At 67.5% G+C, this 224,137-nt stretch carries 233 protein-coding genes and 3 pseudogenes (2 of these 236 cut by a window edge); 124 read left to right on the top strand and 112 right to left on the bottom strand.

All coding sequences use genetic code 11. The annotated features are described in order from the left end of the window. The 3 genes and pseudogenes from AB4879_RS25910 to AB4879_RS25900 all read left to right on the top strand — a co-directional run. On the top strand, positions 1-682 hold the 3' portion of the coding sequence (locus tag AB4879_RS25910) for an SDR family oxidoreductase (protein ID WP_370509856.1). 212 nt of this gene lie to the left of the window's left edge; only the last 682 of its 894 coding nucleotides appear in the window; its start codon lies beyond the left edge, outside the window; its stop codon occupies positions 680-682. Positions 683-804: 122 nt separating this feature from the next. Beyond that, on the top strand, positions 805-1,659 hold the full coding sequence (locus AB4879_RS25905; RefSeq protein ID WP_370509855.1) for an enoyl-CoA hydratase: 855 nt from the start codon (positions 805-807) through the stop codon (positions 1,657-1,659). 86 nt (positions 1,660-1,745) lie between these two features. Continuing rightward, positions 1,746-3,029 (top strand): annotated as a pseudogene (locus AB4879_RS25900) (HNH endonuclease signature motif containing protein). Here AB4879_RS25900 and AB4879_RS25895 read toward each other — a convergent pair. The 3 genes from AB4879_RS25895 to AB4879_RS25885 are packed head-to-tail and all read right to left on the bottom strand — an operon-like array spanning position 3,026 to position 6,588. Beyond that, positions 3,026-4,483, bottom strand: coding sequence for an FAD-dependent oxidoreductase (locus AB4879_RS25895; RefSeq protein WP_370509854.1), 1,458 nt, complete (start codon positions 4,481-4,483; stop codon positions 3,026-3,028). The pseudogene AB4879_RS25900 and the gene AB4879_RS25895 overlap by 4 nt on opposite strands. 1 nt (position 4,484) lies before the next feature. Next, complete coding sequence (bphC, locus tag AB4879_RS25890; protein ID WP_370509853.1) at positions 4,485-5,393, bottom strand: biphenyl-2,3-diol 1,2-dioxygenase; 909 nt, start codon at positions 5,391-5,393, stop codon at positions 4,485-4,487. Between the two features lie 13 nt (positions 5,394-5,406). After that, complete coding sequence (locus AB4879_RS25885) at positions 5,407-6,588, bottom strand: acyl-CoA dehydrogenase family protein (RefSeq protein ID WP_102809219.1); 1,182 nt, start codon at positions 6,586-6,588, stop codon at positions 5,407-5,409. A gap of 119 nt (positions 6,589-6,707) precedes the next feature. On the opposite strand from AB4879_RS25885, the gene AB4879_RS25880 reads away from it, so the two are divergent. Beyond that, positions 6,708-8,312 carry a flavin-containing monooxygenase gene (locus AB4879_RS25880; protein WP_370509852.1) on the top strand — a complete coding sequence of 535 codons (1,605 nt, stop codon included), beginning with the start codon at positions 6,708-6,710 and terminating at the stop codon, positions 8,310-8,312. Here AB4879_RS25880 and AB4879_RS25875 read toward each other — a convergent pair. Beyond that, a complete protein-coding gene (locus AB4879_RS25875) occupies positions 8,309-9,184 on the bottom strand; it encodes an alpha/beta fold hydrolase (RefSeq protein ID WP_370509851.1) in 876 nt (291 codons plus the stop codon). The genes AB4879_RS25880 and AB4879_RS25875 overlap by 4 nt on opposite strands. A 144-nt stretch (positions 9,185-9,328) precedes the next feature. On the opposite strand from AB4879_RS25875, the gene AB4879_RS25870 reads away from it, so the two are divergent. The 3 genes from AB4879_RS25870 to lhgO are packed head-to-tail and all read left to right on the top strand — an operon-like array spanning position 9,329 to position 14,131. Next, positions 9,329-11,533 carry an adenylate/guanylate cyclase domain-containing protein gene (locus tag AB4879_RS25870; protein WP_370509850.1) on the top strand — a complete coding sequence of 735 codons (2,205 nt, stop codon included), beginning with the start codon at positions 9,329-9,331 and terminating at the stop codon, positions 11,531-11,533. Next, positions 11,530-12,945, top strand: a complete 1,416-nt coding sequence (locus AB4879_RS25865) for a mechanosensitive ion channel domain-containing protein (RefSeq protein ID WP_102809174.1) — start codon at positions 11,530-11,532, stop codon at positions 12,943-12,945. Before AB4879_RS25870 ends, AB4879_RS25865 begins: the two co-directional genes overlap by 4 nt. Further along, positions 12,932-14,131 (top strand): L-2-hydroxyglutarate oxidase, encoded by a 1,200-nt coding sequence (gene lhgO / locus AB4879_RS25860; RefSeq protein WP_370509849.1) that lies wholly within the window; start codon positions 12,932-12,934, stop codon positions 14,129-14,131. Before AB4879_RS25865 ends, lhgO begins: the two co-directional genes overlap by 14 nt. 15 nt (positions 14,132-14,146) lie before the next feature. Here lhgO and AB4879_RS25855 read toward each other — a convergent pair whose 3' ends face one another. Next, positions 14,147-14,614, bottom strand: coding sequence for a MarR family winged helix-turn-helix transcriptional regulator (locus AB4879_RS25855; protein ID WP_370509848.1), 468 nt, complete (start codon positions 14,612-14,614; stop codon positions 14,147-14,149). A gap of 100 nt (positions 14,615-14,714) precedes the next feature. On the opposite strand from AB4879_RS25855, the gene AB4879_RS25850 reads away from it, so the two are divergent. After that, a complete protein-coding gene (locus AB4879_RS25850; RefSeq protein ID WP_102809169.1) occupies positions 14,715-15,581 on the top strand; it encodes a DMT family transporter in 867 nt (288 codons plus the stop codon). 1 nt (position 15,582) lies between these two features. Here AB4879_RS25850 and AB4879_RS25845 read toward each other — a convergent pair whose 3' ends face one another. Continuing rightward, on the bottom strand, positions 15,583-17,037 hold the full coding sequence (locus AB4879_RS25845) for an MFS transporter (protein ID WP_370509847.1): 1,455 nt from the start codon (positions 17,035-17,037) through the stop codon (positions 15,583-15,585). 65 nt (positions 17,038-17,102) lie between these two features. Here AB4879_RS25845 and AB4879_RS25840 point away from each other — a divergent pair, with 65 nt between their 5' ends. Further along, positions 17,103-17,915: an acyl-CoA thioesterase domain-containing protein gene (locus AB4879_RS25840; protein ID WP_102809167.1), complete on the top strand. Its 813-nt coding sequence runs from the start codon at positions 17,103-17,105 to the stop codon at positions 17,913-17,915. A gap of 1 nt (position 17,916) precedes the next feature. Here the strand turns inward: AB4879_RS25840 and AB4879_RS25835 are convergent, their stop codons facing one another. Next, a complete protein-coding gene (locus AB4879_RS25835) occupies positions 17,917-19,068 on the bottom strand; it encodes a P1 family peptidase (protein ID WP_370509846.1) in 1,152 nt (383 codons plus the stop codon). Positions 19,069-19,399: 331 nt separating this feature from the next. On the opposite strand from AB4879_RS25835, the gene AB4879_RS25830 reads away from it, so the two are divergent. From AB4879_RS25830 to AB4879_RS25810, 5 genes are read left to right on the top strand one after another with little or no spacing between them, the layout of a single operon-like run. Beyond that, positions 19,400-20,248, top strand: a complete 849-nt coding sequence (locus AB4879_RS25830) for a sulfurtransferase (protein ID WP_370509845.1) — start codon at positions 19,400-19,402, stop codon at positions 20,246-20,248. 2 nt (positions 20,249-20,250) lie between these two features. Next, complete coding sequence (locus AB4879_RS25825) at positions 20,251-20,496, top strand: hypothetical protein (protein WP_370509844.1); 246 nt, start codon at positions 20,251-20,253, stop codon at positions 20,494-20,496. Then, positions 20,493-21,263, top strand: coding sequence for a potassium channel family protein (locus tag AB4879_RS25820; protein WP_370509843.1), 771 nt, complete (start codon positions 20,493-20,495; stop codon positions 21,261-21,263). The genes AB4879_RS25825 and AB4879_RS25820 overlap by 4 nt, the downstream gene beginning before the upstream one ends. Continuing rightward, entirely contained in the window at positions 21,260-22,456 is a 1,197-nt protein-coding gene (locus AB4879_RS25815; RefSeq protein ID WP_370509842.1) for a thiolase family protein, read from the top strand. The genes AB4879_RS25820 and AB4879_RS25815 overlap by 4 nt, the downstream gene beginning before the upstream one ends. Beyond that, positions 22,453-22,896 carry a Zn-ribbon domain-containing OB-fold protein gene (locus AB4879_RS25810; protein ID WP_370509841.1) on the top strand — a complete coding sequence of 148 codons (444 nt, stop codon included), beginning with the start codon at positions 22,453-22,455 and terminating at the stop codon, positions 22,894-22,896. Before AB4879_RS25815 ends, AB4879_RS25810 begins: the two co-directional genes overlap by 4 nt. A 48-nt stretch (positions 22,897-22,944) precedes the next feature. On the opposite strand, the gene AB4879_RS25805 is transcribed toward AB4879_RS25810, so the two are convergent. Then, on the bottom strand, positions 22,945-23,130 hold the full coding sequence (locus AB4879_RS25805; RefSeq protein ID WP_102809162.1) for a long chain fatty acid-CoA synthetase Faa4p: 186 nt from the start codon (positions 23,128-23,130) through the stop codon (positions 22,945-22,947). 173 nt (positions 23,131-23,303) lie between these two features. Between AB4879_RS25805 and AB4879_RS25800 the strand changes: the two genes are divergently transcribed. Both AB4879_RS25800 and AB4879_RS25795 read left to right on the top strand, forming a co-directional pair. Beyond that, a complete protein-coding gene (locus tag AB4879_RS25800) occupies positions 23,304-23,705 on the top strand; it encodes a DUF1801 domain-containing protein (protein WP_370509840.1) in 402 nt (133 codons plus the stop codon). Positions 23,706-23,786: 81 nt separating this feature from the next. Beyond that, positions 23,787-24,575, top strand: coding sequence for a hypothetical protein (locus tag AB4879_RS25795; protein WP_370509839.1), 789 nt, complete (start codon positions 23,787-23,789; stop codon positions 24,573-24,575). Positions 24,576-24,588: 13 nt separating this feature from the next. On the opposite strand, the gene AB4879_RS25790 is transcribed toward AB4879_RS25795, so the two are convergent. From AB4879_RS25790 to AB4879_RS25775, 4 genes are read right to left on the bottom strand one after another with little or no spacing between them, the layout of a single operon-like run. After that, a complete protein-coding gene (locus AB4879_RS25790; RefSeq protein WP_370509838.1) occupies positions 24,589-24,867 on the bottom strand; it encodes a cytochrome C oxidase subunit IV family protein in 279 nt (92 codons plus the stop codon). Between the two features lie 2 nt (positions 24,868-24,869). Then, positions 24,870-25,481, bottom strand: a complete 612-nt coding sequence (locus AB4879_RS25785) for a cytochrome c oxidase subunit 3 family protein (protein WP_370509837.1) — start codon at positions 25,479-25,481, stop codon at positions 24,870-24,872. Beyond that, the gene (locus AB4879_RS25780; protein ID WP_102809157.1) at positions 25,478-26,233 is read right to left on the bottom strand and encodes a hypothetical protein; all 756 of its coding nucleotides are present in this window, start codon (positions 26,231-26,233) and stop codon (positions 25,478-25,480) included. The genes AB4879_RS25785 and AB4879_RS25780 overlap by 4 nt, the downstream gene beginning before the upstream one ends. Further along, positions 26,230-26,934, bottom strand: a complete 705-nt coding sequence (locus AB4879_RS25775) for a hypothetical protein (protein ID WP_370509836.1) — start codon at positions 26,932-26,934, stop codon at positions 26,230-26,232. The genes AB4879_RS25780 and AB4879_RS25775 overlap by 4 nt, the downstream gene beginning before the upstream one ends. Positions 26,935-27,064: 130 nt before the next feature. Here AB4879_RS25775 and AB4879_RS25770 point away from each other — a divergent pair, with 130 nt between their 5' ends. Then, entirely contained in the window at positions 27,065-27,661 is a 597-nt protein-coding gene (locus AB4879_RS25770) for a TetR/AcrR family transcriptional regulator (RefSeq protein WP_370509835.1), read from the top strand. Positions 27,662-27,827: 166 nt separating this feature from the next. Beyond that, the gene (locus AB4879_RS25765; protein ID WP_370509834.1) at positions 27,828-28,049 is read left to right on the top strand and encodes a hypothetical protein; all 222 of its coding nucleotides are present in this window, start codon (positions 27,828-27,830) and stop codon (positions 28,047-28,049) included. Positions 28,050-29,108: 1,059 nt separating this feature from the next. On the opposite strand, the gene AB4879_RS25760 is transcribed toward AB4879_RS25765, so the two are convergent. The 3 genes from AB4879_RS25760 to AB4879_RS25750 all read right to left on the bottom strand — a co-directional run bounded on the left by AB4879_RS25760 (position 29,109) and on the right by AB4879_RS25750 (position 31,902). Then, positions 29,109-29,504 (bottom strand): MerR family transcriptional regulator, encoded by a 396-nt coding sequence (locus AB4879_RS25760; protein WP_370509910.1) that lies wholly within the window; start codon positions 29,502-29,504, stop codon positions 29,109-29,111. A gap of 11 nt (positions 29,505-29,515) precedes the next feature. Continuing rightward, a complete protein-coding gene (locus tag AB4879_RS25755; protein ID WP_370509833.1) occupies positions 29,516-31,048 on the bottom strand; it encodes a SulP family inorganic anion transporter in 1,533 nt (510 codons plus the stop codon). A gap of 227 nt (positions 31,049-31,275) precedes the next feature. Beyond that, complete coding sequence (locus AB4879_RS25750) at positions 31,276-31,902, bottom strand: stage II sporulation protein M (protein ID WP_370509832.1); 627 nt, start codon at positions 31,900-31,902, stop codon at positions 31,276-31,278. Between the two features lie 100 nt (positions 31,903-32,002). On the opposite strand from AB4879_RS25750, the gene AB4879_RS25745 reads away from it, so the two are divergent. After that, positions 32,003-32,584 (top strand): TetR/AcrR family transcriptional regulator, encoded by a 582-nt coding sequence (locus AB4879_RS25745; RefSeq protein WP_370509831.1) that lies wholly within the window; start codon positions 32,003-32,005, stop codon positions 32,582-32,584. Here the strand turns inward: AB4879_RS25745 and AB4879_RS25740 are convergent. Further along, complete coding sequence (locus tag AB4879_RS25740) at positions 32,577-33,164, bottom strand: TetR/AcrR family transcriptional regulator (RefSeq protein ID WP_370509830.1); 588 nt, start codon at positions 33,162-33,164, stop codon at positions 32,577-32,579. The genes AB4879_RS25745 and AB4879_RS25740 overlap by 8 nt on opposite strands. A gap of 144 nt (positions 33,165-33,308) precedes the next feature. On the opposite strand from AB4879_RS25740, the gene AB4879_RS25735 reads away from it, so the two are divergent. Together AB4879_RS25735 and AB4879_RS25730 are read left to right on the top strand one after the other, a co-directional pair. Further along, the gene (locus AB4879_RS25735; protein ID WP_370509829.1) at positions 33,309-33,797 is read left to right on the top strand and encodes a DUF1348 family protein; all 489 of its coding nucleotides are present in this window, start codon (positions 33,309-33,311) and stop codon (positions 33,795-33,797) included. Between the two features lie 21 nt (positions 33,798-33,818). Further along, entirely contained in the window at positions 33,819-34,028 is a 210-nt protein-coding gene (locus AB4879_RS25730) for a hypothetical protein (protein WP_370509828.1), read from the top strand. A gap of 37 nt (positions 34,029-34,065) precedes the next feature. On the opposite strand, the gene AB4879_RS25725 is transcribed toward AB4879_RS25730, so the two are convergent. Next, positions 34,066-35,607, bottom strand: a complete 1,542-nt coding sequence (locus AB4879_RS25725) for a phospholipase D family protein (protein ID WP_370509827.1) — start codon at positions 35,605-35,607, stop codon at positions 34,066-34,068. 78 nt (positions 35,608-35,685) lie between these two features. Here AB4879_RS25725 and AB4879_RS25720 point away from each other — a divergent pair, with 78 nt between their 5' ends. The 5 genes from AB4879_RS25720 to AB4879_RS25700 all read left to right on the top strand — a co-directional run bounded on the left by AB4879_RS25720 (position 35,686) and on the right by AB4879_RS25700 (position 38,940). Next, positions 35,686-36,159 (top strand): polyketide cyclase, encoded by a 474-nt coding sequence (locus AB4879_RS25720; RefSeq protein ID WP_370509826.1) that lies wholly within the window; start codon positions 35,686-35,688, stop codon positions 36,157-36,159. Between the two features lie 68 nt (positions 36,160-36,227). Next, positions 36,228-36,962 carry a DUF5666 domain-containing protein gene (locus tag AB4879_RS25715; protein ID WP_370509825.1) on the top strand — a complete coding sequence of 245 codons (735 nt, stop codon included), beginning with the start codon at positions 36,228-36,230 and terminating at the stop codon, positions 36,960-36,962. 42 nt (positions 36,963-37,004) lie between these two features. After that, positions 37,005-37,406: a type II toxin-antitoxin system VapC family toxin gene (locus AB4879_RS25710; RefSeq protein ID WP_370509824.1), complete on the top strand. Its 402-nt coding sequence runs from the start codon at positions 37,005-37,007 to the stop codon at positions 37,404-37,406. Positions 37,407-37,495: 89 nt separating this feature from the next. Continuing rightward, positions 37,496-38,284: a DUF1906 domain-containing protein gene (locus AB4879_RS25705; RefSeq protein ID WP_370509823.1), complete on the top strand. Its 789-nt coding sequence runs from the start codon at positions 37,496-37,498 to the stop codon at positions 38,282-38,284. Between the two features lie 86 nt (positions 38,285-38,370). Further along, on the top strand, positions 38,371-38,940 hold the full coding sequence (locus tag AB4879_RS25700) for an HD domain-containing protein (RefSeq protein WP_102806163.1): 570 nt from the start codon (positions 38,371-38,373) through the stop codon (positions 38,938-38,940). Positions 38,941-39,124: 184 nt separating this feature from the next. Here the strand turns inward: AB4879_RS25700 and AB4879_RS25695 are convergent, their stop codons facing one another. Beyond that, complete coding sequence (locus tag AB4879_RS25695) at positions 39,125-39,916, bottom strand: SDR family oxidoreductase (protein ID WP_370509822.1); 792 nt, start codon at positions 39,914-39,916, stop codon at positions 39,125-39,127. A gap of 212 nt (positions 39,917-40,128) precedes the next feature. Here AB4879_RS25695 and AB4879_RS25690 point away from each other — a divergent pair, with 212 nt between their 5' ends. The 5 genes from AB4879_RS25690 to AB4879_RS25670 all read left to right on the top strand — a co-directional run bounded on the left by AB4879_RS25690 (position 40,129) and on the right by AB4879_RS25670 (position 46,038). Then, complete coding sequence (locus tag AB4879_RS25690) at positions 40,129-42,504, top strand: putative bifunctional diguanylate cyclase/phosphodiesterase (protein WP_370509821.1); 2,376 nt, start codon at positions 40,129-40,131, stop codon at positions 42,502-42,504. Positions 42,505-42,541: 37 nt separating this feature from the next. After that, positions 42,542-42,985, top strand: coding sequence for a thiol-disulfide oxidoreductase DCC family protein (locus AB4879_RS25685; protein WP_370509820.1), 444 nt, complete (start codon positions 42,542-42,544; stop codon positions 42,983-42,985). A 75-nt stretch (positions 42,986-43,060) separates the two neighbouring features. Next, entirely contained in the window at positions 43,061-43,459 is a 399-nt protein-coding gene (locus tag AB4879_RS25680) for a Zn-ribbon domain-containing OB-fold protein (protein WP_370509819.1), read from the top strand. A 32-nt stretch (positions 43,460-43,491) separates the two neighbouring features. After that, a complete protein-coding gene (locus AB4879_RS25675; RefSeq protein WP_370509818.1) occupies positions 43,492-44,703 on the top strand; it encodes a thiolase family protein in 1,212 nt (403 codons plus the stop codon). Between the two features lie 204 nt (positions 44,704-44,907). Then, positions 44,908-46,038: an FkbM family methyltransferase gene (locus AB4879_RS25670; RefSeq protein ID WP_370509817.1), complete on the top strand. Its 1,131-nt coding sequence runs from the start codon at positions 44,908-44,910 to the stop codon at positions 46,036-46,038. 25 nt (positions 46,039-46,063) lie between these two features. On the opposite strand, the gene AB4879_RS25665 is transcribed toward AB4879_RS25670, so the two are convergent. Beyond that, a complete protein-coding gene (locus AB4879_RS25665; RefSeq protein ID WP_370509816.1) occupies positions 46,064-48,325 on the bottom strand; it encodes a putative bifunctional diguanylate cyclase/phosphodiesterase in 2,262 nt (753 codons plus the stop codon). 184 nt (positions 48,326-48,509) lie between these two features. Between AB4879_RS25665 and AB4879_RS25660 the strand changes: the two genes are divergently transcribed. Then, positions 48,510-49,883 (top strand): NAD(P)/FAD-dependent oxidoreductase, encoded by a 1,374-nt coding sequence (locus AB4879_RS25660; protein ID WP_370509815.1) that lies wholly within the window; start codon positions 48,510-48,512, stop codon positions 49,881-49,883. Positions 49,884-49,950: 67 nt separating this feature from the next. Here AB4879_RS25660 and AB4879_RS25655 read toward each other — a convergent pair whose 3' ends face one another. Then, positions 49,951-50,724, bottom strand: coding sequence for a cutinase family protein (locus AB4879_RS25655; protein WP_370509814.1), 774 nt, complete (start codon positions 50,722-50,724; stop codon positions 49,951-49,953). 212 nt (positions 50,725-50,936) lie between these two features. Next, positions 50,937-51,860, bottom strand: coding sequence for a TIGR03564 family F420-dependent LLM class oxidoreductase (locus tag AB4879_RS25650; RefSeq protein ID WP_370509909.1), 924 nt, complete (start codon positions 51,858-51,860; stop codon positions 50,937-50,939). A gap of 232 nt (positions 51,861-52,092) precedes the next feature. Here AB4879_RS25650 and AB4879_RS25645 point away from each other — a divergent pair, with 232 nt between their 5' ends. The 4 genes from AB4879_RS25645 to AB4879_RS25630 are packed head-to-tail and all read left to right on the top strand — an operon-like array spanning position 52,093 to position 57,792. Next, complete coding sequence (locus AB4879_RS25645; protein ID WP_370509813.1) at positions 52,093-54,339, top strand: MMPL family transporter; 2,247 nt, start codon at positions 52,093-52,095, stop codon at positions 54,337-54,339. 37 nt (positions 54,340-54,376) lie between these two features. After that, positions 54,377-55,525, top strand: coding sequence for a polyprenyl synthetase family protein (locus AB4879_RS25640; RefSeq protein ID WP_370509812.1), 1,149 nt, complete (start codon positions 54,377-54,379; stop codon positions 55,523-55,525). A 36-nt stretch (positions 55,526-55,561) separates the two neighbouring features. Continuing rightward, entirely contained in the window at positions 55,562-56,509 is a 948-nt protein-coding gene (locus AB4879_RS25635; RefSeq protein ID WP_370509811.1) for a phytoene/squalene synthase family protein, read from the top strand. Between the two features lie 38 nt (positions 56,510-56,547). Continuing rightward, on the top strand, positions 56,548-57,792 hold the full coding sequence (locus AB4879_RS25630) for a glycosyltransferase (protein ID WP_370509810.1): 1,245 nt from the start codon (positions 56,548-56,550) through the stop codon (positions 57,790-57,792). 2 nt (positions 57,793-57,794) lie between these two features. On the opposite strand, the gene AB4879_RS25625 is transcribed toward AB4879_RS25630, so the two are convergent. From AB4879_RS25625 to AB4879_RS25600, 6 genes are all read right to left on the bottom strand, one after another. After that, positions 57,795-58,835: an alpha/beta fold hydrolase gene (locus AB4879_RS25625; RefSeq protein ID WP_370509809.1), complete on the bottom strand. Its 1,041-nt coding sequence runs from the start codon at positions 58,833-58,835 to the stop codon at positions 57,795-57,797. Positions 58,836-58,856: 21 nt separating this feature from the next. Then, the gene (locus AB4879_RS25620) at positions 58,857-59,597 is read right to left on the bottom strand and encodes a hypothetical protein (protein ID WP_199189800.1); all 741 of its coding nucleotides are present in this window, start codon (positions 59,595-59,597) and stop codon (positions 58,857-58,859) included. Next, the gene (locus AB4879_RS25615; protein ID WP_370509808.1) at positions 59,594-60,775 is read right to left on the bottom strand and encodes a zinc ribbon domain-containing protein; all 1,182 of its coding nucleotides are present in this window, start codon (positions 60,773-60,775) and stop codon (positions 59,594-59,596) included. Before AB4879_RS25615 ends, AB4879_RS25620 begins: the two co-directional genes overlap by 4 nt. After that, positions 60,772-62,385, bottom strand: coding sequence for a protease pro-enzyme activation domain-containing protein (locus AB4879_RS25610; protein WP_370509807.1), 1,614 nt, complete (start codon positions 62,383-62,385; stop codon positions 60,772-60,774). Before AB4879_RS25610 ends, AB4879_RS25615 begins: the two co-directional genes overlap by 4 nt. Positions 62,386-62,422: 37 nt before the next feature. Beyond that, on the bottom strand, positions 62,423-62,863 hold the full coding sequence (locus AB4879_RS25605; RefSeq protein WP_370509806.1) for a hypothetical protein: 441 nt from the start codon (positions 62,861-62,863) through the stop codon (positions 62,423-62,425). Positions 62,864-62,968: 105 nt separating this feature from the next. After that, positions 62,969-64,156: a S1C family serine protease gene (locus AB4879_RS25600; protein ID WP_370509908.1), complete on the bottom strand. Its 1,188-nt coding sequence runs from the start codon at positions 64,154-64,156 to the stop codon at positions 62,969-62,971. A 371-nt stretch (positions 64,157-64,527) separates the two neighbouring features. On the opposite strand from AB4879_RS25600, the gene AB4879_RS25595 reads away from it, so the two are divergent. Continuing rightward, positions 64,528-65,157, top strand: a complete 630-nt coding sequence (locus tag AB4879_RS25595) for an FKBP-type peptidyl-prolyl cis-trans isomerase (protein WP_370509805.1) — start codon at positions 64,528-64,530, stop codon at positions 65,155-65,157. A gap of 5 nt (positions 65,158-65,162) precedes the next feature. Here AB4879_RS25595 and AB4879_RS25590 read toward each other — a convergent pair whose 3' ends face one another. The 6 genes from AB4879_RS25590 to AB4879_RS25565 form a co-directional block, all read right to left on the bottom strand. Next, a complete protein-coding gene (locus AB4879_RS25590) occupies positions 65,163-65,690 on the bottom strand; it encodes a hypothetical protein (RefSeq protein WP_370509804.1) in 528 nt (175 codons plus the stop codon). Between the two features lie 90 nt (positions 65,691-65,780). Then, on the bottom strand, positions 65,781-66,251 hold the full coding sequence (locus AB4879_RS25585; RefSeq protein WP_102806181.1) for a DUF5078 domain-containing protein: 471 nt from the start codon (positions 66,249-66,251) through the stop codon (positions 65,781-65,783). 126 nt (positions 66,252-66,377) lie between these two features. Further along, the gene (locus tag AB4879_RS25580; protein WP_102806182.1) at positions 66,378-66,644 is read right to left on the bottom strand and encodes a hypothetical protein; all 267 of its coding nucleotides are present in this window, start codon (positions 66,642-66,644) and stop codon (positions 66,378-66,380) included. 99 nt (positions 66,645-66,743) lie between these two features. After that, the gene (locus tag AB4879_RS25575; RefSeq protein WP_370509803.1) at positions 66,744-67,349 is read right to left on the bottom strand and encodes a hypothetical protein; all 606 of its coding nucleotides are present in this window, start codon (positions 67,347-67,349) and stop codon (positions 66,744-66,746) included. A 159-nt stretch (positions 67,350-67,508) separates the two neighbouring features. Next, positions 67,509-67,793 (bottom strand): hypothetical protein, encoded by a 285-nt coding sequence (locus AB4879_RS25570; RefSeq protein WP_370509802.1) that lies wholly within the window; start codon positions 67,791-67,793, stop codon positions 67,509-67,511. Between the two features lie 103 nt (positions 67,794-67,896). Next, on the bottom strand, positions 67,897-68,328 hold the full coding sequence (locus tag AB4879_RS25565; RefSeq protein ID WP_370509801.1) for a pyridoxamine 5'-phosphate oxidase family protein: 432 nt from the start codon (positions 68,326-68,328) through the stop codon (positions 67,897-67,899). A 97-nt stretch (positions 68,329-68,425) separates the two neighbouring features. Here AB4879_RS25565 and AB4879_RS25560 point away from each other — a divergent pair, with 97 nt between their 5' ends. The 8 genes and pseudogenes from AB4879_RS25560 to AB4879_RS25525 all read left to right on the top strand — a co-directional run bounded on the left by AB4879_RS25560 (position 68,426) and on the right by AB4879_RS25525 (position 76,505). Then, entirely contained in the window at positions 68,426-70,768 is a 2,343-nt protein-coding gene (locus tag AB4879_RS25560; RefSeq protein WP_370509800.1) for a Tex-like N-terminal domain-containing protein, read from the top strand. Positions 70,769-71,047: 279 nt separating this feature from the next. After that, positions 71,048-72,154: a type III polyketide synthase gene (locus tag AB4879_RS25555; RefSeq protein WP_370509799.1), complete on the top strand. Its 1,107-nt coding sequence runs from the start codon at positions 71,048-71,050 to the stop codon at positions 72,152-72,154. A 5-nt stretch (positions 72,155-72,159) separates the two neighbouring features. Beyond that, positions 72,160-72,666, top strand: coding sequence for an isoprenylcysteine carboxyl methyltransferase family protein (locus AB4879_RS25550; RefSeq protein ID WP_102806463.1), 507 nt, complete (start codon positions 72,160-72,162; stop codon positions 72,664-72,666). Positions 72,667-72,811: 145 nt separating this feature from the next. Further along, on the top strand, positions 72,812-73,648 hold the full coding sequence (locus AB4879_RS25545) for an SH3-like domain-containing protein (RefSeq protein ID WP_102806188.1): 837 nt from the start codon (positions 72,812-72,814) through the stop codon (positions 73,646-73,648). Positions 73,649-73,660: 12 nt separating this feature from the next. Next, the gene (gene scnC, locus AB4879_RS25540; protein WP_102806189.1) at positions 73,661-74,371 is read left to right on the top strand and encodes a thiocyanate hydrolase subunit gamma; all 711 of its coding nucleotides are present in this window, start codon (positions 73,661-73,663) and stop codon (positions 74,369-74,371) included. Beyond that, positions 74,368-74,703, top strand: a complete 336-nt coding sequence (locus AB4879_RS25535) for a thiocyanate hydrolase (RefSeq protein ID WP_370509798.1) — start codon at positions 74,368-74,370, stop codon at positions 74,701-74,703. Before scnC ends, AB4879_RS25535 begins: the two co-directional genes overlap by 4 nt. Before the next feature lie 101 nt (positions 74,704-74,804). Next, a complete protein-coding gene (locus AB4879_RS25530) occupies positions 74,805-75,695 on the top strand; it encodes an acyl-CoA thioesterase domain-containing protein (protein WP_370509797.1) in 891 nt (296 codons plus the stop codon). A gap of 36 nt (positions 75,696-75,731) precedes the next feature. Beyond that, positions 75,732-76,505: pseudogene (locus tag AB4879_RS25525) on the top strand (enoyl-CoA hydratase/isomerase family protein). Positions 76,506-76,520: 15 nt separating this feature from the next. On the opposite strand, the gene AB4879_RS25520 reads toward AB4879_RS25525, so the two are convergent. Next, the gene (locus AB4879_RS25520; protein ID WP_370509796.1) at positions 76,521-77,309 is read right to left on the bottom strand and encodes a transporter substrate-binding domain-containing protein; all 789 of its coding nucleotides are present in this window, start codon (positions 77,307-77,309) and stop codon (positions 76,521-76,523) included. Positions 77,310-77,313: 4 nt separating this feature from the next. Next, positions 77,314-79,167 carry a fatty acyl-AMP ligase gene (locus AB4879_RS25515; protein ID WP_370509795.1) on the bottom strand — a complete coding sequence of 618 codons (1,854 nt, stop codon included), beginning with the start codon at positions 79,165-79,167 and terminating at the stop codon, positions 77,314-77,316. A 57-nt stretch (positions 79,168-79,224) separates the two neighbouring features. Between AB4879_RS25515 and AB4879_RS25510 the strand changes: the two genes are divergently transcribed. Next, on the top strand, positions 79,225-80,010 hold the full coding sequence (locus AB4879_RS25510; protein WP_370509794.1) for an acyl-CoA thioesterase: 786 nt from the start codon (positions 79,225-79,227) through the stop codon (positions 80,008-80,010). A 170-nt stretch (positions 80,011-80,180) separates the two neighbouring features. Next, positions 80,181-80,471: a DUF4193 domain-containing protein gene (locus AB4879_RS25505; protein ID WP_102806465.1), complete on the top strand. Its 291-nt coding sequence runs from the start codon at positions 80,181-80,183 to the stop codon at positions 80,469-80,471. Between the two features lie 100 nt (positions 80,472-80,571). On the opposite strand, the pseudogene ripD reads toward AB4879_RS25505, so the two are convergent. Both ripD and AB4879_RS25495 read right to left on the bottom strand, forming a co-directional pair. Further along, positions 80,572-81,057: pseudogene (ripD, locus tag AB4879_RS25500) on the bottom strand (NlpC/P60 family peptidoglycan-binding protein RipD); the annotation flags it as partial. Between the two features lie 232 nt (positions 81,058-81,289). Continuing rightward, positions 81,290-82,069, bottom strand: a complete 780-nt coding sequence (locus AB4879_RS25495; RefSeq protein ID WP_370509793.1) for a hypothetical protein — start codon at positions 82,067-82,069, stop codon at positions 81,290-81,292. A gap of 83 nt (positions 82,070-82,152) precedes the next feature. Here AB4879_RS25495 and AB4879_RS25490 point away from each other — a divergent pair, with 83 nt between their 5' ends. After that, a complete protein-coding gene (locus AB4879_RS25490; RefSeq protein ID WP_370509792.1) occupies positions 82,153-82,980 on the top strand; it encodes a formate/nitrite transporter family protein in 828 nt (275 codons plus the stop codon). Positions 82,981-82,999: 19 nt separating this feature from the next. Here the strand turns inward: AB4879_RS25490 and AB4879_RS25485 are convergent, their stop codons facing one another. After that, a complete protein-coding gene (locus AB4879_RS25485; RefSeq protein ID WP_370509791.1) occupies positions 83,000-84,595 on the bottom strand; it encodes a PucR family transcriptional regulator in 1,596 nt (531 codons plus the stop codon). 81 nt (positions 84,596-84,676) lie between these two features. Between AB4879_RS25485 and AB4879_RS25480 the strand changes: the two genes are divergently transcribed. Together AB4879_RS25480 and AB4879_RS25475 are read left to right on the top strand one after the other, a co-directional pair. Then, the gene (locus AB4879_RS25480; protein WP_370509790.1) at positions 84,677-86,194 is read left to right on the top strand and encodes a CoA-acylating methylmalonate-semialdehyde dehydrogenase; all 1,518 of its coding nucleotides are present in this window, start codon (positions 84,677-84,679) and stop codon (positions 86,192-86,194) included. A 27-nt stretch (positions 86,195-86,221) separates the two neighbouring features. Next, positions 86,222-87,607, top strand: a complete 1,386-nt coding sequence (locus AB4879_RS25475) for an aspartate aminotransferase family protein (RefSeq protein WP_370509789.1) — start codon at positions 86,222-86,224, stop codon at positions 87,605-87,607. Between the two features lie 11 nt (positions 87,608-87,618). Here the strand turns inward: AB4879_RS25475 and AB4879_RS25470 are convergent, their stop codons facing one another. The 3 genes from AB4879_RS25470 to AB4879_RS25460 all read right to left on the bottom strand — a co-directional run bounded on the left by AB4879_RS25470 (position 87,619) and on the right by AB4879_RS25460 (position 89,850). Next, on the bottom strand, positions 87,619-87,963 hold the full coding sequence (locus AB4879_RS25470) for a hypothetical protein (RefSeq protein ID WP_370509788.1): 345 nt from the start codon (positions 87,961-87,963) through the stop codon (positions 87,619-87,621). Between the two features lie 54 nt (positions 87,964-88,017). Next, on the bottom strand, positions 88,018-89,208 hold the full coding sequence (locus AB4879_RS25465; protein ID WP_370509787.1) for an acyl-CoA dehydrogenase family protein: 1,191 nt from the start codon (positions 89,206-89,208) through the stop codon (positions 88,018-88,020). A 93-nt stretch (positions 89,209-89,301) separates the two neighbouring features. After that, the gene (locus AB4879_RS25460) at positions 89,302-89,850 is read right to left on the bottom strand and encodes a cysteine hydrolase family protein (RefSeq protein ID WP_370509786.1); all 549 of its coding nucleotides are present in this window, start codon (positions 89,848-89,850) and stop codon (positions 89,302-89,304) included. 132 nt (positions 89,851-89,982) lie between these two features. Here AB4879_RS25460 and AB4879_RS25455 point away from each other — a divergent pair, with 132 nt between their 5' ends. After that, complete coding sequence (locus AB4879_RS25455; RefSeq protein ID WP_370509785.1) at positions 89,983-92,511, top strand: glycogen/starch/alpha-glucan phosphorylase; 2,529 nt, start codon at positions 89,983-89,985, stop codon at positions 92,509-92,511. On the opposite strand, the gene AB4879_RS25450 is transcribed toward AB4879_RS25455, so the two are convergent. Together AB4879_RS25450 and AB4879_RS25445 are read right to left on the bottom strand one after the other, a co-directional pair. Beyond that, positions 92,508-93,440: a zinc-binding dehydrogenase gene (locus AB4879_RS25450; protein WP_370509784.1), complete on the bottom strand. Its 933-nt coding sequence runs from the start codon at positions 93,438-93,440 to the stop codon at positions 92,508-92,510. The two genes, AB4879_RS25455 and AB4879_RS25450, sit on opposite strands and share 4 nt — an antisense overlap. Positions 93,441-93,494: 54 nt before the next feature. Further along, the gene (locus AB4879_RS25445) at positions 93,495-95,120 is read right to left on the bottom strand and encodes a cytochrome bc complex cytochrome b subunit (RefSeq protein ID WP_370509783.1); all 1,626 of its coding nucleotides are present in this window, start codon (positions 95,118-95,120) and stop codon (positions 93,495-93,497) included. Positions 95,121-95,300: 180 nt separating this feature from the next. On the opposite strand from AB4879_RS25445, the gene AB4879_RS25440 reads away from it, so the two are divergent. From AB4879_RS25440 to AB4879_RS25430, 3 genes are read left to right on the top strand one after another with little or no spacing between them, the layout of a single operon-like run. Continuing rightward, positions 95,301-96,308 (top strand): DUF3533 domain-containing protein, encoded by a 1,008-nt coding sequence (locus AB4879_RS25440; RefSeq protein ID WP_233209199.1) that lies wholly within the window; start codon positions 95,301-95,303, stop codon positions 96,306-96,308. Between the two features lie 17 nt (positions 96,309-96,325). Further along, entirely contained in the window at positions 96,326-97,306 is a 981-nt protein-coding gene (locus tag AB4879_RS25435; RefSeq protein WP_370509782.1) for an MOSC domain-containing protein, read from the top strand. A 2-nt stretch (positions 97,307-97,308) separates the two neighbouring features. Next, the gene (locus tag AB4879_RS25430; RefSeq protein WP_096311505.1) at positions 97,309-97,494 is read left to right on the top strand and encodes a hypothetical protein; all 186 of its coding nucleotides are present in this window, start codon (positions 97,309-97,311) and stop codon (positions 97,492-97,494) included. An 8-nt stretch (positions 97,495-97,502) separates the two neighbouring features. Here the strand turns inward: AB4879_RS25430 and AB4879_RS25425 are convergent, their stop codons facing one another. Both AB4879_RS25425 and AB4879_RS25420 read right to left on the bottom strand, forming a co-directional pair. Beyond that, entirely contained in the window at positions 97,503-98,459 is a 957-nt protein-coding gene (locus AB4879_RS25425) for an enolase C-terminal domain-like protein (protein ID WP_370509781.1), read from the bottom strand. Between the two features lie 12 nt (positions 98,460-98,471). Beyond that, a complete protein-coding gene (locus AB4879_RS25420) occupies positions 98,472-99,368 on the bottom strand; it encodes a mycobacterial-type methylenetetrahydrofolate reductase (protein WP_370509780.1) in 897 nt (298 codons plus the stop codon). A 131-nt stretch (positions 99,369-99,499) separates the two neighbouring features. Between AB4879_RS25420 and AB4879_RS25415 the strand changes: the two genes are divergently transcribed. From AB4879_RS25415 to katG, 3 genes are all read left to right on the top strand, one after another. After that, complete coding sequence (locus tag AB4879_RS25415) at positions 99,500-99,730, top strand: hypothetical protein (RefSeq protein WP_370509779.1); 231 nt, start codon at positions 99,500-99,502, stop codon at positions 99,728-99,730. 67 nt (positions 99,731-99,797) lie between these two features. Then, complete coding sequence (locus AB4879_RS25410) at positions 99,798-100,238, top strand: Fur family transcriptional regulator (RefSeq protein ID WP_370509778.1); 441 nt, start codon at positions 99,798-99,800, stop codon at positions 100,236-100,238. A 23-nt stretch (positions 100,239-100,261) separates the two neighbouring features. Next, positions 100,262-102,460 (top strand): catalase/peroxidase HPI, encoded by a 2,199-nt coding sequence (gene katG / locus AB4879_RS25405; protein ID WP_370509777.1) that lies wholly within the window; start codon positions 100,262-100,264, stop codon positions 102,458-102,460. A gap of 69 nt (positions 102,461-102,529) precedes the next feature. Here katG and AB4879_RS25400 read toward each other — a convergent pair whose 3' ends face one another. The 3 genes from AB4879_RS25400 to AB4879_RS25390 all read right to left on the bottom strand — a co-directional run bounded on the left by AB4879_RS25400 (position 102,530) and on the right by AB4879_RS25390 (position 104,259). Beyond that, positions 102,530-102,841: a hypothetical protein gene (locus AB4879_RS25400; protein WP_370509776.1), complete on the bottom strand. Its 312-nt coding sequence runs from the start codon at positions 102,839-102,841 to the stop codon at positions 102,530-102,532. Between the two features lie 68 nt (positions 102,842-102,909). Then, positions 102,910-103,767: a cytochrome c biogenesis CcdA family protein gene (locus AB4879_RS25395; protein WP_370509775.1), complete on the bottom strand. Its 858-nt coding sequence runs from the start codon at positions 103,765-103,767 to the stop codon at positions 102,910-102,912. A 12-nt stretch (positions 103,768-103,779) separates the two neighbouring features. Beyond that, the gene (locus AB4879_RS25390) at positions 103,780-104,259 is read right to left on the bottom strand and encodes a protein disulfide oxidoreductase (RefSeq protein WP_370509907.1); all 480 of its coding nucleotides are present in this window, start codon (positions 104,257-104,259) and stop codon (positions 103,780-103,782) included. A gap of 134 nt (positions 104,260-104,393) precedes the next feature. On the opposite strand from AB4879_RS25390, the gene AB4879_RS25385 reads away from it, so the two are divergent. Genes AB4879_RS25385 through AB4879_RS25375 form a run of 3 tightly spaced genes read left to right on the top strand, consistent with a single transcriptional unit; the run spans position 104,394 to position 107,340 of the window. Beyond that, positions 104,394-105,017 carry a TetR/AcrR family transcriptional regulator gene (locus AB4879_RS25385; RefSeq protein ID WP_370509774.1) on the top strand — a complete coding sequence of 208 codons (624 nt, stop codon included), beginning with the start codon at positions 104,394-104,396 and terminating at the stop codon, positions 105,015-105,017. Positions 105,018-105,019: 2 nt separating this feature from the next. Then, the gene (locus tag AB4879_RS25380) at positions 105,020-106,099 is read left to right on the top strand and encodes a DUF1214 domain-containing protein (RefSeq protein ID WP_370509773.1); all 1,080 of its coding nucleotides are present in this window, start codon (positions 105,020-105,022) and stop codon (positions 106,097-106,099) included. Next, a complete protein-coding gene (locus AB4879_RS25375) occupies positions 106,096-107,340 on the top strand; it encodes a sulfotransferase (RefSeq protein WP_370509772.1) in 1,245 nt (414 codons plus the stop codon). The genes AB4879_RS25380 and AB4879_RS25375 overlap by 4 nt, the downstream gene beginning before the upstream one ends. Positions 107,341-107,343: 3 nt before the next feature. On the opposite strand, the gene mug is transcribed toward AB4879_RS25375, so the two are convergent. Further along, the gene (mug, locus tag AB4879_RS25370) at positions 107,344-107,865 is read right to left on the bottom strand and encodes a G/U mismatch-specific DNA glycosylase (RefSeq protein WP_370509771.1); all 522 of its coding nucleotides are present in this window, start codon (positions 107,863-107,865) and stop codon (positions 107,344-107,346) included. A 104-nt stretch (positions 107,866-107,969) separates the two neighbouring features. Here mug and AB4879_RS25365 point away from each other — a divergent pair, with 104 nt between their 5' ends. Continuing rightward, positions 107,970-108,830, top strand: a complete 861-nt coding sequence (locus tag AB4879_RS25365; protein WP_370509770.1) for an aldo/keto reductase — start codon at positions 107,970-107,972, stop codon at positions 108,828-108,830. 11 nt (positions 108,831-108,841) lie between these two features. Here the strand turns inward: AB4879_RS25365 and AB4879_RS25360 are convergent, their stop codons facing one another. Further along, the gene (locus tag AB4879_RS25360) at positions 108,842-109,417 is read right to left on the bottom strand and encodes a restriction endonuclease (protein ID WP_370509769.1); all 576 of its coding nucleotides are present in this window, start codon (positions 109,415-109,417) and stop codon (positions 108,842-108,844) included. A 112-nt stretch (positions 109,418-109,529) separates the two neighbouring features. Here AB4879_RS25360 and AB4879_RS25355 point away from each other — a divergent pair, with 112 nt between their 5' ends. Both AB4879_RS25355 and AB4879_RS25350 read left to right on the top strand, forming a co-directional pair. Continuing rightward, positions 109,530-110,492, top strand: a complete 963-nt coding sequence (locus tag AB4879_RS25355) for an LLM class flavin-dependent oxidoreductase (protein WP_370509768.1) — start codon at positions 109,530-109,532, stop codon at positions 110,490-110,492. Positions 110,493-110,740: 248 nt separating this feature from the next. Further along, the gene (locus tag AB4879_RS25350; protein WP_353616973.1) at positions 110,741-111,094 is read left to right on the top strand and encodes an STAS domain-containing protein; all 354 of its coding nucleotides are present in this window, start codon (positions 110,741-110,743) and stop codon (positions 111,092-111,094) included. Positions 111,095-111,101: 7 nt separating this feature from the next. On the opposite strand, the gene AB4879_RS25345 is transcribed toward AB4879_RS25350, so the two are convergent. Then, complete coding sequence (locus AB4879_RS25345) at positions 111,102-112,028, bottom strand: homocysteine S-methyltransferase family protein (RefSeq protein WP_370509767.1); 927 nt, start codon at positions 112,026-112,028, stop codon at positions 111,102-111,104. A gap of 127 nt (positions 112,029-112,155) precedes the next feature. On the opposite strand from AB4879_RS25345, the gene AB4879_RS25340 reads away from it, so the two are divergent. Further along, complete coding sequence (locus AB4879_RS25340) at positions 112,156-112,653, top strand: hypothetical protein (protein WP_370509906.1); 498 nt, start codon at positions 112,156-112,158, stop codon at positions 112,651-112,653. An 8-nt stretch (positions 112,654-112,661) separates the two neighbouring features. Here the strand turns inward: AB4879_RS25340 and AB4879_RS25335 are convergent, their stop codons facing one another. Then, positions 112,662-113,441, bottom strand: coding sequence for a CDP-diacylglycerol diphosphatase (locus AB4879_RS25335; protein WP_370509905.1), 780 nt, complete (start codon positions 113,439-113,441; stop codon positions 112,662-112,664). Between the two features lie 126 nt (positions 113,442-113,567). Here AB4879_RS25335 and AB4879_RS25330 point away from each other — a divergent pair, with 126 nt between their 5' ends. Genes AB4879_RS25330 through AB4879_RS25320 form a run of 3 tightly spaced genes read left to right on the top strand, consistent with a single transcriptional unit; the run spans position 113,568 to position 115,900 of the window. Continuing rightward, the gene (locus AB4879_RS25330) at positions 113,568-113,972 is read left to right on the top strand and encodes a molybdopterin-binding protein (RefSeq protein ID WP_370509766.1); all 405 of its coding nucleotides are present in this window, start codon (positions 113,568-113,570) and stop codon (positions 113,970-113,972) included. Between the two features lie 11 nt (positions 113,973-113,983). Next, the gene (gene modA, locus AB4879_RS25325; protein WP_370509765.1) at positions 113,984-114,742 is read left to right on the top strand and encodes a molybdate ABC transporter substrate-binding protein; all 759 of its coding nucleotides are present in this window, start codon (positions 113,984-113,986) and stop codon (positions 114,740-114,742) included. Positions 114,743-114,763: 21 nt separating this feature from the next. Beyond that, the gene (locus tag AB4879_RS25320) at positions 114,764-115,900 is read left to right on the top strand and encodes an alkaline phosphatase family protein (protein WP_370509764.1); all 1,137 of its coding nucleotides are present in this window, start codon (positions 114,764-114,766) and stop codon (positions 115,898-115,900) included. On the opposite strand, the gene AB4879_RS25315 is transcribed toward AB4879_RS25320, so the two are convergent. Further along, complete coding sequence (locus tag AB4879_RS25315; protein WP_370509904.1) at positions 115,891-116,520, bottom strand: nitroreductase family protein; 630 nt, start codon at positions 116,518-116,520, stop codon at positions 115,891-115,893. The genes AB4879_RS25320 and AB4879_RS25315 overlap by 10 nt on opposite strands. 47 nt (positions 116,521-116,567) lie before the next feature. After that, a complete protein-coding gene (locus AB4879_RS25310; protein WP_370509763.1) occupies positions 116,568-117,848 on the bottom strand; it encodes a diguanylate cyclase domain-containing protein in 1,281 nt (426 codons plus the stop codon). 127 nt (positions 117,849-117,975) lie between these two features. On the opposite strand from AB4879_RS25310, the gene yaaA reads away from it, so the two are divergent. Next, entirely contained in the window at positions 117,976-118,722 is a 747-nt protein-coding gene (gene yaaA, locus AB4879_RS25305; protein ID WP_370509762.1) for a peroxide stress protein YaaA, read from the top strand. Positions 118,723-118,898: 176 nt separating this feature from the next. After that, on the top strand, positions 118,899-120,023 hold the full coding sequence (locus tag AB4879_RS25300; RefSeq protein WP_370509761.1) for a GGDEF domain-containing protein: 1,125 nt from the start codon (positions 118,899-118,901) through the stop codon (positions 120,021-120,023). Positions 120,024-120,027: 4 nt separating this feature from the next. Here the strand turns inward: AB4879_RS25300 and AB4879_RS25295 are convergent, their stop codons facing one another. Then, entirely contained in the window at positions 120,028-120,423 is a 396-nt protein-coding gene (locus AB4879_RS25295; RefSeq protein WP_102806226.1) for a nuclear transport factor 2 family protein, read from the bottom strand. Between the two features lie 131 nt (positions 120,424-120,554). On the opposite strand from AB4879_RS25295, the gene speB reads away from it, so the two are divergent. Then, positions 120,555-121,550 (top strand): agmatinase, encoded by a 996-nt coding sequence (gene speB, locus AB4879_RS25290; protein WP_102806227.1) that lies wholly within the window; start codon positions 120,555-120,557, stop codon positions 121,548-121,550. Here the strand turns inward: speB and AB4879_RS25285 are convergent. Together AB4879_RS25285 and AB4879_RS25280 are read right to left on the bottom strand one after the other, a co-directional pair. Next, complete coding sequence (locus tag AB4879_RS25285) at positions 121,547-122,677, bottom strand: hypothetical protein (RefSeq protein WP_370509760.1); 1,131 nt, start codon at positions 122,675-122,677, stop codon at positions 121,547-121,549. The two genes, speB and AB4879_RS25285, sit on opposite strands and share 4 nt — an antisense overlap. Beyond that, complete coding sequence (locus AB4879_RS25280) at positions 122,674-123,993, bottom strand: hypothetical protein (RefSeq protein ID WP_370509759.1); 1,320 nt, start codon at positions 123,991-123,993, stop codon at positions 122,674-122,676. The genes AB4879_RS25285 and AB4879_RS25280 overlap by 4 nt, the downstream gene beginning before the upstream one ends. Positions 123,994-124,059: 66 nt before the next feature. Between AB4879_RS25280 and AB4879_RS25275 the strand changes: the two genes are divergently transcribed. Continuing rightward, positions 124,060-124,719: a hypothetical protein gene (locus AB4879_RS25275; RefSeq protein ID WP_370509758.1), complete on the top strand. Its 660-nt coding sequence runs from the start codon at positions 124,060-124,062 to the stop codon at positions 124,717-124,719. 62 nt (positions 124,720-124,781) lie between these two features. Here AB4879_RS25275 and AB4879_RS25270 read toward each other — a convergent pair whose 3' ends face one another. The 4 genes from AB4879_RS25270 to AB4879_RS25255 all read right to left on the bottom strand — a co-directional run bounded on the left by AB4879_RS25270 (position 124,782) and on the right by AB4879_RS25255 (position 129,841). After that, positions 124,782-126,140 (bottom strand): CHAT domain-containing protein, encoded by a 1,359-nt coding sequence (locus tag AB4879_RS25270; protein ID WP_370509757.1) that lies wholly within the window; start codon positions 126,138-126,140, stop codon positions 124,782-124,784. After that, complete coding sequence (locus AB4879_RS25265) at positions 126,137-127,819, bottom strand: hypothetical protein (protein ID WP_370509756.1); 1,683 nt, start codon at positions 127,817-127,819, stop codon at positions 126,137-126,139. The genes AB4879_RS25270 and AB4879_RS25265 overlap by 4 nt, the downstream gene beginning before the upstream one ends. A gap of 100 nt (positions 127,820-127,919) precedes the next feature. Continuing rightward, the gene (locus AB4879_RS25260; RefSeq protein WP_102806232.1) at positions 127,920-128,417 is read right to left on the bottom strand and encodes a lipoprotein LpqH; all 498 of its coding nucleotides are present in this window, start codon (positions 128,415-128,417) and stop codon (positions 127,920-127,922) included. A 161-nt stretch (positions 128,418-128,578) separates the two neighbouring features. Beyond that, positions 128,579-129,841, bottom strand: a complete 1,263-nt coding sequence (locus AB4879_RS25255) for an amidohydrolase family protein (RefSeq protein WP_370509755.1) — start codon at positions 129,839-129,841, stop codon at positions 128,579-128,581. Between the two features lie 25 nt (positions 129,842-129,866). Between AB4879_RS25255 and AB4879_RS25250 the strand changes: the two genes are divergently transcribed. Beyond that, entirely contained in the window at positions 129,867-130,739 is an 873-nt protein-coding gene (locus tag AB4879_RS25250; protein ID WP_370509754.1) for a helix-turn-helix transcriptional regulator, read from the top strand. Between the two features lie 203 nt (positions 130,740-130,942). Here AB4879_RS25250 and AB4879_RS25245 read toward each other — a convergent pair whose 3' ends face one another. After that, positions 130,943-131,569, bottom strand: a complete 627-nt coding sequence (locus AB4879_RS25245) for a hypothetical protein (protein WP_370509753.1) — start codon at positions 131,567-131,569, stop codon at positions 130,943-130,945. Between the two features lie 217 nt (positions 131,570-131,786). Between AB4879_RS25245 and AB4879_RS25240 the strand changes: the two genes are divergently transcribed. From AB4879_RS25240 to AB4879_RS25230, 3 genes are all read left to right on the top strand, one after another. After that, positions 131,787-132,221 carry a hypothetical protein gene (locus tag AB4879_RS25240; RefSeq protein ID WP_102806236.1) on the top strand — a complete coding sequence of 145 codons (435 nt, stop codon included), beginning with the start codon at positions 131,787-131,789 and terminating at the stop codon, positions 132,219-132,221. Positions 132,222-132,275: 54 nt separating this feature from the next. After that, complete coding sequence (locus AB4879_RS25235; RefSeq protein WP_370509752.1) at positions 132,276-133,745, top strand: amidase; 1,470 nt, start codon at positions 132,276-132,278, stop codon at positions 133,743-133,745. A gap of 74 nt (positions 133,746-133,819) precedes the next feature. Continuing rightward, entirely contained in the window at positions 133,820-134,734 is a 915-nt protein-coding gene (locus tag AB4879_RS25230) for an alpha/beta fold hydrolase (RefSeq protein ID WP_370509751.1), read from the top strand. 65 nt (positions 134,735-134,799) lie between these two features. Here AB4879_RS25230 and AB4879_RS25225 read toward each other — a convergent pair whose 3' ends face one another. After that, positions 134,800-135,327, bottom strand: coding sequence for a hypothetical protein (locus AB4879_RS25225; RefSeq protein ID WP_102806239.1), 528 nt, complete (start codon positions 135,325-135,327; stop codon positions 134,800-134,802). 55 nt (positions 135,328-135,382) lie between these two features. Further along, a complete protein-coding gene (locus AB4879_RS25220) occupies positions 135,383-135,610 on the bottom strand; it encodes a hypothetical protein (protein ID WP_036347763.1) in 228 nt (75 codons plus the stop codon). A 256-nt stretch (positions 135,611-135,866) separates the two neighbouring features. Between AB4879_RS25220 and AB4879_RS25215 the strand changes: the two genes are divergently transcribed. Beyond that, positions 135,867-136,124, top strand: a complete 258-nt coding sequence (locus tag AB4879_RS25215) for a hypothetical protein (protein ID WP_102806240.1) — start codon at positions 135,867-135,869, stop codon at positions 136,122-136,124. Here the strand turns inward: AB4879_RS25215 and AB4879_RS25210 are convergent. Beyond that, positions 136,121-137,386 carry a competence/damage-inducible protein A gene (locus tag AB4879_RS25210; RefSeq protein ID WP_370509750.1) on the bottom strand — a complete coding sequence of 422 codons (1,266 nt, stop codon included), beginning with the start codon at positions 137,384-137,386 and terminating at the stop codon, positions 136,121-136,123. The two genes, AB4879_RS25215 and AB4879_RS25210, sit on opposite strands and share 4 nt — an antisense overlap. 116 nt (positions 137,387-137,502) lie before the next feature. Next, a complete protein-coding gene (locus AB4879_RS25205; RefSeq protein WP_102806242.1) occupies positions 137,503-138,168 on the bottom strand; it encodes a GNAT family N-acetyltransferase in 666 nt (221 codons plus the stop codon). 206 nt (positions 138,169-138,374) lie between these two features. Between AB4879_RS25205 and AB4879_RS25200 the strand changes: the two genes are divergently transcribed. Next, positions 138,375-141,131, top strand: a complete 2,757-nt coding sequence (locus AB4879_RS25200) for a sugar-binding domain-containing protein (RefSeq protein ID WP_370509749.1) — start codon at positions 138,375-138,377, stop codon at positions 141,129-141,131. A gap of 86 nt (positions 141,132-141,217) precedes the next feature. After that, on the top strand, positions 141,218-142,114 hold the full coding sequence (locus AB4879_RS25195) for a DMT family transporter (protein WP_102806479.1): 897 nt from the start codon (positions 141,218-141,220) through the stop codon (positions 142,112-142,114). Here AB4879_RS25195 and AB4879_RS25190 read toward each other — a convergent pair. Then, positions 142,111-142,536 (bottom strand): TIGR03618 family F420-dependent PPOX class oxidoreductase, encoded by a 426-nt coding sequence (locus tag AB4879_RS25190; protein ID WP_370509748.1) that lies wholly within the window; start codon positions 142,534-142,536, stop codon positions 142,111-142,113. The two genes, AB4879_RS25195 and AB4879_RS25190, sit on opposite strands and share 4 nt — an antisense overlap. A 51-nt stretch (positions 142,537-142,587) precedes the next feature. Between AB4879_RS25190 and AB4879_RS25185 the strand changes: the two genes are divergently transcribed. Beyond that, positions 142,588-143,418, top strand: coding sequence for an HAD family phosphatase (locus AB4879_RS25185; RefSeq protein WP_102806480.1), 831 nt, complete (start codon positions 142,588-142,590; stop codon positions 143,416-143,418). On the opposite strand, the gene AB4879_RS25180 is transcribed toward AB4879_RS25185, so the two are convergent. Next, positions 143,415-144,158, bottom strand: coding sequence for a glucose 1-dehydrogenase (locus AB4879_RS25180; protein WP_370509747.1), 744 nt, complete (start codon positions 144,156-144,158; stop codon positions 143,415-143,417). The two genes, AB4879_RS25185 and AB4879_RS25180, sit on opposite strands and share 4 nt — an antisense overlap. A 107-nt stretch (positions 144,159-144,265) precedes the next feature. On the opposite strand from AB4879_RS25180, the gene AB4879_RS25175 reads away from it, so the two are divergent. Together AB4879_RS25175 and AB4879_RS25170 are read left to right on the top strand one after the other, a co-directional pair. Continuing rightward, a complete protein-coding gene (locus AB4879_RS25175) occupies positions 144,266-145,339 on the top strand; it encodes a diacylglycerol kinase (protein WP_370509746.1) in 1,074 nt (357 codons plus the stop codon). Positions 145,340-145,422: 83 nt separating this feature from the next. Further along, positions 145,423-145,767 (top strand): aminopeptidase, encoded by a 345-nt coding sequence (locus AB4879_RS25170; RefSeq protein WP_102806246.1) that lies wholly within the window; start codon positions 145,423-145,425, stop codon positions 145,765-145,767. Between the two features lie 17 nt (positions 145,768-145,784). On the opposite strand, the gene AB4879_RS25165 is transcribed toward AB4879_RS25170, so the two are convergent. Then, complete coding sequence (locus tag AB4879_RS25165) at positions 145,785-146,081, bottom strand: hypothetical protein (RefSeq protein ID WP_199189808.1); 297 nt, start codon at positions 146,079-146,081, stop codon at positions 145,785-145,787. A 205-nt stretch (positions 146,082-146,286) separates the two neighbouring features. Between AB4879_RS25165 and AB4879_RS25160 the strand changes: the two genes are divergently transcribed. Then, positions 146,287-147,420, top strand: a complete 1,134-nt coding sequence (locus AB4879_RS25160; protein ID WP_102806247.1) for a nitronate monooxygenase — start codon at positions 146,287-146,289, stop codon at positions 147,418-147,420. A 66-nt stretch (positions 147,421-147,486) separates the two neighbouring features. On the opposite strand, the gene AB4879_RS25155 is transcribed toward AB4879_RS25160, so the two are convergent. Then, positions 147,487-147,930, bottom strand: coding sequence for a hypothetical protein (locus AB4879_RS25155; protein ID WP_102806248.1), 444 nt, complete (start codon positions 147,928-147,930; stop codon positions 147,487-147,489). Positions 147,931-148,386: 456 nt separating this feature from the next. Between AB4879_RS25155 and AB4879_RS25150 the strand changes: the two genes are divergently transcribed. Both AB4879_RS25150 and AB4879_RS25145 read left to right on the top strand, forming a co-directional pair. Continuing rightward, complete coding sequence (locus tag AB4879_RS25150) at positions 148,387-148,698, top strand: STAS domain-containing protein (RefSeq protein WP_370509745.1); 312 nt, start codon at positions 148,387-148,389, stop codon at positions 148,696-148,698. Between the two features lie 10 nt (positions 148,699-148,708). Beyond that, on the top strand, positions 148,709-149,521 hold the full coding sequence (locus tag AB4879_RS25145; protein ID WP_370509744.1) for an ANTAR domain-containing protein: 813 nt from the start codon (positions 148,709-148,711) through the stop codon (positions 149,519-149,521). Between the two features lie 105 nt (positions 149,522-149,626). Here the strand turns inward: AB4879_RS25145 and AB4879_RS25140 are convergent, their stop codons facing one another. Further along, a complete protein-coding gene (locus tag AB4879_RS25140) occupies positions 149,627-149,842 on the bottom strand; it encodes a hypothetical protein (protein WP_102806250.1) in 216 nt (71 codons plus the stop codon). 58 nt (positions 149,843-149,900) lie between these two features. Between AB4879_RS25140 and AB4879_RS25135 the strand changes: the two genes are divergently transcribed. Beyond that, the gene (locus tag AB4879_RS25135; protein ID WP_102806251.1) at positions 149,901-150,272 is read left to right on the top strand and encodes a hypothetical protein; all 372 of its coding nucleotides are present in this window, start codon (positions 149,901-149,903) and stop codon (positions 150,270-150,272) included. Positions 150,273-150,275: 3 nt separating this feature from the next. On the opposite strand, the gene AB4879_RS25130 is transcribed toward AB4879_RS25135, so the two are convergent. Both AB4879_RS25130 and AB4879_RS25125 read right to left on the bottom strand, forming a co-directional pair. Then, positions 150,276-150,986: an SDR family NAD(P)-dependent oxidoreductase gene (locus tag AB4879_RS25130; protein ID WP_102806252.1), complete on the bottom strand. Its 711-nt coding sequence runs from the start codon at positions 150,984-150,986 to the stop codon at positions 150,276-150,278. 54 nt (positions 150,987-151,040) lie between these two features. Beyond that, positions 151,041-151,631, bottom strand: a complete 591-nt coding sequence (locus AB4879_RS25125; protein ID WP_370509743.1) for a TetR/AcrR family transcriptional regulator — start codon at positions 151,629-151,631, stop codon at positions 151,041-151,043. A gap of 114 nt (positions 151,632-151,745) precedes the next feature. Here AB4879_RS25125 and AB4879_RS25120 point away from each other — a divergent pair, with 114 nt between their 5' ends. Then, complete coding sequence (locus tag AB4879_RS25120; protein ID WP_370509742.1) at positions 151,746-153,026, top strand: cytochrome P450; 1,281 nt, start codon at positions 151,746-151,748, stop codon at positions 153,024-153,026. Next, complete coding sequence (locus AB4879_RS25115; RefSeq protein ID WP_102806255.1) at positions 153,023-153,214, top strand: ferredoxin; 192 nt, start codon at positions 153,023-153,025, stop codon at positions 153,212-153,214. Before AB4879_RS25120 ends, AB4879_RS25115 begins: the two co-directional genes overlap by 4 nt. Here the strand turns inward: AB4879_RS25115 and AB4879_RS25110 are convergent. Continuing rightward, a complete protein-coding gene (locus AB4879_RS25110) occupies positions 153,208-153,495 on the bottom strand; it encodes a hypothetical protein (RefSeq protein ID WP_370509741.1) in 288 nt (95 codons plus the stop codon). The two genes, AB4879_RS25115 and AB4879_RS25110, sit on opposite strands and share 7 nt — an antisense overlap. Positions 153,496-153,581: 86 nt before the next feature. On the opposite strand from AB4879_RS25110, the gene AB4879_RS25105 reads away from it, so the two are divergent. The 5 genes from AB4879_RS25105 to AB4879_RS25085 all read left to right on the top strand — a co-directional run bounded on the left by AB4879_RS25105 (position 153,582) and on the right by AB4879_RS25085 (position 157,811). Beyond that, entirely contained in the window at positions 153,582-154,352 is a 771-nt protein-coding gene (locus tag AB4879_RS25105) for a helix-turn-helix domain-containing protein (protein ID WP_370509740.1), read from the top strand. Positions 154,353-154,459: 107 nt separating this feature from the next. After that, positions 154,460-155,707, top strand: a complete 1,248-nt coding sequence (locus tag AB4879_RS25100) for a cytochrome P450 (protein ID WP_370509739.1) — start codon at positions 154,460-154,462, stop codon at positions 155,705-155,707. Positions 155,708-155,736: 29 nt separating this feature from the next. Beyond that, positions 155,737-156,282, top strand: a complete 546-nt coding sequence (locus tag AB4879_RS25095; protein ID WP_370509738.1) for a YceI family protein — start codon at positions 155,737-155,739, stop codon at positions 156,280-156,282. Positions 156,283-156,405: 123 nt separating this feature from the next. Continuing rightward, positions 156,406-157,128 carry a FadR/GntR family transcriptional regulator gene (locus tag AB4879_RS25090; RefSeq protein ID WP_370509737.1) on the top strand — a complete coding sequence of 241 codons (723 nt, stop codon included), beginning with the start codon at positions 156,406-156,408 and terminating at the stop codon, positions 157,126-157,128. Continuing rightward, positions 157,125-157,811 carry a sterol desaturase family protein gene (locus tag AB4879_RS25085; protein ID WP_370509736.1) on the top strand — a complete coding sequence of 229 codons (687 nt, stop codon included), beginning with the start codon at positions 157,125-157,127 and terminating at the stop codon, positions 157,809-157,811. The genes AB4879_RS25090 and AB4879_RS25085 overlap by 4 nt, the downstream gene beginning before the upstream one ends. Here AB4879_RS25085 and AB4879_RS25080 read toward each other — a convergent pair. From AB4879_RS25080 to AB4879_RS25055, 6 genes are all read right to left on the bottom strand, one after another. Further along, the gene (locus AB4879_RS25080; RefSeq protein WP_370509735.1) at positions 157,801-158,556 is read right to left on the bottom strand and encodes a L,D-transpeptidase; all 756 of its coding nucleotides are present in this window, start codon (positions 158,554-158,556) and stop codon (positions 157,801-157,803) included. The genes AB4879_RS25085 and AB4879_RS25080 overlap by 11 nt on opposite strands. Before the next feature lie 149 nt (positions 158,557-158,705). After that, positions 158,706-159,926, bottom strand: a complete 1,221-nt coding sequence (locus AB4879_RS25075) for a hypothetical protein (RefSeq protein WP_370509734.1) — start codon at positions 159,924-159,926, stop codon at positions 158,706-158,708. Between the two features lie 240 nt (positions 159,927-160,166). After that, positions 160,167-160,511, bottom strand: coding sequence for a ferredoxin (fdxA, locus tag AB4879_RS25070; RefSeq protein WP_102806264.1), 345 nt, complete (start codon positions 160,509-160,511; stop codon positions 160,167-160,169). Positions 160,512-160,629: 118 nt separating this feature from the next. Further along, complete coding sequence (locus AB4879_RS25065) at positions 160,630-161,199, bottom strand: hypothetical protein (RefSeq protein ID WP_370509733.1); 570 nt, start codon at positions 161,197-161,199, stop codon at positions 160,630-160,632. Between the two features lie 186 nt (positions 161,200-161,385). Beyond that, a complete protein-coding gene (locus AB4879_RS25060; RefSeq protein WP_370509903.1) occupies positions 161,386-162,240 on the bottom strand; it encodes a cyclopropane mycolic acid synthase family methyltransferase in 855 nt (284 codons plus the stop codon). A gap of 173 nt (positions 162,241-162,413) precedes the next feature. Continuing rightward, positions 162,414-162,653, bottom strand: coding sequence for a hypothetical protein (locus tag AB4879_RS25055; RefSeq protein ID WP_102806267.1), 240 nt, complete (start codon positions 162,651-162,653; stop codon positions 162,414-162,416). A 159-nt stretch (positions 162,654-162,812) separates the two neighbouring features. On the opposite strand from AB4879_RS25055, the gene AB4879_RS25050 reads away from it, so the two are divergent. After that, on the top strand, positions 162,813-163,883 hold the full coding sequence (locus AB4879_RS25050; protein ID WP_102806268.1) for a S1C family serine protease: 1,071 nt from the start codon (positions 162,813-162,815) through the stop codon (positions 163,881-163,883). Positions 163,884-163,885: 2 nt separating this feature from the next. Here the strand turns inward: AB4879_RS25050 and AB4879_RS25045 are convergent, their stop codons facing one another. Then, positions 163,886-164,656, bottom strand: coding sequence for a trans-aconitate 2-methyltransferase (locus AB4879_RS25045; protein ID WP_370509732.1), 771 nt, complete (start codon positions 164,654-164,656; stop codon positions 163,886-163,888). Between the two features lie 56 nt (positions 164,657-164,712). Here AB4879_RS25045 and AB4879_RS25040 point away from each other — a divergent pair, with 56 nt between their 5' ends. Further along, positions 164,713-165,279, top strand: a complete 567-nt coding sequence (locus AB4879_RS25040; RefSeq protein WP_102806270.1) for a chorismate mutase — start codon at positions 164,713-164,715, stop codon at positions 165,277-165,279. Here the strand turns inward: AB4879_RS25040 and AB4879_RS25035 are convergent. Then, a complete protein-coding gene (locus AB4879_RS25035; RefSeq protein ID WP_102806271.1) occupies positions 165,276-166,286 on the bottom strand; it encodes a DUF4331 family protein in 1,011 nt (336 codons plus the stop codon). The genes AB4879_RS25040 and AB4879_RS25035 overlap by 4 nt on opposite strands. Positions 166,287-166,304: 18 nt before the next feature. Further along, the gene (locus AB4879_RS25030; RefSeq protein WP_370509902.1) at positions 166,305-167,180 is read right to left on the bottom strand and encodes a TIGR03854 family LLM class F420-dependent oxidoreductase; all 876 of its coding nucleotides are present in this window, start codon (positions 167,178-167,180) and stop codon (positions 166,305-166,307) included. A 135-nt stretch (positions 167,181-167,315) separates the two neighbouring features. Here AB4879_RS25030 and AB4879_RS25025 point away from each other — a divergent pair, with 135 nt between their 5' ends. After that, positions 167,316-168,140: a polysaccharide deacetylase family protein gene (locus AB4879_RS25025; protein WP_102806272.1), complete on the top strand. Its 825-nt coding sequence runs from the start codon at positions 167,316-167,318 to the stop codon at positions 168,138-168,140. Here AB4879_RS25025 and AB4879_RS25020 read toward each other — a convergent pair. Next, entirely contained in the window at positions 168,127-168,603 is a 477-nt protein-coding gene (locus AB4879_RS25020; protein WP_370509731.1) for an SRPBCC family protein, read from the bottom strand. The genes AB4879_RS25025 and AB4879_RS25020 overlap by 14 nt on opposite strands. Here AB4879_RS25020 and AB4879_RS25015 point away from each other — a divergent pair. Together AB4879_RS25015 and AB4879_RS25010 are read left to right on the top strand one after the other, a co-directional pair. After that, on the top strand, positions 168,602-169,057 hold the full coding sequence (locus tag AB4879_RS25015; protein WP_102806274.1) for an SRPBCC family protein: 456 nt from the start codon (positions 168,602-168,604) through the stop codon (positions 169,055-169,057). The genes AB4879_RS25020 and AB4879_RS25015 overlap by 2 nt on opposite strands. 41 nt (positions 169,058-169,098) lie before the next feature. Continuing rightward, the gene (locus AB4879_RS25010) at positions 169,099-169,602 is read left to right on the top strand and encodes a nuclear transport factor 2 family protein (protein WP_370509730.1); all 504 of its coding nucleotides are present in this window, start codon (positions 169,099-169,101) and stop codon (positions 169,600-169,602) included. A gap of 19 nt (positions 169,603-169,621) precedes the next feature. Here AB4879_RS25010 and AB4879_RS25005 read toward each other — a convergent pair whose 3' ends face one another. From AB4879_RS25005 to AB4879_RS24995, 3 genes are read right to left on the bottom strand one after another with little or no spacing between them, the layout of a single operon-like run. After that, positions 169,622-169,810, bottom strand: coding sequence for a hypothetical protein (locus tag AB4879_RS25005; RefSeq protein WP_083119178.1), 189 nt, complete (start codon positions 169,808-169,810; stop codon positions 169,622-169,624). Between the two features lie 28 nt (positions 169,811-169,838). Next, a complete protein-coding gene (locus tag AB4879_RS25000) occupies positions 169,839-170,921 on the bottom strand; it encodes a pyridoxal-phosphate dependent enzyme (protein WP_370509729.1) in 1,083 nt (360 codons plus the stop codon). Further along, a complete protein-coding gene (locus tag AB4879_RS24995) occupies positions 170,918-171,586 on the bottom strand; it encodes a YoaK family protein (protein WP_370509728.1) in 669 nt (222 codons plus the stop codon). The genes AB4879_RS25000 and AB4879_RS24995 overlap by 4 nt, the downstream gene beginning before the upstream one ends. 70 nt (positions 171,587-171,656) lie before the next feature. On the opposite strand from AB4879_RS24995, the gene AB4879_RS24990 reads away from it, so the two are divergent. Both AB4879_RS24990 and AB4879_RS24985 read left to right on the top strand, forming a co-directional pair. Beyond that, positions 171,657-172,937 carry a cytochrome P450 gene (locus AB4879_RS24990; protein WP_370509727.1) on the top strand — a complete coding sequence of 427 codons (1,281 nt, stop codon included), beginning with the start codon at positions 171,657-171,659 and terminating at the stop codon, positions 172,935-172,937. Between the two features lie 41 nt (positions 172,938-172,978). Further along, positions 172,979-174,289, top strand: coding sequence for a cytochrome P450 (locus AB4879_RS24985; RefSeq protein ID WP_370509726.1), 1,311 nt, complete (start codon positions 172,979-172,981; stop codon positions 174,287-174,289). On the opposite strand, the gene AB4879_RS24980 is transcribed toward AB4879_RS24985, so the two are convergent. Both AB4879_RS24980 and AB4879_RS24975 read right to left on the bottom strand, forming a co-directional pair. Further along, positions 174,242-174,658, bottom strand: coding sequence for a hypothetical protein (locus tag AB4879_RS24980; RefSeq protein WP_102806278.1), 417 nt, complete (start codon positions 174,656-174,658; stop codon positions 174,242-174,244). The genes AB4879_RS24985 and AB4879_RS24980 overlap by 48 nt on opposite strands. A gap of 40 nt (positions 174,659-174,698) precedes the next feature. Beyond that, positions 174,699-175,835, bottom strand: a complete 1,137-nt coding sequence (locus tag AB4879_RS24975) for a glycosyltransferase (protein WP_370509901.1) — start codon at positions 175,833-175,835, stop codon at positions 174,699-174,701. Between the two features lie 102 nt (positions 175,836-175,937). On the opposite strand from AB4879_RS24975, the gene AB4879_RS24970 reads away from it, so the two are divergent. Then, complete coding sequence (locus tag AB4879_RS24970; protein WP_370509725.1) at positions 175,938-176,288, top strand: hypothetical protein; 351 nt, start codon at positions 175,938-175,940, stop codon at positions 176,286-176,288. On the opposite strand, the gene AB4879_RS24965 is transcribed toward AB4879_RS24970, so the two are convergent. Beyond that, positions 176,285-177,196 carry a dienelactone hydrolase family protein gene (locus AB4879_RS24965; RefSeq protein WP_370509724.1) on the bottom strand — a complete coding sequence of 304 codons (912 nt, stop codon included), beginning with the start codon at positions 177,194-177,196 and terminating at the stop codon, positions 176,285-176,287. The two genes, AB4879_RS24970 and AB4879_RS24965, sit on opposite strands and share 4 nt — an antisense overlap. 67 nt (positions 177,197-177,263) lie before the next feature. Between AB4879_RS24965 and AB4879_RS24960 the strand changes: the two genes are divergently transcribed. The 4 genes from AB4879_RS24960 to AB4879_RS24945 all read left to right on the top strand — a co-directional run bounded on the left by AB4879_RS24960 (position 177,264) and on the right by AB4879_RS24945 (position 181,007). Then, positions 177,264-177,776 carry a flavin reductase family protein gene (locus tag AB4879_RS24960; RefSeq protein ID WP_370509723.1) on the top strand — a complete coding sequence of 171 codons (513 nt, stop codon included), beginning with the start codon at positions 177,264-177,266 and terminating at the stop codon, positions 177,774-177,776. Positions 177,777-177,790: 14 nt separating this feature from the next. Continuing rightward, positions 177,791-178,681 (top strand): SDR family oxidoreductase, encoded by an 891-nt coding sequence (locus AB4879_RS24955; protein ID WP_370509722.1) that lies wholly within the window; start codon positions 177,791-177,793, stop codon positions 178,679-178,681. A gap of 66 nt (positions 178,682-178,747) precedes the next feature. Beyond that, on the top strand, positions 178,748-180,547 hold the full coding sequence (locus tag AB4879_RS24950) for an amidohydrolase family protein (protein WP_370509721.1): 1,800 nt from the start codon (positions 178,748-178,750) through the stop codon (positions 180,545-180,547). Further along, positions 180,537-181,007, top strand: a complete 471-nt coding sequence (locus AB4879_RS24945) for a limonene-1,2-epoxide hydrolase family protein (RefSeq protein WP_370509720.1) — start codon at positions 180,537-180,539, stop codon at positions 181,005-181,007. The genes AB4879_RS24950 and AB4879_RS24945 overlap by 11 nt, the downstream gene beginning before the upstream one ends. Before the next feature lie 5 nt (positions 181,008-181,012). Here the strand turns inward: AB4879_RS24945 and AB4879_RS24940 are convergent, their stop codons facing one another. Further along, complete coding sequence (locus AB4879_RS24940; protein WP_370509719.1) at positions 181,013-181,543, bottom strand: hypothetical protein; 531 nt, start codon at positions 181,541-181,543, stop codon at positions 181,013-181,015. A gap of 178 nt (positions 181,544-181,721) precedes the next feature. Between AB4879_RS24940 and AB4879_RS24935 the strand changes: the two genes are divergently transcribed. Continuing rightward, the gene (locus tag AB4879_RS24935; RefSeq protein WP_370509718.1) at positions 181,722-182,120 is read left to right on the top strand and encodes a hypothetical protein; all 399 of its coding nucleotides are present in this window, start codon (positions 181,722-181,724) and stop codon (positions 182,118-182,120) included. Positions 182,121-182,133: 13 nt separating this feature from the next. Here AB4879_RS24935 and AB4879_RS24930 read toward each other — a convergent pair whose 3' ends face one another. From AB4879_RS24930 to AB4879_RS24920, 3 genes are read right to left on the bottom strand one after another with little or no spacing between them, the layout of a single operon-like run. Continuing rightward, positions 182,134-183,249: an amidohydrolase family protein gene (locus AB4879_RS24930; RefSeq protein ID WP_370509717.1), complete on the bottom strand. Its 1,116-nt coding sequence runs from the start codon at positions 183,247-183,249 to the stop codon at positions 182,134-182,136. After that, a complete protein-coding gene (locus AB4879_RS24925) occupies positions 183,250-184,608 on the bottom strand; it encodes a glutamine synthetase (protein ID WP_370509716.1) in 1,359 nt (452 codons plus the stop codon). Between the two features lie 37 nt (positions 184,609-184,645). After that, entirely contained in the window at positions 184,646-185,143 is a 498-nt protein-coding gene (locus AB4879_RS24920; protein WP_083119157.1) for a carboxymuconolactone decarboxylase family protein, read from the bottom strand. Positions 185,144-185,228: 85 nt separating this feature from the next. On the opposite strand from AB4879_RS24920, the gene AB4879_RS24915 reads away from it, so the two are divergent. Further along, positions 185,229-186,191, top strand: coding sequence for an FkbM family methyltransferase (locus AB4879_RS24915; RefSeq protein WP_370509715.1), 963 nt, complete (start codon positions 185,229-185,231; stop codon positions 186,189-186,191). A gap of 1 nt (position 186,192) precedes the next feature. Here AB4879_RS24915 and bfr read toward each other — a convergent pair whose 3' ends face one another. Beyond that, on the bottom strand, positions 186,193-186,672 hold the full coding sequence (gene bfr, locus AB4879_RS24910) for a bacterioferritin (RefSeq protein ID WP_083119154.1): 480 nt from the start codon (positions 186,670-186,672) through the stop codon (positions 186,193-186,195). A 173-nt stretch (positions 186,673-186,845) separates the two neighbouring features. On the opposite strand from bfr, the gene AB4879_RS24905 reads away from it, so the two are divergent. Then, entirely contained in the window at positions 186,846-187,037 is a 192-nt protein-coding gene (locus tag AB4879_RS24905) for a bacterioferritin-associated ferredoxin (protein WP_102806288.1), read from the top strand. Between the two features lies 1 nt (position 187,038). Here AB4879_RS24905 and AB4879_RS24900 read toward each other — a convergent pair whose 3' ends face one another. The 5 genes from AB4879_RS24900 to AB4879_RS24880 are packed head-to-tail and all read right to left on the bottom strand — an operon-like array spanning position 187,039 to position 190,994. After that, complete coding sequence (locus tag AB4879_RS24900) at positions 187,039-187,794, bottom strand: enoyl-CoA hydratase/isomerase family protein (RefSeq protein ID WP_370509714.1); 756 nt, start codon at positions 187,792-187,794, stop codon at positions 187,039-187,041. Between the two features lie 60 nt (positions 187,795-187,854). Next, the gene (locus AB4879_RS24895) at positions 187,855-189,174 is read right to left on the bottom strand and encodes an HNH endonuclease signature motif containing protein (protein ID WP_370509713.1); all 1,320 of its coding nucleotides are present in this window, start codon (positions 189,172-189,174) and stop codon (positions 187,855-187,857) included. Positions 189,175-189,210: 36 nt separating this feature from the next. After that, positions 189,211-189,654, bottom strand: a complete 444-nt coding sequence (locus AB4879_RS24890) for a TIGR03618 family F420-dependent PPOX class oxidoreductase (RefSeq protein WP_370509712.1) — start codon at positions 189,652-189,654, stop codon at positions 189,211-189,213. Beyond that, positions 189,651-190,352: a hypothetical protein gene (locus AB4879_RS24885; RefSeq protein ID WP_370509711.1), complete on the bottom strand. Its 702-nt coding sequence runs from the start codon at positions 190,350-190,352 to the stop codon at positions 189,651-189,653. Before AB4879_RS24885 ends, AB4879_RS24890 begins: the two co-directional genes overlap by 4 nt. Before the next feature lie 18 nt (positions 190,353-190,370). Next, positions 190,371-190,994 (bottom strand): PaaI family thioesterase, encoded by a 624-nt coding sequence (locus tag AB4879_RS24880; protein ID WP_370509710.1) that lies wholly within the window; start codon positions 190,992-190,994, stop codon positions 190,371-190,373. Positions 190,995-191,146: 152 nt separating this feature from the next. Here AB4879_RS24880 and AB4879_RS24875 point away from each other — a divergent pair, with 152 nt between their 5' ends. Next, complete coding sequence (locus AB4879_RS24875) at positions 191,147-192,730, top strand: regulator (protein ID WP_370509709.1); 1,584 nt, start codon at positions 191,147-191,149, stop codon at positions 192,728-192,730. Positions 192,731-192,744: 14 nt separating this feature from the next. On the opposite strand, the gene AB4879_RS24870 is transcribed toward AB4879_RS24875, so the two are convergent. After that, positions 192,745-193,128 (bottom strand): hypothetical protein, encoded by a 384-nt coding sequence (locus AB4879_RS24870; protein WP_370509708.1) that lies wholly within the window; start codon positions 193,126-193,128, stop codon positions 192,745-192,747. Positions 193,129-193,198: 70 nt separating this feature from the next. On the opposite strand from AB4879_RS24870, the gene AB4879_RS24865 reads away from it, so the two are divergent. Genes AB4879_RS24865 through AB4879_RS24850 form a run of 4 tightly spaced genes read left to right on the top strand, consistent with a single transcriptional unit; the run spans position 193,199 to position 197,414 of the window. Further along, on the top strand, positions 193,199-194,887 hold the full coding sequence (locus tag AB4879_RS24865; protein WP_370509707.1) for a tetratricopeptide repeat protein: 1,689 nt from the start codon (positions 193,199-193,201) through the stop codon (positions 194,885-194,887). 17 nt (positions 194,888-194,904) lie between these two features. Beyond that, a complete protein-coding gene (locus AB4879_RS24860) occupies positions 194,905-195,621 on the top strand; it encodes a rhomboid-like protein (RefSeq protein WP_370509706.1) in 717 nt (238 codons plus the stop codon). Between the two features lie 9 nt (positions 195,622-195,630). Beyond that, positions 195,631-196,110, top strand: a complete 480-nt coding sequence (locus AB4879_RS24855) for a nucleoside deaminase (protein WP_370509705.1) — start codon at positions 195,631-195,633, stop codon at positions 196,108-196,110. Next, positions 196,107-197,414 carry an alpha-amylase family glycosyl hydrolase gene (locus AB4879_RS24850; RefSeq protein WP_370509704.1) on the top strand — a complete coding sequence of 436 codons (1,308 nt, stop codon included), beginning with the start codon at positions 196,107-196,109 and terminating at the stop codon, positions 197,412-197,414. The genes AB4879_RS24855 and AB4879_RS24850 overlap by 4 nt, the downstream gene beginning before the upstream one ends. On the opposite strand, the gene AB4879_RS24845 is transcribed toward AB4879_RS24850, so the two are convergent. Further along, a complete protein-coding gene (locus AB4879_RS24845; protein ID WP_370509703.1) occupies positions 197,409-197,825 on the bottom strand; it encodes a DUF1810 domain-containing protein in 417 nt (138 codons plus the stop codon). The genes AB4879_RS24850 and AB4879_RS24845 overlap by 6 nt on opposite strands. A 225-nt stretch (positions 197,826-198,050) precedes the next feature. Here AB4879_RS24845 and AB4879_RS24840 point away from each other — a divergent pair, with 225 nt between their 5' ends. The 6 genes from AB4879_RS24840 to AB4879_RS24815 all read left to right on the top strand — a co-directional run bounded on the left by AB4879_RS24840 (position 198,051) and on the right by AB4879_RS24815 (position 204,210). Next, on the top strand, positions 198,051-199,049 hold the full coding sequence (locus tag AB4879_RS24840) for an esterase family protein (RefSeq protein ID WP_102806490.1): 999 nt from the start codon (positions 198,051-198,053) through the stop codon (positions 199,047-199,049). A 134-nt stretch (positions 199,050-199,183) separates the two neighbouring features. Next, the gene (lon, locus tag AB4879_RS24835) at positions 199,184-201,505 is read left to right on the top strand and encodes an endopeptidase La (RefSeq protein WP_370509702.1); all 2,322 of its coding nucleotides are present in this window, start codon (positions 199,184-199,186) and stop codon (positions 201,503-201,505) included. An 80-nt stretch (positions 201,506-201,585) separates the two neighbouring features. Then, positions 201,586-201,918, top strand: a complete 333-nt coding sequence (locus tag AB4879_RS24830; RefSeq protein WP_370509701.1) for a TfoX/Sxy family protein — start codon at positions 201,586-201,588, stop codon at positions 201,916-201,918. A 39-nt stretch (positions 201,919-201,957) separates the two neighbouring features. Beyond that, entirely contained in the window at positions 201,958-202,773 is an 816-nt protein-coding gene (locus AB4879_RS24825; RefSeq protein ID WP_370509700.1) for an LLM class F420-dependent oxidoreductase, read from the top strand. Between the two features lie 63 nt (positions 202,774-202,836). Beyond that, a complete protein-coding gene (locus AB4879_RS24820) occupies positions 202,837-203,478 on the top strand; it encodes an endonuclease (RefSeq protein WP_370509699.1) in 642 nt (213 codons plus the stop codon). Between the two features lie 3 nt (positions 203,479-203,481). Next, on the top strand, positions 203,482-204,210 hold the full coding sequence (locus tag AB4879_RS24815; RefSeq protein ID WP_370509698.1) for a DUF72 domain-containing protein: 729 nt from the start codon (positions 203,482-203,484) through the stop codon (positions 204,208-204,210). Here AB4879_RS24815 and AB4879_RS24810 read toward each other — a convergent pair. The 3 genes from AB4879_RS24810 to AB4879_RS24800 form a co-directional block, all read right to left on the bottom strand. Then, positions 204,196-204,939, bottom strand: a complete 744-nt coding sequence (locus AB4879_RS24810) for an SHOCT domain-containing protein (protein ID WP_370509900.1) — start codon at positions 204,937-204,939, stop codon at positions 204,196-204,198. The two genes, AB4879_RS24815 and AB4879_RS24810, sit on opposite strands and share 15 nt — an antisense overlap. A 22-nt stretch (positions 204,940-204,961) precedes the next feature. Beyond that, a complete protein-coding gene (locus AB4879_RS24805; RefSeq protein ID WP_370509697.1) occupies positions 204,962-207,298 on the bottom strand; it encodes a hypothetical protein in 2,337 nt (778 codons plus the stop codon). A gap of 88 nt (positions 207,299-207,386) precedes the next feature. After that, positions 207,387-208,853, bottom strand: a complete 1,467-nt coding sequence (locus tag AB4879_RS24800) for an acetyl-CoA acetyltransferase (RefSeq protein WP_102806306.1) — start codon at positions 208,851-208,853, stop codon at positions 207,387-207,389. Positions 208,854-208,969: 116 nt separating this feature from the next. Here AB4879_RS24800 and AB4879_RS24795 point away from each other — a divergent pair, with 116 nt between their 5' ends. The 3 genes from AB4879_RS24795 (at position 208,970) to AB4879_RS24785 (ending at position 212,732) form a co-directional block, all read left to right on the top strand. Then, positions 208,970-209,716, top strand: a complete 747-nt coding sequence (locus AB4879_RS24795) for an alpha/beta fold hydrolase (protein WP_370509696.1) — start codon at positions 208,970-208,972, stop codon at positions 209,714-209,716. 91 nt (positions 209,717-209,807) lie between these two features. After that, entirely contained in the window at positions 209,808-212,129 is a 2,322-nt protein-coding gene (locus tag AB4879_RS24790; protein ID WP_370509695.1) for an arylsulfatase, read from the top strand. Between the two features lie 153 nt (positions 212,130-212,282). Next, on the top strand, positions 212,283-212,732 hold the full coding sequence (locus tag AB4879_RS24785) for a hypothetical protein (protein WP_370509694.1): 450 nt from the start codon (positions 212,283-212,285) through the stop codon (positions 212,730-212,732). A 97-nt stretch (positions 212,733-212,829) separates the two neighbouring features. Here AB4879_RS24785 and AB4879_RS24780 read toward each other — a convergent pair whose 3' ends face one another. Together AB4879_RS24780 and AB4879_RS24775 are read right to left on the bottom strand one after the other, a co-directional pair. Next, complete coding sequence (locus AB4879_RS24780; RefSeq protein ID WP_370509693.1) at positions 212,830-214,266, bottom strand: aldehyde dehydrogenase; 1,437 nt, start codon at positions 214,264-214,266, stop codon at positions 212,830-212,832. Beyond that, a complete protein-coding gene (locus tag AB4879_RS24775; protein WP_370509692.1) occupies positions 214,263-216,605 on the bottom strand; it encodes a CaiB/BaiF CoA transferase family protein in 2,343 nt (780 codons plus the stop codon). Before AB4879_RS24775 ends, AB4879_RS24780 begins: the two co-directional genes overlap by 4 nt. A gap of 94 nt (positions 216,606-216,699) precedes the next feature. Between AB4879_RS24775 and AB4879_RS24770 the strand changes: the two genes are divergently transcribed. Together AB4879_RS24770 and AB4879_RS24765 are read left to right on the top strand one after the other, a co-directional pair. Beyond that, positions 216,700-219,126 carry a phosphoketolase gene (locus tag AB4879_RS24770; protein WP_370509691.1) on the top strand — a complete coding sequence of 809 codons (2,427 nt, stop codon included), beginning with the start codon at positions 216,700-216,702 and terminating at the stop codon, positions 219,124-219,126. A gap of 45 nt (positions 219,127-219,171) precedes the next feature. Continuing rightward, the gene (locus AB4879_RS24765; RefSeq protein WP_370509690.1) at positions 219,172-219,936 is read left to right on the top strand and encodes a lysostaphin resistance A-like protein; all 765 of its coding nucleotides are present in this window, start codon (positions 219,172-219,174) and stop codon (positions 219,934-219,936) included. Here the strand turns inward: AB4879_RS24765 and AB4879_RS24760 are convergent. Further along, positions 219,928-220,506: a CGNR zinc finger domain-containing protein gene (locus AB4879_RS24760; protein WP_370509689.1), complete on the bottom strand. Its 579-nt coding sequence runs from the start codon at positions 220,504-220,506 to the stop codon at positions 219,928-219,930. The two genes, AB4879_RS24765 and AB4879_RS24760, sit on opposite strands and share 9 nt — an antisense overlap. 122 nt (positions 220,507-220,628) lie before the next feature. On the opposite strand from AB4879_RS24760, the gene AB4879_RS24755 reads away from it, so the two are divergent. After that, complete coding sequence (locus tag AB4879_RS24755; RefSeq protein WP_370509688.1) at positions 220,629-221,132, top strand: hypothetical protein; 504 nt, start codon at positions 220,629-220,631, stop codon at positions 221,130-221,132. Position 221,133: 1 nt separating this feature from the next. Here the strand turns inward: AB4879_RS24755 and AB4879_RS24750 are convergent, their stop codons facing one another. The 4 genes from AB4879_RS24750 to AB4879_RS24735 form a co-directional block, all read right to left on the bottom strand. Beyond that, positions 221,134-222,138: a zinc-binding alcohol dehydrogenase family protein gene (locus tag AB4879_RS24750; protein WP_370509687.1), complete on the bottom strand. Its 1,005-nt coding sequence runs from the start codon at positions 222,136-222,138 to the stop codon at positions 221,134-221,136. Next, positions 222,138-222,437: a GlsB/YeaQ/YmgE family stress response membrane protein gene (locus AB4879_RS24745; protein ID WP_102806317.1), complete on the bottom strand. Its 300-nt coding sequence runs from the start codon at positions 222,435-222,437 to the stop codon at positions 222,138-222,140. The genes AB4879_RS24750 and AB4879_RS24745 overlap by 1 nt, the downstream gene beginning before the upstream one ends. A 102-nt stretch (positions 222,438-222,539) precedes the next feature. After that, positions 222,540-223,505, bottom strand: a complete 966-nt coding sequence (locus tag AB4879_RS24740; protein ID WP_370509686.1) for an APA family fibronectin-binding glycoprotein — start codon at positions 223,503-223,505, stop codon at positions 222,540-222,542. A 130-nt stretch (positions 223,506-223,635) separates the two neighbouring features. Then, on the bottom strand, positions 223,636-224,137 hold the final stretch of the coding sequence (locus AB4879_RS24735; protein ID WP_370509685.1) for a sulfate/molybdate ABC transporter ATP-binding protein. 578 nt of this gene lie beyond the right edge of the window; 502 of the gene's 1,080 nt are visible here — the last part of the coding sequence; its start codon lies beyond the right edge, outside the window; the stop codon is at positions 223,636-223,638.

The following is a 224,137-nucleotide window of genomic DNA, read 5'->3' as shown; positions in this document are numbered from 1 at the left end:
GCTCGACGGTGCAGTCTTGGCCGCGGGAGTCGGTCCTCGGCCCGGAGCGCAGAACGTGCCGACCATCATGTCGGTCAACTATCTGGGTGTCGTCGAGCTGCTCGAGGCGTGGCGGTCCGCACTGGCCGCTGCCGACTCCGCGAAGGTCGTTGTGGTGGGCAGCAATTCGGTGACCACCATGCCGATGGTTCCCGGCCGTGCGGTGCGCGCGTTGTTACGCGGTGACGTCGACGCCGCGGTGCGCGCTGTACGGATGTTTCGATCGGCGGCACCAGCGATGGCCTACGGCGCATCGAAGATCGCGCTGATGCGCTGGGTGCGCCTGACTGCGGTGCAGCAGGAATGGTCCGGCGCCGGGATACGGTTGAATGCCATCGCGCCGGGTGCTGTGGATACGCCGTTGCTCGGTGAGCAGCTCGCTACCCAGCGCGAGGCCAGGGCCGTCACATCGTTCCCAGTGCCCATCGGAGGTTTCGGCAAGCCCCACCACCTCGGTGAGTGGATGCGGTTCATGGTTTCCGACGCCGCTGACTTCCTCTGCGGCAGCGTTATCTTCGTTGACGGGGGATCGGACGCGTACTTCCGCGCCACACACTGGCCGCGGCGGGTTCCGAACGCCGGGATACCGAGGTATCTGTACCGAATGTTTGCGTTCAGGCGGGTGCGATCCCGACGGTCGTAGCGGCGACCCGCGTTCGCCCAGGTGTGACCTGGTCGATTCCCAGTCAATGGCACATGTTGTGTGACTGGCGTTCGATCGTGGCGCACATTGGTGACACACATGGAATGGGCGGAGGATCTGAGATGACTGCAGTCGACAGCGACGTGGTGACCTATGAAGTCGTCGGCGGGACGGCGCTGGTCACGATGAACCGACCGCGGTACCGCAACGCGCAGAATTCGGTCATGACCTATGCCCTCGACGCGGCGTTTCAGCGTGCGGTCTCCGACGACGATGTCCGCGTCATCGTCTTGGCGGGCAACGGTGACCATTTCAGCGCGGGCCACGACATCGGCACCCCGGACCGCGACCACCACGTGTCCTACGAGAACAAGGCCGCGCTCTGGTGGGATCACGTCGACAAAGAGGGCGGCGACATGCGCTATGCCCGTGAGATCGAGGTTTATCTGGGTATGTGCCGGCGGTGGCGCGAGATTCCGAAACCCACCATCGCGATGGTGCACGGCGCATGCATTGCCGGCGGGCTCATGTTGGCCTGGGTCTGCGACCTGATCGTCGCTTCCGAGGATGCCTTCTTCAGTGATCCTGTGGTGCGAATGGGCATTCCAGGGGTCGAATACTTCGCGCACCCCTGGATTCTGGGGTCCCGGTTCGCCAAAGAGATGCTGTTCACCGGAGACAAGTTCGGTGCGCAACGCGCCTACGAAGTCGGGATGGTCAGTCGAGTCGTGCCGAAAGCCGAACTTCGGGAAGCGACCTTCGAGATCGCCGGGCGCATCGCGACGATGCCGAGATTCGGTCTCGCGCTGGCCAAGCGAGCGGTCAATCAGTGCGAAGACCAGATGGGACTGCGTAACGGCATGGACGCCGTGTTCGGGCTGCACCACTTCGCGCATGCGCACAACGTGGAGGTGGGTCAGGACTCGCTCGGCGGGCTGGATGCCAAGACGATGTCCGCACCTCGTAAACGGCTGTAGCCCAGGGGATTTCCACAGATCTGTGTTCATCCACAGGGTCGGTCGGGCGCAGCGGATCTGTCGGTGATCCGACGTAGAATTCGAAGATGGTTTCGATCACGGCGGCGCTGGATGCGCTCGATGCCGCGGTCGAGATGCTCGGTGCCGCTGATATCGAGGAGCTGCCCGCACCCCAGCGGTTCGCGGCGATAGAACGTCTGGAACGTGCGGTGCGCCGCCAGCGGGCGGTATCCCATCAGCAGATCACCCACCTGGAGCGCTAAGAGGGTTGCCCGCCGATTCCGATCGTGTTGGCTGACGTGCTTCGGATCAGCCGGACGGCTGCCAAGCGCCGACTCCGTGACGCCGAACAGCTGACCTCGCGCACCACGCTGACCGGTGAGCCACTGGCGGCACTACTGCCGGAGACCGGCAGGGCCTGGGCGGCCGGCGAATTGGACGGCGAGCATGTGCGGGTCATCCAGAAGTTCTTCCGTGATCTGCCCGATCACGTCAGCCCGGTCGAGGTGGATGACGCCGAACGGGCCTTGGCGCAGCACGCCCGGACGATGCGCCCCGATCAGCTGGAGAAGGTCGCGGACCGGTTGGCCGTACACCTCAACCCCGACGGCAAGTACTCCGAGGAGGACCGGGCGCGCAAGCGCGGCTTCCAATGGTGCGGGGGCCAGCGACCGGACGGGATGAGCGTCGGGAAGCTGATCGCCGATCCACTGCTGCGGGCGCACCTGGACGCGTTGTTCGCGAAGACCGCCGCGCCGGAGCCCGATGATGTGCGCAGTCATGCCCAGCGCCAGCACGACGCGTTGGCCGATGTGGTCCGCAGCAGTCTCGGCGATCCGAAACTGGGCCGGCACAACGGACTTCCGGTCACCATGATCGTGACGACCACCCTGCAGGAGCTGCAAGCAGCCGCGGGGCACGCCGTCACCGCCGGCGGGACACTGATCCCCATCACGGACCTCATAAGAGCGGCTGCGCCGTCGTACAACTATCTGGCGGTGTTCGACGGAGTCACGGGCAAGTCGCTCTGGTTGGGGCGCAGCAAGAGGTTGGCATCGGCCGATCAGCGAATCATGTTGTTGGCCAAATATCGTGGCTGCACCGCGCCCGGCTGCACGGTCAACGGTTACAACAGCCAGGTCCACCATGCCGCCAAGGACTGGAAACACGGCGGCAACACCGACATCGACGACATGACCCTGGCGTGTAAATGCGACAACCTCGTTGTCGAGAACGAGGGCTGGACCACCCGGCAGCGTCCCGACGCCCACACCGAATGGATCCCACCGCCCGGTGTGCCGCTACGCGGCGGCACCAATGACTATCACCACCCGGAGCGATTGTTGCCGCGGGACGACGAGAAGGACTAAGCCCGCGCGGCGGAGCGTCCGGCCCGGCGGCCGTAGAAACTGCCGTCTCCCAACGAGATGCCGCTGGCGTAACCCCATGCCGCCAGGCCGGCGGTGCAGCGACCGGCCGCGTAGAGGCCGGGGATCGGCTCACCACTGACATGCAGCACCTGCGCATCGAGGTTGGTCCGCAGTCCGCCCAACGGGAACCCGCCGGTGGCGTGTCGCAGATCGAGAGCGCCGACCGGGCTGCCGATCGGACGCAGCCAGCGCGCCTTCTTGTGCAGCAGCGGATCCTCACCGCGGGCGGCGGCAGCGTTGTAACGCGCCACCGTGTCCTGCAGGCTGCCGAACGGCAACCCGATTTCGGCCTCGAGCTCGGCGACGGTTTCACACACCCACTTCGGCTTGCGCAGAATCAGTTTCGGCGTCTGTGATGCCACGGCCTCGTCGTGGGCGTCCCCGTCGAGGATGAGATACGCCGTGTCGTCCTGGTGATAGAGCGTGAGCTGACCGGCGCGGCCGGGATAGGTGTCTTCGGCGACGTAGCGCTGCCCGCGCGAATTGACCAGAATGCCGCGCACCAACTGCTGCGGATCGACCAGGAACGCAACTTCGGTGGCGTCGACATGTGCCAGGTCAGCGCCGAGCGCCTGCGCCATCCGGATGCCTTGACCGTCATGTTGTTCCACCGCTGACACCGGCCGACCGGCGATCCGGGGTGTGAAACGGTCCATCATGGACTCGTTGTAGGCGAAGCTGCCGGTGCCCAAAACCACGCCACGCCGGGCCCGGATGGTGACCTCGGTCCCGTACTGGCGTGCGGTGATCCCGGTGACGCGGCCGTCGGATTCGACCACAAGGGACTGCACGCGGACGTCGTAGAGTGCCCGGACGCCCAAGTCGGTCGCTTTCTGCACCAAGGGCTTCATCAACATGAAGCCGGCACTGGCCTGGCCCTGCTTCTTGTTCTGCATCTGCGGGACATGTCCGCGCGGCGCGGGATCGGCGACGGTGTTGAACGGATAGGCGTCCTCGCCACCGCTGTACATCAGCCCCTGGTCGCCCAGCGGTTCCCATCCGGGTTCACCGAAGAACTCCGGCTTGAACGGCACCCCGCACGCCACCAGCCAGTCGAAGTGGGCGACGCTGCCCTCGGCGTAATCGGCGATGCGCTCGCGGTCGGCGCCCGGGCCCATCGCGGCATCCAGGAACGCCGCCATGTTCTCGGCGGAATCATCGAAGCCGCAGGCTTTTTGGAGCCCGGTACCCCCGCCCAGGTAGATGAACCCGCCGGCCAACGCCGCAGCTCCACCCCAGGCGCCCGCTCGCTCGAGGACCAGCACATCGGCGCCTGCGCCGGCAGCCTCGACCGCCGCAGCCGCGCCGGCGACACCGTAACCGGCGACCACCACGTCGGCCTCGTGGTCCCAGGTGGTCACCGAAGTGGCCGGAACGGGGCGGACGTCGGTCATGTCAGGGCCGCATGGCGGCGGGCAGGTCGCCGACCCACTTGTGACCCCAATAGCTGTCCGCTGTGATTTCCTCAGCGGTGTAATGGTTTTCGTCAATCCGCAGGCCGCCGGTGCCGAACTCGATATCCCAGTCGCCGGGGGCGCGGACGTAGAACGACACCATCTTGTCGTTGGTGTGCCGACCGAGTGTGGACGACAGCTGGAACTCCTGCGCGGCGATGCGGTCCAACGCCTCGCCAACCGTGTCGAGGCTGTCCACCTCCACCATCATGTGGATCAGGCCTGGATCGCGCTGGTGCATCGCCGGGGCGATCGCCAAGCTGTGATGGCGTTCGTTGATCCCGAGGAAGCGGATCCGGATCGGGCCGAACTCTTTGGGCAGCGGAACCCGGTATGCACCGCGGGACACAAAACCCAGGACCTGGGTGTAGAAATCGAACAAGCCGGGCGCGTCGAGTGCCGGCAGCACGACGTGGCCCAATCCTTGGTCGCCGGTGACGAATCGCGCACCGAACGGGGTGACCACCGGGCTGTGATCCAGCACCGCGCCGTGGAAGACCTCCAGGTGGGTTCCCGCCGGGTCGTCGAACGCCACGACCTCCTCGACTCGGCGGTCGTCGGCCTCGGACTGCGACAGCTGGGTATAGGCGACCCCGGCGCGGTCGAGCACATCTTTCACCTGGTCCAGGGCAGCGTGGTCGCGGACCTCCCAGCCCACCGTCGCGATCCGATCTCCGTCGCCGGGCACCACGATGATCCGCGCCGCCCGTTCGTCCATGCGCAGGTACAGCGCGGACGGATCGGGTCCCTTTCCTTCGGCGAATCCCAGTACGCCGAAGGCGAATTGGCGCCACCGATCGATGTCAGCAGTATGGATCGTGACGTAGCCGAGGCTCTTCAGCAGGCTCACGGTTGCGTTCCGGTCAGATCATCGCCCGCAGCGGGCCCTGCGGATCGACACCGAAGGAGCTCAGGGCCGACGCGTGATACACGGTGCCCGGCACGTGGATGGCGTGGGCCATTCCGGTGTGGGCGTCGCGCCAGTACCGCTGCAGCGGCTTGTCCATCCGCATCGCGTTGCCGCCGGAGCGGGCGAAGATCTCATCGACGGCGCTGACCGCACGCCACACCGCGCGCACCTGGGTGCGCCGCCCGGCGGCGCGGTCCTCGAACGAGACCTCCTTGCCGGAGTCCACCATGTCGTAGATCCGGTCCACGTTGGCCAGGATCTCCTGGCGGGCGGCGTTGATGTCGGCGGCGGCCTCACCGATTGCGTACATCACGTAAGGGTCGTCCTTGATGGCGGTGCCTGCGGCGCTGACCCGCTCACGCTGGTAGTCCAGGTGAGCGGCGAGCGCGCCTTCGCAGATGCCGATGGTGGCCGAGGAGATGCCCAGCGGGAACATCGTCGACCACGGCATCAGGTACAGGGTGTCGGTCATCCCGGCTTCACGCTGGGCGGTGCCGTCCATCACCTTGAACGCGTCCATCACCCGGTACTCGGGCACGAAGGCATCCTTGACGATGACGTCCTTGGAACCGGTGCCGCGCAAACCCACCACGTCCCAGGAGTCCTCGACGATGGTGTAGTCCTTGCGCGGCAGGATCATGTGCAGCATCTGCGGCGGCATCTGCACCTTGCCGTCGGCGTCGCTCTTGATGGCGCCCAGGAAGATCCAGTCGCAGTGGTCGGTTCCGGAGCTGAACTGCCAGCGCCCGTTGAAGATGTAGCCGCCGTCGACCGGCCGGGCGATGCCCTGCGGGGCGTAGGGCGAGGCCACCCAGGTGTCGACGTCGTCGGCCCAGATCTCCTCGGCGACCCGCGGGTCGGCATAGGCCAGCTGATAGGGGTGCACGCCGACGACGCCGTTGATCCAACCGGCCGCCGGGTCGAGCGAGGCAATCGCCATCACGGTCTCGGCGAACTCCCGCGGGTGCACTTCCAATCCGCCGTACTTGGCCGGCTGAAGCAGCCGGATATGGCCGGCTTCTTTCATCGCCTTGACGGTCTGATCGGTGAGCTTGCCGATCTTCTCGGCTTCCACGGCCTGCTCGCGAAGCTGGTCAGCGAGCTCCATGGTCTTGTCGAGCACCGAAGCAGTCATCATGCATCCTTAGTCCAGGTCTGGGCTGTTGATCTCATCCTGAACCCGCGAGGCCGTCAGCACCGGCCAATGTCTCGATGAGCGGGGCTACGTCAGAATTTGGACCTACTCTGCTGGACATGAGCGCAGAGGAACTCGACGTCGTCGTGGTCGGCGCCGGATTCGCCGGGCTGTACGCGCTGCACAGGTTCCGCGGGCAAGGGCTGTCGGTCCGGGTGTTCGAGGCGGCACCCGAGGTGGGCGGCACCTGGTATTTCAACCGGTACCCGGGAGCCCGGTGTGACGTCGAAAGCGTCGACTACAGCTACTCGTTCTCCGACGAGCTGCAGCAGGAATGGACGTGGACCGAGAAGTACGCCACCCAGGCCGAGATCCTGACCTATCTGAACTGGGTCGCCGACAAGCTCGACTTGCGTCGCGATATCACCTTCGACACCCGGGTGACCTCAGCGGTACTCGACGAAAAGACGCTGCGCTGGTCGGTGACGACCGAGGACGGCCGGGTGACCATTGCCCGGTTCGTGGTGATGGCGACCGGGGCGCTGTCGGCCGCGATCACGCCGGCGTTCGACGGGCTGGACAGCTTCGGCGGGGAGATCTTCCACACCGCGCACTGGCCGCACGAGGGCGTCGATTTCACCGGCAAGCGGGTTGCGGTCATCGGCACGGGTTCCTCAGGTATCCAATCGATCCCGGTCCTGGCCGAACAGGCGCAGCATCTGTATGTCTTTCAGCGCACCCCCAACTACAGCATCCCGGCAGGCAACTCGGCGCTGACCGCCGAGCAGGTTGCCGAGGTGAAGGCGAATTACGCCGAGCGCAGGCGCCTCTCGATGCGCAGCGGTGGCGGTTCGCCCTATGTGGGCACGACTACACCCACGATGGAGGTCTCGGCCCGGGAGCGGCGCGAAGCCTTCGAGAAGCGGTGGCGCCTGGGCGGTGTGCTGTTCTCCAAGACGTTCCCCGATCAGCTCACCGACCAGGCCGCCAACGACGAGGCGCGAAAGTTCTGGGAGGAGAAGGTTCGTGCGGTCATCGACGACCCGGGAGTCGCCGAACTGCTGATACCCGACGATCATCCGATCGGGACCAAGCGAATCTGCACCGATTCCAACTACTTTCAGACCTTCAACCGGCCGAACGTGACGTTGATCAGTGTCCGCCGCACCCCGATCGTGTCGGTCGACCGCACCGGCATCACCACGTCCGCGGAGCACGTGGATCTCGACGCGATCGTGTTCGCCACCGGATTCGACGCGCTCACCGGAGCTTTGAGCAAGATCGACATCGTCGGCCGCGGGGGAGAGCGGCTGGCCGAGGACTGGGCCGACGGCCCACGCAGCTACCTGGGTCTGGGCGACGACGGCTTCCCGAACCTGTTCGTCGTGACCGGTCCGGGGGCGCCGGCCGTGCTGGCGAACATGGTCCTGCATGCCGAGGCGCACGTGGATTGGATCGCCGAGGCCATCGGTTATCTCGATGCGAACGGATACGCCGGCATCGAGGCGCGCCCCGACGCCGTCGAGAATTGGCTTGCCGAGCTCGACCGGCGCGCTGCCACCACACTGTTCCCGAAAGCCAACTCGTGGTACCTGGGTGCCAATGTGCCCGGAAAGCCAAGGGTTTTCATGCTCTTCATCGGCGGCTTCGGGGCCTACAACGACATCTGCGCCGAAGTCGCCGCCGACGGATACCGGGGCTTCGACCTGATCACGAAGAGCTAATCGCGCTGCAGGAAGCCCATCACGGTGTTTTCGAACGCCTGCTTGGCCTCGATCATCACCCAGTGTCCGCAGTTGGGGAACACGTGCAACTCGGCGTTGGCGATGGTGCGCATCGGGATCAGCGCCATATCGAGCGGGCTGACCCGATCATCACGGCCCCACGTCAACAGGGTGGGTGCCTTGACCTTGTGCATGATGGCCCACGGCAGCGGGAAGTCAGCGTTGCGCATCATCTTCGTCATCGCCGCGAACGCCGCCTTGCCGTACATCCGCCGCGCACTCTCGAGGGTCTCGGGATCGGTCGCCAGTGCGAAGCGCTCCTCGATGAGTTGTTCGGTGACCAATGCCGGGTCGTAGACCATCGAGTTGAGCCAGTCGACGAGCCGCTGACGGGTGGGATCCTCGGTGAACTCCTGGAGCAACCGGATGCCCTCACTGGGTCCCGAGCTGAAGATGTTGGTGCCGATGCCGCCGATGGTGACCAGCTTGCCGATCCGGTCACGATGATTGATCGCGAAGTTGATGCCGACGCCGCCGCCCATCGAATTGCCGATGATGTCGACCTTGTCCAGGCCGAGCGCATCGACGAATGCGGGCACCGCCGCCTGCGCATCCAGCATCGGGTGGCCGCCGAAGTCGTCGCTCACCCCGAATCCGGGGAACTCCAGCACCAGGCACCGATAGCGCTCGGCGAAGAACGCCAGGTTGCCGCGGAAGTTGCGCCAGCCGGTGACTCCCGGCCCGGATCCGTGCAGCATCAGCAGGGTGGGGCCCTCGCCGGCCTCGTGATAGCGCAGAACGCCCTTCTCGGTGGCGATCTCGCGCTTGGTGCCTTCGTAAGTCGTGTCCACGGGTGCTATCCGACCATGCATTGCGACGGTGCTCAACTGCCCGGTCCCGCCGACCGGACAGTAATTCGACCCGATATCAACAGCCTCGTACGCCTCATTTGCCACATCATCCTGCTAATCTGCACCGGGACCGGTTAGCTGCGGGGTGACCGCGAAAGGGTGCCGATGTCTCGAGTGGCTGAGCAGGGCGCGTCGCAACCCGCGCCGACGCCGGATCCGGCCCCTGACAAGCACAAGATGCTGTCGCGATTCCGCCGCGATCGGATCCTCGCGCGCGTCAGCATCCAGTCCAAGCTGATCTTGATGCTAGTGCTGTGCACCATGCTGGCCGCGGCGGTCGTCGGCGCGATCGCTTTCGAGGTCGGCCGGACGTCGCTGCGCACCGCGGTGTTCAGCCGTTTGATCGAGATCCGGGAGGCGCAGTCCCGGGCGCTGGAGGGCGAGTTCCAGGACCTCAAGAATTCGCTGGTCATCTACAGCCGTGGCACAAGCACCTCGGATGCGCTCGCGGCGTTCACCGCCGGCTTCGATCAGCTCGACAACGCATCGGTCAGCCCGGCACAGTGGCAGGGCGTGCTCGGGTACTACGACACCTTCATCAAGCAGACCGATCAGCAGAGCGGCACCCTGTTGGATGCGTCCGCGCTCCTGCCGACAGCCCCGGCCCAGCGATATCTGCAAGCCAACTACACCGCGCGGTTGCCCACCGACGACGCGGCCATCGCCATGGGCGACGCCGGTGACGGGAGCCAGTGGTCGGCGGCAAACGCGCGCTACCAGGATTTCTTCCGGCAGATCACCACTCGCTTCGGTTTCCAGGACGCCTTGCTCCTCGACGCCCGCGGCAATGTGGTCTACACCGCCTACAAGGGCGTCGACCTCGGCACCAACATCATCACCGGCCCCTACGCCGGCTCCAAACTGCATGCCGCCTACCTGAAGGCGATGTCGGCCAACACCGTCGACTACGTCGGCCTCACCGATTTCGAGTTCTATCAACCGGCCCAGATGCAGCCCACCGCGTGGATGGTCGCCCCGATCACGCCGAACGGCAGAACCGAAGGTGTACTGGCTCTGCAATTTCCGATCTCGAAGATCAACCAGCTCATGACCTTCGACCGAAAGTGGAAAGACGCCGGCCTCGGCGCCACCGGGGAGACATTCCTCGTCGGACCCGATGGACTGATGCGTTCGGACTCGCGAATGTTCGTCGAGGACCCGCAGCGGTACAAGAGTGAGGTGACCGCGGCCGGTACCCCCGCGGAAGTCGCCGACAAGGCGATTCGGCTCGGCGGCACCACATTGGTGCAGCCCGACATATCCCAAGCCACAACCAACGCGCGACGGGGCGAAACCGGCACGCTGGTGTCCAGCGACTATCTGGGCAATCGAGCTCTCCAGTCCTATGCCCCTCTGCCCGATCACAATTCGGGGCTGCAGTGGTCGATCATCGCCAAGGTGGATGTAGCCGAGGCTTTCGCCAAGGAATCCTCGTTCACCCGCACGATGGTCCTCAGCACTGTCGGGATGATCTTCATCGTCTGCGTACTCGCCGCCTACCTGGCGCAGGTGTTCGTGCGGCCGATCCGCAAACTGGAGGCCGGGGCCCAACGGATCGCTGCGGGTGACTATCTGGTTGCCATCCCGGTGGAGACGCGAGACGAACTGGGCGACTTGACGCAGGCGTTCAACGATATGAGTCGCAGTCTGACCGTCAAGGATGATCTGCTCAAGGAGCAGCGGCAGCAGAACGACGAACTGCTCCGATCGTTGATGCCGGAAGCCGTAGTGGAGCGTTTCCGGCAGGGCGAAGAGACGATCGCAAGCGAACACCACAATGTGACGGTCATTTTCGCCGATCTGCTGGGCATCGACCGACTGCAAGCGGACATGAGCCCCAGCGACTACCTGGCGCTGGGCAATGAGTTGATCCGCCAGATCGAAGCCGCCGCAGCCGACTTCGGCGTCGAGAGCGTTCACACCGTACGTAACGGTTATCTGGCCAGTTGTGGACTGACGGTGCCCCGACTCGACAACGTGCGCCGTACCGTGGATTTCGCGCTCGAGTGCCAGCGGATCGTCGAACGGTTCAACTCTGACGCGGGGATCGAGCTGGCTCTGCGCGCCGGAATCGACAGTGGTGGCGTGGGTAGCGGCCTGCTGGGCAGCCCGTCGCTCGTCTACGACATGTGGGGCGACGCGGTGAACCTGGCGCACCAGGTCAAGGATGGTTCACCGCGTCCGGGCATCTTCGTCACCGCCAAGGTCTATGAAGCCCTGCGCGACACGATGACGTTCGTCGAGGCGGGATCGGTCACCGTCGGTGAGGCGGCGCAACCGATCTGGCAGGTGTCGGAGGACCAGCGATGAGCGACGTGTTCACCTCGTCCTGGTTCTACTGGGCAATCGGGATCGCCATCGGACTTCCCCTCGGCTTGGTCGCCCTCACCGAGTGGCAGCATGCGCTGCGCCGCAGGAAGAGCTTTCTGCTCAAGCCGGTAACTCTGCTGCGTAACTACCTCTTGCCGCTCGGTGCGCTGCTGCTGTTGATGCTCGAAGCCAGCCGGGTGCCGGCGGGTTCGACCTCGGTGCGGATGGTGGGCACCCTGGTGGCGTTCGTCGTTCTGGTCCTGCTGCTGTCGGGGATCAACGCCGCTGTGTTCCAAAGCGCACCGGATGGAAGCTGGCGCAAGCGAATTCCGGGGATCTTCCTCGACGTTGCCCGCTTCCTCTTGATCGCCGTGGGTCTGGCGCTGATATTCGCCTACATCTGGGGCGCCAACGTCAAGGGCCTCTTCACCGCACTGGGAATCACCTCGATCGTCGTCGGCCTGACACTGCAGAACTCGGTCGGCCAGATCATCTCCGGGTTGTTGATGCTCTTCGAACAGCCCTTCAAGATCGGCGATTGGCTGGATACGCCGGCCGCCAAAGGACGGGTCGTGGAGGTGAATTGGCGAGCCGTCCATCTCGAAACCGGGACCGGCCTGCAGATCACACCGAACTCGGTACTGGCTGGGGCATCGTTCACAAACCTCAGCAGGCCGCCCGGAAAGCACACGATCATGGTCACGAGCGTGTTCGCGGTCGATGACGCTCCTGACGAAGTGTGCGCCATGCTGGTGCGGGTCGCCTCGGAGCTGCCGCAATGCCACCCTGATCTGCAGCCGTCGGCGGTTCCGTTGGGGGCCAATCAGTATCAGACCAAAATTCCGTTGACATCGCCGGCCGACGACGGGAAGGCCAAAGCCACGTTCCTGCGCTGGATCTGGTATTCGGCCCGGCGCGAAGGTCTGCACCTGGACGAAGCGGATGACCAATTTTCCTCTACCGAGCGAGTCACCGCGGCCATCCGTTCCATCGTCGCGCCGACATTGCGGCTGGACCGCGACGAGCAGCAGCGGCTGATCCCGTATGCGTCGATGGAGCGATACGGCGACGGCGAACTTGTCCAGCGCTCCGGTGAAGTCCCCGCCGGCATCAAATTCATAGTCTCCGGTGCGGTCCAGTTGACGGCTATCGCAGAGGACGGCACCGAAGTGGTGGTCGGCAGCCACGAGCGCGGTTCGTTCCTGGGGCAGAGCACGCTCACCCGTCAGCCCGTGATCGGCTGGTCGTACGCGGTGGGCGAGGTGACGATGGTGTATCTCGCGCGCGAGCAGGTTGAGACGATCGTCCACGAGAACCCCTTGCTCCTGCAGGAATTCGGGCGGACCATCGAGCAGCGCCGCGACTACATGCTGCGAGCGGTCGCGACGAGCGACGGTGATGACGCCTCCTAGACATGACCTCGTTGTCGTCGGCGCGGGCATCGTCGGCCTGGCGGTTGCCCGGGAGTGGATGTCGCGGCGCCCCCAGGACTCGGTGGCCGTCGTCGAGCGGGAGGATGCGCCTGCCCGCCACCAGACCGGCCACAACTCCGGTGTGGTCCATGGCGGGATCTACTACCAGCCGGGATCGCTGAAGGCCCGGCTCTGTGTCGACGGCGCCCGGATGATGTACGAATACTGCGAGCACAACGCCATCAAGCACGAGCGCTGCGGCAAGCTGATTGTCGCGGTATCAGCCGAGGAGCTCGGCCGTCTGGACGACTTGCAGGAGCGGGGCATCGCCAACGCCGTGCCGGGGTTGCGTCGCATCGGCGGTCAGGAGATAGCCGAGATCGAGCCCAATGCTGTTGGCCTGCAGGCACTTCATGCACCCAACACCGGAATCGTCGACTATCCCGCGGTGGCCCGCACTCTCGTCGCCGAGCTGACGGCCGCGGGCGTGTCGATCCGGTTCGGCACCGAGGTCACCGCGATCGATGGGGCGGACAACCCGATCGTCCACACCACCGCCGGGCCGCTACGCGCCCACACCGTCATCGCCTGCGCCGGACTGTGGGCCGACCGGCTCGCCCGGCGGGCGGGGGCGCCCCGCGACCCGCAGATCGTGCCGTTCCGCGGCGCGTACCTCGGTCTGACTCCGACGGATTCGCCGCGACTGAACGGGATGATCTATCCGGTGCCCAACCCCGATCTGCCGTTCCTCGGGGTGCACATCACCAAGCACATCACCGGCGATGTGACGCTGGGCCCGACCGCCATGATGGTCGGTGCCCGTGACGCGTACTCGTTGCGCCGGTTGAGCATTCGTGACTCCTGGGAGACGCTGGCCTGGCCCGGGACCTGGCGGGTGGCGCGCCGGTACTGGCGGGTGGGGCTCGACGAGATGCGGATGGCGGCGAGCCGGCGGGCCTTCGTCAATGCCGCGGCCCGATACATGCCCGGCCTCACCCTGGCCGATCTGGACGGCAGCTCCCACGCCGGTGTCCGGGCCCAGGCCGTCGGCCGGGACGGCTCTCTCGTCGACGATTTCGTGATCTCCCGAGACGGTCGCATCTCTCATGTCCGCAACGCGCCATCGCCGGCCGCGACGTCGGCGTTCGCGCTCGCCGGTGAACTGGTCGACCGCGTCACCGGCTGAGCCGCATCAGCCGCGTCAGTCGTCGATCGGGGTGCCGAGGGAGTCGGCGACAAACCGGATCAGGAAGCGGTCGAACTGGTCGAGTTCGGCTTCCGTCCACCCCGACAGAGCCCGTCGCAGATGACCGACTCGGACGTCCAGCAGCTTTCCGGCTTCGCGCCGACCCTGCGGGGTGACAGCCACCAGGGCGACCCGCAGGTCGGTCGGGTCCGGGTTGCGGGTCACGAGTCCCGCGTCGACCAGGGAGGTGACCTGACGCGTCGCCATCCCCAGGTCCATGTGAGCGCCCCGCGCCAGCGCACCCATGGGCAGCGGGCCGCTGTCGAGAAGAATCCGCAGCAACGCATACGACGGCTGGGTCAGGCCGACACCGGCTGCGCCGGCCTGCCTGGCGAACAGGGACCGGCTGCTGGTCAGGCGCACCACCTGGGCCAGGCTTCGGCTGATCGAGTCGAGAGACTCGTCCTTCGGCGAAGAAGTCACAGCGCGTCCGTTCCGCAGGGTCCGTTCTGTATGGGGTGTCCGAGACGTTGATACCAGCCCGGCACCGTGGTGCTGTGCCGGGTGTCGTTGAATGCGAACCATGACCGGACATCCGGCCCGCGTGGGTGCTGCCCTGGCAGTGGCCGCGATGGTGTGCGTCCAGCTCGGGCTTGCGGTGGCGATCGGCCTGATCGGGCGGATCGGGGCCGAAGGCGCCGCGTGGCTGCGGGTGGCCTGGGCCGGAGTGCTGCTGCTGGTGCTCGTGCGCCCGCGGCCCTCGGCGTTCACCCGGGCCACGTTCGGAATCTGCGTGCTGCTGGGGCTGGTGACCGCGTTGACCACGATGTTGTTCATGGCGGCGTTGGCGCGCATCCCGATGGGGACGGCCAGTGCCCTGGAGTTTCTCGGACCGTTGGCCGTGGCGGTCGTCAGCGGCCGCGGGCGGGGCCGCTGGGTGTGGCCGGCGCTGGCCGCTGTCGGCGTAGCGGCGCTGACCCAGCCGGCGCAAGGTGCGATCGACGTGGTGGGGGTGGCGTTCGCGCTGGGCGCCGCCGCCTGCTGGGCGGCCTACATCCTGCTGACCCAGCGCGTCGGCGACCGGGTGAGCGGGCTGCAGGGTCTCGGGGTGTCGATGCCGGTGGCCGCGGTCACCGTCACCGCCGCGGTCGGCTGGGCGGTGCTGCCGCGGATGACGCCGGACATGATCCTGATCGGCCTCGGCTTGGCCCTGCTGCTGCCGATCGCGCCCTTTGTCCTCGAGTTGATGGCATTGCGCCGCCTGAACACCGCGGCCTTCGGGACGCTGATGAGCCTGGAGCCGGCGCTGGCACTGTTGATCGGGTTCGTCGTCGTTCACCAGGTGCCCAACTCGTGGGCGATCGTCGGTGTCGGCTTCGTCGTCGCCGCCGGGATCGGGGCCGCCCGCGCCGGCACGCGTGATACACCGACGCCGGTTCAGCCCGGGTAGCTCAGCCCCATTCGTGGTTCATCGCGCGCGACTCGGTGACGTCCTCGGTCGAGGCGACCCGCAGCTTCGGGCGGGTGATCGCGATCAGCAGCATCGCGGCGGCAGCAGTGATCGCGCCGAGGGCGAAGATCACCGTGAAGCTGCTCTCCGGGATGTGGCCGTGGTCCGACCGGCCCAGCAAGACCGCGACGATCGCGGCGGCGATCGAACTGCCGACGGTGCGCGCGATGGCGTTCATGCTTGTGGCGACCCCGGTTTCGCCTGCGTCGACCTCGCGCACAACCAGGGCAGGCAATGCCCCGTAGGCCAGGCTGATGTAGGCGTTGGCCAGTACGCCGGCCATGATCACCTGCCACGGCTGGTGGTGCAGGACGGCAAGCAGGACGAACCCGAGGACGCCGGCCGCGGCGCCCACCATCAACACCGCGCGGGCACCGAAGCGGTCGATGTAGCGGCCGCTGGCCACCGCGGTCAAGAACCCGGCGAGAGCGCCGGGCAGCAAGAACACGACGCTGGCCCCGAGCACCGTCGCGCCGAAGCCGTAGCCGCTACCGGCGGGCGCCTGGACGAAGTCGGTGAGCCCGAGGAACGCGAAATACAGGCCCATTCCGACCAGGATCGTCGCGAAATTGGTCAACAGGATCGGGCGGCGCGACAGCATCGCCGTCGACACCAAGGGGTGCGGGCTGCGTCGTTCCCACCACCACCAGGCGCTCAGCACCGCCAGCCCGGCGGCCAGGCAGCCGACCGTGCGTGCCGATACCCAGCCCCAGCCGTGACCCTGGGTGATCGCCAGCAGCACCGCGGACAGACCCAACGCCAGCCCGGCCGCACCGCCCCAATCGACGGTCCCCGCCGAACGTCGCGGGCGGGTCGGCAGGACGGCCAGCACGGCGATGATCACCAGCACCGTGAACACCGTCGTCAACCAGAACACCCGGTGATAGCCGGCGTCACCGCGCATCAACAGCCCGGTGACGACCAGGCCCATGCCGCCGCCGAATCCGAGCGAGCCGGACAGCACCGCCATCGCCCGCATGAGGCGGTCGGGGGGCAGCTCCTCGCGCAGGATGGACACCCCGATCGGGTACAGCGAGTACGACGCGCCCTGCAACACCCGCGCGGTGATCAGCAGCGGAAGCGAGGACGTCAGCGCGGCCAGCAGCGAGCCGGCGAGCACGATCCCCAGCACCGCCAACAGCACCCCCTTTTTGCTGTACAGATCGGCAAGGCGACCGATGAGGGGAGTGGTCGCCGCCGCCGCGAGAAGGTTGGCCGTGACAGCCCAGCTGACGTCGACCGGGGACGCATGCAGCTGTCGGGCCATCACACCCAGGACCGGCACGACGCCGGTCTGCAACACCGCCACGGTCAGGGCGACGACGCTCAGTGTGGCCACGAGCAGCCCCGGCCGGTGATACCCAGCGCCGGCATGGGGGGCTTGGAGGTCGCGCACGAGTTGATTATGCGGGCTAACCACCGAGTGCCGGACGCCGGAGGGGGCTGTGCGAGGATGCCCGGATGGCCACCCGACCGGCGCATTTCATTTCCGATCCCGACGGCAACTTCCATCCGACGGAGAATGCCCGCAGCCGCTGGGGTGACGACATGCTCAACGGGCCCGCCGTGGTCAGCCTGGCCGCGTTCACCCTCGAGCAGCGGTTCGGCCTGCCCGAGTTCCTGCCGGCCCGGCTCACCGTCGACCTGTTCAAGGCGGCACGCCGGGTGCCGACGACGGTGCGCGTCCGGCTGATTCGTGACGGCAGGCGGATTCGAAACTCGGAATGCGACGTCCTTCAGGGCGAGGCGATCGTCGCGCGGGCGACGATGGTGCAGTACCGGCTGTCCGAACCGCCGCCCGGCGAAGAGTGGATGGCCCACGCCGAGTTCACCCCGCCGACCGGTGGCGACCGGCACGGCTACTTCATCGGCAGCGACGATGTCGGCTGGCTCGCCGACGGAGGCGCGCACCAGAACACCTCACGCAAGCGCGTCTACCACTGCCCGATCGATGTGGTCGCCGGTCACGACATCACGCCGTTCGTCCGCACCGTCGTCGTGGCCGAGGCCACCAGCCTGGTCAGTAACCTCGGCACCAAGGGCATCGGCTACATCAACGGTGATCTCACCGTCGCGCTCTCCCGACTGCCGCAGTCGGAACACATTGGGGTGCAGGGCGATTCGCACTGGACGTCGGACGGCATCTCGGTCGGTGCCGGGACGCTGTTCGACGACGCCGGCCCGTTTGCGACGGGTCTGGTCACCGCGATCGCCAACCCGGCGGCTCAGATCGACTTCAGCAAACCCGACACGATCCCGACGCTGAACGTCTGAGTCACAGCAGCGCGCGCAGTCGGTCGTGCGGGAGTGCGGGGGAGCGATGCCCGTCGCGACCGACCATGTCGGCGTTGACCACCAACGCGTTGAGGACGGCCTCCTCCACGCTGTGCACGACCGCGGCATAGAAGTCGTTCATCCGGCCCCACGGCAGGAACCGCAGGTGGCCGAATTCGTCGTCGCCGACCGGGCCGACGGGGAACCGGCTGGCCAGATCCGGTGCGTCGGCGGTCGAGAACGCCAGGAAGATGTCTCCGGAGAAGTGGCTGCCGGTGGTGCCGGTGCGGGCCAGCCCGAGCGGGACCCGTCGGGCCAGTGCCTTGCACTGCCCGGGTAGCAGCGGTGCGTCGGTGGCGATCACGACGATCACCGAACCGGCTCCGGGCGGCGGCCGGTTGAGGTCGCGCTCGAACCAGTCGCCGTCGAGCGGATTCTCGACATCCAAGTGCGGGCCGACGAGACGTCCGGACACGGTGAGTTCATGGCGCGCACCGAAATTCGCCTGAACGAAGGCGCCCACGGTAAAGGTGTGACTGCCGTACCGCACCAGCCGGGACGCAGTTCCGTTGCCGCCCTTGAACTCATAGCAATTCATCCCGGTGCCGCCACCGACCGACCCCTCCGCCACCGGACCGCCGGTGGCGTGGTCCAGTGCCGCTTCGGCGTGTTCGGGGCGCACATGGCCGCCGTTGATGTCATTGAGGTAGCCGTCCCACGTCTCGGCGCACACCGGCAGCAGCCACTGACGGGCCAGCACCGGATCGATCCGGTTGACCCAGGAGATCACACCCGCGTGACAGGCACCGACGGCATGCGTATTCGACAGCAGCACAGGAAGATTGAACGCGCCGGACTCCTCGATCCAGGTGGTGCCGGTCATCTCGCCGTTGCCGTTGAGGGAGAACCAGCCCGCGGCGCATGGCCTGCCGAGGCCGGCCCGTCCCCGGGGCAGGATCGCGGTGACGCCGGTGCGCACCGGTCCGCTTCCCACGATCAGCTCTCCGTCGCCGGCCAGCAGGGTGGTCACACCGACCTGGACGCCGGCCACATCGGTGATGGCGTTGAGTGGGCCTGGTTCGCCGGCGAGCGGGATGTCCAGTCCACGAGCGCGAGGCCGGCCGTCGGCGGTGAATGCCGCTGGAGACGTCATCCGGCCGACCCTACCGTCGGCTGACGGACGAGGACGTCCGAGAAAACCACGGACGCCGGGGAAGGCTCGATGACCTTCCCCAGCGCCGCCTGGCGTTCGCACCACACCCCCCATAGCCGCGGTGCGAACCATCAGGCGATTCCGGCGCCCCCCGTCGGAACCCGTGTGTCGTCTGATGCTGTAGCAAAGTTATCGGGCCGATATCGACGTGCGCACGCGTAGTGCACTACTCGATTTCAGCTTCTTCTCAGGTTGACCACCTGGTGCCTGCGTCGACACGCGCGCGAGGGCATGATCATCGGTGCCGACCGACGACGAACGGGGAGACTCGATGACTGCGCGCGCTGACGTGATGATGACCGCTGAAGCGCTGGTCAATCGATTGGCAGCGGGTGATCCGGTGACCGTTCTCGACGTGCGGTGGACCTTGAGCGAGCCGGACGGGCGACAGCACTACCTGCAGGGCCACATTCCCGGCGCGGTGTATGTATCGCTCGACGACGACCTGAGCGACCACACGGTGCCCGGCCGCGGACGACACCCGCTGCCGTCCGGGCCCGCGGTGCAGGCTGCCGCGCGTCGGTGGGGGATCCGCGCGGGGCAGACCGTGGTGGTCTACGACGACTGGAACCGGGCCGGCTCGGCACGGGCCTGGTGGGTGCTGACGGCGGCGGGCATCCCGGACGTCCGCATTCTCGACGGCGGCTGGGCGGCCTGGAAAGCGGCAGGTGGGCATGTCGACACCGGCCCGGTCGAACCACCTCCGGGCGACGTCACGGTGGCCCACGACGATCTGTACGCGGGTGCGCTGCCCACCTTGACCGCCGACGAGGTCGGCAGCGGGCCGTTGCTGGATGCCCGCGCGCCGGACCGCTTCCGCGGTGAGGTGGAACCGGTCGACGCGGTGGCCGGGCACATCCCCGGGGCGCGCAACCTGCCGAGTACGGGACTGCTGACCGGGGATCAGAGCTTCATCAGCGACAGCGCCCTGGACGAGCTACTGGCCGCCTGCGACGTCGGCCCCGAGGCAGCGATCGGTGTGTACTGCGGATCGGGCATCACCGCGGCGGTGGCCGTCGCCGCGTTGACCGCCGCGGGCCGTCAGGCCGCACTGTTCCCGGGATCGTGGTCGCAATGGAGTTCGGAGCCCGGCCGGCCGGTCGCCCGCGGCGAGCAGTGACGATGGAGACGTTCCTGGTGTACCTCAAAGTGCAGGCGATGTGCCTCGTGTTCGGCATCGTCGGCCCGATATTTTTGGTGGTGTACTTCGCCGCGCAACCCGACCCGACCGTCCGGTGGATGTACTACTGGGGACTGGTGATCACCGCCGTCGACGTGCTGATCGCGCTCGGCCTGACCGACCAGACCATGCGGGCCAAACAGGTGGTGCGCGATCAATGCGATCAAGAGGAGGCTCGCAGTTCGTGACCGTGGTCGAACGCGAAACACAGGACGAGACAACGGTTCCTGAGTCGAGGCTACAGCGGTGGGAGGCACTGGCCGAGTGGCCGCTCGCGGCGTGCGCGGCGGCGTTCCTCGCACTGTTCTCGGTCAAGGTGCTGGGCCGGCCGCAGGGCTTGAACATGCACATCATCCACGGGCTGCTCTTCCTGCTGTATCTGCCGTTCGTGGTCGACTACGTGGCGCGCCTGACTTTGGTCGAGCAGCGCGCGCGGTGGTTCTTCCGCCACGTGCTCGACCTGGTGGTCGTCGTGTTGCCGTTGATGGGCCCGCTGCTGTTGCTGCGCCTGGTCGCCCTGGTGGGGGCCTTGCAGCGGGCCGTCGGTGACGCCATCCGCGGTCGTGTGGTGGCCTACACCGCGTTCAGCGCCGTCCTGCTGGTCTATGCCGCGTCGCTGGCGGTGTTGCAGGTCGAACGGCCCGCTCCGGGAGCCAACATCACGAGTTTTGGCGACGCCGTGTGGTGGTCGGTCACCACGATCACCACGGTCGGCTACGGTGACCTCTACCCGGTGACCGTGCTGGGCAGAATTGTCGCGGCACTTCTGATGATCGGCGGGATCAGCATGGTCGGTGCGATCACCGCCACGATCGCGAGCTGGATCGTGCAGCGTGTCTCGGCGCAGGACAGTGCCCAGCAGGCGGCCACCGTGGCGCACATCGAAAGTCTGCAGGCCGAAGTCGCGCGTCTCGCGGATCTTGTTGCCGCCCAGATGGAGACGAGGACCCGGTGAACCGCGGCCCGTTCGACGGCAAGGCCGTGATCACCGGCGCGGGCAAGTCACAGGTCGGTCGCCGACTGGGCCGCACCGGGCTGGAGCTGACGATCGAAGCGGTCCTGCGCGCGATCACCGACGCCGGGCTCGATGTCGACGACGTCGACGGCATCGCCAGCTACCCGGGCGCGGTCGCCGCCAACCCGGGCTTCTCCGGCGCCAACGTCACCGAGGTGCGTACCGCGCTGGGCCTGCGAAGCAGGTGGTACATGTCCGGGTTGGAGACGGCGGGCCAGATCGGACCGGTGATCGAAGCCTGTATGGCCGTCACCCTCGGTCTGGCCAACCACGTTGTGGTGTTTCGCTCGGTGTGGGAGTCCACCGCCGCGCAGCAGGCAGGCGGCGGCCACGCGTCGGTGCTGCTCGGCGGGGGCGGCAAGCTGCCACCGCAGATGGAGTGGACCGCGCCGTTCGGGGCGCTGTCGGCGGCCAACTGGCTGGCGATGCCGGCGCAGCGATACATGCACGACTTCGGGCTCACCCGTCAACAACTCGGTGCGATCGCGCTCAATGCCCGGCGCAACGCCGGCCGCAATCCCGACGCCGTCTACCGGGACCCGCTCACAATGGAGGATTATCTGTCCGCGCGGATGATCTCGGAACCCTTGTGCCTCTACGACTGTGACGTGCCCTGCGATGGGGCGACCGCGGTCATCGTCTCCCGCAGGGACGCCTGCGGCGGTTTGCCCCGCCACCCGTTGACCGTCGAGTCGGTCGGGCCGGGAATGTTCGAACGGCCAACGTGGGAACAACGTTTCGACCTCACCACGATGGCGGCCCACGATTCGGCCGCCACTCTGTGGGAGCACACCGAGCTACGGCCGCGTGATGTCGACATGGCCCAGCTGTACGACGGCTTCAGCTTCCTGACGGTGATGTGGTTGGAGGCGTTGGGATTCTGCGAACACGGCCGGGTCGGTGAGTTCATCCAGGACGGTGACCGAATCGCCCTCGACGGGCAGCTGCCACTCAACACCAGCGGCGGGCAGTTGTCGGGCGGACGGCTGCACGGCATGGGCTTCCTGCACGAGGCCTGTGTGCAGTTGTGGGGCGAGGGCGGCGAACGACAAGCTCCACACACTCCTGAGGTCGTCGCGATCGGTGTCGGCGGCGGTCCCGTCGCGGGCTCGATGTTGGTGAGCAGCCGATGAGCTATCAACGACCAGATTTACGGCTCGCGCCCAGCCCAACGCCGGAGTCGGAGGCATTCTGGACCGGCGGCCGCGACGGCCACCTCCTGATCAGCCGCTGCCATGCGTGCGGCCATTTCTTTCATCCGCCCGGGCCGGCCTGCTGGCGTTGCCGCAGCACCGATGTCGCACCGGAGAAGGTCTCCGGGCGAGCCACCGTTGCGGCGTTCAGCGTCGACCGGCAACCCTGGATTCCGGGTTTCGAGCCGCCCTACATCGTGGCGATCGTCGAAATCGCCGAGGATCCAGGGGTTCGGCTGATCACCAATGTGGTGGACGTCGAGCCGGCGGACATGCGCATCGGGCTCGAGGTGGAGGTGTTCTTCGAAGATTGGACCGGGTTGTCCGGCGGCGAGGACACCCGAGTGTGGATCCCGTTGTTCCGACCCGTCACGATCTGACAGGCTGCACTCAACCGTTGCGAGGCAACGTGATTGCGGGGATTGCGGTCAGTCGCGGACCCAGACCGAGATGTAGCCGATGGGGATGCCGGTGCGGGCGGCGATGCATTCGCGCGCAGCCAGCTCGACCTTGTCGCGCGCCGTCGCCTCGGTGGAATCGTTGATTTCGGGGATCCGGACAAGCCACCGGTTGCTCTCGAACCGAATATCGATCTCGAAGCACTGACCGGCCATCGGCCGAAGTACCTGGTGGGTGCGAAGACCCCGTTGCGGACGAGTGGAAAAGCCGCGAGTTCTGTAATGAGTACGCATCTTCAAGCTTTCCGAAACGATTCTGGGCCGCGGGAAAAGATACTCTCTGTGACTGGCGAATACAAAATCGCGATCGGTGCGGCCATGATGACGATATGGCCGACGACGACATCACCGCTTCGCAGCGAATCGACGCACGAATTGCCGAATTCGACGATTGGCGAGGCGAGACACTCGCCCGGATCCGCGCCGTCATCAAGCAGGCCGATCCTGAGGTGGTCGAGGAGTGGAAGTGGCGGGGCGTTCCGGTGTGGTCGCATGCCGGAATCATCTGCACGGGCGAGACGTACAAGACCGCGGTCAAGATGACATTCGCCAAAGGTGCCGCACTGCCGGACCCCTCGGGTCTGTTCAATTCGAGCCTCGAGGGGAACACCCGGCGGGCGATCGATTTCCACGACGGCGATGTCATCGACGAGCGTGCGTTGGCGGCCCTCATCCGGTCTGCGGTTGAACTGAACATGTCCTCGAAGCCGCGGTCGGGTAAACGCGGATAACCGACCTTCGGATCACATTGCCGGGCACGAGATCTCAGCAAACAATGCCCGGTGCCCATCGCGCATGGCTACGCTTTGCCGATGCCGGGGGTGCGGTTGACGGGGATTCTGGGTGGCCTGGCGGTCGGATTCGGGATCTGGCTGGCCATGGGGATCGCGGGCGCGCAGCCCGCGTCGGCGGCGCCGGCCGGTTCCTCCGACAGGACAACCGCGCACAGTGCGACCAGCGCGCGTGACCACAAGACCACACCCGCTCGCGGGCCGGCGGCCCCTCGAGTGGCCCCCAGCAACGTGAAACGACAGGTCGCGACGGCTCGTCAACCGGCGGCCGCCGCGTCGTCGGCCCGACATCCGCTACGCAACCGGATCGTCATCGCCAAGAACACCCACCTGGCGCTGCCGCTGCAGATGGTGTTCTTCGCCAAACGCGTTACCGGGAATGCCACCTTCACCGAGAACTCCGTCTACGACTTGCAGACCGTCGACCAATACGACTGGAACAAGCTCACCGGCATCTCGTTCACGCTCCTGCGGCCGGACACCGACGCCATCATGGTGGCCTGGCGATACAACGTGACCACCCAGATGTTCGAGGTCGGGCCGTACTACAACGTCGATACCGCCAGGATCATGCCGACCGACTCCGAGATCATCTCGGTACCCGTCGGGCAGACGTTCACCTTCCACGCCGATTACCAGGGCATCACCGTGCAATACGGAGACACGGCGGTGTACAAGCTGATTCCCGAGGGTCTGCACCCGAATCAGCTGTCTGCGTTCCGGATCAACAGCTGGTTCGGCGGCACCAGCCGGGCACCGAAGACCATCTCGTTCACTCTTGATCTCAAGCCGTGGTGGACCGAGTTGTGACGGTCCGTCGGCACTATCCGCCGGTGAAGTAGACGCCGAGCATTGCCGCGAACACCGCAATCACCCAGCCGCTGGTAACGGCCTTGAGCCACACCGGTGCCCGGCGAACCTCCATGAAATGCCAGATCACCAGCTGGGCCTTCGCGGCCGCGATCAGGAGCACGACGGTGGTCACCGTCGCATTGAGCTGATGGGCGGCCCCGCCGTCGCGCGAGACCAGCCACGACACGACGGTGACCGCCGTCAGCAGCGCCCACACGAGGGTCAGCGGGTTGCGGATCAACGACGTCATCGTCACCTCATCAAGTAGAACGCGGCGAACAGGACCAGCCACAAGACATCAACCATGTGCCAGTAGGTGGCACCGGTCTCGACGAACGAGATCTTCGGTTGGGCAGCAGTTTTCAGGTTGCGCATGACGAAGCACAGGATGATGAGACCGAGCAGAACGTGGCACAGATGCAGTCCGGTCATCACGAAGTAGAACATGAAGAACAGATTGGTCCCCGGTGTGATGCCGGCGGTGATCTCCGGAATCCACTCGAACATCTTCAGGATCGGGAACACAGCACCCAAGCCCAGCGCGACGGCGAACCGGCGCAGCGCGTCCGCGGAGTTGCCGGCTCGTGCTGCGGTGGTCCCGAGAACCACGAACAACGAACTGGTCAGCAGCACAACGGTATTGATCGCGCCGATGTCCACGTTGAGCCGGGCCTGGCTCTGCAGGAAAAGATCCGGGTTCTGACCGCGGTAGTAGACGTAGCCGATGAAGTAGACACCGAAGATCAGCAGATCGCCGATGACGAAGAACCACATGCTCGGATCGCCAGGGATGTGCCGCCGCACGTCGTGGTCCGGGTTGGGGTCGCTGAGGTTATCGAAGCGTCCTTCGGCGACGTCGGTCATACGGTCGCCCCGGCGCGGGGATCACCTGTGGCGGTGTGCAGGTCGGCGTTGTCGAGTTCGGTGTCGGGTTGTCTCTTGATCGACCGGTAGATGCAGGTGTAGACGACCATCTGCCACGAGACGTACAGCACCACGGTGAACCAGAACGTCATCAGCCCGTTCCATGCGAAGGGGCCCGACTTGTTGATCCAGACCGGCGCGGCCATCAGCTCGGTCATGTACTGCCACACGGTGTAATAGCCCAGCCACTTCGGCAGCACATTGTTCTTGTCGAGAAGGATGGCCAGCCCGAACGCCATCCACATGACACAGAAGCAGCCAAGGGATCCGATGAACGCCAGATAGCCGAAGTCGTAGAGCATCGACAGCACGGCTGGGCTGTAGCCCGGGCGAAAGGCTCCCACGCCGAAGCAGAACATCGGGAACAGCATGCCGACGATGGCGCCGGTGATGGCGCCCATCATCAGCGTGTACCGGAACGCCGGGCTGACCGACATCCGCTTGATCTGCATGAGATACACCGCGTTGGATACCGGCGCGAGTCCGAACGTGAGTGTCAGCAGCACACAGGCGATCAGCAGATTGTGGGACTGCATGAATGCGACGATCTGTGACGCGGGGGCGCTCGGTGATCTCGGCGGCATCATCCAGCTCAACGGCACGAAGACCAGCCCGAACACGTTGAAGAAGAACGGCACACTCCAGAAGGTGATCCACTGGTCGAGCTTGCGGTTCCTGCGTCGTGGTGTCACGCGAGGACTTCTCGCTCGTCGCCCTGCCGATTCACCGCACGCAGGAGCACGACGAACATCACCACGATGTAGGCCGCAAAAGTCAGCAGCCGCAACGTGAATGACAGCGTGCCGTTCCAGGCCAGGGGACCGGTCTTGACCAGAATCGAAAACGCGCTCGGAGCCAGCAGCGCAACGGTGGCGACGTTGAAGTGCGCCGCCCAGCGGGGGAAGATCGGATCGGGGCGCTCGTCGAGGTACACGCTCAGCGCGAAGCACAGGTTCTGCACGATGATGGTGCCGACGGGCGCGATGAAGAAGAACCAGGCCATGTCGTTGAGCAGGCTGACCAGTTCGGGATCGCGGTCAGGTCTGAAAGCCGCCATGCCCCAGCAATAGTCGGCCAGGATGAACGCGGTTGTCCCGACGCCGACGCAGATGATGTAGGCGTAGGTCAGCACCACGCTGGAGGTCGCGACCCGCGAAATCTGGACCGCCGTCACCGCGAAGAGCGGGATCAGGGCACCGGCGATCAGATTGCACAGAATCGCGACGCCGAGCACACCCGTCGCGTTCTCCCGGAAGAACGCCGCAACCTCGTCGGGGGACAAGGTCGGGGACAGCGGCGGGGAGAACACCGGGAACAGTACGTAGGCCAGGGCGAGCAGAGCTGCCGCCGGCGGTGCGGTCCACAGCAGAATGCGCTGGCCTCGTGTGTTCATCGGATTTTTTGTAGCACGTTCGCTGACAGATAACAACGAAATAGGGCGGGTGTTATGGAGGGTTCCTGGTGTTTACCGAGTTTTGGGTGACATCTGTCGGTGAAGCGAACGTGTGCGGCACAATGGAGGCGTGCGAGAGACTGCGACGAGCCGCGAAGCCCAGCGTCGTCGGACGCGTGCGCGTGTGCTCGACGCGGCCATCGTCGAGTTTCAGCGGGCAGGCACCAGTTCGGCCGACATCAATGCCATCGTCGAAGCCGCGGGAGTGGCTCGAAGCACCTTCTATTTCCACTTCCCGACCAAAGAGCATGTCCTGCTCGAGTTGATCCGGCGCGACGAGGACTACCTCGGTGACGAACTCAGTCGATTCCTGGAGACCCGGCATGATTTGGAAGCCGTCCTCGAGGAGATCATCAGGCTCGCCGTCGAGCTCGAGAATCGCTGGGGCGCTGCATTGTTCCGCGATGTCATCAGTCTGTATTTCTCGCCGTCCCTTGCCCAGGACGAGCAGTGGAGCAGACACCCGACGTTCGTATTGCTGGCCGCCGAGATCGAGCGTGCCCGTATCCGCGGCGAACTCTACGACGACGTCGAAGCCTACGACGGCGCCGCGTTCTTCCTCATCGGGCTACATGCAGTGCTCATCAGTGCCCGGGAGAACGGCGCGGGTCGCGACGTGGTCCTCAAGAAATTCGTGAAGAGCACGCTGCGCAGCCTTCGACCCTAGGCGCCTTTGTCAGTCGCGTGCGCTGGGCGGACAGACCGCCGGCTGAAGACCGAGCGAATTCGCCATGGCGTTTTGGTTCTGACATGCATTCACGCCGGAATCGGGTGGGGTGTTGGGGCCTTGGCTGGCTCGGCAGGTGGTGGGCTGTAGGCCGATGGCGATGGGCATGGCGCCTTGGTTCTGGCAGGCGGTCACGCCGGAGTCCGGTGGGGTGTTGGGGCCTTGGCTGGCTCGGCAGGTGGTGGGCTGTAGGCCGATGGCGATGGGCATGGCGCCTTGGTTCTGGCAGGCTGTCACGCCGGAGTCCGGTGGGGTGTTCGGACCCTGGCTCGCGCGACAGGTGGCGGTTGGCAGTCCGAGCGAGGTCGTCATCGCGCCTTGGTTCTGACAGGCCGTCAGCCCGGAATCTGCGGGCGTGGTCCCGGTGGAACTGCTTTCCGACTGGTCCTTGTCCGGCGAGCCGGACCCGTTCTGATCGGCGTTCTGATTGTCCGGCGTGGACGGGCTGCTGGTCGACGATGTCTTCGACGCTCCGCCGCTTGTCGGAGCGGGGGTTGTGCAGGGGGCCGGGTTGTACCCGCCGCGTTGGAAGCAATCGGCGGTTGCCGTGCCAGTTGTCCCGAGGGCTCCGAGACCGGCCGCCGAGGCGGTGAACAACACTGCGGTCAGGCAACGGCCCCACACGTCTCGCATCAGCGCTGGCCCCGAGGCGCAGATCTCACAGTGACGAATTCTAACTGGACCCAGACATAATCGTCACAGTGACGAATTATATTGGGGGCGTGGCCCTTTCGAGGCTCGGGTGCGACCGCACGTTCGCGGATGTCCGGGGTCGGATTGGGGCGCGCGCCGGGGCTCCGTTCATTCATCTACTCGAAGGCGTTGCGGGGGAATGTGATTCGCGAATGCGGAGTCCGAGTCGGGTGGCGGTGTTCCGTCACTGTGACGTAATTGATCTACACGGCTGCGGGGCGGGGGTACCTGGACGGCCACGCCGGTGGACCCGTCATGGGCGATACTGCCGCGAGGGGCTGGGCGGCATCGGCCCGCCGGGCGGCGTTGGCCGGCGTGGGCCGTGCCGGACCGCCAGTCGGACTATGCCGCCCGCCGCAGCATAAACGTCACAGTGACGAATTGGACTTGCCGGGCTGGAGTGCGGGGCCGCACGGAAGCCGGTCCGCCTCAGAGCTTGTGACCGGATACCGCGGCATGGCGGGCGGGCATATGTCTGTCGCCGGGAACTCTGTCGCCGGGAACTCGGTATCACCGGCGATATCAGTTCTCGACGAGCAGTGCCTAGGACAGGGCCGAGTGTGCGACACACGCCGGCGAGCGGAACGTGGGTACGGGTGGGCCGAATTCAGAGTCCGCCCAGGTCCACGTTTTGCCGATAAGCCACATTATGTCAACTTGGATGGTGACCCGGTATGCCCCGGCCGGACGTCCGCTACCCGCGCTGTTCGTGGTCGATTCCGGCTGCTCGGGTGACGAGCAACTCGCTGAGTTCTTCGGCGTAGGCAAGCTGCTTGCGTAATTTTGCAGCGCTTTCCTGCGTCTTGACTTGGAAATCATGCAGTAAGCGCGCGGCGGCGGTGCGTCGATCGGCAGGTGCTCCCGCATCGCCCAGCACGTCGAGTGAGTCCAGGAGGTCTTTCATCTCGGTCAGAGTGAACCCGAGTGGTTTCATCCGGCGGATGACGAGCAGCCGGTCCACGTCGGTGTCGGTGTAGAGGCGGAATCCCCCGACGGAGCGTGCAGAGGGCGTGACCAGACCCACTTCGTCGTAATGACGCACCGTGCTGACGGAAAGCTCAGTGCGGCTGGCGACTTGCCCGATCTGCATGTGTGTGTCGGTCAATGGCTTGCTCCGAGCGTTCCCGAGAGTCGGTCGTGACGGTCGGCGGAATCGGTGTTCAAGCCAACGATATCGACGTGTTTGCCCTTCGCGCGGTATTTGCTTGTCACCGCGTCGAGGGCGGCGACGGTCGAGGCGTCCCAGATGTGGGAGCCGGACATGTCGATGACGATGTTGGTCGGATCGTCGGTGTAGTTGAACTGGTAGACAAGGTCGTTGCTCGAGGCGAAGAACAGTTCACCGGTCACGCGATAGACAGCGGTATCAGGCGCACCATTCGGCTCCTCCTCCTTCACCACGGTCACCAGGTGGGCGACGCGGCGGGCGAAGAGGACCATCGCGGTCAGCGCCCCGACGATCACGCCGTAGGCCAGGTTGTTGGTGGCCACCGTGACGGCCACGGTGGTGAGCATGACCAGAGTCTCGCTGCGCGGCATCCGCCGCAGGGTGGCCGGAGAGATGCTGTGCCAGTCCATGGTTCCGACCGACACCATGATCATGACGGCCACGAGGGCGGCCATCGGGATGGTGCCGACGACGTCGCGCAGGCCGACCACCAGTCCGAGCAAGAACAGGCCCGCGAGGAACGTCGAGATGCGGGTGCGGGCGCCGGCGACCTTGACGTTGATCATCGTCTGGCCGATCATCGCGCAACCACCCATGCCGCCGAACAAGCCGGTCACCACATTGGCGATGCCCTGCCCCCAGCTTTCCCGGGATTTGTCGCTGTGCGTGTCGGTGATGTCGTCGACCAGCTTGGCGGTGAGCAACGACTCCAGCAGCCCGACCAGCGCCACCGCCAGTGCGTAGGGCGCGACGATCGACAAGGTGTCGAGATTGAGCGGGACGTGTGGGATGAACACCGACGGCAGGCTGGTGGGCAGTTTTCCCTGGTCCCCGACGTTGGGGATGTGGATCTTGAACGCCAGCACAGTCGCGGTGAGGATCACGATGGCGATCAGAGGCGCCGGTATGGCGGTCGTCAGCCGCGGCAGGAACACCATGATGATCAGCCCGACCGCGACGAATGGATAGACCAGAACGGGGACGCCGATGAGGTACGGCAGCTGCGACAAGAAGATCAGGATCGCCAAGGCATTGACGAATCCCACCATGACGCTGCGCGGCACGAACCGCATCAATCGCGCCACCCCCAGCAGACCGAGCACGATCTGCAATGCGCCGCCAAGCAATACGGCGACGACGAGGTAGTCCAGGCCGTGCTCTCGGGTCAGCGGCGCGATCACCAAGGCGATACTGCCGGTGGCCGCGGAGATCATGGCAGGACGGCCGCCGGTGATCGCGATCGTCACGGCCATGGTGAACGACGCGAACAGCCCGACACGGGGGTCCACGCCGGCGATGATGGAGAACGAGATGGCCTCGGGAATCAGTGCCAGCGCGACGACCAGACCGGCAAGCACCTCCGTTTTGAGGCGTCTCGGCGATCGCAGCGCCGCCAGCACCGACGAAGAAGGGTCGGTGCTGGCTTCGCGCACGGTGGAGGCAGGCGAAATCGGCTGCGAATTCATGGATCTCATTCGATATCTAGGCACAGTGATGCCAGTCGGACGCGCCCGGTGGGCGGCGCTTCGGACAACTATCGGGACTGAACCCTACTCTCCAGTGAGGGAAGAGTTGGTATCGAGTGGGTGGAATCACAGCGCGGGGCCATCCGCCCGCGCGAGCTCACCCTTTGCAGCTCGCGCCACTCCCCTTGCGGGCGAACCGGTTTCGTGTGCGCACGTAGCGCCTTCCGCTACAGCAGCCAGTCAGCCAGCGGGTGTACGAAGTAGCGCAACGAGAACGCCTCGTACATTGCACCGACGACCAGCAGGGCCAGCGCCGGCAGCGCCAGCCAAGCGAGATCCTGCAGCCCACGAAGATAGCCCTGGCGGCGGCTGTCGGCGCCGACGGTGCGGGGGCTCACCCAGCCCCTGCCGAGCAGATAGACACCCAGCAGCATCAGCAGGTAGGCCTGAAGTTCGACGACCACTGTCAGCGTGTGCGGTATCAGGGCCACCCAACCGATATCGGTCACCGGGACGAGCGTCATCCCCGTCGTCACGGCCCAATAGGCGAACAGCGCGACACCGGCGAACGGCACGATCAATGACGGCGCAACGATGGTCAGCGCGCCCATCCGGAGTGTGTTGACCGCAAGGATCGTCAGTGCGAACAGCCAGGGGTTGGTGATCAGCGACTGGACGAGATCGGCTGTCCCGTCATCCTGTAACCGTCTGTGCTGCGCCTCGCTGAGATGCGGGAAAGCCAGCCCGAGCCCGAAGCCGACGAGAAGCACCCCGTAGACGCCCACATTCGCCACCAGGTAGGCCCTGGCATTGTCGGCGACGATGCGGAACGGGCGCCACTGTCGGATGGTCATACGGTCCTCTCGCCCTGCACTAATACACTGTATTAGTCAAAGGTAACACAGTGTGCTAGTACAGTGAGCTGCGCGGGATCCCCGCCGAAGGAGGACCCCCATGCACGCGAGAGAACGCATTCTCACAGCGGCGGCCGAGATGATCGCCGAAGACGTGACCACCACTCTCAGCGTTCGCGCGGTCGCGGCGCGCGCCGGCGTGAGCACAGGATCGCTGAGATTCCACTTCCCCACCCAGCGCGCGCTCCAGGATGAAGTGCTCACCAGAATTTATGAGCACTTCATCCCCGACGATCCGATCCGCGACTCGTCTCGGCCGGCACGGGACCGGTTGGTCGACTGCCTACGGCAGGTGCTGTCAGCGGCCGGGGTCGGTGACGAAGCCCGAAAGGCTTGGGGTGCTGCGTATCAGCACTTCATCGCACCCGAACCTGACGATAAAATCCGTTCGGCGTATCTCGCGCACGAACGTGCGTCGGCAGGTCGTGTCGAGTACTGGCTGGGCGTGTTGGCCGACGAAGGTGCGCTTCCCCGAGAGGGTTTCGCACAGAAGGTGCGGTTCCTACTCACCGTTCTCAACGGTCTATCTGTACAACGCGCGCTGCCGTCCGCAGAATCGGTTCTGCAGACAGAAACCGAGACGCTCTACACCGCTGTCGACGCGGTGCTGGGGGCTAACTAGCGCGGCCCAGCGTCGACGAGATCGTCGCCAGTGCTTTCACCGCCGCTGTGGCGTCACGCTGATACTGCGCATGCACGACGGCGCCATCAAGTGCCACGCCGAGCGCCTGCGCCGTCCGGGTTCGATTCGCCCCCGGCGGAAGCGTCTTCTTGATCGCCGCGACCACGTCTGCCTTGTGCCGTGCCGTGATGGCGTGAACCTCGGGCAATTCGGCGCCGAGCTCGCTGACGCTGTTCAGGAACGCGCACCCACGGAACGAGTCTGCCGTCAGCCATTCCTCGACCGCAGCTACCACCGGGGGTCGGCGACGATTGCCTGCGTGGCGATCGAGAGCATCGACAAACCAGTCCATCCAACGACGATGTCGCAGTTCCAAATACGCAACGATCAGTGCGTCTTTGCTCGGAAAGTGGCGATAGAAAGTCACTTTGGTGACGCCGGCTTCCGCTATCACCTTGTCGATACCGGTCGCCCGAATTCCCTCGCGGTAGAACAGTCGGTACGCGGTGGCCAGTATCCGATCCCGGGCCGGGAGGGCCGGCAGATCGACGTCCGGATCAAGAGTCTCGGCGATACTCACTCTGCGATTGTAGACAGATCTGTCCACATATGCACCATGCCCATGTAGACAGAGTTGTCTACATGGGTTACGGTTTCGGTCATGTAGACAGCTTCGTCTACATAGGCATCCCACTCGATCAACCCAAGAAAGTGAGAGACGACCATGACGACGGCCCCTGCCACGACGTCCAAGCCTCCAGTTCCACCGTTCACTGATGAACTCGCCGTTCAGAAGGCCCGGCTGGCTGAGAATGCCTGGAATACCTGCGATCCGCAGGTTGTGGCGCAGGGATATTCGGTGGACAGCGTCTGGCGTAACCGGTCCGTGTTCGTGACGGGCCGTGCACAGATCGTCGAGTTCTTGAGCGGAAAGTGGGACCGCGAACACGAATACCGACTCATCAAAGAGCTGTGGGCGCACAGTGACGACCGCATCGCGGTCCGCTTCGCCTACGAGTACCACGATGATTCTGGTCAATGGTTCCGGGCCTACGGCAACGAGAACTGGCTCTTCAATGAGTACGGCCTGATGACACATCGTCACGCCAGCATCAACGATCTACAGATCGACGACAGTGAGCGAAAGTTCTTCTGGGACCGGAACGCGCCCCGGCCGGCAGATCATCCCAGCCTGTCTGACCTCGGCCTCTGACCATTTCGTAGGCTTCACTGCGTGCACAACGTGATCCTGGCCAGTGCCGCGTCAACGGCGGCGCTGACGGTTGGACTGGCGGTCTATGCGGCATTGATCTTCGCCGGCATCGCGGTGGCCATCTACGACGTACGTCGACACCGGCGAGGCCGGGCGATCGCCGCCACGGTGATGGTCGGGATGCTGACCCTCGCCGGGCTGGTGATCGCGATCTTCAGCAGCGTCGCGTGAACGCCCCCAGTGAAATCCCGGCGCCCCCTACGCCGCTCTACAGCCGATCACGCAGCCGGTCGCGATACGAGCGCCCGTCCGGGTCGTAGATCGCGCGGTACAAGGGTTCTGCCCACACGCGGGTTCGCCAACTCAGGCGCTCCGGCCGGTGCGGCCGCAGGCGGCCCGGTGGCCTCTCCCCCTGGCATCCTGACTGGTACCACCCCTCCAGCGCCTCGGCCGCGGCGGTGATGTCACGTATCGCGGTGACCGGGTCGGTCAGATTTCCGTCCTGGCTACCGTCGGCCGGCCGGTCCAAATGCTCACGTAATAGCCGCAGCCTGAGGTCGCGTGCGAACGTTCCTTCGGAATCGATTACAGCACAGGATAATTCGCTGTCATGGGTCCATGACCGCCGATTGAGGTTGTCGCTGCCGACGCAAGCCCAGATGTCGTCGATCACGCAGACCTTCGCATGCACGTACACCGGTGTCCCGCGGTGATTCTCGACATCGAAGATGTGGACGCGCTCGGCACTCGCGGCCTGACATGTCGCAATCGCCTGCCAGCGGCCGACCAGATTCGGCGGCAGGTCCAATCGGCCGTCGACGTCAGGATGGCGCGGAATGACCGCCACCAGATGCAGATCCGGGTTCTCGCGCAGTGCCTGCGCGAACAATGTGGCCACTCGTGCCGACCACAGGTACTGGTCCTCGACGTAGATCAGGCGGCGGGCTCGGGGTACCACCTTGTTGTACGCACGCGCGATGCTTCTCTCTCCGCGGGGTGCGAAGTCGTACCGGAAATGTGCGTCCGGGTAGGTACGCAGAACCTGTACGGCATGGGGTCCGCATTCCGGCGGATCCGGCGGCTGATCCGGCAGCCGTCCCGGCGAAAGGTCGGCGCCGCGTAGCTTGTCCATCACCCATGCCACCGGCGACAACGCGTCGAGCGGCGTGCCGTCGTTCCAGCGCTCCCGAAATGTGGTGTCGAGGGCGCCGACGGCCGGACCGCGGATCTGCAGTTGTACGTCATGCCACGGCGGAGTGCTCCCATAGATATCGGCCATCTGCACCGCCTGGGGGTCGCCGTTGTGCGACTCGTCATCGCGGCGGGAATGGCACAGGTCGATGCCACCGGCGAACGCGATATCCCGTTGCGGCGCTTCAGGATGCCGAATCACGACCAATTTCTGGTGATGCGAGCCGCCGGCCCGCACGCGCTGGTCCAGCAGCACTTCGCCCCCTGCCGCTTCGATGGCCTCGCCCAGGTGCTCGTTCTCCTCCTCGCTGTACTGGAACTTGTCCAGATGCGACCGCCACACCAGCCCCTTGACCACCACCCCCCGTTGCGCGGCCTGACAGAACAATTCGCGGATCGTCGGTCCGCCGTCGCGCAGGAGTTCGTCGGGATCGCCACGCCAGTCGGTGAAGAAGACATAGTCACCCGCCTGCAGCGCCTCCACCTCGGCGGCGAGTCGCTCGAAATAGGTGGCACCGTGAATCAAAGGTTCGACGCGATTACGCTCCGACCACGCCGGTATCCGGGTGGCAGGGTTGCCCCGCTCATCGCGGGTCAGGAACCATTCGGCGGGCGTCACCACGCCCTTCAAGTGCCCGTTCGCAGTTCGGGCTACACCAGGGCCCTACTGTCGTCCCGCGCGTGACAGGATCGATCCGTGAGCGAACGCATCGAGGTTCAACGACTCATCCCCGCGCCTGCCGCAGACATCTTCGCGGTGCTCTGCGATCCGCAAGGGCACGTCGCGATCGACGCCACCGGCATGCTGCAGGACGCCGACGGGTCGTCCGTCCGCGCGGTCGGCGACAGCTTCGTCGTGCACATGGATCGTGAATCGCTCAACGACTATCCGTTGGGCAAGTACGACGTCACCGTGTCGATCACGCAGTTCGAACAGGACACGCTGATCGCCTGGACGATTTTCGGCCAGCTGAAGCCCGATATCGGGCACGTGTACGGCTACCGGCTGGAGCCCGCGGATGGCGGTACGGCGGTCACGTCGTTCTATGACTGGTCCGACATCGACCAGCACTGGCGCGACGCCAAGATCTTCCCGATCGTCGGCGAGCCGGCACTGCGCGCGACACTCGGCATCCTTGAGCGGGCCGTGCGGCGAGGCTATCCGCGGTAGCCGCAACGCACAGCTCACTCATGCGGGCTGTAAAGGGCAGTCCAAGTTCGGCGGCCGACTCTGAACGCATGACTCTCACCGTTCCGGTATCACTGACGCGTCGGCATGCGGTGCCGATCCTGATCGGCCTCACCGCACTGTCGCTGGCGGCATGCGGGTCCTCTCCCACCGCCGCGACCTCCTCCACACAAGCAGCGGGGTCGACGAGCGCGACGGCGCCGGCGACCTCGGGTTCCGCACCGTCGAAAGGCGGTGGCAAGGACCACGTGTCGGGTTTGATCACGTCGGTCAACGGCGGCACGGCCGTGGTCACCGACAAGAACGTCACGTCCAACGTGGGCTTCACCTCGGCGACGAAGGTCTCCGAACTGACCCCGGCCGCGGTCACCGACGTCACCGTCGGCAGCTGTGTTTCTGTGCGTCCGGCCCGCGGCAGCAACCCGGCGCCGGACGGTCCGGTGACGGCGGCGGCGATATCGGTCAGCGCACCGAGAGACGGCCAATGCTTCGCAGGCGCCCGTCAACAGGCCGGTTCCGCGGGTCACGGTGGCGTGCGCGGCACGGTGACCTCGGTCAGTGGCAGCACGCTGGTCGTGACGGCGGCGGGGAGCAACACACCCACCAACGTCACCCTGGCCGGCACCACCACCTACACCAAGCGCGCTGCCGCCGACGTCCAGGCGATCGCGCAAGGAATGTGCGTCACCGCGCGCGGCACCAAGGATGGCGGCGGCACGCTGCAGGCGACCATGATCGGCCTGCGGCCGGCCGACAACGGCAGTTGCCCGGCGATGAACCGATGAGCTGTTCCTGCGCATAGAGCAGGGCCGTGCGACGGTGTTCCGATGACAGTCTTCGTCGTCGACGCACAGGTGGCCATCGACCTCGCGACCGGCGGACAGGCCATTGCGCCGGAACACAGCCTCACCGCCCCAACCCTGCTCCGCTCACAGGCGCTCGCACTTGTCTACAGCTCGGTGCGCCGTGGCGACTACGACGAACGGACCGGGCGGAAGATTCTCGACGATATCCGGGGACTTCGAATCCGCCTTCTCGGTGATCGAGCGCTGCAGGATCGTGCGTGGCGGATCGCCGCCACGCTGAACTGGCCGGACACCTATCGCTCCGAGTACATCGCATTGACGCAGCTGCAAGCAGACGCACTGGCCACCGCCGATGAGGAACTCGAGGCAGCGGCAGGCGCATTCGTCGAAACCGTCTCCCCCGCCGCGATTCTGCGGCCCTAGCGTAACGATCGAAGCTCATCTTGACCTGAAACAGACAACAATCAGCGTGGGAACACCGTTCACGGCAGTCACATCGTTAACATCGCGCGATGCACGATTTGCCCCCGGCCGCAGGCCGTCCGGTCACCCGGCGTGACGCGTTGCGCTTCGCCGGCGCCGTGGCGGGCCTCGGTGCCGCATCGCTGGGCTGGGGCACGCCGGAGGCCGCCGCCGCGGCCCCCACCCTGATCGACTTCGCGGCCAAACAGATCCCCGCCCAGCACATCCGTGCCGCCGGCCACTCCGGGGTGGTCAACTATGTCTCGACCTCACGGCCGGGCTCGTCGTTCGGCGCCAAGCCGATCACCCTGCCCTACGCACAGTCGCTGACCGCCGCGGGTCTGGTGATCGTCAGCAACTACCAGTACGGAAAGCCAGGTGGGACAGCACCGTCGGACTTCCTGCGCGGTTACGCCGGCGGTGTCGCCGACGCACGCACCGCCTGGCAGCTGCACACCGCGGCCGGCGGCGGCCAGAGTGCCCCGGTATTCTTCACCATCGACGAGGACATCAATCGCGACACATGGAATCGCGTTGCACTCCAATGGTTTCGAGGGATCAACTCGGTGCTCGGTGTCCAGCGCACGGGGGTCTACGGCGGTATCGACGTGTGCCAGTGGGCGTTGGCAGACGGCGTCATCGGGCGGTCGAGCACGCCTGGCCGCGCGTGGGCCTGGCAGACCAAGGCGTGGTCCGGCAACCGGGTGCACCCCGCCGCCGTTCTCTACCAGCGCATCGTGAGCACCGCGTCGAACCCCGGCCCTTTGGTCGGCGGCCTGGAAGTCGACGTCAACGACGTCCTGGCCTCCGATGTCGGCCAGTGGAACCTGCATCCGTGACGGCATCTGCGCGCGATCGTCGCGTCACCTAGCCGAAACACGCCCCGGCTAGGTTGGGCCGGACGCCGTCCCGAGAGGAGCCGACGATGAGCGCGCCGACCCGGGCGACATACCGCACCATGGCCGAAGGCACCGCGCAGGACTATGCGCTGATCGAGCGGGCCGAAGCGGCCAACAACGCCGGACTGGTGGACCGGGTGCTGGCCCTGGTGGAAGCCCTGGCCGAGGGACAGCAGGCCTACCCGATCAGCCGCCTCGATCATTCCCTGCAATCGGCGACCCGCGCCTTCGAGGACGGTCGCCCGCCCGACTACGTCGTGGCGGCCCTGCTACACGACATCGGCGACACCTATGCGCCCCATGCGCACGGGGCGTTCGCGTCCGCCGTCATAGCGCCGTACGTCTCCGAACAGGTGGCCTGGATCGTCCGGGTGCACCCCGAATTTCAGCAGTACTACTACGCGCCGCACATGGGCGGCTTCCGGGACGCCCGGGAGCGGTATCGCGGGCACCCGTGGTTCGGCGACGCCGTGGAGTTCTGTGAAAGCTACGACCAGAACTGTTTCGACGCGCAGTTCGAGCACCGGCCGCTTGAGTTCTTCCGGCCCATGGTCGAGGACGTCTTCGCCCGCGAGCCGTGGCTCGCGGCACGCTGATTCAGGCGGCGTCCTGGGCGCTTGCGCAGGATGCGCAGTCGGGGCTGTCGATGTCGAGTTGCCCGCAAGCCGGGCAGATGAACGGAATCATCAGGTTTCCTTCGTCTCGCGGTCCGACGTCGGCTGTCGACGCTGGCGGATTCTTACCCCGCGCCGTCACGCTCGAAACGTCGTCGCCTTGCCGCTACCGCAGGGTGCGTTGGTAGCGGCGCATACCGGCGATCCAGCGCTCGTAGTCGGCGCCTTTCTGCCGGTACATGGTCAGCACCTCGGGGTGTGGCAGCACCAGGAACGTCCCGTCGACGATCGCCTGAACCACGAGGGCTGCCACGGTGTCCGGACTGATCACCTCGCCCGCACTGGTGACCGCAGAGCCGGCCACCCGGATCTCTTCGTCCGGCGAGTCGGACATACCCCGCAGCAGCGGGGTGTCCACCCCCATCGGGCATAGGCAGCTCACACCAATCCCGTTGTCGCCGTATCGAATCGCCAGCCATTCGGCGAACCCGACGGCAGCGTGCTTGGTCACGCTGTAGGGGGCGGCGCCGAGTTGGGTGAGCAGACCGGCGGCCGACGCGCTGACGACGAAGTGCCCACTGCCCCGCGCAACCCATTCCGGCATGACTGCCTTGGCCGCCCGGATGTGCGCACGCAGGTTGATGTCGATGATCCGGTCCCAGGCGGCTTCGTCGTCGCCGAGTCCGGCTTCACCGGTGATACCGGCGTTGGCGACGTAGATGTCGGTCCGCCCGAACGCCCCGCGCGCGGCGTCGAGCAGGGCGGCGATTCCGTCCCGGCTCGAGGCGTCCGCCGCCACCCCGACGCCACCGATCATCGCAGCGGTGTCAGCCGCCGAAGCCGCGTCGATGTCGCCGACCACCACCGAGGCGCCGCCCGCTGCCAGGGCCGCAGCGACAGACCTGCCGATGCCGGAGCCCGCTCCGGTGACCACCGCCACCGCATTGTCGATGTCCACGGGCACATGTCTAGCGCACGGGACGGAGGTTGCGCGTCCAGCCACCCACACGTTGAAAAGCTGAAACGTTGCTGCTGATGCAGCAGCGGGTGTTTAGACCAGCTTCTGACCGGTGGTTTGCCTTTGTACTCCTTTGCACGTCCGCTATTCTGGCTGCGGCTTCACGTTGTCCCGGAGAGTTGTGCCACCGGGCGGTGCAGGAAGGGGCCGCGATGCCCAAGACCGCCCGGGTCGCGATTGGTACCTCGGTGATCTTCGCGACCTTCGTGGTCTGGATTCTCAGCGGGCGATCACACGGTGATGCTGTCAAAGCCGTCGACGACATCGTGTTCGTGCTGCTGACGGTTCCCGCTTCGGTGTTCACGGCCCTGGCGGCGCGAGCAGTGCACGGGAGGCTGCGGGCCGCGTGGGTTGCGATCACGATCGGGATGGTCGGCTGGGCACTCGGCGAGATCCTGTGGACCTATTACGAGCTCGCTCTCGAGGAACCCCCGTTCCCCTCACTGGCCGACGCGGCCTATCTGATCATGCCGGTCGGCTTCGGCGTGGGTCTGCTGCTGTTCCCCGCCGACAGCGGCCAGTCACGGGCCAGGACACTGCTCGACGGGGTGATCGTGGCCGGGTCGCTCTTTCTGGTGAGCTGGGTGACGATCCTGAACCCGATCTACTCAGCCGGCTCGGACGGCGCACCGGCGGTGATCATCTCCCTGGCCTACCCGCTATCGGATGTGGTGGTCCTGACCATCGCGGCGATGGCGTGGCTGCGCGCTGCCGACGATCAGCGCGGGGTGTCGACGCTGTTGACCATCGCGATGGTTGTCATTGCTTTGTCCGACAGCGGCTTTGCCTACCTATCGGCGAAGAACGACTACTCCAGCGGAAACCTTATCGACATCGGATGGGTTGCCGGCCTGATGCTCATCATGGTGGCGGCGACCGCCAGCCGTGACGAGGTTCGCCGGCCCCGCGTACGCGCCAGCCTGGCCGGCTGGGCTCCGGTCTGGTTCCCCTACGCGCCACTTCTCCTGGCCGGCATCGTCGCCGCCGCCGAGCCGGCCACCGTCTTCCAAACCCCGTTGGTAGGGACGGTCGGAACGCTGCTGATGCTCGCGGTTCTGGGCCGCCAGTATCTGGCGGTTCGGGAAAATCGCCGACTGCTCGCCACCGTCGCCGAACAGGCGCTCCGTGATCCGTTGACGGGCCTGGCCAACCGCGCGATGTTCTCCGACCGACTCCAGGAGGCGATGCAGCGCCGCGAGCGGGACAGCGGGGCGGTGGCGCTGATCATCCTGGACCTGAACGATTTCAAGCTTGTCAACGACACACTCGGTCATCCAGCCGGCGATGAATTGCTGAACCGGGCCGGTGAACGAATCCTGGGTTGTGTCCGCAACAGCGACACCGTGGCCCGCCTGGGCGGCGACGAGTTCGTCGTCCTCGTCGACGACGACCAGCTGCACAAGCACGCCGACCTGATCGCCCAGCGGGTGGCCGAGTCCTTCGACAAGCCGTTCGCCATCGATGGCCAGGAATTGTTCATCCGACCCAGCGTCGGGCTGGCCGTCGCGGGCGCCGACGAACCCGAGGTATCCGCCGAAGAACTGGTCAAACGCGCAGACACCGCCATGTATGCGGCCAAGAAGACCCGCACCAACGGTGTGCACCGGTTCACCCCCGATCTGCAGGTGGCCACGTCCCCCGACGACGGCCTGGTCCACCGGTTGCGCAGCACACCGTCCACCGAGGATTCAGCCGCGGCCCAGCTGTTGGGTGAGCTGCGCCAAGCGATCGACTCCGTCGAGCTCACGCTGGCCTATCAGCCCAAGTTCGACCTCCTCACCGGCCACATGGTGGGTGTCGAGGCCCTGGTGCGCTGGCCGCACCATCGGCGCGGGCTGCTTAGTCCCGACGAATTCCTGCCACTCGTTCGCCATCACGGGCTGATGCGCCCGGTCACCGATCTGGTGATCAACACCGCACTCGACGCTGCGCGGGGGTGGCATCAGGCCGCGGTGCATCTGCCGATCGCCGTCAACATGTCGGCACCGCTGCTTGCCGATCCGCATCTGCCCGCCCGCATCCGTCGGGCGCTGGCGGACCGGAACCTGCCCGCCAGTGCGCTGACCGTCGAGATCACCGAAGATCTGGTGCTCGGCAACATCGACGGCACTCGGGAAGTTCTGAACCAGTTGCGCCGCAGTGGAATTCGTATCGCCATCGATGACTTCGGGACTGGCTACTCCACCCTGTCCTATCTGTGCGAGCTGCCGGTCGACGAGGTGAAGCTGGACCGGCGGCTCGTCGTCCAGATTCTGCACGATGCCAGGGTGGCGACCGTGGTCCATGCGGTGATCACGCTCGCTCACGAACTGGGCTTGATCGTCGTCGCCGAGGGTGTCGAAGACGCCGACGTCGCCGCGCGCCTCATCGAGTTCGGCTGCGATGTGGTGCAGGGCTTCTACTTCAGCGTGCCCTTGTCAGCCGACGACGTGTTGCGGATGGTCACCGATGCGCCGGAACCCCTCGGTGCCGGAACCCCTGTGACGTCAGGAACAGAACGGACCTGCGCCCGGCTCGATTTGGGATGATGAAGGCCGAATCGCGGCGTTGGCAAGGGAGGTCGTGATGACACCGGCAGACAACTCCCCCACCGCGCCGGTACTGCTCTACGACGGTGTGTGCGGGGTCTGCAACAGCGCGGTGCGCGCCATTCTTCGACACGACCGGCGCGGGACTCTGCGCTTCGCGGCGTTGGACAGCGACTTCGCTCGCGAGATCATCGCTCGGCACCCCGAGCTGGCCGGTGCGGACACCGCGGTCTTCGTCCGCGACGCCGGACGACCCAGCGAAACCGTATACCTGCGCTCGACGGCATTACTGCAGGTCGCGGCATATCTCGGCGGCTGGTGGCGGTTGACACTGACGGCGTACGCGATCCCGCGGGCCGCGCGCGACTGGCTCTACGAACGGTTCGCCGCCGTGCGTTACCGCATCGGCGGCCGGCATGACACCTGCCCGATCCCGACAGCAGAGGTGCGCAACCGCTTCCTGGACTCGGCCTACGGCTGAGCTGTCGGCACACCCGCTCAGTCGAGGCCGCCGCCCCTTCGCTAGCGTCACAGGGACCTACGAACGGAGGTTCACATGGCCGAGCGCATCCCGATGGTCGACTACCTCGTGCTCGACGACGGTGAACCCCATCTCGTGGCCCATGAATGCACGGCGTGCGGCGCCCGATTCTTCGACCGGCGCAACGCCTGCGCCAACTGTTTCGCCACGGATTTTCGGACCGTCCCCGTCGCAACCGAAGGCACGGTGCGCACGTTCACCATCGTCACCTTCGCCGCACCGGGCGTGCCCGTCCCCTTCGTCGCGTCGGTCATCGACTGCGACGGCACGCAAGTGCGCGCCAATCTCGTCAACGTCGAACCCGATCCCGAACACGTCCACGACGGCATGAAGGTGCGGCTGAGCACCTACTCACTCGGCGCCGACGCAGAAGGAACCGAGGCCATCGGCTTCGGCTTCGAGCCCGTGGCCTGAGTCCCGCCACCACACCGTTCCAAGGAGATGCCATGAGTGCCAGCGACGACATTTTCATCCTCGGTATCCGGATGACCAAATTCGGCAAGCATGCCGATAAGGACACCGTCGACCTGGCCGCGGAAGCCGCGATGGCCGCGCTCGCCGACGCCGGCGTGACCATGGCCGACATCGGCGTGCTGGCCGCCGGCAACCTGATGAACGCCAGCGCCGGCATCGGCCAGCAGCTGCAGAAGCAGATCGGCCAGACCGGGATCCCGGTGTACAACGTGGCCAACGCGTGCGCCACCGGGGCCACCGCGCTGCGCACCGCGATCATGGCGGTCAAGGCCGGCGAGGTTCGCTACGGCATGGCGGTCGGCGTGGAAAAGCTCTCGGGCGCTGGACTTCTCGGCGCAGGCGGTCGCAAAAAGGACGACTCCGACGTCTGGCAGCCGGCCGGGCGCTTCGGCGCCGTCGCACCGATCGACGGGCGCATCGGTACCGAGGCCATGCCCGGAGTGTTCGCCCAGATCGGCACCGAATACGGCCACAAGTACGGCGGCACCAGTTTCGAGCTGTTCGCGAAGATCAGCGAAAAGAACCACGCGCATTCGACATTGAATCCGCTTGCGGCCTACCAGAAGCGCTTCACGCTGGAGCAGATCATGAACGACGTCATGATCGCCTACCCCAACACCCGCCCGATGTGCTCGGCCAACTGTGACGGCGCTGCGGCAGCGATCGTGTGCAACGGGGAAACCCTCAAAACACTGTCGGCAGAACAACGTCGGCGCGCGGTGAAGGTGTCGGCGTCGGTGCTGACCTCCGACCCCTACGAAGAGGGCTGTCAGGTACTTCCGAACGTCAATACCCTGACGCGCAACGCCGCCGCCACCGCCTACGAACAGGCCGGCATCGGGCCCAGCGACCTCGACCTGGTCGAGCTGCACGACTGCTTCGCGACCGCTGAACTGGTCCACTACGACAACCTGATGCTGTGCGAGGAAGGCGGTGCCGCCGACTTCTTCAACTCCGGCGCCACCTGGCGCGACGGCTCGACGCCGGTCAATGTGTCCGGTGGGCTGCAGTCCAAGGGTCATCCGATCGCGGCGACCGGCATCGCCAACATCTGGGAGATCTGCCACCACCTGCGCGGCGAGGCCGGCGATCGTCAGATCGAGAACGCCAAGGTGGGGCTTGCCCACGTCATCGGGCTCGGGTCGGCGTGCGGTGTCCACATCCTGGAGAAGTCCGCGGCCTGAGCGCTGGGCGGAAGCGCGGCAATATAGGTCCAGAATTCTCCGGAAACAAGCCCTGCGACTACTGCATTTGGTGACCGTTCGCCCCGGCAGATTGCAGTAGCGCCACGCGCGCTCATAAGCTTACGTAGCTGTCAATTCTCTGATTAGATCCTGGTGATCTGCTTGTTGATTGACCGGGGGTTGTGAGCAGTGAAGCGTTCTCGGGTGCGTCGACATGCCGCCAAGACCGATGGTCAGCCGTACAAATGGTTTGGCGCCTGCTCCGACTCCGTGACGTTCGGAGTCGGAGCGGTGATAGTCAGCGGATCAGACGTCGCTCACCCCGGCAACACGGTGCCACACCCGACCGACCGACCGACGCGATACGCGCTTGCGCTGCGTTCGGTCGCGCAATTGCTGCAGACACCGAAGAAATCAGTTCCCTTGGCCGAGAAAGTGTTTCGCAGCGCACTTCTCATTCCGGTCTTCGCGGTGCTGTCCCTCATGCTGCGGGCCCGGACGTGGATGGGTCGCATGATTCCATTGCTGGGTCGAACGAGCTTTGGTGCGACGCTGCCATGTCGGGTTCCTGACATCATCGGTACCTACATCTGGGTGTTCCAGGAGTGGGAACCCGATCTGACGCGATTCATCGCGAGCCGACTCGGGCGCGGCGACGTCTTTGTCGACGTGGGAGCGAATATCGGCTACTACACACTGCTGGCGGCGCGCTCCATGGGTTCCGGTGGCGCCACCGTCGCCGTGGAGGCGTCACCGGCGATGTTCGATGACCTGCGGCGCAACGTCTCCGCCGATCAATGCGGTGATCGCGTTCGACTGGTGAACAAAGCGGCGGCGGCGGAACCAGGAACGCTGACGGTGTTTGCCGGTCCGGCCGGCAACGCCGGAATGACGACAACGCTGGCCACTCGTGGTCTGGACATCGAGTCGACTGTCGAGGCCATGCGCCTCGACCAGATGCTGACCAATGCCGAGATCGCGTCGATCCGGCTCATCAAGATCGACGTCGAGGGCGCCGAACCCGACGTTCTGGGCGGGATGGGCGATCTGATCGAATCGCTTCGACCCGACGCCGAGATCGTCGTCGAACTATCGCCGCAGTGGTGGCCCGACCCGGATCTGCGACCGATCGACGTGCTGCGCCCCTTCATCGACGCCGGATTCAACGTCTACGAGATGACGAACAGCTACAGCGCATGGCGTTATCTCTGGCCCAACGACGTGATCAATCCGCCACGGTTGCGCGATGATCTGACTTCGCGAGTGGCGCGGCTGGAAGTGGTGCTGTCCAGATATGACGGTGACTATCTGCCGATCATGCCCGAGGACCCCTAACACCCACGCGCCGCACAGCAATCGGCTACCACGCGGTCAACGGCACCCCGATATCGGACAGCTCTTTCGCCCGCCCGAACAGGTGGCCCTGGGCCAGGCCGCAGCCGGCCAGGAATATGGTCTCCGCCTGGTCGGCGGTTTCGATGCCTTCGGCGATGACGTTGAGACTCAACGCTTCACATAGTCCGATGACCGACCGGTACAGGGTGAGATTGCGCGCCGGGTCGACACCCAGAGCGAGGCCGCGATCCAACTTCACAATCTGTACCGGTAATTCGTGCAGATACGTCAGCGAGTTGTAACCGGCGCCGAAATCGTCCAGAGCGACCCTGATACCGAGATCGTTCAACCGCCTGATGGCCGCCGCTCCCTCGGCCAGGTCGACGATCGGAACGGTCTCGGTGATCTCCAGAACGAGCCGGGCGGGGGGCAGCCCGTGCCGAGCGAGCGTGCGGCTGATGATGCCTTCGAATTCCGCGCTGCCGAGGCGCGCCGCACCGATGTTCACGTGGACGTCCACGTCCAGGTCCGCCGCCGCGATCTGCGCGCAGGCCTGATCCAGGACCAACGAATCCAGTTGTGCCCCCATGCCGTTGGCTTCGGCCAGCGAGACGAACGTCTGCGGAGGGATCTGCATCCCGCTCGGCGTGGTCCACCGCGCCAGCGCCTCCACCGCGACCGGCGTGCCGTGCGGGAGTGCGACGATGGGCTGATATTTCAGTCGGAAGCCCTGCGGGACTCCGCCCTTCGCCTGGCGGAGTGCCGTCGGGAAATCCTCCGACACGCTGAACGGCGGCCGGTAGACCACCGCGGTGTCCTTGCCCATTCGTTTGCCGGTGTACATCGAGATGTCGGCCTGCCGGAGCAGATCGTCCGACGTCGGCGGCAGACCGTGATGCCCCGGGCTGACGAGGCCCATGCTTGCCCGTACCCGGATCGACGTCCCGTGCACCGAGAACGGAGTCCGAAGTGCGAGTCGCAGTTGGTCGGCGACGATCTCCGGTGCTCCGACCTCGCCGGCGATCAGGATGGCGAACTCGTCTCCCCCGATACGAGCGAGTGTGTCGTCGCGTCCCAGGCAGCTGCGCAGGCGGGCGCTGATCGCGCACAGCAACTCGTCACCGGCCGCGTGCCCGAACCGGTCGTTGACCTCCTTGAAGTCGTCGATGTCGACGAAGATCAACACGAACGGCCCATCCCGGATCGCGTCGTCCAGCCGCTGCGCCAGCAGCAATCGGTTGGGCAGATTCGTCAACGCGTCATGATGCGCTTGATGAGCGAGGCGGCGCTTGGCGTCGACGAGCTGCGTTGTCAGCACCCGCTGGATGCGCATCGCAACCAGATAGCGGGTCGCCACCAGCAACGCCAGGGCGAGATAGGTGGACGCGAAGAACATGTCGATGCCGCGGCCGACGAGGACCTGGAACGCAAGGAGGGCAGTACTGCCCATGAAGCCCACATAGGGCAAGGTCAGCTGCGCCCAGTTGGTCGGCAGTTCGTTCTCGGGGCGGGGGCGCGGCGGCAGTTCGAGCAGGCTCCACGCAATCAGCAGCGGCCCGAACACGAATCCGGTGCCGATCCATAGATCCAGGTTCGTCACCTCGACGCTGCGCAGGTAGGCCAACAGCCGATCAGCGGAGACGAGGGTGATCACCGCAGCCGCGATCAACATGTAGTTGGCCCGCCCCAGGCGGTACGGCGGGTACCACATCGCGAGCAGAACAGCGACCATCACCACGACGAGTTCCACGATGGCGATGCCGAAAATGACCGCGGTATTGGTCGATCGCGGTAATGCACTGCTGTCCACAGCCCCTGGCCGGGCCAGGTAGATGAACTGAGCGAACGACAGTGCGCTGATCAGTCCGTCGAGCAGGGTGGTGAAGATCCGTGGCCACGCCGGCGCTCGGCGGGGCAGGTCGTGGTCGCGGCCTGCGCGGATCAGCAGGACCATCGCCGCGCAGAAGAAGAACGCGCCGACGAAATAGCCGGCCACGGTCAACCACGGCGCGGGCGCATTCCGGTCGGCGTGCCCGGTCAGCTGCCACAGGAGTTCGGCCCCCAGGAAGATCGCGACCGCGGCGAGCAGGGTCGTCCGCCACCACCGCGACAGCCCGGTCACTCGCGGGATCACGGCGAGGCCGACCACCAAGGCGGCCACACCCACGATTGCCTCGAGGGTGAATTGGACCCGTAGCGCCGTCGCCACTCCCCACAGGCCGAGCGCATTGAACGCTGCCGCGGCGACGACCGCGGCAGACAGCCCGCAACGCAGGCGGCGACTCACAAGCGACAACGCGCTCCCCTCCAGCCCGCGGCGTCGACCCTCCACAGCGTGGCAGAATGGCGCGACGGCCGGAGCCGTTATCGCGCAACTGGCCACGGTCGGCGTTCGACCGGCAAATCGATCGGGTAGCCCGTATTCATCGCTTTCCGAACCGGCACTTCAACGACAATGAGGTTGATTCGACATGGGTAGTGGACGCCCCAAAGTGCTCATCATCGGAGGCGGTTTCGGTGGCCTGTTCTGCGCCCGTCGGCTCGGGCGCCTCGACGTCGACGTGACGTTGCTCGACCGGGCGGCCTGCCATGTCTTCCAGCCACTGCTCTACCAATGTGCGACAGGGACGCTCAGCATCGGGCAGATCAGCCGGTCCCTGCGCGAGGAGTTGGCCCACCACCGCAACGTCACGACGCTGCTGGGCGAGGCCATCCGGCTCGATGCCGACGCGCGCCGGGTCACGGCCCGCCGTCCTGACGAGACGATGTTCGACATCGACTACGACTACCTGGTGATCGCGGCCGGTATGCGGCAGTCCTACTTCGGCAAGGAGGAATTCGCGGCGTGGGCGCCGGGGATGAAGACCCTCGACGATGCGCTCAGCATCCGGCGCAGAGTTTTCGCGGCATTCGAGATCGCCGAGACGTTGCCGCCGGGCCCCGAGCGCGACGAGTGGCTCACCTTCGCGGTCGCCGGCGCCGGACCTACCGGTGTCGAATTGGCCGGGCAGATCAGAGAACTCGCGACGCGGGCACTGGCCAAAGAGTTTCACAGCATCGAGCCGGAGGAGGCCCGGGTGCTGTTGTTCGACGGCGGAGAGCGCGTACTCAAGAGCTTCGCTCCCGCCCTCACCGAGCGTGCAACGCGCGAACTCGAGAAGCTGGGCGTCGAAATGCACTTCGGTGTCCACGTCACCGATGTGCGCCGCGGCGGAGTGACCGTGAGTTCGAAAAGCGGCGGACCCGACAAGGATTACGCGACGCGCACGGTGCTGTGGACGGCCGGCGTCGAGGCGGTGCCCTTCGCCCGCCACGCGGCCGAGGTGCTGGGCGCCGGCACCGACAGATCGGGCCGCATCACAGTCGACGCCGACCTGTCGGTGGCGGGGCATTCCACCGTTTTCGTCATCGGCGACCTCGCCGGCCGCGACGGACTGCCCGGTGTCGCCGAGAACGCCATGCAGGGCGGTCTGCATGTCGCCGCGTGCATCAAGCGTGACCTCGATGCACGAAGCCGCAAGAGCTTTCGCTACCGCGACCTCGGGTCCGCGGCCTACATCAGCCGCGGCCACGCCCTGCTACAGGCGGGTCCGATCAAGCTCACCGGAATCGCAGGCTGGCTTGGGTGGGGCTTCATCCACATCGCATTCCTCACCGGCGTGCGCAACCGATTCAGCACCGTCGCAACGTGGATGGCGTCCATCGCACGGGCCAACCGCAGTGACCGCACCTTCATTCTGGGTGGGTCCGGCCACCCCGAGGAGCCGTATACGTGGCAGTCGCCGGTGCACCAGGGCCGCGGAGAGGCGACGGCGACCGACCGTCACGATCAGAGCGCCGGCTGAGCATGGCGACAAGCCGACGGCCGGACCCAGTCCTCTCGGACTGGCATCCGGCCGTCGGTGACGGGGGTCAGTTGGCTGCGTCGACCTGCGCGGCGGTCTGCACCAGCGTGGCCGCCGGGGCGGGGCCGCCGAGCTTGCTCACCACGAAGTCAGCAGCCTGATCGGCCATCCCGTTGCTCTTGTAGGAACTGTGGGCGCTGCGGTCCAGCCCGCCCGGGTAGCAGACCGGGTCGCCGGTGGCGCACAGCTGAACGGTCTTTCCCGCGTAGGCACCGCCGATCGCGATCGGGGGTGCGCTGCGGTCGGCCAAGCCCAGGAACCAGTCGTCGGGGGTGCCGAACAGCGCCACCGCGGCAACATGGGATGCGACGGATGCGGGCAGCGGCCCGGAGATGCTGGCGGGCAGCGTGACTCCGGCCGGAACAGTGCTCGACGTGGTGTAGCCGGCCACCGCCGCGCCCTGCGAGTAGCCGCCCAGCACGATCTTGGTCGACGGGCATTCCGTCGCGACCGACTGAATCTTGTTGGCCGCATCGGCGACACCGTCGACCGCCTGTCCGAAGTTCAGCGACGCCGGATAGTTCACGCCGTACGCCTCGACCGTCTTACCCGGCAGCCGCGCGCTCAGCGCGTCGACGAATGCCTGGCCGGTGGCGCCCACGCCGGGTGCCTCGAACGTGCCACGCGCGAAGACGACCTCGACTGCGGCGCACGAGTCCTCGGCGGCGTTGGCGGTGGCGGCGGGACCGGCGAACAGACCGGCGACGACGGCGAACGACGCGAACGCGGCGAGCGCGCCTGTCTTGGTGGCGTTCTTCATGCGGGCCAGTGGTGTGTTCATCAGATCGTCCCCATCCTCGAGCGGCTTCTGCCTGCTACAAGCGGGGATCCCCTACCTGCGATTCCGCCGGTGTCAAGTGATCTATCTCACCGGGACAAAACCGGGACGACCGGGATGGCCTGCGTCGTGCTCGGCGTTGGCAATAGCTCATCGCGGGCCTCATCGCTGGCTCATCGCCGTCCGCGGACTCCGGTGCGATGACCTCTGCGGACCTACGTGTCGTAAGCGCGCAACAGGGCGCGGGTGCGCGCCCGGCCCTCCGGCGACGCATCGAACGTCGCCGCGACGTACTCGTCGACACCGGCCGCCGCCAGTTCGTCGAGGCGCCCCCGCACCGTCTCCTCGTCACCGATGATGGCGGCGTCCTGGGGACCGGCGTAGCCCTCGCGATCGAGCATCGCACGGTACGACGGCAGATGACCGTAGACGGCGAACTGTTCGGCCGCCTGCGCGCGGGCCGCGTCGACGTCGTCGGTGACACTGATCGGCAGCGACGCGGCGACGCGAACCGAGTCGGGTCGACCGGCGCCCTCCGCGGCCTCACGCAGTGCCGGCCCGACATGCTCGGCCAATGTCTTCGGTCCGGTCATCCACGTGCAGGTTCCCGAGGTCCGTCGGCCGGCGATCTTCAACAGTTGGGGACCGAGCGCCGCGATGTAGACCTCGGGCCGGGGCGCCCCGGCGATCATCAGGGCGCCACGGGTGGTCACCGTCTCCCCTGCCGCGTCGGCGGGCTCACCGGCCAGCAGGGGCAGCAGCCCGTCGAGGTATTCGTTGAGCCGGCGTACCGGCTTGTCCCACGGGATTCCCCACATCCCTTCGGTGACCGCCTGATGGGTCATCCCCAGCCCCAGCGTGAATCGGCCGCCCGAGGCGAGACTGAGGGTGAGGGCGCGCTGCGCCATGAGCATCGGATGCACGTTCTGGATCGGCACCACCCCGCTGGCCACTTCGATGGTGTCGACCTCACGCAGGGCGATCGCAAGCACCTCGAAAAGGTCTGGCTCGTAGGGTAATTGGCTCATCCACACCCGCTTGAAGCCTTCGTCGCGCAGCATTGCCAGGTTGGCGATCGTCGCGTCGATCGGTGAGTCGGTTCCCGATCCGCTGAGTTGGGCGAACATGCTTACCTGCATCACCACCACGCTCCTGTCGCGTCACTGTCCGTCGTCGCGCCGGTCCGCTGAGCGACCCGATCCGCACCTCACTCTGCTGCACCCGGGCGCCCCACATCAAGCACACCCGATCCGGCTCGGCCAACCGTGACATCTCAGTGACGAACGCGTCAGTTCGGTACCCCGGGTTGTCGATCTTCCACAAGCTGGTCGGTACATGGTCACCGTCGGTCAGGAAGCGAGGTAAGCCGCTGTGCTGCACCGGATGACCTTGCTGGCTCTGGCAGCACCAGGTCGGATCGTGGCGTGCGCGGTGTTCGTGATGGTCGCGGCGGGCCTGTTCGGGGCCTCGGCGGCAGGCAATCTCAAGGCGGGCGGCTTCGTCGATCCTGATGCGGAATCCGCGCAGGCAACCCGCATTCTGACCGACACGTTCGGCCAGGGCGACATGCAGCTGGTCTTCACCGTCACCGACCCGCAGAACGCCCGAAGCGCGGCCGCTCGCGCCGTCGGGACGGCCATTGCCGATCGCGCGAGCAAGGACCCGTCGGTCACAGCGGTGGCCTCCCCGTGGACGGCGCCGTCCGCCGTGTCCGCGTCGCTGATCAGTACCGACGGCCGTTCCGGGCTGGTTGTGGTGGGTCTTCGTGGCGGCGAGGACGCCGCACCCGGGCACGCGCAGCGTCTGTCGGACGCCGTCGCGGCCAGCCTGGACGGCAAGTACCCGCAGGTCGACGTGCTGGCGGGCGGCTCGGCGATGGTGTTCTCGCAGATCAATTCTCAGACCCAGCGCGACGTGGTGGTCATGGAGTCGATTGCGATACCCCTGACGTTCCTGGTGCTGATCTGGGTGTTCCGCGGCGTGTGGGCCGCGCTGCTGCCGATCTCGGTCGGCACGTTCGCGATCGTGGGCTCGCTGGCGTTACTCCGCGTGATCGCCTCGATCACCGATGTGTCGGTTTTCGCTCTGAGCCTCAGCGCGGCGCTGGGGCTCGCGTTGGCGGTGGACTACACCCTGCTGATCCTCAGCCGCTACCGCGACGAGATCGCCGCCGGTGCGCAACCGGACGCTGCCCTGCTCGCCACGATGGCGACGGCGGGGCGGACTGTTCTGTTCTCCGCGCTCACCGTGGCGATGTCGATGGCCGCGCTTGCGGTGTTTCCGCTGTACTTCCTGAAGTCGTTCGCCTACGCCGGCGTCGCCACGGTGGCGCTGTGTTCCCTCGCCGCCATGGTGATCACGCCGGCGGCGATCGTCCTGTTGGGCAGCCGGCTGACCGCACGGGACGCCGGCGGCAAACACCGTCGCGCCGACGACCGATTCTGGTATCGCACAACGGTATTGATGACGCGACGGGCCGGGATCGTCGCGGTACTGGGCTCGACCGCGTTACTGACGCTGTGCCTGCCGTTCCTGGACGTCCGCTGGGGTCTGCCCGATGAACGAGTGCTGCCGACTTCGGCATCGGCTCATCGGGTGGGTGACATGCTGCGCTCCGACTTCACCGAGAACGCTGAAGGCGCGATCAAGATCGTCGTGCCCGACGCCGCCGGGCTGTCGAGTCAGGACATCGACACCTACGCCTTGGCCGTGTCACAGGTGCGCGGCGTCGCCGAGGTGAGCACCCCGACGGCCGTCTTCGCCGCCGGGGTGCGCGCGGGTCCGCCGGCGGGAATGGCAGCCGTGCGCGACGGCTCGGCCTTCCTGACGGTCAACACCACCGAGCCGGCGTTCTCCCCCGCCGCGGTCGACACACTCCGCGGCGTCGAGGCGGTACCGGGCCCCAGCGGCCGGGACATCTGGTTGACCGGTGCGACGCAGGTCGGCCAGGACAGTGTGGCCGCGATCACCTCGCGGCTGCCCGTGGTGCTGGGCATTATCGCCGCGGTCATGTTCGCGGTGATGTTCGTCTTGACCGGCAGTGTGGTGCTGCCGGTCAAGTCATTGATCCTGACGCTGCTGTCGCTGACAGCGTCGTTCGGGGCGCTGGTCTGGGTGTTTCAGGAAGGCCATCTCGGGGCGCTTGGCACGACGGTCACCGGGACACTGGTCGCCAATATGCCGATCCTGCTGTTCTGCATCGCGTTCGGGCTGTCGATGGACTATGAGGTGTTCATCGTTGCGCGCATCCGTGAGTTCTGGCTGGCCAGCGATCGAACTCGGCTCGCCAATGACGAAGCCGTGGCACAAGGTCTTGCTCACACCGGCCGGGTGGTCACTGCCGCCGCCGCGATCATGACGATCTCGTTCGGCGCGCTGTTCGCGGCCAAGGTGTCCTTCATGCGCATGTTCGGGGTGGGCCTGACCTTGGCGATCGTCCTCGATGCCACGGTGGTGCGGATGATGCTTCTGCCTGCCTTCATGCATCTGCTGGGCCGGCACAACTGGTGGGCACCGGCCCCGATAGCCCGCTGGCATGCCCGGCTCACCGGTCAGGAGACGCCGTTGACGCCCCCGCTGAAAAAAGAACCCATCCATGACGGCGTCGACTCCGAATGATGGATGCCATCGTTTGCCTCAGGAAGGAGTTGGGCCGTTGACCAGCGGTGACAGAGCCGGCACACCAGTGATGACGCACGTCATCGGGCCACCGGGTGCGCAGCACACGTCCGTCAGCCCGCTTTCGCCCGAGTCGACCCGCTTGCTCGATCACGTACGCGCCGCGGCACGCGCCCACGTGGGCGACTTCGTACGGACCGAATGTGTGCCCCGGCTGGCGCACTCGGGGGTCGACATCGCCGGTGAGGTGCTGGCCGACTTCGTGGACGGCGGCAAGTATCTGCGCTCGACGTTCATGTATTTGGGCTGGTTGTCGGGTGCCGGGGCCAGCGAGGCCGCAGTGCGGGCGTCGGCCAGCCTGGAGTTGCTCCACGCATTCGCGCTGATCCAGGATGACGTGATGGACGGTTCGGTGATGCGCCGGGCCAAGCCCTCGGTCCACGTCCGGTTGCGGCAATGGCATCGCGACCGTTCCCTCGCCGGGCCCGCCGACCGTTTCGGCGAATCGGCGGCGACCCTGCTGGCCGACCTGTGCCTGGTGTGGGCCGAGCAGATGCTGCGGCGCAGCGGCGTCGACGCCGACGCCCTGGCCCGGGTATGGCCGCGCTACGACGACATGCGGGTGGAGCTGGCCGTCGGTCAGTTCGCGGACCTGGTGGGCGGTTCCGGCGGCCTGCCGACCTTGGACGCCGTGCTCGACATGCTTCGCCGCAAATCAGGGAACTACACCGTGCGGCGACCCCTGGAACTCGGCGCGGCGATGGCCGGGTGCGAACCCACGGTCCTCGAAGCTCTCTCGGGATACGGCGCGGCGATCGGCGAAGCCTTTCAGCTGCGCGACGACGTGCTTGGCGTCTTCGGATCGCCTGAGGTGACCGGCAAATCGGCGTGCACCGACATGGAGTCCCGCAAAGCGACCAGTGTGCTGGTGGCGGCCCACGAACTGGCTGACCCACGGGTGCGATCGGAGCTCGACGAGCTTCGAGCTCTCCAGGAACTCGACGACGATGCCGTCGAGCGCTGGCGCGCATTGGTGCGAGCCAGCGGCGCCGTGGAGTGGGTCGAGGACCGGATTCTTCAGTTGCGCAGCCGCGCCCTGAATCTGCTTGACGGAGTTCAGATTCCAGGTCAGCCGCGCAGCGCGCTGACCGGCATGGCGCATGCGTGCACGGTGCGGGTGGCCTGATGTACGACGACCGACCGAAGCCGCGGTGAGACGCCCATGATCGGCTCCGAACTCGACGCCGCCGGTGTGCACCAGCCCGCTCTTCGTGAGGCCTACCGGCAGTGCCGCGTGCTCAACGCCCGGCACGGCAAGACCTTCTTCCTGGCCACCCGCCTGCTCGCCCCCTATCAGCGCCCGGCAGTGCACGCGCTGTACGCCTTCGCGCGTCGTGCCGACGACATCCTCGACGATCGCGACGCCGGCCTGAGTCCGGACCAGCGCACCTCGGAGCTCACCGCGCTGTCGAACAAGCTGTTCACCGGGTTGGTCGATCACGAGCCGTGCGACGACGACCCGATCCTGGCGGCCGTCGTCGACACGGCACGGCGATACGCCATCGGTTGGGAGCTGTTCGACGACTTCTTGGCGTCGATGCGGATGGACCTCACCGTCACCGACTATCCGGATCGCAGCGCCCTCGAGCGCTACATGTACGGCTCAGCCGAGGTCATCGGCTTCCAGACGTTGCCGGTTTTGGGCACCGTCGTGCCGCGCGAGGAGGCCGCACCGTACGCCGCCGCTCTGGGAAAAGCCTTCCAGCTGACCAACTTCCTGCGCGATGTCGACGAAGACCTTGCACGCGGCCGGGTGTACCTGCCCGCCGACGAACTGGCCGCGCACGGAGTCGACCGCGACCTGCTGTCCTGGTGTCAGGCGCACCGGCGAACCGATGCACGGGTACGTTCGGCGCTGATGGAACAACATGCGCTCACCCGCGCCGTGTACGCGCAGGCGCAGCCGGGAATCGCCATGCTGGCACCGATTTCGCGGCCCTGCGTCGAGACCGCATTGACCCTGTACGCCAAGATCCTGTCGCGCATCGAAGCGCTGGACTTCGAGATCTTCACCCAGCGGGCCACCGTGGGCACGCCCCAGCGTGTCGTCGTCGCCGCCGGCGGCCTCGGAAGGGCCTGGGCCGCCCGCATCCGCGACAGGAGCCGTTGAATGGGCTGTTGTGTCGCCGCGATCCGGCCTGAGCCGCGATGGCGGTAGTACTGGCCTACACCGCCCCCGCGCTGGGCCACCTCTTCCCGTTCTGCGCGCTGCTGACCGAACTCGCCTCGCGCGGTCACCGGGTGCACGTTCGCACGCTCGCCGCGGGAGTCGAGCTGTGCCGCCAGTTGGGTTTCGAGGCCGATGCCGTTGATCCGCGCATCGAAGCGCTGCAGAGCGCGGGCCCGGCCGCCCGCGGCGTGCTCCGGGCGGCCGGCAACACGGTGCGCGTGCTGGGGCAGTGCGCACAGTACGAAGTCGACGACTTCCGCGACGCGGTCGCCGACGTCGAACCCGATATCTGCCTGATCGACGCCAACAGCTGGGGAGCCCAGTCTGCTGCCGAGACGATGCCGGGCCCGTGGGTGGTGCTCAGTCCGTTCATCCCCTACCTGCGGTCCCCCGGCTCCGCGCCGTTCGGCGCCGGTGTCGCACCGCGTCCCGGCCCGGTCGGCTTCGTGCGCGACTGGGGTATCCAACTGGTCACCAGTGTGGTGTTCGATGTGCCCTTCAGGTCCGAATTATCGCCGGTGCGAAGACGTTTGGGGCTGCCAAAGGTCCGCAGCGCCGGCCAGCTGCTGCGACGGGCCCCGATGCTGCTGATCGCGACCGGGAAACCGTTCGAGTACCGGCACACCGACTGGGGCCCGAATGTGGAGCTCATCGGCCCGGCCGCGTTCGACCCACCACGTACCGGAGACGAATTGTGGCTCGACGACATCGACGCCCCCATCGTGCTGGTGACCACCTCGTCGCTGGCCCAGGCCGACAACGAATTGGTCGGCACCGCCATCGACGCACTGGAAGGACTGCCGGTGCACGTGGTGGCGACGCTGCCCGGCGGCGGGAACGTCGATGTGCGACAACGTCCCGGCGCGACCCTGTCGCGCTTCACCGCGCACTCGGCGATCCTGGACCGGACGGTGTGCGTCATCACCCACGGTGGAATGGGCATCACGCAAAAGGCTTTGGCCCGTGGAATTCCGGTCTGCGTGGTGCCGTTCGGGCGCGACCAGTTCGAGGTGGCGCGCCGGGTCGAGATCGCGCGGTGCGGGACGCGCTTACCCGCCCGCCGGCTCACCTCACGGCGCCTGCGCTCCGCGGTCGAAGAAGCGATGGCCATGGGCGAGGGTGCGGCCGCGGTGGCCGCCGGGTTCGAGGCGACCGGCGGGGTGCGCCGCGGCGCCGACCGGGTGGAGGGCCTGCTGCAGAAATGGCCGCTGCGAACGCCGTGACGCTAGACCAACCCGAGGCGAGTTGCCTGCGCGACCGCGGCCGTCCGGGACGTCGCACCCAGTTTGCGGCGGATGTTCGCGACGTGCCGGTGCACGGTATGCGGGCTCAGCTGGAGCTGCTCGGCGATCTCGCGATCACCGAGACCGTGTGCGACACAACCGAGAATCTCGCGTTCCCGCTCGGACAACAGCACTGATACGCGGTTGGTATCGGGCTCCGCCTGCCGCTCGGGACGCAACCCCTGGCGGCAGGCCCGGATGACGGAATCGACGTCACCGTGCCAGGGAAAGTGCGATTTCCCCTGTAGCGGAACGAATTTCGCGCCGGGGATCGCGGCTGCCACCTCACGTCCGAGCCGGTACGGCACCGCCCGATCATCGCGACGATGCACCACCGTCGCAGGCCGGCTCACGCGCGGAAGATATTCGCGGACGTCGAAACGATAGACCAGGCTCAACAGTTCGGCGGCGGTCTCCGCAGACGCCGACTCACGCTGCAGCCGCGCGAACCGCTCATGCTCCGCCGCCTCGGCACCGCCGAGGAAGATATCGCTGAGCATCCGCGAACCGAGACCCCAGTGCGCGCGCACCGCCGCCACGATCGCATCGCCAACCCCCGGGGCCGTCAGCTCCTCGCCGCGTGGATACGACCCGTACAGCACCAGTCGCTCCACGCGATCCGGGAACGCCGCGGCGAAGGCCGTTGCGGTACAGCTGCCCGACGATCCGCCGATCAGCGACACCCGATCAAGCCCGAGCTCATCGAGCAGGGCGCGCAACCTCGTGACCTCGGCATCGAGACTCAGATCGCCCGGCTGCACCGTGCGGTCCGACATTCCGACCCCGAGCCGGTCATAGCGAATCAGGGTGTACCCGCCCGCGACACCCTCCCAGAACCGGCGGACGCCGGGGTTCTGCCAGTCGAGTTCGAGGTGGCTCACCCACCACGCGGGCGTCACCAGCGGCGGACCGTCGCCGCGCACCTCGTACGCCAGACGTCGATCGCCGACCGGCAGGAAGCGAATCTCGGATTTCTCCAGCATCGCGGTTGAGCGTACGACGCCTTATCGGGGCGGATCGCCCTTCCACGAGAAGCTGTTGACGTACTTGCCGAGATCCTGCGCGAGTTCCAGATTCGCTCCCGACGGCACGCCGGGCCCATTGCCGGGTGCGAACTTGCGGTACGGACCGATCGCCGCACCCACCAACGCGAGATCGTTTTTCACCGCCGCCATCACGACGATCCGCGTGCGAGACACCGCGGCGCCGCCTTGCGGGTAGACGTCGAGCACCTCACCGAAACCGAGCTGGTAACCGACCGTGGTGTTGGGCAGCACGTAGGCCACCGTCGCGTCGGGCTGCTTCTCCTTGAGAAGATCGTCGATGATCTCCTCGGCGGAGCGGCCCTGCGCCGGCACCCCGAACAGCTCCATCACCCCGCCGTCGCCGCCGGTGTACGTCGCCGACACGCCGTCGTTCTGCATGGTGACCTTGTACGCCGTGCCCTCCGCCGGATACGACACCGAGAACGCGCCGTCCGCCGCGACGAAACGCGGGCTGGCTTGTACCGGCACGCCAGTCGGCGGCCGCCCGCAATCGGGTGGACACGCATAACGCACCGACGGGCCACCTGCCACCGCCCAGGCCGCCGTCGAGGCTCCGACCAGTACACCCAGTGTGACGACCAGTGGCACGAGCATCCGCCGCAACGGGGTAAACCGTTGGGGCCCAGCGGTATATGCACCGGGCTCGACGGCGTAACCGGGATACAGTTCCGGCACCTGCGGCACGGTCGGGGCGCTCATGACTCCGCCGTCGCACGCTGGAGTTGTGGGCGGTCTTGTCGGCGCGCGGCCCGGGAGGTCTGCGACGCCGCCTGTGCGGCGACACCGCAGGACGGGCAGAACCTGGTGTCGGGCACCACATGCTGACACCACACACACAGAATCGGAAGCGCCGGATAGGTATCGACGTCCTGATCCCGCAACATGGTCACCTGCAGCGCCAGTCGTAGGGCGATCACCGCCGCGACCGCGAACGCCATGTGCACGGAGAATTGCAGATATGGCGGCAGGCGGTAGGCCTCGGCCAGGCCGACGCAGGCATAGGCCGCGGCGCCGATGATCAATCCGAAGCCGCCGACGGCCACCGTGCGGAGACTACGGCGGCTGACATACCACAGCCACGCTCCGATGAGGGCGCTGAGCGAGAGCCCGGTCAACGGCTCGCCGATTCCCCGCACCCCGGCCTGGAGCAACAGATCCTCGATGGGCAGATCGCCGGTCACCGCGCTGTCCCCGACCTGCGGGATCATCCTGATCACGTTGGTGGCGAGCAGGAACATCACGCCACCCAGCAGACCGATCACGGCGCCGTGCAACGACTCTCGTACCGGAGGCCGCAGCAGCCGAACCACGATCACCGGTAGTTGCATGGCCAGCAGGCCGCCGAAGGGAATGATCACCGCGTCGCGCAGCAGGCGCGTCGTCGGGACCTGGGCGCCCAGTCCGAGGCTGTAGGACTCGGCCACGATGGCGCCGGTCAAGGTCGCCCACGCCACCCCGACCGCGGCACCCAGAACGGCGGTCAGCACCCACACCCAGGCGGGCAGGTCGGCCAGCACCCGCGACTCGATCAGGTAGATCGCGATGAGCGTGGGCGGCGCGAAGATGGCCAGTGCCAGCATCGGCACGTACCACTGCAGCACGCAGAACGCGACGAGTACGGCCAGCAGCAGCCCGAGTGCGAACCGGAATGCCACCCGGGAGCGGCTCGGCAGGTGCGGGAACATCGAGCTGACGATCGAGGGCTGGAGCACGTTCTCGCCCGGCGCGGCAGCGAAGTCGCTCACCCGCAGCGGGCTGGGGCGCTCACCCGCAGCCACCGAGAGGTGCGCGCCGCAGCGCACACAGAAGCGCCCCGCAGGCACGTCATGGGCGCAGCCCGGGCACGGCATCGTCGCGATGCCTGTCTGGCCGGTCATCGCGGAGACCGTTGGACGTCGAGGATGTCGCGCGCCATGTTGTCGACGTCGGGACTGCCCAACCCGGTCACCATGTCGTAGCCCGCCTGCGAGATCGCGACGGCGTTGGTGCCCAGCGTGATGTCGTGGAATGCCGGTCGGGCCGCACCGGCTTTCAGTCGGTAGAGCATCGGATTGAGTTCACCGAGCGGCCGCCCGCCGTTGGCGACCAGGAACTGATTCATCACCGCGGCGATGCCGGCCCAGATCGGTGCGGATTGCGACGTGCCGCCCCCGACCACCAGTTGCTGGTTCTGCACGATGACCGCACCGGTCGAATTGTCGGCCACCGCCGACACATCGGGCGTCAGCCGGCGAACGGTGTTGGTCGTCGTGGTCACACCGGCCTGCCATGGCGGCCGGTCGAAGAGATTGGACACCCCGCCGCCGCTCCCCTGCGTCAACGGACCGTCGCTCCAGGCTTGTTCACCGAGCCACCGATAGTTCTCGTCGGTGGACAGCGTGGTACCACCCACACTGGTCACCTCGGGTAGCGATGCGACGGCATCGAGCCCCACGTCGGCGGGGCCGGGCGGTGCCGACCAGTCATGGCCACGTTTGCATTCCAGGCCGGCCAGATCCCCGCTCGCGTCGAAGACCGTGGTGCCGTGGGCAAGTGCGGTGGAGATCGCACCCCGGATCGGAGCCAGGTCGGCCGCCGTGATCAGCCTGTCGCAGCCCCAACCGATCGACAAGCTCCACACCGCCCCGGGGAACTGCCGGTCCACCGACTGCATCAGTTCGGCGATCTTGACGTAGGTGCTGCCACCGGCGACTGTCGTCCTGGCGTTGACCAGCACCTTGCGTGCGTCAGGCGCAATCGCGTGGGCGACTTGCAAATCCATCGTGGATTCGCCGCTGCGTTGTTCGGGCACCCCGCCGACGACCTCGGGGACCAGCCGCGGCAGTCCATAAGTGGTGGTGAACATGTCCAGGTCGGCCTGATCGAACCCGTCGAATCCGAAGACCGCGATGGTGCCACCTTTGCCGGTGTAACCGGCCTCGGTCAGCGGGCGCACGTTGTAGGTCGTCCGCAACGACGCGGGTGGGAGGCTGTGGTCGGGCACGTCCAACGGCCGGAACGAGGGGCTGTTGGAGTGGTAGGGGGTATAGCTGAGGATGCGCCCCAGTCCAGTCACCTTGTCACGCAACGACGCCGGGACTCCTGGCTGTTGAGGCGAGGCGTAGAACACCTGGCCGGCCTTCCCACGGAAGTCCTGGACGGTCACCTGGAACGCGGCGGCGACACGAGCGGGTGGGCCGCCGATCACCGCCCAGCGCTGGCCGGGCTGCCAGCGCACCGACAGGCCGTTGGCCGCCGCCCACGCGTCGAGCCGGTCGGGGCGTTTCGCGTCAGGCAGCTCCGCGGTCAGCTCGACACTGCGCGCCTGCGAGTCGCCCAGGTTCGTGGCCGCGGCAAGCAACAACGCGAAGGGGCCCGAAATCACTTGCGGGAGCCGTGAGTCCGACTGCGCTTTGAGCACGATCGCCGTGATGGCCACTGCAGCCGCGACGATCAGGACGAGTGGCACCCGCAGTGCGCGCACAGCGACGTGTGCTCCCCTCGACACCCCGCCAAGTTAGCGCATGCGGCAAACGTATGGGGGCCTAACCGGTCAGGCAGCCGAGCTCGTACAGCGCGGCGGGGATCATCGCGTCCGCGGGAGCGGGGGTGGTCGAGGCGTTCGTGCCGCAGACCTTCTGCTTGTCCTGGCTGACCCACCGGCCGCCGAGCTGCTGGAACACCAGCGTGCTCGGGGCACCCATGTCCGGGTTGGCTGTGCTGGACCAGAGGCCGCTGGTCACCGCCCAGCCGCCGGCGCATGTCACCTCGTCGATCCGGTAGATGTTGTCCTTGCTCACGGCGTGGACGGCCGCGGTGGCCGCGTCGGCGAACTCGGCCTTGTCGCAGCCGGCCGCGGCGGCAGTGGTGGTACTCGACGTGCCCGCAGGCGTGGGCGGACGCGACGACGAGCAGCCGGGCAGACCGATCATCGTCACCGCCGCGAACGCGATCACGAGGCCAAGCCGGCGAATGGTGCGGTTCATCATCGGTCTCCCCCACTGCCGAAATGGACTGCCGAAATGGACTGCCGAAAATGGACGGTAGCCACTGAACAATAGCTACCGTCCACCTCGAGATGGGTTGTGCCGCTACGACTGAATCTGTCCGAGGGTGACCTGCACGGTGCGGGACGCGCCCGACGGGTCGTTGTAGGTCAGCGTGACATTGTCGCCGGGCGCCTTGGAATGGATGGCGGCGACGAGCGCCTCCGGGCCGTCGATCACCTTGTTGTCGACCTTGGTGATCACCGCGCCCTTCGACATGCCTGCCGCTGCCGCCGGGCTGCCGTCCGCGACACCGGCGACCAGTGCGCCCCGGGCGCTGTCGTCGGAACTGAGCTGAACGCCCAGCGAGGCACGCTGCACGGTCCCGGTCGAAACCAGTTCGTCGGCAATACGTTTCGCTTGGTCAACCGGAATCGCGAAGCCGAGGCCGATCGATCCGCTCTGGGCTGCCTGCGAATCCTGGCTGCCGCCAAGGGATGCGATCGCGGAGTTGACACCGATCAGCTCACCGTTCATGTCGACCAGCGCGCCACCGGAGTTGCCGGGGTTGATCGCCGCATCGGTCTGGATGGCGCTCATGACCGAGTGCTGGCCGGACTGCTCGTCACCGGTCGCGACAGGACGGTCCAGCGCGCTGATGATGCCCGTCGTCACGGTGCCCTGCAGACCCAGCGGGGAGCCGACCGCGACGACGTTCTGGCCGACCTTCAGATCCTTCGACGATCCGATCGTGATCGGGGTGAGCCCCGAAACGTTCTGAGCCCGAACCACCGCGATGTCGTCGGTCGGGTCGGCGCCGACGACCGTGAACGGCACGGTCCGGCCGTCGGAGAACGTCACGGTCGCGGCCATGCCGCCGCCGCTCTGGCCGAACGGCCGGCCGCCTCCTCCGCCGGGGAGTTGGCCGTCCGGCGCGTCCTCGGCCGGCATCGGCCCGCTACCCGCGGCCTGCGCAGCGGCAGCGACGACGTGATTGTTGGTCAAGATCAGCCCGTCGGAGCTCAGGATGATTCCCGAGCCCTCTTCACTGCCCTGACCAGTGGTGATCTGCAGTTTCACCACGCTGGGCAGTACCTTGTCCGAGACCTGCTCGACCGAACCGACGGGTGCCGAGCCGGTCGGCTGGCCGGCCACCGCGGTGTTCTTCGGCGCCGGGGCTCCGGCCACGAGCTGCCCCTGTTGGGTAGCCGCCGGGTGTCCGGAGTGATCGACCACCGCGACCGCGCCGGCAGCCCCGGCGATCATCGCGACCACGGCCGTTCCGCCGACCAAAACACCCACTCGCGACTTCATCCGTTGCCGAGGATTTTGCTGTGACGTAGATCTCCCACCCCTGGGCTGGGCCCCGTAAGGGGGCGGATACATCTGTGTCGTGTCGGTGTTGCCGTAACCGTATTGATATCCGGCGGAGTGCCACTGTCGTGAATTAGAATGTTCCACAGAATCTTTCGGCTGCCACTGGTAGTGGCCCTCCTGCGGCGAGTGTCCTGACCTGTAGTCCATTGCGTTCAGCTTCGCTTTCTCGTGACAAGGATCATCTGCGCCTCGAGGCGCCTGAAAGCAGTTTGCCTACACCATCTGAGGCTTTGCTGAGAATGAGTTCGGTGTGAGCCAAGACTTTCGGCGGGTCAATCCGCTGTAGCGTGACGAGCGTGAACTTCTCCCGCCTGCCCTCTGTTGTTGCCTTCGGCGCCTGCACTGCCGCGTTTGCCGTGACTCTTGCGGCCTGCGGCTCGGGCACCACCCCGTCGGCGAGCAAGTCCTCGACCGTCCCGGCGGTCTCGGCCACCGTCACCCAGGCGGCCGGCCCGGATGCCACCTGCCCGACCGCTCCGCCGGCCACGCCAGGAACTCCGGAGTGGACGTTGCCCGGCGCGACCGGCAGTGTCGCTGTCACCGGGTCGACGGATACCGCGGCCCCGGTCGTCACGGTGACTGCCCCCTTCAGCGTGAACGCGACCGAGGTGCACACGCTGCAGGCAGGTACCGGACCCGTCGTCGCACCGACGGCCACCGTCTCGGTCTGCTACGAGGGTGTCAACGGCCGCGACGGCAGCGTCTTCGACAGCAGCTACCAGCGTGGCGAACCAGCCCAGTTCTCGCTCGACGGCGTGGTTCCCGGTTTCCAGAAGGCCATCGCGGGCCAGAAGGTCGGATCGACCGTCGCGGTCGCCATGGTGTCCGCCGACGGCTACCCGCAGGGCCAGCCGCGGGCCGGCATCATGCCGGGTGACACGCTGGTCTTCGCCATCAAGATTCTCAGCGCCTCGTAGCCGGACTACGGCATGCAGGTGCTCTGCAGGCCGTTCACCAGCGCGTAGATGTCGTCCTTCTTCTGGTCCGCATAGTCGATCGCGGTCCAGGTGGAGGGCTGCGGCCAGGCGTTGGACACGGTCGGCCCGTAATTCCCATATCCAAGGCCGTAGCCGTACCCCGGGGACACGACGAACAGCGCGCCCACGGCGTCTCGCATGTCGTCGCTGGCCCGGCGCAGGTCCACCAAGGCCGGAGCCAGACCCGGGACGATGCCCGGCCCGTTGACGTCTTCCATGTAGTGCACGCCGTGGCTGATCATCGCGAGCTTCACGTTCGTGTCGCGCTGCTGGGCGGCTCCGCTGGCATAGGGCGAGCTGATCACGATCCGCACTCCGCCGATACCGGCGTTGATGTCGTTGTCGAGGCTCTCGCGGACCTGGTCGAGCACCCCGCAGGGCACCCGGCCGGGATCGGCGGCGACCGGGGGCGCCGCGACGGTCGAGGTGCAGCTAACGAGCGCCGCGATCGCAATGAGTTGGGTTTGCTTCATAGTCCACCTACGTACTGGGGCATCACAGTTGATGCCTGTACATAGCTGGAATTGACGGCGGTGTTACCGCCGTTCAGGAATTAGCCGTGGCTACCTGGCGACGGGCCAGTCCCAGACCGACATGTCGCCGGGCGGGTAATTCATGCAGACGTCGGTGGCCTTGGCGACGACGCCCTTGTTGTTGAAGAACAGCTTGGCCCAGTTGCCCCAGCGGGTCGCGACGAACTCGTAGTAGACGTTGGTCGCGGTGTCCTCGGAGTACTGCCGGCGCGCGACGGGGTCGAGCGAGAAGAACCAGTGGATGCGATCGAAGGCGATCTGCTGCACATCGGCGGGCCGGTTGCTGCGGTCGATCATGTAGCGCTCGAAGTACACCGGGCTGGTGTCGCGTGCCGCGGCCATGTACTGCTCGACATCGCACTGGGTGATGATGATGCGGTGCGGGATCGGGAAGTCGTCACTGGCATCGGCGGCAGCGGGGCCGGCGGTGATGACGCTTGCAGCCGCCGCCGCACTCAGCGCAAGACCTGCCAGCTTCGCGCGACTCATCAAACCAGCCATCGTTCTCCTGCCCTATCCCTAAAACCTTAAGCGCGCTAACTATATAGCGGTCCACATCGCAGTATCCACCCCTGTCCGCGATTGGACGGCGAATGTGACGAGTGAGACTCGCCGCCGGAAACGGACTCAGCCGCCGTTGGTGACCGGGTTGGACGACAACGTGATGAATTGGTCGTTGATCCACACACCCCAGCGGCCGCCCCACATGTGCGTCCACACCACCGGATGGTTGGCCCATACCTCGGCGGGCTTACGGGGCGCCCAGTCCGGAACCGGCTCCCCCACGTTCTGATCCGGCGGCGGCGGGTCCGCGAGCGCGATCGCCGGCGCGGCGCCCATCGTCAGTCCGATCGCGAGTGCCGCAATGCTCAGCGCAGTTTTGATCCCAGCCATGTGCCGACTCCAACGTTCAGACGATATGCGAATACTTAGCAAATATAACCAGCAGACGGCGCGAGTAATCCCCTACCCCGGACCTCCGCGGGTCGCGGGCTAGGGCGTCGGTGCGGGCGTCGGCGTGATCGGGGCCGGCTGACCGGGGGCGTTGAACTCATACCCCGGTGGCGGCGGACCGTTCAGCGAGTAATAGCCCGGCGGTAGCGCCGGAGTTCCGGGCGGCGGCGGCTTACCCGGGCCGTACTCACTCGGGGGCGCCTCCGAACCCGGTGCGGTATACGACTTGTATCCGGGCGGCAGCGGCGGCGGCGCTCCGGCGCCCGGCGGCGGCGCGACCGAGCCGCTGGCCGATGCGGACTCGTCGGGCCCGTAGTACGGGTCGCGGACGTTATGCCACATGTCTTTCAGTGAGCCGAGGACGCCGGGGGTGTTCTGCGAACCGTAGCTCGGGTTGGCGATCTCCGGCACCGAGGGCGGCGCCCCGGGCGGCGGAGGTGCGGGTGCGGGTGGAGCCGCCGGATCGACCGGCATCGCCACGGGCTGACCCGGCGGGACCGCGGCTGGATCCGACGGGACCGGAATGGGCGTCGGCGTCATCGGGTCGGCGGCGGCCGTCGCGGCTCCGGCCAGGGCAGCGCCGACAGTGACGCTCGCGATGGCGACTGCGTGGACAAGTGCCGCGGTGCGGTGCCGTTCAATCATGGATCCGGCGGTCCTCTCGATCTCCCTGCGAAGGGTTGCCCCTTGGCGTAGGGGCATCGTCGCACACATTGGCCGTCGGCGTGCCGGCGGCAAACCGGTGTACTTTCCGACCTATCGCACCGCCGGCACATCCCGTTTCAGCACGCCCCGGTGCCCGAGTCAGACCTGGTTGGTCTCGGTGGTGCCGGTGGCCGATCCCTTGAGGTAGCGGGCGGCAAAGCCGATCGACGCGATCGCCGCCACCACACCGATGACGCCCCACAGGACGATCGGGAACACCAGCGAGCCGAAGATGACGTCGTAGGTCACCGCCAGGTAGATCGACCAGAGCACCCGGTAGATCGACCAGAAGGCCAGCAGCCCCGTGCTGATGGCGATGTAGAGACTGTGCTGGCGCTCGACGCGGTCGATGTGCTGCGCGATGGGACTCGGCACGATCTTCATGGGGTTCTTCCTCTCGTTGTCCGCCGCCTCGGTGGCGTCGATGAGAGAAGTGAAGAACTACCGGACGGCTACCGATCCCAACTCACACCCGGTCGGCCGACGGCTACAGCTCGTCGGAGAAGTCAGCGGTCAGCCAACGGTCCGGCCGGATCGTGAACAACACGTTGGCGTGGCCCGCCATCGATTCGAGGAACTGACGCCCGCCTTGCTCACCGAGGTAGCGCACCGCGGTCTTTTCCAGGACCTCCGGCGGCGTCGGGTCGGTGGTGTCGACCAGGGTTCCCTCGACCACGACGTAGCGGTACGGCGGCTCCTCGTCCTGAACCACCAGCGTCGCCGCGCCGGCCTCGGCGATCAGCCGGGCCTTGCGCGTCGACGGCCCGGTCGAGATCTGGATGTCTCCACCGGGGGCGTACTGGTACCAGATCGGAATGCTGGCCGGCGGCCGGCCGTCGGTGGTGGCGACGGACAGCACCGCCACGTGTTTGGCGGCGAGGAAATCCTGCCGCTCGGACTCGGTCAGTTGTCTGGGCATATAGCGGCCAACTCCCCGATCTGCGGGGCTATTCCTGCGCGCGCAACACCCCTCGACGGGTCATCGGATTGTCGGCGAGGTTCGGTAGGGTCTGCGCGTGACTTCGAGCCCAACCCTCACATCTGTAAATGCCCGTCTTGCTGAAGAACTCGCTGTCGCGGAGGCCCGGGTGGCCGCCGCGGTCCGGCTGCTCGACGAGGGGGCGACCGTTCCGTTCATCGCCCGCTACCGCAAGGAAGTCACCGGCAGCCTCGACGACGGCCAACTCCGCGACCTCGAGGAGCGGCTGCGCTATCTGCGCGAGCTCGACGAACGGCGGGACGCGGTGCTCGCGTCGATCGACGAGCAGGGCAAGCTGACCGACGAGCTGAGGTCCGCGCTGCTGAGCGCCGACACGAAGTCGCGGATCGAGGACATCTACCTGCCGTACAAGCCGAAACGGCGCACCAAAGCCCAGATCGCCCGGGAAGCCGGCCTGGAGCCGCTCGCCGATCGGCTGCTCGCCGACCCGGCCATCGCTCCCGAAGCCGCGGCCGCCGAATTCCTCACCGCCGATGTCGCCGACGCCGCGGCGGCACTCGACGGTGCGCGGCACATCATCGTCGAACGGGCGGCCGAGGACGCCGAGCTGGTGGGTGCGATCCGGGCCAAGTTCTGGGCCGAGGGCGCGGTGCGGACCGCACCGTTTTCCGACGAGGCCGCGAAGACCCCAGCGGCACAGAAGTTTCGGGACTACTTCGACTTCACCGAGCGGCTGGAGGACATGCCGTCGCACCGGGTGCTGGCGGTGCTGCGCGGCGAGAAGGAACAAGCCCTCGCCGTGCGCTTCGACGGCGGCAGCGACGACGCCTACGAGGTGATGGTCGCCGACGCCCTCGGCGTCGATCTGACCGCCACAGCGGCGGCCACCCCATGGCTGGCCACCACGGTCCGGTTGGCCTGGCGCACCCGGCTGATGATCTCCGGTGCGGTCGATGCCCGGATGCGGCTGCGTCAGCGCGCCGAGGAGGACGCGGTCGCCGTCTTCGCCAAGAACCTCAAGGATCTGCTGCTGGCGGCACCTGCCGGTACCCGCACCACCCTCGGGCTCGATCCGGGGTTTCGCACCGGGGTCAAGGTCGCCGTCGTCGACGATACCGGCAAGGTCCTCGAAACCTGTGCGGTCTACCCGCATCAGCCTCAGCGCCAATGGGATTCGGCCAAGGCGACCCTGGCCGCCCTGGTTGCCCGGCACGGCGTCGAGCTGATCGCGATCGGTAACGGCACCGCGTCGCGGGAGACCGATGCACTGGCCACCGAACTCATCGCCGACATTCGCGCGGCGGGAGCCAGCGCACCGGCGAAGGCCATGGTCAGCGAGGCCGGCGCGTCGGTGTATTCGGCGTCGGCCTACGCCGCCCGTGAGCTACCGAGTCTGGACGTGACGGTCCGCGGTGCCGTGTCGATCGCCCGCCGCCTGCAGGATCCGCTGGCCGAACTGGTGAAGATCGAACCGAAGTCGATCGGTGTGGGCCAATACCAGCACGACGTCACCCCCGGGACCCTGGCCCGCAGCCTCGATGCGGTGGTGGAGGACGCGGTGAACGCCGTCGGGGTCGACCTGAACACGGCATCGGTTCCGCTGTTGTCGCGGGTGTCGGGGGTCTCCGAGTCGCTGGCCGAAGCGATCGTGGCCTATCGGGAAAAGACCGGACCGTTCCGCAGCCGCACCGCCTTGCTCGACGTTCCCCGGCTGGGCCCCAAGGCTTTTGAACAGTGCGCCGGCTTCCTGCGAATTCGCGGCGGTGACGATGCCCTCGACGCATCGGGTGTCCACCCGGAGGCTTATCCGGTGGTGCGGCGCATCCTGGACCGTTCGGGCATCACGATGGCCGAACTGATCGGCAACGAACGAGCGTTGCGGACACTGCGGCCCGCCGACTTCGCCGACGACCGCTTCGGCGTGCCCACCGTGACCGACATCCTCGCCGAGTTGGAGAAGCCGGGCCGCGATCCGCGACCGGCCTTCTCCACCGCGACGTTCGCCGCCGGTGTGGAGAAGGTGGCCGATCTCAAGGTCGGCATGGTGCTCGAAGGCGTGGTGACCAATGTCGCGGCGTTCGGTGCCTTCGTCGACGTCGGCGTCCACCAGGACGGTTTGGTGCATGTCTCGGCGATGTCGGACCGATTCGTGTCCGATCCGCATGAGGTGGTGCGCTCGGGCCAGGTGGTGCGGGTGAAGGTCGTCGACGTCGATGTCGATCGCCAACGGATCGGGCTCACCCTGCGCCTGGGCGATACGCCCAAGCGTGATCAGCCCAAGCGCGCAGAGCCGGGCACCCGGCCTGCCCCGAGCCGCGATCGACGCCAGCCCGCCCGCGCCGATCATGGACGGCGCGACGACAAGCGCTCCTCCGGTTCGATGGCGCAGGCGCTGCGCGACGCGGGATTCGGTCGGTAAGCCGGAGCCGGTCCGACCGTGCACGAAATGCCGACGATAAACGTTCACCGTTCCCCGGATTCCCAGTGCACCCGCAGTCGGTATTCAATTCACTACCAGATTCGGACACGTTCCTGGGATTTCTCAGGCGGCATTTATGTATTACACGACGTGCTGTAAGAAAACTCTTCTGAACTGCGCTTATACCCCCACATTAATGACAATTCGCCGCGCTGTGCGATATTTCACCGCACGGGTCTGACATGGAATGCGTAGCCGAATTCACGCGCTGATGCGGCCATGACAGATACCGCTTTTTCCGAATCCCTCAACCCGATCGCGGTCCGCCGGCACGGCGATCCGCGCGTGACCGGCACCGCGGTGGCGTTCACCGAACATCGGTACAACCAGGACGAGGTGTCAGCTCAACTCACCTCGTTCGCCGAACCCGGCTTCGCTCGGTTCGCGGCCAGCAGCGGGGTCGAATACCGCAGTCTGGCACTGCCGTTGGAGCGCTACCCGCGGCTGACCGGTTTCACCGAGGCCAACGCGGCCTACCTCGAGGTGGCCGCGGAGCTCGGTGAGCAGGCCGTGCGGCGGGCGCTCGCCGCCGCTCACGTGCGTCCCGACGAAGTCGACGCGATCGTGACCGTGTCGAGCACGGGCGTGGCGGTGCCGACCATCGATGCCCGGATCGCGTCCGCGGTGGGGTTGCGTCCCGACGTCAAACGCATCCCGCTGTTCGGGCTCGGTTGCGTGGCCGGTGCGGCCGGGCTGGCCCGGGTGCACGATTACCTGCGCGGCTTCCCCGATCAGGTCGCTGTGTTGTTGTCGGTGGAACTGTGTTCGCTGACGCTGCAACGCGACGACACGTCGATCCCCGCACTGATCGGTGTGTGCCTCTTCGGTGACGGCGCGGCGGCCGTCGTCGCCGCCGGAGCCGATCGGGTGCCGGCCGGACTCCCCCTTCATCCGGGCCCGCGGATCCTCGCGACCCGTAGCAGGCTGTTCGCCGACACCGTCGACGTCATGGGCTGGAACGTCAGCTCCAGCGGATTCCAGCTGGTGATGTCACGTGACGTCCCGAAGATGGCCGACGACCATCTGCGCGACGAAGTCGACCGGTTCCTTGCCGACCACGGGTTGACCACCGCCGACATCTCGACGTGGGTGTGTCACCCCGGCGGGCCCAAGGTGCTCGACGCCATGCACAACGCGATCGGCATGCCACCGGAAGCGCTGCGGCACAGCTGGCAGTCGATGCGGGACAACGGCAACATCTCCTCGGCATCGGTGCTCGACGTCCTCGACCGCACCGTCGCCGACGGCCCCACGGCGGGCTCACTGGGACTGATGCTGGCGATGGGGCCCGGCTTCAGCTTCGAGCTGTTGCTGCTGGGCTGGTGAGCGAGATGAGTGTCTACTACCTGTTCATCCTGCTGATCGCCGTCGAGCGGCTCGTCGAGTTGGTGGTGTCCCGTCGCAACGCCCGATGGTCGTTTTCCCAGGGCGGCAGAGAATTTGGGCGGGGACACTATCCCGCGATGGTGACGATGCACACCCTGCTGCTCGCGTCGTGCGTGGCCGAGGTGGCGACTCAGCACCGGCCGTTCCTGCCCTGGCTCGGTTGGCCGATGCTGGCCGTCGTCGTGGCCAGCACAGTGGTGCGCTGGTGGTGTGTGGCTGTGTTGGGCAAGCACTGGAATCCCCGGCTGATCGTGATCAAGGGCGCTCCCCTGGTCAGCAATGGACCGTACCGATGGCTGCATCACCCGAACTACACGGCCGTCGCAGCCGAAGTGGCCGCGCTGCCGCTGGTGCATTCGGCCTGGGTGACCGCGATCGTGTTCAGCATCGCCAACGCTGCGGTACTCACCGTGCGGATTCGTGCCGAGAACACCGCGCTGGGGTATGCCTGAGGCCCGGCCGAAATTGTCTCGGCTGTCAGAGCCGCTGAATCGCAACGCCTTTCGACGGTGAGGCCATTTCAGCTGCCCGCGCGGGCCTCCGGTGCTACGTTGGGTTCTTGTTGACGTTGTGCACCGCCACATCAAGGGGCCTTCGATGAGCACTGCTGCCGAACGTGCCGACCAGCTTGCTTTGGTGGCCCGGCTCAAGTCCGCGTATCCGGAACTGCCGGATGCTCCCACCCCGGATCTCCTCGACCACGCCAGGTTCGTCGCCTACATGAAGCCGGTGCACGATGTCGGCGGCGAACCGGACGCTCCGATGAAGTACGAGAACAAGGATTACGAGTACTGGGAGCACATGACGTACGTCATCTGCGAGGTGCTCGCATGGCGCGGAATCTGGCTCTCGGAGGAACGGCGCAGGATCGGCAACGTCGACGTCCAGCGCGCCGTCTACCTCGGCTTCCCGTACTACGGCCGCTGGCTGCTGTCGGTGGCCCGGGTCCTGATCGAAAAGCACCACATCGGTCTCACCGAACTGACCGAGCGGATGGCGGAGGTCAAGGAGCGCTACGCCGGCGGCCTGGCGGGAAAGACTCTGGCGGCCAAGCCCAAGTTCGAAGGCGACGGATCGCAGGTCAAGCGAAACAGTCACATCGTGCACGCCCAGGGCAAGGGCGATCCGCAGGTCTACGCGGGTAAGGCCGGCGAGCCGAGGTTCAAGGTCGGCGACGCCGTCGTCGTGCGCGAACTTCCGGTGCTGTTCTACACCCGCACCCCCGAGTATGTCCGCGGCGCCACCGGGGTCATCGACGCGGTGGCCTATGAGAGTCCGGCCGCCGAGGACGAGACGTGGGACATCCCCGACGCCAAGCCCGAATGGTTCTACGTCGTCAAATTCAGCATGTCCGAGCTGTGGGACGACTTCAACGGCCCGGACAGCGACAGCTTGCGCACCGAAATCCCCGAGCACTGGCTTGCGCCCGCATAGGAACGGACGGACATGACCGATCACGATCACGACCATGACCACGACCGCACCGTCAAACCGATGGTCGATGAGATCACCGACTTCGAGGTGCTCGAGATCGCGCTGCGCGAATTGTGCATCGAGAAGGGCATTTTCACCGCCGAGGAGCACCGCCGCTTCACCGAGTTCGCCGAGCAGATCGGCCCAACACCGGCGGCTCGCCTGGTGGCCCGCGCGTGGCTGGATCCCGACTTCAAAGCCCTTGCCCTCGCCGAACCGATGACCGCCAGCAAGGAGGTCGGTGTCGACTGGCTCGAGCCGACCGGCTTCGGGACCCCCAGCGACTTCACCGCATTCCAGATCCTCGAAGACACCCCGGCCGTGCACAACGTCATCGTGTGCGCCCTGTGCTCCTGCTATCCGCGGCCCATCCTCGGCAATTCCCCCGAGTGGTACCGCACACCGAACTACCGGCGGCGGCTGGTGCGCTGGCCCCGGCAGGTTCTCGCCGAGTTCGGCCTCTACCTGTCCGACGACATCGAAGTCCGCGTGCAGGATTCCAACCAGAAGCACCGCTTCATGGTCATGCCGATGCGACCCGAGGGCACCGACGGCTGGAGCGAAGACCAGCTGACCGAGATCATCACCCGCGACTGCCTGATCGGCGTCGCGCTGCCGAAGCCTGGGGTGACCACCAACGTCATCACCGACACCCGGCCCGCCATGCATCCGGTCGGCGAATGAAACCCGAGCCGTTACAACAGATCGTCGACCGCAACCAGGTCTGGCCGGTGATGGCGGCCAAATACGGGGTGGAGAACCCGGTGCCGCCGTGGAAGACCAGCCTCGACGGGCTGTGTGACGCACTGGATCACGCGGCCTGCGAGGCCGACGTCCCGACGTTCAAAGAGCGCCGCGACGAGGAGGACGACCTGTCGGCCACCGAGTACTCCGACCTGCCCTACCCCGAGAGCCAGCTGGTCTCATTGGCACACTCACTGCTGTCCCGGGGTGTCATCACCGAAGACGAACTGCAACAACGTCTTTCCGCCGTCCGCGCCCGCCTGGAGGCCTGACACCTGCGGGCATGTCCCCCGATCGGTGGACATCTCATTCATCCGGTGCTGTGGCCGATCGGTGGATATTTCGGGAGGCCACCCCGGGTCATAGTTGCCTGGTGAGCCGTCAAGAAAGCGGCGGCTCCCCGACTCAGAGGATGGCAACGATGAACAGCGGCATGGTCTTGTCGAAGCGCACGGCAGCGGCTTCGAACGCAATCGGTATCCGCCCAGCGTATTTCGTCCAGCACGGAAACGGCATCTTCCGCCCCACCCCGTCGGCGGCGGCCTCCTGGAGCGAGGGTCTGCTCAGCGGTCAGGCGATCGCCGGGCTCGCGGCATCGACGCTGGAACGCAAGTACGGCAGCGTCGGGTACCTGCCCACCCGGCTGACGCTCGACCTGCTCAAACCTGCCCGTGCCGTCCCCACCCATACTCAGACGCGGCTGATCCGGCACGGAAACCGGATGCGGACCGCCGAATGCGACATCATCCAGGACGACTGGATCGTGGCACGCGCAACGTTGTTGCAATACCGACTGTCTCAGACCCCGGATGGGACGGACACCGCGCCCGCACAGTCCGCCGGCTCACCGCGCGACACCGAGGATCACGCCCTCTACGTCGACGACGACGGAACCGGCTGGAGCCCCATGGGCGAGCAGAACACTGCCGGACGCAAGCGCGCGTACTACGGCGGTCTGGACGCCGTGGCCGGTCTGCAGGCCACGCCTTTCGTCCGTGCGGCGGTGGTCGCCGAGGCGGCCGCGAACCTGGTGACCAATCTGGGCACCGGTGAAATCGGCTACATCAACGGGGACCTCACGGTGGCCCTGTCGCGGCTGCCCCGCGGCGTGTTCATCGGCGTGCAAGCCGACACCCACTTCGCCGAGAACGGAGTGTCGGTGGGCAGCGCCACCCTCTTCGACGATGCCGGCGCATTCGGCACCAGCATGGTCACCGCGGTCGCGAATCCCGCGGGCCGCAGGGGCACCCGCCCGCGCGACTGAGCATCGGGCGGCCCCGGCCGAAACTAGAGTGCAGCAATGAGCCTCGTCACCTATCAGCTGGAAGACCACGTCGCGACGATCACCCTCAACCGGCCCGAAGCCCGCAACGCCATCAACGGCCCGCTCCGCCAGGACATCAATGCCGCATGGGATCGGTTCCGGGACGAACAGGACGCCTGGGTGGGGATTCTGACCGCCAACGGCGACGTCTTCTGCGCGGGTGGTGACCTCAAGGACGGTGAGGGCTCGGTGGGCACCTTCGGCGGGACCTTTTGGGAGAAGCCGACGATCAACTCGTTCGAGTCCGGCATGGAACTCTTCAAGCCCACGATCGCCGCCGTGCACGGCCCCTGCGTCGGCTACGGCGTCACCGGAATCCTGTTCTGCGACTTTGTGATCGCATCGACCGAAGCCACGTTCAGCTTCCCCGAGGTGGCCCTCGGCGTGCCGACCATCGTCGGTGCCATTCGGTTGCCGCACCGCGTCGGTTGGGCCAACGCGATGGAGCTGCTTCTCACCGGCAAGCCCATCAGCGCCGAGCGGGCCAAGGAGATCGGGCTGGTGTGGAAGCTCGTCGAACCCCAGGATCTGCAGGCCGAGGCCTAGGCCTGGGCCAGAACCCTGACCGACGCCGCGCCGCTGGCGCAACGAGCCACCAAAGAAGTGGCGTGGCGGACCGCCGACATGGGCTGGATCGAGTCGGTGCGCTTCGGCGAGGTGATGCGCAAGGTGGCGGGGGCGACCGAGGACGTCGGCGAAGGCCTGCAGGCCTGGCGGGAGAAGCGAAAGCCGCAGTGGAAGGGCCGCTGAACCCCCGCTGAACCCTTAAGCCGGCGGGTCGGGCGCCGGCACGTGCAGCCACCGTTCGTAGCTGCCGGCGTAGGTGCCGTCGTGGAGTGCACCGGCCAGCCATTCGTCGGTCGCGGCGGCGATGGGGCTGCCCTTGGGCAGCAGATAGGCCTTGACCTCGGAGGTGAAGGGGTCCGCGGGGTGCTGGGCCACCAGCTCGGGGTGCAGCGACGCCTGGTAGATGGCTTCGATGGCGTCGGTGACCATGACGTCGGCGCCCCCGGCGGCGAGTTGCTCGAAGATGGTGGTGTTGTCCGGCCAGATCGTGAGCTGCGCCTCGGGGAAGTGGGTGCGAGCGAATTGTTCGTTTGTGCCGCCGCTGTTCTCGATGACCCGCACACCGGGCTGGTTGATCTGCTCGATCGTCGCCAGCCGCTCGGCCTCGGCCGCCGGGACCAACGCGGTCTTGCCGCCGGCCAGGTAGGCCCGGGTGACGTCGACGACGCGGCGGCGCTCGGGGGTGTCGGTGATGCCGCCCATCGCGATATCGCATCGGCCCGGTGAGGTGAGGTCCGCGACGAGGGTCGACCATGTGGTGGGCACGAACACCGCGGTGCGTCCGAGATGCTCGGCCAAGTCGGCGGCCATGTCGATGTCGACCCCGCTGTACTGTCCTGTCGCCGGGTCGCGGTAGGTCAGTGGCCGGTAGTCGCCGGTGGTGCAGACCTTCAGGGCGGCCGGGCCGCCAGCCCAGGCGACCGACGGCGCGACGCAGGCGGTGAGCGCCACGGTCATGGCGAGCGCACCAAAGGTCAACGGCCGCATACGATCACCGCACCCGCAGCGCATCGGAGAGGTATTCGGCGCGGCAGGCCCGCCGGGCCAGTTTGCCACTGGTGGTGCGCGGGATGGCGCCCGCGGGCAGCAGCCGCACGTCGGCTGCCTCGATACCGTGGCGCTCGACCACCGCCGACCGGATGGCTGCGATCGCCGTTGCCGGGTCGCTGCGACTGGTGCCAGCCGCCCGTTCGGCGATGACCACCAGCCGCTCGGTGGTGTCTTGCGTTGTCGCACCGGGCATCTGGTTCGCCGGAACGGTGAACGCTGCCACGTACCCGCGCCGGACAAGAGCCGAGGAATCCGCGGCGGTCTTCTCGATATCGTGCGGATACAAGGTGCGGCCGTTGAGCACCAGGATGTCGGCCAGGCGCCCGGCGACGTAGAGTTCGCCGCCGTAATAGAAGCCGAGGTCGCCGGTGCGCAACCAGGTGCCGTCGGCGGGCACCTCGCCGGCGTGGCTGCCCTCGGACCGCCGGTGTGTGAGCTTCGCCCCGAAGACCCGGCGGCTCTCGTTCGGCTGGCCCCAGTAGCCGCGGCCGACGTTGTTGCCGTGCAACCAGATTTCACCGACCCGGCCGTCGGGCAGCTCTGCGCCGGTCGCCGGGTCGACGATGGCCGCCCACAGGCTGCGCGCCACCTGGCCGCACGACACCTGGGTGACCGCATCGGCGTGCTCGCCGGCTGCCTGCGCCTCTCCCTGCGCCAACCGCTCGCGATCCAGGCGAATGACGGTGGGCCGGGCGGTCGGTGCGATGGTCGCGACGAACAGGGTGGCCTCGGCGATGCCGTAGGAGGGTTTGAACGCGGTCGCCGGCAGACCGTACGGTGCGAACGCCTCGGAGAACGTCGTGATGGCGTCGGCGCTCACCGGTTCGGACCCGATGATCATCACCACATTGCTCAGATCGATGTCGTCACCGGCATCGGGGACGCCGCGCGCAGCGGTCCACTCGTAGGCGAAATTCGGTGCGGCGGTGATGACATGGCCGTACCGGGAGGCATCGGAGAGCGCCCGGATCCAGCGTTGCGGCCTGCGGATGAAGGCGGTCGGTGACAGCAGGGTGGAATGTCCGCCGTACACCGTCGGGAAGCCGATCATCGACAAGCCCATGTCGTGGTACAGCGGTAACCAGCTGACGCCGTGGGTATTTCGATCGAGCAGGTCGATGGACAGGATCATCTGGATCAAGTTGGTACCGACGGCCCGGTGGGTGATCTCCACGCCGGCCGGCGGCCGGGTCGAGCCCGACGTGTACTGCAGATGCGACACGTCGTCGACGTCGACAACGGTCTCGACGAAGTCGGCACCGGCGGAATCGGGAATGTCGTCGATGACGAGCAGCCGCGGTTGCCGAGCCGATGGCAGCTTGGCCAGAAATCCGCGCACACTGTCCGCGGCGGCCGCGGTGGTGAGCACCAGGGCGGGCTGCGAATCACCGAGCGCGGTGTCGAGACGTTCGGCGTGGCCGGGCAATTCGGGAGCGAACAGCGGCACCGCGATGGTTCCGGCCTTGATCGCGGCGAAGAAACCGGTGATGTAGTCCAGCCCCTGCGGCGCCAAGATGGCGACCCGGTCGCCGCGGGCAGCGCTGCGCTGTACCTGGGCCGCGATCGCGCGCAGGCGTTCACCGAGTTGTGTCCAGGTCAGCTCGAAGACCGCCGGTTCGGTCGAGCGGCTGTAGTCGAGGTAGCGGTAGGCGATGGTGTCGCCGACGTTGGCGATGTTGCGGTCGATCAACGAGATCAGCGTCACGCCCGCCGGTAAGACGACGTTCCCGTCGTCGTCCAGGCAGTCTTCGATCCGAAGCAGACCCTCTGGTGCGTCGACGTGGCCGCGGTCCATGCCAGGAGTCTAGGACGCTATCGTGAGTGCGATTTTCGACGACGACCCGAGGAGAGCATGTCGAGCTGGATCGCCGAGCTGGTCCAACTCGACCGCAGCGGGCACACTTTTCGAGCGTCAGCGTCCTACGGTGCGGGTCCCCGTCTCTTCGGCGGGTTGATCGCCGCGCAGGCGCTGGCGGCCGCGGGCGCCACCGTGGAACCCGGCCGGCTGCCGCAGTCGCTGCACGCCTACTTCATCAAAGGCGGCCGGATCGGCGTCGACATCCACTTCACCGTCGAGATCACCCGGGACGGCCGTTCTTTCAACACCCGCCGTGTCACCGCAACACAGGACGGCGTCGCGATATTCGAGATGCTGGCGTCGTTCCACCAACCGGAGACGACCACCGACTGGCAGCTGCCGCGGGAACCACGGGTGCCGCTGACGGAGGCGACGATTCTCACTCGGCTGCCGGTCGAGTGGGCCGATCACTTCGACATCCGGCTCGCACCCGGTCCGCAGAGTCGCGTCGAATGGCCCACCCAGCCGTTCTGGTTCCGCACCCGCGAGCCCGTCGAGGACGATCCGCTGCTGCGGGCCTGCGCGTTGACCTTCATCTCTGACCTGGGCATGGTGTCCTCGGCGCGGCCGCCGGGCCCGGAATTTCCCGGTCCGGGCGGTGCCGCCAGCCTCGACCACGCGGTGTGGCTGCACCGGCCGACCGATCCCCACCAGTGGCATCTCTACGACGCCACCGCGATAAGTCACAGCGACGCGCGGGGGTTGGCGCACGGCTCATTTCAGCGTGATGACGGTACCCTGATCGCCAGCGTCGCCCAGGAATCTCTCTGGCGAACCTGAGCCCAGCTTTCAACGTGCCTATGGCGTGCGAATCCGCAGGCCACAGCAAGGCAGGACCCAGCGCACACACAGCCGGAAACAACGGTGTTTAGCAGAGACCGGCTACGGGAACAAACTCGCATTCGACCGCGTTGACGCGACGTCGAATGCGGAAACGAAAGGCACGGATCATGACGGTTGATTACGACGCCCCCCGCCGCACCCAGGCCGAGCCTGAGGAAGAGTCGCTTGAAGACCTGGCGGGGCGGCGCAAGGACACGGCCACGGCCGTAATAGATGTTGATGAGGCGGAGGCGGCGGATTCCTTCGAGCTGCCCGGTGCCGACCTGTCGGACGAAGAGCTCACGGTGCGGGTCGTCCCCAAGCAAGCGGACGAGTTCACCTGCAGCAGCTGCTTTCTGGTGCACCACCGCAGCCGACTGGCGGATGCCGCCAGCCTGGTCTGCACCGACTGCGCCTAGCCGGCGGCCGGCACGGTCCCACCTAGCGGTGGGCGTGCTCGTCGTCGCGCCGTGAATCTGCACGGCGGGTCAACGGCACGCCCCCGCGTGACACTCAGGCGATGACGCGGACCAGGTAGGGCGCCATATCTTTGGCGCGCACCGCGGACACCGCGACGACCGTGTCGGTGACTTCCAGCATCTGGTTGTTGCCCAGGAACATCGCGACGCTCTGGGTGCCGTCGGGCCCGTAGAAGATCAGATCGCCCGGCAACGCCTGGTCAGCGGTGACGTGCTGGCCGACTTTGTACATATCTCCCGAGGAGCGCGGCAGCTTGGCTCCGACCCCGGCGTAGATGTACTGGATCAGGCCCGAAGAGTCGAAGCCGACGACGGCTGCGCTCGGTCCTTTGCCCAGGGTGGGTCCGTTGATGTCGCCGCCGGCCCAGGCGTAGGGCACGCCCCGCTGGGCGAGCCCGCGCTGGATCACCAGGTTGACGTACTGATCCCGGCCCACCGGAGCGGCGGTCGCCGTCGGGGCCACCAGGCCAGGGATGGCGAACAGCATCAGCAGGCTGATCGCCAGGGCGTACACGCGCTTCTTCATCATGGTCTCCACCTTCCGGGCGCCTCTGAGCAAAGCTCCGTCCTCTTCACAGAGGTCACTTCTGTCACTTTCTACCGCACTCAGCTGACAGCCGCTTACCACGCTTGCGCCCTGAACAGGGCTTTTAGCCGATCCGTGACGCAAAGGTGTCCAAAGCGGTGTGCATCCTTGCCCGATCGGTTGCGATCATCCCGCGGACGTCAGCAACGAGCAGGCCCGACGCCAGAACCGCTCAGCGGCGCCGGTCGCGCACTCGATACGTCGACGGCCACGACTTGCGGGACTCGTCACCCGTCAGCGTCATCCCCATCCCGCCGACTTTGACGTCGTAGGCTTCCTTGCCCGCGCCGACCTCGCGGTTGGCATGCTCCTGAGCCAGGTAGTACAGCTCATCGATCGCGGCTTCGCTGTACGCGACAAAGGACGTCTCGCGCACGACGTCGTCGCTGAGAACCATCGTGTCGGGCAGGATGCGTGAGGCGACCGCGGCCAGGCCCAGCAGCGCGAACGGGATCACCCAGTAGCACAGAACGGACAGCGGGTTCGCGGAGTCGAGGATCGTGGCGTCGCCCGAGACGAGCGGCGGGATCACCGAGGAGACCGTCATCCCCGCGAAGGCGGCGATCCAGATCCAGGTCAGCAGCGACGTGATTGTCGTGAACAGCGTGCTGGTGACGATCTCCTCGGAGCGTCCCGCCGCGGCGAATCCCCGCACGAACGGCGTGCCGGCCAGCGCCCCGACCAGCGTGATGACGAAGATGCCCGCAGTGCTCAGCGACAAGATCCACTGCTCCAAGAACCCGTGGCCGGCCACGAACGTCAGCACCGTCAGCACGACGAAGACTGCGACAGAACCGATTTCGAAGGTCAGGCCGGCCACCTTCCTGGTGCGGCTCATCACCAGCCCGATGATCGCGACGGCGAGGGCCACCAGGACGGCCGTCGTGAACGGCGCGTTGCCCACCAGTACCCAATAGACGATCCACGGCGCGAAGCCAACGAGAATGCCCACGGTGGCCCAGTGTATGGGCGAGCGTTGAGCGACTGCTCAGCGGCGTCCGGTGTCGGGTTGGCCGCCGATGGGTACACGGATTCGTGAGTTCAACGAGCCAGCGCCAATTGGGCGAGTCCGACAGCCCTATCGAGGACGAACTCGAGGACGCCTTCAACCGAATGATCGACGAGGGCAGTCAGCGGCTGCATCGAAGCTGGCGTGAAGTTCTGGTCACCGGATTTTTCGGCGGTACCGAGGTCGCGATCGGAGTGCTGGCATACCTGTCAGTGCTGCACGAAACCCACAATCAGCTGCTGGCCGGTGTCGCCTTCGCGATCGGGTTCCTGGCGCTGCTGCTCGGCCGCAGCGAGCTGTTCACCGAAGGCTTCCTCGTCCCCGTCACGACGGTGGCCGCCAAGCGTGCCAGCGTCGGCCAGCTCGCCAAACTGTGGACCGGCACGCTGGTGGCCAACCTGGTCGGCGGGTGGGTGATCATGGCGCTGATCATCGCGGCGTTCCCCAAGCTCAGGAGCCAAACCATCACCTCCGCCGAGCATTTCGTCGGTGAACCACTGTCGGTGCAGACGATGGCGCTGGCAGTGCTGGGCGGCATGGTGATCACGCTGATGACCCGTATGCAGCACGGCACCGACTCGGTCCCCGGCAAGATCGCCGCCGCGGTGGCCGGCGCCTTCGTCCTGGCCGGACTGCAGCTGTTCCACTCGATCCTGGACTCGCTGTTGATCTTTGGCGCCCTGTCGACCGGTGAGGCACCCTTCGGCTACCTCGACTGGCTGGGGTGGTTCTGGTACACGCTCGTCGGCAATATCGTCGGCGGTCTGGTGCTGGTGACGCTACTGCGTCTCCTGCGGAGCAAAGAACGCCTCAAAGACGAGCGCCGCGACGCCGAAGATCCGACGGCGGACTAACCACAGACCGGGTCCGGCGCTAGTCCCCCGCCGCGTTCAGGATCAACATCGCCACCTGCAGCGACGTCCTGGACTCGGCGTCGTCGAGGTCGAGTCCGACGATCCGCTGCAGCGCCTCCAACCGGGCGTAGAGCGTGGGCCGCGACATGTGCAGCGTCCTGGCGAGCTCGGCTTTGTTCCCGCCCGCCGCCAGGTAGTGCCACAGCAGGTCGAACGATTCGTCACCGTGCTTGGCCCGATCCGCCAGCAACCCGGCCAGCTCGGTCTCGGCGAACGCCTGCACACGAGGATCACGACGGATCAGCGAGAGCAGGCCGCGCAAGCGGACATCCGAAGCTCGATGAAACGGCTTGTCCTGCAAGGGCATCGACATCGCCACCTCGGCGACGTGCCCTGCTTCGCGCAGACCGCCCACCGCGTCGACCAGGCGGCTGCTCTCCGGCCCCACCCCGATGGCGCATCCGCTCACCCCGTCCAGGTGGGCGACCGCGCGCCGAGTAGCCGAACACACCTCGGCCAGCACGGTATCGAGCGATCCGGGGACCCGGCTGGTGCGCTGCGGCGCCAACACCACGTCGATCTGCCCGTCGTCACGGGTGGCCGCCAAACCGGTATGGCCGGCCGCCCGCACGGTGTGCATGATCGCGTCCAGGGTGCGGACCCGCCGCTGGGCGGTCGCAACCTGATCGGCGCCCGGGGTCTCCCGCAGCCGCACCGCCATCGGCACATACGTCAGCGCCGGCCGCAGTCCCAGCGCATGCGCACGGGCGGTGGCCTCGGCCTCGTCAGTGATACGGCCGCGGCGCAGGTCGTCGACGAGGCCGCTCTGCGCGCGCAGCTCCAGTGAGCTGCGGTTCTGCTCGACCATCCGGTTCAACGCCAGAGCCTGCGCCGCACGCTCCAACGTCATCACCGACCGGCCGTCGGCCGCGGCCATCTCCGGCGCGATCAGCCGGCCCCACTCCTCGCGGTGCGGGCCCACCGGGCAGGCGGTCCAGGCGTCACCTCCCGCGAGCCGCGAGCGCCGCTCCCAGTCCACCAGCAGTGTCGCCGCCGACAGGTCCCGGCCGTCGAACGCCAGCACCTGACGGTTGAGGTCTTCCAACACCACGGGTGTGTCGAGCATCTGGGCTGCCGCGCTGACGATCTGGTCGATCGATGCCCGGCGCATGCTCAGCGCGGTGAACTCCTCGTGTACCCGTTGGGCGTACTCGACTTCGGCGTACTGATCGGCGACGATCCGGCGATGCACCTCCTCGGTGACATCGATGAAGCGCACGGTCCGGTGCAGCACGATCACCGGGAGGGACAGCGCCGAACCGATGGCGCGCACGGACTCCGGAAGCCGGTCGATGTGCAGTCCGAGCTCGATCACCACGCCCACCGCGCCGGCGTTCGCCAGCCCGGGCAGATACGCGTCCCGGCGCGACGGGTCGGCCAGCGCCTGACCCGTGGTCAGCACCAATTCCCCGCCGGTCAGCAGGCCGGACAGGTCGGCCAGATCGCTGACGTGCACCCAGCGCACCGGCTGGTCCATCGGTCCGGCGCACACCACCTCCGGATCGCCGCGGCGCACCGACGGCAGATCGAGGATGTCGGCAAGGGTTAACTGCATTGACACAGTGTAAGAGAAAAGCGTACTTCGTTGACATATCGTTGGCATCGACCTGGGCGATCACGCACCAGAATCGCAGGTATGACCCTCACAGCGCCCAACACCCGCGTCCGGACCATCGCCCACTGGGCCGACGGGAAGAACTTCGCAGGCAGCAGCGACCGGACGGCCGCGGTGACCAACCCGGCCACCGGCCAGGTGACCGGACAGGTCGCGCTGGCCGACGTCGCCGACGCGCAGGCGGTCATCGCCGCCGCGGCCGCGGCGTTCCCGGCCTGGCGCGACACCTCGCTGGCCAAGCGCACGACGGTGCTCTTCGCCTTCAGGGAGCTGCTCAACGCCCGCAAGGAGGAGCTGGCCGCGATCATCACCGCCGAGCACGGCAAGGTGCTCTCCGACGCCCTCGGCGAGGTCAGCCGCGGCCAGGAGGTCGTCGAATTCGCCTGCGGCATCTCGCATCTGCTCAAGGGCGGGATGACCGAGAACGCCTCGACCAACGTCGACGTCGCCTCGATCCGCCAGCCGCTCGGCCCGGTGGCCGTCATCAGCCCGTTCAACTTCCCCGCGATGGTGCCGATGTGGTTCTTCCCCATCGCGATCGCCGCCGGAAACACCGTGGTGCTCAAGCCTTCTGAGAAGGACCCGTCGGCCGCGCTGTGGATCGCCAACCTGTGGGCCGAGGCCGGTCTGCCTGCCGGGGTGTTCAACGTGCTGCAGGGCGACAAGGTCGCCGTCGACGAGCTGCTGACCAACAAGTCGATCAAGGCGGTGTCGTTCGTCGGTTCCACCCCGATCGCGCAGTACATCTACTCGACCGCGACCCTGCACGGCAAGCGGGTGCAGGCCCTGGGCGGCGCCAAGAACCACGCGGTGATCCTGCCCGACGCCGACCTCGACCTGGCCGCCGACGCGATGGTCAACGCCGGCTTCGGTTCGGCCGGTGAGCGCTGCATGGCGATCTCGGCGGCCGTCGCGGTCGGCCCGATCGCCGATGAGTTGGTCGCCAAGATCGCCGAGCGCACAACGACCTTGAAGATCGGCGACGGCACCCGCAACACCGATATGGGCCCGCTGGTGACCAAGGCCCACCGCGACAAGGTCGCCTCCTACATCGACGCGGGTGAAGCCGACGGCGCGACGATCGTCGTCGACGGCCGCGGCACCCAGGTCGATGGCGAAGCGGACGGCTTCTGGTTGGGCCCCACCCTGATCGACAACGTCACCCCCGAGATGAGCGTCTACACCGACGAGATCTTCGGCCCGGTGCTGTCGGTGGTCCGGGTCGACACCTACGACGAGGCCTTGGAACTGATCAACTCCAACCCGTACGGCAACGGCACGGCGATCTTCACCAACGACGGCGGCGCGGCACGGCGTTTCCAGAACGAGGTCGAAGTCGGCATGGTCGGCATCAACGTGCCGATCCCGGTGCCGACCGCCTACTACAGCTTCGGTGGCTGGAAGAGCTCACTGTTCGGTGACACCCACGCCCACGGCACGGAGGGCGTGCACTTCTTCACCCGTGGCAAAGTGGTGACGACGCGGTGGCTCGATCCCTCCCACGGCGGCATCAACCTCGGCTTCCCCCAGAACCACTGAGCACCACCGAGCTCGAAAGAGGCACGCATGACGACGACCGAATCCCACCTCCTGCCCAACGGTCAGGACCTCGACACCGCGCGGGTCGAAGCCGGCAGGGCCTACGAACTGGACCGTGCGCACGTCTTCCACTCGTGGTCGGCGCAGGCCCAGATCAAGCCGATGACGATCGTCGCGTCGGAGGGCTCCTACGTGTGGGACGGCGAGGGCAACAAGCTGCTCGACTTCTCCTCCCAGCTGGTGTTCACCAATATCGGCCATCAGCACCCCAAGGTCGTCGCCGCGATCGCCGAGCAGGCCGCGAAGCTGTGCACGATCGCCCCGCAGCACGCCAACGCCGCCCGCTCCGAGGCGGCCCGGCTGATCGCCGAGCGCACCCCCGGTGACCTGAACCGGGTGTTCTTCACCAACGGCGGCGCCGATGCCGTCGAGCACGCCGTCCGGATGGCGCGGCTGCACACCGGGCGCTACAAGGTGCTCTCCCGCTACCGCTCGTACCACGGGGGCACCGACACCGCGGTGAACCTCACCGGTGACCCGCGGCGCTACCCGAACGACTACGCCAGTTCCGGTGTCGTGCACTTCAACGGACCGTTCCTGTACCGCTCGTCGTTCTTCGCCGAGACCGAGCAGCAGGAGTCCGAGCGGGCGCTGGACTACCTCGAGCGGCTGATCCAGCACGAGGGCGCGGACTCGATCGCCGCGATCATCCTGGAATCGGTGCCGGGGACCGCCGGCATCATGGTGCCGCCGCCCGGGTACATGGCCGGCGTGCGGGAGATCTGCGATCGCCACGGCATCGTGTTCATCGCCGATGAGGTGATGGCGGGCTTCGGGCGGACCGGAAAGTGGTTCGCAATCCAGAACTTCGACGTGGTGCCGGACCTGATGACGTTCGCCAAGGGTGTGACGTCGGGGTACGTACCGCTGGGTGGCGTGGCCATCAACGACGCGATCTACTCGACGTTCGCCGACCGCGCCTACCCCGGCGGGCTGACCTATTCGGGGCATCCGCTGGCCTGCGGTGCGGCGGTCGCGACGATCAACGCGATGGAAGACGAAGGCATGGTGGCCAACGCCGCCCGGCTCGGCGAGCAGGTGCTCGGCCCGGGTCTGCGCGAGCTGGCGGCTCGCCACCCGTCGGTCGGTGAGGTCCGCGGACTCGGCGTGTTCTGGGCGCTCGAGCTGGTGGCCAACCAGCAGACCCGCGAACCGCTGGCGCCCTACGGCGGGTCGAGCCCGGCCATGAACGCGGTGCTGGCCGCGTGCAAGTCCGGCGGGCTGCTGCCGTTCGCGAACTTCAACCGGATCCACGCGGTGCCGGCCTGCAACATCAGCGACGCCGAGGTGGCCGAGGGACTGGCCATCCTGGACAAGGCGCTCGATGTCGCCGACGGGTACGTGACGGGCTAGGACCCGGCGGCCTAATAGGGAGACGTGTGCTGGGTCAGGACGAACAGGAACAGACCCAGACACATCAGCACGTTGATCGCGATCAGGATCGCGACGAACACGATGGCGCCGCGCACACAACGCTGTTGTGCGCGGCCGACTTTGGATCGCCGCTGCTCGCTGCGGAGCGCCGTCGCGGTCAGCGCGAACGACACGTCGACGAGCTCGTCCTCGGTGGCCACCTGACCCATCGCGATCTGCTGGAGACGCTCGGGCGGGATGCCGACACCGACGCCGGCGAAAGTCCGGCTCAGCCGTTTGAGCTGGCGGGGACTACTCGCTGTCGTCGGCAGCCGCGGATCGGACCAGTCGGTCATAACCGTTGGACATTAGTGCGGCCGGACCTGCGCCGCGCGCGAAACGGCGGGGCGTCACAACCCCGGCTGATCCTCGATGATGCCGAGCCAGATCTGGGCGACGTCGATGGCGACCTTCTCGCTGATGAACGCGTGCTGGGTGCCGGTGTAGATGTCGCGGAACGCGCGCTCGAGGCGGCTGCCCTCGCGGATCGAGGTGGTGCCCGCCGCCAGGTGCGCCCACTCGGCGGCCTCGCGCGCCACGTCGGTGGCGTACACCGCGGCCACTCGCATGTCCGCGCGCAGCCCGGGGGTCAGATCCTCGCCGGCGGCGACCGCGGCCTCGGCGGTGCCGAACGCATCCAGCACCAGCAGCCGCGCTGCCCGCCACGCCGCGACGTGGTGTGCCAGCCCCTTCTGGAAGGTCGGCCGGCTGGCCAGTGAGGCCATGTCGCTCATCCGGAACTTGGTGGCCGCCAGTTCCTCGACGTCGTCGAGCATGCTCTTGGCGACGCCCAGTGCCCACGCCGCGTGGCCGGCCGCGGTCACCGGCATCAGTCCCATCCGGGTCGCCGGCGAGCTGCCCCGGTGCGGCGAGCTGGAGAACAGCGGAAAGGTGCGGCCGGCCGGCACGAACACGTCCTCGAGGCCGTAGTCGTAGGATCCGGTTCCCTTGAGGCCCTGGACATGCCAGCCGTCTGTGAACACGACGTCCGCACGTGGGACGACGGCCACATGCATCTCCGGCAGGCCGCCGGCCCCCATCACCGGCTGGCCGTCCACCATCGGGAAGAACCCTGCGCAGACGTACTCGGCATGGCCGGTGCCCGACCCGAAACTCCACGATCCGGTCACCCGGTAGCCGCCGTCGACCACGACGCCCTGGCCGTTGGGGAAGAACTGGCCACCCATCGTGACGCGGTTGTCGTTCGCGGTGAACACCTCGGCGAAGCCCTCGTCCGACAGATACGCCGCGGCGGCGAACGACGACGGCAGGTTGGCGATCCCGATCCAGCCGAACGAGCCGTCCTGCCAGGCCATCTCGATCCAGGTCTCGATCATCTCGGCGAACGAGGGCTCCACCCCGCCGGCCGCGACGGGATTGAACGACGACATCAGTCCGCTGGCCCACATCTCGTCGATGATCGCCGGGGCGATGGTGCGCAGCCGCTCGGACTCACCGGCCTGCGCCACCACCAGGTCGCGCATGCCGCGGGCCAACCCGAGCGGCTGGGTCTTCGAGTCAATTGTCGACGTCTGAGTCATTTCCGAGCCTTGTCCGATCTGCTGGCGCGGTACACCAACGGTAGTGAACAACTTCGAAAAACTGTATAGCGCGGAACTGCTCGGCGGAAGCGATTACCAGAGGATGTCAGCGGCGGATGTGATTCGTGCGGTGCGACCGGGTGCGGCCTGATGTGACCAGTACAGATTGGTGTGGGCGATCACCTGCTCGGGCGGCGGGGCGCCCCACTCCGAGAGGTCCTCGGTGGTGTGCGCATCGGCGACCAGCGTGACGTCGTAGCCGCGAACGAAGCCGCCATGGATCGTCGAGCGCACGCACTGGTCGGTCTGGGCGCCCACGACCACCAGATGACCGGCAGCCAACTCGGCGAGCGTCGCCTCCAGCGTGGTGCCTTCGAACGAGTCGCCGTAACTCTTGGCGATCAGCGGCTCGGTGTCGGCCGGCGTCAGGTCGGCGACGATCTGCCACTCCTGGCTCCCCTCAGGCAATTCGGCGTCGGAGTGCTGTATCCAGACCACTGGGATGCCGGCACCGCGGGCGCGGTCGACAAGCCCGGCGATCCGCGCGACGGTCGCGTCCCGGTCGTGGGCGTGTTCCACCACACCGTTCTGCACATCGATGACGAGCAGGGCGGTGTTCGGCCGGTTCGTCACTGTGCTCATGGTCGCGATGGTAGGACGCGCGGGCCAATAGTTCACGGGACCGACTCATGGACCTCGCCTCGCTGAAATACGGCGGTGCCAGACTGCTGGCCCGTACGAGATCGAGAAGCGGTCTGGGACCAGGAGAACGCAATGACCGATGTGGTGAGCAGTGCACCCGGTGATGTCGCCGACCGTGACGGGGGCGAGAGTCGTGCGCAGCCGCACGAACACAGCCGCACGGGATTATCGGCCGACGCGCTGCACCGGGCGATCGCCGACCACCTGGCGTACTCCATCGCCCGGCCGCCGAGCGTGCTGACCCCCGAGCATTACTACCGCGCGCTGGCGCTTGCCGTGCGCGACCGCATGCAGCAGCGGTGGATGGCCACCACCCAGGATCTGCTGCACGGGCCGGCCAAGGTGACCTGCTACCTGTCCGCCGAATTCCTGATGGGCCCGCAGCTCGGCAACAACCTGCTCAATCTGCGCATCGAGCGCCAGGCCCGCGAGGCACTCGCCGCACTCGGACAGGATCTCGACGCGATCCTGGAGTGCGAGGAGGAGCCCGGGCTGGGCAACGGCGGCCTCGGCCGGCTGGCCGCCTGCTACCTGGACTCGATGGCCACGCTGCAGCGGCCGTCGATCGGCTACGGAATCCGGTACGAGTTCGGCATTTTCGACCAGGAGATCCAGGACGGCTGGCAGGTCGAGAAGACCGACAACTGGCTGGTGGCCGGAAACCCTTGGGAGATCGACAAACCCGACGCCAGCTATCTGGTCAACTGGGGTGGCCGCACCGAGCAGTACGAGGACGTCGCAGGCAATCACCGGGTGCGCTGGATTCCGCGACGGGTGATCAAGGGGGTCTCCTATGACACCCCGATCCAGGGTTACGGGGTCAACACCTGCAACACGCTGACCCTGTGGAGCGCCCGATCGGTGTCCTCCTTTGCGCTGGACGCGTTCAACACCGGTGACTTCTACAAGGCCGTCGAGGACGAGGTCCTCTCCGAGAAGATCTCGAAAGTCCTCTACCCCAACGACGAACCCGAAGCGGGCAAGCGGCTTCGACTGCAGCAGCAGTACTTCTTCGTCAGCTCGTCGCTGCAGGACATCCTGCGCATCCACACCGAGCGGGCCCGGCTGCCGCTGAGCGCATTGCCCGACAAGTGGGCGATCCAACTCAACGACACCCACCCGTCGATCGCGGTCGCCGAACTCATGCGCCTGCTGATCGACGAACACCACATGGGCTGGGACGAGGCCTGGGACATCACCGTCGCGACCTTCGCCTACACCAATCACACGCTGCTGCCCGAGGCGCTGGAAACCTGGCCGCTGGGCATCTTCGGCGACTCACTCCCCCGGCACCTGGAGATCATCTACGAGATCAACGACCGGTTCCTGCAGGAGGTGCGCGACAAGTTCCCCGGCGACACCGAGCGGGAGCGACGGATGTCGCTGATCGGTGAGGACGGCGGAAAGAGCGTGCGGATGGCGCACCTGGCCACCGTCGGCAGCCACGCTGTCAACGGGGTGGCCGCATTGCACTCCGAGCTACTGAAAGCCAGTGTGCTGAAGGACTTCTACGAGATGTGGCCGGAGCGGTTCGGCAACGTCACCAACGGTGTCACGCCGCGACGCTTCCTGGCGCTGTCCAACCCGGGACTGCGGACGCTGCTCGACGAGACCGTCGGCGACGGCTGGCTGACCGACCTGGACCAGCTGCGCAGGCTGGAGCCCTATGCCGACGACCCGGCGTTCCGTGAACGGTGGCGGGATATGAAGCGCGCCAACAAGAGCCGGCTTGCCGAATATGTACACGCCTCGACCGGCATCGAGCTCGACCCGACCTGGATGTTCGACGTCCAGGTCAAGCGCATCCACGAGTACAAGCGCCAGCACCTCAACGTGCTGCACATCATCACGCTGTACAACCGGCTCAAGCGCAACCCGGGCTTTGCGATCGCCCCGCGGGCATTCATCTTCGGCGGCAAGGCCGCACCCGGATATTTCATCGCCAAGCGGATGATCCGGTTGATCACCGCTGTCGGCGCCACCGTCAACAACGACCCGGACGTCAACCGGTTCATGCGGGTGGTGTTCCTGCCGAACTTCAACGTCAAGAACGCGCACTTGATCTATCCGGCGGCCAACCTGTCCGAGCAGATCTCCACCGCGGGCAAGGAGGCGTCGGGAACCGGCAACATGAAGTTCATGATCAACGGCGCGTTGACCATCGGCACCCTCGATGGTGCCAACGTCGAGATCCGCGAGGAGGCCGGGCCGGAGAACTTCTTCCTGTTCGGTTTGACCGTCGACGAGGTGGAGCAGCTCAAGGCCGACGGCTACCGGCCGACCGCCTTCGTCGAGCGCGATCCGGAACTGGCCGAAGTGCTCGAGCTGATCGTCGACGGCACCTTCACCCACGGTGACACCGAGGTGCTGCGTCCGCTGGTCGACAACCTGCTGCACCATGACCCGTTCCTGGTGCTGGCCGACTACCGCTCCTACGTCGACTGCCAGGCCCGGGTCAGCGCCGCCTGGCAGGACTCGGACACCTGGTCGCGGATGTCGATCCTGAATGCGGCCCGCAGCGGCAAGTTCTCCTCGGACCGCGCGATCGCCGAATACTCCGACGAGATCTGGCATGTCGGCGCGATGCCGGTGAAGCTCTAGGGTTCCAACACCACTTTGATGGCCCCGCTGCGCCGGTCGGCGGCAACCCGGAACGCCTCCGCCGCGTCGGCCAGCGGGAAGCGGTGCGTGACGACGGTCGCCGCGATGACCGGATCGGCGGCCAAAGCCGCTGCCGCATCGACGAATTCACGGCTGTCACGCCCGCGGTCATAGCACATCGAGGCGGTCAGCGTGAGTTCCTTGAGCATCCACGGGATGCCCGGAACAGCCCGGTTGCCATGGGACACACCGACTATCGCGATCCGGCCGCCCGGCACGGCTCGCCGCACACAGTCGGCCACCGCCTCGTCGGTGCCCACCGCCTCCACCACGACGTCGTACTCGCCGTCCGGGCGCCCGGCGCCGAGCCGCTCGCCCGCGTCGATCTGATGCGGGTGGCGGGCGTGCAGGTCGACGTCGAGGCCCATGGCGCGGGCCGCGGCGACGGCCAGCAACCCGACGCTTCCGCCGCCGACGACCAGGACCCGATCGGTGGCGTCGGCGCCGACCTTGCGCAACGCATGCCAGGACACCGCGAGCGGTTCGACCAGGCAGGCGTCGGAGACCGGCAGACCGTCGGGCAGCGGCACGAGGCATTCGGCGGGCACCCGGACCCGGTCGGCGAGGCCACCGTCGAACGCGACCCCGAGCAGCCCGTGCGGTGCGCTTCCCCGGCACCGCTGCGGTGACCCGCCACCGCATTGATCGCAGTGCCCGCAGCCCACTGTCGGTTCGACACAGTAGGTCCGGCCGTCCACCGTGCCCGCAACCTCGTGGCCGATCGTCACCGGCAGGCCGAACGACAACATGCCGAGGTCGCTGCCGCAGATGCTGGCCGACCCGACCTCGAGGATCGGCCAGTCACCCGTGGGCTCCTCGACGTCGACGACGGTGGCTGACCCCTGGATCGAGCGGACGGCGCGCATCATCGCTCGATTGTCCCGACTGTGCGATCAGCCGCCCTCAGCGGCCCGTCGCAGCGGTCACCTCTCGTTCGAGGAGCCGTTCAGCGCTTGCCGTTCCATGAGCGCGGTGCGCGCCCGCTGCTCGGCGGCGTGGGCCGCCTCGGTGAGCGCGGCGTCCTCGTCGGCCGGGTCGGCGGTGAGGAAGCTGCCCCGGCCCGGTGCGCCGCCGGAGCCGAGCTTGTTCATCCGCTTGGGCACCGGGGCGCCCTGGTATTCCAGCACGATCGGGTGGCCGTCGGCGTCGAGCGGCCCGAGCGGCTGATGCAGCTCGACGTACGCGCCGTGCGGCAGCCGCTTGAGGATGCCGGTCTCGACACCGTGCTCGAGCACCTCACGATCGCTGCGCTGCAATGCGATGGCCCAGCGGTAGGTGATGAAGAAGACCAGCGGCGGCAGCACCACCATCCCGATGCGACCGATCCAGGTCGTCGCGTTCAGCGAGATGTGGAACTGATAGGCGATGATGTCGTTCATCGCGCTGTAGGTCAGCACGATGTAGAAGGCGATCGCCATGGCGCCGATGCCCGTTCGCACCGGCGCGTCCCGTGGCCGCTGCAGCAGATTGTGGTGCGCGTCGTCGCCGGTGAACCGCTTCTCGATCCGCGGGTAGACGATGAGCAGCAGGAAGATGACGCCCATCAGGACGGCGACCGCCACCGCCGCCGGGATGGTGTGGTGGCCGATGTAGATCTCCCACGCCGGCCACAACCGGATCAGCCCGTCGGTCCACATCAGGTAGAAGTCCGGCTGACTGCCCGCCGACACCTGCGCGGGCTTGTACGGGCCGAGCTGCCAGATCGGATTGATCTGCAGCAGGCCACCCATCAAGCCGAGGACGCCGACCGTCATCGCGAAGAACGCACCGGACTTCACCGCGAACACCGGCATGACCCGCACGCCGACGACGTTCTTCTCGGTGCGGCCGGGGCCCGGGAACTGGGTGTGCTTCTGGAACCACACCAGCGCCAGATGAAGACCGATGAGCGCCAACATGATTCCGGGGAAGATCAGGATGTGGATGGCGTAGAGCCGCGGGATCAGGACATCGCCCGGGAAGTCGCCACCGAACAGCGCCCAGTGCATCCAGGTGCCGATCACCGGAATCCCCAGCGTGATCGAGGACAGCGCCGCCCGGATTCCGGTGCCCGACAGCAGATCGTCGGGCAGCGAGTAGCCGAAGAACCCTTCGAACATGGCCAGGATCAACAGCAGCGACCCGATCACCCAGTTGGCCTCGCGCGGCCGGCGGAAGGCGCCGGTGAAGAAGATCCGCGCCAGGTGCACCATGATCGCCGCGGCGAAAAGCAGCGCCGCCCAATGGTGTACCTGGCGGACGAACAGGCCGCCGCGCACCTCGAAGGTGATGTCGAGGGTGGAGGCGTACGCCTTCGACATCTCGATGCCGCGCAGTGGTTGGTACACACCGTTGTAGGTGACCTCGGTCATCGACGGGTCGAAGAACAACGTCAGATAAACGCCCGTGAGCAGCAGGACGATGAAGCTGTACAGCGCGATCTCGCCCAGCAGGAACGACCAGTGGGTGGGAAAGACCTTGTTCAACTGCCGTCGGACCGCGGCCGACGGGTGGTAGCGAGAGTCGATCGCATCGCCTTGGGATGCGGCGAGCGTGGCGGCTGATTTCATAGCGATCCTCCGAAGCTGCGCCCGGGCTGAACTGAGCAGGCGTCAGTGGTTCGGAGCCGCAGCGAGCGCGGATGGCCGCACGCACTGTCGGTCATTCTTACGTCAGACTTCTCGACGCTTGCGGTCAGCGGCCACGTCACCGAGGTAGGTTGATCTGCCATCTCAAGGACGAGGAGTGCTGTGGCCGCAGTGACCGAGGAATCGCCGGAGGCTCCCCTGCGCGGCATTCGGCGGATCCCGCTGGAGATCCGCAAGGTCGCCACGGTGCTCGCGATCGCCATCGTGCTGGCGTCGAGCTTTGCCGCGGCCTACACCGTCGCGCTGGGCCGGCCCTCCCCGCGGAACCTGCCCGTCGGCGTCATCGGGTCGACGGCCGACACCGCACCGTTCGAGAAAGCGTTGCGCACCAACCGCAATGAGTTCGACGTCCACGAGTACGCGACCCGGGACGCCGCGGTCGCCGAGATCAATCAGCAACGCATCACCGCCGCCATCGACGCCACGTCGAAACCGCCGCAACTGTTGTTGTCCAGCGCCAGCGATCCGTCGGGGACGCGCGCGCTGATCCAGCTGGACCAGACGCAACCGGGACAGTTCATCCTGCCGATCGTCGATCTGCATCCGTTGCCGCCGTCCGACCCGGCGGGGCTGGCCACCTTCTATCTGGTCATCGCCGCCACGATCCTGGGCTTCATCACGATGTTCCAGCTGCGGGCCAACGTCAAAACGCTGACCTTGCGCCGCTGGCTGCTCAGTATGGCGGTGCTCGCCGTCGTCGGCGGCGCGGCTTTGGCGGTGGTGACCGGCCCGGTGTTGGGCGCGCTGAGCACACCGTTTGCTCAGCTGTGGTTGCTGGTCTCGGTCCAGATCGCGGTCGCCGCGTCGTTCAACTCGACCATGCTGGTGCTGATCCACCGGTGGGCGATCATCCCGACCTGGCTGGTGTTCATCCTGCTGGGCAACACCTCGTCGGGCGGGGCGGTGTCGGCGTCGCTGCTACCCCAGCCGTTCGCGTTCTTCAACCATGCGTTGCCCAGCGGCGCGACGGTGTCGGCGATCCACGCCGCGACCTACTTCCCGCACAACCAGCGGCCGCTGCCATTCATCGTGCTGGGGCTGTGGTTGGTGGTCAGCTTGGCTGCCCTGATCGTGGCGTCCCGGACGCTTCGCCGTTCACCGGCGGAGTGAGGTTCTAGGCTGGGTGGATGATTCAGGCCGGCCGTATCACCTCGATCTGGCGCTATCCGGTGAAGTCGATGCAGGGCGAGCAGGTCACCGAGGCCGAAGTCGGCGACCTGGGCGTGCACGCCGACCGGACGTGGGCGGTGCGTGATGTCGAGTCCGACGCGACCACCAGCGCCAAGCGACTGCCCGGCCTGTTGTGGTTGACGGCGCGCTACGCGCAGCCACCCGGCCCCGATGCCGGGCCGGGTCACGCACCGGAGGTGTTGATCGGCTTCCCGGACGGTACCGAAGTGTCGAGCTCGGATCCGGCTGTGCACCAGACACTCTCGCGGTACCTCGACCATGAGGTGGAACTTCGGCCGCTGCCGCCGATCGACCGTCGCAGTGAATACCGCGCGCCGATGGCCACCAAGACCGACCTGCGCACGATCTTCGGACTCGACGACGACGAGCCACTGCCCGATCTGTCGATGTTCCCGGTGCGCAAGCTTGCGGAGATCAGCCGCTATGCGACGCCGGTCGGCAGCTATGTGGACGCCTATCCCGTGCACATCATCACCGAGCAGAGCCTGGCCACCCTCGGGTCGTTGGCGCCGGACTCCGATTTCGACGTGCGACGGTTCCGCCCGACGCTCGTGGTGGACTCCCCCAGCGCCGCGGCCCACCCGGAATGGGAGTGGTGCGGCGGACGCCTGCACGCACCGCACGCCGAGCTTGCGCCGATGATCCCGACCATTCGCTGCGTGATGCCGTCCCACGAGCAGCCCGAACTCAAGCGGGACAAGGAGATCACCCGCACCATCGCCGCGCACACCCGCCGCTGCTTCGGCGTCTACGGCAATGTCACCCGCGCCGGCCGAATCGCCGAAGGTGATGTGCTGCACCTGAATCCGCCGAACCGGACCGCGCTGAGCGCCACCGCCGGCGGCGGCGCGGCGACAGTGAAGCGGGCCGTCATGCGTGCGGTGTCGGCGGCCATGCCCAGCGGAAAGAAGGGGTGACCATGCGTCACGTTGTCGGAGGTCTCGGCGTGCTGGTCGCGCTGTTCGGAGTGTTGTTCACCCTGCAGGGGTTCGGGGCGGTTCAGGGCAGCCCGATGAGCAACACCACGACGTGGTCGGTGCTCGGGCCGATCGTCGTGTTGGTCGGCGTCGTACTGGCCGTCGCGGCCTGGCGCCCGCGGCGCTGACGCGCGACTCAGAGGAGTTCGCGGGCGGTCCGCAGCCGCTCGCGCCACCACGCGATGCTCTCGACATCGTCGAGGGTGAATTGCGCGATGCGATCCGGGTCTGGCGCCGGGGCCGATGGCGCCACCGGCAGGTACCCGTCGGCGGTGATCAATGTGCGGCCGGCGGGCACGATGTCGCCGGCCAGGGCCGCGGCGGTGCCCAGCCCGCAGGCGAAGGAAAGCTCGGGCAGCACACCGGCCAACGCCAAGCCGCTGGCCAGCCCCATGCTGGTTTGACCGGCGCCGGACACCACAACGGGTAGGTCGCATTTCTCGGCGAACCGCAATGCTCGGCGCACGCCGCCGAGCGGTGCGGCGTCCAGCACCACGATGTCGGCGACCTCGGACATGGTCAGCCCGTCGCTGCTGAGGTCGGAGACGTCGACCGCGACCCGCACGTCGATCCGGCGCCGCAGCGCGGCCAGCTCTCGCGCGGTCGCGCACGGCTGCTGCACGAACTCCAGACCGCCGGCCGCGGTGTCGAGCCCGGGGATCGTCGCGGCGGCGGTGTCGATGTCCCAGCTTCCGTCGACCAGGCAACGGATCGACGCGTCCGGTCCGAGTGCTGAGCGCACCGCCGCGAGCCGGTCGGCATCGTCGGGCAGACCGCTGACCATCACGTCGGCCGCATGACACCCACTGCCGGCGGCGATCGCGGCCGCCTCCTCGGCTCCCACCGCGGGCACCGCGACCGCGACCGGTACGCGGCCGCGCATCGGGTCCGGCCAGCCGACCGTTCCGCCTTCGATGGCCGCGGTCAACCAGCGGGCCGCTACCAGATCACTGCCGGTGCGCGGCGGGCAGAACTCACCCCAGCCCTGCGGGCCTTCGAGCAGCATTCCCTCGCAGCCGCCGAACCCGCGATAGCCCGCACGCGCCGGGATCGCGAAAATCGGTGCGCCGTCGAAGTCGATCATTTCCTTCATGGGCCGCGACTGTCAGGATGCGGATGTCGGCGACCAGTACGCCAGCATCTCCGCGAAGGTGTCGAAGGCCGGGCGGGACATCCCGTAGGTGGCTTCGAAGTGGATGCTCAGCGGGAACCCGAGGTCGGCGACGCCGTCGATGACCCGCTTGTAGAGGTCCACCAGCAGCTGCCGTTTGACCTGCGGCTCACTGTCGGCGAGTGTGCGGACGAAGTCCTGCTCGGCGGCGACAGCGGCATTGCCAGGGTCTTGGATGAGCCAGTTGATCAGCCCCACCCGGGACTCGACCTTCGGCACGAAACCGAACGACAGCAGAATCTCCGGGCGGTAGTCGGTGGTGGCCGCGAACTCGGTCAAAAAGCCGACGATCGCGTCGGAGTAGAGCAGCTGCGTCATCCCGTAGGTGGCGCCCCGGCCGCACTTGAAACCGAACCGGCCGGCCTCCTCGGCCCGGGTCGGAATCAGGATCGCGCCGCGATTGGGGACCAGTTCGGAGAAGATCGTCAGCGCGTCGGTGGGTGCCACACCGGCGCCCTCGCCGTCGTTCATGGTCCGCGGAACACCGACGAACGCCACGCCTTCCATGCCCGCGTCGAGCAGGGCGGTCAGACGGCTGACCAGCGTCGGCTCGTCCATGAAAGCGGTCACCTGGGTGCACAATCCGCGCACACCGGGCAGCTCCGGCGAGATGCGGGACCAGTAGTCGAGCACATCGAGCTTGGGCTTCATCTCGACCGGACGGCCGCTGTCCTCTTCGATCATCCCGGGGATCATCACGTGCCGGATCCGGCCGTCCAGTCCGGTCTCCGCGGACAGCTGCACGACCTTGCGCGCTTCCTCCAGCATCTCGTCCGGCGTGCGGTCGACGTTGGGCGGCACGAGTTCGAGCGCAACGGTGTTGAGGGGCACGAAACTGCTCCTGACGAGACGACTGATTTCCGGGTGCGGTCCGAGGTGGCCGCCGGACGCGATCCGCCGATCACCATACAGAAAGCGCGGTCGCGGCCTTACTTCGCCGCCAAACGCGGTAGCTTTCAGCGATGCAGGGTCCCAGGAGAGCGATCTGGCTGGTCACGCTGGCCGGCGTGGGTGTCGTCGCGTTCCCGGCATGCGGATCCACGGACAGTGCTCCGGCACCCGCTCCGTCGAGTTCGTCGGTGCAGCCCACCAGCAAGGCCACCCTGCCCGGGCCGAACAGCTTCAGCCCGGCCCCGATTGCGCCGCTGAACCCCACTGTCAGTCCCAAAAACGACCCCGCCCAACGCCCCTGAACAGGCCCGCAGGATTCATTTCGGGACAACTCTTGACTGGTTCCAGAAAAGAGACGACTATCAAAACGTGACCTCCGTCTCGGATCTCTCCGACCAGCTGCGGGCAGCGCAGCTGCGGGTCACCCGCCCTCGTCTGGCGGTACTCGACGCAGTGCACACGCACCCGCACGCCGACACCGACACCATCTTCGGAGCCGTCCGCACCGGCCTGCCCGACGTGTCCCGGCAGGCGGTGTACGACGTGCTGCACGCCCTGACCGCGGCCGGCCTGGTGCGGCGCATCCAGCCGTCGGGCTCGGTGGCCCGGTACGAGGCGCGGGTGGGCGACAACCACCACCACGTGGTGTGCCGATCGTGCGGTGTCATCGGCGACGTCGACTGCGCCGTCGGCGAGGCGCCCTGTCTGACGCCGTCTGAGCACAACGGTTTCGTGCTCGACGAAGCCGAGGTCATCTACTGGGGACTATGTCCCGACTGCTCACCGAATGAACCTTCTGCGATCGCATAAGTGATCACAGCCCAATCACCCCAATGAAATATGGAATGGAAAGGCAAAAAGTGTCCGAGAGCGAGAATCCGGTCATCGACGCGCCGGAGCCGAAAGCCCACGGCCCCCGCACCAATCAGGATTGGTGGCCGAATCAGGTCGACGTCACCAAGCTGCACCCGCACTCGCCGTACTCCAACCCGCTCGGCGACGACTTCGATTACGCCACCGAATTCGCCAAGCTCGACCCCGAGGCGCTCAAGGCTGACCTCCTTTCGGTGATCACCACCTCGCAGGACTGGTGGCCCGCCGACTACGGCAGCTACGCCGGCCTGTTCATCCGGATGAGCTGGCACGCCGCGGGCACCTACCGCATCTTCGACGGCCGCGGTGGGGGCGGTCAGGGCATGCAGCGGTTCGCCCCGCTCAACAGCTGGCCCGACAACGCCAACCTGGACAAGGCGCGCCGCCTGCTGTGGCCGGTGAAGAAGAAGTACGGCAACAAGATCTCCTGGGCCGACCTGCTGGTCTTCGCCGGCAATGTGGCGCTGGAGTCAGCCGGCTTCAAGACCTTCGGTTTCGGCTTCGGCCGCCCCGACATCTGGGAGCCCGAAGAGATCCTGTTCGGCGAGGAAGACGAGTGGTTGGGCACCAACAAGCGCTACTCCGATGAGCGCACGCTGGCAGAGCCGTACGGCGCCACCACCATGGGTCTGATCTACGTCAATCCCGAAGGGCCGGAGGGCAATCCGGATCCGCTGAAGGCTGCCATCGATATCAAGGAAACGTTCGGCCGGATGGCGATGAACGTCGAGGAGACCGCGGCGCTGATCGTCGGCGGGCACACGCTGGGCAAGACCCACGGTGCCGGCTCCGACGAGGGCATGGGACCTGAGCCCGAAGGCGCCCCGATCGAGCAGCAGGGTCTGGGCTGGAAGTGCCCGTTCGGTTCGGGCAAGGCCGGCGACACCATCACCAGCGGCCTGGAGGTGGTGTGGACCACGACCCCGACCAAGTGGAGCAACTCGTTCCTGGAGATCCTCTACGGCTACGAGTGGGAGCTGGTCAAGAGCCCGGCGGGGGCGTGGCAGTTCCAGGCCAAGGACGCCGAGGCGATCATCCCCGATCCGTTCGGCGGCCCGAACCGCAAGCCCACGATGCTGGTCACCGACGTCTCGATGCGGGTCGACCCGGAATTCGGTGCGATCACCCGGCGCTGGCTCGACCACCCCGAGGAGCTCAACGAGGCGTTCGCCAAAGCCTGGTACAAGCTGTTGCACCGCGATCTGGGTCCGATCACCCGCTACCTGGGCCCCTGGGTTGCCGAGCCGCAGCTCTGGCAGGATCCGGTGCCGCCGGTACAGGGTGAGCTGATCGACGACTCCGATGCCGCCACGCTGAAGGCCAGGATCCTGGAGTCCGGCCTGACGGTTCAGCAGCTGGTCAAGACGGCATGGGCGTCGGCGTCGAGCTACCGCAACACCGACAAGCGCGGCGGCGCCAACGGCGCCCGGCTGCGGCTGGAGCCGCAGCGCAGCTGGGAGGCCAACGAGCCCGCCGAGCTGGCCAAGGTGCTTCCCGTGCTGGAGAAGATCCAGCAGGAGTTCAACGCCGCGGGTGGCAAGACCGTGTCGCTGGCCGACGTGATCGTGCTCGGCGGCAACGCCGCGATCGAGAAGGCGGCCAAGGAGGCCGGCTATGCGATCGACGTGCACTTCGCACCCGGCCGCACCGACGCCACGCAGGAGCAGACCGACGTCGAGGCGTTCGCGGTTCTCGAGCCGCGCGCCGACGGGTTCCGCAACTATGTGCAGCCCGGCGAGAAGGCTGCCTTGGAGGAGCTGCTGATCGAGAAGGCCTACCTGGTGGGTGTCACCGCTCCGGAGATGACGGTGTTGCTGGGCGGGCTGCGGGTGCTCGGCGCCAACCACGGCGGCACCAAGCACGGCGTGTTCACCGACCGGGTCGGCGTGCTCTCGAACGACTTCTTCACCAACCTGCTCGACATGGGCACGCAGTGGAAGCCGTCGGAGAACTCCGAGAACGTCTACGAGGGCACCGACCGGACCACCGGTGCGCTCAAGTGGACGGCGACCGCCAACGATCTGGTGTTCGGTTCGAACTCGATCCTGCGCGCCCTGGTCGAGGTCTACGCCCAGGACGACAACGCCGGCAAGTTCGTCGAGGACTTCGTCGCGGCATGGGTCAAGGTCATGAATGCCGACCGGTACGACCTGACCTAGATCTGTTGCCGTAAGCGAAACCCCGCGGGCACTGCCCGCGGGGTTTCGTCGTGGTGGTGTGTGGTGTGGCTAGCGACAGCCGCCGGCGCTGACCCAGCGGCCGTTGTAGCCCACGCAGCCGGTCACCGGCGGCGGTGGTGGCGGCGGTGGCGGCGGGTAGTCCTCCGGCAGCGGCGCGTAGTACGACGGCGGCGGCACGTAGGGCGCCATCACGTCGGACAGGTTGGCACATCCACTGACCGTGACCCGGCGGCCCGCGCTGGCGCAGACGTCGGCGTTTGCCTGACCGCTGGGCTGGATCGTCACGATCGCGGCGGGCACTCCGGTGAGCGCCAGGACTGCCGCCCCGGCAGCCCCCCAGGTTCGCATCTGTCGCTTCATCGCGTCCCCTTTGGTTGCATCGAACGTGCTGCGGAGTATATCCACGCGCGACGGACGGATTCGGGCGATCAGCGCCGCTGGTGACGGCTGCGCCGAACCCTGACCACCGCGGCCGCCGCGATCAGCCCCGCCAGCACCACGACCCACGTCCAGGCGCTGGTGCGGTAGACCCAGCCGGCCACCGCACCCTGCAGCCGGCCGGCGGCGGCGATCACCGGGTCGGCCGGATCCCCCTGCGCGCTGAACAACCGGATCTCGTAGAGGCCGTAATAGCTCACGTAAGCCCCCACCGCGATCAGCACGATGCCGCTGATCCGATTGATGTAGGGCAACAACCGGCGCAGCCGGTCCACCAAAGCCGTACTGGTCAGGGCGATTCCGACGGCGAGCACACCGACGACGAGAGCAAGCCCGGCGGCGTAGGCGGCATAGACGAGCACTCCGTCAACAGCAGAACCGGCACGCAGCGTGGCTCCGGTGACCGCGAGGAACGGCCCGATGGTGCACGACAGCGACGCCACCGCGTAGCCCACGCCGTAGCCGAACATCGACCCCAGCCGCGCCGTCGGCGCGCCCCGCCAGCTCGGCCCGGTCGGCCCCCAGGTCAATTCCCGGCCCATGACCAGCCAGATGCCAAGGGCGACAAGGACTATCCCGATCCCAATCGTCGCGTAAGGCAGGTAGCGTTGGACCGCGGTGGCGACCGGGACGGTCAGCAACCCGAACAGGCCGAACACCGCGAGGAAGCCCAGCGCCATCGCCGCGGTGGCCGCCAGCGCACGCCCAACCGCGGCGGTGCGGCCGGGATCGGCGTCCTCCCCACGGACCACCAGTGTCAGGTAGGCCGGCAGCATCGCGAAACCACACGGGTTGAGCGCAGCCACCATCCCCGCGGCCAATGCCAGGCCGGTCAGATTCGCATCCACTTTTTCGAAAGCTCAGGACACCAGCGCCTGCACCCGGTCGCTGAGCTCCTGCTCCGACATCGCCGAGGTGGGGTTGTTGACGAACGTGGACGAGCCATCGGGACGCAGGAACACATACGCGGGCTGCCATGGCACGTTGAACCGCGCCCAGATGGATCCGTCGGCGTCGTTGAGGTTGGTGAAGTTCAGGTTGTACTTCGACACGAAGGCCTGCATCTGCCCAGCATCGGAACGCGCGGCGACGCCGACGAAGGTCACCTTGGGATTGGCCGCGGCGACCTGGCTGACGTTGGGGGCTTCGGCGTTGCAGAACGGGCACCACGGCGTCCAGAACCAGAGGACCGCCGGCTTGCCCTGCAGGCTCACGCCGTTGAACGGTGCGCCGCTCAGCGTCGTGCCGGTGAACGCCAGTTGGTCGTCGGCGCCGGCCGTCGGCGGCGCCGCGACCGCGATGCTCAGCGCCGAGAGCACCACGGCCAGCGCTCGAAGCATGACTTTCATGGCATGACCTCCTGGCCGTCGGGGCGCCTCCATTGTGTAAGCACGATTCCCGGGGGTGAACCGGTTCAACCCCGACGTCACACTTTGTTGACAAAGTTACGTGACGTAACGGAACATAATTCTCGATGACGGCTCCCGATCGCAATGAGGCGGCAGCGCCAGAACCGGTTCGAGGCCGGCCGCGGGACCCGCGCACCGACTCCGCGATCATGGCGGCCACCCGCCGACTACTCACCGACGTCGGCTACGACCAGGTGACCATGGAGTCGATCGCCCGGGCCGCCGGTGTCAGCCGCCCGACCATATATCGCCGTTGGCCGTCCAAGGCCCATGTCGTTTTCGAAGCGGCATTCGGAATCGACGGTGGCACAGCCGAACTGCCGCGGTCGGGCGACTTCGAAACCGATCTGCGGGAATTCGTTCGCGGCGCGGTCGCCTTCTGGCGCGAGCCGGTGGTCGAGGCCGCGACGTTGGGCATCCTCGCCGAACGGCGCCGAGACTCCGAATTGCACATTCGCACACAGCAATTGCTCGACGACAAGATTCGGGCCGAGCTCGCCGCATTGGTTCGGACCGCCGCCACCCAAGGGGTGGTGCGCGCCGACGTCGACACCGACACGTTGTTCAACGTGCTGGTCGGCACCACGTTCTACGGCGCCCTGGTCGACGGGCGGGCCGACACCGACCACCTCGTCGACACCCTGTGCTCTCTGATCATGCATGGCGCCCAAGCACGAGAAAAGGACTGAACATGGCAGACGATGAATTGTCGACCGCTTTCCACGAGTTGCTCGACGAACTCGGCGGGATCGAACGCAAGTTCCTGGCCAGCGATCCACCACTGCCCGAAGCCGACATCCTCGACGGGTATCGGCTCACGTTCAGCCTGCTGCGCGTCGCCGTCGACACCTATGTCTGGGGAGACAAGGACAATCCGCGGTTCGTCGACGTGATCGGCCCCTATCAGCGGTGGGGCGGCGACAACTCGGACGCGTTCTATCAACTCGCGCCGATCGACCCCACCCGCACCTACCGGGTGACCGGCAACCGGGGCGATTCGGTCTACCTGTCGATCACCGTCTACGGCGGACCCGACGACGGCCACTACAGCAACCGCATCGTCGGAACGCTGAACGACCGCTCCCTGCAATTCGACGCCGACGGCAACTTCGACTTCACCATCAGCCCCGACCCGCAAGCGGGTGCGTGGCTCGAGCTGGAGGACGACGCCGTCGTCGCACTGACCCGCGATTACCTGGACAACCCCGAAACAGATCGCCGGGCGCAGTGGAAGATCGAGGCCATCGATCCCCCGGCCCGCAAGCACGACGATCGCGCCGACCTCGTCCGCCGGCTGCGCGCCGCACGAACCTGGCTCGCCGAGCAGTACTCATTCATCCCCACCAAGGTCGAGCCGGCCAACGAGATCGCCGAGCCCTACCCGGTTCCGCAGCAGACCTACGGGTGGGCCGCCGGCGACGCGGCGTACGCGATGGGCGCCTACGAGCTGCAGCCCGGCCAGGCACTGATCATCGACGGCACCTCGCCGGAGTGCGTGTTCTGGAATCTGTGCCTGTGGAATCCGTTCCTGCACACCTACGACTACACCTACGAGCGGGTCACGATCAACGGCGCGCACGTCACCTACGAACCCGACGGGTCCTGGCGAATCGTGGTGAGCGACACCGATCCCGGCCACCCCAACTGGGTGTCGACGGCGGGGCGCACCAAGGGCCTGATCTGGCTGCGCTGGTTCCTGCCCGAGGAAACCCCGAAACGGCCCAGCTGCCGGGTCGTCGACGTCACTCAGGTCGCCGGGGGTCTGGCATGACCGCCGACGTGCAGCGCCCCCAGCCGATCAGGTTGACCGACCTGGCGCAGCCGGTGTTCCCCGAGGCCGCCCAGCCGATCCGGGACGCGCTCGCCGGTTACGGATCCATCCTCGAGCTGACCTCAGAAGCGCTGCTCGACACGGCAACCCAACGCACCGGGCTGACCGGGTGGGGTGACGACAGCTTCCGGGAACGACTGGACGTCTTGACCGCGTCCCTGCGCGATGAGGCCGGGCTCTCCGACGTCGGGGTGGCCGTGGTCTTCGAGCAGCTGGTCGGCAACCTGGTCAACCGGCTGCGGCTGGAAGCACTGATCGCCGAGCACCCCGAGATCGAGGACATCGAGATCGCCCGGCCGATCATCATCTGCGGGCTGCCCCGCACCGGCACTACCCACCTGCACAACCTGATCGCCGCCGACCCGAACATCCGCTACCTGCCCTACTGGGAGAGCCTGGAACCCTTCCCCGCTCCCGGTGAAGAGGACCAGGCACGCCGCGACCGATGCACGGCGGGACTCGACCTGATCGAGACGACGATGCCGGAGTTCAAGCGGATGCACGACATGACCGTCGACCATGCGCACGAGGAGATCCAGCTGCTGGCCAACGACATCTCCGGCATGCTGTTCGAGACCACCTACTATCTGCCGTCGTTCGCCGCGCACTACAAATCCCATGACCAGGGGCCGTCGTACGCCTACCTCAAGCGTCAGCTGCAGGCCATGCAGTGGCTGCGTGGCGGCACCCGCTGGGTGCTGAAGTCGCCGCAACACCTCGAGCAGTTCCCCACCCTGTACGCCACCTTTCCCGACGCGACTTTCGTTGTGACGCATCGGGATCCGGTCGAGGTGACGCGGTCGATGGTCACCATGATCGCCTACGCCTCGCGGATGGCCAGCGCCCAGCCGGATCCGGTGATGATCGCGCGGTACTGGCTCGACCGGGCCGACGACCTGTTCAGCGGCTGCCTGCGCGACCGCGACGTGCTCCCGGCCGATCAGTCGATCGACGTGCGGTTCACCGACTTCATGGCCGACGAGGCCGGCACCCTGGCGGCGATCTACGCGGCGGCCGATCAGCCGTTCGACGACGAGGTGCGAACCGCCATGGCCGAGTTCATCGCCGAGCATCCCCGCGGCCGCCACGGCGAGGTGATCTACGACCTCGCCGATGTGGGACTCGACGGCGACGAGGTCGCCGTGCGGCTGGGCGCCTACCGGGACCGGTTCGTCGGCTGAGGCCTACCCGTCTGCGCCGGCTCGGACGAAAGCATGCAGTTCGGCGTAGGCCGCGACGAGCGCCTCGGTGGTGAACCGCCTGTTGCGGCCACTCGGGTTGGGCAGCACCCACGCGATCGAGCCGGCCACCGGGGCAGATTGCCGGCCCCAGCTCACCGCCGGGGTGCCGAGCACCACCGAAATTGCCGGCTTACCCAGGAACGCCAGCACGCGCGGCGATACCGCACGCATCGTGGACTCGAACGACAACACCGCCTGCTGAATCTCGAGCGTCGACACTTCGCGTGCACTCGACGTCGGCCGCGCTACGACAGCCGTTATGCCACAACCGTATTGCAGAAGTGTGCGCTCCTCGGCTGCCGACAACCGCCGGTCGGTGAACCCTGCCAGGTGGATCACCGACCAGAACCGATTGGTGGGGCTGGAGAAGTTGTGGCCGTCGGCCGCTGCCGTCAGCGCCGGATTGATACCGCAGAAGACGACATCCAGACCGCGGGCAAGGATGTTGGGCTGATACGTCGTCATCAAGAAGGAGTGAACCACGGACCGGAAATCCGCGCCGTCGATGGACAGGCCCGGGTACCGATGCCAGGCTCGAGGTAGACCCCACCCACGATGAACGGAGCACCATGACGAACGCGGCAGCGGCCGGCACCATCACCATCGGCGATCTGACCGTGAACAGGCTCGGCTTCGGATCGATGCGACTCACCGGCCAAGGTGTCTGGGGTCCGCCGAAAGATCACGACGAATCCGTTCGAGTCCTGCGTCGCGCGGTCGAGCTGGGCGTCAACTTCATCGACACCGCCGATTCCTACGGTCCCTACATCGCCGAAGAACTGATCCACGAGGCTCTTCATCCCTACCCGGACGACGTGGTGATCGCCACCAAGGCCGGGCTGCTCCGCACGGGTCCGGACGTCTGGATACCGCTTGGCAATCCCAGCTACCTACGCCAGGAGGTCGAACTCAGCCTGCGCCGGCTCGGCGTCGACACCATCGACTTGCATCAACTGCACCGCATCGATCCGAACTTCCCGCTCGAGGACCAGGTCGGCGAACTCGCGAAATTGCAACAGGAGGGCAAGATCCGGCACATCGGGCTCTCGGAGATCGACGTCGACCAACTCAGGGCCGCCAGGAAGATTGCCCCGATCGTGTCGGTTCAGAACCTCTACAACCTGACCACCCGCACGGCCGAACCTCTGCTGGAGGAGGCCGAAGCCGAATCCATCGCGTTCATCCCGTGGTTCCCGCTTGCCGCCGGTCCGCTGGCCGACACCGACGGTCCGTTGGGTTCCCTGGCCTCAGACCACGGCGCCAACCCGTCCCAGCTCGCGCTGGCCTGGCTGCTGAAGCGCTCCCCGGCGATCGTGCCGATCCCCGGCACCTCACGCGTCGACCACCTGGAATCGAACGTCGCCGCCGCCGAGATCGAACTGACCGAGGAGGAGTTCCGGGCGATCGACGCGGCTACCGCAGCCGGCTAGCACCCACGAGTTCAGCGCCGAACCCGCGACCACCGCGCCAGGCGGGTGCGGTCGACCAGCACGCAACCGTGGACCTCGGCGAGTTGCTGAGCGGCCCTGGTGTACCGGTGATTGGACACCACCATGGTCGCCGTGCAGTCATGGACGGCCGCGCCTGCGACGACCTGCTGGATAGCGGAGCCGTTGACCACCCGGCTCTGCCGCTTGCACTGCACCGCGGTGCGGGTGTCGTCCCGGGTCGCGATCAAATCCACACCGAAATCACCGGTGGCCCTGGTGATTTCGACTGTATAGCCGAGACCTCGCAGCACCGCGGCCACGTACTGCTCGAACTCCACGCCGGTCATGGCGTCGACGGCAGCCTGCCCGGTGGCGCGGTACAGCGCATCGCGCCGGAGATCTCGGCGGTGATCCAGCCAGGCCAGCAGTGCGCGCCACGCACTCACCGCGACCGCCACCGCGCTCAGCGCGGCCAGCACCCACCCCAGGCTGTTGAGCATGCCGACGAACCCCAGCAGCGCGGTGGCGACCACCCACAGTCCCAGCCACTGCAATGCCGTCGTCACCGCGGCCGAGCCCTCGCGCACGCCGTCACCGTAGCGACGGCCGCCGACAGTCCTTTCCGGCGACCGAGCACAGCGGCCAAATCGTGACCAGTTCGCATCGAGTTTGGCGCAGTCACGGCAATACAGTGCTCAGATGCTTGCAATTCTCCGCTTCAATTTCGCCTCTCCAGGAGGAGATCCGGGCGTCCAGGGTGAATTGCTTTCGGCTGCAATGGAGTTGGCGCAGTTCGGTGACCGGCACGGAATCGCCGCGATCAGCGTCGACGAACATCACGTCACCGGCCACGGCTGGAGCTGCAATCCGGTGATGATCGCGGGGATGTTTCTGGCCCGCACGGCCAACATCTTCGCGAGCATCGACTGCGCGCTGGGACCGTTGTGGAACCCCGTGCGCATGGCCGAGGACATCGCGCTCGTCGATGCCATGAGCCGCGGCCGGTTGCACACCACGGTCGGTCTGGGCTACCGGGAAGAGGAGTACCGGGCCCTCGGGGTGGACTTCGGCCGGCGCGGCGAACTCATGGATCAATTGCTGGAGACCATGCTGGCGGCCTGGACCGGAGACACCGGCGTCGTGTCGGGCACCTGGACCACGCCGCACCCTCCGCTCTATGTCGGCGGCGGCGTTCGGGCCACCGTCCGGCGGGCGGTGCGGTTCGGTCTGCCGCTGAGCCTGCCCGACCATCGGCCCGACCTCGCGGAGTACTACTCCGAACTGTGCCGGGAGGCCGGCCTTCAGCCGTTCGTCCTCATGCCGCCCGCGGTCAACCGCGGAATGATCTATCTGCACGAAGATCCCGAGCGGGCGTGGGCCGAACTCGGTAGCCACATTCTGTGGGAGGCGGTCACCTACGGGGCGTGGTCCGACGACCCGTCGCGGTCGTCCATGCACCTGCCGGGTGTGCAGACCTTGGCTGAGGTCCGGGCCTCCGGCAGGTACCGGTTCCTCACTCCCGACCAGCTGATCGACGAGGTCCGGGGATCGGCAAACTACGGCCCGATCGTGATGCATCCGCTGGTTGGCGGTATGCCGGTGGAGGAAGCGTGGAAGTCCGTAACCCTGCTTACGGATGATGTTCTGCCCGCCCTCCGGTAGCCGCCACGTGGCCGGCGTTGCCCGATTTCGGGGGGTGGATCCGAAAGTTGGGTTCTTACCAAGGATTTAGCCACTGCTCCCGGTGACCTTAAATTTGCGGCATAACGTTTGGGTCAAGTTGAGGCGGTCTACACCCGTCACACACGCAACAGGACCGAAATGAGGCACCCATGTCGAGCTTCACGTCGCGATACGGCAACCCCGCTGTCGACTACGAGGGCGCCCACGTTCGAGCACACTCTCGGCACATGGCAACGGTTGTCGCAGTCAGCGGACGGATCGATTCGGTGAACGTCGACCGGGTCACCGAATGCGCCAAGCGGCTGGTCCTCGGCGAGAAGCCGTTCGTTCTGGACCTGTCCGGTGTGAGCTCCTTTACTCCGCAGGCGATCCGGTTGCTATGCGATATCGACGATGTCTGCGCCGTCGCCGGCGTGGAATGGGCCGTGGTCGGCAGCGACGCGGTGAACCGCCGCCTGCGCAGGGACAGCGATGTCGTGTTCCCGGTCGTGGGTTCGGTCGCCGAGGCGGAGCACGAGTTCGACGACGCGGTTCTCAACCGTCGTCGCCTGCTGCTTCCGCTGCTGAGCAAGACCGCCTGACCCTCCGTCACCGGGTGAGCAGCGCCCCGAGGGCGCGCAGATGTTCGTCGGTGGTGCCGCAACACCCGCCGACGATGGCAACCCCGTAACTGCGCCGGATGTCGTCCATGGCGGCGGCGAATTCGGCGGGCGGGTCGCTGTCGACATGGTCCAACGCCACCAACTCGGCGGGGCTCAGCGCCGACCCGTTCGCCTTCACCTCGCTGATCCGGTCGACCGCATCCCCGCTCGCTTCGAGGGCGCGGGCGGCGACCGTCGGATGGATGCACGACAGTGAGAAATAGGTGGGCGCCGCGGCGTCGTCCACCTGCCGGATCGCCTGGTCCAGCGGGGTTCCATCCAAGACTCGGGTGTCCGGACCGAGCACCCACGACACGACGAACGGCAATCCGGTTCGGGCCATCGCCCGGGCCGCACCGACCGCCTCGCCGACCGCGGGGAAGGTGGCCGCGAAGATGAGATCCACCCCGGCCTCGGCCAGGGCGTCGATCTGCGGCCGGTGGTAGTCGACGGCCGCAGATTCCGACGGCGCCTCGGCGGGCCGGTAGGCGTCGCCGGCCGGGCCGAGCACCCCGGCAATCCATACCGGCGGGCCGGTCTGCCCGGCCAGCAGCTGGTGGTGGAAGGCGACCGCGGCGGTGTTGAGCCGCCGGACGGCCGCGGTGTCGCCGAGGCCGGCGCGGCGGGTGTAGTTCAGGCTCGCCCGGAACGTGGGTGTGCCGATCACCAGCGGCACACCGCTCGAGGTCGCCGCCTCGAGATAGCCGCGGTAGATCGCGCGCAAGGCCGCCTCACCCTGCCGGTTGCCGAGCAACCCGGCGACCTGCACATCGGGATCCATCACGATCGGTGTCTCGAACATGACACGGGTCTCGATCGCGCCGTCGGTGAGCACCGGAATCCCGCTCGCGACGGCGTCGGTGAAGCTGGGCATAGCTGACGTTAACGCAGTCCGGACCGGCCTGACCCGGCGCCGGGTTACCCTAGTTGACGTGGGTCGAATAACACATGTGATCGCGATCAGTGCGCTGGCGGTCGCCGCCGGCGTCGTCGGCGGAGGTATCGCAGCCGCCGACCCGACCACCGCCCCGGCGCCGTCGCCGTCGCCGACCGGGCCCGCACCCGGTCCGGTCGACGCGTCAGCCCCGACATCCACGCCCGGTGCGACACCGACGCCGGAACCCGGCGCTGCCCCGGCCGGTGCGCCGAAGTCCACCATCGACAGCGACGGCACCTACAAGGTCGGTGTCGACATTGTGCCGGGCACCTACGCATCGGCAGGACCCGTCGAGGGCGGTGCGTGCTACTGGAAGCGCACCGGCGGACCCGACGGCCAAACCAACGTCGACAACGCGCTGACCAAGAAACCGGCGGTGGTCCAGATCGATCCGGGCGACGCCACATTCAAGACCGACGGCTGCCAGCCGTGGACGCTGACCGATCAGCAGCCGCCGGCTCCGGCGGGACCGTTGCTCTCCCAGCTTCAGCTGCGCCATGCTCTTGACACCCTCAACGGGATGGCGGGGGCGTCCGGCCAGGGGCAGATGCCGCCGTACTGAGCCGTCGGTTATTTCGCGGTGCTGGGCGTCGCCGGAAGGGTCGGCGGGCAGGAGTCGTGATCCTGCAACTCTTCGCCGCCGGCATTTCCGGTGTCGTCGGCGCGGTCAGCCAAGATGACGAAGCCCGGCCGGCCCGCGTCGTCGGTGGCACCGACCACCACCAACGTGTACTCCCCCATATCGTCGCGGGCGCCGTCGATGCCGTCGGCGAGGAGGGTGAACGGGTTGGCGTCGAGATCGGTGCCGTCGACGGTCCTCGCCCAGTAGGTGTGACCGCTCAGCGGAACCGGGACCGGTGCCCACGTCGCGCCGATGGCACCGGCCGCCGCGCGCAGCGCGTCATGGACGTCGGCGCGCAGACAGTCGATGTGGATGTGCAGCTGGTTCTGCGTCCGCGCGGTCGCCGAGTTGATGGCCAGACTCATCCAGTCTCGCGGGATGGTTCCGCCGGCCCGCTGCTCGACGAACGACCGGGACTCCCATGCCGCGCCAAAGTAGTTGGTGGCGTTGGGCGCCACTAGCCCGGGGCTCTCGATACCCGGGATCCGGGCGGTCGGGATCAGCAGATACTGGCGGTCTCCGACAATGTCCTTGAGCACCGCGTAACCGCCGCTCTCTCCGCGGCCGAGGTCGACGCGGGAACACGGGGCCGGGTCGTGATGCAGCTGAACATCGACGACGCACTGGTCGTGGACGATCCGCCACAACGCATTCGGATCGGCGTTGGCCGTCTGCGGCGCGAGCAGGCCCAGCACCAGTGCCGCGGCCAGCGGTGCGCTGCCGCGCATGAGTCGCACGGCGACACCCTACGACGCGGACGCAACCGCGCCGACCGATGCACCGCTTTTCCGTATCTGCGGATAGAACCGCACAGTGACTCCGCAAACGCGGGTGGAATCGACTAGAGTTCGGCCGTGCCGATGCTACGAATCCGAGAGGCCGCCGAGCTCCTCGGCGTCAGCGACGACACCATCCGGCGCTGGATCGACGACGGCGCCCTGCCGACCGGCAGCGACCAGTCCGGCCGCAAGACCGTCGACGGAGCAGCGCTGGCCGCGCACTCCCGCAAGAGCGCCGCCGCGGGCCCGAAGGACCCGCTGTCGGTCGCCAGCTCCGCCCGCAATCGGTTCGCCGGGCTGGTCACCAGAGTGGTCACCGACACGGTGATGGCCCAGGTGGAGATGCAGTGCGGGCCGTTCACCGTCGTCTCGCTGATGAGCAGTGAGTCCGTGCGGGACCTGAACCTCGAACCAGGAAGCGTTGCGGTGGCGGTCATCAAGGCCACCACCGTCATCGTCGAAACGTCAGGACCGAAGTGATCACACGTCTGATGCCGGCACTAGCCGCCGGTCTGCTTCTCATCGCGGGCTGCGGTTCCTCGGCACAGCAACCGTCCACGCCGACTTCGCCGGGCAACCAGAAGATCATCGTCTTCGCCGCCGCGTCGCTGAAGACAACCTTCACCGCGATCGGCGATCAGTTCAGCAAGGACAATCCCGGTGCCTCCGTGGAGTTCTCGTTCGCGGGCTCCTCGGATCTGGTGACCCAGCTGACCCAAGGCGCTCCCGCCGACGTCTTCGCCTCCGCCGACACCAAGAACATGGACAAGGCCCGCCAAGCCGGACTGCTCGCCGGGGCGCCGGTCGATTTCGCCTCCAACACCTTGACCATCGCCGTCGCCCCCGGAAACCCGAAGGGCATCAAGACGTTTCAAGACCTTGCCAAACCGGGCCGCACCGTCGTGGTGTGCGCCCCGCAGGTGCCGTGCGGTTCGGCCACCCAGAGCGTCGAGAACACGACCGGAGTGAAGCTGGCTCCGGTGAGCGAGGAGTCCTCGGTCACCGACGTGCTCAACAAGATCACCAGCGGTCAGGCCGACGCCGGGCTGGTCTATGTCACCGACACCGCGGCCGCGGGCGACAAAGTTCTGGCGGTGTCGTTCCCCGAAGCGGCAGGGGCGGTCAACACCTATCCGATCGCAGCCCTCAAGCAGTCCGGCAATCCCACTCTGACAGCCAAATTCGTGGATCTGGTCACCAGCCCGGCCGGGCAGGCGATCCTGACGAAAGCCGGTTTCGGCAAGCCCTGAGGACATGGCAGGCTCGATGCCGTGAACCTGCCATACCTCGATGCCGACATCCCCCACCTGGCCGACGTGGTGCCGTCGGTGTTGGCCGCGATGGGCGTGGCCGGCTTCGAACCGCGTATCCAGTTGCCCGGACCCGTCGCCGGAGCGTGCGTCCTGCTGATCGACGGACTGGGCGCCGAGTTGCTCGACACCTACGCCGCCGACGCCCCGGTGCTGGCCGGGTTGCGCGGCCGCACTCTGCATGTGGGCTTTCCATCGACCACCGCGGCCGGATTGGCGGCGGTGGGCACCGGCCTGCCGTCGGGCGGTCACGGCATGGTCGGCCTGTCCTTCCGGCTGCCCGAGGTGGGCATCATCAACGCATTGCGGTGGCGTCCGCACCCGTGGGGCGACGACGCACGCGACCGCGCCGTCCCCGAGGAAATCCAGCCGCTGCCAACGAATTTCGAGCGCGCCGCATCAGCGGGCATGGCGGTCAGTGTGATCTCCGGCGCGGAGTTCACCGGCTCCGGGCTCACCCGGGCGGTGTTGCGCGGCGGCCGCTACGTCGGGGTGATCGGAGTCGGTGATCTGGCAGCCGAAGTCCGCGCCACGGTCGCCGGCGGTGGCTTCTGCTACGGCTACCACGCGGATCTCGACCTGATGGGCCACCTCTACGGACCCGGACATCCGGCCTGGCGGATGGAGCTACGGCAGGTCGACCGGCTGGTGGAGTCCGTCGTGGAGGCACTGCCGGCCGGCGGGCTGCTCGCGGTGGTCGCCGATCACGGCATGGTGGCTGTCGACGGCGCGGCCACCGTGGACCTCGACGCCGCCGCCGATCTGCTCGAGGGTGCGGCGGCGATCGGCGGCGAGGCGCGGGCCCGTCATGTCTACGTGCGCGACGGCGCCGGCGCGGACGTCCTGGCCACCTGGAGCGAGACGCTGGCCGAGCACGCCTGGGTGGTCTCGCGCGAGGAGGCGATCACCGCGGGCTGGTTCGGTGACGCAGTCACCGACCGGGTGCGTGCCCGCATCGGCGACGTGGTGGCCGCCACCCGCGACCGCGCCGCGCTGGTGCGACGGACGGCCGAGCCGATGGAGTCGGCACTGATCGGCCAGCACGGTTCGTTGACCGGCGCCGAACAGCGGGTGCCGCTGCTGCTGTCCTACGGCTGAGCGTCGTCGGCGGCCAGCAGTTCGTCGGCGGGCGCGTCCCACCGGTCCAGGTTGACCGCGGCCGACAGCGGTCGGCGCCGCAGCGGCCCGTGCCTGCCCCGCGGCCAGCCGACGACGACGTGGCCGGCGATCAGCCAGTCGTCGGGCACGCCGACCGCCTCGCGCAACAGTTCCGCACCGCCGTACGACGCCCAACCGGTGGGGCAGGCGCCGAGCCCTTGAGCGCGGGCAGCGAGCAGGAAGTTCTGCATCGCCGGGAAGATCGATCCGCCGAGCAGCAGCTCCGAGGCGGTGGGATAGTGCTGCTGGGCGAACAGCACTGAGGTGAATTCCCCTGCGCGGTCGTGCAATTCGTAGGTCGCGCGGTTGTTGCGAGCCTGCCTGCCGGTGTCGTCCGGCGCGGGCCGGCTCATCCCGTACACCGGCTCGATGACCTCGAGTGCGCGGGCGGCCGCTTCGGCGACCACCGCCCGCTGTTCGGGCGAACGCAGCACCACGAATCGCCAGCCCTGGGCATTGGCACCCGACGGCGCCCAGGTCGCGGCCTGCAGGCAGCGGCTCAGCGTCACGTCATCGACCGGCTCGGAGGTGAACCGCCGGATGGTTCTGGCCGTCGACATGACATCCCAGATATCGCTGCTGATTGCCTTCACGGTGAGACGGTCTATCAGACGTCGCGGTCGCCACCGACGGCGGACTGGTGAAGGCGTGCCTTGTGCCGGTACATGTCGATGTCGGCCTTGCGGATGAGGTCCTCGGCGGTGTCGGCGTGCCCCCACGTCCACCCCACCGATGCGGTGAGGTCGAACTCGCTCGAGTCGGCGGCGTAGCGGCCGGTCAGCGCGGAGTGCACGGCCACCGACAGAGCGCGCACCTCCGCGTCCCGCGCGGCCTCCGGAAGCAAAACCACGAACTCGTCACCGCCGAGGCGGTACGCCGAATTAGGTTCCTCGACAGCGTTACCCAGGCGGCGAGCCACCTCGGCGAGGACGACGTCACCGGTGGCGTGCCCGTGCGAGTCGTTGACATGCTTGAAGCCGTCCAGGTCGATGAAGATCATGCCGACCGGCGTTCCCGGCCTGGCGCTCTGGTGTTGTGCGACGCGACTGACCAGAGCTCGGCGGTTGTACAGCCCGGTGAGCTGGTCGGTCACGGCCAGCCGGGCCAGTTCGGCTTCGGCGCTCCGCCGCGCGGTGACGTCCTGGAACTGCGCGATGATCAGGTCTTCGGCACCCGGTAACCGGCCGGGCACCAGGACCGCGCTGCGCTGCATCCAGATCACACTCCCGTCGCGACGGATGTAGCGGCGCTCGGAGGAGACCTGGGTGACGGTGCCGGCCAGCAGCGCTGCCATCTCCTCGTCACCGGCAGCGACGTCGTCGGGGTGGATGAGCTCGCGGTAGTCGCGGCCGACCAGTTCGTCGGCGTCATACCCGGTCAACGCGCACAGCGCCGGGTTGGCGAGCAACAACTCGCCGGTGGTCATCCCGACCGCTTTTCCGTAGGGGGCGTTGGCCATGCTGATCTCGAACAGCCGTCGCGCATCGTCGAGGGTCCGCTCGGCCTGCGCCTCCGCGGTGAGGTCGGTGCCCTGGACATAGAAGCCGTGCACGTCGCCGTCGACGATGTTGGGGATGTAGGCAAGCAGCGTGCGACGGGTGACCCCGCCGAGGCCGACGATCTCACGCTCGAACAGCTGCTCGCGGCCGGCGAGGGCGCCCATGATGTAGGGCAGATTCAGCGCGTAGACGGTCTCGCCCACCACCTCGCGGATATGCCGGCCGTGCACCTGGTGCGGCGCCATCGCGAAGTACTGCAGGTAGGCATCATTGGCAATCCTGTTGCGTAGATTGCGATCCCAATATCCGACGATGCCCGGCAGATGGTTGATGAGTTGCCACAGTTGCCGGAGTTCGTCGTCAGGGCCCGGCTGCTCGGCCGACGCCACCCTTTACCCCTCGATGCGCTTCTGGTGAGTCGTGTCCTGTTGTGTCAAAACACTGACCGACAAATTTATCAGCGTCGCGGCCGGGGGCCGGTACGGGCGTCGCGCGCAGCCCGCTACCGTCTGGACCGTGATCGTTCTGCTTCCGCCGTCGGAGACCAAACGCAGTGGCGGGGACGGACCCCCGCTGCGACTCGACGGTCTGAGCAACCCGGCTTTGACGCCGCTGCGCCAAGACCTGATCGACGAACTCGTCACGCTGGCCGCTGATCCCGAGGCGTGCCGGGCGGCGCTGGGGATCTCCCCCGCCCAGGACGCCGAGATCGACCGCAATGCCGCGCTGCTGACCGCCCCGACGCTGCCGGCCATCGTCCGCTACACCGGTGTGCTCTACGACGCCCTGGATGTGGAGTCGTTGCGCGGCGCCGCGAAGGCGCGAGCCCACGCCCGGCTGGCCGTGGGCTCCGCCCTGTTCGGAGTGCTCCGCGCCGACGATCCGATCCCGGCCTACCGGCTGTCGGCCACCTCCAAACTGCCCGGCAGCGCGACGCTCGCGGCTCGGTGGCGTCCGGTCCTCGAGCCGGTCCTGGCCGAGATGGCCGCCACCGAGCTGATCGTCGACCTGCGGTCCGGCTCGTACGCGGCGCTGGGCCGGCTGCCCGGCGCGGTACGCGTCGACGTCCTCGCCGAACACCCGGATGGCCGCCGAACAGTCGTCACGCATTTCAATAAGGCGCACAAGGGCCGGTTCGCCAGAGCGCTCGCGACGTCGCGAGCCGAACCCGGCGACGCAGCCGCGGTCGCCACCGTGGCCCGCCGCGCCGGGATGCACGTCGAGCGGGCAGGCAACGAGCTGACCGTCGTCGTCGCAGCGTGACCAAATCCGGCCGTTCGCCACGCCGACCGAATTGTCGTCTCCGGAAAAACTGAGAAAACCGGGGGTGGCCAGTGCAGAAAGCGTTCGCTAGGCTCGGAACCCGGCATCGGTAGCGCAACCGCGATTTCGTTGCTGACAAGTCGTGCAGCAGCGGTGCGATCACGAAGGGTGGGGTAATGCGTCTGGCGTTGTCCACCCGATCCGCGAATCAGTACTACACCTTGACCGCTCTGCTCGCGGCCCGCGGCGCGCAGACCTACACCTCTCGGGTGATCGCCGGCAGCGTCTTCACGCTGGGCATGATCACGTTGTCGACCATCGGGAGCTCGGCCGCCATGCGGTGGCCGTTCAGCCAATCCCTGCTGATCGTGGTGTCGGCCCTGTGCTTCGGATCGACGTTCATCTGGCTGCGGCATCGCTGGCCGACCCGGACCGAGTCGGCGGTGCTGGTCGCCGTCGCCGCGGTGTCCATCGCGATCGGATGCATCGTTCCGGTGGTCCCGCTGTACGGGCTGCTGGGCGCCTCGTCGTTCGCACTGATCATCGGGTACGCCGCGCTCTTTCACGGTCCGCGGTTGCTGGCGACGGTCCTCACCATCGCCCTCGGCACCCTGATCTACCTGACGGTGCAGCTGGCCGGAGCCGACCTTCCGCTGGCGCTGGCCGGCGTCGCGTTGATCCTGCTGCTGTACGTGTTCGCGGCCTTCGCCTGCCGGCTGGTGGTGTGGCTTACCGGCGCCGAGGACGGCGCCGACGCGGTCGAACCGCTCACCGGACTGCTCAACCGCGACGCGTTCTATCTGCAGACGTCCACCCTGCTGGCCTCACGCAACCGCGGCGACGACCGCTTTCTGGTGATCGCCGTCGTCAACATCGACAGCTTCGCGGCGATGGTCGCCGTCGCAGGCAACCGCGGTGGCAACCGGGCACGGGTGGCCGCGGGCCAGGCACTGCGTGAGACGGTGCGCCGCGACGCGATCGTCGGACATGTCAGCGAGGCGGAATTCCTTGTCGCGGACTGCTTCACGACACCCGATTCGTCACCGCTGATCGAGCGGATCCGCGGTGCGATCGCGTCGTCGCCGGCCGGGATGACGGCCAGCATCGGTGTGGTGAGCACCCCGCTGCACCCGCTGGTCGAGCACCCGCCCCACGAAATCCTCGACGAGATCGTGGCATTGGCCACCACCGCGATGTACGAGGCGCGGCGCGCCGGCGGCAATCAGGCCCGCTACGTGGTGAGCCCGAACCTCAGCATCTGCGATGGCGACAACGACGGGTACGACACCCCGCTGCTGTGACGGGTCAGTGGGCGGCGTGCCGGACGTCGCTGGGCGCGCCTACCGAATCCGGGTCGACCTCCACGCCGTAGGACGTGATCGATGTGATCTCGGCGCCGGCGAATCGGCAGATGTGGCAACTGGAGACGATCGTGACGCCGTCCTGACGCCGGTATCGGCCCAGCACCTCGACGACGACGGTGTCGTCCTGTTCCACCGTGAGGCACCGGTCCCAGGTGGCCACGGTCGCGGCGAGACCGCCCGCAGTGTCACGGCACGTGGTGGCGACGGCGTCGGCGCCCTCCAGCACCGAGTAGCCGACGATGGTCCACACGACGTCGCGGGCCAGATGCGGAAGAGCGTCGTCGAATCGGTGCTGGGCGAACGCGCGGGCGATCTCGGCTCGGGTCGGTTCGCTCACGGTGTCAACTCCCCCAGACTCCTACGGCAACGCTGTCCCGTCGAGGCTAACCCGGCAGGCTCCGCGGCGGTAATGTCTGGCCAATGAGTTCCGGTCATGACCACAAGCCCACGCGTGACCTGCCTCCGGGGATGGCCGGGCAACTGGATCTGCCCTACGCGGGCCTGGCCTCGTTCGGGCATCGCCCGTTTCTGACCGAGCCGGAGCAGTTGGACAGCTGGCGCCCGGACGTGGCGATCGTCGGCGCCCCGTTCGATATCGCCACCACCAATCGCCCGGGTGCCCGGTTCGGTCCGCGGGCCATCCGGGCCACCGCCTATGAACCCGGCACGTATCACATGGATCTCGGGCTGGAGATCTTCGACTGGCTCGAGGTCGTCGACTTCGGTGACGCGCATTGCCCGCACGGAATGACCGAGGTGTCGCACGCCAACATCCGCGAACGGGTGCACACCGTCGCATCCCGGGGCATCGTGCCGGTGGTCCTGGGCGGCGACCACTCGATCACCTGGCCGTCGGCCACCGCGGTTGCCGACGTGCACGGGTACGGCAACGTCGGGATCGTGCATTTCGATGCCCACGCCGACACCGCCGACATCATCGACGGCAACCTGGCCAGCCATGGCACCCCGATGCGGCGGCTGATCGAGTCCGGGGCCGTTCCCGGAACGCATTTCGTTCAGGTCGGGTTGCGCGGGTACTGGCCGCCCCAGGACACCTTCGAGTGGATGCAGGAACAGGGCATGACCTGGCACACCATGCAGGAGATCTGGGACCACGGCTTCAAGGACGTGATGCGCCGCGCCGTCTCCGAAGCGCTCGACAAGGCCGAAAAGCTCTATGTCTCAGTCGATATCGACGTTCTGGACCCCGCGCACGCGCCCGGCACCGGAACACCTGAGCCGGGCGGGATCACCAGTGCCGATCTGCTGCGCATGGTGCGGCAACTCTGTTACGAGCATGACGTCGTGGGCGTCGACGTGGTGGAGGTCGCCCCCGCCTACGACCACGCCGAACTGACGGTCAATGCGGCCCACCGGGTGGTGTTCGAGGCGCTGGCCGGGATGGCGGCCCGCCGCCGCGACGCGGCCGACGTCAAGCCAGGACCGCCGTCGCCCCTGGCCTAATAGTCGGACTCCGCGGCCAGGGTCTCGGCGAGGAACGCATCAGATCCCGGTTGCGCGAGTCGCTGCCGGGCGAACCGCCGGACCCGTTCGCGCGCGTCGGCGGACTCGGCCACCGCGGCCCCGACGGTGACGACGGTGGCCGACCAGTCCTGGTCCCACCCGCCGGTGGCGGTCAGCGGTGCATTCGCTGTGTCGAGGACGGGGATGCTCGCCCGGCCTGATGCGTCGAGTTCGCCGACTGCGGTGATCTCCCCACAGCGCAGCGCGACGGGGATGGCGGCGGGTGAGCCGGGGCCGATCACCGCGGTGTGCAGCGTCGCGGTCACCGCGTCGCCGTCGGCGGCCACCGCCCAGCTGACGGTGTCCTCGGCGGCGTCGAACACGCCGCCGGGCACCCCCGACCAGGCGATCGACGCCGTGCCACGGGCGATGAGTCCCGGTGGGGCTGGTCCGGTGTCGCCGCCGGCGGCCAGCGCATAATCGTCCTGGCGCGCCGCTGCCGGCAGTTGCTGGACGTTCTCGACGGCATCGCTCAGCTCGGCCCAGCCCGGTGCGTCGACGCCCACCTCCTCGGCCAGCCGGACGGCGTTGCGGACCAGCGCGACCACCCGCGGGTCACCGACGAGCAGGTGCATCGCGAGCGCGCCGGCGTGCGGGCCCAGCAACGCTCCGATGTCGGCGTCCAAGCCGTCGTCGGCGACGAAGTCCTCGGCATCGGCGGTCAGCAGCGCGATCTCGGCATCCAGCAGCGCCGGATCGAGGCCGACGATGCCGTCGCGCACACTGGCCGGCCACCACCGGCGCAGCCAATGTCCCACCGCCAGCCTGCGCAACCCGTCGACGGCGCCGGAACGCACCTCGAAGCCCGAAAGGTCAACTCCGGCATCATGATCCGGCGGCTCAGCGGTGGCGGCAGCCAGCGCATGGTGACCGTCTTCGCCGAGTACCCGCCACAGCCAGTCCGCCCGGCCAGGGTCGGTCAGGGTGATCTGCACGCCGGAGGCCGTCGCGGACTCGTCGACGGTCCAGGCCAGCACCGCGCCGTCGACCTCCAGCACCGCGACCAGTGGCACCGCGGCCACCGCGGGCCCGATCCGCCACAACCCCGAATCTGCTACCAATCTCATTGGGCTACCTGCACTTCCAGCATCGCCTTGATCCGCTGCCGGTGGTCCAGGCTCACCGAACGGGCGACCCCCTCGAGCAGAGCCCGCAGATCGTCGACATCGTCGCAGGGTTCCTGCCACACGTCGCGGCCGTGCAACCGCGCCCAGAGCCGACTCAGGTAGGGCTGGGCGAAGCACGCAAGGTCCTCGACGACCCGGCGCTGACGCGGATGCACCGGGTCGGCGCCGGCCAGCACCCGGCGTGCGTGCAGCACATAGGCCTCCTTGCGCAACCGGGCCTGGATGATCGTCGCCACCTGATAGGTGGTCACGGCCCGTTCGTCGAGCGGGGCCAGCTGGCCGGCCACCTCGATACCCGCCACCAGTGCGGCCTGCTTGTCCTCACCGAGGAAACCCCAAGGGGCGCAAGCCCGGTCGACTTCCTCGGCACACAGCAGCGGCACGTCCGGCAACTCGTCACGGTCCAGCGCGCGGCGCAGGGTGGCCCGCACCCGGTCCACCACGCTGCGGTCGAGCGGCCGGTCGCGCTCCGGCCCCCCGGTCAACGGCGGCGGCGCCAGCGGCACTGCGGCGGTCAGACCGAGGTCGACCAGCGACCACGGCAACGCCGACGGTTGGCTGCGGGCGCGCGCACCGAGGTTGTGCGGCGTCGCGTCGGAGATCAGCGCCGACCACACCCGTTGGCGCGCAACGGCGGCGCGATAGCCCTCGGCGGGACCCAGCACCGTGGTCAGGCCGGCCAGGAACGGTCCGCTGATGCTGTCGTCAGCCCGAACATCGGCCCAGCTGCGGTGCAATTGCGCTGACAGGCGATCGATCACCTGCGGTGCGGCGACATGCGCGTTGAGCACCTCGACGGCGGTGCGGTCACGGTCGTCATGAACGGCGCGCAGCGCCGCCGACGCGACGTCGAGCCCGGTTCCGCCGGGCGCCCCATCGGTGACGGCGAGCTCGAAACACACCGGGAAATAGAGGTCTTGGGCGTTACCGGTGGTGATGCGCAGGCGCCGGCGTTCCTGCTTCATCAACTCGAACCATGCTGCCGCCCAACGCAGTCGGTCCGCGTGGTCGCCGATCACCTCGGCCATCTCGGCCGCCACGTCGGCGTCGACGAACGGTGCGGAGTAGGCGGGGTTGCTGCGCAGCCGCAGCACCAAGGGATCGATGATCCGCTTCACCGTCCTGCGCAGCGGCCCGCCGTCGTCGCCGCTGAGAACCTCGACGCCGGGGCCGATCATCCGCCACGCACGGTCGATCACGGCACGCCGCGGTTGCGATGTGCCGACACCTGCGACCGTGTCCGGGCCGGCGCTCATCGGGACAGAATAAGGCCGGCGCAAAGTTGGGTTCGGTAGCCGGCGGCGATCGGCACGCTGCACGCCATGTCTGATGCACTCCTGGGCGCCATCGCCGTCGTCTCCGCCATCGCACTCGCCTCGATCATCGTCGCCGCCGGCCTGGCCGGACAGCCGCCGCGCAGGCGGCGCCCACGCAGTACCCGCTGCCCGCGCTCGATCGGCGTCGGCACCGTGCAGATGGTGGCGGGATCCGACGATCCGGTGATCGTCATCGAAGTGGAAAGCGTTGCCGGCCAGCGCTTCACCGGCCGGCTGTGCCACGGTGCCGACGACGAGGTGCTGTCCGCCCTGCGCCCCGGGGTGATCGTGCTGGTGTCCTTCGACCCGGCCAGCCGCAAGCAACTCACCCTCGCCGATGACGCGATCGCGGTGCGGGCCACCGCCGACCACACGCTGCTGCGCCACGGCGTGCTGACCCACGAGCAGCTCGATCTGATCCGCCACGGCACCCGCTCGTGCGGTGTGGTGACCGGGATGCGAACCACCGGCCGCGAGCGCGAGGAGCTCCGCGAGGTCGAACTGGATCTGATCGTCACCCGACCGGAGGGCGGGCAGTTCCCGGCGCAGGAGATCACCCTGGTGCCCGAGGCCGCGCTGGCCAAGGTCTCCCCCGGCAGCATCATCGACGCCTACTACCTCCCGGAGAACGAGTCCGCGATCGCGGTGTGCGTGCCCCCGGCCTAAGCGCTCGGCGTGTTCATCGACACCGCAGCTGATCACCGCTGCTCTGTCGCGGCCGCCGCCGCTCACCGGGCACCCCCGACCGCGAAGGTGACCACCGCGGCCCAGTACAACGGGCTCGCGGTGGCATCGCCGTCTCGCCACCGGCGCAGCTGGGTCCGCTGCCAGCGATTCACGCTCAACACCGCGTCGTCGGCCTCGTGCGCGTCGTCGACGGCCATCACCACCTCGGCCATCGGATCCTCGGCACGACCGGTGAACCGCCGGTAGCCCGCAGTCGTCGGCAGCGACCACAGCGTGGCCGTCACCAGCTCGCTGCCGCAGAGAACCATCGCGGCGACCAGTCCGGTCGCTTCGTCGAACTGATAGTCACCGCCGGAACCGCACGCCAGCAGAGCGACCCGCGGCGGCACCGGTAGCTGGGCGGCCATCAGGTCCGAGGCCAGTAGCGGGCGGTGATCCCCGACCGGTTCGGCCGCGCCCTCCGCCGCGGCCGTGCAGGCCAGGTGCAGGGCGGCGCGGTCGGCGTAGCCGTGCGCCCGGTCGGCGGCACTGGCGTGACCGACGAACAGCAGCCGGCTCGGAGCCCGCTGCAGCTGTGCGGCCAGCCAGCCCCGGTCGGCGTCGCTGCGACGGAACAACTCCACCGGGGCGGCGACCTCGGGCAGCACCCGGCGGTGCGCGAGCAGCTCACCGAAATGTCGGGACAGCGCGCCCTCGCTCGACGGCCGGCCCAGCACAGAGCCCAGGGCGGAATCGGGTCGCTGGCCCGGTACGCGGGGATCAACCACGAGAAGTGCCGGCGCTTCCTTTCTTTCCTGCCACCGAGTCGGTGTGCGTGGGGCGTGCATGATGTTGGGCGGCACCGCCATCACCACGTCGACCATCTCCATCAGCCGGACACCCTCGGTGACGGAGTCGATATCGGCGAGCTGCCACGGGATGCGGGCCGCGGTGGTCCCTTTGAAGGTGACCGCCTCCTTGCGGGCGGCAATCAGTTCTTCGGGACTCGGCCCGATCAGCGGAACCGCCAGTGCCGCCCACGGAATGCGGGCCAGCCGGGCGCTCGGTGAGACGAACAGCATCGGGCGCGGATCGGCGACGGAGGTTGCTTCCCGGGTGGCTTCCCCGATCAGTTGCCACGCCGGCTCGGATATCAGCAGCACACCGAGGACGTAGGCGAGCGTCAACTCGCCCTTCGGCGTGGCGAACGGGCCGCGGGTCAACGCCCGGTCGAGCGCGTCGGCCAGGCCCTCGTCGCCCTCGGGATCGGGCAGCGCCCCGCGTAATTCCTCCAGCGCGGCGAGCACGATCGGCTCGTGCACCACCCAGGTCACGGTGCGCTCGGGCCTGCCGACGATGCGCAGGCTCGCATACGTCGCCACGCCGACATCGGCGTACCGAAGCACCAGGGTCGTGGTCATGGCCACGTCGACCAGACGGGGCCGTCGGAGGTGACGGCCTGGCCGTAGCGGTTCTGCGCAAGCAGCCGGTAGCGCGCCAGGATCGGTGAGCCGTCGGGATCCATCTGCAGCGGCGGCAGCGCTCCCAGCGTCGTCTGGGTCAAGGCGTCGACGGAGTAGCCGCCGGCGGCCAACGCCTCCTCGTCGACGGTCTCGACGGGAACCGTCACCGTGGCAGGCGCCTCCCATCCGCCGCCTTCACCGCGCGGCTCACTGGCGAACGTTCCTCGTGCACAGTGGTATTCGATGAGCTCACTGAGCAGTTCGTCGTTCTCCCACTCCCAGGCCACCGAGAAGGCGCCGGCCAGCATGCGCGCCGAGACCTGGGAGGCCCATCGCCAGCGTGCGTCGGCATCCGTCATGGCGTAGCGCACCGAATCGACGGCGAGCGCGGCCGGGATCTTGAGTTCGGCGGCCTTCTCCAGCTTGCCGAGCGCGCTGCGGTGGCGCTCGCTTCCCGAGTCGAACCGGGTGACCCCCTGCGACGCCACCTGCCGCTCCTTGGTGACCTGCCAGCTGTCCGAGGGATCGCCGATTCCGTCGAAGTTGAGGTCGGCCAGGGCGTCGGCCCGCCAGATCGAGCCGAGGTGATCGTCGAGCCGCGCATACTGCAACCAACTCGATCGCGGCCAGCCGTCGAGGAACCGCCGCGCCTCCGCCACCTGCTCGACAGCCTCGTCGAACCGGCCGCGGAACACCGAAATCCAGCTGCGCTGCAACAGAATACGATGGACGAACAACGGGCGGCCCAATTCCCGCCACTGCGTCTCGGCGTGACCCCAAGATTCGTCGGCCTCGTTGAGCCAGCCGACACCGAGCCGGGTGAGCCCGAAGTACAGCCAGCAGCGGGCGACGTCGTGGGCGCGGGAATGCGCGGCGATCACCGGATAGGCCGACCCGACCAGACGTTCGGTGGATTCGTGGTCACCGCGCATCCACATGGCTGCGGCCGTCTCGAGTTCGGCTCTGGCCCAATACAATCCCCACTCGCGGCGCTGGGCGCGGGCACCAGCCCGATGCAGCCACTGCTCCCCTTCGTCGAGTCGGCCGGTCTCCACGCAGAACCGGCCATACGCCAGCCCGGCGGCGACCAGCAGCTGATCGGCATCGTCGGTGCCGCCGGCCAACCCGTCGACGACCGGAATGATCTCCTGCCACAGGTGCGCTGCCGGCACGTGCAGGTCGTCGTCGCACAGCGCCGTCGCGCACAGCACCCCGGCCAATGTGGCGAGGTGCCGCTGTTCGGGTTCCAGATCGGCGAACCGCTGCGCGGCGTCGTCGTCGCGCAGTCCGCCGAGTTCGGCCGCGGCGTCCTCGTGCTCACCGGCGGCCGCGGCCAGACCGGTGCGCAGGAAGCGTGCCCGCAGGGTGTAGCGGGCGACCATGCGGTCGCTGTCGGCTCCTCGGTCGGGGTACGCGGCGAGGCAGTCGGTCATCCGCTTGAGGCATTCGCGAGTGCCGTCGTAAGCCGTTCGGGTGAGATAGATTTCGCCGAGTTGGGCGAAGGCTTCGAGCGCGAGGTCGTCGCGGTCCTCGCTCTCGATCTGCGGCATCAGCGACAGCAGGAGGTCTTTGGCCTTCTCCTCCTGAGCGGCGAGGGCGAGTTGGCGAGCCCGCTGCAGATCGCCGGTGATGGACACGGCTGGATCATAGGTCTGCCACGGCCGCCGATACAGGTAACGGCGAGACGGCGGACGTGCTCGGCACGTCCGCCTCCCGCCGCCCGAACGGTTGGTCACGTCACGTGCAGGTGACGGAGATTTCGAACTTCTTGCTGATCATGCCGGCCATCGGGTTCTTCATGTCGGCGCCGGCCGCCTCCCCGGTGATGGTGTAGGTGTTGCCGTCCACCTTCACATCCGCAGAACCGGTCTTCATGCCCATGTTGTCGCTCACCGCGAGTGCGTTGCCGTCGACGACCATCCCGAGGGACTGCACGGTCGGCGGCTGGCCGTCTTTCATGACCACGCCGAGCCCCTGCTGACCGCCCACCGCGCCGCTGGCGATGTTGATCGTGCCGCCCTGCTTGACGCACGTCACGGAGTTCAGGTCGAGGCCCTGGAGGTCATTGCCCTCGACCTTCACCGACGTCTTCCCGCTGGAGGCCACCGAAACACTGGTGGGCGCGGCGCCGGTCGCCGAGCTGGAGCCCTTGCTGCTGCTGTTGTTGTCGGAGCAAGCCATGAGCAGCATGCTGCAGCCGAGCACGCCGACACCGACCGCGAGAATTCGCTTCACCTGAGTTCCCTTCGTTCGCGCGGCGCCTCGGTGGCACCGTCACGAGAGGAGTACAGCTGCGGCTCGCGGCTACCGATCCCAAACTTCTCGCGCCGAGATCGACGTTGTGCAGGCTCCTCGTCGAACTTTCGCGGCGAATCGTCGGTTTGGGCGAAGGGACCTCAGGTCTGGGCGAGTTGCTTGGCGTCGTAGAGCCGCGCCCACTCGGCCCGCGGGCGGATGGACACGTCGACGTCGGCCCCCTTGGCGCGCAGCCCCTTGACCGTCGCGTCCTCGCGCGTGGTGCGGGCGAACGGATCCCAGCTGAAGAACCGGCAGGAATTCTCCCAGGTGATCTTGTTGATGTCGGAATCCGAAGCGCCCGCGGCGTTCAGCTCGGCGAGCACCTGCTCGGGTGCGTCCGGCCAGAAGCAGTCCGAATGCGGGTAGTCGCACTCCCAGGCGATGATGTCGATCCCGATCTCGTGGCGCAGCTTCAGCGACGTCTTGTCGGTGACGTAGCAGGCCAGCGAGTGGTCCCGGAACACCTCGCTGGGCAATTGAGAACCGAAGTCGCGGCGAAGCCACTTCTGGTTGGTGTAGTGCCGGTCGCTGCGATCCAGATAGAACGGGATCCACCCGATACCGCCCTCGGAGAACGCGAACTTCAGGTCCGGGTAGTTACGCATCGCCGGCCCCCACAGCAGGTCTTGGGCACACATCGCCGACACCTGGGTGGCCAGGATGATCATGTTGTCGATCGGAGCGTTGGGCGCCATGCTGATCGCCCCGAATCCGGTGCCGATGTGCAGGCACATCACCACGTTCTCCTCCGACAGCGTCCGGAAGACCGGACCCCAGTAGTCCTCGTCGTGGTAGCTGGGCAGGCCCTCCAGGTGCGGCAACTCGGGCATGGTGACAGCCCGGCAGCCCTTGGCCGCGACGCGGCGGATCTCGTTGCACATCCCCTCCGGCGTCCACGTCGGCAGGATCGCGATCGGGATGAAGCGGTCCGGATACGAGCCGGCCCACTCGTCGATGTGCCAGTCGTTGTAGGCCGACACCATCACCAGCGTGACGTCTTCGCGGGTCATGTTGAGGTGCCGGGCCGAGAAGCCGGTGAAGGTCGGGAAGCACATCGAGGCGAGGATGCCGTTGCGGTTCATGTCGCGTACCCGCTCGTGGACGTCGTAGACGCCCGGGCGCATCTCGGCGAAGCCGGCCGGGTCGCGGCCCCACTCCTCGGCCGGCCACGACACGACGGCGTTGAGCCCGCTGACCCCCTGGGGGCGGCCCTGGTACATCCACTGATCCACACCCTTGTCGTCGGTGACGACGATCGGGGCCTCGGGCTTGTACTTGTCCGGAACGTGGTTGAGGAACATGTCGGGCGGCTCCACGACGTGGTCGTCAATGCTCACCAGGATCAGGTCGTCGACATTCATGGCCTCAGTTGTACCCTCGATAATCGTGACCGTCTCCGCACATTCGGCCAGACAGTTGACCGGAACGGCCAAAATCAGGCCGGCGCCTGAACCGGCCACTATCGGCCAAGTCGAGCTGCGCCGCGGCGGACGGGTGCTGGCCGGCAGCTACCTCTACGAGGGCGAACTGCTGGTCACCGGCTGGCATTTCCACGACGTGCATCAGATCGAATACGCGATCGGCGGCGTGGTCGAGGTCGAGACCGCATCGGCGCACTATCTGCTGCCGCCCCAACAGGCCGCCTGGATTCCGGCCGGGCTGGAACATCAGGCGACGATGAACCCCGCCGTCAAGACCCTCGCGGTGATGTTCGACCCGGAACTCATCCCGACCGCCGGCGACCGCGCCCGGATCCTGGCGGTATCCCCGTTGATCCGGGAGATGATGCTCTACGCCCTGCGCTGGCCCATCTACCGAAGCCCAGGCACCGCCGAGGACGACCCGGTGTCCGACGGGTTCTTTCGCACGCTGGCCAACCTGGTCGCCGAGGCACTGGATCACGAAGCGCCGCTGAGCCTTCCGAGCTCCGACGACCCGGTGGTCGCCGCCGCGATGGCCTACACCAAGGAGCATCTGCAGTCGGTGACGCTGGCCGAGGTGTGCCGGGCGGTTGCGGTGTCGGAGCGGACCCTGCGCAGACAGTTCCAGAGCGAGGCCGAGATATCTTGGCGCACTTATCTTTTGCACGCCCGGATGCTGCGCGCGATGGCCCTGCTGGCCGCCCCCGGCCAGAGCGTCCAGCAGACCGCGACCGCAGTGGGCTTCGACAGCGTCGGGTCGTTCACCCGGGCCTTCAGTCAGTTCTGCGGAGAGACGCCGTCGTCATACCGACGACGGGTCACCAGCGCCGGTATGTGAGGTGGGCGCGCGCCGCTCGTGCCAGCGCAGGCGCAGCAAAAGCAGGCCGCGGTGCGCTTCGAACCCCAGCGACAACGGATGCCGCCAGGAGCCCGATCGTGTCCGCCGTGTTTGTGCCACATCACCACTGTGCCAGCCGACCGACGCCGGCCGCCGTGCCACACGCCTGAGTGTGCCGCTTGTCACCTGAAGTTCGTTGTCTGTCAAGAATCCTCGCCGGCACCGGTGATCGCGGCGACCAGCGGTTCGAGTTCGCCGCCGACGGCCTCGCGGACCTCGCGGCCGGCCCGCTTGACCGACTCGTTGACGTCGCCCCGGGCATCGGTCGCGGTGGCCCGCAGTTCGTCGATGTTGCGGCCGAGCACCGCCCGTACATCGTCACCCTGGGTTGCGGCGGCCGCGACGGCGAATGCGCCGTCGAGAGCCGAACCTGCGACCGTGCCCTGCGCGGAGGCCACCGAACCGGCGACCTCACCGGCGTAGCCGAGGACAGCCACCGGCAACGTCGCCTGATGACCGACATAACTGACGACCGCGGCACGCAACCGGCCACGAGCGTCGTCGACGACATCCTGGACGCCGGTGCCGGCGCGCTCCCAGGCCGCGGCGATGGTCTCGCCGTCTTGAATAGCGCCCGCGAATGCAGCAGGGGCATGCGCGATCGCGGTGGTGACATCGGTTGCAGCATCGAGCAATTGGCTGCTCAGTGCCTGGCCCGCGGCGATCTGACGCTCGAGGACGTGGCGGATGACGATGGTGGACCGCTCGTGTGGCTGCTCGTCGGCGGCCGGGACGGCGGCGGTGTCGGGCTCGATCGTGGTCTCAGACATGCAGCCAGTCAACTCGTCCGGGCCGACCGGACGATATCGGCGAAGTGACAGACCGGACTCGGGCAGGCAAAGAGACGGGGCCGCTCGACTGCTGGCGGCTGCCAGCATGCCACCAGCTGTCACCCAGTTAGTTGCCAGTAAGTCGTCTTATTCTCAGTTTCCGCGTCCCGGCGCCTGTGACGCTGCTTTGTCGAGGATCTGCCGTGGAGGAACACAGATGACCAAGCTCGTTCGGCTCGGACTCGGAGCAATCACGCTCGGTGCGATGTCACTCACGCTCGGATCCGGTGTCGCGCTGGCCGATGACTACGCCGGCCAGTCCTACTCCGACGCGTCCAAGGCGATCGGCGATGCCGGGCAGAAGGCGGTCATCGCGACATCCGTCGGAGACTCGACCAACCAGGGCGACTGCGTGGTGACGCGGTCACAGAAAGCCGACTGGCTCAAGGGCGACAACTTCTCCCCCGTCACCGACACCGTGCTGCTGTACCTGAACTGCAACGCGAAGCTCGCCACCGCGGGCAAGCCCGGCAACTCGCTGGCGAGCCCGGAGGGCCAGGCGGAGAAGGCGGCCGAAGAGGAGCAGGCAGCCAAGGACGCCGCCGCCCAGCAGAGCCAGTCGAGTGAACTGGCCACCCCCGGCGGCGACTGACAGTTCCGCGCGCCAACTTGCCGCTGCCGGTCCTGGCGGCGAGGATCCGTGACAATGGATCCCACATTCGCCGCTGAGCTCGCCGACCTCGATGCCGTCGGGCAGGCCGCACTGGCCGCTTCCGGAGACGTGTCCGCCGCCGAGCTTCTCGACGCGGCGATCCTGCGGCTCGACGCCGCCCGCGGGCTCAACGCCGTCATCACCGACCTGTTCGACCGCGGGCGCGACCAGGCCGTCGCCCTCGACGAGAGCGGCGCGCTGCGCGACGGGACCGCCGGCGCGGTGGCCGGAGTTCCCTTCCTGCTCAAGGATCTTGGGGCCTCGCTGGCCGGTGCCCGCGAGGCGATGGGCTCGCGGGCATTGCGCGACCACATCGCACCGGAGACCGCGTGGATCGTGCAGCGCTATCTGGCCGCCGGACTGGTGGTGTTCGGCAAGACCAACACCCCGGAGTGGGGCAATCACTGCACCACCGAACCGTCGTTGTTCGGCCGCACCGCCAATCCGTGGTCGCCGGATATCACCCCCGGTGGTTCCAGTGGCGGGTCGGCATCGGCGGTGGCCGCCGGTGTCGTGCCGGCCGCCTCGGGCGGGGATGGCACCGGCTCGATCCGGGTGCCTGCGTCGTGCTGTGGCCTGGTCGGTCTCAAACCCCGACGTGCCCGCACCTCGTTCGCACCGTCCGGCCAGTTGTTGGAGGGACTGGCCGTCGAACACGCGCTCACGCGCACGGTCCGCGACAGCGCCGCGCTCCTCGACGCGGTCACCGGTGGCGCCCCCGGCGATCCGTACAACGCCTCGCCGCCCGCCCAGCCTTTTCTGCGCGCCATCGATGAGCCGCCGCCGCGCCAGCGGATCCTGATCGCCACGCACTCCCCTTTTCCGGCGCCGCCGACCGACCCGCGCGTCGCGGCTGCCGTCGAATCTGCCGGGCGCGCACTGGAAGCGGCCGGCCATCACATCGAACCGGGCGCACCGTCGTTCGACCCCGATGTCGTCGCCGACGCGATCGCCGTGCTGCACAACGTCAGCAATGTTCAGCTCTACAACTTCGCGAAATCCCATCTGGGCCGCGATCCCCGCGAGGACGAGTTCGAGCCCAGCAGCTGGGTGATGATGCGCGAGGGGTTCAGCACCGCCGGTGTGGACTATGCCGACGCGATCGAGGCCATCCACGCTCAGACCCGGCGGTTCGCAGCGGGGATGGGTGCCCACGACGTGTTGCTGGTACCGACGTTGCTGGCACCACCGCCGCACTACGGCATCCTGGATCAGCCGCGCGGCACCACCAGGGCGTTCTTCGACGTGGAATTCGCGCATACCGGGTGGACCACAATGGCCAATGTGACTGGCTGGGCCGCGATCTCGTTACCGCTGGCGACCACCGAGGACGGACTGCCCGTGGGCGTTCAGCTGATGGCTCCCGACGAGACCGTGCTGCTGCAGCTGGCGGCCCAGCTCGAGCAGGCGATGCCCTGGGCGCAGCGGCATCCGGCGGGGTGGCTGGGTACGCCCGCGATCTGAGAGTCTTTGCTGCGCGAGCTCGCCGTTACGCCGATCGGTGCAGCGGCCGCGGTGCCGCGTGAGACACTGTGCCCATGGTTGTCGCTATCGCGCGTCCCAAACTGGAGGGCAACGTCGCCGTCTCCGAGGACCGCCAGATCGGTTTTGCTGAGTTCGGCTGCGCGCAGGGCCGTGCCGTGTTCTGGCTGCACGGCACGCCGGGGGCTCGTCGTCAGATCCCGGTGGAAGCGCGAGTGTTCGCCGAGCAGAACGACATTCGGCTGATCGGTGTGGACCGGCCGGGGATCGGCTCCTCCACGCCGTACCAGTACGAGAACGTGCTGGCGTTCGCCAAAGACCTGGCGATCATCGCCGACACCCTCGGTGTCGACAAGATGGCCGTCGTCGGGCTGTCCGGGGGCGGCCCGTACACGCTGGGCTGCGCGACGGCGATGCCGGACCGCATCGTGGCCGCCGGTGTGCTCGGCGGGGTGGCCCCGACCGTCGGGCCGGAGGCGATCGCCGGCGGACTGATGAAACTCGGCACGTTCGCGGCCCCGATCATCGAGGTCGCGGGGGCTCCGCTGCGCCTGGCCGCGGTCAGCTTGATCCGGTTGATCCGCCCGGTGGCCGAACCGGCCCTGTACATCTACGCCGGCATCTCCCCCGAAGGTGACCGCAAGATGCTCGTCCGCCCGGAATTCAAGGCGATGTTCCTCGACGACCTGCTCAACGGCAGCCGCAAACAGCTGGCGGCGCCGCTCGCCGACATCGTGGTGTTCGCCCGGGACTGGGGTTTCCGGCTAGACGAGGTCAAGGTCCCGGTCCGCTGGTGGCACGGCGACCGCGACCACATCGTGCCGTTCGCCCACGGCCAGCACGTGGTGTCCCAGCTGCCCGACGCCGAGCTCTACACGCTCCCCGGGGAAAGCCACCTGGCCGGCCTGGGACGGGCCGAAGACATTCTGCGCACCATGCTCGAGTTGTGGGACCGCGACGAGAAGGCGTGATCACTCCCGCCCGGTGACGAAAGCCCGCGCCGCGCCTGCGATCAGCGCGACACGAGCCGTCGTGCTCACGCGCCGAGTTGGCTCTTGATCAACGCGTCCTGCTTCTGACCGAAGTCGATCACCAGATCGTTGGGTGCCGGGTCGGCGACGGGCCCGGAGAACTCCAGCGACGACGCGGCATTGCCCTCGGTGAAGTACAGGACACTCAGCGATCGGGTGCCGTCCGGTGACGTTCCGGTGATCAGCTGTCCGCCCTGCCCGACCGGCGCGGCCACCGACTTCTGGTTGGCGACGGGGGTGGCGGCCTGCGCGGAACTGATCGCACCGGCAGCCGCGGCCGGATCGGCCAGCACCCACACGGTGTCGGTGATCGTGCGGCCGTCGCGGTGGGTGTACACCGTCATGGCGCCGGGCTGGCCGCCGGGATTCAGAGTCGGCGGGGCCGCCGTATACGCCAGCGAGTCGGTCACCACATTCGGGTCGATCAGCAGGACGGTGTAATCACCGGGGTCGGCGGATGCCAGGCCGGTGCCCAGCGTCATACCCGCCGATAACAGGGCGGCGGCGAGGCCGCCAATATAACGAGAGTTCATATTCGAATACTTCCGTTCAGAAAGGAATGCAGGCCGAGTAATTACGAGCAGTCGATCAGCAGGGGTAGCAGCCCCAGCCGCGCCAGCCGTCGCGCCAGAAAAAGCCTGCGCCACAACCCATATTTCCGGTACCACCCTGACAATCCAGCGCGGTGATGATCGGTGAATGTCCCGGACCGGACGGCGTGGCATTGTTCGTCGATGCCGCATTGGCGGTGACCGCGCCGGCCAGTGAACCGGCGATCATTCCTGCCGTCGCAACTCCCAAGATGAATTTTCGCATGAAGTCCCCCCATTAGGGTCTCGCTGAATTGGACCGTTTCACGGTACGTCAGCAATTACGCCGATACAGGTAATTTCGACGGGTCCGACAATCGGCGTTAATGGCTGGGCTGACTCGTTCTCATGCCCAATGCCCCTGCCGGCATGGGCCAGAAGTCCCTGTCGCCGAATGCAACGAACAGCGAAGCTGACTCAAGCAATGGGCTCACCGGTGTATTGACGGATAAGTCAGCGCGCCGCCGTCGAAAGGTGAAGTAATGAATGACGTCCTCGCCGAACGCAATTACGCCTGGCGGATGATTCGCGCCGCACGGATCTCGCACGCCGACGGCGCGAACGTGGATGCCGTCGAGAACCGCCGCATCGACATCGAACTACTGCTCAACGACGCCCTCGACGCCGGCTTGGGCCGCACCGAGATCATCGTCGAACTCGCCGACCTCGCGGCGCGCATGTATGCGCTGTGCAACCCCGACGAGCTTGTCGTCGCCGACGCGGAAGGCTGTCTGGCTTAGGACAATCCGAGCAGCGCTCGCCGCAGCATGTGCATCGCCACGGTGGTGGACCGCTCCCGGATGTCGGCGCGTTCGCCGGGGAGCCGGACCGACCGGCTCACCGTCGTTCCGTCGCCCAGCATCACGCAGAACCAGACCGTGCCCACTGGTTTGTCCTCGGTTCCACCGCCCGGTCCGGCGATGCCGGTGATCGCGACGGCGGTGTCGGCGCCGAATCGGCGCAACGCGCCCGCCGCCATCGCCTCGGCCACCTCCTGGGATACCGCGCCACACCGCTCGATGAGGGCGGGCTCGACGCCGAGCACATCGGCTTTGGCCTCATTCGCATAGGCCACCACTGCGCCGGCGACATAGGCCGACGAGCCGGCCCGTTCGGTCAGGCGCGCCGTCAGCAATCCGCCGGTGCAGGACTCCGCTGTCGCGATACGCCGCCCCGACAGCAGCCGAGCGACCTGATCGTCGACCAGCGAACCGTCTTCGGAGAACAGCGTGTCCCCGTGCCTGCTGCGCACCAGGTCCATCAGCCGCGCGTAGGCCGGCGCGCTCTGCGGCTCGTAACGCGTGACCATCTCCACCTCGCCGCGGCGCAGACAGGTGGTGATCTCCAGATCACCGAAACCCGGCAGGCTTTCGGCTTCTCGCAGCGTCTCGGCCAGTCCCGACTCGGCCAGCCCGAACATCCGGACCGTGTCCTGGCGGTAGACGGTCCGCCCGGCGATGGCTTGCTGGAAGGCGTCATCGGCGACCGCGGCGGGCCACATCGCCTGAAGTTCGCGCGGCGGACCGGGCAGCACCAGGACCGTCGGCGACCCGGGGACCACGACGCCGGGTGCCGTGCCGACCGGGTCGAGGATGTGGGCACCCACCGGCACCATCGCCTGTTTGCGGTTGGCCGCGAGCACCGCGTCGAAGTCGACGCCGGTGAATCGGGCCATCAGATGCTGGAGGATGGCCGCGATCTTGGCTTCCAGCTCGGTGTCGAGGGCCAGCTCGCGGCCGCAAAACCGCGCCACCACTTCCACCGTCATGTCGTCGGCCGTCGGGCCCAGCCCCCCGGACGTGACGATCAGGTCGACACCTTCGGCGGCGAGGAACCGCAGCTGCGCCTCGATGTCGGCGGGACGGTCACCGCAGATCGTGATGTGGGCCAGTTCGACGCCCAACTCCAACAGCCGGTCGGCCACCCACGGGCCGTTGCGATCCGCGACGCGTCCGGTGAGGACTTCGGTGCCGGTGACCACGATTCCCGCGCGCACGCTCATACCGAGCGAGATTACGCAGGCGCGCTGCAGATCAGGCCACGGGATCGGGCGTCAGCCCGGTGGCCTCGCCCAACGCATGCAGCCAGGCCTGGGCGTCGTTGACGTAGAACCCAGGCTCAGCGCGGGGCGGCGCCGGGAGCCCGGACCACCAGCGGCACGGCGGGGAATGCCGCCGCCATCTCCGAGCGGCATTTGCGAAGGGCGGCGGTGCCATAACCCTTCTTGCGGTGATCGGGGTGAATCCAGATCCGCACGTTGACCTCACCGCCGAGCAGCTCACCGAACACCAGGCCGACTTTCTCGTCGCCGTCGAGAGCGACAAACCAGGCCGCCTCCTCGGCCGTCAACCGGCTTCGTGCCGAACGGATCTCGTCGTCCACCAAACCGGCGGGCGCGCCCGAACCGTCACCGGCCGCACCGATTTCCTGGGTGCGGGTGGCGAAGATGTCGCGATCGGATTCGTCGGCGAACGGGCGCAGCTGCAGACTCTCGTCGGTGCTGGCCGGCCGCTCACCGAGGGTGAAGGACAGCTGGCTGTTCAGATCTCGCAATTCGGCGGCGATCCGGTCGCGCGAGTCTCGGGTCACCTGCTCGAAGGACAGTCCCAGCACGGCCTCGGTGCCCCGGCGCGACGTGCCGAGCAGTTCGGCGATGGCGGTGATCGCGGAATCCCGGTTGTCGGAGGCGACGATGGCGTCGATCACTTCGTGGCGGCGCTCCAGCGCGGTGAGCAGAGCATCGGCGATCTCGCGGCGGGCCGCAACGCGGTCTTGGTCGGTCATGGCCCCAGCGTAGATCCGCCCGCCGCACTTCGGCGGCGCTGCGCCGAACTCCGGCGACTAACCTCGACCGGGGGTCGGGCGTGCGCTGTTGCACACGAACCAGATACGGCGTTTGCTCCACTGCTCTGCCAAGATGAACGCGCGGCTGATGAACGGTTGCGCGGGGGTGTCCTGTCGCGGATCTCGAGTTGAGGAGTTTGGGGACGGTGGCCAAGACCCTCGGCACGCTCTCCGTCCTGCTGCTCCTGTTGATGTGCGCCGGCGACCTGCGCGTGTTCAACGGCCCGCAGCCGCGACCCGCCCAGGACATCGAGCTGTCCGACGGCTGGCGCCTCACCTCGGCGCAGGGCGTGGGCGCTGACGGCGCCGCCATCTCGGCCACCACATACGACGCCGCCGCCTGGCACCCGGTGCGCCGGATGCCGGCCACCGTCCTGCAGACCCTCCAGGAAGACGGCGTCTACCCGAATCTGTACTACGGCAAGAACCTGCTCCAGAACGTGCCGCAAGACCTCTACGAGCAGGACTGGTGGTATCGCACGACCTTCAACGCGCCGGCCGACTACCCCACCTACGTGCTGGACTTCCCCGGCATCAACTACCGCGCCGAGGTGTGGCTCAACGGCCGCCGCGTCGCGGACAACAGGCACGTCGTCGGCATGTACAACGACCACGAACTCGACGTGACGCGGTGGATCAGGCAGGGCCAGCCGAACACCCTCGCCGTCAAGGTCACCCCGGAACGAGCCATTCAGGACGTCAACGGCGTCGAGCTCGCGGACAGCTGGTACGACTGGATCAACTGGCGCTACCTGGGCTATCAGGGCCCGGACAAGAACCCGGCCAACGGCAACTCGTTTGTACCCGACCGGAATGCCGGCATCTGGAAACCGGTGTACCTCAAGACATCCGGGCAGGTGTCGATCGGCGACGCCACGGTCAACACCCAACTCCCGCTACCGGACACCGACAGTGCCAGGCTGACGGTGTACGCCCCGCTGAAGAACTATTCGACCGAGAAGGTCCGCGGCATTCTGCGCGCCACGATCACCCGCGACGGCAAGGCGCCCCTGCACGTCGACGAGCCGGTCACGCTGATGCCCGGCGAGGAGCGTGAGATCACGCTGAGCCCTGAGAAGTTCGCCGCGCTGACCGTCGAGCACCCGGACCTGTGGTGGCCGTACACGATGGGCCGGCCCGACTTGTACGACCTGAAGCTGGAGTTCGTGCAGAACGGTCAGGCGACCGAGGAGGCCACCAAGAAGTTCGGTATCCGCACCATCACCCAGGGCCGCGACTCCGACGACTCGTTCGCCGAGCTGGGTACCGGCGGCAACTTCTACCTTCAGGTGAACGGCAAGAACTTCCTGGTCCGGGGCGCCACCTACACGCCCGACCTGCTCTACAAGTACGACCCGGCGCGCGACGCCGCGATCCTGGGCTACGTCAAAGACCTCGGCCTGAACATGCTGCGGCTGGAGTCCAAGATCTCGTCACAGCGCTTCGTCGAGCAGGCCGACGAACTCGGCATCCCGCTGATGTACGGCTGGATGTGCTGCAACCAGTGGGAGAAGTGGCAGCAGTGGGACGACGAGGATCGTCGCGTCTCGCAGGACAGCATGCGCTCGCAGATCGAGATGCTGCGCTCGCACGCCTCGGTGTTCGTGTGGGCCAACGGCAGCGACGGCCGCCCGCCCGCCGACGTGCTGACCGAGTACCACCAGATCCTGTCCGATCTGCATTGGCAGAACGCCACCGTCGACACGGTGTCGTCGCTGAACCGGGACGCCGACGGCAAGCAGCTGTGGGACGGCATCCAGATGGCCGGGCCCTACACCTGGCGTCCGCCGTCGTACTGGTTCGCCGGCCAGTACGGCGCGGCCCGCGGCTCGTCGGCCGAACAGGGCGACAACGAGCACATCCCACCGTTCGCGAGCCTGCAGAAGTTCATCCCGCCCGACAAGCTCTGGCCGATCAACGACACCTGGTTCTTCCACGCCGGGTCGGATCCGCAGAACTCGCGGCTGGCCAACGTCCAGCGTGTCATCAACCGCCGCTACGGCCCGTCCACCAACGCGCGGATGTTCGCCGACAAGGCTCAGCTGGCCCACTACGAGGCGACCCGCGCGCAGTTCGAATCGTTCGCGGCCAACGGCTGGGACGGGCACAAGATGACGATCTACTGGATGCTCAACAGCCACTGGCCGTCGTTCTTCGGCAACATCTTCGACTACTACCTGCGCCCCGGCGGCGCATACTACGGCGCCAAGAAGGGCCTGCAGCCGCTGTCGGTGGTGTTCGACTCCTACGCCACCGGTAACCACCGCCAGGCCAAGGTGACCGTCGTCAACCAAACCCCGGACACCCACGAGAACCTGCGCGTCCGGGTCCGCATCTACAGCCTCAACGGCGCGCTGCGTGACGATCGGGCCGCCGATGGCATCGCCGTCGACCCGGGCGGCGCGGTGCAGGCGATGACGCTGCCGCCCGGGCCGGCCGACTCCCCGGTGTTCTTCGTCCGCTGCGAGTTGCTCGACGCCGACGGCAACGTCGTCGCCAACAATGTGTACTGGCAGTCCCGGCAGGCCGACGACGTCGGTCCGCCGGCCAACGATGCGGCGTTCAACTCCAACCAGGTGAGCTGGGCCGACATGACCGCGCTGAACACGATGCCGAAGGTGCCGCTGGAGGTCAGTGCCACCGGCGGCGACGACGCCGGCCGTGACGTCACCATCAGCCTGCACAACCCGACCCCGCAGATCGCGTTCTTCGAACGCGCCGAACTGCTCTCCGGTCCGCTCGCCGACGAGATCCTGCCCATCCAGTACGACGACAACTACGTGACGGTGTTCCCGGGCGAGACCGTCCAGATCAAGGGCCGGGTTCCCGGGTCGGGACCCGCCCCGGCGTGGGTCAGGGTCACCGGGTACAACAGCACACCGGTGGTCGTGCAGGTTCGCTGACACTCGCGACGTCGCTGACGTCGGCCTACTCGCGCGTGCCCTAGATTCGGTGATGCGCCGCCGGACAACCAGTGAAGGAATGGATATTGCTGCAGCACGCGCTCGTCGTGGCAGCCGCCCTTGCCGGTGCGGTGTTCGCGGCCATCGGCATCGTGGTCCGTCAGCGGGCCACCATGGACGTCCCGCGCGATCAGGGTGTCAGCACCGTGATGTTGTCGACGCTGTTGCGCCGCCGGCTGTGGTGGGCCGGCACCGCGTCGGCGGTGACGGGGTATGCGTTCCAGGCGATCGCACTGGCCTACGGCTCGCTGCTGCTGGTCGCCCCGCTCATGGTGTCCGCGTTGCTGTTCGCGCTGCCGATGAGTGCGCGGCTGGCGCACCGCCGGGTAACCCGCGGCGAGTGGGGTTGGGCCATGCTGCTCACGCTCGCGTTGGGGGTGTTCGTGTCGTTGGCCCGGACCAAGCCCGGCGACTACGACGGCGCGACGTTGCCTGCCGTGGTGGTGGCCGGGATCAGCCTGCTGTTCGTGGCCGGCTGTCTGCTGGTGGCGCTGCGACTGTCGGACTGGCGGCGGGCGATCCTGCTGGCGGTCGGTGTCGGTGTGCTGTTCGGCGTGGTGGCTGTGCTGACGAAGCTCGTGATGCACGCCGTGCGCGAGGGCGACATGGGGCGGCTGTTCACCTCACCGGTGCTGTACGTGGTGATCGTCGTCGGAGTGGTGGCCACTCTGCTGCAGCAGTCGGCCTTCCACGCCGGGTCGCTTCGCGCCTCGGTCCCGGCGATGCTGGTGCTCGAACCGGTGATCGCCGTGCTGATCGGGGAGGTGGTGTTGGGCGAGCACCTCGCGGTCACCAAGCCGGTCGCGGTCGTGCTGGCTATCGCCGTCGGCGCCATGGCCGCGGCCACGATCGCCCTCGGACGCGATGAGGGCGCCTGGGAAGAGGAGCTCGAAGCAGCGGCCAGGACCCGCCAGGACGGTTAGCTCGCCCAGGGACCGATGCCGCCGACGGTGTCGATCCGGATCCGGGTCAGGTATCCCGGTGGGGCGTCGTCAGGCGGGAACACCACGTTGTCGTCGGTGACCATCACCGCGGCGAGATCCCGCAGGACCTCGGGCGCGCCGCCTTCCACGATGCGCGCGGTGCCGGTGACCGACAGATACGGCCGCATGACGGCACCCGGCTCGGTCGAGACGATGGTGAGCGCCACCCGGCCGTCACGACGTACGTTGCGGACCTTCTTGTGCTCGGACAGGTGAGCTGTCACCAGCTCGTCGCCGTCCTCACCGGTCTGCACCGCCACCCACACCAGCGACACCTGGGGGCTGCCGTCCGGATTCAGGGTGACCAGCGTGGCGTCGGCGCCGGAGCCGATCAGAGCGCGCGCCGCATCGTTGAGCTTCATGTGGCGTGCAACACCGTACGGACCGAGGCATTCCCGGATCGGCATGATGGTGTGGTGACACTGTCAGCGGATCCGCTCGCGCAGATCGCCGGGAGCCCACCGGGTCCGGCCGTCGGCGCGTTCTTCGACCTGGACGGCACCCTGGTGGCCGGTTTCACCGCGACCGCGCACGCCAGCGACCGGGTCCGCCGCGGACAGGCCCGGATCGGCGAGGTGCTCGGCGTGATCGAGGCTTCGCTGCGCTACAAGCTGGGCCGCATGCAGTTCGAGCGGCTGCTGGTGCGCGCAGCGGGGTATCTGCGCGGCGAGTCACTGGCCGAACTCGACGCGATCGGCGAACGGCTCTACACCGAGCAGGTGGCGGCGCGGGTGTACCCGCTGATGCGCGAGATCGTCGCTGCGCATCAGGAACGCGGGCACACCGTCGTGCTCAGCTCGTCGGCGCTGACCATCCATGCGGAGCCGGTGGCACGCGCGCTGGGGATCGACGACGTCATCTGCAACACCTTCGAGCTGGACGACGCCGGCCGCCTGACCGGGAACATCGCCAAGCCGGTCGTCTGGGGACGCCAGAAAGCCGCTGCGGTGCAACGGTTTTGCGAAGCCAACGAGGTCGACCTGGCCGGCAGCTACTTCTACGCCGACGGCGACGAGGACGCCGCATTGATGCGGCTGGTCGGCCATCCCCGTCCGGTCAATCCTCGGCCGGGGCTGGCCGCGAAGGCCGCGGCGAGTGACTGGCCGGTGCTCCGGCTGTCGATCCCCGGTCGCCGCAGCGGGGCGGCCGATGCGATCGGCCACTTCCCCGCGCTGGGGCGGGCCGCCCTCGGCGCGGCGTTCGGCTCCCTGGCGATGCGGACCCGCCGCAACGCCAGAGACTAGGGCATCGCGCGGTGCGGGACGTCGGTGATCAGACCGCCGTCGACGACATATTCCGAACCCGTCGAGAACGACGACTCGTCACTGGCGAGGAAGACGATGAAGGTGGCCACTTCCTCGGGCTGGCCCGGACGGCCCAGCGGGGCGCTGACCATGTCCTCGGGAAGGTGCTTGGTCATCGGGGTGCGGATGAAGCCCGGGTGCACCGAGTTGACCCGGATGTTGTCCGACGCCAGTTCCAGCGCAGCGGATTTCGTCAGGCCGCGCAGGCCCCACTTGGACGCCACATAGCTGTGCACCCACGCGGCGCCACGCATGCCCTCGATGGACGACACGTTGATGATCGAGCCGCCACCGGACTCCTTCATCGACGGCAGGACGGCTTGGATACCCAGCAGCGCGCCGGTCAGGTTGACGTCGAGGACCTTCTTCCATCGCTCCACGTCGAGCGACTTCAGTGGCGCGACCTGGACGATGCCCGCGTTGTTCACCAGCACGTTGACCTTGCCGAAATCGGCAATCGCGAGCTCGACCGCGGCCTTCCACTGATCGGCTTCGGTGACGTCGAGGTGCACGTAGCGGGCGGCGTCGCCGAGTTCGTCGGCGAGTTCCTTGCCCTTGTCGTCGAGGATGTCCCCGATCACGACCTTGGCGCCTTCGGCGACCAGCATCCGCGCGTCAGCGGCGCCCATCCCCTGTGCGCCACCAGTGATGATGGCTACTTTGTCGTCTACGCGTCCCATGAGCCGACAGGCTACCGGTAGCTCTCGCCGCGAGGTAGAACCTGTTCCAGTTTCGCCCCCGAATGCGCATACTGAACGCACCGCAGACCCCAGCATGAGGAGAACTTATGGCCATCCGCGTTGCCCACATCGGCACCGGAAACGTCGGTCGGATCGCCCTGTCCGAACTGATCGAGAACCCGGGCTTCGAGCTCACCGGGCTGTGCGTGTCCGCAGACGAGAAGGTGGGCAAGGACGCGGGCGAACTGGCCGGCCTCGATGTGAAGACCGGAATCCTGGCCACCAAAGATCTCGACGCAGTGCTGGCGTCCGAACCCGAGTGCGCCGTGTACTGCGCCATGGGCGACACCCGGATGCCCGAAGCCATGGAGGACGTCCGCAAGATCCTCGCCGCAGGCATCAACGTCGTCGGATCATCGCCCGGGTTGCTGCAGTACCCCTGGGGCGTGATGCCCGACAAGTACATCCAGAGAGTGGAAGACGCGGCCCGACAAGGCAATTCAAGCCTGTTCATCAGCGGTGTCGACCCGGGCTTCGTCAACGATCTGATCCCGCTCGCGCTGGCCAGCACCTGTCAGCGCATCGAGCAGGTGCGATGCATGGAGATCCACGACTACGCGTCCTACGACGGCGCAGAAGTCATGCACTACATGGGTTTTGCCCGCTCCATGGACGAGATCCCGATGCTACTGCAGCCCGGAGTGCTCAGCATCGCCTGGGGCACGGCGATCCGGCAGCTGGCCGCCGGCCTGGGCATCGAGGTCGACGAGATCACCGAGTCGTACCAACGCGAACCCGCGCCAGAGGATTTCGACATCGCGGTCGGTCATGTCGCCAAGGGCACCCTGGCCGTCCTGCAGTTCGAGATCCGCGGAATGGTCAACGGCCACCCCGCGATCGTCATCGAGCACATCACCCGGTTGCGCCCCGATCTGCGTCCGGATCTGCCACAGCCCGCAGCTGGCGGCGGCTCGTACCGCATCGAAATCACCGGTGAGCCGTCGTACGCGGTGGACATCGTCCCGAGCAGCAGTTACGGCGACCACAACCAGGCCGCGATCGCCGGCGCCGCAGGCCGCATCGTCAACGCGATTCCCGCGGTGATCGCGGCGCCGCCGGGTATCCGCACCACGCTCAACCTGCCATTGATCTCAGAGGTGGAGTTGTTCGCCAAGCCCTGACAGGTGCGCGCCGCGGCGCGTTTGGCCGGGTGGCCACCGGGGTAGACCCCGCACCGATTCGACGGATGCGTAAGGAGACGGACATGTCGGTGCGCCGCGTGGTTCTTCTGGTGGGTGCGGTGCTGCTGATCGCCGGGGTCATCGCGATGCTGGTACCGGTGTCGACCCCGGACGGCAACGGCGGCAGCATCGGCTGCGGCAACGCCATCTCGGAAGATCTGTCGGCGGCACGCGCCGCCAACGACAAGAACGTCATCGCCAATGTCCCGATCCTGAATCAGCTCGTCCCGCACACCGACTTCGTGGCGCAGTGCCAATCGTCGGTGTCCTCGCGGCGGACGTGGTCGATTCCGCTGGCCGTGATCGGCCTGCTGGTCGCGGGCGGCTCGCTGCTGGTCGGCCGTCGAGGAGTCGGCTCGACGAGCTAGCCGCAGCGGCACCAGACCTAGGGCCGATAGCCCGGAACGATCAGCGTGCCCGGGTAATTCACGTAGTACGACAAGCAGATCGGGCTGTGCCGGCAGGCAATGATCGCGCCGGCGTCGGGCGCCGCGCCGATGGTGTGATTGCCCCGGGCCGGCAGACCGCAGTTCACCACATACGGGTTGAGCGGCACGACGCCGTTGGTGCAATCGGGACCTGAGTTCGCGGAGGCCACGCCCACGGGCGCGAGCGCCGCGGTCAGGGCGGTGGCGATTCCGAGCAGCGCCACGCGCCGCAATCGAAGTGATGAGACAACCATGGCTGCACCCTCTCGCCGACTGTGAGCCGACACTGCCAACGGTACTCCGCCGCAAGCCGTCGTCAGGGGCTCTCGCTGGGGTGATTGCGCCGATAGGCATTCGTTCGCGCATCGATGGTGGATACCTGCAACTCGCACGTCCGGCGCGTACTAAACTAGAACACGTTTCAGTCTGTCTACGCCCCACGCTTGAAGGAGCCGGTCCATGCGCACTCCCCTCTGCGACGACCTCGATATCGAATATCCGATCTTCGCGTTCACCCACTGCCGCGACGTGGTCGTGGCCGTCAGCAAGGCCGGCGGCTTCGGTGTGCTCGGCGCCGTCGGGTTCTCCCCCGAACAGCTCGAGATCGAGCTCAAGTGGATCGATGAGAACATCGGCGACCATCACTACGGCGTCGACATCGTGATCCCCAACAAGTACGAAGGCATGGACTCGACGGACCTGTCCCCCGAGGTTCTGAAGAAGACGCTGAACGACCTTGTGCCGCAGGAGCACATCGACTTCGCCAAGAAGGTTCTCGCCGACCACGGTGTTCCCGTCGAGAACAGCGACGACGACGCCATGGGGCTGCTGGGGTGGACCGAGGCGACCGCGACGCCGCAGGTCGAGGTGGCGCTCAAGCATCCGAAGTGCACGCTGATCGCCAACGCGCTCGGCACCCCGCCGGCCGAGATGATCAAGCACATCCACGCCGAGGGCCGCAAGGTCGCCGCGCTGTGCGGGTCGCCGTCGCAGGCGAAGAAGCACGCCGAGGCCGGCGTGGACATCATCATCGCCCAGGGCGGCGAGGCCGGCGGACACTGCGGTGAGATCGGCTCGATCGTGCTGTGGCCGCAGGTCGTCAAGGCGGTGGCACCGGTGCCGGTGCTGGCCGCCGGCGGTATCGGCAGCGGCCAGCAGATCGCCGCGGCGCTGGCGCTGGGCGCCCAGGGCGCGTGGACCGGTTCGCAGTGGGTGATGGTCGAGGAGTCCGAGCACACCGAGGTGCAGCACGCCGCGTATGCCAAGGCCGAGAGCCGCGACACCGTGCGCAGCCGCTCGTTCACCGGCAAGCCCGCCCGCATGCTGCGCAACGACTGGACCGAGGCGTGGGAGAAGGACGGCAACCCCAAGCCACTCGGAATGCCGTTGCAGTACATGGTTTCCGGCATGGCCGTTGCCGCGACGCACAAGTACCCCAATGAGAGCGTCAACGTCGCGTTCAACCCGATCGGACAGGTCGTCGGCCAGTTCACCAAGGTCGAGAAGACCGCCACGGTGATCGAGCGCTGGGTGCAGGAGTACCTGGAGGCCACCACCCGTCTCGACGAGCTGAACGAAGCGGCGTCCGTCTGACCGCATCCACAACGCAATCAGGGCGAGAATCTTCGTGAATTCTCGCCCTGATTGCGTTCTCGCCGGCTAGCTGGCCGGGTAGAAGTCGTTCCCGTTGCCCCAATCGCCGGAATGCATCGAACCGGGCTGCCAGCCCTGAGCTCCCAGGCAGAGCATGGGCAGGCCGTCGGGCGACTGGGCCGCGGCCTGCGAGCCCGGGCACGGCGATCCGACGGCCTGCACGCCGTAGATCTTGGGTGAGAGCACCCAGAAGCCCACACCCTCCGGTGGGCGGTCCATGCCGATCGGCGACTGGCCGGGGATCCAGCGGCAGAGCAACGGCTCGCCACCGGGGCCGCGGCCGAACGCGAACCGGTCCCACTGGTAGCACGGCGCGCTCAGGTAGGCCTCGTAGCTCATGCCCGGCGGATCGCCCGGGAACGGCCCGTGGGGTTCATCGGCGGCGGCATTCGGTGCCACGGCCAGCGCCGCTGCAGCGACGGCTGCTGCGATGACGAATTCGCGGAGCATCTATCCACCCTCTAGGTCTCTTCCCGCAGGGCCCCTTGCCCCCCGGCAACCCTCTCGCGTGAGCCTAACTGCTGTTGCGGGTGTGTCTGCGGTGAACTCGGAAAGGCGCGTGAGTCCCGGTGGCAGCGCACCGGTAGCAGACTTTGCTCTCGCCGACTGCTCGGCACGCACCGAAGCTTGCTAAGCTGCCGGGCGATTACGTCGTCGGGGGTGAAGATGACGACGGGAGAAACCAGTGGGTGAAGCGCGCGGCGCCAGATCGGTTGCTGCCGCCGGTCGAGATGTCCTGTTCGGGCCAAGAATCGTGCTGACGGTCCGATCCTGGGACGCTGGCGACCGGTGGCGGCTTGCGGTTTCCGGCACCAGCTGTTCGAACCATCAGCAACAATCGCCGAGTAACGGCAGTTACGGTTCGTGCGTCGGAACAGGCGTCGAAACGCTCAAGGAGTTGCGCTGATGGCAGAGGCCCAGTTCCGGGTCGCGGTGGGTTCCGATTCGGAGTCGCCACAGGTGGTTGCCACCGGTGAGATCGACCTGGCCAATGTCGGGCAGTTCCAGGACGTGGTGGCCAAGGCCGCCACCGGATCTGCCGCGTTGACCGTCGACCTGTCGGACGTCACCTACTGCGACAGCGCGGCGGTGCGTGCCCTGTTTGCCGTGGCCGCCACGGCCGAGCTCACGATGATCATCGCGGCCGAAGGCCCGATCAAGACGTTGCTCGGCATCTCCGGCCTCGACCGGGTGGCCACCGTCATCACCAAGGAGTGAATCGCACACCATGCCCGTCCCCGAGTTCCACCGGCGCGACCTGTCCCAGCAGGAATTGTTCGACCGGATTCTCGAACGCGTTCATCTCGACCTGCCCCATGCGGTCGGGTTGGCGATCACCGTGCACGATCGGCGCCTCGACGAGGACGAGGTGACGGTCCTGGCGGCCCGCGGCTACGGGGGCGAGATCGTCGAGGCGCAGCTGGCCGGGCTGGGCGGTCCGGTGATTGATGCCTTCGTCCACCAGATGCCGGTGCTGAGCCTGGATTTGTGGTCCGACGAGCGCTGGCCGGAGCTGAGCCTGCAGGCCATGGACGGCCGGGTGCCCGAGCACGGCGCGGCCTGGCGTGAGGTTCGTGGTGCGGTGTCGGTGCCCGGGGTGTGGAAAGCCGACAGCACGGTCGTGTTGTCCTGCGCGCTGGACCGGCCGTCGACGGCCACCACGGTGACCACCCTGATCGGCTACGAGCAGCTGGTCTCCGCGGCCATGGTGGCGGCCGGTGCCGAGGACGAGACGGCCACCGCCGACATGCTCGCGGTATTGCAGTCGCGCGGAGCCATCGAGCAGGCCAAAGGCGCGATCATGGGGCGGTTGATGTGCGACGCCGACACCGCGTGGGCGACTCTGCGCCGGGCCAGCCATGAATCGAATGTGAAGCTGCGCTCACTGGCGGTGGCCTTGGTGGAGCACATCAGCGGTGCACCGGCCGAGCAGCCCGCGGCCGGTTCGCCGATCGTGCCCACCGACCAGGCCCGCCAGGCGGCCGGCTTGTTGTGGGCGGTGCTCACCCACGAGTCGACCCCGGCCGAACCGGCGAGCTGAACGGCGTGACGGGCATCTCCTGCGATTGGTCCGGAGAAACGCCGCTGCACAGCGCGGAAAACGCCCTCCGAGGTGGTTCGCTTAGGCCATGTCAGCTCACGAACCTCACACCACCCCGCCGTCGCGCTGGTTGCCCTGGCTGGGAGTCGGCGGAGCACTGACGGCGGTCGGACTGGCGGTCGCGGTGACCGCGGCGTCCGGCTCGTCTGACACGCTGCCCGTCGCCCAGGCCGCACCGACGACGCTGTCGACCACGGCCAGCACGACGGCGACGACCTCACCATCGGCCGCGACAACCTCGAGCGCTGCGGCGTCGTTCACGGCCGACTCCCGGGGCTATGTCGACACCGGCGCACGGTGCGACGAGAACCAGACTCTGATGGCCTACGGCCGCACGTCGAAATCTCTGGTGGTGATCTGCGTGAACGCCGACGGCGGACTGGAGTACCGCGGCGTTCGCCTGTCGGACAACGCTCCCCTGCACCTACCGATCACGCGTAGCTCCGACGGGACGCTGGTCGCGGTCAATGACGGTGTCACGTATGCCGTTTCGCCCACCCAAATCCTGGTGTCCTCGGGTGACGATGTCATCTACAAGGACTCGTGGATCGAGTTCAAGGAGGCCAGCTTCTCGCCGACCGGCACCTCGGGCACCGCGAGCAGTTCGGCGAGCGCGACGACGACGGTCAGCACCACCACCGTCACGGTGACGACATCGGTGACCCCGACGACGACGAAGCCCGCCGGCTGACGCTCAGGTGTTGCGTCCGCCGTTGACGCCGAGGATCTGTCCGGTGATGTAGCCGGCTTCTTCGGAGATCAGGAACGCGCATGCCGCGGCGATGTCTTCCGGTTTGCCCATCCGGCGCACCGGGGTGGCGTCGATGGTGGCCTGGATGTCACCCATGTTTCCGCGGGCTTCGGCCTTGCGCAGCATCGGGGTGTCGATGAAGCCGGGCGGCACCGCGTTGACCGTGATGCCGGCCGGACCATACTCCAGCGCAAGGCTTTTCGTCAGACCGTTGACGCCGGACTTCGCCGCGACGTAGGCCGACATATAGGGCACACCAGAGTGGGTGCTCGACGAGGAGATGTTGACGATGCGGCCCCAGCCGGCCTCGACCATGTCCGGCAGGACGGCCTGGATGGTGTGGAAGACACCGTGCAGGTTGATGTCGATGATGTTCTGCCACTGCTCGAAGGACAGGTCGAGGAAGCGCCGGAAGCTGTCCTTGCCTGCGGCGTTCACCAGGATCGTGACCGGCCCGAGGGTGGAGTGGATCTCGGCGAGCGCAGCATCGATCTGCGCGCGGTCGGTGACGTCCGCGACGTAGGAGTGTTCGGCCTCGGAGGGATTGAGGTCGATGATCGCCACGGTGTGACCGTCGGCGCGCAACCGGTCCGCCACTGCCGCACCGATTCCCGAACCGCCACCGGTCACCACCGCCGTTTTCGAGGTGGACATAGGTTTCCCCTTTCCGGCGGGCTGACCGCCTGATGAACGAAAGATGCTGGAAAATCAGGATGTTCGGCGCGGCGCACGCAAGCCGAGTGCACGCCGGCCCGCCTCGACGAGCTGGGCGTGCAGCCACTCGTCGTCGGCTGCACGTTTCGGATCGGCCGATCCGGCGATTCCGGCGAAGACGAACTGCGCCCGCAGATACCCGCCCGGGCCGGGGTGGACATCGGCGAGCAGCGCCATCTGGCGCGAGATCATGTGCGTCCAGTCGCGGTTGGCTTTCAGCACGGTGTGCACGCTCGGGTCAGACGCCAGGACCGAGACCAGCATCGGGTTCTGCACCGCCAGTCGGGCGTAGCCGTTGAGCATGCGTTCGGCCCGGGCCTGCACGCCGCGTTGCTTCTCCGCGTCGTCGACCACCGCGGACAGCTTGCCGATGATCGGCTCGAGGATCGCGGTCAACAACTGCTCGCGGGTCCGAAAGTGGTGGTAGATCGCGGCTTTGGTGAAGCCGAGCTCGTCGGCGATCATCTGCAGCGAGGTCCCGGCGAAGCTGTGCCGAATGAACAGCGCGATGGCCGCATCGATCAGCCGCTGCCGGGTATCGGGGGCGGCCGTGGAGTCGGGGGTGGCTGCGGCGACTGCGCTCATCGTCGACTCCCTTCGCAATGCAACTTTACGATCGGCTAGTAAACTACCATACGATCGGCTAGCATCCTCCTTGCCGATCGTATAGGCCATACCGTGACGTGAAGGGATTCCTCAGTGACCGACGTAGACGCCGTCAACTTCTTCACGGATCGCGGTCTGGTCGCTGATCCGTATCCGTATCTGGAGGCGCTCCAAGCACGTTGCCCGGTCTCGAAGGAGCCGCACCACGGCGTGTGGATGGTCACCGGATGGGAAGAAGCCACCGAAGTCGCCGGCGACGCTGACCGTTTCTCGTCCTGCATCGCGGTGACCGGCCCCTTCCCCGGTTTCCCGGTTCCCGTCGAGGGTCGTGACGACGTCCCGGAACTCATCGCCCGGCACCGCGACGAACTGCCCTTCTACGACCAGTTGCCCGCGCTCGATCCGCCCGTGCACACCGATCACCGCGCCCTGCTGATGCGGCTGATCACACCCAAGCGCCTCAAGGAGAACGAAGAGGCGATGGGAGCGATGGTCGACCGCGCGCTCGACGACTACCTGGTCGGCAGCGGCGGTGAGCTGATTGCCGGCTTCGCCCAGCCGTTCACGCTGATGATCATCGCCGACCTGCTGGGCGTCCCCGACGCCGACCGCGACGAGTTCGTCAGGGAAATGGCCAGCGGCGCGCACCACGGCGGCGGCATCGGCAGCGTCAAGGGCGAGAGCCTGGCCAAGTCCCCCTTGGAGTATCTCTACGACAAGTTCAGCGCCTATATCGAAGACCGGCGCGCCAACCCGCGCGGCGACGTGCTGTCCGAGATGGCCGCGGCCACCTTCCCGAACGGCTCGGTGCCCGATCCCGGCGACGTGGCCCGGGTGGCGGCCAACCTCTACTCGGCAGGCCAGGAGACCACTGTCCGGCTGCTCAGCGCCGCCCTGCAGATCCTCGGCGACAACCCGGAATTCCAGGCGCAGCTGCGGGCGGACCGTTCCACGATCAGCAACTTCATCGAAGAAGCGCTGCGCTTCGAGAGCCCGGTCAAGGGCGACTTCCGGCTCTCCAAGGAACCGGTCACCCTCGGTGGGGTGGATGTCCCGTCGGGCTCCACACTGATGGTGGTCCAGGCCGCCGCCAATCGCGACCCGCGCCGCTTCACCGACCCGAACACCTTCGACCCATCTCGGTCAAATGCCCGGCAGCACATCGCATTCGGGCGGGGCATCCACACCTGCCCGGGCGCTCCGCTGGCCCGGGCCGAGGCGCGCGTGGCGCTGACGCGTCTGCTGGATCGCACCACCGACATCCGTATCAGTGAAGAACACCACGGACCCGCCGATGCACGGCGGTATTCCTATGTGCCCACCTACATCCTGCGTGGGCTCACCGAACTGCATCTGGAGTTTGATCTCGTATGAAAGCCCACATCGACGACGGGCGCTGCCGGGGCCATGGCGTGTGCACCACCGTCTGTCCGGAGGTGTTCGCGATGACCGACGACGGGTATGCCGAGGCGATCGTCGACGAGGTGCCCGCCGGGCTCGAGGACAGCGCCCGTGAGGCCGCCGGCGCCTGCCCGGAGAACGCCGTCATCCTCGATCAGTAGTTCACGATCGAGCGCCAATAGTCTTCGGGTATTTCGGTATTCGCGCGCAGCATCAGCGCGAGGCCGGTGGCCATCGCCACGCCGAGCAGTCCGAGCCAGAGCCCGAACAGACCGACCGCGGTCCAGATCGCGACGGTCAGCGCGGGCCAGGGTGACACCAGGGTGAGCAGCGGGGCGAAGAAGAAGCCGGCGCCGACGAACCATGCCGAGCCGGCACGATCGGACCTGAGCACGAAACCAAGCCAGCGCGGAACCGGATGCGGATCACTGTGCCGTGTCATGCGCTTCACGCTCCCGCACCGAGGTAGGCGGCGCAATTACCTGCGAGGTAATGGCGTAGCCCCGACGACTGGGAGATGCTGGCGGAATGGGCAGCACAGCGTTCGGGGACCTGTTGCGCGACTGGCGGCGCCGGCGCCGACTCAGTCAACTCGATCTGGCCCTGGAAGCCGACGTCTCGGCCCGGCACGTCAGCTTTGTCGAGAGTGGACGCTCCACGCCGAGTCGCGCCATGGTGCTCAGGTTGGCGGACGCCCTGGCCGTCCCGGCCCGCGAGCAGAATCACCTGCTGCTGGCCGCCGGGCTGGCCCCGGCGTATGCCGAGCGGGGCTTCGACGATCCCGCGATGGCGGCCGTCCGCGCCGGAGTCGACCGGGTGCTCACCGCCTACGACCCCTACCCCTGTCTGGCGGTGAACCGCAATTGGGATGTGCTGCAAATCAATTCCGGAACCGCAGTGCTGCTGGACGGGGTCGCGCCGCATCTCCTGGAAACCCCGAACGCCCTGCGCATCGCACTGCATCCCGACGGACTGGCGCCGCGCATCCGCAATCTGTCGCAGTGGCGGCATCACCTGCTCAGCCGATTGCGCCGCGAGGCCGGCGCCGGACGCTCCGCCGGCCTGCTGGCAGAGCTCGAGTCCTACCCGGGCGGCGAGGACGCGTCGACCGATCTCGGCGGCGTCGCGGTCCCGCTGGAGGTCGACCGTCTCGACGGGCTGCCGCTGACGTTCCTCTCGATGGTGACGACATTCGGAACGGCGCTCGACCTGACCGCTGCGGAGCTGAGCCTCGAGGCTTTCCTGCCTGCCGACCAGGCCACCGCCGAGGCGCTGCGACCGACATCGGCCCAGCGATAGAACACGTTCTAGTTGCGAGTTTCCTCAACCCGCACCCGAGGCCTCCGTGCGTGGTGTAGGCATGGATCACCGGGCACTAGATCACGTCGTATGGAGGTGCGCTTTTTATGCCCAGTCCGAACCTGCCCCCCGGCTTCGACTTCACCGACCCCGACCTGAACAACGAGCGGTTACCCGTCGAAGAACTCGCTGAGCTGCGCCGCGTCGCACCGATCTGGTGGAACGAACAGCCACGAGGTGTCGGCGGTTTCGAGGACGACGGCTACTGGGTCGTCAGCAAGCACAAGGACGTCAAAGAGATCTCCCGGCGCAGCGACGTGTTCTCCAGCCTGGAGAACACCGCCCTGCCGCGCTATCCGGACAACGCGGCCGTGTCGCACAAGGACACCGGCCAGTTCATCCTGCTGAACATGGACGCGCCGCGGCACACCCATCTGCGCCAGATCGTCTCCCGCGCATTCACCCCGCGGGCCGTCGAGACGTTGCGGGCGAACCTGCACGAACGCGCCCAGGCGATCGCCAAAGCCGCTGCCGCGCAGGGTTCGGGCGACTTCGTCGAACAGGTCTCCTGCGAGCTGCCACTGCAGGCCATCGCCGACCTCATGGGCGTACCGCAGGACGAACGCAAGAAGCTCTTCGACTGGTCCAACCAGATGGTCGGTGAAGCAGACCCCGAGTTCCATCGCAACGACCCGCAGGGCGCCGCCGGCGAGCTGATCATGTACGGGATGCAGATGGCAGCCGACCGGACGGCCAACCCCGGCGATGATCTGGTGACCAAGCTGGTGCAGGCCGACGTCGACGGGCACAAGCTCTCCGACGACGAGTTCGGGTTCTTCGTGATTCTGCTGGCCGTGGCGGGCAACGAGACCACCCGCAACTCGATCACCCACGGCATGACGGCGTTCGCCGATTTCCCCGACCAGTGGGAGCTGTACAAGGCGCAGCGTCCCGTGACGGCGGTCGACGAGATCGTCCGATGGGCGACCCCGGTCACGTCGTTCCAGCGCACAGCTCTGGACGACGTCGAGCTCTCGGGTGTGCAGATCAAGAAGGGTCAGCGGGTGGTGATGTCCTACCGCTCGGCCAATTTCGACGAAGAAGTCTTCGACGATCCGTTCACGTTCAACATCCTTCGCGACCCCAATCCGCATGTCGGCTTCGGCGGTACCGGCGCGCACTACTGCCTCGGGGCCAATCTGGCCAGGATGACGATCGATCTGATGTTCAACGCGATCGCCGACCACATGCCGGATCTGACGCCGTTGTCGAAGCCGGAGCGGCTGCGGTCCGGCTGGCTCAACGGCATCAAGCACTGGCAGGTCGACTACACCGGGGCCGGCGCAAGCAAGTAGCTTGTGACACAGGCCGATACAGTCGAGGCGTGACGGATACCTCCTGGAAACTGACCGCCGCCGAGGGTGAACTGCAGATATTCACCGGAGTCGGGGGGCCTGCCGCCAAGATGGGGCATCGCCTGACCATCACCTTCGCGTCCTGGCAGGCGCAGGTCCAGTGGCGCGGGGACGCCCCGGTCACAGCCCGACTGGTCGTCGATGTCGACTCGTTGCAGGTCGTCAGGGGTGAGGGTGGCGTGACACCGCTGACCGGACCGGAGAAGGGTGTCGTTCGCTCGAACGCGCTGAAGTCGCTGGACGCCAAGAAATTTCCGCAGATCACCTTCGACGCCGAGAACATTGGCACGACTGCGGGCGGCTACCACCTGGACGGCAGCGTCACGATCCACGGCACGACGCACCCGCAATCGGTCGATCTGGCCGTCGAGGAGCACGACGGGATGTGGGTGATGTCCACCGAGCTGCCGGTGGTTCAGACCGAATTCGGGGTCAAGCCGTACTCGCTGTTCATGGGGACGCTGAAGGTGGCCGACGAGGTGGCACTCACGTTCACCGCGCGCCACCCGAAGTAGCGCCGAAATCGACGTTGTGCTGGGCTCCACCCGCACTTCTCCTGCCAATCGTCGGTTTGGGCGGTCCCGGGCGCACTGGTCTGACCACTTGACCTCTGGCCGCTAGGCGGGCATGCTGGCGGCATGGCACTGCAGCCGGTGAGCCGGCGTTCCGTACCCGAGGATGTCTTCGAGCAGATCCTCGCCGACGTCCTCAGCGGCGAGATGCAACCGGGCGAACCGCTTCCCAGCGAGCGCCGGCTGGCCGAGGTGCTCGGAGTATCCCGGCCCGCCGTGCGCGAGGCGCTCAAGCGGGTCGCCGCCGCGGGCCTCGTCGAGGTCCGCCAGGGTGACGCAACCACGGTCCGCGACTTCCGCAGGCACGCCGGTCTCGACCTGCTCCCCCAATTGCTGCTGCGCGGTGGGCAACTCGACGTATCGGTGGCGCGCAGCATCCTCGAGGCCCGCCTGCACAACGGGCCCAAGGTGGCCGAACTGGCTGCGCGGCGCCACCCGGACGGGCTGGCCGAGCTGCTCGAACAATCGATCGTCGCGCTCGAATCCGCCGACGACCCACTCGAGCAACAGCGACACGCGCTGGCGTTCTGGGACCACATCGTCGACGGCGCCGACTCCATCGCATTTCGGTTGATGTTCAACACGTTACGGGCCGCGTACGAGCCGGCACTGCCCGCGCTGGCCACCCTGATGGCCGCCGAGGTCGGGCAGACGCAGGCCTACCGCACCGTCGCCCGCGCCATCGCGGCGGGCCGACCGGACGAGGCGGCCACTGCCGCCCGCGAACTGCTGGAACCGGCCACCGCCGCTCTGGGGACCGCCCTGACCGCACTGGAGGAACCACAGTGAATGCACCGACCAACGCCCGCCGCAGTCTCACCCTGGCCGATGCGGGCCGTGAATTCTGGCGGCATCCCACCCCGTGGTTGTTCCTCGTGGCGCTGACCGGGGCCGTGATCGCCCGCGTCGCGGTCGGCGACTGGCGGCTCGGCGATGCGGTGGTTCCGTTCGCGATCGCCGCGGCATTCCCGTTCCTGGAGTGGACGATTCACGTCTTCGTCCTGCACTGGCGGCCACGCCGCATCGGTCGGTTCACTCTCGACCCGCTGCTTGCGCGCAAGCATCGCGAGCATCACATCGCCCCGCGCGACGTGGACCTGGTGTTCATCCCGCTGCCGTCGGCCATCGGCGCCGTGGTCTCCGCGGTGGCGATCGCGCTGTGGCTGTTCCCCCGCACCGGGATGGGACTGACGTTCCTGGTGGTGATGCTGACCTGCGGGCTGCTCTACGAATGGTGCCACTACCTGGTGCACACCGATTACAAGCCGAAAACCGCTGCCTATCGGGTGATCTGGCGCGACCACCGATTGCACCACTTCAAGAACGAGCACTACTGGTTCGGGGTGACCACACCGGGCACCGCCGACCGGGTGCTGCGCACCTATCCCGATGCGGCCTCGGTACCGACCTCGCCGACAGCCAGGAACCTGCACGCGATCGATGCGGAAAGCCCTGCGGCAGTTAAGCGTTGATGACGACCGGGTCCCCGACGTGGACCTGGTTGAAATACCACGAGGCGTTGTCCGGGCTCAGGTTGATGCAGCCGTGGCTGACATTCGCGTAGCCCTGCGAACCGACCGACCACGGCGCGGAGTGCACGTACACCCCGCCCCAGGTGACGCGGACGGCGTCGCTCACGGTGAGCTTGTAGCCCTCCGGGTCGTTCAGCGGAATGCCGATGGTGCGGGAATCCATCACGACCGTGGACTGCTTCTCCAGCACGTTGAAGCTACCCACCGGGGTCGGGTGCTTGGGCTTGCCCATCGAGGCCGGCATCTGACGTGCCACCTGGCCGTCGATGCTGACGGTGAACGTGTGCGCCGAGATGTCGGCGACGCCGAGCACGATCGCCCCGGTACCGAAAGTCCGCGGAATCCCGCCGGCCATCATCGTGATCTCGGAGTGTGCAGGCCAGTACTGGTCTGGCACGAACTGAACCGTCTTGTCGTCGAGCCAGTCGAACCGGCCCGCCACCGAGGCCGGTGTGGTCACGCTGATCGTCTGCTGAGCCGCCCAGCGGTCCGTGATCGGCTTGGTGAACGTCACGGTGATCGGCATGGCCACTCCGACGATCTGGCCGTTGGTGGGCTGAACGGACGCAACTGTCGCGCCGTCGATGGAGGGCGCGACGGCAGCTGTGCTGGTTTGCACCGACGCCGCCAGTGACAGCACCGCGATCCCTGCGACGGCGATTGCGCGTCGAACTGCTTTGGCCATGGCTCGGAGTCCTCACGTGGGCGAACAGCAAAGTGAAAGTGTAGATGTTCCGCTCGGCGGCGCCGGCCAAACATGTGGTGACATGCCGAAACTGCGCCCGAGGGCGACGGAACGCGTGCAATGGTCACACGTCAGCGAAGGCCGGGCGGCTATCCCCCGTGGACGCGCTCCCAGATGCGCTGCCGCAACGTCTGCTTCGGCTGGTTCACCGGTGGCACGGTGGCCACGACCGGCGGCGCCGCGGCGGGTTCGACCGGTGGGAGTGCCTCCGGGTTGGCGTCCACCCCAACGGGCGGCGCCTCGGGCGGCGGTGCAGGCACATTCATCGTCATCGCGACCACCGGGGCGCTGTCGAAGACAGGCTCGCTGGTGGGTTGCGGCGCCTGAGCTGGGCGTGACCCGTCGTCGGCGCTCGTGAGCGACTCAGGCGCAGACTCGGGCGCCTCAGGCGCGGACTCCGGGGCCTCCGGCGCGGTGACCGGGCGGAGCGCGGGCGTCTCGGCGGTGTTGACCACGTCGCGGTGCACGGGGCGCGCCTCGTGGTCAGGCAGCAGTTCGAGGCCGACGGCCACCGACGCGGACACCACGAACGCCACCACACCGCCGGCCAGCAGAGCCGTCGCACCGCGCAGCGCCACCGATTCGCGGCGGCGGGCCGGCGGCGGCACCGGGATGTCGAACAGGTTGTCGTCGAGCACGCCGATGCCGTTCACGGAGGCCAGGGCCGCACCGCGAGCCAGCGCCAGTTCGGCCTCGGCGGGGGCGAAGACCGGGATGCCGAGCATCTGCTCGAGACTGCGGGCGATCGGCTCCAAACCGTCGCCCGAGCCCAACAGGACCAGGCCGTCGGGCTCCCATTCGCTGGCGCCCAGCAGCTGGGACAACCAGTCGATCAGGTCCTCGTCGGTTTCCAGGGCGTAGCTGACCGCGGTCTGCACGGTGCCCTCGTCCGCATCGACGATCAACGCGACGATGGCCTCGGGCTCCACGACGCAGACCGCGGTGACGTCGGAACCGATGACGTGGCCGATTCCCCGTGCGAACGCCTCGGTGGCCTCGGGCAGGCGGATCGGGATCACGTTCGCGAAGCCGCAGTCGGCCAGCGAGTCGAGCAACAGCGAGGCCTCGACGGAGGCGTCGTCGCTCCACGTCACCCCGATGGACTGCAGGCGTTGATCGCCCACAATGGCCTGTGTGCGCGACAGTGCCTCGGCAACGAACTCCGAGGTGGTCACGGGGCTGAACCCGCCGCGGCGCACCTCGAAGGCATCATGGCCCTTCGTGGCGCCTTCGGCTCCGTCGCCTTCGACCAGGACGAGGCCGACGGTGGTCGGGGTCATCGACAGTCCCAGGACGGTCTCCAACTTCAAGCACTCCTCTCCGGTGCAGACTTCGCCGGCCTCACAGAGCACGCGCAGAGGCACCGATGGCCTGATGGGCGCACTTCGAAGGAAGCGCCGGAAGCGAACCGGGACAGCGTGGTCGTCTTCGATCTCCGTGGAGCCTACCCGCGCCCGGCGTATACCGGCGAATGAGTGCTGTTTGGTCCCGCTACGGCGACGATGCGATAACGGTGGGCTCGACGATGTCGACGAGGAGTGCGGAGCCGGTCAGGACTGGTGTACCGGCAGCGCGGCGACCAGCGGGGTGTCCACCCCGACCGGGCCGAGTTCGCAGGCCCCGCCCGGATTGCCGATCGGGGCGTCGCGGCCCGGCAGGACCTCGGTGAAGAAGGCCGCGTTGTCCGCGAGGAACTTCTTCTCCTCGTCAGGCAGGTCCGATTCGAAGTAGATCGCGTCGACCTCGCACAGGATCCGGCATGCGCCGCATTCCACGCATTCGACGGGATTGATGTACATGGTCCGGTCACCCTCGTAAATGCAGTCGACCGGGCATTCCTGCATGCAGGCCTTGTGCTTGACGTCGACACACGCACTGCTGATCACGTAGGTCATGCACAGATTCTATGTGTGACCCGCCGTACCAGGTACGGGTTGAAGGCCCCGGATTCAGGGACCAAAGTCCCTAGTCCGACTGCGCGGGCGGCGCGGGAATGCCCGAAATCCGCCCAGTTCAGCGGCGTACCGCGGCGGTGACGTCCGCCCATCCGGTGGCATCTCGGCGGTGATCGGTGGTGTTTCGGCATTCCCCGTAGATCTGCATCGTGGCGCGGTTGCTGCGGTCATCGGTGCGGAAGTAGATGACGGTGACCCCGTCCCGGGTGAACGTCCGCCCGCCGGGGTGGCGATTCGGCGGCATCGCCTCGGCCCAGCCTGCGGTCCGCATGGCCGTTGCAATCGCATCGAAGTACTTCGGCGTCTCCAGGACCCCCGGCACATCGAAGTTGAGGTAGATCGCACCCTGGTACGGCGGCTCGTCAGCGTTCGTGCACGACATGAGCAGATAGCTGGCGCTGACGTTCGTGAGCTTGCCGGTGCCGGCGATCTCGCGCGCAGGCTCGAGCACCTGCGCCCTGGCCTGACCGTCGGTCAGCGGCTGGGCCACCGGATCGACCGCCGCGCCACGCAGATCCCGAAAGTGGTGCAGCGCAACGAAACTCAAACCCAGTATCAGACTGACCGACAGCGCCGCGGCGATGAGTAGCACTGCGGGCCGAGAGCGAAGGGCGGTCGCGGCAGGCATGTCATCACGATAGTGACACCGAGCAAAGGACCTATGGCCCTATGAGGTGTGGGCCTTCGGCCCGCGACGGTGGACCGATCGGACCCGTAGCGTCACAGCCGACATCGTGATGCTGGCGCACGCCGGGGGATGCGTCGCGGTGATGCCCGATCACCCTGGGGGTGAAGCCGGGGGCTGGCGGCAGCGTCAGCCCTTGGCCAGGGTGAACTGGCAGATGTCGGTGTAACCCTCGCGGAACAGCTCAGCGCAGCCGGTCAGGTACTTCATGTACCGGTCGTACACCTCGCGGGACTGCAGGGCTACCGCTTCTTCCTCGTTCTTTTCCAGTGCCGCGGCCCAGATCTCCAGAGTCCGGGCGTAGTGCAACCGCAGTGGATGGACGCGGTTGACGATGAAACCGGCGCGGATCGCATGCTCCTGAACATCGGTCACCTTGGGCAGGCGGCCACCGGGGAAGATCTCATCCATGATGAATTTGAAGAACTTCAGGTGCCGCATGGTGATCGGCATACCGCGCGCCGCGAAATCTTCATCGCTCGGCAAGACGATGGAGTGCAGCAGCATCACGCCGTCAGTGGGCAGCGCGTCATACGCCATTTTGAAGAAGGCGTCGTAGCGGTCATAGCCGAAGTGTTCGAAGGCGCCGATGGACACGATGCGGTCGACCGGTTCGTCGAACTGCTCCCAGCCCTCCAGCAGAACTCGCTTGGACCGGGGGCTGGTGGACTCGTCGAAGAGCTGCTGGACATGGAGCGCCTGATTCTTGCTCAGGGTCAGTCCTACGACGTTGACGTCGTAGGACTCCAAGGCCCGCATCATCGTCGCGCCCCAGCCGCAGCCGATGTCGAGCACCGTCATGCCGGGCTGCAGCCCGAGCTTGCCCAGCGACAAATCGATCTTCGCGGTCTGCGCCTCTTCCAGGGACATGTCGTCGCGTTCGAAGTACGCACAGCTGTAGGTCTGCGTGCGGTCCAGGAACAGCCGATAGAAATCGTCGGACAGGTCGTAGTGGTGCTGCACGTCGTCGAAGTGCGGCTCCATGTGCGGCGTTTTCCCGGGTGTATTCACAGCTTGATGTCCTGTCCTTGCGTCTGCACTCCGGTCCACCCCCGCGAGACCAGTCGCACTCCCCTCGTGACGTGTCCCGGGTAGCCTACGCGACCGCGCCGGTGCTCCCCACTTGAGCAAACTGGCAGGGAGCTGGGTGTCCGCTGTTACGAGGATCCGTCCGTATCCTCGTTTTTGCCGTATAGGGGCTGTCCTTCCTCGTCAAGCCAGTCGTTGACCGCGGTGCCGGTCACGGTGTTGTCCGATCCTGGCAACACCGCGGTGGGACGATCCTCGTAAGCCGTCATCATTTCTTTAGCTTTTGCCTTCGCGTTTTCGTCCGGCACCGGCTTGTCACCGTGCGGCTGCCGTTCGTCGGTTCTTTCGGAGCGTTCTGGAGTGCTCACGATCGGATTCCTTCTCGTTCGATGCCGGGGACGTGATGCTGGAACCCGACTGCCCACAAATGTGATCCACCAAACGGCGGCACGGCGCTCAGCAACGGCGCGAACGGCCAAAAGGCCACCCGGATGTCACATACGTAGCTTTTCGGGCAAAGTTGACTCATGGACGCAAAGCCATTTCGTCACGGGCGCCGGCTGTCGACAGTGCTGGCCGCCCTTCTGCTGGTGCCCGGCCTGCTCACCGCGCCGGCCCACGCCGCCCCGACACACCTCGGGCCGGCTCCCCTTGCGCCGCTGGATCAGTCCACCGTGCTGGGCCAGGTCACTCCCGGTCTGGTCGACATCAACACGACCCTGAACTACCAGAGCGCGGTCGGTGCCGGCACCGGCATCGTCCTCGACCCCAGCGGCGAGGTGCTGACCAACAACCACGTCATCGAGGGTGCCACCGGCATCACCGCGACCAGCCTGGCCAACGGTCGCACCTATCCCGTCGACGTCATCGGCTACGACCGCGCCAACGACATCGCGCTGGTGCGGCTGCGCGGTGCCGGTGATCTGCCGATCGCCTCGGTGGGCACCTCGTCGGGGCTGGCGGTGGGTGACCCCATCGCCGCGATCGGCAATGCCGGCGGCGCCGGCGGCGCGCCGAGCTTCTCCCCGGGCAACATCACCCAGCTGGGTGCGTCGGTTCGCGCCTCCGATGAATCCGGCGGTGGCTCACGTGAACTCACCGATCTGATCCGGGTGGCCGCCGATGTCCGGCCCGGCGATTCAGGTGGCCCGCTGGTCAACGCCGCCGGCCAGGTGGTCGGCGTGACCGTCGCGGCCACCCTGACCTATCGGATGGGCAACGTGCGTGGCGGCGAGGGCTTCGCCATCCCGATCGACCGCGCGCTCGGCGTCGCCGGGGCGATCCGCTCCGGCGGCGGTCCCGGTATCCATATCGGGGACACCGCGTTCATCGGCGTCGGAATAGCCGATCCCGGCCCCGGCGCTCCGCCCGGAGCCGTTGTGCGCCAGGTACTTCCGGACACCGCGGCTCGCGGAGCCGGGCTTGCGCCGGGTGACATCATCACCGCCGCGGACGGAATCGCGATCAACACGGCCACCGACCTCTCGAACTTCATGGACACCCGTCGCCCTGGTGACACCATCACGTTGAGCTGGATCGACCGGGAGGGCGCTCCGCGCAGCGCGCCCATCATTCTCGGCTCCGGGCCTGTCGGCTGATCTCAGCGGGACAGCTCGGCCCGCACCTGCATGAACCGCAACAGGCCCGCCCGGCCTGTCACCGGTTCGTACGCGGCGACGAGGTCGTCGACGAACGCGGCGCGGTCGGATTCGGGTAACCGGTCGGTCCACGCTGTCGAGCCCACGGTGCACCAGGCCGTGAACTGCTCGACGGTGCCGAAGTCCCATTCGCGGTCGAGCACCGTCATCGAGGCCACCCGCAACCCGGAGCCCTCCGCCAGCTCGCGCAGCTCCACCGGATCGGGATGGATGAACGGCGCACTGAATCCGACGAAACCGGAGCTCCATCGCGGGTCGGCGGCCACCTGCATGGCGGTGGACTCGATGCTGGGTCGTGTTCCCGCACAGACCATTTGGATGAGAGCCCGACCCTGTGGCCGCAGCACCGCGGCAACGCCGGTGAGCGCTTCGCCGAGCCGCGGCACCCAGTGCAGCGCGTTGAACGAGACGACCAGGTCGAAGCTGCGACCGAACGGCAAACGCCGCGCGTCCGCGCAGACGTACACCGGACCGGCCGGTAACGCCGAGCCGCGGTGCGCGGCGGTGGCCACCATCCGCGGCGAGGCGTCGACGCCGACGATGTAGCCGTGAGGCAGGCGGCCGGCGATCTCGGCCGTGAGGAAGCCGTCGCCGCAACCGATGTCGAGTATCCACTCGCTGCCGTCGACGACGAGGTCGGCCAGGCTCTCAGCGGCCACCGAGCGCTGCATGCCGCTGACCCGGCTGTAGTCCTGGCCGCTCCAGTCCGCCACCGGGACAGTTAACGTCAATGCCGGCATCGGCGGCAACAGTCGTAAAGGATGGACCCATGACCACTGCCCTGGCGCGCGGCGCCGCAGCGATGATGACGATGATGGCGGTCGTGACGGCCGCACCGGCCTGGGCCGATTCGCCCGAGCCGCTGTACAACCTGGTCGATGCCGCGGCGCAGCGCTTGCAGACCGCGGATGCGGTGGCCGCCAACAAATGGCTGACCGGCGGCCCGATCACCGACCCCGCACGGGTCAAAGTGGTGCTGGCCGCAGTGTCCAAGGACGCCGAATCCCGCGGCGTGGCAATCGATTACGTAACCACGGTATTCACCAACCAGATCAACGCGACCGAGGCCGTCGAGTACGCCCGGTTCGCCGGCTGGAAGTTCGACCCGGCCGGGGCGCCGACCACGGCCCCCGACCTGGCGTCCTCCCGTTCGGTCATCGACGGTCTGAACCGCCAGATGGTCGAGCAGATCGCCGCCCAGTGGCCGGTCCTGAGCTCGCCGGCCTGCCGAGCCGAACTGGACGCGGCCAAGAACGATGTGGCCGGGCAGCGCCAGTTCGACGATCTCTACCGCACCGCGCTGGACTCGGCGACCCGGTCGTACTGCGGGTCCTAGCTCGCCGGGTGCGGGTTGCCCAGGTACGGAAAGACGTCGAGGGTATCGGTGTGCGGGGCGAGACCGCTTGGCGGGCAATCACCCTTGGTCAGGAACGCCAGCCGGTAGTCGATGACGTCGTCCGCGAAGGTCCGTCCGTTCGGGTACTTCGCGGGTTTCGCGGGGTCGAATGTCAGCATGTCCGGCAGCGTGCCCTCGGTGTCGATCGCCTCGATGGCCTCGTCGTCGGTGTAGCCGCCGGTGTGCCCCATCAGGTGGATGAACTGCCCGATCCAGCGTTCCCGGTCATGGATCGGCTCGCTGGCGTTGTACTCCTCTTTGGTGTCGTCGGTGTTGAAGAAGCTGCTCACCGACGGGTGCCCGGCGCGGTCGACGTGCAGCAGGTCGCCGTCCCGGTTCAGGCTGCAGCGCCCCCAGATCCGAAGGTCGGGGTCGGGCCCCAGCTCGGCGGTCGGCAGTTCGATGGCGATCGAGAACACGTTGGCGCTGCTGTTGGAGTCCACCCCGGTCCACGGTGACTCGCCGCCGAGGTGCGGCGCGGTGAAGTTGCGGCCGCCAGTGGTGTCGAACAGGTTCTTGATGCCGTCGAAGTCGAAGAAGAACGCATCGCTGCGCGCACCGGCGGCGAACGTGTAGCCGTCGTACTCGACGACATTCGCGGTTTCACCGAACGACACCTCGACGTTCTCGAAGATCTTCTCCCCCACCGCATATGGCGATTCCGCCTCGTCACCGACCGCCTTGAAGACGTCGACGGTCTGCCGCCCGTCCTCTGGCGCGGAGAACACGAAACTGAACGCGATGTCGTTGCGCAGGTCGCCGTTGTTGTCGACGGCCAGCCGGTAGATGGCATCGGGATGCAGCGCGTCGGCGTTCGGGTTGGCGTTCATGATGAGCACCGTGCGGCTGGCATCAGCCGGCGACTGGAATGCGTAGAGATCGCACAGATCCAGTCGCTGATCGCCCAGTGGCGGGCCGAGGCTCAAGCCGGTGAAGTGGTTCGACATCAACGAGACTTTGCCGGATCAGTTCTGCCGGGGCAACAGCTCGTGGATGAAACGTTCGATGAACTCGTCGGCCGGGGTGTTGCCCACCGGTCGGATGACGAACTTGCTCAGCCCAGCGGCGATCAGCCCGTCGAGCTGCCGGTGCAGTTGCGGCCAGTCCCCGGCGATCAATTCGGCCGGGTCCACGTCGGAGCGCCGGGATCTGACGGCGGCGGCGATCTCGTCGGGCAGGTGCCCGTCGGCAACGGCCAGGCTCAGCCCATAGTGGTCCGGTTCGACCGTACGGCCCGCCTCCGCCGCGGCGCGCTCGATGCTCTCCCGGGCCACCCGCGCCTCATCGGCAGTGAGGAAGCTGCCCAGCCAGCCGTCGGCCAGCCGCCCGATCCGGCGGAATGCCGCCGGTGCCGAACCGCCGAGCCAGACCTCGACCGGAACCGGCGGACGGATGCCCAGCGAAACGCCGGCGAGCTGGAAGTACCTGCCGTCAAAGGTGATGTCGTCACCGGTGAGCAACGCGCGCAGCACTTCCAGTGCCTCGTCGAACACCGCCGCGCGCTGCCCGTCGGGCACCGGAAACAGGTCCCACTCCGCCTTCGAGGCCGGGCGCAGACCGAACGCCGGCAGCACCCGCTTGGGGCCGAGGGCGGCCAGCGACACCAGTTGTTTGGCGACCAGCACGGGGTTGCGCCCGGGCAGCACCGAGACCGAGGTGCCGACTTTGAGGCGGGTGGTGCGCCCCAGCGTGTACGCCATTCCGGCGAACGGGTCGACGGCCGGGGTGTACACCAGCTCGGAGAACCACAGCGAGTCGATGCCCGCCGCCTCGAGCCGGTCGACGACGCGGGGCAGATCCTCGACTCCGCTGCCGAAGCTGATCCCGAAGCGGATCTTCACGTCGCTCATCTGGCCACGGTAGCCCGGCCCGGACGGCGACACAGCGGCGGATATACCGGGTTTCGGCGGTCGCGCAGCTTAGCCTATCGGTGTGACGGATGTTACAGATGTGACTTGGGGTGGTGGGATCGTGACGTGCCCGAGGTAACCCGCCGTCAATTCGTGATCGGATTGTTCGCCTCGGCCGGACTGGTCGGCGCGTCCAGCGCGATCGCGATGCCGCAGACCAATCCTCCGCTCGCGGCCAAGGCTCCCCCGCCGCCGCTCGGCGCCGCGCCACTGCTGCCCCCGCCGCCGACCACGGCGCGGATCTCGTTGCCGGGCGGCGGCGAACTGACCAGGATTCCGGGCAAGGGCGACCTGCTGGCGCTCACCGTCGACGACGGGGTGAACTCCGAAGTCGTCCGGCTCTACACCCAGTTGGCCAAGGACACCGGCATCCGGCTCACGTTCTTCGTCAACGGCGTCTATGACTCCTGGCGCGACAACGCGGCGCTGCTGCGGCCGCTGGTGGACTCCGGCCAGATCCAGCTGGGCAACCACACCTGGTCCCATCCCGATCTGACCACGCTGACCAAGGAGCAGGTCGCCGACCAGCTGAAGCGCAACGACCAGTTCCTGCGCAACACATTCGGCACCGATGCCACACCGTATTTCCGGCCGCCGTACGGCAGTCACAACGACGATGTCGACGCGGTGGCCGCCGATCTGGGGTACCGGGTTGCGACCCTGTGGGCGGGCTCGCTGGCCGACTCCACACCGGTCGCCGAGGACTTCATCGTGAAGATGGCCGATCAGTACTTCATTCAGCAGAACATCGTGATCGGCCACCTCAACCATCCGCCGGTCACGCACGTCTTCCCCGCATTGATCGACGTCATCCGGTCACGCAATCTGCGCACAGTCACCCTCAACGACGTATTCCTGCAGCCGGAGATCCCGCACGTCACCTCCGCGTAGCGGCCAGAGAATCGATGCGGCGCAACGCAATCGCACACACCGCGGTGTAGGGCGCCGCCCACCACGGCACCCCGAACCAGACCCGGCAGCCGCCCGGCGCCGGCTCGACGCCATGCGCGGTGGCCGGCACGCCCCCGACCGACCACGCCCATCGTCGCCCCGCGTCGAACTCGGTGACTGTGAACGGGACTGCGACATTACCGAGGGTCCACACCGTCCCGGTCGAGCCGGGCACGAGATATCTGCCGCCGGAGTCGAGCGCGGCACGGCTGATCGACGGCCCCCACCGCGGCCAGGCCTCCAGGTCCGTCAGCACGGCCCAGACCGCGTCGGGCGGGGACGCCACAACGCGGTCCACGATCACCATCGGTAGCCGAATTCGCACACCAAACCCCATGTCCGCCAACGCTACGCCGCATAGCCGTTCGGCCCGGGCCACCGGCTGCATAGGATCAGATCCCATGAAGGGCTCCGTGACAGTGCACATGGCCGCACCGGCCGACAAGATCTGGAATGTGATCGCCGACATCACCCGAACCGGTGAGTTCTCGCCGGAGGTGTTCGAGTCCGAGTGGCTCGGCGGTGCGACCGGCCCGGCGCTGGGAGCGAAGTTCCGCGGGCATGTGCGGCGCAACGAGATCGGCCCGGTGTACTGGACCACGTGCCGCGTCACCGCCTGCGAACCGGGACGCGAATTCGGCTTCGCCGTCCTGGCCGGCGACAAGGCGCTCAACAACTGGCACTACCGGCTCGACCCGGCGGGTGACGGCACCGACGTGACGGAATCCTTCCGGATGGCCGATTTCCCGGGGATGCGGCTGTTCGAGTTGTTGGGCGGACAGCTGCGTGTCCGGCGCAACCAGCGAGACATGCGCACCACGCTGGAACGCATCAAGAAGGTCGTCGAGAACGACTGAAACGTCGCCACGGTCGGCCCTCGGTTTGATACAACCGGTGCATGGGTCGGTGGTCACGCGAAGAAATCGAGTCGGCGTTCGAGGAACACAAGCAGGTTGTCGTCGGCATTGCCGACAGCTGGGACTGGTCGCGATTCGCCGACCAGTTCACCGAGGACGCCACCTACGTGGAGCATTCCTACGGAACATTCCATGGCCGCGAAGCGATCCGGAAGTGGATCGTCAACACCATGAACAGCTTTCCCGGCACCGAGATGCCGTGGTTCCCGTCGACCTGGCACTCCATCGATGTGGACAAGGGCTGGGTGATCTGCGAATTCCAGAACCGGATGCGCGATCCCGGCGACGGCAGCATCCACGAGGAACCCAACATCTCGGTGCTCAAGTACGCCGGCGACGGGCTGTGGAGCTACGAGGAAGACGCCTACAACCCGATGAACTTCATGCCGATGGTGAAGGGCTACATCGAGACGTCGAAGAAGTTGGGAACCATCTCCGACGATGCGGTCACGTTCGCCCGCAACATGGGATGGGACCTGGCCTGAGGCTTGCTCGGTCTGGTCGTCAGTCCGAGCTGCCTTCGGTGTCGTCGAAGAAGCTCCACTCGCCGTCGTGCTCGACCTCCATGCGCCAGCCCAGCTCGGAGTTGTCGGCGCGCGAGTCGACGAACCAGGCGTGCGCATCCTCGGCGCTCTCGATGTCCTTGGTGTCGACAACGTCGCCATGCGGGTTGATCACGCGGTAGGTTGCCATGCTTCATGCTTCCCCGCTGGGGCGCAGTTCAATCGCCCGGATGCTTGAGACCCGCGCCGCACAACGGAATCACCACGTCACCCGCCGCCAACAGTTCGGTGATCCGCTGCCAGTGCGGACCTGACCTGGCGGCGGCGCCCGCGGCCGCGGCGTAACAGACCGCGGCCGTCGGCTCGACGAACAAGCCCTCGCGGGCCAGCGCATGCCGCCCCGCCACGATCGCGTCGTCGTCGACGGTGACGATCGTGCCGCCCGAATCGCGCACCGCGGCCACGATCTGCTGGGCGCGGGGCGGCGCGGTGATCGCGATGCCCTCGGCCACCGTGACGCCCAGGGCCGGGTCGCGGCCGTCCCACGCCGCCGCCAGCGGGGCGCACCCCGCCGCCTGGACCGCGATCAGCGCAGGCACCCGGTCGGCCAAGCCGGCAGCGACCAACTCGGTGAAGGCCAGGTGACAGCCCAGCAGCAGTGTCCCGTTGCCGACCGGAACCAGCACCGCCGACGGCAGGCTGCGTCCGTTCTGCTGCCAGATCTCGTATCCGTAGGTCTTCACACCGTGCATGAAGTACGGGTGGTAGACGTGACTGGCGTAGAAGACGCCGGGGCGCTGGGCGATCCGCGCTGCCGCCGCGGCGGTCGCGGCGCGGTCGCCCGGCACCAGCGTCAGCGCGGCGCCGTGCGCCCGGATCTGGGCGAGCTTTTCCGGCGAGGTGGTCGCCGGGACCAGCACCTGGCAGTCGATGCCGGCCCTGGCGAAATACGCCGCTGCCGCGGTTCCGGCATTGCCGCTGCTGTCGACGACGGACTCCCCGATTCCGAGACGATCAGCGAGCGCCGCCAGGACCGCCGCGCCACGGTCTTTGAAAGACAGAGTGGGACTGAGGAATTCGAGCTTGAATCGGACTGCCGGCAACGTCTTCGACGGGATCATCGGGGTGTTGCCTTCACCGAGGGTGATCGATGCGCCGACCGGTACCGGCAGCACGGACTCGCCGTCGGGCCGCCACGTCTCGGTGACGTCGAGCACCCCGCCACAAGGGCATCGCCAGACCAGCTCGGCGACCTCGAATTCCCGGCCGCACGAGCGGCATTGCAGCGGTGGCAGATTCATGGCTCCACTCCCTTGCGTTCGTCGATGACGAACAAGATCAGCGTGACGGACAGGACGACGGCGGGAATCCAGATCGCATGCACACTCCAGGCGCGGGTGGCGAACGCGCCGACCACCGCGCCGCCGGTGAAGAACACCGTCAGTGCAGCGTAGGTGGTGAAGGCCTGCCGCGCCGTCGCATCGCGGTCCACGAAACCGGTGTAACCGCTTTCCACCAGACGCATCAGGTTGCCGGTCGTCGCCACCGGCAGGTACACGAAATCGCCGATGTTGCGGAACAACCCGATCTGCATCGCCGCGACGAACGAAATCGGCACCGTCACATAGCTGTGCGCCACCGTCGTCGGTACGAAGCCGATGGTGAACAGCACCGCGGCTTGCAGCAGCATCGTCCAGCGCAGCGGATGCTTCAGGTACCGCTCCACCCGGCCCGACTTCAGATGCGAGGCCAGCCCCACGCCGGCGAAGAACGCCAGAAGTGGCCACACATGCGCAAGCGCCGCGCTGACCTTGCCCTGACTGGTGTCCAGCGCGAAGAGGATGACGTTGGCTGTCTGCACGTTCGCGAACACCCCGCCGCGAGCGAGATAGGTGTAGGCGTCCAGGAAGCCGTTTGTCAGCGTGAGCAGCAGGCCGAAACGCAATGTCGTGGAGGTGCGCGTCATCGTGGGAGCAAGCTTGCCTGAATCGGGAAATGAACACGAGCGTGGGCCGTGGACTCTAAGGTCGTCTCCCATGGGCATCGCCACACGTGTCAATGGTCAGCAGCCGCCCGAAATGGCGCTCGAGGACATCAATCTGGGCACCTTCGAGTTCTGGGGCATGGACGACGCCCTGCGTGACGGCGCGTTCGCCACTCTGCGCCGCGAGGCCCCGATCTCGTTCTTCCACGAGGTCGAGTTCGAGGGTATCGAGGCGGGCCCCGGCCACTGGGCGTTGACCAAGCTCGACGATGTCTTCTACGCCAGCCGCCACCCGGACATCTTCAGCTCCTATCCGAACATCACGATCGGCGATCAGATCCCCGAAGTCGCCGAGTACTTCGGCTCGATGATCGCGCTGGACGACCCGCGGCACGCCCGGCTGCGCAACATCGTCCGCAGCGCCTTCACCCCCAAGGTGGTGGCCCGCACCGAGGCGTCGGTGCGCGACCGTGCGCAACAACTGGTGTCGGCGATGATCACCAACCATCCGGACGGCAATGCCGAACTGGTCACCGAACTCTCCGGCCCGCTGCCGCTGCAGGTCATCTGCGACATGATGGGAATTCCCGAGGACGACCACGACCGGATCTTCCACTGGACCAACATCATTCTCGGCTTCGGCGACCCGGACCTGACCACCGACTTCGACGAATTTCTCAAGGTGGCCTTCGACATCGGCGCCTACGCCACCGCGCTCGCCGAGGACCGGCGGATCAACCCACGTGAGGACCTGACCACCTCGCTGGTGGCGGCCGAGGTCGACGGGGAACGGCTGACGTCGGCCGAGATCGCATCGTTCTTCATCCTGCTGGCCGTGGCGGGCAACGAGACCACCCGCAACGCCATCAGCCACGGGGTGCTGGCACTGACTCGGTATCCGGAACAGCGCAAGATCTGGTGGGACGACTTCGCCGGCGTCACCGACAGCGCGGTCGAGGAGGTGGTGCGCTGGGCGTCGCCGGTGATCTACATGCGCCGCACCCTCACCCGCGACATCGAGCTCAGCGGGGTCAAGATGGCCGAGGGCGACAAGGTCACCATGTGGTACGCCTCGGCCAACCGCGACGAGGAGAAGTTTGCCAACCCGTACCTCTTCGATGTCACCCGTACCCCCAACCATCACGTCGGGTTCGGCGGGGGCGGCGCCCACTTCTGCCTGGGCGCCAACCTGGCCCGCCGCGAAATCGCGGTCGTATTCGACGAACTGCACCGCCGCATACCGGACATCGCGGTCACCGAAGAGCCCTCGATGCTGCTGTCCGCGTTCATCCATGGCATCAAACGGTTACCGGTGAGCTGGACGCCCGCCTGAGTTTGTGGCGCGGACCGGGCGGCACTCGTAGCGTGATGGACATGAAGCAACGGGTGCACTGGTTGGTGATGCACGGCATGATCCGAGCGGCGGCCAGTGCGGCGGCCCGTCGCGGCGACCCACAGGCCAGGATGGCGTTCGATCCGGCGGTGCGCACCGACCCGGTCTCGTTCTTCGAAGAGATGCGTCCGCAGGGTCCGATGCTGCCCACTCGGCTGGGTTACCTGACGCTCGACCACGCGGTGGCCCACGAACTACTGCGCTCCGACGATTTCCGGGTGATCATCCTCGGCGGCAATCTGCCCAAGCCGCTGCGTTGGGTGGAACGCCGCACCCGAGACGACCTGCTGCATCCGCTGCGGCCGCCGTCCCTGCTGGCCGTCGAGCCGCCCGAGCACACCCGGTACCGCAAGACGGTCTCGTCGGTGTTCACCTCGCGCGCGGTGACCGCGCTGCGCGACCGGGTCGAGGACACCGCCGCGGAACTGCTCGACCAGCTGTCCGACGGTCCCGGCGTCGTCGACATCGTCGAGCGGTATTGCGCGCAGTTGCCGGTGTCGGTGATCGGCGACATCCTCGGGGTGCCCGAGGCCGACCGGCCGCGGATCCTCGAGTTCGGGGAGCTCGCCGCGCCCAGCCTGGATGTCGGATTGACCTGGCCGCAATACCTGCGGGTGCAGAAGGGACTCGCCGGATTCAATCTGTGGCTGTCCGCGCACCTGCGCCAGCTCCGCGAGCATCCCGGCGACGATCTGATGAGTCAGCTGATCGCCGCCTCGGACGAGGGTCGGCATCTCGATGAGAGTGAACTGGCGGGCGTCGCCGGGCTTGTGCTCGCTGCCGGGTTCGAGACCACGGTCAACCTGCTGGGCAACGGAATTCGATTGCTGCTCAACTCCCCCGACGAGCTGGCGCGACTGCAGGAGGATCCGTCGCTGTGGCCGGGCGCGGTCGAAGAGATCCTGCGGCTGGAGTCCCCGGTACAGCTGTCGGCGCGGATCGCCTTGCGAGACACCGAGGTGGCCGGCACCACGGTACGGGCCGGCGAGATGGTGGCGATCTACCTCGCCGCCGCCAACCGTGATCCGGCGGTGTTCGACGACCCCCACCGCTTCGATGTCAGCCGCCCGAACGCCGGTAAGCACCTTGCCTTTTCGGGGGGACGGCACTTCTGCCTCGGGGCCGCGCTGGCGCGGGCCGAGGGCGAGGTGGGTCTGCGCAGGTTCTTCACGCATTTCCCCGAGGCGCAACTCGCCGGGCTGGGCAGCCGCCGTGACACCAGGGTGCTGCGCGGGTGGGCCGAGCTACCGGTCAGCCTCGGCGCGCCCGGCCTGATCCCCTCGCGCGACTGACTCTGCGCGATCCTCGTCGGAGACCCGGGGATCGAGCGCGTCGGCGTGCTGGGCACGTTCGTCGAGTTCGCCGCGGTGAGCAGCCGCCTCGGTGCGATGCTTCTCGGCGTTCTCCTGCAGGCGGGCCGCTTCGGCCGCCTTTGCTTCCGCTTCGGCCTGCGCTGCACGGGCTTTGGCTGCGGTTTCATCCGCCAGAGCTTCGCGCCGCTGAACCTTGACCTCTTTTTCGCGGACCTCCTCGCGGATCTCCTCGGCCTGCGCGACCCGGCGGCTGATCTGACGTTTACGACCGACCCAGACCAGCGCTCCGATCACGATCAGCGCGGCGAGTACGGCGATGACTATCCACACGACATTGTTCGAGGCCATGCTGGCTCCTTCAGTGGGGCGCGCCGCTGATTCGGCACCGTCAATTGACGGCGTTCCCGTCGCGGCCATGGGCCAAACCGCCGAGCGCGGTCAGCATGCCCGCTGCCGCCCGCGGCCAGGTGAACGTCTCGGCCCGACGCCGGGCGCAGTACCGACGGTGCTGCTCGGGGCGGTCGATGACGCCGGCGACGGCCGCGGCGATCGCGTGCGGATCGTTGTCGGCACATGCGCCGCTGTCCGAGGTCAGGATCTCGGACAATGCGGAGGTACGCGAGACCACCGCCGGTGTACCGCAGGCCAGTGCTTCCAGCGCGGCCAAGCCGAATGTTTCGTGTGGACCGGGCGCCAGTGCGACGTCGGCGGAGGCCAGCAGTGTGGCAACGGCGTTGCGGGAGTCGATGAAACCGGTGAAATCCACCGGCAGCCGTGCCGCCTGGCGCTGCAGCCGCGCCCGCATCGGTCCATCGCCGGCAATCACCAGCCGGGCATCCACACCCGAATCACGAAGCGCGGCAAGTGCATCGATGCTTCGGTCGGCACGCTTCTCCACCGACAGCCGACCGCAGTGCACCAGCAGCACCTGGTCCGCTGCGGCCCACCGGTTGCGGGTGCGCGTGCAGAACCGGCGGGGATGGAACATGTCCAGGTCCACCCCGAGCGGCACCGTCATCACATTCGTGGCGCCGATGCGGTCGAACTCTTCGCGGGCAAAACTGGTGGTGCACAGCACCGTGTCGTAGTTCGCCGCGGTACGACGGTTCGCCAGGTCGGCGAGCCGGCGAGCCAGCCGCCTGGGCATGATCTGACCGGTCAGGCGATCGAGGCGCTCATGCGAGATCATCACGGTGGTGACGCCGTGTCGCGCACCCCACCGGCCCAGCGAGCGCAGGGTGAACCGGTCCGAGACTTCGATGGCATCGGGCGCCAACTGCTCCAGCAGCGCGGTCACCGGCAACGGCATCACCGCGCGGTAGCCGCCGGTGAACGGAATCTGTCTGGCGGGCACCGAGATTCGGGTGACACCACTGGGCAGCGTGGTGTGGGTGGCCGTCGGTCCTGGCACGATGAGGAACACCTCATGGCCGGCGGCGCAGTACTCCGCGCCCAGCCGGTCGACCGCCGTGCGTAATCCGCCGGACCGGGGGCCGTAGAAGTTCGCGACCTGCGCGACCCTCATCATGGCCGTATCCGATCGTGCGGCGATGTGCGGACGGCGACCCCCGACCCTCTGCGTCCTGAACACGCGGTGAACAGCCCCATGTGGTCTAGCGTTGGTGACGTGCAGATTTCGGATGTGTTCCGCGCGGCGTCCGCTGCGGTCAATCGCGGTGCCACCGCATTGATCACGTCGCCGCGGTGGGGCCGCATCGTCGGGCTGGGGTTGACCGAGATCCGCTACACCGGCCGGCGCAGTGGCCGCAGTGTGGTGCTGCCGGTCGGCTACCGCCGCCGCGGCTCAGACATCCTCATCGGCGTGGCAATGCCGGACGGCAAGAAGTGGTGGCGCAACTTCACCGGCGAGGGCGCCCCGCTGACCATCCTGCTCGGCGGCGCACGGCGTCCGGGCCACGCCGTCGCCACCCGGGATGCGCGCGGCCGGGTGACCGTCACCGTCCGGCTCGACGACTAAGCCAGATACCGGGTGAACCAGTCCTGCACCCGGGTCCACGCGTCGGCGGCCGCGACCGGGTTGTAGCGCGGTCCGCTGTCGTTGAAGAACGCGTGGTCGGCGTCGGGCTCGACGATCAGGTCGTTGACCAGGCCGGCTTGATCCAGCGCCGCCTTGGCCGCGGGCTCCGAGGACGTGACCCGTTGGTCGAGCGCGCCGTACAAGCCGAGGACCGCCGCGTTCTTCGAGCCGGCGAAATTCGGGTTGTCGGGCAGCGGGCCGTAGAACGGCACGGCGGCGGCAAGCCGGGACTCGCCCGCGGCCAGCAGTCGCCACACCAGTCCGCCGCCGAAGCAGAAGCCCACGACGGCGAGCTTGTGGCCGGGTGTCCGGCGCGCCACCTCGTCGAGCCCGGATCGGAGGTCGGCGACGAAACGCTCGGGTGCGATGGTGCCCAACGCCGCGGTTGCGGCCGCCGGATCGGTGAACGTGGCGGTGCCGCCCTCCTCGGAAAGCAGGTCGATCGCCAGCGCGGAGTAGCCGATCCCGGCCAGTCGGCCCGCGACGGTGCGCACCCAGTCGTTGAGGCCCTTGTTCTCGTGGATGACCAGCACGCCGCCGCGTGGGCTGGCGGCCTGCGCCCAGGCGCCCTGCAGCTGCCCGCGCGCGCCGGTGAAGGTGATGGGTTCGGTGGGCAGCGCCGTGGCCATGCCGGGTGGTGCGGCGGGGGTCGACGAAGTTGCCGTCGATGCCGGTGAGGACGCTGCGGTCGTCGGTTTGTCGGCCGAGCACGCGGCGATCAGTGCGCTGGCAGCCGCGGTGCCGACACCCAGCAGCCCCAGGCGCCGAAGCGCTTCGCGGCGGCTCAACAGGCCGTCGACATGATCCGTTGCGATCTCTTCGGCGATGTAGCGCTGCAAGGGAGTCACCTAGGCGAGTATGCGCCTTCTGGGTAAGCGTGAGCTGAAGCTGACGATCATCACCGGAGGTGCAGGCATGGCAGACCGCGACGTACTGGCTGGGTCCGAGGCGTTCGAGAAGGTGGTCGGGTTGTTGGACTATCCGATGTTCGTCGTGACAACCCGGGTCGGCGATCAGCGCGCGGGTTGTCTGGTCGGCTTCAGCAGCCAGGTGTCGATTCATCCGTCCCGATTCCTGGTCGGGCTGTCCAAGAAGAACCACACCTATCGAGTCGCCGCCGAGGGCGCGACTCATCTGGCCGTGCACCTGCTGGCCAAGGAGCACCGCGACTTGGCGCGGCTGTTCGGCAGCGAGACCGGCGACCGGGTGGACAAGTTCGGCCGCTGCCGGTGGCGGGAGGGGCCCGAAGGTCTGCCGATCCTCAACGACGCCGCGGCTTGGTTCGCGGGGAGGATTCTCGAGCGCTTCGATCTGGGCGATCACGTCGGGCACCTGACCGAGCCGGTGGCCGGGGCCGCGCCGGAGGAACTCGGGGATCTCGTCACGTTCACCGACGTCAAGGACCTGGAACCGGGCCACGAGGCGTGACTAGCCTGGGGCCCATGTCGTCAGGCGGTGCACTCGCGGACCGGATCGCTGTCGTGGCCGGTGCCACCCGGGGTGCCGGGCGCGGCATCGCCGCGGCACTCGGTGAGGCAGGCGCGACCGTCATCTGCACCGGCCGCAGCAGTGTCACAGGGCGCGGTGGGTCCGACTATGACCGGCCGGAGACCATCGAAGGCACGGCTGCGCTGGTCGACGACCTCGGCGGCACCGGGGTGGCGATCCAGGTCGATCATCTGGATCCCGAGCAGGTGCGCGGGTTGGCCGACCGGATCCGGTCGGAGTTCGGCCGCATCGACGTGCTGGTCAACGACATCTGGGGTGCCGAGATCCTCAAGGGTGAGCCGCCACAGTGGAACCGCCCGATCTGGGAACTCGACATCGCCGACGGGCTGCGCATCCTCCGTCTCGGCATCGACACCCACCTGATCACCGCGCACGCGCTGTTGCCGCTGATGGTAGATCGACCGGGGGGCCTACTGATCGAGATGACCGATGGCACAGCCGAATACAACGCGGCGAACTATCGCATTTCGGTGTTCTACGACGCGGTCAAGTCTGCGGTAAACCGGATGGCCTTCGCGCTCGGTCACGAGCTGACCCCGTACGGCGCGACGGCCGTCGCCGTCACGCCCGGCTGGATGCGCTCGGAGATCATGCTCGAGCACTTCGGCGTCACCGAGGAGAACTGGCGAGATGCGGACGCACCGCCGGGTTTCGCGGAATCGGAGACACCGCGGTACGTGGGCCGCGCAATCGCGGCGATCGCCGCGGATGAGGACAGGTCGCGCTGGCATCAGCGGTCGGTGTCCGCAGCAGATCTGGCACGCGCGTACGGCTTCGTCGATGTCGACGGACGGCAGCCGGATGCCTGGGCACACATGGAGTAAACAGATCGAAGAAAGTGTCCACTAAATCGTTGACACTCGTGCAAGCAAACGGTTCTATTGACGCTCGTGAGCTTCGACACAATCATCCGCAACGGCCGGTGGTTCGACGGAACCGGTGCACCGTCCGGGATCCGGGACATCGGCATCCGCGACGGCCGCATCGCCGCGGTCAGCCTGCGCCCCCTCGACGTGACCGGCTGCGACGACGTCGTCGAAGCGGGTGGCCGGTGGGTGCTGCCGGGGATGGTCGACATCCACACTCATTACGACGTCGAGGTGCTGGGCGGTCCGGGCCTGCCGGAGTCGGTGCGCCACGGTGTCACGACGATCATGATCGGCTCCTGCTCGCTGTCCACGATCCACGTCGGCGGCAGCGACGCCGGCGACCTGTTCGGCCGGGTCGAGGCGATTCCGCGCGAGCACGTCGTCGCCGCGATCGATGACGCCAAGACCTGGACCACCGCCGAGGGGTACATCCAAGCCTTGGAGTCGCGGCCGCTGGGACCCAACATCGCGGCGTTCATCGGCCACTCCGACATGCGAACCGCGGTCATGGGATTGGATCGCGCGACCCGAGACGATGTGCGGCCCAACGCTGCCCAGCAGGCCGAGATGGAGCGCATGCTCACCGAAGCGCTGGACGCCGGGTTCGTCGGGATGTCCTCGATGCAGTTGCTGTTCGACAAGATCGACGGCGAGACCTGCCGGTCGCGGACGCTCCCGTCGACTTACGCCAAGCCCCGCGAGCTGCGCCGGCTCAAGTCGCTGCTGCGCAAGCGTGGGCGGGTGCTGCAGTCCGGGCCGGACATCCAGAACCCGATGAACCTGATTTCGCAAGTGGCGCAATCACTCCCGGTGCTGCGCGACAAGCTCAAGACCAGCCTGCTGTCGGCGGCCGACGTCAAGTCCAATCCGTTCGCCATTCTGTTGTTGGGCCCGCTGGCCAAGGTGACCAACAAGTTCGGCGGCGATTTCCGCTGGCAGCACCTGCCGGTTCCGTTCGAGGTGTACGCCGACGGCATCGATCTCGTGGTGTTCGAGGAGTTCGGCTCCGGAGCGGCCGCGCTGCACCTGCGCGACGAGGTCGAGCGCAACGCGCTGCTGGCCGACGAGGCGTACCGCCGCCAGTTCCGCAAGGACTACGACACCAAGTACGGCGTCCGGGTGTGGCATCGGGACTTCTTCGACGCCGAGATCGTCGCCTGCCCCGACGAAACGGTGGTGGGCAAGTCCTTCGGGCAGGTCGGCATGGACCGGGGTGAGCTGCATCCGGTGGACGCCTTCCTGGATCTGGTGCTCGAGCACGGCACCAAGCTGCGCTGGCGCACCACGATCTCCAATCACCGGCCCGAGGTGCTCAAGAAACTCGCCCGCGACCCAGGTGTGCAGATGGGTTTCTCCGATGCCGGTGCGCACCTGCGCAACATGGCGTTCTACAACTACGGTCTGCGGCTGTTGCGTCATGTACGCGACGCCGATCGCAAGGGCCGCCCCTTCATGTCGGTCGAGCAGGCCGTGCACCGGATGACCGGTGAGCTGGCCGACTGGTACCAGATCGACGCCGGCCACCTGCGGGTCGGCGATCGGGCCGATCTGGTGGTGATCAATCCCAAGCGCCTCGACAGTCGCCTCGACGACTACGCCGAGCACCCCGTCGAGCAGTACGACGGCTTGCCCCGGATGGTCAACCGCAACAACGACGCCGTCGATCTGGTCCTGATCGGCGGGCGTGCGGTGGTCCGCGACGGCGAACCGACACCCGTGCTCGGGTCCGAACGGACCGGCAGTTTCCTGCGGGTGGGCCGGGCGACGGCGGCACCGGGAACGACGACGACGACGGAAACGGAGCTGGCCCATGTCAATTGACACTTCAGCGGTCCCCACGGACGTGGCTCAGACCGTATTGGGCATGTGGAGGGCGCTGTCGAATCGGGACTGGGAAACGCTGAAGACGTTCCTGTCCGATGACTGCATCTACGTCGACATGCCGGTCGGCCCGATCGCCGCAGCACGCGGCCCCGAGGACATCGTCAAGCGGCTCAAGATCGGGCTCGAGCCGCTGGCCGGCTACGAGAACCACGACGGCGTGCTGGTGAGCAACGGCGTGGACACCATGTACGAGCACTCCGAGACATGGACATTCACGTCCGGTGAGCAGGGCGTGCTGCGCTTTGTCACGGTGCACAAGGTCTCCGACGGCAAGATCACGCTGTGGAAGGACTATTGGGACATGAACGGGCTGACCAGCTTCGCGCCGCCGACCTGGCTCGAGGACCTGGCGAGCGCAGACATGTCGTGGATGTTCGACGCGACCGGGCTGGTCTGAGCCGCCTAGCCCAGCCGGACCGATTCGCCGAGATCCTGATCCAGAATCGTGCCTGCTCTGCCCATCGCGGCGTTGCCTGATCGCAGGAACTCGAGCGAGTGCCGCAGTTCGTTGGCGTCGATGTCGTCGGTTGCCGCCATGCAAAAGTGCATAGCCACGTCGTAGTCCGAGAGTCCGGCCTGGAACTCGGCGCCGAAAGCGGGATCAGGCGGTGGCATGTGGCCCTGCAGTCCAGCCACTCCGTCGTGGTATCTCGCGCATGCCGTGCTCAGCGATACGACGTCGTTAGCCTGCGCTGCCGCCGACACCGCTTCCGTTGCCGACTGGATTGCCCTGACATGGTCCTGCACTTTGTCCCACCACGCCTGCATCGACTGCCGCAGCGGCGGTGCGGACGGTGCGACGGTCCGAGTCTGCGTGAGCGTCGACGGCGCAGCAGTGACCACGCTGGTGTTCGCCGGTAGACCGCCCGTCGGACCACACGCGGTAAGGGCGATCGCGGCAATCCCGGCGACGAGCATCAGAGACGAGCGCATGGGAATCAGAGTCACCTCACAGCAAGCGGGTGCGCGAGGGTCCAACGGCCCCAATAATCCCGACTCGACGGCCGACGCCACGAGGATCTCGGACGCGAACGGGCTGATCTGAGCACCGGCCCGGGCTCGCGACGCTAGTCTGAGCAGGCCGGACCGGCACCGTCGTCAGGAGGCACAGATGCGCAGAATCGTCGTTGGGTCGGTCGTCGCGGCGGGACTGGTGAGTGCTGCGATCCCCTTGGCCGCTCCCGCGTCGGCCACGTCGTGCCACTCCCCGGCCTGTGTGCCGAACGTCGCCCAGAACGTCGTCGGCGGAACACCCTGCACACCGAGCCCGGGCTTCGTCTTCGGGTTCGATGCACAGAGGAACACGCTGATCTGCGCGGCCAGCGGTGTGTGGATGGCGACCGGGCCGTTGGTCGGCGAGGCGGCCAACGCGCTGCCGTGCACCACGCCTGGAACCACCGCACAGCAGCGGGTGGCCGGTGACGAATGGGAACCCAAGGTCTATGGGGTGCCGCTGATCTGCACGGGGCCGGCCGACATGGCGCACTGGAAGCACTTCCCGCCGGCCTGACGACCAGCGACCACTAGAGACCGTAGACCCGGAGGGCGTTGTCGCGCCCGATCAGGTCGGCGACCCGGATGGCGTCGGCCTCGCTCCACTGGTCGCGCGCCACGAACCCGGAGAGCACCGCGGCCATCCCCGCCCGCCAGAGCCGCGACCCCAGATAGTGCAGCTCGGCGGGGCCGAAAGCGTCCGAGGAGTACAGGATCTTGCGAAACGGGGCCAACTCCAGGGTGCGCGCGATGAAAGCCTCGGCGCGGGCCCCGAGATGGTTGATGCTCAGGCCGACATCAAGGTAGACGTTGTTGAAAGCCTGTGCCAGATAACCGGCTTCGCGCTCGTAGGGGTAGCAGTGCAGTAGCACGATCGGCGTGGTGCCCGACCCGCGCAGGAAGTCCAGCAAGAACATCGGGTTGGTCCGGTGCAGATCGCAGTCGCGGTCGCCGAGGCCGACGTGGAACTGTAGCGGCTTGCCCAGCCGAAGAGCTTCGTGCACACCGAACCGCAGCAGCGTGCGGTCGGTCAGTCGCACTCCCCCGGCGTCGCGCCAGCGGGCTGCCGCGGCGGCGACATCGCGTGCACTGGGTTGGGACAGATCGCCGTCGAAGCCGCCGCGATAGGCCAGCACCGACTTGGTGGCGATCGCTGTCTCGGTGCGCTGGTGCAGGATCCGGCGGAACGCATCGGCGTAGTCGCCCCCGGCTGCGGCGGCCTGCTCGGCGACCTCCTCGAGACGGACGATCTCGCCGACCTCGCCCCCGGACGCGTCGGCGATCTCGGGCAGCCCTGCGATGGCGCCGGGCAGGCCGGTGTCGACCAGCCAGTCGCTCACTCCGGCGGCAGGCAGGAACAGCCGCGCCAGCTGATCTTCGGTCAGCTCACTGCGGCGTTCCCAATAAGTCTGCGGGTCAACATGTTCGGCAAGCCCGAGCAGCGGCGCGCAGTGCGCCCGCACGGCGAATCCGAGTTGGGTGTCGAAGCCGGAGTCGAAGTCGGCCAGCGGTTCGATGTTGGCTTCGTTCAGCCCGTTCTCGAAGCGCCTGCGATCACCGACGGTCAGCCAGTAGCCGTGAACGTGGTTGTCCACCAGACGGATACCGGCGATGTGGTCGCCGAGTGCCGAGGCGGATACAGACACTCAGATACTCCACGCCATCCGGAACTTATCGGTCAGCGCCTCAGGATCGAGGTGCGAATACATTTCATGCTCGTAGCGGCGAACGGCGACGAGGACGTCGACGGCAGGATCGCCGAGGATCGCCCGCAACCGGGGCGAGCCGTCGAGTGCGGCGATCTCGTGTGCCTGGTCGGTACTGAGGGCAACGGTTCCCGCGGCCGCGCGATCGTCGTCGGACACGGTGCCCGGGTCGACCGTCGTCTCCGGCGGCAATGCAGCGCCGTTCTCGATGCCGTCGGCAGCGAGGCCGAGGATCGCGGCGGTGGCGAAGTACGGATTGGCCGACGGGTCGACGACCTTGACCTCGACGTTGGCACCGTACGGGTTGCCATGTCCGCCGCGCACGAAACGCACTGCCGCTTCCCGGTTCTCGGTACCCCAGCATGCGTAGGCGCCGGCCCAGTTGCCGGGCTTCATCCGCAGACCGGACACGATCGACCCGCAGAAGATCAGCTGTGCCGCAGGCAGCCCGGAGACGATGCCGCCGATGGCGCTCTCCCCTTCGGCGGTCATCCCCTGCGCGCCGGTCCCGCCGGAGAACACCGGGGTGTCGCCGCGTGACAGCGAAAAGTGTTGATGTGCACCAGAACCCACACTTCCGGCGAACGGCACCGGCGACAGGCTCACCCGCAGTCCGTATGTGCGGGCCACCCGGCTGATGATGATGCGGGCCAAGATCAGCTGGTCGGCGGCAGCCACCGGCGATTTCGGGGCCAGGGAGATCTCGAACTGGTTGATGCCGTACTCGGGGTGGAACTGCTCGATGCCGACACCGGCCGCCGCAGCCGCCGCGGTCACATCCCGAACGAAGCCTTCGTATTCCAGCACCCCGGCCAGCCCGTATTGGGCCCACAGGTTGCCGGGCAGCCGGTTGCCCTCGGGATCGACCAGCAGGAACTCGATCTCGTGGCCGACCAACGCCTGCAGGCCGGCGTCGGCCAACCGGGCCTCGATGCGTCCGAGAGTCCCGCGCGCGCACGCCGGGACGGGGTTGCCGTCCTGGTCGAAGAACGAGGCCGGCGCCCACGCGAGGCCATCGCCGATGACCCGCAGCGCGTCGAGATCGATGCGGATCCGTTGGTCACCGACGACGCTGATCCCCGGGGCGAACGCGATCCCGGCACGGTCGATGGCGAAGCCGTGGGTGACCGGACTGAAGCCCAGCCCGGGATCGGCGAACGCGTTGACCCGGCGGACCGGCACGGTCTTGGCATGGGTCAAGCCGGCCGGATTGACGAAGGTTCCGACGACGGTGTCGACGCCGTCGGCGTCCAATTGCCCGATGGGTGCGCCGGCCGGCGGTGTGGTCATGGCAGCCATTGTGCCGACCGCACCGGCCGGATGCGACGGATAGCCGCTATGCGCGGCTCGGCAAGGTCAGCTTGCAGCTCTGACCGATGTCCAGCGTGCTGAGCATGCGGCCCATGCCCACCCACATCGCGCAGGACAGCGTGAGGTCGGCCATTAGCTCGTCGGAGAAATGCTCACGAGCCCGATCCCAGAAGTCGTCGTCGTATTTGAGCTTGGCCCAGTCGGTTCCGAACCGGTGGGCGAACTCCGCGGCGATGCGCTCCTGCTCGCTGTAGCCCTCCCACGTCTTCCACTCCAGCACGTGGTCGTAGAGCTCCTCGTCCACACCGGCCGCCGGCCCGTCGGCGTCCCGGGTGTTCTGGCACAAGACGCATTCGTTGTCCTGGGCGATCACCGCGCGGGCGAGTTCACGCACCCGCATCGGCAGCCGGTTCTTGTCGCTGTACACCGCGTGGGAGAAGGCGGCCATCGCCGTTCCCAGGTCAGGAGACTTGACGATCCAGCCCGCGACGTCGTCGTCAGGGAAGTTTCCGATTCGGCTCATGGCGTGATGGTACGCCGCGTCACCCCGATCTGGAACGTGTTCTAGTTTTTCGCCGACCGGGCTTGAGCTCAGCGACAATACCCGGGTGAACTATCTTCCAGGCCTGCGCGCGATGATCGGCAGTCTCGCGGGGGCGGTGGTTCTGGCGGCGGGCTGGCTGGCCGCAACGAGGCTGCGGACGAGACCGGGCGGCACACCGGTGACGCTGCCCAACGGCATGCGAATTCATCAGTGGCAGCGAATCGAAACCAACTTCCTGTACCCGGAGATCTTCGGCGCGGACTCGGTCTACGCCAAGGGCGACCACATCGACTTCCGGCCCGGCGCAGTCGTTGTGGACGCCGGCGCGAACATCGGCATGTTCACCTTGTTCGCGGCGCTGCGCTGCCGCGGTGAGGCGGAGGTGTTCGCGTTCGAGCCGATGCCCACCACCTACTCGGTGCTGGCGGTCAACGCCGAGGCCGCCAATCGCGGTGAGTACGCGGCCGCAATGGGCGCCCGGCCCGGTGCGTCCCTGATGATCCACCCGATCAACCGCGGCCTGTCCGCGACGAACGAGACGGTGGTGTTTCAGCACCACCCGAACTTCTCCCTGTGGAGCACGCGGGATGCGCAGTTCGCACGCCAGCGGCTGGACCGGTTCGTGGCCGATGTGGCGGGCTTCATCCCGGTCGCTCCGCTCGCCGTGCGCCGGGCCGCGGTGCGCCCGGTGGTCGCGTGGATGTGCCGCACCACCACGGTGACGGCCACCCTGGTCCCGCTGTCGTCGGTCATCGAGGAGTACGGCCTGACGCGCATCGACATCCTGAAGCTCGATGTCGAGGGCGCCGAAGTCGCAGTGCTGCAGGGCATCACGCCGACCCAGTGGGACATGGTCCGTCAGGTGGTGTTGGAAGTGGAGTACTTCGCCACCAAAGACGTCATCATCGACATGCTCGAAGCGCAGGGGTTCACAACGTATTGGTTTGCCAGTGAGCGCGAGCGTTACGGCGCCGTGCAGAGCGAAGTGTGCATGGTCTACGCGTGGCGGGCCGAAGACCGGCCGTAGGTCACTTCGGGGGTCGTGACACGCACTGCGCGGAGTACAGCTCCACGCCCAGCTTGTCCATCAACTCGAGCTGCGTCTCGAGGTAATCGATGTGGTGTTCCTCGTCGGCCACGATCTCTTCGAAGAGATTGGCCGTGGTGGAGTCCAGCTTCTCGCGGCACACGATGATGGCCGGCTTGAGCCGGGCGACCACCTCGTACTCGATGGCCAGGTCGCTCTCGAACTGCTCACGCAGGGTCTGCCCGACGCGCAGCGAGCCGAGTCGTTGGTAGTTGGGCAGGCCGTCGAGCAGCAGAATTCGATCGGTGATGGCCTCCGCGTGGCGCATCTCGTCGAAGGATTCGTCGCGGGTGTGCTTGGCCAGCTCGGTGAATCCCCAGTTGTCCTGCATCTTGGAGTGCAGGAAGTACTGATTGATGGCGGTCAGTTCGCTGGTCAGCTGCTCATTGAGCAAGCGAAGAACTTCCGGATCACCTTGCATGACGTCTCCCCACTCACGCCGCCCGACTGGCAGCCGGAATCACCCTAATGCAAGGACGATGGCGGTTTTGTTCAGCTGGATGAGACGGCATGTTGTAGGGGTACCTAACTAAGGTTAGTCTCGGCTAATATGACCGGTGTGCGACACCGCCCTGCGACGAGAGTGAATCGCTGATGTACGTATGCCTCTGCGCGGGGGCGACCAGCGCCACGGTCACCGAGGCCGTTGCCCGCGGGGCGTGCACATCCAAGCAGGTCGCCGCGGCCTGCGGCGCCGGAGGCGACTGCGGCCGGTGCCGTCGCACGGTGCGAGCCATCATCGAACAGCATTTCGCGTCCCTCGGCGACACGGCCCGGGCGAGCTGATCTAGGCCTTTCCGCGGTGGAAATCCGCCAGCGCCTCGGCGTTGGCCGCAGCACCCATCAACTTCTCGAAGAACGCATTCTCCCGCGCCGTCGCGGCGGCGATCTCGGGCCGGGCCGGTTCGGTCATCGTCTGCTTCACCGCCATCAGGCTCGAAATAGGCCGGGAGGCAAGCACTTCGGCGTGCTTTCGGGCGTCGGCGATCAGCTCGTCGGGCTCACTGACCCGCCAGACCAGACCCATGCGCAGTGCTTCCGCGGCATCCACCCACTCTGAGGACATCAGCAGCCACGCCGCGTTCTGCCGACCGATCAACTGCGGCAACAGATATGACGACGCCGCCTCGGGAGCTACCCCCAGGCTGGTGAAGGGGCACTTCAGCCGCGCCGTCGACGACATGAACGCCAGGTCGGCGTAGCCCAGGATCGTGGTGCCGATACCAAGGCCGACCCCGTTGACCGCGCAGATCAGCGGCTTGGGGAACTGGCTCAGCGCGGTGATCAGGCCCGGGAATCCGTGTGCGCCCTGGACGAAGTCGGGATTGGTGATGCGCTCCTGCATGTCGCCCAGATCCTGGCCGGCGCTGAATGCGCGGCCCGCTCCGGTGATCATGACGACGGCGACCTCGGGATCCTCGGCCGCGGCGAGCAGTGCCTCAGCGGTGGCGTCGTAGAGCGCCTCGTTGAAGGCGTTGAGGGCGTCCGGGCGATTGAGGGTGATCGTGCGAACCCGGTTCTCGTCGTCGATGAGCAGCGTCACGCGGCACACCCTAACGGTGCGGCACGCTGCGGCGTGCAGCCACAGCCCGGCAGGTGAGACCTAGCTCCCCAGCAGTCGTTCGGGGTGGTGGTAGGTGTTGACGCCGCCGCGCAGCATGGGTAGGTGCGGCGGTGGGATCCATTCGGTGTCGCCGTCGGCGAGTTTTCGGGTTTTCCAGCCGTGATCGAGGAGTCGGTGATCAGCGGGGCACGCCAGGGTGAGCTTGTCGATGTTGGTCAGCCCGCCCTGGGCCCACTCGTCTACGTGGTGGACTTCGGTGAGGTATCCCGGTTTGTCGCAGCCGGGGCGGGTGCAGCCGCGGTCCTTGCTGTGCAACATGATCCGCTGATCAGCCGAGGCCACGCGTTTGGTGCGGCCCAGCCATAACGCCTGCCCGCGCACCCCGTCGAACAGGGCCAGGTAGTGATAAGCGTGGCTGGCCATCCGGATGACGTCGGGGATCGGCAGCAGGGTTCCGGTGGCGGTGACCCCATGCCCGGTCGCGGCCTGAAGGTCCTGCAGGGTGGCCGAGACCATCACCGTCACCGGTAACCCGTTGTGCTGACCGAGTTTCGGGTCACCGAGCTGACCCCGCACCAGTGCGGTCAACGCATCGTGCTGACGTTGGCCGTGGCTACGCAAATCACGGTCGGCCACCTCGTTCGACGGGGCCAGGGTGGGGGTCTGGTCGGCGGGGTTGCACATCCCGGGTGCGGCGAACTTGGTGAACCACCCGTCGAGCAGGGCCCGCAACTCCGGCGTGGCGATCAGCCGGCCCACACTCATCCCGTCCACGCCTTGTCCACCGCACCAGACGAACCCGCGTTTACGGGCGCGGTCCTCCTCGGAGAACTTCCCGTCGGGGTTGAGGTGCAGCGCCAACCGGTGGGCGATCTTCTCCAACTGGTCGGGCCGCATCGTTTGGGCGTGGCCGGCCAGTGTGCGTTCGGCCTTCTCCACCTCCACCGCCGGGACGTGGTCGGGCAGATCGCGGAAGAACTTCTGGATCACCCGCAGATGCTCACCATCCAACTGCCCGGCGTGCCAGGCCGCCGCGGTGTCCGGCAGCAGCGGCGCCAACGGCTCACCGGTCAACGCCCGACGCGGTGCCACCTGCTCGGCATCCCGCAAGCGACGCTTGGCCTCCCGCGGACTGATCCGCAACACATCCGCCAGCGTGATCGGCACCGGCGGGCAGCCCTCGAACTGCGCCAACCGCGCGGTCAGGGCGTGCGACACCGCGACCTGACGACGGCGCGCGGTCTCCAACCGCTCCAAGACCCTGAACCGATCCGGCGGGTCCAGGACATCGAGATCGACTGCAGCCAAGGCCTCTACGACATCGTCGAGCGCCTCCAGCAGGCCGTCGATCGAAACCATACTTCGAACACTAGTTCGACCCACCGACAAGAATTGTCAACCGTTGGAGTACACCCGGGTCGGCGCCACCAACACGACCACGCGGCCCTGCTCGGTCATCGTGCGGTCGTATTCATCCCAGTTGTCGTGCGTGCCACCGCACGCGGTGAACACCTCGCGCAACAACAGCCGCAGCTGGTCCGCCGACGCAAGCCACTGCGGCTGGTCGTCGGGGCCGGCGAGTTCGGCGCGCCCCTCCACCGACGCCCACTGCCAGCCGGCGCGGAACGTCAACGTCACCGCGGGCCGGGCCCGCAGGTTCGCCAGCTTGACCCGGCCATAGGTCACGAACCCCAGTACCGGTTCGCCGGTGGCCGGGTGCGCGACGATCCCCGCGTTCACCAATGACGCCTGAATGGTGTTGTCGGCGCGCAGTGTCGCAACCACCGCGAGACCCCGGTCGGCCTGCGCGAGCGCGACTGCCTCGTCGAGGGTGGTCATGCCGAAAACGGGCTGCGGAAGTTGTAGCGGCTGGTGGGCACCGCGTCGATGTTCACGTTGGCACCGAATGCCGCTGTGCTGGCGACCATCTGCTCCATGCGGCTCTGCAGGTCGGCATCATCGGCCGCGCCGAAGAACGCGTGCAGGCTCCCCACCGCCTCGATGGGGAAATGCTCCTCGACGATCGCGTTGAGTACCGGGGCGTCCTCGGTGATCGCGCGCACCACATAGTTCTGCACGTAGGTGAACGTCGACTGGGTGGCGATCGCCACCGGCGTGTGATTGCCGTGCCAGCGGGCCAACCAGGTGCGCTCGTCCATGTCGGCGGGCCTGCGCAGCAGCGCCATGTTGGCCAGCCCGGGCGACCGCTCGCCGGGCTGGGTCGACGGCGGCGGCAACGGAGCCGACTCGGTCACCAAGTAGGCGGCGATCTCCTCGGCGTAGTGGCCCAGCAGCTCCAGCGCCATCAGCATCTGATCGCCGTAGTACTGCTGCGTCCACACACTGATCAGTCCCTGCACCGGCGGATCCAGCGTCGTCAACGTCATCATCGACTCGCGAACATCACGGTCGCGGACGTTGATCGTCAGCCCCGGCAGCCCGAGCGCGAGCAGTTCCTGCGCGACCGGACCCCGCAGTTGTTCGGCCCACTCGTCGTCGGCGGCCGCGGTCCGCAGTGTGACTATCACCTTCTCCATGGCTGGAACCTACCGCAGTCAGTCGCGCAGCCAGCGCGGAGTGATGAAGACGCCGTCGGCTTCGACGGTGATGCCCTCGGCGTCGGAGATATAGCCGGAGACAAAGGTTTTCACGCCGTCGACGCGGGTGATCTGAGCCTCCGAGTGCAGCGGACCAAGCGGACAGGCCCGCAGGTACCGCACGGTGATGCTGCCGGTGAAGCGCGGTTTGGCGTCGGGACTGGCCGCCTCGCCGAGCACGTGATCCAGAATCAGCGCCGACACTCCCCCGTGCACATGCCCGGGCGGGCCTTCGTAGGCCGCACCGAGGTGAAAGTCGGCCCAGCGCCGGTCGTCCTCATCGCGGTGGATCACCAGCGGCGGGGCGGTCGGATTGCGCAGACCGATCACGGCATTGCCCCAACTGATGCTCCGCCCCGACGGGGTCCGTTTCACCCCGAATGCGCCGTCGATCTGCTTGCTCCGCAGCCGGGCCGTCGCCGCGTCGATATCGGCCTTCACCGCGGCGACGGTCTCGGCGTCCACCTCGGTGCGGATCGTCGCGTCGACCAGCTCACGCACCGATACCGCCAGCGGTTCGTAGATCGCCCGCAGCCGTTCGATGTCCTCGGCGGACAGGTCCTCGACGGTGAACTCCAGCACCTCAGCACTAGAGCACGACCCCTGCGCGGTGTCGAACCAGGGTCCCGCTGCGGACTAACACGAATGACACACAACTGACCCCTGGTTGGAATGCGAGCGTCGAGAATCTCCAGGTAGCGCTCGATGTCCCGACGCGCCAGAAAGGCATGCCGATGAGCACCGACGTCACCGAGCCCGCGACACCGCCGAGCGAGCTGAAGATCCCGTGGTGGACCCGAGGCGATCTCAACGCGTTCTTCGGGCTGGGGTTCAACATTCTGGTCAACGTCCTGACCCTGACCACGCTGATGATCGGCGTCGTCAAGCTGCCCGCCGACGACGTGCTGGGGACCGTTCTGCCCGCGCTCGGTGTGGCCCTCGTGCTGGGCAACCTCTACTACACGTTCCTGGCACGACGACTGGCGCGGAAAGAGAACCGCGACGACGTCACCGCGCTGCCGTACGGGCCGAGTGTGCCGCACATGTTCATCGTGGTCTTCGTCGTGATGCTGCCGGTCTACCTGGCCACCAAGAATCCCATCGAAGCGTGGAAGGCCGGGTTGGCCTGGGCGTTCATGATCGGCGTGATCGTGATCATCGGCGGCTTCGTGGGGCCCTACATTCGCAAGCTCACCCCGCGCGCGGCGATGCTGGGGACCCTGGCCGGCATCTCGATCACGTTCATCTCGATGCGCCCGGCCGCCCAGATGTGGGAGGCCGCGTGGATCGGCCTGCCGGTCCTGGCGATCATCCTGATCGGGTTCTTCACCGACGTGAAGCTGCCGGGCAACATCCCCGTCGGTCTGGTGGCGCTGTTGGTCGGCACCGCGATCGGCTGGATCGGTGGATTCATGTCGGCACCCGATGTCAGCCAGGCCGTCGCCGACATCGCAATCGGCATCCCCGACCTTCGCCTCGACCTGTTGGGGTCCGGACTTGCCCACCTGGCACCGCTGCTCGGCACCGCAATCCCGTTGGGCGTCTACAACTTCACCGAGGCGATGAGCAACGTGGAGAGCGCGGCCGCCGCGGGTGACAACTACAACCTGCGCAGCGTGCTGCTGGCCGACGGCGCAGGCGCGGTGATCGGTTCGGCGTTCGGCTCACCGTTCCCGCCTGCGGTCTACATCGGTCACCCTGGGTGGAAGGACGCCGGCGGCCGCGCGGGTTACTCGCTGGCCAGCGGCGTGGTGATCGGCCTGCTGTGCTTCCTCGGGCTGTTCGGGGTGCTGGCCGCACTGCTGCCGGTGCCCGCGATCGTGCCGATCCTGCTCTACATCGGTCTGCTGATCGGCGCTCAGGCCTTCCAGGCCGTGCCGCGGCTACACGCGGTGGCGGTCGTCGCGGCACTGCTGCCCAACCTCGCCCAATGGGCCAGCGGGCTGATCGACAACGCGCTGAACGCAGCCGGAACGTCGGCGGCCAAGGTCGGCATGGACGCCCTCGGTGGCGCCGGTGTGGTCTACGACGGTCTGCAGACGCTCGGCGAGGGCGCCATCCTGGTCGGCCTGCTGCTGGGCACCATGGTGACGTTCATCCTGGAGAAGAAGTTCCGCTACGCCGCACTGGCGTCGGTGGTGGCCGCCGCACTGTCGTTCGTCGGCCTGATCCACGCGCCCGAGATCGCATGGGCCGCCAATCCCCAAGTGGCGCTGGGCTATCTGTTCTTCGCGGTGGTGTGCCTGCTGTATTCGCTGCTGCCCGCGGCCAAGGAGCCGGTGACCGTCGACGAAGCCGACATCGTCGCCGGGCACTGAGGGTCAGTCCGGGGTCAGTCAGCGACGAACGGGACTTCGGTTCCGTCGGCGAGCACGATGTAGAGCCGGCGCCACGGGTCGGCGTCGACCAGGCGCCACTGATGACCGGAACCGACGGTGTCCTCGGCCAGCAGCACGTCGCCGGGGGCGAGGGTGAACTCCTCGCCGTCTCGGGTGGTGAACGCCAGCGTGCCGGCGAGCGTGACGACGAGCTGGCGCACCGGTGCGGTGTGCCAGGCCAGCGTGCCGCCGCTGGCGGTCTCCTCCGCCGTCACCTTCGTCGACGACATCGCCGCGGACACCAGGTCGTCGTTGCGACCCGGCGTCAGGTCGAGACGGCCGATCTCGACGTGGGACTGCTCGTCGGCTCCGGTGAACAACCGCACGCAGCGAATCACGTGTGCACCCTTTCGTTCTGGTCGGTTGCAACGGTATCCGCAGTCGCGGCACTGACCTAGGGTGTGCAGCATGGCGGTTCCGCTCGGCGACACCGAGCCGTATTACAACCTCGGTGACTACCACCGGCACGTCGACACCCCGTCGCCGCAGGCGCAGGTGTGGTTCGACCGCGGACTGGTGTGGGCGTACGCCTTCAACCACGAGGAAGCGATCACCTGCTTCGAACGGGCGTTGGCGCTCGACGCCGATCTCGCGATCGCGCGGTGGGGTATCGCGTACGCGATCGGCCCGAACTACAACAAGGGTTGGGACGCCTTCGATCCCGTCGACCTGGCCGCGTCGCTGGCCCGGGCCCGCATGGAACTGGAGCTTGCCGCCTCGAGCCGCGGCAGCGTCGTCGAGCACGCCCTGATCGCGGCGCTGACAACCCGGTTCCCCACCGATGATCCCGACGACGCCGACGCTCTGGCAGCAGGTCATGTCGCCTATGCCGAGGCCATGGCCGAGCTGGCAGGGGCGTACCCCGACGACGCCGACGTCCTGGCGCTGACCGCCGATGCGCTGGTGAACATCACGGCTTGGGCGTTGTGGGACACCGCAACCGGGGAGCCGGCCCCCGGTTCGCGGGTGGTGGAGGCCAAGGCCCTGCTGGACGCGGCGCTGCGCACCGACGCCGGGCGCGCCCATCCCGGTGTGTTGCACCTCTACATCCACGCGATGGAGATGTCAGCCCATCCCGAGGACGCGCTGCCGGCCGCCGACCTGCTGCGCGGCCTGGTGCCCGACGCCGGCCATTTGCAGCACATGCCCTCGCACATCGACGTGCTGTGCGGGAACTACCGAGATTCGGTGCTGGCCAACCAATCCGCGGTGGCGGCGGATCGCCGATTCGTCGCACACGCCGGGCCGCTGAACTTCTATTCGCTCTACCGGGCGCACGATCTGCACTTCATCGTCTATTCGGCGATGTTCGCCGGCCAGTCGCAGATCGCACTGGCGGCCGCCGACGAGCTGTCCGGGCAGCTGACCCCCGACCTGCTCACCATCGAGTCGCCGCCGATGGCCGACTGGCTGGAAGCGTTCGTTCCGCTACGGGTGCACGTGCTGATCCGATTCGGCCGCTGGGACGAGCTGATCGCCGAGCCCCTGCCCGCCGACACCGAGTTGTATTGCACGACAACGGCAACCATTCACTACGGGCGCGGGGTCGCGCATGCGGCGAAGGGACAGCTGGCCCAGGCAACGGCCGAGCGCGAGGCATTCGCCGCGGCCTATGCCCGCGTCCCGGAATCGCGGTACCTGTTCAACAACACCAGCCGCGACATCCTGGCCGTCGCCGCGGCGATGCTCGACGGTGAGATCGCCTATCGGGAGGGCGATTTCGATGCGGCCTTCGAGCATCTGCGGCGGGCGATCGCACTCGACGACGAGCTCCCCTATGACGAACCGTGGGGCTGGATGCAGCCGACCCGGCACGCCTATGGTGCGCTGCTGCTGGAACAAGGCAAGGTCGAAGATGCCGCCGCGGTGTACGCCGCCGACCTCGGGCTGGATCCGACATTGAGCCGGCCCTGCCAGCACCCCGGCAACGTCTGGAGTCTGCACGGCTACCACGAATGCCTGCAGCGGCTGGGGCGCACCGAGGAGGCCGGCATCATCGGCCGCCAGCTCGAACTGGCCAGAGCCCGCGCCGACGTCCCGATCCTCGCGTCGTGCCTGTGCCGCCTAGAGGTCGTCAGCACGGACTGCTGCAACTGAGGCAGTAATCTCGACAGGTGCACGACGGCCTGGAACCTCCCTCGCCGGTCCTCCCGACCCGGCGGGGCTGGCCCGGCCGGGTCGTACATTTCATCGGCACCGCACCGGTGACGTTCGGCTGGCTGGCGGTGTTGTTCCTGACGACCATCGCCCAGCACCTGCTGCCGCACTGGCATCTGCTGGAGCTGCTGCGCAAAGACTCGACCAACCTCCACCACCTCGCCTCCGACCCGATCCGGGTGCTCATCACCAGCCTGCTGTGGCTCGACGGCGCGGCGTGGTGGCCGTATCTGGTGATGTTCTGCCTCTTCCTTGCCCCGGCCGAACGCTGGCTGGGCCGGCTGCGCTTCGTGATCGCCGGGCTGATCGCCCACATCGTCGCCACCTACGCCAGTGAGGGCTATCTGTACTGGCAGATCCAGGAGGCGATGATCTCACCGCGCTACCTCAACGCCCGCGACATCGGCGTCAGCTACTTCGCCGTCGGCATCGGCGGTCTGCTGACCTATCACATCGCGCGGCCGTGGCGCTGGCTGTACCTGTTCATCGCACTCGCCTACTGCGTGGGCGCGGTGCTGATCAGCCCCACGTTCACCCCGGTCGGGCACCTGATCGCGCTGTTCGTCGGATTCGCCTGTTACCCACTGGCGCGCAGCCGGCCCGGTTCACCGGTGGATCCGATGCGGTTGCTGGACCTTTGGCGCTTCCGCCATCCACCGACACCGGTTGCGTAAGGTGAGGGCGTGGCGCTCGACGACCAAGACATCCGGCGGCTCGGCCGCTGCGTCGAGCTGGCCCGCACCGCGCTGAACGCCGGTGACGAGCCGTTCGGCTCGATCCTGGTCGACGCCGACGGCACGGTCCTGTTCGAGGACCACAATCACGTCGCAGGCGGTGACGCCACCGCCCATCCCGAACTCGCAATCGCACAATGGTCCGCCGCGAACCTCTCCCCCGATCAGCGGGCCCGCGCCACCGTCTACACCTCCGGCGAACACTGCCCGATGTGCGCGGCCGCACACGCCTGGGTTGGCTTGGGCCGCATCGTGTTTGCCGTCGCGGGAGCCCAGCTGGCCGACTGGCTCACCGACTGGCAGGCACCGCTGCCACCGGTGGCCACCCTGCCGATCACCGCGGTCGCCCCGCAGCTGACGGTCGACGGCCCGGCCCCCGAGTACCGCGACGAGATGATGGCCCTCTATGCCGCGAAGTTCGCGCCATGAGCGACTGGGTGCGCCACGCGATCTGGTGGCACGTCTATCCGCTCGGTTTCGTCGGCGCCTTCCCCGCCGCCGAACCGCCGGGTCCCGATGAGCACCGACTCCGCCGCCTCGTCGACTGGCTCGACCATGCCGTCGAACTCGGGACCTCCGGGATCGCGCTGGGGCCCGTCTTCGCCTCCCGCACCCACGGATACGACACCACCGATCACTTCCGCATCGACCCGCGACTCGGTGACGATGACGACTTCGACCACCTTGTCTCCGAAGCACATCAACGTGGCCTACGGGTCCTACTCGACGGCGTGTTCAACCATGTGGGAACGGAATTCGAGCGCTACCGGCGCGCCGTCGAGGGCGGCGACGCCGACGCACGATCATGGTTTCGCGGCCGCCCCGGCCACTTCCACACCTTCGAGGGCCACGGCGAGCTCATCACCCTCAACCACAAGAGCCCGGCCGTCGTCGACTACACCGTCGACGTGATGAGCCACTGGCTGGCCCGGGGCGCCGACGGGTGGCGCCTCGACGCGGCGTACGCGGTACCGGAGTCGTTCTGGGCGCAGGTGCTCCCGCGGGTCCGCGAAACCCACCCCGACGCCTGGTTCGTCGCCGAGGTGATCCACGGTGACTACGTCGCGTTCGTCGACGGCAGCGGTGTCGACTCGGTGACCCAGTACGAACTGTGGAAGGCGATCTGGAGCAGCCTCAACGACGGCAACTTCCATGAGCTGGACTGGGCGCTGCAGCGCCACAACGACTTCCTGACCCGATTTGCGCCGCTGACCTTCGTCGGCAACCACGACGTCACCCGGATCGCCAGCAAGCTGGACCGCCCCGAGCAGGTGGCCCACGCCCTGGTGCTGCTGTTCACCACCGGCGGTGTCCCCAGCATCTACGCCGGTGACGAACTCGGCTACCGAGGCGTCAAGGAAGAACGGGCCGGCGGCGACGACGCGGTGCGGCCCGAGTTCGGAACGCCACCCGTCCCGCTGGACGCCGCGGGGCGCGAGACCTGGAACCTGCACCAGTACCTGATCGGCCTGCGCCGCCGAAATCCCTGGCTGCACGAAGCGAAAACCACTGCACTGCAAGTGGACAACCGCGGTTATGCCTATGAGACCCGCACCGGCGACGACGCCCTGATCGTCGCGCTCAACATCGACGACGCGCCGATGCCGCTGCCGGTGGCCAAGCTCACCGGTGGGCAGGCCCAGTTGGTGGGCGGCACCGCGGCACCCCCCGAGGAGATCGTCGACGAGGTGGTGGTCCCACCTCAGGGCTGGCTGGTGCTGCGGCCGCTATAGCAGCTCGAGTGTCCGGGTGTCCCGCTCGCCGCCGTAGAACCTGTCAAGCACCGCCACGAAATCGGCGTTGTCATCGGTGGCCGCCGCGAACAGCGTCATCGACGAGCGCACCTTGAGATTGTCCGGCCAGCCGAAGATCTCATCGACAGAGCGGCCTTCGATCGCCGCCACCAGGCGGGCACACTGCCGCAGTCGTGGCCCGAGCGTCGGGTGCGCCAGGTATGCCTGCGCTTCGGCCAGCGATGAGATACCGAAACGCTTTGCGGTGGAACTACTTCCGAGCGCACCGAGCTGAGGAAAGATGAACCAGATCCAGTGGCTGCGTTTGGCGCCGGCCCGCAACTCGGCGAGCACCTGGTGGTACACCCGGTCCTGGGCATCGACGAAGCGTTGCAGATCGAACGGGGCCACGCCTCAACTGTACCGTTGCCTCCGCGTGATCTTTCCGTTATTGACGCCAGGTCAAAGCCGTTGCGGTACTGAGTATCCCGAGTCCGCCGCGTCGCCTGATCGTTAGCGAACCGCGATATGCCACACCGCCGCGCGTGCCGAGTCCGCGCTACGCACCGTGATTAGCTACCGGCACACAGCTCACCTCCGGTTGTGAAACACGTACGAAAGGTGATGGTTTCCGTCATGAAGATCGTCGATAAGTTGCGAGGCACATGGTTGCGCCGCGTGGCCGCAGCCTTCGTGGCCGCACTCGCTCTGCCCGGCCTGATTGGTGTCGTCGGCGGGTCGGCGACCGCGGCCGCCTTCTCCAAGCCCGGACTCCCGGTCCTCTATCTCGATGTCCCGTCCGCCGCGATGGGACGCAATATCCGTATCCAATTCCAGGGCGGTGGCCCGCACGCGGTGTACCTGCTCGACGGCCTGCGCGCCCAGGACGACTACAACGGCTGGGACATCAACACCCCGGCGTTCGAGTGGCTGTACGGCTCGGGCCTGTCGACCGTCATGCCGGTCGGCGGACAGTCCAGCTTCTACACCGACTGGTACCAGCCGTCGCAGGGCAACGGGCAGAACTACACCTACAAGTGGGAAACGTTCATGACCCAGGAGCTGCCGGCGTACCTGGCCGCCAACTACGGGGTCGACCCGAACGGCAACGCCGTCGTCGGTCTGTCGATGGCCGGTAGCGCATCGCTGACCTACTCGATCTACTACCCGCAGAAGTACACCTACGCCGCATCGCTGTCCGGCTTCCTGAACCCCTCCGAGGGCTGGTGGCCGATGCTGATCGGTCTGGCGATGAACGACGCGGGCGGGTTCAACGCGCAGAGCATGTGGGGACCGTCGTCCGATCCGGCGTGGCGCCGCAACGACCCGATGGTCAACATCAACCAGCTGGTCGCCAACAACACCCGGATCTGGATCTACTGCGGCACCGGTACGCCGTCGGATCTCGACACCTCCGGTGGCGGTGGCAACCTGATGGCCGCGCAGTTCCTCGAAGGATTCACGTTGCGCACCAACAAGACCTTCATGGACAACTACCTCGCGGCTGGTGGACGCAACGGCGTGTTCAACTTCCCCGCGAACGGTACGCACAGCTGGGGCTACTGGGGACAGCAGCTGCAGCAGATGATCCCGGACATGCAGCGGGTTCTGGGAGCAACTCCGTCCGCCGGCTGATCCACCCGAAACAACAGCGAGCCTGTCGCCACCCCCCCGGCGGCAGGCTCGCTGCTTTGTGTGCGACGCCGAACGAGGGGAACAAACTGGAATCGTTCAAGGTTGAGTCGGTCAGACTGAACTTTGGAGGATTGATGGCTGAAGCCAAATCTGTGCCGGTCCTGTTTGTCAGCGAGCCGATCGTGCTGCCGGGAATGGTGGTGCCGATCGAACTCGACGACGCCGCGCGTGCCGCGGTGGACGCGGCGCAGGCCACCCCGACCGGCAAGCTCTTGATCGCCCCACGCCTGGACGATCGATACCCCACCCACGGCGTCATCGCGTCGATCGTGCAGGTGGGCCGCATCCCCGGCGGCGGTGCCGCTGCCGTCGTGCGCGGTGAGAGCCGCGCCCACATCGGCTCCGGAACCACCGGGCCGGGCGCAGCGCTGTGGGTCGAGGTCGATGAGATAACGGCGGCCGAGGCAGACGAGGACACCAAGGCACTCGCCGCGGAGTACAAGAAACTGCTGCTGGCCATGCTGCAACGCCGCGAGGCGTGGCAGATCGTCGACGTGGTCAACAAGATCACCGACCCGTCGGCGCTGGCGGACACCGCCGGCTACGCGTCGTATCTGTCCGACGTCCAGAAGCGCCAACTGCTGGAAACCAGTGACGCGGATCGTCGGCTCCGTCTCCTGATCGACTGGACCTCCGAGCATCTGGCCGAGGTCGAAGTCAGCGACAAGATCTCGCAGGACGTCCGCGAGGGCATGGAGAAGACGCAGAAGGAGTTCCTGCTGCGCCAACAGCTCAACGCCATTCGCAAGGAACTGGGCGAAGACGAGCCGGACGGATCCGACGATTATCGGGCCCGTGTCGAGGCGGCCGACCTGCCGGAGAAGGTCCGGGAGGCCGCGTTGCGCGAGGTCGGCAAGCTGGAACGCTCCAGCGAGCAGAGCCCCGAGGGCGGCTGGATCCGCACCTGGCTGGACACCGTCCTGGACCTGCCCTGGAACACCCGCACCGAGGACTCGACCGACCTGACGGCAGCCCGCGACATCCTGGATGCCGACCACCACGGGCTGGACGACGTCAAGGACCGCATCGTCGAGTACCTGGCCGTCCGCTCGCGTCGCGCCCAGCGCGGTCTGCAGGTCGTCGGCGGCCGCGGCTCCGGCGCCGTGATGGTGCTGGCCGGCCCGCCCGGCGTCGGCAAGACGTCACTGGGTGAATCGGTGGCACGGGCATTGGGCCGCAAGTTCGTTCGCGTCGCCCTGGGTGGCGTGCGCGATGAGGCCGAGATCCGCGGGCACCGGCGCACCTACGTCGGCGCGCTGCCCGGCCGGATCGTCCGGGCGATCGGCGAGGCCGGTTCGATGAACCCGGTCGTGCTGCTCGACGAGATCGACAAGGTCGGCTCCGACTACCGGGGCGACCCGTCGGCCGCCCTGTTGGAGGTCCTGGACCCCGCGCAGAACCACACGTTCCGCGACCATTACCTGGACCTGGATCTGGACCTGTCCGACGTGGTGTTCCTGGCCACGGCCAACGTGATCGAGAACATCCCCTCGGCCCTGCTGGACCGGATGGAGCTGGTGCAGATCGACGGCTACACCGAGGACGACAAGGTCGCCATCGCCCGCGAGTACCTGCTGCCCCGGCAGCGCGACCGCGCGGCGCTGACCCCCGAGGAGGTCACGGTCACCGACGCGGCGCTGCGCAAGATCGCCGCGGACTACACCCGGGAGCCCGGTGTGCGGCAGTTCGAGCGGCTGCTGGCCAAGGCGTTGCGTAAGGCGACCACCAAGCTGTTTGCCTCCGACGAGGCGTTGACCATTGATGAGCCGGATCTGGTTGGCTACCTTGGCCGTCCGCGGTTCACCCCGGAATCGGCGGAACGTACCGCCGTGCCGGGCGTGGCGACCGGACTGGCGGTGACGGGCCTGGGCGGCGATGTGCTCTACATCGAAGCCGGGTCGACCGAGGGCGAGCCGAGCGTGCAGCTGACCGGTCAGCTGGGCGACGTGATGAAGGAGTCGGCGCAGATCGCGCTGTCCTACGTGCGTAGCCATGCCGAACAGCTGGGCGTGGATCCCGCGGCGCTGAACCGCAAGATCCACGTGCACGTGCCGGCCGGCGCGGTGCCCAAGGACGGTCCGTCCGCTGGCGTCACGATGGTCACCGCGCTGGTGTCCATGGCCACCGGACGGCAGGTCCGCTCGGATGTCGGGATGACCGGCGAGGTCACCCTGAACGGGCGGGTGCTGCCCATCGGCGGCGTCAAGCAGAAGCTCTTGGCCGCGCAACGGGCCGGGCTGTCAACGGTTTTCATCCCGCAGCGCAACGAGGCCGACCTGGACGACGTCCCGGCCGAGGTGCTCGAGGCGCTGACCGTGAAGTCGATGACGGACGTCGCCGACATCGTCGCGCAGGCGTTGGAGCCGGCCACCGAGGCAGCCACCGCCGCGGCCTGACGCTCGACAAGACACAAAGTCGCCCCTATTCAGCCGAATTGGGGCGATTTTGTGTCTGCTGGGCGTAGTAATTTCTGGCTATGCCCTACGACGAAGATCTCGCGAACCGCCTGCGGGAACTGCTCGCCACCGAACCCGGCGTCGACGAGAAGCGGATGTTCGGCGGTCTGGCATTCCTGATCAACGGCAACATGGCCGTGTGCGCCAGCGGTCAGGGCGGTCTGATGGTGCGAGTACCGCCGGAGGCCACCGCCGGCCTGCTGGCACGCGAACACACCGCACCGATGATCATGGCGGGGCGGGAAACTCGCGGCTGGATCCGGATCGGTGACGCCGGGGTGCGGACGAAGCGTCAGCTGCAGAGCTGGGTCGCCCGCGGCGTCGACCACGCGAAATCCCTACCGCCGAAGTAGCGCCGGAATAAATCCCGGTGAGCCGGGCTTGTCGCGTGCATGACCTACCCCGTGCGCGTCGCCGTGCAGATTCAGCCCGCTGACACCCCTGACTACGCCACCTGGCGGCGTGCCGTCCTGCACGCCGAGAGCATCGGCGTCGACGTCATCTTCGGCTACGACCACTTCCACGCGCCGTTCATCGAATCGATCGCCGACGCGAAACCGGTACTGGCGGCCACGCAGCCGGACGTCAACAACTTCGAAGGGTGGACCGCGCTGGCCTCCTGGGGCGAGATCACCACCCGGGCCGAGCTCGGGCTGCTGGTGTCAGGCATGGGCTATCGCAATCCGGACCTGCTCGCCGACATGGCCCGCACCGTCGATCACATCAGCGGTGGCCGCGCCATCCTCGGCGTCGGCGCGGGGTGGTACGAGAAGGATTACACCACATACGGTTTCGACTTCGGGACCGTCAAGTCCCGAGCCGACGCCTTCGACGAGGGTCTGCTGCGCATCGAGCGACGATTCGGCCTGCTGCAGCCGGCGCCGCTGCGCAAGATCCCGATCCTGATCGGCGGATCCGGCCCCAAGCGCACGCTGCCCGCCGTCGCACGCCACGCCGACATCTGGCACACCTTCCTTCCCCTCGACTCGTACCGGGAAGCGAGCGCCCGCGTCGCCGAGCTGGCCGCCGGGTTCGGACGCGCCGACAGTGACATCGAGCGCTCGACGTTCTGGACCGATCCCCGGTCGGCGGACAACTATCTGGCCGCCGGTGCGACGTTGTTCCACACCGAGGTCCGCGCATCGGAGGGCACGTACGACCTGAGCACGGTCGAGAAGATGATCGACTGGCGCGACACGAAACGCTGAGAATGTCTGACGCCACGATGACATATCGTTTCGTCGGCCCACTGGACGGGTATCGCCTGGCAGATGGATGATGCGGAGGCCAGGCGCCTCATTCAGCGCCTTCGTCAGCATGCGGGCAGAACCTATGCCGCGGAAGCGGGAATCACCTTGCGGGACACCCCGATGCCGCTGTTCCAGCTGCTGGTGCTGTGCATGCTGGCCAGCAAGCCGATCGATGCCTCCATCGCGATGCACGCCGCCCGTGAACTGTTCCGGGCCGGATTGCGCACACCGCGCGCCGTGATGGCGGCCAACCGGCAGACCATGATCGACGCGTTCGGCCGTGCCCACTACGTGCGCTACGACGAGAGTTCGGCGTCGCGGCTGACCGAGCTTGCGACCAGGGTCAACGACGAATACCGCAACGACCTGCGCACGCTGGCCCGCGTCACCAAGCCCGACGTGAAGAATGCCAGGCAGGCGCTCAAACAGTTCACCGGAATCGGGGACACCGGATCCGACATCTTCCTGCGCGAGGTCCAAGACGTCTGGCCGTGGGTTCGGCCCTACTTCGACAAGCGCTCGCTGGACAGCGCCGAGCAACTCGGTCTCCCCCGCGACCCGCACAGACTGGCTGCCCTCACCGGCCGGGCGATCGCGCCGCTCGCGGCAGGCCTGGTGCGGGTTTCGTTGGACGACGACGTGCGGCAGCGCATCGCCGGCTGACGCGTGACCGTCCGAATCGGCACCTCGGGGTGGTCCTACGACCATTGGGATTCGGTGCTGTACCGCCCCGGCCTGCCGGTCGCCAAGCGACTGGCCCGCTACGCCGAGGTGTTCGACACCGTCGAACTCAACGCCAGCTTCTACCGCTGGCCCAAGGACGCCACCTTCGACGGCTGGCGTACCCGGTTGCCCGACGGATTCACCATGACGGTCAAGGCGCACCGCGGCCTGAGCCACTACCGCCGCCTGAACAACCCCGAACCGTGGATCGATCGGCTGGAACGCTGCCAGCGGGCGCTCGGTGACAAGCGGGAGGCGGTGCTGGTCCAGCTGCATCCCGACCTCGAACGCGACGACGCCCGGCTGGCCTACTTCCTGTCGCTGGTCCCCGACTGGATCCGGGTGGCCCTCGAGATGCGTCACCCGTCCTGGGACGACCCGCACGTCTACGAGCTCCTGGAGCGCTACCGCGCCGCCTACGTGGTGATCAGCGGGCCCGGTATGCCCTGCGTACTGCGCGCCACCACCGATCTGGTCTACGTGCGCATGCACGGCCCCGACACCGCGCCCATCTATGCCGGGAACTACACCGAGGACGACCTGAACTGGTGGGCCGACCGGATCCGGGAGTGGCAGGATCAGGACCGGCGGGTGCTGGTCTATTTCAACAACGACGGCCAGGGTTACGCCGTCCGGAACGCACTGCGGCTGCGCGAACTACTCGGCGGGTGATTCGAGCAGTCGTTTTCGCGCCGTGGCGAATTCGGTGTCGGTGAGGTCGCCGCGGTCGCGCATGGTCTTCAACGTCTGCAGTCGCTCGGCCAGCTCGGGCGGCAGGTCGCCCGGTTGCGGCGCGGCCCGGACAATCGGCTCGTCCTCGATGAGTTCGACGAGCTGCGGGCGGGCCGGATCGATCCGCACCGCCACCCGGTCGCCGGCCTCGGGCAGTTCACCCAGGGTGAACGTCGCCGCCAACCGGGCCTCGTAAGGCGTTGCCCCGTAGGATGTTTCGACACGCAGCCGCAGCACACGGCGGCTGGCATCCTTGTTCACCACCACGTTGAACGTCGGCCTGATGACCTCCAGCACGACACCTGTGGCGGCCACCCCGGCACTGCGCAGCTGATCCACCCGAGACACTGCGACAGCCAGCCACGCCGCGTAGCCGAGGACGACCGCGCTCCACAGCACCAACCACCACACCGACAGCGGGGTCGTCCAGTCGGCGGCCCACGGAACCGTCGAGGCGATCACCCAGCCCAGCAACGCCGGACGCGGCGACCGGCGTGAAATCGCCAGGAACACAACGAACTGCGCGACGTAACCACCGAGCCAGACGCCGAGCACCCAGCCTTTGGCCGAGGTGGCACCGGCATGGTCGAGCAACCGGGTGGCGATCAGCGCCGGGGCGGCGATCAGCACCCACCACAGTGCCGAGAGCCTCGCTATGGTCCGCCACATCACCGGGCCACGGTATACCGCGTCACACCCGCACCACGTCGCAGGCAGGTGCCAGCACGGTGACCAGCCCGGCAGAACCGTCGACCCGGACCCGCATGCCGGTACACAACCCGGCGGCCACTCCGGCGATGAACGGCACACCGAAGTCAGCGGCGAACACGCTCACATCTCCCAGCGTGGCACCGCCGTCGGTCAGGACCGCGGCGGGCGTGCCCAGCAGCGCCACCGCGTCGATGTCGGCTGCGGAGACGACGGCGATGTCCTCCGCGCCCAGGCCGGCGTCGGCGGCCGAATCGACCACCCGGACCGTGCCTTCCACGACGCCGGGGAACAGTCCGGTTCCGTGCAGCTCGTCGGCGACCTGCGCGGGATCTGGTGCGGGAATCGGCGTCCAAAACCCGTCGATGACGGCGGGCAGCCGCACGGCCTGCAACCGCTCACGCTCGGCGATGCGACGTTTGATGCGCAGCCGGGTGTCGGCCGGGACGGCCAGTGCTTCATCGACGGTCAGCTCGAACACATCGTCGAGCACCGCGATCTTGTCCGCCGCCACCAGCCGGCGGCCCAATTCCCGTACCGCAAGCCGAAGTTGATGGGTGTACCGGAGGGTGGTGTCATAGGCCAATACCCGGCAGGCCTGAGCGGCGGGAACCGTCGCATGGTCGTCGGCTCCTGAGCCGCGCACCCGGGTGGCCGCCGCAAGCAGTGCGTCCGGACGATCACCGAGCACCGGCGTTGCGAGCTCGACGGCCCCCGGCCCGCGGTGCCCCAGCTGGGCCAGTGCCGAGGCGAATGCGCTCGCCAACATCGGCGCACCGGTGCGGGTGGCCGCCATATCGCCGGCCTCCAACGCGGCGCGCGCGTAGGGGTGGGCGCGCAACACCCGCGCCAGCGACGCGACCTCGGCGCCGACGCTCACCGGCTGATCCGCCCCGCTCAGCTGCGCCGGGGCCGCCTCGGCGAGCACGACCGCAAGCGCGCTCAACGTCCATCCCTCATGAACTCGGCTGCGCAGCGACCGGATTCGGGCATCCAGCTGCGCATCGCGCAGCAGCCCCAGCTTGGCTGTGTCGCGCCGTTCGGCGTCGGCGGCGTCGCGGTAGGCCCGCAGGTGACGGCCGAGCATGCGGGCGCCGGCCTGCAGACGGCTCGCCGACATGGCGCCGGTGACCGCGGCGAGCGCAGCAGGTCTCGGCGTCGGCACATCGGCGGCGGCGCGCAATCGCCGCGACAGACCGGCCGTGCGGGCCGGAAGTCGAGGCTCGGCGGCCGCGAGGGCAGACGCGCCCAGATAGATCCGGTGGCCGAAGGACGCGACCAGACGGCTCTCCCATTCGCCGGCGACCGCACCGCGCAGATCCAGCAGCGCAGCCAGCGACCGGCCGGCGAGCCGCAACCCGCCCAGATGCAGATCCAGCGACATCGGGGTGAGCGGGCCTGCCGTGGCTTCACTCAGCGGGCCGGCCACGAAGACCGGGAAACGCGGGTCGATCCGGTCATCGAATTCGCTGTCGGCGCCCTCGGGTGCGGATCGGGTGCCGGCCGCCCGCGCAACGGTGGTGACGGGCAACGGGATTCGCCCGGGTACCGCGAGCGCGCCGGCCACGCCGATCTTGCGGCCCTGCAGCCCGCGTACCGTATCGGCCACGGCATCGGTTGCGCCCCAGCCGCATTCGAATTTCCACTCGGTCCGCAGCGGGTCCAGGTCGAGCGGCGGACACAGCTGGGGCCAGCCCGGCACCCCGCGCACCCTGGGATGCGGATCTACCCCGCCGAGGAGCCGGGTCGCGGAGCCGACGGTGGTGGTGTCCACCCCGGCCAGGTCGACGACACCGGTGCGCTCGGTGCCTGCGGCGAGAACCAGGAACCGGATCAGATCGTCGATGTGCAGCACGTGAAGCGATCCGGTGGCGTCGGCATCCAGCAGGGCCGCGACCGAGCGGCAGACCAGGCCGTCGCTCTGCCGTCCCATCGGCGCGGCGATGCGCACCACGAGGTTCGGCGCCCAGCACGTGCTGACCAGGTCCTCCAGCTGCTGAGCGCCACGTGGACCCAACAGGGACAGCGACGGGAACACGATCCGCGCACCGCCGCGCGCGGCGGCGTCACAGACGCGGGCGATATCGGCGGGGCGGGTCAGATCACGCCCGCCGGCGGGCAGCGGAACGACCACGTCGGCTGCCTCCGCCAACCGGTGGAGCACCGGGTGGCTCAGCGCCGCGGCGACGAACTCGACGCCCGCATCCAGGTCGCGGTGCGGACGCTCGGCGATGCCGTCGACGTCATGGCCCGCGGCCAGCAGGCTCTGGGCGAGGGCGCGACCTAGCTCTCCGGTGACTTCCGTGAGCAAGATCCGCATGCCACGCCCCTAGTTCCCCCGTCGTGCTTCGACGAGAATAAGCAGGTCGCGGGGAAAAGATCGCCGTTTCGACCTCGCCAGAAGCCGATCAGGACAGGGTGGCCCGGCCGTCGGCGTGCACCCGGACCTTGGCGCCGGCGATGTCCTCGGCCACGGTGACCGCCGCCGCGTCGGCGTCGTCGACGATGGCCATCGCGCGGGAGTCGTCGGGGGTCCGGACCGCCAGGAAGGCCTTCTCCGGGCGGCCGTCGCGATCGAACGGGGTGGTCCAGGACTCGACGGTGCCCTCGCCCTCCCATTCGACCACCGCGGTACGGGTGGGTTCGCGGTCGACCTCGGACTGGACGTCCTCCCAGCGGAACGCCGCCGGCGGCGGGGTCGCGCTGTACACCCCGAAGCTGTGCTTGGTGAGGAAGCCGCCGTTGGCGGTGATGAGGCCGTAGGCCGCGGGGTCGTCGCGCAGCAACCCGGCCATGGTGGCGATGGAGTGCATGACGTAGTTGTTCCACGGGCCGCCGGCGAAGGTCAGCCCGCCGGTGACGGTCAACGGCCGCTGCGGGTCGTCAGTGGCCAGACCCAGTTCGTTGGCGGCCACCTGCACCGCCGACGGGAAGCAGGAGTAGACGTCGATGTGCGCCAGGTCGTCGACGCCGACCCCGGCGAGTTCGAGTGCGCGGCGCCCGGCGATCCGGATCGCGGGTGACCGATGCAGCTCGTGGCGTTCGGCCACCGAGTAGGTGTCATGCGAGTCGGTGCCCGCGTAGGGAAAGACCCATTGCTCGCGCGGGATCTGCAACGCGGCGGCCTTCTCGGCCGAGCACAGGATGACCACGGCGGCCTGGTTGACCATGTTGTTGGAGTTCATCAACTTCGGATACGGCCAGCTGATCATCCGGTTGTCCGGACCGGCCTGCCCGATCTCCTCGGCGCTGCGCGCCTCACGGCTCCACGCCTGCGGGTTGTCCGCGGCCACCGCGCTGAACCGCGACCACAGCTCCGCGACACGGCGCTGATGATCGGCCACACTCTCGCCGCGCGCGATCCGCAGCGCCTGCTCGAAGAGCGGATAGACGTGCGACGGCAGCAACAGCCCGATGCGTTCTTCGGCGGGGCTGGACATCGGGACCTCGTCCTCAGCGCCCGGCGGCACTGCGACGTCCTCACCCTGGCGGGTCCAGTCGGGCTTGATTCCCTTGGCCTGCATGCGCTTTCGATTGCGCCACGTCTCGCCGCCGGCGAGCAGGACCACCTCGGCGCGACCCTGCTGGATATCCAGGCAGGCCTGATTGACCAGGGACTGGGGCGTGTTGCCGCCCACACCGGTGTAGTAGGTCGAGGGATTGCGGCCGCCGATCCGCTGGCCCAGCAGCAGACCCGGGTCGCGGTAGCGCCACGACAGCAGGTTGACCACGCGGATGGCGTCGACGGCCTGCAGGACGGTCGAATCGGCGGCCTCGCGCGCGGCCGCAGCCATCAGGTCGACGGGTTCGATCTGCGCGTCGTCGCGCTGGTTGATCTGTCCCGCCGCGACCAATACGGGCGTCCGAGGATCCATCGACGGCTCCTATCTGTAGTCGTGACGGCGTTTGACGCCTGTCAAAACCTAGCATCGGTCAGCAGACGGCCAGATGGGCGGTTCTCCTCGGCGGACGGCCATGCCAGGATGACGCCATGACGGTCGTTCTGGTACATGGCAATCCGGAAACCGACGTGATCTGGGGCCCGCTGGTCGAGGCACTCGGTCGCGACGACGTGGTGCGGTTGTCGCCGCCCGGGTTCGGTGCGCCGCTGCCCGACGACTTCCCGGCGACGATGGTGGCCTACCGGGACTGGCTGATCGGCGAATTGGCGGGCTTCGACGATCCCGTCGACCTGGTCGGCCACGACTGGGGCGGCGGGCATGTGCTCAACGTCGTCATCCATCGCCCCGAACTCGTGCGCAGCTGGACCAGCGACATCATCGGTGTCATGCATCCCGACTATGTCTGGCATGACCTGGCCCAGGTGTGGCAGACCCCGGGCGCCGGCGAAGATGCCGTCGAGGCGATGGTCGCCGCCTCGCTCGAGGACCGGGTCGCCCTGCTGACCGGGATGGGCATCTCCTCGGCGGTCGCCACCGAACTGGCGTTGGCGCACGGACCAGAGATGGGCCGGGCCATCCTGGCGCTGTACCGCTCGGCGGCGCAGCCCGCCGTTGCCGAGGCGGGCCGGATGCTGGTCAACGCCACCGCGCGTCCCGGCTTGGCGTTGTTGGCCACCGAAGACCACTTCGTCGGCTCCGAGGAGCAGCGCCGCGCCGCCGCCGAGCAGGCCGGCGCCCGGACCGAGGTGCTGGACGGGCTCGGCCACTGGTGGATGCTGCAGGATCCGGTGCGCGGCGCCACGGTGCTGACCGAGTTCTGGGACTCGCTGGACTGATCGCGGTCATTCCCCGGTAGAGCATCGCCGACGGTGCGAGCATGGCCGCATTGCGGCCGAGCAAGGAGCCGCCGATGCCGGGAGGATCATCATGGCCGAGCCGTTTCGTGGCGTCATCAACCTCGATATCCGGGACTCGGTCCCGGACTGGACGCCCTATCAGCTGAAGAAGGCCCCGGACGGCGCCCCCAACGTCCTGATCGTCCTCTACGACGACACCGGCCAGGCGGCCTGGTCGCCCTACGGCGGCCGGATCAACATGCCCACGCTGGACCGGTTGGCCGACAACGGCGTCACCTACACCCAGTGGCACACCACCGCGCTGTGTTCACCGACACGGTCGACCTTCCTGACCGGGCGCAATCACCATGTAAATCGCTGCGCGTCGATCACCGAGGGGTCGATGGGTTTCCCCGGGGCGGCCGGCCGCCTGCCCGCCGAGTGCGCCACCATCGGACAAGTGTTGCAGGACAACGGATTCGCCACGATGTGGCTCGGCAAGAACCACAACGTGCCGGTCGAGGACCTGTCGCCGGGCGGCAGCAAATCGGAGTGGCCGCTGTCGAAAGGCTTCGACCGGTTCTACGGCTTCCTCGGCGGCGAGACCAACCAGTGGTATCCGGACCTCATCGAGGACAACCACGCCATCGAGCCGCCCTACACCCCCGAAGAGGGTTACCACCTGTCCAAAGACCTTGCCGACCAAGCCATTCGGATGTTGCGCGACCTGCGCTCATCGGCACCGTCCAAGCCGTGGTTCATGTGGTTCTGCCCCGGCGCAAATCACGCCCCACACCACGCGCCACAGGACTACATCGACAAGTACAAGGGCGTGTTCGACGACGGCTACGAGGCTTATCGCGAGTGGGTGCTGGCGCGGATGATCGAGCGCGGTGTGGTGCCCGAGGGCACCGAACTGACGCCACTGAACCCGATGCCCGCCGAGGTCGCCAACGAGGCCGACTACGTGCGGCCCTGGGCCGAGCTCAGCGAGGAGGAACGCAAGCTGTTCTGCCGGATGGCGGAGGTGTTCGCGGGTTTCTCCGAATACACCGATGCCCAGGTGGGGCGGATCGTCGACTTCCTGGAGCGCACCGGTCAGCTGGACAACACCCTGATCATGTACTGCGCCGACAACGGCGCCTCCGGGGAGGGCACCCCCAACGGGTCGGTCAACGAAAACAAGTTCTTCAACGGCTATCCCGACAGCCTGGAGGAGAACATGTCCTACTTCGACGAGCTCGGCAGCCCGGAGACCTACAACCACTACCCGACCGGCTGGGCGGTGGCCTTCTCCACTCCGTTCCAGATGTTCAAGCGCTACGCGCAGTTCGCCGGCGGCACCTGCGACCCCTTGGTCATCCACTGGCCCAACGGAATCAAGGCCAAAGGCGAGATGCGTCACCAGTATCACCACAGCACCGACATCGTGCCGACCATTCTCGAAGCGGTGGGTCTGCAGATGCCAACGGTGTATCGCGGCGTGGAGCAGTATCCGCTCAACGGGGTGTCGATGCGCTACAGCTTCGACGATCCCCACGCGCCTACCACCAAGAAACGGCAGTACTTCTCGATGCTGGGCACCCGCGGCATCTGGCAGGAGGGCTGGAAGGCGGCCGCCCTGCACGCACCGATCAGCGGCAAGGGACACTTCGACGCCGACGTCTGGGAGCTTTACCATGTCGACGCCGACCGGGCCGAGGCCCGTAGCCTCGCCGCAGAGCACCCTGAGAAACTCCAGGAACTCATCGACGCATGGTTCGCCGAAGCCGAAGCGAACTTCGTTCTGCCCCTTGACGATCGGCCGGCCGTCGAACAGATAACCGATGTGCGGCCGCAGAGCGAGCCGCCACGCTCACGCTATGTCTATTTCCCCGACACGGCGCCGGTGCCGGAATCGACGGCGGTGAACATCAGAGGTCGGTCCTACAAGATCATCGCCGATGTCGAGGTGACGCCGGAGTCGCAAGGCGTGATCTTCGCCCACGGTTCACGATTCGGTGGTCACACGCTGTTCATCAAGGACCGCAAGCTGCACTACGTCTACAACTTCCTCGGTATCAAACCCGAGCAGACCTTTGTCTCGGGTCCACTCGATCCCGGCCAGCTGACCCTCGGGGTCGAGTTCGTTCGCGAAGGCGCAGGCGAACATATGGAGTCGCTGGGTACCGCCAAGCTCTATGTCGAAGAACAGGTTGTGGCCGAGGGACCGATGCGGGCCCAGATCGGGCCGTTCACGCTGTGCGGCGACGGGCTGTGCGTCGGGTACGACAGTGCCGACCCGGTGAGCCGGTCCTACCCGCCGGGGTTCCCGTTCACCGGCGGTCGGATCCTGGGTGTGGCCGTCGACATCGGCGAGGACCAGTACCTCGACCTCGAAAAGGAGGCCGCGGCCGCCTTCGCCCGGGACTGACCGCGATTGCGAACGAACACGCGCGCAACTCGAACGGGTCTGCGGCGACACAGCATGATTTGTTTGCGCCCGTGATGGGTAAGCCAAAGCGTCCCCTAACAAGGAAGTGAGGGCCGCATGGCTGTGGGATCGGGAGTGATTTCAAGGGCCGCCATGACATTCGTCGGCGGTGCCGCGGTGTTGACGCTTGCCGTCGGCTGCGGCAGCAGCAATGACAACTCGAAGACGAGCACGTCGACCACCACGACGACGTCGCCCACCTCGTCGGTGGTTGTGACGACCAGTCCGGCCGCCGGTGACACCACAGCGCCTGGCGGCGTGACGGGCACGGCGCCCGGCGTGAACGGCGGCGCGGGCCCCGGCGGCGTGACGGGCACAGCGCCCGGCGTCGAGGGCGGCGCAGGCCCCGGCGGCGTCAGCGGCTCGGCACCCGGCGTGAACGGCGGCGCAGGCCCCGGCGGTGTCAGTGGCTCGGCGCCCGGCGTCGAGGGCGGCGCAGGCCCGGGCGGCGTGAGCGGCTCGGCACCCGGCGTCAGCGGTGGCGCAGGACCCGGCGGTGCCGGGGGTTGCGTGAACGGCGTCGGCTGCCTCGGAACAGGCTAGTACCGGCTAGCACCGGCTAGTACCGGCTAGCACCCGCTAGTCACCAGCACCTGGCTGAGTGGCCATTCGCGACGTAGACCGCGTCGCGGGTGGCCACTCAGTCGTCTGCGGGTCCGACCCGGTAGATCGACTTGAGGGCGAAGAACGCGTCCAGCCCCTCCGGACCCAGCTCGCGGCCGATGCCGCTGGCCTTCACTCCCCCGAATGGCGCACGGAAGTCGAGCTGGTAGTCGTTGATTCCGACGGTGCCGGTACGCACCGCGCGGGCCACCTCGATGGCGCGCTCGTCGTCGGTCGACCACACCGTGCCGGCCAGACCGAACTCGCTGTCGTTGGCCAGCGCGACAGCCTCGTCGTCACCGTCGTACGGGATCACCGCGAGCACCGGACCGAAGATCTCCTCCTGGGCGATCCGGTCGGCGTTGTCGACGTCGGCGAACACCGTCGGCGAGACGAACCAGCCGCGCGGCTGATCGGCCGGAACCGAGCCGCCCGCAACCAGTTTCGCCGAGCTTGCCGTCCCGGATTCGATGTAGCCCAGCACCCGGTCGCGTTGGCGGGCACTGACCAGCGGGCCGATATCGGTCGATTTGTCCAGGGGGTCACCGACGGTGAGTTCACCGACCATGCCGACGAGCGCGTCAAGCACCTCGCCGTAGCGTGATCGGGGTGCCAGGATCCGCGAACTGAGGTGGCAGGTCTGACCGTTGTTGACGAACGACGCGTTCCGCAGGCCCTTGATGGTGGCGTCGAGGTCGGCATCGTCGAGGATGATCGCCGCCGATTTCCCGCCCAGCTCCAGGGTGACCGGGCGCAGCAGCCGGCCGCACACCTCGCCGATCGCACGGCCGGCGACCGTCGACCCGGTGAACGTGACCTTGTCCACGCCTGGATGCGATACCAGGTAGGCGCCGGCCGCCGCGCCACCGGGAACGATGTTGAGCACGCCGGCAGGCAGCCCGGCCTCTTCCGCGGCTTGGGCGAACACCAAAGCGTCCAGCGCGGTTTCGGGAGCGGCCTTGAGCACCACCGTGCAGCCGGCCGCCAGCGCGGGCGCCAGCTTGAAGGCGGCGAGCGCCTGCGGATAGTTCCACGGCACGATCGCGGCCACCACACCGACGGCTTCCCGGCGCACGACGGTGTGCCCGATCATGCTCGGGCGGATCTCCTCGATCGGCGTTTCGGTGATCAGCTGCGCGTAGTAGCGCACCAGAGCGGCCGGGAAGCGCCCGTTGGCACTGCGCGACAACGACATGGGCATGCCGTTCTCGCGGCTCACCAACTCGTCGGTGGACCGCGCGCGACTCTCCAGGGCGGCAGCGAACGCGATGAGCAATTCGGCCCGGTGGTCGGGCGAGGCGGACTGCCACTGCCCGAGGGCGGCCCGTGCGGCCGCCACCGCGGCGTCGATCTCGGCCTCGGTGGCGCTGGCGCCGTCGCCCAGCGGCTCGCCGGTCGCCGCTTCGATCACCGGCTGGACCTGGTCGGCCTTGCGGAACGTTCCGTCGACGAAAATCTGTGCGGCGGTGCTCATCTCATCGCTCCTGGGGTTTCGGCGGCCGCGGCGAACAGCACGCCGTCGGCGATCAGTCGGTCGACCTCGTCGGCCGTCATGTTCAGCACGTCGGAGCAGATCCGGCGGGTGTCTGCGCCGGGCAGCGGCGCGGGGCGCTGCGGTGCGGGCGGAATGTGGCGGTAGGGCGCCGGACCTGCCTCGGTCTGCAGCGGATGCTCGAGCAACGGATGGATCATGTCACTGAACACTTCTCGCACCGTCAGCTGCGGATCGTCGGCCAGGTCGGCGACCCGGTTCATCGGCCCGGCGGCCACCCCGGCGGCCTGCAGCGCCTCGGCAACCTGCAGTGGCGAGCGTTCCCTCGTCCAATCGGCCAGATCCGTCTCGCCGATGACGCTGGCCACCGCCTCGCGGTCGGCATCGCAACCAATGGACACCACGCACCATTCGTCATCTCCGGCGCACGCGAGCACCAGATGCGCGGCGGGATCCGGCTCGACGTGCCCGACTCCGGTGGCCGCGGCGGCCAGCGTGACGTAGAGGGTGTCGAGTTGGTTGATCGCAGCTTCGGCCTGCGACACGTGGGTCCTGGCGCCGACGCCGTCCCGCTCTCGCCGGATCAGTCCGGCGAGCGCCCCGATCGCACTGATCCGTCCCACGACATGGTCGGGGAAGATCGTCGTCGCGTCGTAGAACGCATGCCGCGCGGTGGGCGCGGGCGGCTCCTGCGACGTCCACAACCGGGTCACGCCGATCGTCGCGCGTACCAGCGGGCCGTAGCCCAGGCGTTTGCTCCACGGTCCGGTGTCACCGAACGCGCTGCTTTCGGCCAGCACCAGGCCGGGATTGAGCTCACGCAGTCGTTCGGGGGAAAAGCCCAGGGCGGCAAGTGTTCCCGGCTTGAAGTTGGCGAACACCGCATCGGAGGCCACCACCAGCCGGCCGAACACCTCGGCGCCTTCGGGGCTGCGCAGCTCCAGGCCCAGGCCGAGCTGGTTGCGATGGGCGCGGGCGAACGACTCGCTGATCTGCTGATCGGGACGCTTCTGGCGCAAGCCGTCGGGGTAGCCGGCACTCTCGATTTTGATCACCTCGGCGCCGAGGTCGCCGAACAGCCGGCTGAGTTCACCGCCGGCGACGATGACACCGAGATCCAGCACCCGCACGCCGGCCAGCGGCCGGGCGCCCACCGCCTGGGTGGCATTCGGCGCGAATTGCGCTGCCGTCCAACGGGTGTCGCTGCCGGCCAACCCGGGGGCCGGTGTGCGGTAGCCGGCGTGGCTGCCGTCGACCACCCAGTAGCCGGCCGGTACCCGAGCCGTCACACCCGGCGCCAGCTCGGTGTCCAGCAGCGCCCCCACCTCGGTGAGATGCTCGGACTCCAGCGCTTGCGACGGTGTCAGCACCGCGGCGATCGGCACACCGTGTGCCTGACCCTCGGCAACCAGCTGAGCCATCGTCTTGTCGGCGAACAGCGCGGCCATCAACTGACCGAGCTCACCGAAGGCTTTGGTGCGGGCGGCAATCGAGTCGAAAACCGGGTCCTGGAACTGTTCGGGCTCCCCCAGCCACGCCCGCATGCCGCGCCACTGCCGGGGCGCCAGCACACAGATCCGCACGTAGCCGTCGCGGCAGGCGAAAATGGGATACGAATCCTGATTTCGCGGTCTGCCGCGCCAGCGCTCGGCCGCGTTGCGGGCGGTCGCGGCCTGACCCTGCGTCCCGAACGGCGGATCCAAGGCCAGCACCACCGCGTCGTACCGGGAGAAATCGATGTAATCGCCTGTCCCGCAGCGTAACCGGTTGAAGTACGCCACCAGGACCGCCCACGCCGCCTGCACGGCGGCGGTGGTGGAGGCGATACCGTCCGGAGGCAGCACCGGTGTGCCCGTCATCGGCCCCGACCGCGACAGCGCGGTGGACATCGCGTAGAGCACCGCGTCGCTGGCCCGCCAGGACGCCCGTGGCCCCTCGGTGCCGAAGTCGGTGACCGTCATCGCGACCAGCTGCGGGAACTGGTCGGCCAGCGCGACGCATGAGGTGCCGAACGCCGCCGCCAACCCAGCGGTCCCGCTGTCGATGAGGATGTCGGCCTCGCCGGCCAGCTCGACGAGCCGGCGCCGATCAGCCTCGGCAACGGGATCGAGCATCAGGCTGCGCTTGTTCGCGTTGTGCAGTGCGAACGGGATACTGACGCCGTCGAGGGTGGGCAACGCCCGGCGGGCGGGGCTACCTCCCGGCGCCTCGACCTTGATGACATCGGCACCGAGGTCGGCCAGCAGCCGGGTGACCGGGTCCCCGGTCTGGTCGCACAGGTCGAGCACTCGCACGCCGGCGAGCAGTGCGGGAGCGGTCACGAGTCCATCGCCAAGCCGAGCACGTCGGACAGCGTAGTAGTGAACAATCGGTGCCCCGGCAGCGCGGTCGCCGCGATCAGGGTTTGATGGACCCATGGACTCGCTGAGCGAAGAGACCATTGACCAACTCGACGGCTGGTGGCGGGCAGCCAATTACCTCTCGGTCGGACAGATCTATCTGTTGGACAATCCCCTGCTGCGCACTCCGCTGAGCCGCGACGACGTCAAGCCCCGCCTGCTCGGCCACTGGGGCACCACCCCGGGCCTGAACTTCCTCTACGCGCACCTCAACCGCGCCATCAAAGCGCGCGAGCAGTCGACGGTGTACGTCACCGGACCTGGTCACGGCGGCCCCGGCCTGGTGGCCAACGCCTACCTGGACGGCACCTACACCGAGACCTACCCCGACATCACCCGGGATGCCGAGGGCCTGCGCCGGCTGTTCCGCCAGTTCTCGTTCCCCGGTGGCATCCCCTCCCACGTCGCACCGGAGACACCCGGGTCGATCCACGAGGGCGGCGAACTCGGCTACGCGCTGTCGCATGCCTACGGCGCGGCATTCGACAATCCGGACCTGCTGGTCGTCGCGGTGGTCGGCGACGGCGAGGCCGAGACCGGTGCGCTGGCCACCAGCTGGCACTCCAACAAGTTCGTCAACACCGCCCACGACGGTGTGGTGCTGCCGATCCTGCACCTCAACGGCTACAAGATCGCCAACCCCACAGTGCTGGCGCGCATCCCCGACGACGAATTACGCAGCCTCATGGTCGGATTCGGCCACCAGCCCTACTTCTTCGAGGTGACCGAGGACGCCGCGGCCGATCACGCCGATGCTCACCGCCGGTTCGCCGCACTTCTCGACGAGGTGCTGGACCGGATCGCCGAAATCAAAGCCTCGCCCTCGGAGGACCGGCCGGCCTGGCCGATGATCGTGTTCCGCACACCCAAGGGATGGACCGGGCCGGCCTACATCGACGGCAAGAAGACCACCGGATCGTGGCGCGCGCACCAGGTTCCGTTGGCCAGCGCGCGGGACACCCCCGAGCATCTGCAGGTGCTGGCCGACTGGCTGGCGTCCTACCGCGCCGAGGAGCTCTTCGACGCCGACGGCACGTTGGACCCGCGTATCGCCGCGCTGGCGCCGGAGGGTCAGCTACGGATGAGCGACAACCCGCACACCAACGGCGGCTTGTTGCTCAAAGACCTTCGGCTGCCCGACTTTCGGACGTTCGGGGTGGACGTGCCCGCACCGGGCGCCACGGTCGCCGAGGCCACCCGGGTGCTCGGCCAGTGGTTGACCGAGGTGATCCGGCTCAACCCGGACAACTTCCGGATCTTCGGGCCCGACGAGACGGCGTCCAACCGGTTGCAGGCGGTCTTCGACGTGACCGACAAACAGTGGAGTGCCGAACTGCTCGGCCCCGAGGTCGACGAACATCTGGCCCGCGCAGGGCGAGTGATGGAGATGCTCTCCGAACACCAGTGTCAAGGCTGGCTGGAGGGTTACCTGCTGACCGGCAGGCACGGGCTGTTCAACTGCTACGAGGCGTTCATCCACATCATCGACTCGATGTTCAACCAGCACGCCAAATGGCTGAAGGTGACCAACCACATCCCGTGGCGCCGACCGATCGCCAGCCTGAATTACCTGCTGTCCAGCCATGTTTGGCGCCAAGACCACAACGGCTTCAGCCATCAGGACCCAGGGTTCATCGACCACGTCGTCAACAAGCGGGCCGAAGTGGTGCGGGTGTACCTGCCGCCGGATGCCAACACCCTGCTGTCCACCTACGACCACTGCCTGCGTTCACGCCAGTACGTCAACGTCGTCGTCGCAGGCAAGCAGCCGCACCCCAACTTCCTCACCATGGAGGAGGCGATCGCGCACTGCACCCGCGGCCTGGGCATCTGGGAGTGGGCCGGCAACGAGACGGTCGGGGAAGATCCCGACGTGGTGATCGCGGCCGCCGGTGACGTCCCGACGCTGGAGGCGCTGGCCGCCGTCGACCTACTGCGCCAGCATCTGCCGGAGCTGCGGGTCCGGTTCGTCAACGTCGTCGACCTGATGCGCCTGCAGGACGACACCGAGCATCCGCACGGGCTGTCGAGCCGGGCCTTCGACGGGATCTTCACCGCGGACAAGCCGGTGATCTTCGCCTATCACGGCTACCCCTGGCTGATCCACCGGCTGACCTACCGCCGCAGCAACGACAGCCGCATCCATGTTCGCGGCTATAAGGAAGAGGGCACCACCACGACACCGTTCGACATGGTGATGCTCAACGACCTGGACCGCTTCCACCTGGTCATCGACGTCATCGATCGGGTGCCGCAGCTGCAGTCGAGCTGCGCCACACTGCGCCAGGAGATGGTCGACAAGCGCCTCGCCGCCCGCGAATACACCCGGACCCACGGCGACGACATCCCCGAAGTACGCGACTGGGTGTGGCCGGATGCGCGCGGCGAGCAGACCGGTGTGGCGGTCGACGCCACCGCCGCGACCGGCGGTGACAACGAGTAGATCTTTGCTGGGGTACCGGTGAGCGCGGGTACACTCGGGCTGGTTATGTCTGAGCACAGCGCGGTGGCCGCGCCTCCCCACCCCCATGCGTTGCAGCTGGCCGCCCTGCACCACTTCCGCGTCTACGTCGATATCGGCGTCGTCGTCGTCGTGCTCGCCATGAGCAACCTGCTCGCCCACTTCACCACGCCATGGGCGAACATCGCCGTGGTGCCCGCCGCGGCCGCCGGCCTGCTGGTGCTGGTGCGCTCCCGCGGATTGGGCTGGGCGGAACTGGGATTGGGCCGCGAGCACTGGAAGTCCGGCGCGCTCTACGCGCTGGGCGCGGTGCTCCTGGTGCTGACCGTGATCGCCGTCGGCGCGCTGCTCCCCTGGACCCGCCCGATGTTCTTGAACAACCACTACGCGACGCTGTCCGGTGCCCTGGTCGCCTCGATGATCATCATCCCGCTGCAGACCGTCATCCCCGAGGAGCTGGCCTTCCGGGGCGTGCTGCACGGCGCCCTCGACCGGGCCTGGGGTTTTCGGGGCGTTGCCGCCGCCGGGTCGTTGCTGTTCGGGCTGTGGCACGTCGCCAGCTCACTGGGCTTGACCAGCAGTAACGTCGGTTTCACACGCCTGTTCGGCGGCGGGTTCCTGGGCATGCTCGCCGGGGTGGTGATGGCGGTGCTGGCCACCGGTGCGGCCGGCTTCGCGTTCACCTGGCTGCGGCGGCGCAGCGGCAGCCTGATCGCGCCGATCGCGTTGCATTGGTCACTCAACGGCCTCGGTGCGCTGGCCGCCGCGCTGGTCTGGCACCTGTCAACCTGAGGTTCGGCTGCGCCGCGCGCGGAACTCCCGGTTCTTGAGCTTGTTGCCGCAGGTCGCCATATCGCACCAAGTCCCGCCGTGGTTTCGCGAGCGGTCGTAGAACGCCCACCGGCAGTTCGCGTTGCCGCACGCCTTCAGCTGCGCCCAGGTCCCGTCGCGCTGAGCCTCCGAGACGATCAGCAGCAGCGATAGCAGCCGCCCCGCCAGCGAGCCGGCGTCGGCGGCCACGTCGAGCGCGCCGCCGGGGCGCAGGTGCACCCGCGCGGTGGCGGTATCGGCGATCCGGCTCAGCGGCCGCAGGTCGTCGGGGGTCGGCGCGGGGCCGCCCGCGTTGTGCACCAGCAGAGCGCGCAGGGCTTCCCGTACCTCACGGATCTCGTTCAATTCCTGCGGCGTGACAGTCCCGTCGGCCGTCAGCAGGCCGTGAGATCGCAACCAGGGCTCGGCGTCGCCGGCGCCTGCCAGCCGGTCCGCGCCGGATTCCAGGTCGGCGGTGTTGACCAGCGCCTGGACCCGGGCGAGCGGCTCGGGTGCCGGCTTGCTCTCGGGGTCTGCCAGCCAGTCGGCCATGGCGTCGAGTGTAGGTACGAGTGACCGTCAAAACAACTTGACCGGTCACGAATGACCGGTGTAACGTTTTGGGTGGTCATTTAGAGTGAGGCAACGAGGCCTGCTCGGAACAGGAAACGCCGATGGGGCTCAACCAATTTCACGACAACTTCGGCGAGATTAACACCCGGCTGACGGGCGGCCCCGACGCCCCCGCGCCGGCCGCGTCACATCAGGACGCGACAGTCAGCGCGCGGCTGCGGGCACGACTTTTCGCCGGCCGGCTCGACCGCGACGTCGACGACGGCATCGCACCACTGCCCGGCAGCCCGCTGGCGGTCCACATGGCGCGGCTGACCTCGTTCTCCGAACGCGAAGCACTCGCCCGCAGCCTGCGTCACGCCCTCGGCGACCTGCACCGCGACCGGCCGGCGATCTCGTCGCACATCCCGGTGCATCCGCAGCGGTTGGCAACCTGCCGCGACGTGGTCGACGACATCACCCTGCGACTGCACGCCCCGCAACCGGTGCGGGCGCGCGGCATGGCCCGGCTGCGGATCCTGCTGTCCGACGGAACCGGGCCGCTGTACCGCAGCGGGCGGGGCAGCCTGGCCGCGGGCCTGCGCGGAGTCCTGGCCGCCCTCTGAGTCAGGGCAGCAGGACCGCCGCCCCCGCGATCCGACCCTCGGCCAGGTCGGTCAGGGCCCGGTCAGCTTGTCCGAGCGGATATTCCGGCGTCGTGACCTCGATGCGGTGCCGGCCCGCGAAGGCGAGGAATTCGCGGGCGTCGGCGCGGGTGTTCGACGACACCGACCGGACCTGGCGTTCCTGGAACAGGTGTCGCTGATAGTTCAGGGCCGGGATGTCGCTGAGGTGAATGCCCGCGATAGCGAGCGTTCCGCCGCGATCGAGCGCCTCGAGGGCAGGCAGCACCAGGTCGCCGACCGGGGCGAACAAGATCGCCGCATCCAGCGGGACCGGCGGCGGGTCGGCCGCTCCCTGCGCGGACGCCACCCCGAGGCTCAGTGCCAGCTCCTGCGCCTCGGTGCCGCGCGTCATGACGTGGACCTCGGCGCCCTGCGCCAGCGCCACCTGCGCGGTGATGTGGGCGCTGCCGCCGAACCCGTAGAGGCCCAACCGTCCCCCGGGTGGGAGCTCGGCGCGCAGCAGCGACCGGTAGCCGATGATTCCGGCGCACAGCAGCGGCGCCAGTTCGCTGTCGGTATAGCCTGCCGGCAGTCGATGGGCGAAATCAGCTGGCACAGTGGCGAAGTCGGCATATCCGCCGTCGGCGTCCCACCCCGTGTAGCGCGAGTTCGGGCATAGGTTCTCCGCGCCTCGGCGGCAGTACTGGCACACCCCGCAGGTGTGGCGCAGCCACGCGATGCCGACCCGGTCGCCGGTGGCGAACTCCGCATCCACGTCGGATCCGACCTCGATGACCTCGCCGACCACCTCGTGCCCGGGTGTGACATGTGGGCGGTGCACGGCCAGGTCGCCCTCGGTGACATGCAGGTCGGTGCGGCAGACGCCGCAGGCCAGCACGGCCACCAGCAGTTCGCCGGACGCGGGCCGCGGAACGGCTGCGGCACTGTCCAACTCCAGCGGGTGAGTGCGCATCGGCCCGGGCCGACGTACCCGCCAGGCACGCATTAGGTCTTGCGGACCATGCCGACGATCCAGAGCAGGATCACCGAGCCCAGGACCGCGGTGAACAGGGTGAACCACCATCCGCCCGCGGCGGTGTCCAGGAAGAAGCTCAGCAGGAATCCGCCGACGAGCGCGCCCACGATCCCGATGACGATGTTCATCAGGATGCCCGAGCTGCCGCCCTTGACGATCTTGCCGGCGATCCAGCCCGCCAGCGCGCCGATGATGATGTAGCCGATCCAGCCGACGCTGGTCAGCGTCGTCGAACGGGCGAGGAATTCAGTCGCTGCAACCATGTCCATGACGGTCTCCTCAGGTTGGCTGGCCAGCGTGAATGCCGACCGCTATCCCTTTGGTATACGCCTGGCAGGTAACGATTGGCCGCATCAAACGGCCACGATCACCTATTGGCCGGGCGTCATCCCGGGAACCGGCGTCTCCACCGGGACCGGAACACCGAGCGGGATGCGCCCACCCGCGGCGGGCGGCGGAGCGTTCGGATCAGCCACCGGCGCGTTGGGATCCCCCGCCGGCGGCGGCGGCGCCGTGTACGGCCGGATCGACTCGGCGAGCGCCTTGGCGGCGGCCGGATCGATCGGATCCTTGGCGGTGCCCAGCCACACCACGAACCAGCGCTGGTTGCGCTGATCGCGCGGCGCGTTCGGGACGGACGTGCCGACCACACCGGCCCAGATCTGGCCGTTCGGCTTGGTGGTGTCGGTGAACTTCACGTCGTAGGACGAGAAGTAGCCCGGCATGTCACCGGCCTGTAGCGCGCCGCTCTGCTGGTTGAGCCGGACGCCGGGGAACGGCATGAAGAACTCGCCCATGTCCGACGCCAGCCGGATAGCGGCCTTGCTGTTGTCCTGCTCGGCGCCGGCGAACAGCTTCAGGTCCAGCCGGCCGAGGATGACGCTGGTGTCGTTGGCGGTCGGGGCGGGCTGGCCGTTCTCCGCCGGTGCGGTGGTCTTGCTCAGCAGCGCCTGGCCATAGTTGAGCCGCGACGCGTCTGACACCACCCAGCCGGCCGGAAGCAGGTAACTGAAGCCACCCGACGCGTTGGGGATCCGACCGGGCTCCAGCGGTGCCGGCGGCGGCGGGGCGTTCGGGTCGGCCGGCGGCGGGGGCGGCGCGTTCGGGTCCGCGGGCGGCGGCGGCGGCGCGTTGGGATCGGCCGGCGGCGGCGGAGGTGCGTTCGGGTCCGCGGGCGGCGGTGCGGGTGCCGCCGTGGTGGGTGTCGGCGTCGCGGGATCCGCGACTGCGGTCGACGACGGCAGGGCGATCGTGACGGCGGTGGCGGCGGTCACCGCGGTGACCGCGAACGCCGTCCACAGGCCTGGCCGTCGCGAAATCGAGTCCGGCTGCGTCATGGCGATGAACCTACCGTGTTACGGCCGTGACGCAAGTGTGGCCTGCTCACGATGTGGCGCCCTGTAACGCTGTTGCGAGCTTACAAAATCGGCCAACAATGCAGGTCCGCGACGCGTCTCCGACGTGTCGTCAGCGCGCTGCGGGGTGCAAGGCGACCTCCTGTGCCTTCACTGTGAACCACACCGGGTCGCCCGCGGCCAGCCGCAGGGCGGCTGCCGACTCCGCGGTGATGTCGGCCGCCAGGCCGGGCGCGCCGTCGGCCTGTTCCTGGCCGCGCACCCGCACCCGCGCGCCGTCGGCGTCGAGCTCCGCCACCCGGATCTGGACGCTGTTGCGCGGGCTGCCGTGCGGCAGCTCGCGGTACACCGCGACCGCCGCCGGGGTGAACACCGCGACCAGTGCGCCGCTGCCGGAGGGTGGGACGGCGTGCCTGCCGTGCCACAGCGTCCCGTCCGCGGCACGCACGGCGTCCGGGCCTGCCGCCACCCCCCGCACGACGTTCACGCCGGCAATGCGGGCGCCGAACGTGCTGCGCGGCGCCGCCAGCACGTCGCCGACCGCGCCGATCTCGGCGACGCCGCCGGCGTCGAGCACCATCACCCGGTCTGCCAGCGTCAGCACGTCGAGCAGG

Source organism: Mycobacterium sp. SA01 (assembly GCF_041287105.1).
Classification (GTDB): Bacteria; Actinomycetota; Actinomycetes; order Mycobacteriales; family Mycobacteriaceae; genus Mycobacterium.
Note: the sequence above shows the minus strand (reverse complement) of the source record. Positions and strands in the feature narration are given on the sequence as shown.

Excerpts from the sequence above, each read along its gene's own strand:
- AB4879_RS25515 (WP_370509795.1), bottom strand. The coding sequence starts at position 79,167 with ATGGACCGCGGCCACGTCGACGCACCAGAGGGTCTGCTTCGGATCGAA.
- AB4879_RS25170 (WP_102806246.1), top strand. The coding sequence starts at position 145,423 with ATGTCGGTGCGCCGCGTGGTTCTTCTGGTGGGTGCGGTGCTGCTGATC.
- AB4879_RS25020 (WP_370509731.1), bottom strand. The coding sequence starts at position 168,603 with ATGGGATCTGATCCTATGCAGCCGGTGGCCCGGGCCGAACGGCTATGC.
- AB4879_RS25510 (WP_370509794.1), top strand. The coding sequence starts at position 79,225 with ATGTCGAGCTGGATCGCCGAGCTGGTCCAACTCGACCGCAGCGGGCAC.
- AB4879_RS25545 (WP_102806188.1), top strand. The coding sequence starts at position 72,812 with ATGAGCACTGCTGCCGAACGTGCCGACCAGCTTGCTTTGGTGGCCCGG.
- AB4879_RS24875 (WP_370509709.1), top strand. The coding sequence starts at position 191,147 with ATGAGCACCGACGTCACCGAGCCCGCGACACCGCCGAGCGAGCTGAAG.
- AB4879_RS25205 (WP_102806242.1), bottom strand. The coding sequence starts at position 138,168 with ATGACCGACCAAGACCGCGTTGCGGCCCGCCGCGAGATCGCCGATGCT.
- AB4879_RS25050 (WP_102806268.1), top strand. The coding sequence starts at position 162,813 with ATGGACGCAAAGCCATTTCGTCACGGGCGCCGGCTGTCGACAGTGCTG.
- AB4879_RS25795 (WP_370509839.1), top strand. The coding sequence starts at position 23,787 with ATGCCGGGGGTGCGGTTGACGGGGATTCTGGGTGGCCTGGCGGTCGGA.
- AB4879_RS25335 (WP_370509905.1), bottom strand. The coding sequence starts at position 113,441 with ATGCGCGGCAGCGCACCGCTGGCCGCGGCACTGGTGCTGGGCCTGCTC.
- AB4879_RS25520 (WP_370509796.1), bottom strand. The coding sequence starts at position 77,309 with ATGCGGCCGTTGACCTTTGGTGCGCTCGCCATGACCGTGGCGCTCACC.
- AB4879_RS25110 (WP_370509741.1), bottom strand. The coding sequence starts at position 153,495 with ATGACACGGCACAGTGATCCGCATCCGGTTCCGCGCTGGCTTGGTTTC.
- AB4879_RS25470 (WP_370509788.1), bottom strand. The coding sequence starts at position 87,963 with ATGACCGACTGGTCCGATCCGCGGCTGCCGACGACAGCGAGTAGTCCC.
- AB4879_RS25580 (WP_102806182.1), bottom strand. The coding sequence starts at position 66,644 with ATGGCTGGGATCAAAACTGCGCTGAGCATTGCGGCACTCGCGATCGGA.
- AB4879_RS25700 (WP_102806163.1), top strand. The coding sequence starts at position 38,371 with ATGAGCGCGCCGACCCGGGCGACATACCGCACCATGGCCGAAGGCACC.
- AB4879_RS25415 (WP_370509779.1), top strand. The coding sequence starts at position 99,500 with ATGCAGGGTCCCAGGAGAGCGATCTGGCTGGTCACGCTGGCCGGCGTG.
- AB4879_RS25675 (WP_370509818.1), top strand. The coding sequence starts at position 43,492 with ATGAGTGCCAGCGACGACATTTTCATCCTCGGTATCCGGATGACCAAA.
- AB4879_RS25835 (WP_370509846.1), bottom strand. The coding sequence starts at position 19,068 with ATGACGTCTCCAGCGGCATTCACCGCCGACGGCCGGCCTCGCGCTCGT.
- AB4879_RS25760 (WP_370509910.1), bottom strand. The coding sequence starts at position 29,504 with ATGCAGATCGGGCAAGTCGCCAGCCGCACTGAGCTTTCCGTCAGCACG.
- AB4879_RS25275 (WP_370509758.1), top strand. The coding sequence starts at position 124,060 with ATGTCTGATGCACTCCTGGGCGCCATCGCCGTCGTCTCCGCCATCGCA.
- AB4879_RS25220 (WP_036347763.1), bottom strand. The coding sequence starts at position 135,610 with ATGCGAAAATTCATCTTGGGAGTTGCGACGGCAGGAATGATCGCCGGT.
- AB4879_RS25830 (WP_370509845.1), top strand. The coding sequence starts at position 19,400 with ATGACTGCGCGCGCTGACGTGATGATGACCGCTGAAGCGCTGGTCAAT.
- AB4879_RS24885 (WP_370509711.1), bottom strand. The coding sequence starts at position 190,352 with ATGGAGAAGGTGATAGTCACACTGCGGACCGCGGCCGCCGACGACGAG.
- AB4879_RS25000 (WP_370509729.1), bottom strand. The coding sequence starts at position 170,921 with ATGAATCTGCCACCGCTGCAATGCCGCTCGTGCGGCCGGGAATTCGAG.
- AB4879_RS25565 (WP_370509801.1), bottom strand. The coding sequence starts at position 68,328 with ATGCCCAGACAACTGACCGAGTCCGAGCGGCAGGATTTCCTCGCCGCC.
- AB4879_RS25165 (WP_199189808.1), bottom strand. The coding sequence starts at position 146,081 with ATGGTTGTCTCATCACTTCGATTGCGGCGCGTGGCGCTGCTCGGAATC.
- AB4879_RS25155 (WP_102806248.1), bottom strand. The coding sequence starts at position 147,930 with ATGCTCCGCGAATTCGTCATCGCAGCAGCCGTCGCTGCAGCGGCGCTG.
- AB4879_RS24810 (WP_370509900.1), bottom strand. The coding sequence starts at position 204,939 with ATGTGGCGGACCATAGCGAGGCTCTCGGCACTGTGGTGGGTGCTGATC.
- AB4879_RS25145 (WP_370509744.1), top strand. The coding sequence starts at position 148,709 with ATGCCCGTCCCCGAGTTCCACCGGCGCGACCTGTCCCAGCAGGAATTG.
- AB4879_RS25750 (WP_370509832.1), bottom strand. The coding sequence starts at position 31,902 with ATGACCATCCGACAGTGGCGCCCGTTCCGCATCGTCGCCGACAATGCC.
- AB4879_RS25745 (WP_370509831.1), top strand. The coding sequence starts at position 32,003 with ATGCACGCGAGAGAACGCATTCTCACAGCGGCGGCCGAGATGATCGCC.
- AB4879_RS25535 (WP_370509798.1), top strand. The coding sequence starts at position 74,368 with ATGAAACCCGAGCCGTTACAACAGATCGTCGACCGCAACCAGGTCTGG.
- AB4879_RS25620 (WP_199189800.1), bottom strand. The coding sequence starts at position 59,597 with ATGAGCGCCCCGACCGTGCCGCAGGTGCCGGAACTGTATCCCGGTTAC.
- AB4879_RS25385 (WP_370509774.1), top strand. The coding sequence starts at position 104,394 with ATGACGGCTCCCGATCGCAATGAGGCGGCAGCGCCAGAACCGGTTCGA.
- AB4879_RS25090 (WP_370509737.1), top strand. The coding sequence starts at position 156,406 with ATGGCACTGCAGCCGGTGAGCCGGCGTTCCGTACCCGAGGATGTCTTC.
- AB4879_RS25015 (WP_102806274.1), top strand. The coding sequence starts at position 168,602 with ATGAAGGGCTCCGTGACAGTGCACATGGCCGCACCGGCCGACAAGATC.
- AB4879_RS25875 (WP_370509851.1), bottom strand. The coding sequence starts at position 9,184 with ATGCATGGTCGGATAGCACCCGTGGACACGACTTACGAAGGCACCAAG.
- AB4879_RS24800 (WP_102806306.1), bottom strand. The coding sequence starts at position 208,853 with ATGGATCCTCGGACGCCCGTATTGGTCGCGGCGGGACAGATCAACCAG.
- AB4879_RS25605 (WP_370509806.1), bottom strand. The coding sequence starts at position 62,863 with ATGAACCGCACCATTCGCCGGCTTGGCCTCGTGATCGCGTTCGCGGCG.
- AB4879_RS25790 (WP_370509838.1), bottom strand. The coding sequence starts at position 24,867 with ATGACGTCGTTGATCCGCAACCCGCTGACCCTCGTGTGGGCGCTGCTG.
- AB4879_RS24945 (WP_370509720.1), top strand. The coding sequence starts at position 180,537 with ATGTCAATTGACACTTCAGCGGTCCCCACGGACGTGGCTCAGACCGTA.
- AB4879_RS25480 (WP_370509790.1), top strand. The coding sequence starts at position 84,677 with ATGACCCTCACAGCGCCCAACACCCGCGTCCGGACCATCGCCCACTGG.
- AB4879_RS24985 (WP_370509726.1), top strand. The coding sequence starts at position 172,979 with ATGAAGCAACGGGTGCACTGGTTGGTGATGCACGGCATGATCCGAGCG.
- AB4879_RS25355 (WP_370509768.1), top strand. The coding sequence starts at position 109,530 with ATGCTTGCAATTCTCCGCTTCAATTTCGCCTCTCCAGGAGGAGATCCG.
- AB4879_RS25880 (WP_370509852.1), top strand. The coding sequence starts at position 6,708 with ATGAGCGCAGAGGAACTCGACGTCGTCGTGGTCGGCGCCGGATTCGCC.
- AB4879_RS25475 (WP_370509789.1), top strand. The coding sequence starts at position 86,222 with ATGACGACGACCGAATCCCACCTCCTGCCCAACGGTCAGGACCTCGAC.
- AB4879_RS24755 (WP_370509688.1), top strand. The coding sequence starts at position 220,629 with ATGGGGCTCAACCAATTTCACGACAACTTCGGCGAGATTAACACCCGG.
- AB4879_RS25005 (WP_083119178.1), bottom strand. The coding sequence starts at position 169,810 with ATGGCAACCTACCGCGTGATCAACCCGCATGGCGACGTTGTCGACACC.
- AB4879_RS25655 (WP_370509814.1), bottom strand. The coding sequence starts at position 50,724 with ATGAACACACCACTGGCCCGCATGAAGAACGCCACCAAGACAGGCGCG.
- AB4879_RS25825 (WP_370509844.1), top strand. The coding sequence starts at position 20,251 with ATGGAGACGTTCCTGGTGTACCTCAAAGTGCAGGCGATGTGCCTCGTG.
- AB4879_RS24850 (WP_370509704.1), top strand. The coding sequence starts at position 196,107 with ATGAGCGACTGGGTGCGCCACGCGATCTGGTGGCACGTCTATCCGCTC.
- AB4879_RS24745 (WP_102806317.1), bottom strand. The coding sequence starts at position 222,437 with ATGGACATGGTTGCAGCGACTGAATTCCTCGCCCGTTCGACGACGCTG.
- AB4879_RS24960 (WP_370509723.1), top strand. The coding sequence starts at position 177,264 with ATGGCAGACCGCGACGTACTGGCTGGGTCCGAGGCGTTCGAGAAGGTG.
- AB4879_RS25810 (WP_370509841.1), top strand. The coding sequence starts at position 22,453 with ATGAGCTATCAACGACCAGATTTACGGCTCGCGCCCAGCCCAACGCCG.
- AB4879_RS25105 (WP_370509740.1), top strand. The coding sequence starts at position 153,582 with ATGGGCAGCACAGCGTTCGGGGACCTGTTGCGCGACTGGCGGCGCCGG.
- AB4879_RS24795 (WP_370509696.1), top strand. The coding sequence starts at position 208,970 with ATGACGGTCGTTCTGGTACATGGCAATCCGGAAACCGACGTGATCTGG.
- AB4879_RS25690 (WP_370509821.1), top strand. The coding sequence starts at position 40,129 with ATGCCCAAGACCGCCCGGGTCGCGATTGGTACCTCGGTGATCTTCGCG.
- AB4879_RS24750 (WP_370509687.1), bottom strand. The coding sequence starts at position 222,138 with ATGCGTGCCTGGCGGGTACGTCGGCCCGGGCCGATGCGCACTCACCCG.
- AB4879_RS25390 (WP_370509907.1), bottom strand. The coding sequence starts at position 104,259 with ATGCTTCGAGCGCTGGCCGTGGTGCTCTCGGCGCTGAGCATCGCGGTC.
- AB4879_RS25315 (WP_370509904.1), bottom strand. The coding sequence starts at position 116,520 with ATGTCGACGGCCAGAACCATCCGGCGGTTCACCTCCGAGCCGGTCGAT.
- AB4879_RS24955 (WP_370509722.1), top strand. The coding sequence starts at position 177,791 with ATGTCGTCAGGCGGTGCACTCGCGGACCGGATCGCTGTCGTGGCCGGT.
- AB4879_RS25625 (WP_370509809.1), bottom strand. The coding sequence starts at position 58,835 with ATGCTGGAGAAATCCGAGATTCGCTTCCTGCCGGTCGGCGATCGACGT.
- AB4879_RS25190 (WP_370509748.1), bottom strand. The coding sequence starts at position 142,536 with ATGAAGCTCAACGATGCGGCGCGCGCTCTGATCGGCTCCGGCGCCGAC.
- AB4879_RS24770 (WP_370509691.1), top strand. The coding sequence starts at position 216,700 with ATGGACTCGCTGAGCGAAGAGACCATTGACCAACTCGACGGCTGGTGG.
- AB4879_RS25150 (WP_370509745.1), top strand. The coding sequence starts at position 148,387 with ATGGCAGAGGCCCAGTTCCGGGTCGCGGTGGGTTCCGATTCGGAGTCG.
- lon (WP_370509702.1), top strand. The coding sequence starts at position 199,184 with ATGGCTGAAGCCAAATCTGTGCCGGTCCTGTTTGTCAGCGAGCCGATC.
- AB4879_RS25550 (WP_102806463.1), top strand. The coding sequence starts at position 72,160 with ATGAGTGTCTACTACCTGTTCATCCTGCTGATCGCCGTCGAGCGGCTC.
- AB4879_RS25570 (WP_370509802.1), bottom strand. The coding sequence starts at position 67,793 with ATGAAGATCGTGCCGAGTCCCATCGCGCAGCACATCGACCGCGTCGAG.
- AB4879_RS25280 (WP_370509759.1), bottom strand. The coding sequence starts at position 123,993 with ATGAGCGCCGGCCCGGACACGGTCGCAGGTGTCGGCACATCGCAACCG.
- AB4879_RS25455 (WP_370509785.1), top strand. The coding sequence starts at position 89,983 with ATGACCGATGTGGTGAGCAGTGCACCCGGTGATGTCGCCGACCGTGAC.
- AB4879_RS25685 (WP_370509820.1), top strand. The coding sequence starts at position 42,542 with ATGACACCGGCAGACAACTCCCCCACCGCGCCGGTACTGCTCTACGAC.
- AB4879_RS25230 (WP_370509751.1), top strand. The coding sequence starts at position 133,820 with ATGGTTGTCGCTATCGCGCGTCCCAAACTGGAGGGCAACGTCGCCGTC.
- AB4879_RS25895 (WP_370509854.1), bottom strand. The coding sequence starts at position 4,483 with ATGACCGACGTCCGCCCCGTTCCGGCCACTTCGGTGACCACCTGGGAC.
- AB4879_RS25365 (WP_370509770.1), top strand. The coding sequence starts at position 107,970 with ATGACGAACGCGGCAGCGGCCGGCACCATCACCATCGGCGATCTGACC.
- AB4879_RS24740 (WP_370509686.1), bottom strand. The coding sequence starts at position 223,505 with ATGACGCAGCCGGACTCGATTTCGCGACGGCCAGGCCTGTGGACGGCG.
- AB4879_RS25765 (WP_370509834.1), top strand. The coding sequence starts at position 27,828 with ATGGCGCCTTGGTTCTGGCAGGCGGTCACGCCGGAGTCCGGTGGGGTG.
- AB4879_RS25225 (WP_102806239.1), bottom strand. The coding sequence starts at position 135,327 with ATGAACTCTCGTTATATTGGCGGCCTCGCCGCCGCCCTGTTATCGGCG.
- AB4879_RS24865 (WP_370509707.1), top strand. The coding sequence starts at position 193,199 with ATGGCGGTTCCGCTCGGCGACACCGAGCCGTATTACAACCTCGGTGAC.
- AB4879_RS24840 (WP_102806490.1), top strand. The coding sequence starts at position 198,051 with ATGAAGATCGTCGATAAGTTGCGAGGCACATGGTTGCGCCGCGTGGCC.
- AB4879_RS25870 (WP_370509850.1), top strand. The coding sequence starts at position 9,329 with ATGTCTCGAGTGGCTGAGCAGGGCGCGTCGCAACCCGCGCCGACGCCG.
- AB4879_RS25710 (WP_370509824.1), top strand. The coding sequence starts at position 37,005 with ATGACAGTCTTCGTCGTCGACGCACAGGTGGCCATCGACCTCGCGACC.
- AB4879_RS25210 (WP_370509750.1), bottom strand. The coding sequence starts at position 137,386 with ATGAGCGTGCGCGCGGGAATCGTGGTCACCGGCACCGAAGTCCTCACC.
- AB4879_RS25080 (WP_370509735.1), bottom strand. The coding sequence starts at position 158,556 with ATGGCCAAAGCAGTTCGACGCGCAATCGCCGTCGCAGGGATCGCGGTG.
- AB4879_RS24975 (WP_370509901.1), bottom strand. The coding sequence starts at position 175,835 with ATGAGGGTCGCGCAGGTCGCGAACTTCTACGGCCCCCGGTCCGGCGGA.
- AB4879_RS24920 (WP_083119157.1), bottom strand. The coding sequence starts at position 185,143 with ATGAGCCGAATCGGAAACTTCCCTGACGACGACGTCGCGGGCTGGATC.
- AB4879_RS25865 (WP_102809174.1), top strand. The coding sequence starts at position 11,530 with ATGAGCGACGTGTTCACCTCGTCCTGGTTCTACTGGGCAATCGGGATC.
- AB4879_RS25555 (WP_370509799.1), top strand. The coding sequence starts at position 71,048 with ATGACAGATACCGCTTTTTCCGAATCCCTCAACCCGATCGCGGTCCGC.
- AB4879_RS25400 (WP_370509776.1), bottom strand. The coding sequence starts at position 102,841 with ATGAAGCGACAGATGCGAACCTGGGGGGCTGCCGGGGCGGCAGTCCTG.
- AB4879_RS24980 (WP_102806278.1), bottom strand. The coding sequence starts at position 174,658 with ATGGCCTCGAACAATGTCGTGTGGATAGTCATCGCCGTACTCGCCGCG.
- lhgO (WP_370509849.1), top strand. The coding sequence starts at position 12,932 with ATGACGCCTCCTAGACATGACCTCGTTGTCGTCGGCGCGGGCATCGTC.
- AB4879_RS25135 (WP_102806251.1), top strand. The coding sequence starts at position 149,901 with ATGGCCTACGGCCGCACGTCGAAATCTCTGGTGGTGATCTGCGTGAAC.
- AB4879_RS25905 (WP_370509855.1), top strand. The coding sequence starts at position 805 with ATGACTGCAGTCGACAGCGACGTGGTGACCTATGAAGTCGTCGGCGGG.
- AB4879_RS25615 (WP_370509808.1), bottom strand. The coding sequence starts at position 60,775 with ATGACCGGCCAGACAGGCATCGCGACGATGCCGTGCCCGGGCTGCGCC.
- AB4879_RS25650 (WP_370509909.1), bottom strand. The coding sequence starts at position 51,860 with ATGCAGGTAAGCATGTTCGCCCAACTCAGCGGATCGGGAACCGACTCA.
- AB4879_RS24760 (WP_370509689.1), bottom strand. The coding sequence starts at position 220,506 with ATGGCCGACTGGCTGGCAGACCCCGAGAGCAAGCCGGCACCCGAGCCG.
- AB4879_RS25345 (WP_370509767.1), bottom strand. The coding sequence starts at position 112,028 with ATGCCCAGCTTCACCGACGCCGTCGCGAGCGGGATTCCGGTGCTCACC.
- AB4879_RS25460 (WP_370509786.1), bottom strand. The coding sequence starts at position 89,850 with ATGAGCACAGTGACGAACCGGCCGAACACCGCCCTGCTCGTCATCGAT.
- katG (WP_370509777.1), top strand. The coding sequence starts at position 100,262 with ATGAAATATGGAATGGAAAGGCAAAAAGTGTCCGAGAGCGAGAATCCG.
- AB4879_RS24890 (WP_370509712.1), bottom strand. The coding sequence starts at position 189,654 with ATGACCACCCTCGACGAGGCAGTCGCGCTCGCGCAGGCCGACCGGGGT.
- AB4879_RS24805 (WP_370509697.1), bottom strand. The coding sequence starts at position 207,298 with ATGCGGATCTTGCTCACGGAAGTCACCGGAGAGCTAGGTCGCGCCCTC.
- AB4879_RS25285 (WP_370509760.1), bottom strand. The coding sequence starts at position 122,677 with ATGAGATTGGTAGCAGATTCGGGGTTGTGGCGGATCGGGCCCGCGGTG.
- AB4879_RS25115 (WP_102806255.1), top strand. The coding sequence starts at position 153,023 with ATGAAAGCCCACATCGACGACGGGCGCTGCCGGGGCCATGGCGTGTGC.
- AB4879_RS25065 (WP_370509733.1), bottom strand. The coding sequence starts at position 161,199 with ATGCCTGCCGCGACCGCCCTTCGCTCTCGGCCCGCAGTGCTACTCATC.
- AB4879_RS25850 (WP_102809169.1), top strand. The coding sequence starts at position 14,715 with ATGACCGGACATCCGGCCCGCGTGGGTGCTGCCCTGGCAGTGGCCGCG.
- AB4879_RS24820 (WP_370509699.1), top strand. The coding sequence starts at position 202,837 with ATGGATGATGCGGAGGCCAGGCGCCTCATTCAGCGCCTTCGTCAGCAT.
- AB4879_RS25445 (WP_370509783.1), bottom strand. The coding sequence starts at position 95,120 with ATGAAATCAGCCGCCACGCTCGCCGCATCCCAAGGCGATGCGATCGAC.
- scnC (WP_102806189.1), top strand. The coding sequence starts at position 73,661 with ATGACCGATCACGATCACGACCATGACCACGACCGCACCGTCAAACCG.
- AB4879_RS24935 (WP_370509718.1), top strand. The coding sequence starts at position 181,722 with ATGCGCAGAATCGTCGTTGGGTCGGTCGTCGCGGCGGGACTGGTGAGT.
- AB4879_RS25800 (WP_370509840.1), top strand. The coding sequence starts at position 23,304 with ATGGCCGACGACGACATCACCGCTTCGCAGCGAATCGACGCACGAATT.
- AB4879_RS25350 (WP_353616973.1), top strand. The coding sequence starts at position 110,741 with ATGGCAACGGTTGTCGCAGTCAGCGGACGGATCGATTCGGTGAACGTC.
- AB4879_RS24825 (WP_370509700.1), top strand. The coding sequence starts at position 201,958 with ATGACCTACCCCGTGCGCGTCGCCGTGCAGATTCAGCCCGCTGACACC.
- AB4879_RS25270 (WP_370509757.1), bottom strand. The coding sequence starts at position 126,140 with ATGACCACGACCCTGGTGCTTCGGTACGCCGATGTCGGCGTGGCGACG.
- AB4879_RS25885 (WP_102809219.1), bottom strand. The coding sequence starts at position 6,588 with ATGACTGCTTCGGTGCTCGACAAGACCATGGAGCTCGCTGACCAGCTT.
- AB4879_RS25425 (WP_370509781.1), bottom strand. The coding sequence starts at position 98,459 with ATGAAGGAAATGATCGACTTCGACGGCGCACCGATTTTCGCGATCCCG.
- AB4879_RS24830 (WP_370509701.1), top strand. The coding sequence starts at position 201,586 with ATGCCCTACGACGAAGATCTCGCGAACCGCCTGCGGGAACTGCTCGCC.
- AB4879_RS25735 (WP_370509829.1), top strand. The coding sequence starts at position 33,309 with ATGACGACGGCCCCTGCCACGACGTCCAAGCCTCCAGTTCCACCGTTC.
- AB4879_RS24995 (WP_370509728.1), bottom strand. The coding sequence starts at position 171,586 with ATGACGCGCACCTCCACGACATTGCGTTTCGGCCTGCTGCTCACGCTG.
- AB4879_RS25125 (WP_370509743.1), bottom strand. The coding sequence starts at position 151,631 with ATGAGCGCAGTCGCCGCAGCCACCCCCGACTCCACGGCCGCCCCCGAT.
- AB4879_RS25060 (WP_370509903.1), bottom strand. The coding sequence starts at position 162,240 with ATGGAGCCGCACTTCGACGACGTGCAGCACCACTACGACCTGTCCGAC.
- AB4879_RS25705 (WP_370509823.1), top strand. The coding sequence starts at position 37,496 with ATGCACGATTTGCCCCCGGCCGCAGGCCGTCCGGTCACCCGGCGTGAC.
- AB4879_RS24790 (WP_370509695.1), top strand. The coding sequence starts at position 209,808 with ATGGCCGAGCCGTTTCGTGGCGTCATCAACCTCGATATCCGGGACTCG.
- AB4879_RS25660 (WP_370509815.1), top strand. The coding sequence starts at position 48,510 with ATGGGTAGTGGACGCCCCAAAGTGCTCATCATCGGAGGCGGTTTCGGT.
- AB4879_RS24905 (WP_102806288.1), top strand. The coding sequence starts at position 186,846 with ATGTACGTATGCCTCTGCGCGGGGGCGACCAGCGCCACGGTCACCGAG.
- AB4879_RS25235 (WP_370509752.1), top strand. The coding sequence starts at position 132,276 with ATGGATCCCACATTCGCCGCTGAGCTCGCCGACCTCGATGCCGTCGGG.
- speB (WP_102806227.1), top strand. The coding sequence starts at position 120,555 with ATGGCCGGGCAACTGGATCTGCCCTACGCGGGCCTGGCCTCGTTCGGG.
- AB4879_RS25585 (WP_102806181.1), bottom strand. The coding sequence starts at position 66,251 with ATGGCTGGTTTGATGAGTCGCGCGAAGCTGGCAGGTCTTGCGCTGAGT.
- AB4879_RS25450 (WP_370509784.1), bottom strand. The coding sequence starts at position 93,440 with ATGATGCGCGCCGTCCGCTCGATCCAGGGGTCAGCCACCGTCGTCGAC.
- AB4879_RS25715 (WP_370509825.1), top strand. The coding sequence starts at position 36,228 with ATGACTCTCACCGTTCCGGTATCACTGACGCGTCGGCATGCGGTGCCG.
- AB4879_RS25100 (WP_370509739.1), top strand. The coding sequence starts at position 154,460 with ATGCCCAGTCCGAACCTGCCCCCCGGCTTCGACTTCACCGACCCCGAC.
- AB4879_RS25430 (WP_096311505.1), top strand. The coding sequence starts at position 97,309 with ATGCGTCACGTTGTCGGAGGTCTCGGCGTGCTGGTCGCGCTGTTCGGA.
- AB4879_RS25505 (WP_102806465.1), top strand. The coding sequence starts at position 80,181 with ATGACGGTTGATTACGACGCCCCCCGCCGCACCCAGGCCGAGCCTGAG.
- AB4879_RS24895 (WP_370509713.1), bottom strand. The coding sequence starts at position 189,174 with ATGGTTTCGATCGACGGCCTGCTGGAGGCGCTCGACGATGTCGTAGAG.
- AB4879_RS25160 (WP_102806247.1), top strand. The coding sequence starts at position 146,287 with ATGCGCACTCCCCTCTGCGACGACCTCGATATCGAATATCCGATCTTC.
- AB4879_RS25785 (WP_370509837.1), bottom strand. The coding sequence starts at position 25,481 with ATGACCGACGTCGCCGAAGGACGCTTCGATAACCTCAGCGACCCCAAC.
- AB4879_RS25755 (WP_370509833.1), bottom strand. The coding sequence starts at position 31,048 with ATGAATTCGCAGCCGATTTCGCCTGCCTCCACCGTGCGCGAAGCCAGC.
- AB4879_RS25590 (WP_370509804.1), bottom strand. The coding sequence starts at position 65,690 with ATGAAGCAAACCCAACTCATTGCGATCGCGGCGCTCGTTAGCTGCACC.
- AB4879_RS25465 (WP_370509787.1), bottom strand. The coding sequence starts at position 89,208 with ATGACTCAGACGTCGACAATTGACTCGAAGACCCAGCCGCTCGGGTTG.
- AB4879_RS25375 (WP_370509772.1), top strand. The coding sequence starts at position 106,096 with ATGACCGCCGACGTGCAGCGCCCCCAGCCGATCAGGTTGACCGACCTG.
- AB4879_RS25575 (WP_370509803.1), bottom strand. The coding sequence starts at position 67,349 with ATGATTGAACGGCACCGCACCGCGGCACTTGTCCACGCAGTCGCCATC.
- AB4879_RS25245 (WP_370509753.1), bottom strand. The coding sequence starts at position 131,569 with ATGTCTGAGACCACGATCGAGCCCGACACCGCCGCCGTCCCGGCCGCC.
- AB4879_RS24765 (WP_370509690.1), top strand. The coding sequence starts at position 219,172 with ATGTCTGAGCACAGCGCGGTGGCCGCGCCTCCCCACCCCCATGCGTTG.
- AB4879_RS25130 (WP_102806252.1), bottom strand. The coding sequence starts at position 150,986 with ATGTCCACCTCGAAAACGGCGGTGGTGACCGGTGGCGGTTCGGGAATC.
- AB4879_RS25240 (WP_102806236.1), top strand. The coding sequence starts at position 131,787 with ATGACCAAGCTCGTTCGGCTCGGACTCGGAGCAATCACGCTCGGTGCG.
- AB4879_RS25635 (WP_370509811.1), top strand. The coding sequence starts at position 55,562 with ATGATCGGCTCCGAACTCGACGCCGCCGGTGTGCACCAGCCCGCTCTT.
- AB4879_RS25435 (WP_370509782.1), top strand. The coding sequence starts at position 96,326 with ATGATTCAGGCCGGCCGTATCACCTCGATCTGGCGCTATCCGGTGAAG.
- AB4879_RS25180 (WP_370509747.1), bottom strand. The coding sequence starts at position 144,158 with ATGGGACGCGTAGACGACAAAGTAGCCATCATCACTGGTGGCGCACAG.
- modA (WP_370509765.1), top strand. The coding sequence starts at position 113,984 with ATGCCGGCACTAGCCGCCGGTCTGCTTCTCATCGCGGGCTGCGGTTCC.
- AB4879_RS25040 (WP_102806270.1), top strand. The coding sequence starts at position 164,713 with ATGACCACTGCCCTGGCGCGCGGCGCCGCAGCGATGATGACGATGATG.
- AB4879_RS24785 (WP_370509694.1), top strand. The coding sequence starts at position 212,283 with ATGACATTCGTCGGCGGTGCCGCGGTGTTGACGCTTGCCGTCGGCTGC.
- AB4879_RS25380 (WP_370509773.1), top strand. The coding sequence starts at position 105,020 with ATGGCAGACGATGAATTGTCGACCGCTTTCCACGAGTTGCTCGACGAA.
- AB4879_RS25775 (WP_370509836.1), bottom strand. The coding sequence starts at position 26,934 with ATGAACACACGAGGCCAGCGCATTCTGCTGTGGACCGCACCGCCGGCG.
- bfr (WP_083119154.1), bottom strand. The coding sequence starts at position 186,672 with ATGCAAGGTGATCCGGAAGTTCTTCGCTTGCTCAATGAGCAGCTGACC.
- AB4879_RS25630 (WP_370509810.1), top strand. The coding sequence starts at position 56,548 with ATGGCGGTAGTACTGGCCTACACCGCCCCCGCGCTGGGCCACCTCTTC.
- AB4879_RS25175 (WP_370509746.1), top strand. The coding sequence starts at position 144,266 with ATGGCCATCCGCGTTGCCCACATCGGCACCGGAAACGTCGGTCGGATC.
- AB4879_RS25215 (WP_102806240.1), top strand. The coding sequence starts at position 135,867 with ATGAATGACGTCCTCGCCGAACGCAATTACGCCTGGCGGATGATTCGC.
- AB4879_RS24780 (WP_370509693.1), bottom strand. The coding sequence starts at position 214,266 with ATGAGCACCGCCGCACAGATTTTCGTCGACGGAACGTTCCGCAAGGCC.
- AB4879_RS25255 (WP_370509755.1), bottom strand. The coding sequence starts at position 129,841 with ATGAATGTCGACGACCTGATCCTGGTGAGCATTGACGACCACGTCGTG.
- AB4879_RS25485 (WP_370509791.1), bottom strand. The coding sequence starts at position 84,595 with ATGCAGTTAACCCTTGCCGACATCCTCGATCTGCCGTCGGTGCGCCGC.
- AB4879_RS24940 (WP_370509719.1), bottom strand. The coding sequence starts at position 181,543 with ATGCGCTCGTCTCTGATGCTCGTCGCCGGGATTGCCGCGATCGCCCTT.
- AB4879_RS25035 (WP_102806271.1), bottom strand. The coding sequence starts at position 166,286 with ATGTCGAACCACTTCACCGGCTTGAGCCTCGGCCCGCCACTGGGCGAT.
- AB4879_RS25010 (WP_370509730.1), top strand. The coding sequence starts at position 169,099 with ATGGGTCGGTGGTCACGCGAAGAAATCGAGTCGGCGTTCGAGGAACAC.
- AB4879_RS25840 (WP_102809167.1), top strand. The coding sequence starts at position 17,103 with ATGGCCACCCGACCGGCGCATTTCATTTCCGATCCCGACGGCAACTTC.
- mug (WP_370509771.1), bottom strand. The coding sequence starts at position 107,865 with ATGACGACGTATCAGCCCAACATCCTTGCCCGCGGTCTGGATGTCGTC.
- AB4879_RS25680 (WP_370509819.1), top strand. The coding sequence starts at position 43,061 with ATGGCCGAGCGCATCCCGATGGTCGACTACCTCGTGCTCGACGACGGT.
- AB4879_RS24990 (WP_370509727.1), top strand. The coding sequence starts at position 171,657 with ATGGGCATCGCCACACGTGTCAATGGTCAGCAGCCGCCCGAAATGGCG.
- AB4879_RS25300 (WP_370509761.1), top strand. The coding sequence starts at position 118,899 with ATGCGTCTGGCGTTGTCCACCCGATCCGCGAATCAGTACTACACCTTG.
- fdxA (WP_102806264.1), bottom strand. The coding sequence starts at position 160,511 with ATGACCTACGTGATCAGCAGTGCGTGTGTCGACGTCAAGCACAAGGCC.
- AB4879_RS24925 (WP_370509716.1), bottom strand. The coding sequence starts at position 184,608 with ATGGCTGCCATGACCACACCGCCGGCCGGCGCACCCATCGGGCAATTG.
- AB4879_RS25805 (WP_102809162.1), bottom strand. The coding sequence starts at position 23,130 with ATGGCCGGTCAGTGCTTCGAGATCGATATTCGGTTCGAGAGCAACCGG.